This window comes from Plantibacter sp. ME-Dv--P-122b (genome assembly GCF_030209375.1).
GTDB lineage: Bacteria > Actinomycetota > Actinomycetes > Actinomycetales > Microbacteriaceae > Plantibacter.
In genome coordinates, this window is record NZ_JARVSC010000006.1 from 113,481 (window position 1) to 339,206 (window position 225,726).

Annotated in this window: 214 protein-coding genes, 5 tRNA genes, 1 other RNA gene and 2 riboswitches (2 of these 222 running past the window's edge); of the genes, 141 read left to right on the plus strand and 79 right to left on the minus strand. The window is 69.3% G+C overall.

What is annotated here, in order from left to right; translation table 11 throughout:
- Together QRN19_RS13400 and xseA are read right to left on the minus strand one after the other, a co-directional pair.
- A protein-coding gene (locus tag QRN19_RS13400; protein WP_285027445.1) for an exodeoxyribonuclease VII small subunit crosses the window boundary here: on the minus strand, positions 1–194 show its 5' portion. Its footprint begins 43 nt before the window's first position; 194 of the gene's 237 nt are visible here — the first part of the coding sequence; it begins with the start codon at positions 192–194; the stop codon falls past the left edge of the window.
- Positions 195–203: 9 nt separating this feature from the next.
- Positions 204–1,463, minus strand: a complete 1,260-nt coding sequence (gene xseA / locus QRN19_RS13405; RefSeq protein ID WP_285027446.1) for an exodeoxyribonuclease VII large subunit — start codon at positions 1,461–1,463, stop codon at positions 204–206.
- Positions 1,464–1,597: 134 nt separating this feature from the next.
- Between xseA and QRN19_RS13410 the strand changes: the two genes are divergently transcribed.
- The gene (locus QRN19_RS13410; protein WP_071261248.1) at positions 1,598–2,629 is read left to right on the plus strand and encodes a 4-hydroxy-3-methylbut-2-enyl diphosphate reductase; all 1,032 of its coding nucleotides are present in this window, start codon (positions 1,598–1,600) and stop codon (positions 2,627–2,629) included.
- Positions 2,626–3,234 carry a DUF6264 family protein gene (locus QRN19_RS13415; RefSeq protein ID WP_285027447.1) on the plus strand — a complete coding sequence of 203 codons (609 nt, stop codon included), beginning with the start codon at positions 2,626–2,628 and terminating at the stop codon, positions 3,232–3,234. Before QRN19_RS13410 ends, QRN19_RS13415 begins: the two co-directional genes overlap by 4 nt.
- Before the next feature lie 62 nt (positions 3,235–3,296).
- Here the strand turns inward: QRN19_RS13415 and fbaA are convergent, their stop codons facing one another.
- The gene (fbaA, locus tag QRN19_RS13420) at positions 3,297–4,322 is read right to left on the minus strand and encodes a class II fructose-bisphosphate aldolase (protein ID WP_285027448.1); all 1,026 of its coding nucleotides are present in this window, start codon (positions 4,320–4,322) and stop codon (positions 3,297–3,299) included.
- Positions 4,323–4,398: 76 nt separating this feature from the next.
- Here fbaA and QRN19_RS13425 point away from each other — a divergent pair, with 76 nt between their 5' ends.
- Positions 4,399–5,394, plus strand: a complete 996-nt coding sequence (locus QRN19_RS13425) for a fructose-bisphosphatase class II (protein WP_285027449.1) — start codon at positions 4,399–4,401, stop codon at positions 5,392–5,394.
- Between the two features lie 50 nt (positions 5,395–5,444).
- Positions 5,445–6,443 carry a class II fructose-bisphosphatase gene (gene glpX, locus QRN19_RS13430; RefSeq protein ID WP_064296437.1) on the plus strand — a complete coding sequence of 333 codons (999 nt, stop codon included), beginning with the start codon at positions 5,445–5,447 and terminating at the stop codon, positions 6,441–6,443.
- A gap of 79 nt (positions 6,444–6,522) precedes the next feature.
- Here the strand turns inward: glpX and QRN19_RS13435 are convergent, their stop codons facing one another.
- Both QRN19_RS13435 and QRN19_RS13440 read right to left on the minus strand, forming a co-directional pair.
- Positions 6,523–7,902: a DNA recombination protein RmuC gene (locus QRN19_RS13435; protein WP_285027450.1), complete on the minus strand. Its 1,380-nt coding sequence runs from the start codon at positions 7,900–7,902 to the stop codon at positions 6,523–6,525.
- A gap of 58 nt (positions 7,903–7,960) precedes the next feature.
- Positions 7,961–8,542: an exonuclease domain-containing protein gene (locus QRN19_RS13440; protein ID WP_064296572.1), complete on the minus strand. Its 582-nt coding sequence runs from the start codon at positions 8,540–8,542 to the stop codon at positions 7,961–7,963.
- Between the two features lie 132 nt (positions 8,543–8,674).
- On the opposite strand from QRN19_RS13440, the gene ychF reads away from it, so the two are divergent.
- Positions 8,675–9,748 (plus strand): redox-regulated ATPase YchF, encoded by a 1,074-nt coding sequence (ychF, locus tag QRN19_RS13445; RefSeq protein WP_285027451.1) that lies wholly within the window; start codon positions 8,675–8,677, stop codon positions 9,746–9,748.
- Positions 9,749–9,817: 69 nt separating this feature from the next.
- On the opposite strand, the gene QRN19_RS13450 is transcribed toward ychF, so the two are convergent.
- Both QRN19_RS13450 and QRN19_RS13455 read right to left on the minus strand, forming a co-directional pair.
- Entirely contained in the window at positions 9,818–10,123 is a 306-nt protein-coding gene (locus tag QRN19_RS13450; RefSeq protein WP_285027452.1) for a hypothetical protein, read from the minus strand.
- Positions 10,124–10,152: 29 nt separating this feature from the next.
- Positions 10,153–10,671, minus strand: a complete 519-nt coding sequence (locus QRN19_RS13455) for a hypothetical protein (RefSeq protein WP_285027454.1) — start codon at positions 10,669–10,671, stop codon at positions 10,153–10,155.
- A 112-nt stretch (positions 10,672–10,783) separates the two neighbouring features.
- Between QRN19_RS13455 and QRN19_RS13460 the strand changes: the two genes are divergently transcribed.
- Positions 10,784–11,953 carry a hypothetical protein gene (locus QRN19_RS13460; RefSeq protein WP_285027456.1) on the plus strand — a complete coding sequence of 390 codons (1,170 nt, stop codon included), beginning with the start codon at positions 10,784–10,786 and terminating at the stop codon, positions 11,951–11,953.
- A 13-nt stretch (positions 11,954–11,966) separates the two neighbouring features.
- Here the strand turns inward: QRN19_RS13460 and QRN19_RS13465 are convergent, their stop codons facing one another.
- Together QRN19_RS13465 and QRN19_RS13470 are read right to left on the minus strand one after the other, a co-directional pair.
- Positions 11,967–12,314 carry a LysR family transcriptional regulator gene (locus QRN19_RS13465; protein ID WP_285027457.1) on the minus strand — a complete coding sequence of 116 codons (348 nt, stop codon included), beginning with the start codon at positions 12,312–12,314 and terminating at the stop codon, positions 11,967–11,969.
- Between the two features lie 46 nt (positions 12,315–12,360).
- On the minus strand, positions 12,361–13,578 hold the full coding sequence (locus tag QRN19_RS13470; protein ID WP_285027458.1) for an ice-binding family protein: 1,218 nt from the start codon (positions 13,576–13,578) through the stop codon (positions 12,361–12,363).
- Positions 13,579–13,788: 210 nt separating this feature from the next.
- On the opposite strand from QRN19_RS13470, the gene QRN19_RS13475 reads away from it, so the two are divergent.
- Positions 13,789–15,444 (plus strand): ABC-F family ATP-binding cassette domain-containing protein, encoded by a 1,656-nt coding sequence (locus QRN19_RS13475; RefSeq protein ID WP_285027459.1) that lies wholly within the window; start codon positions 13,789–13,791, stop codon positions 15,442–15,444.
- Positions 15,445–15,545: 101 nt separating this feature from the next.
- On the opposite strand, the gene QRN19_RS13480 is transcribed toward QRN19_RS13475, so the two are convergent.
- The 7 genes from QRN19_RS13480 to QRN19_RS13510 all read right to left on the minus strand — a co-directional run bounded on the left by QRN19_RS13480 (position 15,546) and on the right by QRN19_RS13510 (position 21,907).
- Positions 15,546–15,761 carry a hypothetical protein gene (locus QRN19_RS13480; protein WP_064296430.1) on the minus strand — a complete coding sequence of 72 codons (216 nt, stop codon included), beginning with the start codon at positions 15,759–15,761 and terminating at the stop codon, positions 15,546–15,548.
- 136 nt (positions 15,762–15,897) lie between these two features.
- On the minus strand, positions 15,898–16,098 hold the full coding sequence (locus QRN19_RS13485; RefSeq protein ID WP_064296429.1) for a hypothetical protein: 201 nt from the start codon (positions 16,096–16,098) through the stop codon (positions 15,898–15,900).
- 106 nt (positions 16,099–16,204) lie between these two features.
- Positions 16,205–17,347 carry a cysteine desulfurase family protein gene (locus QRN19_RS13490; RefSeq protein ID WP_285027461.1) on the minus strand — a complete coding sequence of 381 codons (1,143 nt, stop codon included), beginning with the start codon at positions 17,345–17,347 and terminating at the stop codon, positions 16,205–16,207.
- Position 17,348: 1 nt separating this feature from the next.
- On the minus strand, positions 17,349–18,200 hold the full coding sequence (nadC, locus tag QRN19_RS13495) for a carboxylating nicotinate-nucleotide diphosphorylase (protein WP_285027462.1): 852 nt from the start codon (positions 18,198–18,200) through the stop codon (positions 17,349–17,351).
- Positions 18,194–19,819 (minus strand): L-aspartate oxidase, encoded by a 1,626-nt coding sequence (gene nadB / locus QRN19_RS13500; protein WP_285027463.1) that lies wholly within the window; start codon positions 19,817–19,819, stop codon positions 18,194–18,196. Before nadB ends, nadC begins: the two co-directional genes overlap by 7 nt.
- Position 19,820: 1 nt before the next feature.
- Positions 19,821–21,128, minus strand: coding sequence for a quinolinate synthase NadA (gene nadA / locus QRN19_RS13505; protein ID WP_285027464.1), 1,308 nt, complete (start codon positions 21,126–21,128; stop codon positions 19,821–19,823).
- Positions 21,125–21,907 carry an NUDIX hydrolase gene (locus QRN19_RS13510; RefSeq protein WP_285027466.1) on the minus strand — a complete coding sequence of 261 codons (783 nt, stop codon included), beginning with the start codon at positions 21,905–21,907 and terminating at the stop codon, positions 21,125–21,127. Before QRN19_RS13510 ends, nadA begins: the two co-directional genes overlap by 4 nt.
- A 150-nt stretch (positions 21,908–22,057) precedes the next feature.
- A riboswitch (glycine riboswitch) is annotated at positions 22,058–22,143 on the plus strand.
- A 1-nt stretch (position 22,144) separates the two neighbouring features.
- A riboswitch (glycine riboswitch) is annotated at positions 22,145–22,248 on the plus strand.
- A gap of 56 nt (positions 22,249–22,304) precedes the next feature.
- On the opposite strand from QRN19_RS13510, the gene gcvT reads away from it, so the two are divergent.
- Genes gcvT through gcvP form a run of 3 tightly spaced genes read left to right on the plus strand, consistent with a single transcriptional unit; the run spans position 22,305 to position 26,728 of the window.
- Positions 22,305–23,429 carry a glycine cleavage system aminomethyltransferase GcvT gene (gene gcvT / locus QRN19_RS13515; RefSeq protein WP_285027468.1) on the plus strand — a complete coding sequence of 375 codons (1,125 nt, stop codon included), beginning with the start codon at positions 22,305–22,307 and terminating at the stop codon, positions 23,427–23,429.
- Positions 23,430–23,432: 3 nt separating this feature from the next.
- Entirely contained in the window at positions 23,433–23,807 is a 375-nt protein-coding gene (gene gcvH, locus QRN19_RS13520) for a glycine cleavage system protein GcvH (RefSeq protein ID WP_064296422.1), read from the plus strand.
- Positions 23,807–26,728 (plus strand): aminomethyl-transferring glycine dehydrogenase, encoded by a 2,922-nt coding sequence (gcvP, locus tag QRN19_RS13525; RefSeq protein ID WP_285027469.1) that lies wholly within the window; start codon positions 23,807–23,809, stop codon positions 26,726–26,728. The genes gcvH and gcvP overlap by 1 nt, the downstream gene beginning before the upstream one ends.
- A gap of 75 nt (positions 26,729–26,803) precedes the next feature.
- Here gcvP and QRN19_RS13530 read toward each other — a convergent pair whose 3' ends face one another.
- Entirely contained in the window at positions 26,804–27,616 is an 813-nt protein-coding gene (locus QRN19_RS13530) for a CPBP family intramembrane glutamic endopeptidase (protein WP_285027470.1), read from the minus strand.
- A gap of 336 nt (positions 27,617–27,952) precedes the next feature.
- Between QRN19_RS13530 and QRN19_RS13535 the strand changes: the two genes are divergently transcribed.
- The 4 genes from QRN19_RS13535 (at position 27,953) to QRN19_RS13550 (ending at position 33,262) form a co-directional block, all read left to right on the plus strand.
- Positions 27,953–29,563, plus strand: coding sequence for a peptide ABC transporter substrate-binding protein (locus QRN19_RS13535; RefSeq protein ID WP_234993936.1), 1,611 nt, complete (start codon positions 27,953–27,955; stop codon positions 29,561–29,563).
- A gap of 75 nt (positions 29,564–29,638) precedes the next feature.
- Complete coding sequence (locus QRN19_RS13540; RefSeq protein WP_064296418.1) at positions 29,639–30,568, plus strand: ABC transporter permease; 930 nt, start codon at positions 29,639–29,641, stop codon at positions 30,566–30,568.
- Positions 30,558–31,526, plus strand: coding sequence for an ABC transporter permease (locus QRN19_RS13545; protein ID WP_064296417.1), 969 nt, complete (start codon positions 30,558–30,560; stop codon positions 31,524–31,526). The genes QRN19_RS13540 and QRN19_RS13545 overlap by 11 nt, the downstream gene beginning before the upstream one ends.
- Before the next feature lie 11 nt (positions 31,527–31,537).
- Positions 31,538–33,262 (plus strand): dipeptide ABC transporter ATP-binding protein, encoded by a 1,725-nt coding sequence (locus QRN19_RS13550; protein WP_285027472.1) that lies wholly within the window; start codon positions 31,538–31,540, stop codon positions 33,260–33,262.
- Positions 33,263–33,341: 79 nt separating this feature from the next.
- Here the strand turns inward: QRN19_RS13550 and QRN19_RS13555 are convergent, their stop codons facing one another.
- Genes QRN19_RS13555 through QRN19_RS13570 form a run of 4 tightly spaced genes read right to left on the minus strand, consistent with a single transcriptional unit; the run spans position 33,342 to position 38,020 of the window.
- Positions 33,342–33,962 carry a hypothetical protein gene (locus QRN19_RS13555; RefSeq protein ID WP_285027474.1) on the minus strand — a complete coding sequence of 207 codons (621 nt, stop codon included), beginning with the start codon at positions 33,960–33,962 and terminating at the stop codon, positions 33,342–33,344.
- Between the two features lie 48 nt (positions 33,963–34,010).
- Positions 34,011–36,116 carry an ABC transporter ATP-binding protein gene (locus tag QRN19_RS13560; protein WP_285027475.1) on the minus strand — a complete coding sequence of 702 codons (2,106 nt, stop codon included), beginning with the start codon at positions 36,114–36,116 and terminating at the stop codon, positions 34,011–34,013.
- Positions 36,109–37,032: an ABC transporter permease gene (locus tag QRN19_RS13565; RefSeq protein WP_285027476.1), complete on the minus strand. Its 924-nt coding sequence runs from the start codon at positions 37,030–37,032 to the stop codon at positions 36,109–36,111. The genes QRN19_RS13560 and QRN19_RS13565 overlap by 8 nt, the downstream gene beginning before the upstream one ends.
- A 4-nt stretch (positions 37,033–37,036) precedes the next feature.
- The gene (locus tag QRN19_RS13570) at positions 37,037–38,020 is read right to left on the minus strand and encodes an ABC transporter permease (RefSeq protein ID WP_285027477.1); all 984 of its coding nucleotides are present in this window, start codon (positions 38,018–38,020) and stop codon (positions 37,037–37,039) included.
- 296 nt (positions 38,021–38,316) lie between these two features.
- On the opposite strand from QRN19_RS13570, the gene QRN19_RS13575 reads away from it, so the two are divergent.
- From QRN19_RS13575 to QRN19_RS13585, 3 genes are all read left to right on the plus strand, one after another.
- Positions 38,317–40,041, plus strand: a complete 1,725-nt coding sequence (locus QRN19_RS13575) for an ABC transporter family substrate-binding protein (protein ID WP_285027478.1) — start codon at positions 38,317–38,319, stop codon at positions 40,039–40,041.
- Positions 40,042–40,201: 160 nt separating this feature from the next.
- Positions 40,202–42,109 carry a translational GTPase TypA gene (gene typA, locus QRN19_RS13580; protein WP_285027479.1) on the plus strand — a complete coding sequence of 636 codons (1,908 nt, stop codon included), beginning with the start codon at positions 40,202–40,204 and terminating at the stop codon, positions 42,107–42,109.
- Between the two features lie 71 nt (positions 42,110–42,180).
- Positions 42,181–42,612, plus strand: coding sequence for a hypothetical protein (locus tag QRN19_RS13585; protein WP_285027480.1), 432 nt, complete (start codon positions 42,181–42,183; stop codon positions 42,610–42,612).
- 38 nt (positions 42,613–42,650) lie between these two features.
- Here QRN19_RS13585 and efeB read toward each other — a convergent pair whose 3' ends face one another.
- From efeB to efeU, 3 genes are all read right to left on the minus strand, one after another.
- Positions 42,651–44,012: an iron uptake transporter deferrochelatase/peroxidase subunit gene (gene efeB, locus QRN19_RS13590; RefSeq protein WP_285027481.1), complete on the minus strand. Its 1,362-nt coding sequence runs from the start codon at positions 44,010–44,012 to the stop codon at positions 42,651–42,653.
- 113 nt (positions 44,013–44,125) lie between these two features.
- Complete coding sequence (gene efeO, locus QRN19_RS13595; protein ID WP_285027482.1) at positions 44,126–45,337, minus strand: iron uptake system protein EfeO; 1,212 nt, start codon at positions 45,335–45,337, stop codon at positions 44,126–44,128.
- Positions 45,338–45,390: 53 nt separating this feature from the next.
- Complete coding sequence (gene efeU, locus QRN19_RS13600) at positions 45,391–46,239, minus strand: iron uptake transporter permease EfeU (RefSeq protein ID WP_285027483.1); 849 nt, start codon at positions 46,237–46,239, stop codon at positions 45,391–45,393.
- 203 nt (positions 46,240–46,442) lie between these two features.
- Here efeU and QRN19_RS13605 point away from each other — a divergent pair, with 203 nt between their 5' ends.
- From QRN19_RS13605 to QRN19_RS13620, 4 genes are all read left to right on the plus strand, one after another.
- Positions 46,443–46,976: a hypothetical protein gene (locus QRN19_RS13605; RefSeq protein WP_285027484.1), complete on the plus strand. Its 534-nt coding sequence runs from the start codon at positions 46,443–46,445 to the stop codon at positions 46,974–46,976.
- 39 nt (positions 46,977–47,015) lie between these two features.
- Positions 47,016–47,339 carry a ferredoxin gene (fdxA, locus tag QRN19_RS13610; protein ID WP_079705538.1) on the plus strand — a complete coding sequence of 108 codons (324 nt, stop codon included), beginning with the start codon at positions 47,016–47,018 and terminating at the stop codon, positions 47,337–47,339.
- Between the two features lie 4 nt (positions 47,340–47,343).
- Positions 47,344–48,465, plus strand: a complete 1,122-nt coding sequence (gene dapC / locus QRN19_RS13615) for a succinyldiaminopimelate transaminase (RefSeq protein WP_285027485.1) — start codon at positions 47,344–47,346, stop codon at positions 48,463–48,465.
- 179 nt (positions 48,466–48,644) lie between these two features.
- Positions 48,645–49,904: a citrate synthase gene (locus QRN19_RS13620; protein ID WP_285027778.1), complete on the plus strand. Its 1,260-nt coding sequence runs from the start codon at positions 48,645–48,647 to the stop codon at positions 49,902–49,904.
- Between the two features lie 83 nt (positions 49,905–49,987).
- On the opposite strand, the gene dapD is transcribed toward QRN19_RS13620, so the two are convergent.
- Positions 49,988–50,965: a 2,3,4,5-tetrahydropyridine-2,6-dicarboxylate N-succinyltransferase gene (gene dapD / locus QRN19_RS13625; protein ID WP_071261031.1), complete on the minus strand. Its 978-nt coding sequence runs from the start codon at positions 50,963–50,965 to the stop codon at positions 49,988–49,990.
- A gap of 51 nt (positions 50,966–51,016) precedes the next feature.
- Between dapD and dapE the strand changes: the two genes are divergently transcribed.
- From dapE to QRN19_RS13640, 3 genes are all read left to right on the plus strand, one after another.
- On the plus strand, positions 51,017–52,114 hold the full coding sequence (gene dapE / locus QRN19_RS13630) for a succinyl-diaminopimelate desuccinylase (protein WP_086473657.1): 1,098 nt from the start codon (positions 51,017–51,019) through the stop codon (positions 52,112–52,114).
- Positions 52,104–53,327 (plus strand): hypothetical protein, encoded by a 1,224-nt coding sequence (locus QRN19_RS13635; RefSeq protein WP_285027486.1) that lies wholly within the window; start codon positions 52,104–52,106, stop codon positions 53,325–53,327. Before dapE ends, QRN19_RS13635 begins: the two co-directional genes overlap by 11 nt.
- A 103-nt stretch (positions 53,328–53,430) precedes the next feature.
- Positions 53,431–53,604, plus strand: a complete 174-nt coding sequence (locus tag QRN19_RS13640) for a DUF3117 domain-containing protein (RefSeq protein ID WP_079002123.1) — start codon at positions 53,431–53,433, stop codon at positions 53,602–53,604.
- A 92-nt stretch (positions 53,605–53,696) separates the two neighbouring features.
- On the opposite strand, the gene QRN19_RS13645 is transcribed toward QRN19_RS13640, so the two are convergent.
- On the minus strand, positions 53,697–54,329 hold the full coding sequence (locus QRN19_RS13645) for an O-methyltransferase (protein ID WP_285027487.1): 633 nt from the start codon (positions 54,327–54,329) through the stop codon (positions 53,697–53,699).
- Between the two features lie 71 nt (positions 54,330–54,400).
- On the opposite strand from QRN19_RS13645, the gene QRN19_RS13650 reads away from it, so the two are divergent.
- On the plus strand, positions 54,401–54,838 hold the full coding sequence (locus QRN19_RS13650; RefSeq protein WP_285027488.1) for a twin-arginine translocase TatA/TatE family subunit: 438 nt from the start codon (positions 54,401–54,403) through the stop codon (positions 54,836–54,838).
- Between the two features lie 35 nt (positions 54,839–54,873).
- Here QRN19_RS13650 and QRN19_RS13655 read toward each other — a convergent pair whose 3' ends face one another.
- Genes QRN19_RS13655 through QRN19_RS13665 form a run of 3 tightly spaced genes read right to left on the minus strand, consistent with a single transcriptional unit; the run spans position 54,874 to position 57,875 of the window.
- Positions 54,874–56,049, minus strand: a complete 1,176-nt coding sequence (locus tag QRN19_RS13655; RefSeq protein ID WP_285027489.1) for an Mrp/NBP35 family ATP-binding protein — start codon at positions 56,047–56,049, stop codon at positions 54,874–54,876.
- Positions 56,042–56,584 (minus strand): DUF1003 domain-containing protein, encoded by a 543-nt coding sequence (locus QRN19_RS13660; protein ID WP_071261025.1) that lies wholly within the window; start codon positions 56,582–56,584, stop codon positions 56,042–56,044. Before QRN19_RS13660 ends, QRN19_RS13655 begins: the two co-directional genes overlap by 8 nt.
- Positions 56,562–57,875: a magnesium transporter MgtE N-terminal domain-containing protein gene (locus tag QRN19_RS13665; RefSeq protein WP_079705545.1), complete on the minus strand. Its 1,314-nt coding sequence runs from the start codon at positions 57,873–57,875 to the stop codon at positions 56,562–56,564. Before QRN19_RS13665 ends, QRN19_RS13660 begins: the two co-directional genes overlap by 23 nt.
- A gap of 68 nt (positions 57,876–57,943) precedes the next feature.
- Here QRN19_RS13665 and QRN19_RS13670 point away from each other — a divergent pair, with 68 nt between their 5' ends.
- Positions 57,944–58,447 carry a YflT domain-containing protein gene (locus QRN19_RS13670; RefSeq protein WP_079705546.1) on the plus strand — a complete coding sequence of 168 codons (504 nt, stop codon included), beginning with the start codon at positions 57,944–57,946 and terminating at the stop codon, positions 58,445–58,447.
- A gap of 42 nt (positions 58,448–58,489) precedes the next feature.
- Here QRN19_RS13670 and QRN19_RS13675 read toward each other — a convergent pair whose 3' ends face one another.
- Positions 58,490–59,887 carry an aminopeptidase P family protein gene (locus QRN19_RS13675; RefSeq protein WP_285027491.1) on the minus strand — a complete coding sequence of 466 codons (1,398 nt, stop codon included), beginning with the start codon at positions 59,885–59,887 and terminating at the stop codon, positions 58,490–58,492.
- A gap of 41 nt (positions 59,888–59,928) precedes the next feature.
- Positions 59,929–60,966: an endonuclease/exonuclease/phosphatase family protein gene (locus QRN19_RS13680; RefSeq protein ID WP_285027493.1), complete on the minus strand. Its 1,038-nt coding sequence runs from the start codon at positions 60,964–60,966 to the stop codon at positions 59,929–59,931.
- 64 nt (positions 60,967–61,030) lie between these two features.
- Here QRN19_RS13680 and QRN19_RS13685 point away from each other — a divergent pair, with 64 nt between their 5' ends.
- Entirely contained in the window at positions 61,031–61,903 is an 873-nt protein-coding gene (locus tag QRN19_RS13685) for a PHP domain-containing protein (protein ID WP_502928235.1), read from the plus strand.
- A gap of 211 nt (positions 61,904–62,114) precedes the next feature.
- Here the strand turns inward: QRN19_RS13685 and QRN19_RS13690 are convergent, their stop codons facing one another.
- Positions 62,115–63,674, minus strand: coding sequence for a DEAD/DEAH box helicase (locus tag QRN19_RS13690; RefSeq protein WP_285027494.1), 1,560 nt, complete (start codon positions 63,672–63,674; stop codon positions 62,115–62,117).
- Positions 63,675–63,810: 136 nt separating this feature from the next.
- On the opposite strand from QRN19_RS13690, the gene QRN19_RS13695 reads away from it, so the two are divergent.
- Positions 63,811–64,530 (plus strand): ferritin-like fold-containing protein, encoded by a 720-nt coding sequence (locus QRN19_RS13695; protein WP_285027495.1) that lies wholly within the window; start codon positions 63,811–63,813, stop codon positions 64,528–64,530.
- A 75-nt stretch (positions 64,531–64,605) separates the two neighbouring features.
- Here QRN19_RS13695 and QRN19_RS13700 read toward each other — a convergent pair whose 3' ends face one another.
- Complete coding sequence (locus QRN19_RS13700; protein ID WP_285027496.1) at positions 64,606–64,905, minus strand: hypothetical protein; 300 nt, start codon at positions 64,903–64,905, stop codon at positions 64,606–64,608.
- Between the two features lie 2 nt (positions 64,906–64,907).
- Positions 64,908–65,132 carry a DUF3107 domain-containing protein gene (locus QRN19_RS13705; protein WP_285027498.1) on the minus strand — a complete coding sequence of 75 codons (225 nt, stop codon included), beginning with the start codon at positions 65,130–65,132 and terminating at the stop codon, positions 64,908–64,910.
- Between the two features lie 141 nt (positions 65,133–65,273).
- Here QRN19_RS13705 and QRN19_RS13710 point away from each other — a divergent pair, with 141 nt between their 5' ends.
- Positions 65,274–68,459, plus strand: a complete 3,186-nt coding sequence (locus tag QRN19_RS13710; protein ID WP_285027499.1) for a UrvD/REP family ATP-dependent DNA helicase — start codon at positions 65,274–65,276, stop codon at positions 68,457–68,459.
- Positions 68,456–71,731 (plus strand): ATP-dependent helicase, encoded by a 3,276-nt coding sequence (locus tag QRN19_RS13715; RefSeq protein ID WP_285027500.1) that lies wholly within the window; start codon positions 68,456–68,458, stop codon positions 71,729–71,731. Before QRN19_RS13710 ends, QRN19_RS13715 begins: the two co-directional genes overlap by 4 nt.
- Here QRN19_RS13715 and QRN19_RS13720 read toward each other — a convergent pair.
- Positions 71,641–72,891, minus strand: coding sequence for a phosphotransferase (locus QRN19_RS13720; RefSeq protein WP_285027502.1), 1,251 nt, complete (start codon positions 72,889–72,891; stop codon positions 71,641–71,643). The genes QRN19_RS13715 and QRN19_RS13720 overlap by 91 nt on opposite strands.
- Positions 72,892–72,954: 63 nt before the next feature.
- Here QRN19_RS13720 and nudC point away from each other — a divergent pair, with 63 nt between their 5' ends.
- Entirely contained in the window at positions 72,955–73,893 is a 939-nt protein-coding gene (nudC, locus tag QRN19_RS13725; protein WP_285027503.1) for an NAD(+) diphosphatase, read from the plus strand.
- A 25-nt stretch (positions 73,894–73,918) separates the two neighbouring features.
- A complete protein-coding gene (locus tag QRN19_RS13730) occupies positions 73,919–75,652 on the plus strand; it encodes an ATP-dependent helicase (RefSeq protein WP_285027505.1) in 1,734 nt (577 codons plus the stop codon).
- Here QRN19_RS13730 and QRN19_RS13735 read toward each other — a convergent pair.
- Both QRN19_RS13735 and QRN19_RS13740 read right to left on the minus strand, forming a co-directional pair.
- Positions 75,540–76,409: a TOMM precursor leader peptide-binding protein gene (locus QRN19_RS13735; RefSeq protein WP_285027507.1), complete on the minus strand. Its 870-nt coding sequence runs from the start codon at positions 76,407–76,409 to the stop codon at positions 75,540–75,542. The genes QRN19_RS13730 and QRN19_RS13735 overlap by 113 nt on opposite strands.
- An 87-nt stretch (positions 76,410–76,496) precedes the next feature.
- The gene (locus QRN19_RS13740) at positions 76,497–77,894 is read right to left on the minus strand and encodes a zinc-dependent metalloprotease (RefSeq protein ID WP_502928238.1); all 1,398 of its coding nucleotides are present in this window, start codon (positions 77,892–77,894) and stop codon (positions 76,497–76,499) included.
- 120 nt (positions 77,895–78,014) lie between these two features.
- Here QRN19_RS13740 and QRN19_RS13745 point away from each other — a divergent pair, with 120 nt between their 5' ends.
- The 3 genes from QRN19_RS13745 (at position 78,015) to QRN19_RS13755 (ending at position 82,359) form a co-directional block, all read left to right on the plus strand.
- Positions 78,015–79,145, plus strand: a complete 1,131-nt coding sequence (locus QRN19_RS13745; protein ID WP_285027509.1) for a YlbL family protein — start codon at positions 78,015–78,017, stop codon at positions 79,143–79,145.
- Positions 79,146–79,216: 71 nt separating this feature from the next.
- Positions 79,217–82,141, plus strand: coding sequence for a UPF0182 family membrane protein (locus tag QRN19_RS13750; RefSeq protein ID WP_285027511.1), 2,925 nt, complete (start codon positions 79,217–79,219; stop codon positions 82,139–82,141).
- 144 nt (positions 82,142–82,285) lie between these two features.
- Positions 82,286–82,359, plus strand: a tRNA-Met gene (locus tag QRN19_RS13755).
- Between the two features lie 83 nt (positions 82,360–82,442).
- On the opposite strand, the gene ald is transcribed toward QRN19_RS13755, so the two are convergent.
- Positions 82,443–83,546 (minus strand): alanine dehydrogenase, encoded by a 1,104-nt coding sequence (gene ald, locus QRN19_RS13760; protein ID WP_285027514.1) that lies wholly within the window; start codon positions 83,544–83,546, stop codon positions 82,443–82,445.
- A gap of 169 nt (positions 83,547–83,715) precedes the next feature.
- Here ald and QRN19_RS13765 point away from each other — a divergent pair, with 169 nt between their 5' ends.
- From QRN19_RS13765 to QRN19_RS13780, 4 genes are all read left to right on the plus strand, one after another.
- Positions 83,716–84,198 carry an Lrp/AsnC family transcriptional regulator gene (locus QRN19_RS13765; protein ID WP_285027516.1) on the plus strand — a complete coding sequence of 161 codons (483 nt, stop codon included), beginning with the start codon at positions 83,716–83,718 and terminating at the stop codon, positions 84,196–84,198.
- A gap of 397 nt (positions 84,199–84,595) precedes the next feature.
- Complete coding sequence (locus tag QRN19_RS13770; protein WP_191940801.1) at positions 84,596–85,957, plus strand: quaternary amine ABC transporter ATP-binding protein; 1,362 nt, start codon at positions 84,596–84,598, stop codon at positions 85,955–85,957.
- Positions 85,954–86,961 (plus strand): ABC transporter permease, encoded by a 1,008-nt coding sequence (locus QRN19_RS13775; RefSeq protein WP_285027520.1) that lies wholly within the window; start codon positions 85,954–85,956, stop codon positions 86,959–86,961. Before QRN19_RS13770 ends, QRN19_RS13775 begins: the two co-directional genes overlap by 4 nt.
- Before the next feature lie 72 nt (positions 86,962–87,033).
- The gene (locus QRN19_RS13780; RefSeq protein ID WP_079705563.1) at positions 87,034–87,930 is read left to right on the plus strand and encodes a glycine betaine ABC transporter substrate-binding protein; all 897 of its coding nucleotides are present in this window, start codon (positions 87,034–87,036) and stop codon (positions 87,928–87,930) included.
- Between the two features lie 62 nt (positions 87,931–87,992).
- Here the strand turns inward: QRN19_RS13780 and QRN19_RS13785 are convergent, their stop codons facing one another.
- On the minus strand, positions 87,993–89,189 hold the full coding sequence (locus QRN19_RS13785) for an aminotransferase class I/II-fold pyridoxal phosphate-dependent enzyme (RefSeq protein WP_285027521.1): 1,197 nt from the start codon (positions 89,187–89,189) through the stop codon (positions 87,993–87,995).
- Positions 89,190–89,347: 158 nt separating this feature from the next.
- Here QRN19_RS13785 and QRN19_RS13790 point away from each other — a divergent pair, with 158 nt between their 5' ends.
- The 6 genes from QRN19_RS13790 to QRN19_RS13815 all read left to right on the plus strand — a co-directional run bounded on the left by QRN19_RS13790 (position 89,348) and on the right by QRN19_RS13815 (position 96,528).
- Positions 89,348–90,997 carry a S1C family serine protease gene (locus QRN19_RS13790; RefSeq protein ID WP_285027523.1) on the plus strand — a complete coding sequence of 550 codons (1,650 nt, stop codon included), beginning with the start codon at positions 89,348–89,350 and terminating at the stop codon, positions 90,995–90,997.
- Between the two features lie 122 nt (positions 90,998–91,119).
- Entirely contained in the window at positions 91,120–92,187 is a 1,068-nt protein-coding gene (locus QRN19_RS13795) for a glycosyltransferase family 2 protein (protein ID WP_079705566.1), read from the plus strand.
- Positions 92,188–93,015, plus strand: a complete 828-nt coding sequence (locus QRN19_RS13800; RefSeq protein WP_285027524.1) for a CDP-alcohol phosphatidyltransferase family protein — start codon at positions 92,188–92,190, stop codon at positions 93,013–93,015.
- A complete protein-coding gene (locus QRN19_RS13805; RefSeq protein WP_285027527.1) occupies positions 93,015–93,899 on the plus strand; it encodes a glycosyltransferase family 2 protein in 885 nt (294 codons plus the stop codon). The genes QRN19_RS13800 and QRN19_RS13805 overlap by 1 nt, the downstream gene beginning before the upstream one ends.
- Before the next feature lie 68 nt (positions 93,900–93,967).
- Positions 93,968–95,266: a CDP-glycerol glycerophosphotransferase family protein gene (locus tag QRN19_RS13810; RefSeq protein ID WP_285027528.1), complete on the plus strand. Its 1,299-nt coding sequence runs from the start codon at positions 93,968–93,970 to the stop codon at positions 95,264–95,266.
- Between the two features lie 53 nt (positions 95,267–95,319).
- Positions 95,320–96,528, plus strand: coding sequence for an acyltransferase family protein (locus QRN19_RS13815; RefSeq protein ID WP_285027530.1), 1,209 nt, complete (start codon positions 95,320–95,322; stop codon positions 96,526–96,528).
- Here QRN19_RS13815 and QRN19_RS13820 read toward each other — a convergent pair.
- The 6 genes from QRN19_RS13820 to QRN19_RS13845 form a co-directional block, all read right to left on the minus strand.
- On the minus strand, positions 96,449–97,924 hold the full coding sequence (locus QRN19_RS13820; protein WP_285027532.1) for a glycosyltransferase: 1,476 nt from the start codon (positions 97,922–97,924) through the stop codon (positions 96,449–96,451). The genes QRN19_RS13815 and QRN19_RS13820 overlap by 80 nt on opposite strands.
- A gap of 84 nt (positions 97,925–98,008) precedes the next feature.
- On the minus strand, positions 98,009–98,890 hold the full coding sequence (locus QRN19_RS13825; protein ID WP_285027533.1) for a hypothetical protein: 882 nt from the start codon (positions 98,888–98,890) through the stop codon (positions 98,009–98,011).
- A 74-nt stretch (positions 98,891–98,964) separates the two neighbouring features.
- Positions 98,965–99,723 carry an ABC transporter ATP-binding protein gene (locus QRN19_RS13830; RefSeq protein WP_285027535.1) on the minus strand — a complete coding sequence of 253 codons (759 nt, stop codon included), beginning with the start codon at positions 99,721–99,723 and terminating at the stop codon, positions 98,965–98,967.
- On the minus strand, positions 99,723–100,490 hold the full coding sequence (locus QRN19_RS13835) for an ABC transporter permease (protein ID WP_285027537.1): 768 nt from the start codon (positions 100,488–100,490) through the stop codon (positions 99,723–99,725). The genes QRN19_RS13830 and QRN19_RS13835 overlap by 1 nt, the downstream gene beginning before the upstream one ends.
- Before the next feature lie 117 nt (positions 100,491–100,607).
- Positions 100,608–101,300, minus strand: coding sequence for a phosphocholine cytidylyltransferase family protein (locus QRN19_RS13840; RefSeq protein WP_064296200.1), 693 nt, complete (start codon positions 101,298–101,300; stop codon positions 100,608–100,610).
- Positions 101,301–101,600: 300 nt separating this feature from the next.
- Positions 101,601–102,347 (minus strand): hypothetical protein, encoded by a 747-nt coding sequence (locus tag QRN19_RS13845; RefSeq protein WP_285027540.1) that lies wholly within the window; start codon positions 102,345–102,347, stop codon positions 101,601–101,603.
- Between the two features lie 79 nt (positions 102,348–102,426).
- On the opposite strand from QRN19_RS13845, the gene QRN19_RS13850 reads away from it, so the two are divergent.
- The 3 genes from QRN19_RS13850 (at position 102,427) to QRN19_RS13860 (ending at position 105,256) form a co-directional block, all read left to right on the plus strand.
- Positions 102,427–103,338 (plus strand): ABC transporter ATP-binding protein, encoded by a 912-nt coding sequence (locus tag QRN19_RS13850; RefSeq protein WP_285027541.1) that lies wholly within the window; start codon positions 102,427–102,429, stop codon positions 103,336–103,338.
- Positions 103,314–104,885, plus strand: a complete 1,572-nt coding sequence (locus QRN19_RS13855) for a hypothetical protein (RefSeq protein WP_285027543.1) — start codon at positions 103,314–103,316, stop codon at positions 104,883–104,885. Before QRN19_RS13850 ends, QRN19_RS13855 begins: the two co-directional genes overlap by 25 nt.
- 95 nt (positions 104,886–104,980) lie before the next feature.
- Positions 104,981–105,256: a DUF3039 domain-containing protein gene (locus QRN19_RS13860; RefSeq protein ID WP_086473833.1), complete on the plus strand. Its 276-nt coding sequence runs from the start codon at positions 104,981–104,983 to the stop codon at positions 105,254–105,256.
- A gap of 43 nt (positions 105,257–105,299) precedes the next feature.
- On the opposite strand, the gene QRN19_RS13865 is transcribed toward QRN19_RS13860, so the two are convergent.
- A complete protein-coding gene (locus QRN19_RS13865; protein ID WP_285027545.1) occupies positions 105,300–106,628 on the minus strand; it encodes a nicotinate phosphoribosyltransferase in 1,329 nt (442 codons plus the stop codon).
- Positions 106,629–106,715: 87 nt separating this feature from the next.
- Between QRN19_RS13865 and murI the strand changes: the two genes are divergently transcribed.
- From murI to QRN19_RS13885, 4 genes are all read left to right on the plus strand, one after another.
- The gene (gene murI / locus QRN19_RS13870; protein ID WP_071260977.1) at positions 106,716–107,561 is read left to right on the plus strand and encodes a glutamate racemase; all 846 of its coding nucleotides are present in this window, start codon (positions 106,716–106,718) and stop codon (positions 107,559–107,561) included.
- On the plus strand, positions 107,554–108,288 hold the full coding sequence (gene rph, locus QRN19_RS13875) for a ribonuclease PH (RefSeq protein WP_064296204.1): 735 nt from the start codon (positions 107,554–107,556) through the stop codon (positions 108,286–108,288). The genes murI and rph overlap by 8 nt, the downstream gene beginning before the upstream one ends.
- Entirely contained in the window at positions 108,288–108,923 is a 636-nt protein-coding gene (gene rdgB / locus QRN19_RS13880; protein WP_285027547.1) for an RdgB/HAM1 family non-canonical purine NTP pyrophosphatase, read from the plus strand. Before rph ends, rdgB begins: the two co-directional genes overlap by 1 nt.
- Positions 108,924–109,000: 77 nt before the next feature.
- Complete coding sequence (locus QRN19_RS13885) at positions 109,001–109,912, plus strand: cation diffusion facilitator family transporter (RefSeq protein WP_285027549.1); 912 nt, start codon at positions 109,001–109,003, stop codon at positions 109,910–109,912.
- A 54-nt stretch (positions 109,913–109,966) separates the two neighbouring features.
- Here the strand turns inward: QRN19_RS13885 and QRN19_RS13890 are convergent, their stop codons facing one another.
- Together QRN19_RS13890 and QRN19_RS13895 are read right to left on the minus strand one after the other, a co-directional pair.
- The gene (locus QRN19_RS13890; RefSeq protein WP_285027550.1) at positions 109,967–110,713 is read right to left on the minus strand and encodes a DedA family protein; all 747 of its coding nucleotides are present in this window, start codon (positions 110,711–110,713) and stop codon (positions 109,967–109,969) included.
- A 52-nt stretch (positions 110,714–110,765) separates the two neighbouring features.
- A tRNA-Leu gene (locus tag QRN19_RS13895) sits at positions 110,766–110,847 on the minus strand.
- A 243-nt stretch (positions 110,848–111,090) separates the two neighbouring features.
- On the opposite strand from QRN19_RS13895, the gene QRN19_RS13900 reads away from it, so the two are divergent.
- A complete protein-coding gene (locus QRN19_RS13900) occupies positions 111,091–113,004 on the plus strand; it encodes an anthranilate synthase family protein (RefSeq protein WP_285027552.1) in 1,914 nt (637 codons plus the stop codon).
- Between the two features lie 67 nt (positions 113,005–113,071).
- Here QRN19_RS13900 and QRN19_RS13905 read toward each other — a convergent pair whose 3' ends face one another.
- Positions 113,072–113,815 carry an NAD(P)H-hydrate epimerase gene (locus QRN19_RS13905; RefSeq protein WP_285027553.1) on the minus strand — a complete coding sequence of 248 codons (744 nt, stop codon included), beginning with the start codon at positions 113,813–113,815 and terminating at the stop codon, positions 113,072–113,074.
- A gap of 107 nt (positions 113,816–113,922) precedes the next feature.
- Here QRN19_RS13905 and QRN19_RS13910 point away from each other — a divergent pair, with 107 nt between their 5' ends.
- Positions 113,923–114,195 carry a DUF2277 domain-containing protein gene (locus QRN19_RS13910; RefSeq protein ID WP_285027555.1) on the plus strand — a complete coding sequence of 91 codons (273 nt, stop codon included), beginning with the start codon at positions 113,923–113,925 and terminating at the stop codon, positions 114,193–114,195.
- A gap of 39 nt (positions 114,196–114,234) precedes the next feature.
- Here QRN19_RS13910 and QRN19_RS13915 read toward each other — a convergent pair whose 3' ends face one another.
- Positions 114,235–114,627: a barstar family protein gene (locus QRN19_RS13915; protein ID WP_285027556.1), complete on the minus strand. Its 393-nt coding sequence runs from the start codon at positions 114,625–114,627 to the stop codon at positions 114,235–114,237.
- Between the two features lie 96 nt (positions 114,628–114,723).
- Between QRN19_RS13915 and QRN19_RS13920 the strand changes: the two genes are divergently transcribed.
- From QRN19_RS13920 to QRN19_RS13950, 7 genes are read left to right on the plus strand one after another with little or no spacing between them, the layout of a single operon-like run.
- The gene (locus QRN19_RS13920; protein ID WP_285027558.1) at positions 114,724–115,953 is read left to right on the plus strand and encodes a TadA family conjugal transfer-associated ATPase; all 1,230 of its coding nucleotides are present in this window, start codon (positions 114,724–114,726) and stop codon (positions 115,951–115,953) included.
- Positions 115,950–116,819, plus strand: coding sequence for a type II secretion system F family protein (locus QRN19_RS13925; protein WP_285027561.1), 870 nt, complete (start codon positions 115,950–115,952; stop codon positions 116,817–116,819). Before QRN19_RS13920 ends, QRN19_RS13925 begins: the two co-directional genes overlap by 4 nt.
- Positions 116,816–117,754 (plus strand): type II secretion system F family protein, encoded by a 939-nt coding sequence (locus QRN19_RS13930; RefSeq protein ID WP_285027564.1) that lies wholly within the window; start codon positions 116,816–116,818, stop codon positions 117,752–117,754. The genes QRN19_RS13925 and QRN19_RS13930 overlap by 4 nt, the downstream gene beginning before the upstream one ends.
- A 13-nt stretch (positions 117,755–117,767) precedes the next feature.
- Complete coding sequence (locus tag QRN19_RS13935) at positions 117,768–117,962, plus strand: hypothetical protein (RefSeq protein ID WP_285027566.1); 195 nt, start codon at positions 117,768–117,770, stop codon at positions 117,960–117,962.
- Complete coding sequence (locus tag QRN19_RS13940; protein WP_285027569.1) at positions 117,946–118,371, plus strand: TadE/TadG family type IV pilus assembly protein; 426 nt, start codon at positions 117,946–117,948, stop codon at positions 118,369–118,371. The genes QRN19_RS13935 and QRN19_RS13940 overlap by 17 nt, the downstream gene beginning before the upstream one ends.
- Positions 118,346–118,834 (plus strand): TadE family protein, encoded by a 489-nt coding sequence (locus tag QRN19_RS13945; RefSeq protein WP_285027571.1) that lies wholly within the window; start codon positions 118,346–118,348, stop codon positions 118,832–118,834. Before QRN19_RS13940 ends, QRN19_RS13945 begins: the two co-directional genes overlap by 26 nt.
- A gap of 53 nt (positions 118,835–118,887) precedes the next feature.
- On the plus strand, positions 118,888–119,292 hold the full coding sequence (locus QRN19_RS13950) for a hypothetical protein (RefSeq protein WP_285027573.1): 405 nt from the start codon (positions 118,888–118,890) through the stop codon (positions 119,290–119,292).
- A 22-nt stretch (positions 119,293–119,314) separates the two neighbouring features.
- Here QRN19_RS13950 and QRN19_RS13955 read toward each other — a convergent pair whose 3' ends face one another.
- The gene (locus QRN19_RS13955; protein WP_285027574.1) at positions 119,315–120,583 is read right to left on the minus strand and encodes an MFS transporter; all 1,269 of its coding nucleotides are present in this window, start codon (positions 120,581–120,583) and stop codon (positions 119,315–119,317) included.
- Positions 120,584–120,629: 46 nt separating this feature from the next.
- Between QRN19_RS13955 and prfB the strand changes: the two genes are divergently transcribed.
- The 12 genes from prfB (at position 120,630) to QRN19_RS14015 (ending at position 131,838) form a co-directional block, all read left to right on the plus strand.
- A complete protein-coding gene (gene prfB, locus QRN19_RS13960; protein ID WP_079705593.1) occupies positions 120,630–121,739 on the plus strand; it encodes a peptide chain release factor 2 in 1,110 nt (369 codons plus the stop codon).
- A gap of 99 nt (positions 121,740–121,838) precedes the next feature.
- Positions 121,839–123,134: a cell division ATP-binding protein FtsE gene (gene ftsE, locus QRN19_RS13965; RefSeq protein WP_285027575.1), complete on the plus strand. Its 1,296-nt coding sequence runs from the start codon at positions 121,839–121,841 to the stop codon at positions 123,132–123,134.
- Positions 123,131–124,045 carry a permease-like cell division protein FtsX gene (gene ftsX, locus QRN19_RS13970; protein ID WP_285027577.1) on the plus strand — a complete coding sequence of 305 codons (915 nt, stop codon included), beginning with the start codon at positions 123,131–123,133 and terminating at the stop codon, positions 124,043–124,045. Before ftsE ends, ftsX begins: the two co-directional genes overlap by 4 nt.
- A 112-nt stretch (positions 124,046–124,157) precedes the next feature.
- Positions 124,158–124,634: an SsrA-binding protein SmpB gene (gene smpB / locus QRN19_RS13975; RefSeq protein WP_056007115.1), complete on the plus strand. Its 477-nt coding sequence runs from the start codon at positions 124,158–124,160 to the stop codon at positions 124,632–124,634.
- A 136-nt stretch (positions 124,635–124,770) separates the two neighbouring features.
- Positions 124,771–125,139: a transfer-messenger RNA gene (gene ssrA, locus QRN19_RS13980) on the plus strand.
- Positions 125,140–125,276: 137 nt separating this feature from the next.
- Positions 125,277–128,207: a Na+/H+ antiporter subunit A gene (locus QRN19_RS13985; protein WP_285027581.1), complete on the plus strand. Its 2,931-nt coding sequence runs from the start codon at positions 125,277–125,279 to the stop codon at positions 128,205–128,207.
- Positions 128,204–128,683, plus strand: a complete 480-nt coding sequence (locus QRN19_RS13990) for a sodium:proton antiporter (RefSeq protein WP_285027583.1) — start codon at positions 128,204–128,206, stop codon at positions 128,681–128,683. Before QRN19_RS13985 ends, QRN19_RS13990 begins: the two co-directional genes overlap by 4 nt.
- The gene (locus tag QRN19_RS13995) at positions 128,680–130,248 is read left to right on the plus strand and encodes a Na+/H+ antiporter subunit D (RefSeq protein ID WP_285027585.1); all 1,569 of its coding nucleotides are present in this window, start codon (positions 128,680–128,682) and stop codon (positions 130,246–130,248) included. Before QRN19_RS13990 ends, QRN19_RS13995 begins: the two co-directional genes overlap by 4 nt.
- Positions 130,248–130,817 (plus strand): Na+/H+ antiporter subunit E, encoded by a 570-nt coding sequence (locus QRN19_RS14000; RefSeq protein WP_285027586.1) that lies wholly within the window; start codon positions 130,248–130,250, stop codon positions 130,815–130,817. The genes QRN19_RS13995 and QRN19_RS14000 overlap by 1 nt, the downstream gene beginning before the upstream one ends.
- Positions 130,817–131,080, plus strand: a complete 264-nt coding sequence (locus tag QRN19_RS14005) for an MrpF/PhaF family protein (protein ID WP_064296237.1) — start codon at positions 130,817–130,819, stop codon at positions 131,078–131,080. Before QRN19_RS14000 ends, QRN19_RS14005 begins: the two co-directional genes overlap by 1 nt.
- Entirely contained in the window at positions 131,077–131,454 is a 378-nt protein-coding gene (gene mnhG / locus QRN19_RS14010; RefSeq protein ID WP_285027589.1) for a monovalent cation/H(+) antiporter subunit G, read from the plus strand. The genes QRN19_RS14005 and mnhG overlap by 4 nt, the downstream gene beginning before the upstream one ends.
- A 15-nt stretch (positions 131,455–131,469) precedes the next feature.
- Positions 131,470–131,838 carry a DUF7882 family protein gene (locus QRN19_RS14015; RefSeq protein WP_285027591.1) on the plus strand — a complete coding sequence of 123 codons (369 nt, stop codon included), beginning with the start codon at positions 131,470–131,472 and terminating at the stop codon, positions 131,836–131,838.
- Here QRN19_RS14015 and QRN19_RS14020 read toward each other — a convergent pair.
- Together QRN19_RS14020 and QRN19_RS14025 are read right to left on the minus strand one after the other, a co-directional pair.
- Positions 131,835–132,818: a DNA topoisomerase IB gene (locus tag QRN19_RS14020; RefSeq protein ID WP_285027594.1), complete on the minus strand. Its 984-nt coding sequence runs from the start codon at positions 132,816–132,818 to the stop codon at positions 131,835–131,837. The two genes, QRN19_RS14015 and QRN19_RS14020, sit on opposite strands and share 4 nt — an antisense overlap.
- A 63-nt stretch (positions 132,819–132,881) precedes the next feature.
- Entirely contained in the window at positions 132,882–133,685 is an 804-nt protein-coding gene (locus QRN19_RS14025) for an inositol monophosphatase family protein (RefSeq protein WP_229938626.1), read from the minus strand.
- Positions 133,686–133,832: 147 nt separating this feature from the next.
- On the opposite strand from QRN19_RS14025, the gene QRN19_RS14030 reads away from it, so the two are divergent.
- A tRNA-Lys gene (locus QRN19_RS14030) sits at positions 133,833–133,908 on the plus strand.
- 383 nt (positions 133,909–134,291) lie between these two features.
- On the opposite strand, the gene QRN19_RS14035 is transcribed toward QRN19_RS14030, so the two are convergent.
- The 3 genes from QRN19_RS14035 to QRN19_RS14045 form a co-directional block, all read right to left on the minus strand.
- The gene (locus QRN19_RS14035) at positions 134,292–134,861 is read right to left on the minus strand and encodes a hypothetical protein (RefSeq protein ID WP_285027596.1); all 570 of its coding nucleotides are present in this window, start codon (positions 134,859–134,861) and stop codon (positions 134,292–134,294) included.
- Between the two features lie 148 nt (positions 134,862–135,009).
- On the minus strand, positions 135,010–135,198 hold the full coding sequence (locus QRN19_RS14040) for a hypothetical protein (RefSeq protein ID WP_285027597.1): 189 nt from the start codon (positions 135,196–135,198) through the stop codon (positions 135,010–135,012).
- 4 nt (positions 135,199–135,202) lie between these two features.
- Positions 135,203–136,036 (minus strand): sugar phosphate isomerase/epimerase family protein, encoded by an 834-nt coding sequence (locus tag QRN19_RS14045; RefSeq protein WP_285027599.1) that lies wholly within the window; start codon positions 136,034–136,036, stop codon positions 135,203–135,205.
- A gap of 57 nt (positions 136,037–136,093) precedes the next feature.
- On the opposite strand from QRN19_RS14045, the gene otsA reads away from it, so the two are divergent.
- Genes otsA through ilvC form a run of 6 tightly spaced genes read left to right on the plus strand, consistent with a single transcriptional unit; the run spans position 136,094 to position 143,628 of the window.
- Positions 136,094–137,677, plus strand: coding sequence for an alpha,alpha-trehalose-phosphate synthase (UDP-forming) (gene otsA, locus QRN19_RS14050; RefSeq protein ID WP_285027600.1), 1,584 nt, complete (start codon positions 136,094–136,096; stop codon positions 137,675–137,677).
- Positions 137,674–138,495 carry a trehalose-phosphatase gene (gene otsB / locus QRN19_RS14055; protein ID WP_079705605.1) on the plus strand — a complete coding sequence of 274 codons (822 nt, stop codon included), beginning with the start codon at positions 137,674–137,676 and terminating at the stop codon, positions 138,493–138,495. The genes otsA and otsB overlap by 4 nt, the downstream gene beginning before the upstream one ends.
- Position 138,496: 1 nt before the next feature.
- Entirely contained in the window at positions 138,497–140,191 is a 1,695-nt protein-coding gene (gene ilvD / locus QRN19_RS14060; protein WP_064296246.1) for a dihydroxy-acid dehydratase, read from the plus strand.
- 42 nt (positions 140,192–140,233) lie between these two features.
- Entirely contained in the window at positions 140,234–142,039 is a 1,806-nt protein-coding gene (locus tag QRN19_RS14065) for an acetolactate synthase large subunit (protein WP_285027601.1), read from the plus strand.
- Between the two features lie 2 nt (positions 142,040–142,041).
- Positions 142,042–142,551 (plus strand): acetolactate synthase small subunit, encoded by a 510-nt coding sequence (ilvN, locus tag QRN19_RS14070; RefSeq protein ID WP_064296248.1) that lies wholly within the window; start codon positions 142,042–142,044, stop codon positions 142,549–142,551.
- 48 nt (positions 142,552–142,599) lie between these two features.
- Positions 142,600–143,628, plus strand: coding sequence for a ketol-acid reductoisomerase (gene ilvC / locus QRN19_RS14075; RefSeq protein ID WP_064296249.1), 1,029 nt, complete (start codon positions 142,600–142,602; stop codon positions 143,626–143,628).
- Between the two features lie 80 nt (positions 143,629–143,708).
- Here ilvC and QRN19_RS14080 read toward each other — a convergent pair whose 3' ends face one another.
- The 3 genes from QRN19_RS14080 to QRN19_RS14090 all read right to left on the minus strand — a co-directional run bounded on the left by QRN19_RS14080 (position 143,709) and on the right by QRN19_RS14090 (position 147,179).
- Positions 143,709–145,031 carry an alpha-L-fucosidase gene (locus QRN19_RS14080; RefSeq protein ID WP_285027604.1) on the minus strand — a complete coding sequence of 441 codons (1,323 nt, stop codon included), beginning with the start codon at positions 145,029–145,031 and terminating at the stop codon, positions 143,709–143,711.
- Between the two features lie 124 nt (positions 145,032–145,155).
- The gene (locus QRN19_RS14085) at positions 145,156–146,157 is read right to left on the minus strand and encodes a Gfo/Idh/MocA family protein (RefSeq protein WP_285027606.1); all 1,002 of its coding nucleotides are present in this window, start codon (positions 146,155–146,157) and stop codon (positions 145,156–145,158) included.
- Positions 146,154–147,179 carry an N-acetylglucosamine kinase gene (locus QRN19_RS14090; RefSeq protein WP_285027608.1) on the minus strand — a complete coding sequence of 342 codons (1,026 nt, stop codon included), beginning with the start codon at positions 147,177–147,179 and terminating at the stop codon, positions 146,154–146,156. Before QRN19_RS14090 ends, QRN19_RS14085 begins: the two co-directional genes overlap by 4 nt.
- Before the next feature lie 93 nt (positions 147,180–147,272).
- On the opposite strand from QRN19_RS14090, the gene QRN19_RS14095 reads away from it, so the two are divergent.
- From QRN19_RS14095 to QRN19_RS14120, 6 genes are all read left to right on the plus strand, one after another.
- A complete protein-coding gene (locus tag QRN19_RS14095; protein ID WP_285027609.1) occupies positions 147,273–148,220 on the plus strand; it encodes a MurR/RpiR family transcriptional regulator in 948 nt (315 codons plus the stop codon).
- Positions 148,221–148,230: 10 nt separating this feature from the next.
- Positions 148,231–149,010 carry a sugar isomerase domain-containing protein gene (locus QRN19_RS14100; RefSeq protein ID WP_285027611.1) on the plus strand — a complete coding sequence of 260 codons (780 nt, stop codon included), beginning with the start codon at positions 148,231–148,233 and terminating at the stop codon, positions 149,008–149,010.
- 95 nt (positions 149,011–149,105) lie between these two features.
- Entirely contained in the window at positions 149,106–150,512 is a 1,407-nt protein-coding gene (gene ngcE / locus QRN19_RS14105) for an N-acetylglucosamine/diacetylchitobiose ABC transporter substrate-binding protein (protein ID WP_285027612.1), read from the plus strand.
- Complete coding sequence (locus tag QRN19_RS14110; RefSeq protein WP_285027614.1) at positions 150,509–151,513, plus strand: carbohydrate ABC transporter permease; 1,005 nt, start codon at positions 150,509–150,511, stop codon at positions 151,511–151,513. The genes ngcE and QRN19_RS14110 overlap by 4 nt, the downstream gene beginning before the upstream one ends.
- Positions 151,510–152,421, plus strand: coding sequence for a carbohydrate ABC transporter permease (locus QRN19_RS14115; protein ID WP_064296254.1), 912 nt, complete (start codon positions 151,510–151,512; stop codon positions 152,419–152,421). Before QRN19_RS14110 ends, QRN19_RS14115 begins: the two co-directional genes overlap by 4 nt.
- 53 nt (positions 152,422–152,474) lie before the next feature.
- The gene (locus QRN19_RS14120; protein WP_064296255.1) at positions 152,475–153,230 is read left to right on the plus strand and encodes a copper homeostasis protein CutC; all 756 of its coding nucleotides are present in this window, start codon (positions 152,475–152,477) and stop codon (positions 153,228–153,230) included.
- 45 nt (positions 153,231–153,275) lie between these two features.
- Here the strand turns inward: QRN19_RS14120 and QRN19_RS14125 are convergent, their stop codons facing one another.
- Positions 153,276–153,662 (minus strand): DoxX family protein, encoded by a 387-nt coding sequence (locus tag QRN19_RS14125; protein ID WP_285027618.1) that lies wholly within the window; start codon positions 153,660–153,662, stop codon positions 153,276–153,278.
- Between the two features lie 71 nt (positions 153,663–153,733).
- On the opposite strand from QRN19_RS14125, the gene QRN19_RS14130 reads away from it, so the two are divergent.
- From QRN19_RS14130 to serA, 3 genes are all read left to right on the plus strand, one after another.
- The gene (locus tag QRN19_RS14130) at positions 153,734–154,282 is read left to right on the plus strand and encodes a hypothetical protein (RefSeq protein ID WP_285027619.1); all 549 of its coding nucleotides are present in this window, start codon (positions 153,734–153,736) and stop codon (positions 154,280–154,282) included.
- 5 nt (positions 154,283–154,287) lie between these two features.
- The gene (locus QRN19_RS14135; protein ID WP_285027622.1) at positions 154,288–154,659 is read left to right on the plus strand and encodes a bacitracin resistance protein; all 372 of its coding nucleotides are present in this window, start codon (positions 154,288–154,290) and stop codon (positions 154,657–154,659) included.
- Positions 154,660–154,774: 115 nt separating this feature from the next.
- A complete protein-coding gene (serA, locus tag QRN19_RS14140; protein WP_079705615.1) occupies positions 154,775–156,367 on the plus strand; it encodes a phosphoglycerate dehydrogenase in 1,593 nt (530 codons plus the stop codon).
- Positions 156,368–156,475: 108 nt separating this feature from the next.
- Here the strand turns inward: serA and QRN19_RS14145 are convergent, their stop codons facing one another.
- A complete protein-coding gene (locus QRN19_RS14145; RefSeq protein ID WP_285027624.1) occupies positions 156,476–157,033 on the minus strand; it encodes a TetR/AcrR family transcriptional regulator in 558 nt (185 codons plus the stop codon).
- A gap of 114 nt (positions 157,034–157,147) precedes the next feature.
- On the opposite strand from QRN19_RS14145, the gene QRN19_RS14150 reads away from it, so the two are divergent.
- The 4 genes from QRN19_RS14150 to QRN19_RS14165 all read left to right on the plus strand — a co-directional run bounded on the left by QRN19_RS14150 (position 157,148) and on the right by QRN19_RS14165 (position 161,826).
- Positions 157,148–158,671, plus strand: coding sequence for an MFS transporter (locus QRN19_RS14150; protein WP_285027626.1), 1,524 nt, complete (start codon positions 157,148–157,150; stop codon positions 158,669–158,671).
- Positions 158,672–158,771: 100 nt separating this feature from the next.
- Positions 158,772–159,827 carry a 3-isopropylmalate dehydrogenase gene (locus QRN19_RS14155; RefSeq protein WP_285027628.1) on the plus strand — a complete coding sequence of 352 codons (1,056 nt, stop codon included), beginning with the start codon at positions 158,772–158,774 and terminating at the stop codon, positions 159,825–159,827.
- A gap of 58 nt (positions 159,828–159,885) precedes the next feature.
- Positions 159,886–160,983 carry a branched-chain amino acid aminotransferase gene (locus tag QRN19_RS14160; protein ID WP_285027783.1) on the plus strand — a complete coding sequence of 366 codons (1,098 nt, stop codon included), beginning with the start codon at positions 159,886–159,888 and terminating at the stop codon, positions 160,981–160,983.
- A 78-nt stretch (positions 160,984–161,061) separates the two neighbouring features.
- The gene (locus tag QRN19_RS14165) at positions 161,062–161,826 is read left to right on the plus strand and encodes a fumarylacetoacetate hydrolase family protein (protein WP_285027630.1); all 765 of its coding nucleotides are present in this window, start codon (positions 161,062–161,064) and stop codon (positions 161,824–161,826) included.
- 6 nt (positions 161,827–161,832) lie between these two features.
- Here the strand turns inward: QRN19_RS14165 and QRN19_RS14170 are convergent, their stop codons facing one another.
- Positions 161,833–162,906 carry an aminotransferase class V-fold PLP-dependent enzyme gene (locus QRN19_RS14170; RefSeq protein WP_285027632.1) on the minus strand — a complete coding sequence of 358 codons (1,074 nt, stop codon included), beginning with the start codon at positions 162,904–162,906 and terminating at the stop codon, positions 161,833–161,835.
- 81 nt (positions 162,907–162,987) lie between these two features.
- On the opposite strand from QRN19_RS14170, the gene QRN19_RS14175 reads away from it, so the two are divergent.
- The 4 genes from QRN19_RS14175 to QRN19_RS14190 all read left to right on the plus strand — a co-directional run bounded on the left by QRN19_RS14175 (position 162,988) and on the right by QRN19_RS14190 (position 166,545).
- Positions 162,988–163,950 (plus strand): LysR family transcriptional regulator, encoded by a 963-nt coding sequence (locus tag QRN19_RS14175; protein WP_285027635.1) that lies wholly within the window; start codon positions 162,988–162,990, stop codon positions 163,948–163,950.
- Positions 163,943–165,463, plus strand: a complete 1,521-nt coding sequence (gene gltX, locus QRN19_RS14180; RefSeq protein ID WP_285027636.1) for a glutamate--tRNA ligase — start codon at positions 163,943–163,945, stop codon at positions 165,461–165,463. The genes QRN19_RS14175 and gltX overlap by 8 nt, the downstream gene beginning before the upstream one ends.
- Entirely contained in the window at positions 165,460–166,380 is a 921-nt protein-coding gene (locus QRN19_RS14185; protein ID WP_285027637.1) for an NAD(P)/FAD-dependent oxidoreductase, read from the plus strand. Before gltX ends, QRN19_RS14185 begins: the two co-directional genes overlap by 4 nt.
- A 90-nt stretch (positions 166,381–166,470) precedes the next feature.
- Positions 166,471–166,545: transfer RNA gene (locus QRN19_RS14190), tRNA-Gln, on the plus strand.
- Positions 166,546–166,654: 109 nt separating this feature from the next.
- Here the strand turns inward: QRN19_RS14190 and QRN19_RS14195 are convergent.
- The 6 genes from QRN19_RS14195 to imuA' form a co-directional block, all read right to left on the minus strand.
- The gene (locus tag QRN19_RS14195) at positions 166,655–167,266 is read right to left on the minus strand and encodes an arsenate reductase/protein-tyrosine-phosphatase family protein (protein WP_285027638.1); all 612 of its coding nucleotides are present in this window, start codon (positions 167,264–167,266) and stop codon (positions 166,655–166,657) included.
- Positions 167,263–168,669, minus strand: coding sequence for a tyrosine-protein kinase domain-containing protein (locus QRN19_RS14200; RefSeq protein WP_285027640.1), 1,407 nt, complete (start codon positions 168,667–168,669; stop codon positions 167,263–167,265). The genes QRN19_RS14195 and QRN19_RS14200 overlap by 4 nt, the downstream gene beginning before the upstream one ends.
- A 101-nt stretch (positions 168,670–168,770) precedes the next feature.
- Positions 168,771–169,247, minus strand: a complete 477-nt coding sequence (locus QRN19_RS14205) for a DapH/DapD/GlmU-related protein (protein WP_285027643.1) — start codon at positions 169,245–169,247, stop codon at positions 168,771–168,773.
- Between the two features lie 154 nt (positions 169,248–169,401).
- Entirely contained in the window at positions 169,402–172,824 is a 3,423-nt protein-coding gene (locus tag QRN19_RS14210; protein ID WP_285027645.1) for an error-prone DNA polymerase, read from the minus strand.
- 44 nt (positions 172,825–172,868) lie between these two features.
- The gene (locus QRN19_RS14215; RefSeq protein ID WP_285027647.1) at positions 172,869–174,464 is read right to left on the minus strand and encodes a DNA polymerase Y family protein; all 1,596 of its coding nucleotides are present in this window, start codon (positions 174,462–174,464) and stop codon (positions 172,869–172,871) included.
- Positions 174,461–175,198: a DnaE2-dependent mutagenesis accessory factor ImuA' gene (imuA', locus tag QRN19_RS14220; RefSeq protein ID WP_285027648.1), complete on the minus strand. Its 738-nt coding sequence runs from the start codon at positions 175,196–175,198 to the stop codon at positions 174,461–174,463. Before imuA' ends, QRN19_RS14215 begins: the two co-directional genes overlap by 4 nt.
- 141 nt (positions 175,199–175,339) lie before the next feature.
- Between imuA' and QRN19_RS14225 the strand changes: the two genes are divergently transcribed.
- Entirely contained in the window at positions 175,340–176,041 is a 702-nt protein-coding gene (locus QRN19_RS14225; protein WP_285027649.1) for an SOS response-associated peptidase, read from the plus strand.
- Positions 176,042–176,213: 172 nt separating this feature from the next.
- Here QRN19_RS14225 and QRN19_RS14230 read toward each other — a convergent pair whose 3' ends face one another.
- Complete coding sequence (locus QRN19_RS14230) at positions 176,214–176,417, minus strand: cold-shock protein (RefSeq protein WP_056006986.1); 204 nt, start codon at positions 176,415–176,417, stop codon at positions 176,214–176,216.
- A 373-nt stretch (positions 176,418–176,790) separates the two neighbouring features.
- On the opposite strand from QRN19_RS14230, the gene QRN19_RS14235 reads away from it, so the two are divergent.
- Positions 176,791–177,885, plus strand: coding sequence for a fatty acid desaturase family protein (locus tag QRN19_RS14235; RefSeq protein WP_285027653.1), 1,095 nt, complete (start codon positions 176,791–176,793; stop codon positions 177,883–177,885).
- A gap of 10 nt (positions 177,886–177,895) precedes the next feature.
- Here QRN19_RS14235 and QRN19_RS14240 read toward each other — a convergent pair whose 3' ends face one another.
- Positions 177,896–178,534, minus strand: coding sequence for an MBL fold metallo-hydrolase (locus QRN19_RS14240; protein WP_285027655.1), 639 nt, complete (start codon positions 178,532–178,534; stop codon positions 177,896–177,898).
- Positions 178,535–178,617: 83 nt separating this feature from the next.
- Between QRN19_RS14240 and QRN19_RS14245 the strand changes: the two genes are divergently transcribed.
- The 11 genes from QRN19_RS14245 to QRN19_RS14295 all read left to right on the plus strand — a co-directional run bounded on the left by QRN19_RS14245 (position 178,618) and on the right by QRN19_RS14295 (position 189,523).
- Positions 178,618–179,520 carry a diacylglycerol/lipid kinase family protein gene (locus QRN19_RS14245; RefSeq protein WP_285027657.1) on the plus strand — a complete coding sequence of 301 codons (903 nt, stop codon included), beginning with the start codon at positions 178,618–178,620 and terminating at the stop codon, positions 179,518–179,520.
- Between the two features lie 108 nt (positions 179,521–179,628).
- Positions 179,629–179,701 (plus strand) — tRNA-Glu (locus QRN19_RS14250).
- A 164-nt stretch (positions 179,702–179,865) separates the two neighbouring features.
- On the plus strand, positions 179,866–180,921 hold the full coding sequence (locus QRN19_RS14255) for a trypsin-like serine peptidase (RefSeq protein WP_285027659.1): 1,056 nt from the start codon (positions 179,866–179,868) through the stop codon (positions 180,919–180,921).
- The gene (locus QRN19_RS14260; RefSeq protein ID WP_285027661.1) at positions 180,918–181,844 is read left to right on the plus strand and encodes a hypothetical protein; all 927 of its coding nucleotides are present in this window, start codon (positions 180,918–180,920) and stop codon (positions 181,842–181,844) included. Before QRN19_RS14255 ends, QRN19_RS14260 begins: the two co-directional genes overlap by 4 nt.
- 851 nt (positions 181,845–182,695) lie before the next feature.
- Positions 182,696–182,980 (plus strand): DUF4333 domain-containing protein, encoded by a 285-nt coding sequence (locus QRN19_RS14265; protein WP_285027663.1) that lies wholly within the window; start codon positions 182,696–182,698, stop codon positions 182,978–182,980.
- A gap of 190 nt (positions 182,981–183,170) precedes the next feature.
- Positions 183,171–184,667, plus strand: coding sequence for a 3-isopropylmalate dehydratase large subunit (leuC, locus tag QRN19_RS14270; RefSeq protein ID WP_285027665.1), 1,497 nt, complete (start codon positions 183,171–183,173; stop codon positions 184,665–184,667).
- Entirely contained in the window at positions 184,667–185,263 is a 597-nt protein-coding gene (leuD, locus tag QRN19_RS14275; RefSeq protein WP_285027667.1) for a 3-isopropylmalate dehydratase small subunit, read from the plus strand. Before leuC ends, leuD begins: the two co-directional genes overlap by 1 nt.
- 19 nt (positions 185,264–185,282) lie before the next feature.
- Entirely contained in the window at positions 185,283–186,653 is a 1,371-nt protein-coding gene (gene murA, locus QRN19_RS14280; RefSeq protein WP_064296294.1) for a UDP-N-acetylglucosamine 1-carboxyvinyltransferase, read from the plus strand.
- A gap of 6 nt (positions 186,654–186,659) precedes the next feature.
- A complete protein-coding gene (locus tag QRN19_RS14285) occupies positions 186,660–187,400 on the plus strand; it encodes a lysophospholipid acyltransferase family protein (RefSeq protein ID WP_285027670.1) in 741 nt (246 codons plus the stop codon).
- Complete coding sequence (locus tag QRN19_RS14290) at positions 187,390–188,529, plus strand: NAD(P)H-dependent glycerol-3-phosphate dehydrogenase (RefSeq protein ID WP_285027672.1); 1,140 nt, start codon at positions 187,390–187,392, stop codon at positions 188,527–188,529. Before QRN19_RS14285 ends, QRN19_RS14290 begins: the two co-directional genes overlap by 11 nt.
- The gene (locus tag QRN19_RS14295; RefSeq protein WP_285027674.1) at positions 188,432–189,523 is read left to right on the plus strand and encodes a D-alanine--D-alanine ligase family protein; all 1,092 of its coding nucleotides are present in this window, start codon (positions 188,432–188,434) and stop codon (positions 189,521–189,523) included. The genes QRN19_RS14290 and QRN19_RS14295 overlap by 98 nt, the downstream gene beginning before the upstream one ends.
- Positions 189,524–189,544: 21 nt before the next feature.
- Here the strand turns inward: QRN19_RS14295 and QRN19_RS14300 are convergent, their stop codons facing one another.
- Complete coding sequence (locus QRN19_RS14300; protein ID WP_285027676.1) at positions 189,545–190,036, minus strand: DUF3515 family protein; 492 nt, start codon at positions 190,034–190,036, stop codon at positions 189,545–189,547.
- Between the two features lie 25 nt (positions 190,037–190,061).
- Here QRN19_RS14300 and thiL point away from each other — a divergent pair, with 25 nt between their 5' ends.
- The gene (gene thiL / locus QRN19_RS14305; protein WP_285027677.1) at positions 190,062–191,078 is read left to right on the plus strand and encodes a thiamine-phosphate kinase; all 1,017 of its coding nucleotides are present in this window, start codon (positions 190,062–190,064) and stop codon (positions 191,076–191,078) included.
- A gap of 34 nt (positions 191,079–191,112) precedes the next feature.
- Here thiL and QRN19_RS14310 read toward each other — a convergent pair whose 3' ends face one another.
- On the minus strand, positions 191,113–191,685 hold the full coding sequence (locus QRN19_RS14310) for an RsmD family RNA methyltransferase (RefSeq protein WP_285027678.1): 573 nt from the start codon (positions 191,683–191,685) through the stop codon (positions 191,113–191,115).
- A 71-nt stretch (positions 191,686–191,756) separates the two neighbouring features.
- Here QRN19_RS14310 and QRN19_RS14315 point away from each other — a divergent pair, with 71 nt between their 5' ends.
- The 6 genes from QRN19_RS14315 (at position 191,757) to mutM (ending at position 196,907) form a co-directional block, all read left to right on the plus strand.
- Positions 191,757–193,925 (plus strand): ATP-dependent DNA helicase RecG, encoded by a 2,169-nt coding sequence (locus tag QRN19_RS14315; protein ID WP_285027679.1) that lies wholly within the window; start codon positions 191,757–191,759, stop codon positions 193,923–193,925.
- A gap of 19 nt (positions 193,926–193,944) precedes the next feature.
- The gene (coaD, locus tag QRN19_RS14320; RefSeq protein ID WP_064296302.1) at positions 193,945–194,427 is read left to right on the plus strand and encodes a pantetheine-phosphate adenylyltransferase; all 483 of its coding nucleotides are present in this window, start codon (positions 193,945–193,947) and stop codon (positions 194,425–194,427) included.
- A gap of 39 nt (positions 194,428–194,466) precedes the next feature.
- On the plus strand, positions 194,467–195,051 hold the full coding sequence (locus tag QRN19_RS14325; protein ID WP_502928251.1) for a YceD family protein: 585 nt from the start codon (positions 194,467–194,469) through the stop codon (positions 195,049–195,051).
- Between the two features lie 3 nt (positions 195,052–195,054).
- Positions 195,055–195,264: a 50S ribosomal protein L32 gene (rpmF, locus tag QRN19_RS14330; protein ID WP_056006932.1), complete on the plus strand. Its 210-nt coding sequence runs from the start codon at positions 195,055–195,057 to the stop codon at positions 195,262–195,264.
- A gap of 91 nt (positions 195,265–195,355) precedes the next feature.
- Positions 195,356–196,033: a ribonuclease III gene (rnc, locus tag QRN19_RS14335; protein WP_086473824.1), complete on the plus strand. Its 678-nt coding sequence runs from the start codon at positions 195,356–195,358 to the stop codon at positions 196,031–196,033.
- Positions 196,017–196,907 carry a bifunctional DNA-formamidopyrimidine glycosylase/DNA-(apurinic or apyrimidinic site) lyase gene (gene mutM / locus QRN19_RS14340; RefSeq protein ID WP_285027684.1) on the plus strand — a complete coding sequence of 297 codons (891 nt, stop codon included), beginning with the start codon at positions 196,017–196,019 and terminating at the stop codon, positions 196,905–196,907. The genes rnc and mutM overlap by 17 nt, the downstream gene beginning before the upstream one ends.
- A gap of 3 nt (positions 196,908–196,910) precedes the next feature.
- Here mutM and QRN19_RS14345 read toward each other — a convergent pair whose 3' ends face one another.
- Positions 196,911–197,993, minus strand: coding sequence for a GNAT family N-acetyltransferase (locus QRN19_RS14345; RefSeq protein WP_285027685.1), 1,083 nt, complete (start codon positions 197,991–197,993; stop codon positions 196,911–196,913).
- A gap of 149 nt (positions 197,994–198,142) precedes the next feature.
- On the opposite strand from QRN19_RS14345, the gene QRN19_RS14350 reads away from it, so the two are divergent.
- From QRN19_RS14350 to QRN19_RS14360, 3 genes are read left to right on the plus strand one after another with little or no spacing between them, the layout of a single operon-like run.
- A complete protein-coding gene (locus tag QRN19_RS14350; RefSeq protein WP_285027686.1) occupies positions 198,143–201,814 on the plus strand; it encodes a chromosome segregation SMC family protein in 3,672 nt (1,223 codons plus the stop codon).
- 54 nt (positions 201,815–201,868) lie between these two features.
- Positions 201,869–202,747: a signal recognition particle-docking protein FtsY gene (gene ftsY, locus QRN19_RS14355; protein WP_064296361.1), complete on the plus strand. Its 879-nt coding sequence runs from the start codon at positions 201,869–201,871 to the stop codon at positions 202,745–202,747.
- Positions 202,747–203,247, plus strand: coding sequence for a DUF2004 domain-containing protein (locus QRN19_RS14360; RefSeq protein ID WP_192005129.1), 501 nt, complete (start codon positions 202,747–202,749; stop codon positions 203,245–203,247). Before ftsY ends, QRN19_RS14360 begins: the two co-directional genes overlap by 1 nt.
- Before the next feature lie 24 nt (positions 203,248–203,271).
- Here QRN19_RS14360 and lipA read toward each other — a convergent pair whose 3' ends face one another.
- Together lipA and lipB are read right to left on the minus strand one after the other, a co-directional pair.
- Positions 203,272–204,288 carry a lipoyl synthase gene (lipA, locus tag QRN19_RS14365; RefSeq protein ID WP_064296306.1) on the minus strand — a complete coding sequence of 339 codons (1,017 nt, stop codon included), beginning with the start codon at positions 204,286–204,288 and terminating at the stop codon, positions 203,272–203,274.
- Complete coding sequence (lipB, locus tag QRN19_RS14370; RefSeq protein ID WP_285027691.1) at positions 204,285–204,959, minus strand: lipoyl(octanoyl) transferase LipB; 675 nt, start codon at positions 204,957–204,959, stop codon at positions 204,285–204,287. Before lipB ends, lipA begins: the two co-directional genes overlap by 4 nt.
- A gap of 103 nt (positions 204,960–205,062) precedes the next feature.
- On the opposite strand from lipB, the gene ffh reads away from it, so the two are divergent.
- A complete protein-coding gene (gene ffh, locus QRN19_RS14375) occupies positions 205,063–206,616 on the plus strand; it encodes a signal recognition particle protein (protein ID WP_064296308.1) in 1,554 nt (517 codons plus the stop codon).
- Positions 206,617–206,632: 16 nt separating this feature from the next.
- Positions 206,633–207,013, plus strand: coding sequence for an META domain-containing protein (locus QRN19_RS14380; protein WP_285027695.1), 381 nt, complete (start codon positions 206,633–206,635; stop codon positions 207,011–207,013).
- Between the two features lie 10 nt (positions 207,014–207,023).
- On the opposite strand, the gene QRN19_RS14385 is transcribed toward QRN19_RS14380, so the two are convergent.
- Positions 207,024–208,166: a glutamate--cysteine ligase gene (locus QRN19_RS14385; RefSeq protein WP_285027697.1), complete on the minus strand. Its 1,143-nt coding sequence runs from the start codon at positions 208,164–208,166 to the stop codon at positions 207,024–207,026.
- A gap of 251 nt (positions 208,167–208,417) precedes the next feature.
- On the opposite strand from QRN19_RS14385, the gene rpsP reads away from it, so the two are divergent.
- From rpsP to trmD, 4 genes are all read left to right on the plus strand, one after another.
- The gene (gene rpsP, locus QRN19_RS14390) at positions 208,418–208,843 is read left to right on the plus strand and encodes a 30S ribosomal protein S16 (RefSeq protein ID WP_064296311.1); all 426 of its coding nucleotides are present in this window, start codon (positions 208,418–208,420) and stop codon (positions 208,841–208,843) included.
- Between the two features lie 2 nt (positions 208,844–208,845).
- A complete protein-coding gene (locus tag QRN19_RS14395; RefSeq protein WP_064296312.1) occupies positions 208,846–209,097 on the plus strand; it encodes an RNA-binding protein in 252 nt (83 codons plus the stop codon).
- Positions 209,098–209,745, plus strand: a complete 648-nt coding sequence (gene rimM, locus QRN19_RS14400; protein ID WP_285027699.1) for a ribosome maturation factor RimM — start codon at positions 209,098–209,100, stop codon at positions 209,743–209,745.
- 141 nt (positions 209,746–209,886) lie between these two features.
- Positions 209,887–210,594, plus strand: a complete 708-nt coding sequence (gene trmD / locus QRN19_RS14405; protein ID WP_285027701.1) for a tRNA (guanosine(37)-N1)-methyltransferase TrmD — start codon at positions 209,887–209,889, stop codon at positions 210,592–210,594.
- Between the two features lie 29 nt (positions 210,595–210,623).
- On the opposite strand, the gene QRN19_RS14410 is transcribed toward trmD, so the two are convergent.
- A complete protein-coding gene (locus tag QRN19_RS14410) occupies positions 210,624–210,992 on the minus strand; it encodes a hypothetical protein (RefSeq protein WP_285027703.1) in 369 nt (122 codons plus the stop codon).
- On the minus strand, positions 210,989–212,497 hold the full coding sequence (locus tag QRN19_RS14415) for a PspC domain-containing protein (protein WP_285027705.1): 1,509 nt from the start codon (positions 212,495–212,497) through the stop codon (positions 210,989–210,991). Before QRN19_RS14415 ends, QRN19_RS14410 begins: the two co-directional genes overlap by 4 nt.
- 112 nt (positions 212,498–212,609) lie before the next feature.
- On the opposite strand from QRN19_RS14415, the gene QRN19_RS14420 reads away from it, so the two are divergent.
- From QRN19_RS14420 to QRN19_RS14470, 11 genes are all read left to right on the plus strand, one after another.
- Positions 212,610–213,863, plus strand: coding sequence for an ATP-binding protein (locus QRN19_RS14420; protein WP_285027708.1), 1,254 nt, complete (start codon positions 212,610–212,612; stop codon positions 213,861–213,863).
- Complete coding sequence (locus QRN19_RS14425; RefSeq protein ID WP_285027709.1) at positions 213,860–214,519, plus strand: LuxR C-terminal-related transcriptional regulator; 660 nt, start codon at positions 213,860–213,862, stop codon at positions 214,517–214,519. The genes QRN19_RS14420 and QRN19_RS14425 overlap by 4 nt, the downstream gene beginning before the upstream one ends.
- A gap of 78 nt (positions 214,520–214,597) precedes the next feature.
- On the plus strand, positions 214,598–215,128 hold the full coding sequence (locus QRN19_RS14430) for a hypothetical protein (protein WP_285027711.1): 531 nt from the start codon (positions 214,598–214,600) through the stop codon (positions 215,126–215,128).
- A gap of 187 nt (positions 215,129–215,315) precedes the next feature.
- Positions 215,316–215,663: a 50S ribosomal protein L19 gene (gene rplS / locus QRN19_RS14435; RefSeq protein WP_056006851.1), complete on the plus strand. Its 348-nt coding sequence runs from the start codon at positions 215,316–215,318 to the stop codon at positions 215,661–215,663.
- Positions 215,664–215,739: 76 nt separating this feature from the next.
- On the plus strand, positions 215,740–216,489 hold the full coding sequence (gene lepB, locus QRN19_RS14440; RefSeq protein ID WP_124769107.1) for a signal peptidase I: 750 nt from the start codon (positions 215,740–215,742) through the stop codon (positions 216,487–216,489).
- The gene (rnhB, locus tag QRN19_RS14445) at positions 216,489–217,133 is read left to right on the plus strand and encodes a ribonuclease HII (protein ID WP_285027716.1); all 645 of its coding nucleotides are present in this window, start codon (positions 216,489–216,491) and stop codon (positions 217,131–217,133) included. Before lepB ends, rnhB begins: the two co-directional genes overlap by 1 nt.
- A 12-nt stretch (positions 217,134–217,145) precedes the next feature.
- Positions 217,146–217,469: a DUF2469 domain-containing protein gene (locus tag QRN19_RS14450; protein ID WP_071260887.1), complete on the plus strand. Its 324-nt coding sequence runs from the start codon at positions 217,146–217,148 to the stop codon at positions 217,467–217,469.
- A 122-nt stretch (positions 217,470–217,591) separates the two neighbouring features.
- On the plus strand, positions 217,592–217,948 hold the full coding sequence (locus tag QRN19_RS14455) for a YraN family protein (RefSeq protein ID WP_064296323.1): 357 nt from the start codon (positions 217,592–217,594) through the stop codon (positions 217,946–217,948).
- Positions 217,948–219,477, plus strand: a complete 1,530-nt coding sequence (locus QRN19_RS14460) for a YifB family Mg chelatase-like AAA ATPase (protein ID WP_285027720.1) — start codon at positions 217,948–217,950, stop codon at positions 219,475–219,477. The genes QRN19_RS14455 and QRN19_RS14460 overlap by 1 nt, the downstream gene beginning before the upstream one ends.
- Entirely contained in the window at positions 219,474–220,814 is a 1,341-nt protein-coding gene (gene dprA, locus QRN19_RS14465; protein ID WP_285027723.1) for a DNA-processing protein DprA, read from the plus strand. Before QRN19_RS14460 ends, dprA begins: the two co-directional genes overlap by 4 nt.
- Before the next feature lie 57 nt (positions 220,815–220,871).
- Positions 220,872–221,801: a tyrosine recombinase XerC gene (locus QRN19_RS14470; RefSeq protein WP_071260881.1), complete on the plus strand. Its 930-nt coding sequence runs from the start codon at positions 220,872–220,874 to the stop codon at positions 221,799–221,801.
- Here the strand turns inward: QRN19_RS14470 and QRN19_RS14475 are convergent.
- Positions 221,774–222,298 (minus strand): murein hydrolase activator EnvC family protein, encoded by a 525-nt coding sequence (locus QRN19_RS14475; RefSeq protein WP_285027726.1) that lies wholly within the window; start codon positions 222,296–222,298, stop codon positions 221,774–221,776. The two genes, QRN19_RS14470 and QRN19_RS14475, sit on opposite strands and share 28 nt — an antisense overlap.
- 313 nt (positions 222,299–222,611) lie before the next feature.
- Between QRN19_RS14475 and rpsB the strand changes: the two genes are divergently transcribed.
- The 4 genes from rpsB to frr all read left to right on the plus strand — a co-directional run.
- The gene (gene rpsB / locus QRN19_RS14480) at positions 222,612–223,535 is read left to right on the plus strand and encodes a 30S ribosomal protein S2 (RefSeq protein ID WP_064295105.1); all 924 of its coding nucleotides are present in this window, start codon (positions 222,612–222,614) and stop codon (positions 223,533–223,535) included.
- Positions 223,536–223,553: 18 nt separating this feature from the next.
- On the plus strand, positions 223,554–224,381 hold the full coding sequence (tsf, locus tag QRN19_RS14485) for a translation elongation factor Ts (RefSeq protein WP_064295106.1): 828 nt from the start codon (positions 223,554–223,556) through the stop codon (positions 224,379–224,381).
- Between the two features lie 169 nt (positions 224,382–224,550).
- Positions 224,551–225,264 carry a UMP kinase gene (gene pyrH, locus QRN19_RS14490; RefSeq protein ID WP_285027728.1) on the plus strand — a complete coding sequence of 238 codons (714 nt, stop codon included), beginning with the start codon at positions 224,551–224,553 and terminating at the stop codon, positions 225,262–225,264.
- 71 nt (positions 225,265–225,335) lie between these two features.
- Positions 225,336–225,726, plus strand: the 5' portion of a protein-coding gene (gene frr / locus QRN19_RS14495; protein WP_285027730.1) for a ribosome recycling factor. It continues 164 nt past the right edge of the window; only the first 391 of its 555 coding nucleotides appear in the window; its start codon is at positions 225,336–225,338; its stop codon lies beyond the right edge, outside the window.

Sequence of the window (225,726 nt, forward strand, 5' to 3'; positions counted from 1 at the left end):
CGAGCCGCGTCCAACCGTGCCTTCGCGCCGATCAGCCACTCCTCGCAGCGCTGGGCGAGCTGTTCACCGCGCTCCCAGAGCCGGAGGGAGTCCTCGAGCGACGCCGAGCCCTGCTCCAGCTCGGACACGACACGCACGAGCTCGTCGCGTGCCTGCTCATAGCTGAGCTCCTGGACATCGGAGGGGGTTGGCATGCTTCTATCCTATTCGTCGTCGGTCCTGGCGGCAGCCGAGGCCGGGCCGGTACTGGAGGCGCCGATCGCGCCGGAGGCGAGGGTGACCAGGAGCTCCGTCCCGGCGGGGGCGTCGCCCTCCGCACGGATGACCGCGCCGCCAGGGACGCCGGCCTCCGGGTCCGCTCGCTGGACGATGGCGTAGCCGCGGTCGAGCGTGCGCTGCGGTGACAGGGCGCGGAGGTGCGCGCGGAGTTCCGCCACTTCGCGCTGGGAGCGCTCGACGGCGCGGTCGATCAGCTCGGCACCCCTCGCGACCGTCCGGGTCAGCTCGTCGGCCCGTGAGTCGACGATCCAGGACGGGTCGGCGAGCGCGGGACGGGTGCGGAGGGTCGCGAGTCGGTCGATCTCGTGACCGAGCAGCGAGGTCACCCGGGAGGACAACCGGACCCGTGCCTGCTGCACGCGTGCGAACTCCTCCGCGACGTCGGGGACGACCCGCTTGGCGGCGTCGGTCGGCGTGGAGGCGCGGAGGTCGGCGACGTCGTCGAGCAGCGGGCGGTCCGCCTCGTGGCCGATGGCGCTCACGAGGGGCGTGGTGCAGGCGGCCGCGGCACGGACCACGCGTTCGTCGCTGAACCCGAGGAGGTTCTGGAAGTCGCCACCGCCACGCGCGACGATGATGACGTCGACCTCGGGGTCGGCGTCGAGCGTCTGCAGGGCGCTCACGACGTCGCCGGGGGTGCGGTCGCCCTGGACGGCGGCGTGGACGACGCGGAACCGGACCGACGGCCAGCGCAGTTCCGCGTTGCGCAGGACGTCCTTCTCGGCGTCGGAGTCCTTGCCGGTGACGAGCCCGATGCACTGCGGGAGGAACGGGAGCGGCCGCTTGCGCGACGCGTCGAAGAGCCCCTCCTCGGCGAGCTGCCGACGGAGTCGTTCGAGTCGCTCGAGGAGGTCGCCGATGCCGACGTGCTTCATCGCCATGACCTGCATGGTGAGCGTGCCGCCCTTGAGCCAGTAGTTCGGCTTGACCAACGCGACCACGTGGTCGCCCTGCTTCAGATCGGCGGGGATCTTCGCCCGGACGGACGACCAGATGGTGAACCCGACCGTCGCATCGATCTCGAGGTCTTTGAGCTTGCCGTAGACGTTGCCGCCCGAGGCGCCCCACTGCGTGATCTCGCCCTCGACCCAGACCGTGCCGAGACGGTCGATGTAGTCGCGGAGCTTCGTGCCGAGGAGCGCGACCGGCCAGGGGGCTTCCATGGTGGCCGGTGCATCGCTCATCCCTCAAGCCTAGCCGCGAGCACCGACGGCGCGGGGTCGCGGACCACCCGGCCGTTCACGGCCGACTCCCGAGCGCTGCCGCGTAGAATCCACACGTGACCGATCTCCGCGACGCCCCAGCCATCGGCCTCGGCATGCCGAGGCTCCGACGCATCGCCGGACGCCTCGCAGACCTCCCCGTCGCCGGCGAGAAGCGCGTCCTGCTCGCCGCCCCGCGTGGCTACTGCGCCGGCGTGGACCGTGCGGTCGTCGCCGTCGAGAAGGCCCTCGAGCACTATGGCGCGCCGGTGTACGTCCGGAAGCAGATCGTCCACAACGTGCACGTCGTCGACCAGCTCGAGGCCCAGGGCGCGGTGTTCGTGGAAGAGGTCGACGAGGTGCCCTCCGGCGCCCACATCGTCTTCAGTGCGCATGGCGTCTCGCCCGCCGTGGTCGATGCGGCCGCCGACCGCGGGCTGCTCGCGATCGACGCCACCTGCCCGCTCGTCACCAAGGTCCACCGCGAGGCCGTGCGCTTCGCCCGCGACGACTACGAGATCCTGCTGATCGGACACGAGGGGCACGAGGAGGTCGAGGGGACGGCCGGTGAGGCGCCCGACCACGTCACGCTCGTGACGAGCCCGGAGGCCGTCGACGACCTCGTCGTCGCCGACCCGGACAAGGTCGTGTGGCTCTCGCAGACCACGCTGTCGGTGGACGAGACCATGGAGACGGTCCGCCGCCTGCGCGAGCGGTTCCCGAAGCTCCAGGATCCGCCGAGCGACGACATCTGCTACGCGACCCAGAACCGTCAGGTGGCCATCAAGAAGGTCGCCCAGGACGCGGACCTCGTGATCGTGGTCGGGTCGGCGAACTCCTCGAACTCGGTGCGCCTCGTGGAGGTCGCGCTCGAGTACGGGGCGAAGGCCGCCTACCGCGTCGACTACGCGCACGAGATCCAGCAGGCCTGGCTCGACGGCGTCGTGACCGTCGGCGTGACGAGCGGCGCCTCCGTTCCGGAGGTCCTCGTCGACGAGGTCCTCGAAGAACTCTCCGGAGCCGGCTACGGCGCGGTGCAGGAAGTCAAGACGGCCGAGGAGGACCTCATGTTCTCCCTGCCGAAGGAGCTGCGCAAAGACCTTGCCGGCACGACCGATCCGCGCGCCCTGGGAGGGCGTCGACCATGAGCGAATCCCGCCCCCGTCCGCAGTTCGGTGAGTACGCGTCCCCTGAGGAGCAGCGTGCCCGGATCGCCGAGCCCATCGATGAGCAGCGGGCGGAGGAGCTCGGCATCGCACCGGTCGTCCCCGTCGAGCGGCAACCGCGGCAGCGGCAGGAGCAGACCCTCCGAGAGCAGACGCGAGAGCAGGCGCATGAGCCTGAGGCTTCGCAGGCGGGCGCTCCGACCGTGGCCGCCAGACGACCCGTCGCCGGAGACCGGATCGCGACGTCGATCCTGCTCGGACTCGGCCTCGTCGGCCTGATCGTGACCATGCCGGGCCTGCTCGACCTCCCCGGCCTGATCCGCCCCGCACTCGTGCAGATGGGTGTCTCGGGGTACTCCTCGGACGGTCTCGCGAGCGCCATGGGCATCCTGGCGCTCGGTCTCCAGATCGCCCTGTGGGTGGGCGCCATCATCCTGTCGAGCCGGTCCCTCCGCGCGGGTCGACTGACCTTCTGGATCCCGCTCGTCGCCGGTGTCGCGGCGAACCTGGTCGTGGTGATCTGTCTCGCCGTGGCCATGGGCGCCGACCCGGCGTTCATGGAGTACGTCCGCTCGCAGCAGCCGTAGTCGTCCACACACGGAGAACGGGCCCGGCAGCGATGCCGGGCCCGTTCTGTTGGTGCAGGTGACTAGGAGGTGCTGGTGCCGTACGAGCCGAGCTGCTTCGTCGACTCCAGGACGCGAGCGGCCATCGCCGACTCGGCGACCTTGCCCCAGGCGCGGGGGTCGTAGACCTTCTTGTTGCCGACCTCGCCGTCGAGCTTCAGCACGCCCTCGTAGTTCGAGAGCATGTAGCCGGCGATCGAGCGCGTGAACGCGTACTGCGTGTCGGTGTCGATGTTCATCTTGACGACACCGTTCGCGACGGCCTCGGCGATCTCGGCGTCGGTGGAACCCGACCCGCCGTGGAACACGAGGTCGAGCGGCTTGGGGCCGTGGCCGTACTTGGCGGTGAGGCCGTCCTGGATGGTCTTCAGCAGCTCGGGCTGGAGCTTGACGTTGCCGGGCTTGTAGACCCCGTGCACGTTGCCGAAGGTGAGGGCGGCCATGTAGCGACCCTGCTCGCCGAGGCCGAGCGCCTCGACGGTCGCGATGGCGTCGTCGAGGGTGGTGTACAGGTGCTCGTTGATGTCGTGGCTGACGCCGTCCTCTTCGCCGCCGACGACGCCGATCTCGACCTCGAGGATGGCGTTGATGGCCTTGGTGCGCTTGAGCATCTCGGTCGCGATCTCGAGGTTCTCCGTGAGCGGGACCGCCGAGCCGTCCCACATGTGGGACTGGAAGATCGGGTTGCGACCGGCCTTCACCTCTTCTTCGGAGGCGGCGATGAGCGGCATGACGAAGCCGTCGAGCGCGTCCTTCGGGCAGTGGTCGGTGTGGAGCGCGACGGTGACGGGGTAGTTCTTGGCGACCTCGGTGGCGAACTTCGCGAAGGCGATCGCGCCGGCGGCACGGTTCTTCACGGTGTGGCCGGCGAAGTAGTCGGCGCCGCCCGTGGTGACCTGGATGATGCCGTCGGAACCGGCCTCGGTGAGGCCCTGGAGGACGGAGTTGATGGTCTGGCTGCTCGAGACGTTGAACGCCGGGTACGCGAACCCGTCCGACTTCGCCTTGTCGAGCATCGCTGCGTACTGTTCCGGGGTGGCGACGGGCATGTCTTCTCCTTGCGTGGGGACGATTCGCCTTGAAGTCTACTGACTCGGGCTCCGAGGCATACGGCACGATGGGGACATGATCGAGCGCGCTCCGGACACCGACCTCCTCGACGGCTTCCTCGACGCCACGAGGGCCGCCGCTGCCGCCGTCGCGGGTCTCGTCGGTGGCGGTGACGGCATGCGTATCGACGGGGTCGCCGTCGATGCGCTCCGCAGGGCGCTCGAATCGCTCCCGGTCGACGGGCGCGTCGTCGTGGGCGAGGGCGAGAAGGACCAGGCACCCATGCTCTTCGTCGGGGAGCGTTTCGGCACCGGTGCGGGGCCGGCGATCGACCTCGCCGTCGACCCCGTGGACGGCACGAAGCTCGCGGCCTCCGGGAAGCCGGACTCCGTCGCCGTGATCGCCATCGCGGCCCGCGGTGCGATGTTCGACATCGGCCCGGCGTACTACCTCGAGAAGCTCGTCGCCGCCGGTGGGGGACGCGAGCTGTCGCTGGCCGACCCGATCGCGGTGACCCTCGACCGGCTCGCGGCCCAGCTGGGGCGACCGGTCGAGCAGCTGCGGGTCGCGGTCCAGGACCGCCCACGGAACAAAGCGACCGCCCAAGCCGTGATCGCCGCCGGAGCCGAGCTCGTGAGCTTCATGGACGGCGACGTCGCCCTGTCCCTGCGGGCCGCGGCCGCCGACGGCGACCTCGATCTGCTCCTCGGTGTGGGCGGAGCCCCCGAGGGCATCCTCACGGCTGCCGCGGTCCGGGCGCTCGGTGGCTGGATGACGGCGCGCTTCGCACCGCAGTCGCCGGAGGAACGTGCGCGGCTCGTCGAAGCAGGGACCGATCTCGACCGCGAGGTCCCGCTCGACGAACTCTGCCGGGATGACGCCTGGCTGCTGCTCAGCGCCGTCACGTCGACCGCGCTCGCCGCCGGAGCCGAACTCGCCGGAGTCCAGGCCGAAGCGGACGGCGGTGTCACGGTCGAGTCCGTCGTCGTCGGTCCCGGGAGCCCGCTGACGAGGTCACGGAAGCGCCTCGATCGAGACGCACCCACCGGCCTTCCCAGCCCGGTTCGATAGGCTGAAACCCTCATCCACCGAAGCGTCGTGTCCCACGAGGCGAGCGATCCATGGAGGATCCAGTGACCCAGCCTGAAACCGGCTCCCACTATCTGCAGCCCGACCGTAACCTCGCCATGGAGCTCGTGAGAGCGACGGAGGCCGCCGCGATCCGGGCGGCGCCGTTCATCGGGCGAGGCGACAAGAACGCCGCCGACGGCGCAGCGGTCGACGCGATGCGCGCCTTCCTCGGCACCGTCAACTTCGACGGCGTGGTCGTCATCGGCGAGGGCGAGAAGGACGAAGCGCCCATGCTGTTCAACGGCGAGCACGTCGGCAACGGCCGCGGCCCGTCCTGCGACATCGCCGTCGACCCGATCGACGGCACGAGCCTCACCGCCGCCGGGCGTCAGAACGCCCTCTCCGTCATCGCCGTGTCCGACCGCGGCAGCATGTTCGACCCGTCCGCGGTGTTCTACATGGACAAGATCGTCACCGGCGCCGACGGCATCGGTGTCGTCGACATCAGCCAGTCCATCGGCGACAACATCCGCGAGCTCGCGAAGGCCAAGGGCAAGCAGCCCGAGGACATCCGCGTCGCCGTCCTCGACCGACCGCGCCACGCGCAGCTCATCGAGGAGATCCGCGCGGCCGGTGCCGGGACGCGACTGCTGCTCGACGGCGACGTCGCGGGTGGCATCAACGCCGCCCGCTACGACTCGCGGATCGACATGTGCGTCGGTATCGGCGGCACGCCCGAGGGCATCATCACCGCGTGTGCGGTCAAGGCGCTGGGTGGCCTCATCCAGGGCAAGCTCATGCCGAAGGACGACGCCGAGCGCGAGCGTGCTCTTGCCGCCGGTCACGACCTCGATCGTGTCCTCGGCGCGAACGACCTCGTCCGCGGCGACAACACGTACTTCGTCGCGACGGGCGTCACCCACGGCGAACTCGTCGACGGTGTGCAGCGCAAGGGTCCGATCATCCGCACCGAGAGCCTCGTGCTGCGGTCGCGGTCCGGCACCATCCGTCGTGTCGAGGCAGACCACCTCGCTGCGAAGTGGCTGTAGCCGCTCCTTCAGCAGCGCGAAGCGCCCGGTTCCACCTCACGGTGGGGCCGGGCGCTTCGTCGTGCGGCGTTCGTGCCGGTCAGTCCTGGAGCCGGTGCGCGAGCCGGGCCTCGAGCTCGCTCGGCTCGGCACCGGACGGCTCCGGCGAGGGCTGCGCCTCCGGTGCGGTGAGGCGCTTCGGCGAGGCGTCGCTCTGGCTCACCTGGCCGATGACCGTCGCCTCGTCGAGGGCGTCGAGCTTGCGCGCCGTGACGAGCACGCGGGTCTCGAACGACGAGGCGAACTGGTTGTAGTTGGTGACCGTGCTCTCGATGGACCGGCGCAGGCGGTCGGCGTGGTCCGACAGCGTCGAGAGCCGCTGGTAGAGCTCCTTGCCGAGGTCGAACAGTCGCTTCGCGTCCTCGGTGAGGACGTCCTGCTGCCAGGTGAACGCGACCGTCTTGAGGACCGCCCAGAGGTTGACGGGGGAGGCGAGGGCGACCCGTTTGCCGAAGGCGTAGTCGAGCAGGCTCGCGTCGGCCTCGAGTGCTGCGGCGAGGAGCGACTCGCTCGGGATGAAGCAGATGACGAACTCCGGGCTCGACTCGAGTCCGCGCCAGTACCCCTTCGCCGCGAGGGCGTCGACGTGCGACCGCACGGCCTTCACGTGCTGCGCGAGGAGGGCCGTGCGTCGTGCGGCCTCCTCACCCGTCGCCGTGACGGGGATGGTGCTGGCTTCGAGGTACTGCGCGAACGGCACCTTCGCGTCGACCGCGATCGACTTGCCGCCGGGGAGACGCACGACCATGTCGGGTCGGCCGATGCCGTTGTCAGCGGTGATGCTCGACTGCAGGTCGAAGTCGACGCGTTGCGTGAGGCCCGCGGCTTCCACGACGTTGCGGAGTTGGGTCTCGCCCCAGACACCGCGGGTGGCGTTGTTGCGCAGCGCCGAGGCGAGCGACTCCGTCGTCGACCGCAGGCGTTCCTCGGACTCCGAAGCCGTCTTCAGCTGCTGGGCGAGCTCGCCGTGCTGTCGACTGCGCTGCTGCTCGAGTTCCGCGACCTTCGCCTGCATGTGTTCGAGGCTGTGCTGCACGGGAGCCAGGGCCTGCAGGACCTGGCTCTCCTCGTGTTCCTGGCGCGATCGGCGTTCGGCGTCGGCGCGATGGCGTTCCGCGAGCTCGCGGTACTGCTCGCGCTGGGCGTTCAGCTCACGCCCGAGACCGTCGGCCGTGGCGTCCAGCGCGGCGAGTTCGGCGCGCAACGCGGCGCGGAGTTCCGCCTCCCGCGCGGAGGCGTCGGCGAGGAGTTGCGTCTGCTGGCCGCGGAGGTCGGCGAGCTGGGCGGTGTGCCTGGCCTCGAGCAGCGCCGGGTCGACCGAACCCGCGCCGGTGCGCCGCTGCAGCAGGAGGACCGCCACGGCTGCGCCGATGACGAGTCCGATGAGGAGGCCGATCCCGAGGGCGAGTGCGCTGTCCATGCCCTCAGTGTGTCGCGGGCCGCCGACATCGCTCGGAGGCCGCGCGGCGACCGCGGGCTCAGGCGGCGACGGCCGTCCCGATCCGGCCGATCTTCACGCTCGTGAGCTGCGCGAGTTCGGCGATCGAGGAGGCGCCGTGGCGGGCGGCGGCGTGGATGATGATGTGCGCGGAGGCCTCGGCGTCGCCGGTGGCGTCGTGGTGCTGGAAGTCGTCGAACCCGGCGGCGAGGGCCGCCACGGGGAGCCGGTAGGAGTCGAGCTGGTACGTCTTGCGGGCGACGTTGAGGCTGCACAGGTAGCTGAGGTCGGGGCAGTCGAGGCCGGTGGCGGCGCAGCCACCGCGGATGACGCCCATGTCGAAGCCGGCGTTGTGGGCTACCAGGGCGTCGCCCTGGGCGAAGTCGAGCAGCGTGTCGAGCTGGTCCGCCCAACCCGGGGCACCGAGGACGTCGGTCGCGACGATCCCGTGGATGCGGGTGTTCCACTCGAGGAAGGCGTCGTGTCCGGCAGGGGGCTGGATGAGCCAGCCCGCGCGGTCGACGACGATGCCGTCGCGCACCCTGACGAGGCCCACGCTGCAGGCGGAGGCGGATGACGAGTTCGCGGTCTCGAAGTCGATTGCGGTGAAATCCAGTGGCACGTCCTCACCCTCGCACCAGGGTCCGACACCGCTCGGGTGGCACGCCGCATGACGCTCGATCGACGGTGCCGATCCGTGCCCGGAGCGGAGGTGCGACCCACGAGGACGCGCGGCCAAGTACGATAGACCCTCGTGGCTCTTACTCTCGGCATCGTCGGCCTGCCCAACGTCGGCAAGTCCACCCTGTTCAACGCGCTCACGCGCAACAACGTGCTCGCAGCGAACTATCCGTTCGCGACGATCGAGCCGAACGTCGGCGTGGTCGAACTGCCCGACGCCCGGCTCGGCAAGCTCGCGGAGATCTTCGGCAGCGAGCGCATCCTGCCCGCCGCGGTGTCCTTCGTCGACATCGCCGGCATCGTCAAGGGCGCGAGCGAGGGAGAGGGGCTCGGCAACAAGTTCCTCGCCAACATCCGTGAGGCCGACGCCATCGCGCAGGTCGTCCGTGGCTTCGCCGACCCCGACGTCGTGCACGTCGACGGCGACGTGAACCCGGCGTCCGACATGGAGACGATCAACACGGAGCTCATCCTCGCCGACCTCGAGACGCTCGAGAAGGCGATCACCCGGTTCGAGAAGGAGGTCAAGGGCAAGAAGCTCGACCCCTCCGTCCTCGCGGCGGCGAAGGAGGCGCAGGACGCGCTGAACGCCGGCACCCCGCTCTCGGCGACGAAGATCGACCTCGCGCCCGTCAAGGAGCTCGGTCTCCTCACGGCCAAGCCGTTCATCTACGTGTTCAACGTCGACGAGGACGTCCTCCAGGACCAGGCGAAGCTCGACGAGCTGGCCGCGCTCGTGGCGCCGGCGAAGGCCGTCTTCCTCGATGCGAAGCTCGAGTCGGAGCTCGTCGACCTCGACGAGGACGACGCCCGCGAGATGCTCGAGTCGACCGGCCAGACCGAGTCCGGCCTCGACCAGCTCGCACGCATCGGCTTCGCGACGCTCGGCCTGCAGACCTACCTCACGGCGGGACCGAAGGAGTCACGTGCGTGGACGATCCCGCAGGGTGCCAAGGCACCCCAGGCGGCCGGCGTGATCCACACGGACTTCGAGAAGGGATTCATCAAGGCCGAGGTCATCTCGTTCGACGACCTTGTGGAGACGGGCTCCGTCGCTGAGGCCCGCTCCAAGGGCAAGGCCCGTATGGAGGGCAAGGACTACGTCATGCAGGACGGCGACGTCGTGGAGTTCCGCTTCAACGTCTAGCCCGTCGAAAGCGCACGTTTCGTCGTCCACCAGCGCCAACCTCGACGGAATGAGCACCCTCGGTGGTGGTTACCGCTTCCGCCGCTGCTCCGCGATCCACGTGTGATCGGCGATCGCCGCGGAGACGGCGTCGCGATACTGCGCGCCGTCTGCGGTGCGGTACAGATCCCTGCTGAAGAACGGCGATTCACTCCGGTAGGGGGCACTGTTGTGGACGCGTCCGGCGAGGTCGGACAGGACATCGTGGTCGCCCGCGAGGTAGGCGGTGAGCTCGGTGTCGTTCAGCCGGATGAGCGCGGAATCGTCGATGAGAGCGCTGTAGCTGTACCTCGCGTCGAGGTAGAGCGAACCCTCCTGCTCGACGAGGAACCACATTCCTGGTTCATGGTCGACGTAGCGCACCGTCACCACCAGCGTTTGGCGCGGGGGACCAAGCCCAATAGGGCTGCGAGCCCGGCGAAAGCGCTGACCACCCCGAGGAAGCCCACGGGGGTGTCGCGGAGCGGGCCGATGACGAGCAGGGCGCCGAGGCCGAGCGCTGCCACGCCGAACCCGGTGCGCCAGCGTCGTCCGACCTTCGCCGATGGGCGGCGGTCGGGCAGGTCGGTGGGTCGCGGGCGCGCGCGGCGCCGTGCGCTCAGTGGCGGTCCGCCGTCGTCCGGCCCGTCGACGGCACGCCCGAACTCGTCGACCCACGGACCGGCACCGACCTCGGGGCAGCGGTCGTGGACGTTCGCGTCGCGGGTCGAGGCATCCGCCGGGTGGGCGGGCATGGCTGCGGCGAGATCCACGTCGAACCTGGCGGAACCGTCCGGCAGGAGGGCGTCGTAGCCGACGAACCGCAGCGACCGTCGGCGCCATCTCGACGCGCCACGGAACGCCGTCGCACGGACGGCGACGGGACGATCGGGCGATTCGCGCATGGATCGATGGTGGCACACGCCGATGGTTCCGACCCCCTGCCGCCAGTGGGGTCCTGCTCCGGCGGTACGCTCGATGAGGCGCCACCCGAACGGGCGCCTCGGGAGGCCACGGGTGACGATCGATCTGGCGAGCATGCTGGTGGTGGCGGTGATCGTCTGCGCCGCGTGCGGGATCTTCTACGGACTCGACAGCGCGCGAACCCTCGCCGGGCGGCACCTGGCCGCCTGGATGTCCGGATTCGCCACCACCCTCCTCTCGGCGGTGAGCTACCTCGCCGCCACGCTCAACGGCGACTCGGTCTGGATCGTCGCCGTCGCCAACGCCGCCATGGTCGCCTCGATCGCCGCTCTGTGGGTCGGGTGCCGGCTGTTCAACGGTCGACGCAGCCTCGTGCTGCTCGGCACCCTCTTCGTCGGGGTGACGGCGATCTCCGCCGTCCTCGACCCCACCGACGACCCGGAGTGGGCCGGCACCATCGCCCGGCTCATCTCGCTCACCATGCTGTCGCTGCTGGTCGCATACGAGGCGCGACGTGGACGGATGCGAACGGCACCGGCCTCACTGGTGCTCGTCGTCGTCATGATCCTGCACGCGGTGTTCACCGCCGTGCGTCTCGCGGTCTACCTCGCGGCGGGTCCCCACTCGGAGATCTTCGAGCGGCTGTTCAGCACGCCCATCGTGACCTACATGAACCTCGTGTTCGTCGTCGCGATCGCCGTCGGCCTCGTCCTCCTGCGCTCCTGGGAGCGCAAGCAGCGCCTCTCCTCGGAGCGGGTGGGCGTCCGCGCGGTGGGGCGCCGCGCGTTCGTCGCCGAGGCGACCCGACTCCGTGAGGGGCAGCAGTCCGACCGTCGCCTCGCGATCCTCGTCGTGGCGATCGACGGCTACGGCGACCTCCGCCGCGCCTATGGGTTGGCGACGGCGGGGGAGCTCGAGGCACTGCTCGCCGCCGCGGTCTTCCGTGAGCTGCCGGCCGGCTCCGTCTGCACCCGCGTGTGGAGCGGGACGATCCTCGTGGCCACGTCGGTCGAACCTGGGCCGACCGGCCTCTCAGGTCTCCACGACCTCGCGGCACCGATCGCCGCCGGCTACCGTGAGGCCGTGACGCAGCAGCTCGACGGCTTCGCCGGTGCTGCGAACCTCGGCGTCGCGGTCGATTCAGCCGCGCCGACGCCCGTCGAGACCCTCGTGTCGATCGCACGGACGGCCCGAGCCGACGCGGAGCGGCGAGGCGAATCGGTGCGGGTCGTCGAGTCCGCGTCGGAGACGCAGGACCGCTGACGGCGGGTGCGGCTCAGCGACCCTGGCGCTTCTTGTACGGCAGCGGCTCGCCCTTGACCTTCGGCGCGCGACCCTTGCCCTTGTTCGCCTTGGCTTTGCCGCCCGCCGCGGGAGCCGACTTGGCGGCTGCTGCCGCAGAGGCGTCGAGTTGGCGACGCGCCTCGATGAGGAACGCGTAGCCGGCGTCCGTCAGCTGCGTGGATTCCACGTCCCGGGCGAACAGCTCCGCTCCGACGCTCTCCTCGAGCTTCCGGACGTCGGCGACGACGGTGCTCCGCGGCACACCGAGCGCCTTGGCCGCCTTCGCGAAGTGGAGGGTCTCCGCGGAGGCGACGAAGGAGCGCAGCTGCTTGTGGTCCATGCCCTCAGCCTACGGTGACGTCGTCAGGCTGCCGACCAGTGTCGCTTCAGCCACCCAGCTGGTCGCGTCGGCGACGTCGCACGATCACCGAGGCGATACCTGCGAGCAGCCCGAGGCCGAGCAGGGAGCCGGCAACGATCGCCAGCGTGGATCCCTGGAACCCGGTGTCGGGGAGCCTCGTGATGTCTCCGGCCGGAACCGCCGGCTGACCGGGGACCTGCGGGGTGCCCGGCGGGACGATGACGATCGTCGATTCGATGGAGTCGTCGGGTGCGGTGCCGTTACTCGCGGTGACGGTGACCGTGTAGGTCCCGGGCGTCGTGGGTGTGCCGGTCACGCCCCCGGTCACGCTGTCGAGGACGAGTCCCGGGGGCAGGGCACCCGAGGTGACGGTGTACGTGGCGTCCGGGCTGCCGGTCGAGGTGACCGTGCTGTCGTACGTCGTGCCGACGGTGCCGCCGGGGAGCGGAGCGGAGGTGATCTCCGGGCTCGTCGTGACCTCGGAGCCGCTGCCGTCGTCGCAGCCGGTCGGCCGGTTGATGACGGTGTTGATGAGCGTCACGGCGCCGGTGGACGCGAGGAGACGTCCTTCGACGACCGTGCCCGCTCCCGTGGAGATGGACGTGTCGGCGAGGATGGTGCCGACGAAGGGCGCGCCTCCGTTGAGCGTGGCTTCGCTGCCGACACGCCAGAACACGTTGCAGGCGCTCGCGCCGCCGACGAGGGTGACCGAGGAACCGGTGGCGGTCTTCAGCGTGCTCGCGGCCTGGAAGACCCACACCGACTCCGCGGTACCGGTGAGCGTCACGTTTCCGGTGAGGGAGATCTCCCCGCCGGCGTATACACCGGGAGTGAGGTTGAGGTCGGTGAGGTCGCCGACCTGCTGAGGGGCCGGCGTGAGGCTGGAGGCGACGCCCATCGCGGTGAGGAGGTCGTTCTTGGCCAGGGCGGCGGGCTCGTTGGTCACGTTCTGGGTGCCGTTGACGAGGCCCGGCGGGAAGCCGGTCACGGAGCTCCCCGGGCTCAGCCCGAGGTCGCCGTCGATCGTCGTGGCGCCGGTGTTGGTGACGGCCGATGCGGCAAGGACGCCGTAGTCGGCTGCCGTGCCGAGGAAGATCGGGCCGTCGATCGAGGTCGCGGCGTTCGCCGGTCCGGCACCGATGGCCAGGAGCCCGACGGTCACGACTGCCGCTGCGGCGAAGAGCCGTGGGCGAGTGCGACCGGGTCTGGCGCTGTGGTCAGGTGGGGAGAGTTCGAGGCGCATGAAGGCCCCTTCCGTGTGGGAGGGGCGCGAAGCCAACGAGGATGGCGACATCAACCGCAACTGTTCCCTGTGTACCACCTTTGGGGGTCGCTAGATCAGCTAGCGCTCCTGATGTAGCGAATCGTTATCTTGGTGCGATACGCTACTCTGCCGACTCGTGGCGCGAAATGAACGTTCTCCGGAGCCTGAACGGAATGAGACGATTGCAGCATGACTGCAACACTCGTGGCCCAAGGCCTGGCCGGAGGACACGGCCATCGCACCCTGTTCGACGGCCTTGATCTGACGGTGGCGCCGGGCGACGTCATCGGCGTCGTCGGGATGAACGGGGCGGGGAAGTCGACGCTGCTGCAGCTCCTCGGCGGCTCGCTCGAACCGCAGGCCGGCACGATCACGCTGTCGCCCTCCGACGCCTTCGTGGGCGCGCTCCCGCAGGAACACGAGCGCGTCGTCGGTGAGAGCGTCGCCGCCTACATCGCCCGGCGCACCGGCTGCGCTGCGGCGACCGAGGCGATGGATGCAGCCGCCGCGGCGCTCGCCGAACCCCCGCAGGCCGGCGCGGACCCCGCGGACGTCTACTCCGCCGCCCTCGACCGCTGGTTGGCGAGCGGCGCCGCCGATCTCGAGGAGCGGATCCCCTCGGTCCTCGCCGACCTCGGGCTGGACCTCGACGCAGATGTCACGACCACGATGATGACCTCACTGTCGGGTGGGCAGGCCGCTCGCGTCGGACTGGCGGCGCTGCTGCTGTCGCGATTCGACATCGTCCTCCTCGACGAGCCGACCAACGACCTCGACCTGGATGGCTTGGAGCGGCTCGAACGCTTCGTGCAGGGATTGCGCGGGGGTGTGGTGCTCGTCAGCCACGACCGCGAGTTCCTCGCCCGCTGCGTCACGCGCGTCCTCGAACTCGACCTCGCGCAGCAGAGCAACCGGGTCTTCGGGGGCGGATATGAGGCCTACCTCGAGGAGCGCGAGGTCGCCAGGCGGCACGCCCGCGACGCCTACGACGAGTTCGCCGACAAGAAGGCGGATCTCATCGGTCGCGCCCGGGTACAGCGGGAATGGTCCAGTCAGGGCGTGCGGAACGCCATGAAGAAGGCGCCCGACAACGACAAGATCCGGCGGAAGGCCTCGGCGGAGTCCTCCGAGAAGCAAGCGCAGAAGGTCCGGCAGATGGAGAGCCGGATCGCCCGGCTGGACGAGGTCGAGGAACCTCGCAAGGAGTGGCAGCTGCAGTTCACGATCGGTAGTGCACCGCGCTCGAGCACGGTCGTCGCGACGCTGTCCGAGGCCGTCGTCCGGCAGGGCGACTTCCAGCTCGGCCCCCTGTCGCTCCAGGTGAACGTGGGCGACCGCATCGGCATCACCGGGCCCAACGGCGCCGGCAAGTCCACCCTGCTCGCGACGCTGCTCGGTCGTCGCGAACCCGACGCGGGCAGCGCGAGCCTCGGCTCCAGTGTGCGGATCGGCGAGATCGACCAGGCCCGCTCACTGCTCGTCGGCTCGGAGCCACTCGCCGACCGCTTCGAGGCGATCGTGCCCGACCTCAGTCCGGGAGAGGTCAGGACGCTCCTGGCGAAGTTCGGGCTGAAGGCCGACCACGTGAACCGGCCCGTCGACGAGCTGTCGCCGGGGGAGCGCACCCGCGCCGGGCTCGCCGTGCTCCAGGCGACGGGGATCAACCTGCTGGTGCTGGACGAGCCGACGAACCACCTCGACCTCGCCGCCATCGAACAGCTCGAGGAGGCGCTCGAGAGCTACGACGGAACACTCCTCCTCGTCACCCACGACCGCCGCATGCTCGACACCGTCCGGATCGAACGGCGATGGGTCGTCGAGGCCGGCCAGGTCACGGAGCGCTAGCGACGATCGCTACCCGTGCCGTCGGGTGGACGCACGCCCCGACAATGAGCGAGGACCCCGCGGCGTTCGCCAGGCGGGGTCCTCGTCGTCCAGAGGGCGCGTCAGTCGCGCAGCTGCTCCTTGTAGTCGTTCTTCGCCTCGGTGGTGTCGCGCTCGGCCTCGGCCTTCTTCACGTCGGCCTCCGCCTGCTTCACCTTGGCATCGGCCTTGGCCTCGTCCAGCTTGTCGCTGATGCGCTCCTTGGTGTCGTCGACGGCCTCGCCGATCTTCTTGCCCGTCGCCTCAGCAGCGTCCTTGGCGTTGTCCAGGAATCCCATCGTCAACTCCGTCTCTGATCCCGACTCTCGGTCACCGTTCCAGCCTCGCGGGCCCGCGCCCGCGCGGCAACCACTTGTGTTCCGAGGCGTGGACGGCTAGATCATGAGACGATCCGGCGCGGGTGGGCGTCGTCCCTCAGGGAGCGGGAGCGCCACCGTCGGTCGGGGTCGCGTGCGGCAGCCAGTCCTTGAGGATGACCTCCTCCGGGTCGACCAGACGCTCCGTGTGGAGGTCGTACTCCGGGTCGCGCTCAGCGAGGAAGCGCGTGACGGCGTCAGCGTCCTCGTTGTCGTGTCGACGTCGTGCGCGGTCTGCCGCGTCCTGCTCGGTGCTCATGGATCCCACCGTAGCCCAGCGTCCTGCGGAGGATGCCGTCGGACACCCGGCATCGGACACCCGGCGTCGAGCGCGCCCGGATCCGTGCGGTCGGTCGTCGCGGGATTCAGCGGAGGCCCGCGACGGCCTCCACCGAGGCGACGATGGCGCTCGCCGTCCGGTCCAGCTCGGCCGCGGTGACGGCGGCGGTCCAACTGAAACGCACGGCGGTCTGCGCGACCTCCGGGGCGATGCCGATCGCGAGGAGCACCGGTGACGGCTCGTCACTGCCGGCGGCGCACGCGGAACCGCTCGAGGAGATGACGCCGCGGCGCTCGAGTTCGAGGAGGACCGCCTCACCGGAGGTCCCGGGGAAGACGAACGACGCGATACCCGGCAGGCGTCGTTCGGGATGGCCCGTCAACCGAGCGCGCGGGACCTCGTTCAGGACCCTCGCGATGAACGCGTCACGCAACCCGCTGACGCGGTCGAACGCTTCCACCCGATCACGCTCGGCGAGCTCCAGCGCCGTCGCGAGCCCGACGGCGGCGGCCACCTGTTCGGTCCCGCTGCGGCGACCGCGCTCCTGCCCGCCGCCGTGGAGGAGCGGTTCCACCGGCAGGGAGCCGCGCACGGCGAGCAGTCCGACGCCCTTCGGCGCACCGAGCTTGTGGCCGGCCAGGCTCAGCGCGTCCACGCCGAGGCGATCCAGTCCGAGCGGAAGCCATCCCGCCGCCTGTACGGCGTCGGCGTGGATCGGGACGCCTGCGGCCCGGGCGACGGCTCCGAGCGCCGAGAGGTCTTGGACCGTGCCGATCTCGTTGTTGGCCGCCATCACCGAGACGAGCACCGTGTCCGGCCGCAGTGCCGCGTCGAGCTCGACCGGGTCGACCAGACCCGCTCCATCCACGGGGAGGACGGTGGCCTCGACCCCGTGGAACCGCGTGAGGTAGGCGACCGATTCCGCGACCGCCTCGTGCTCGATCGGCGAGGTGACGACATGGCGTCCGTGATCGAGGGCCGCCAGGGTGATGCCCTTGACCGCGAGGTTGTCCGCTTCGGTGCCGCCCGAGGTGAACACCACGTCCCCAGGCCGGACGCCCAGCACGGTGGCGACGCGTCGCCGGGCATCTCGCAACGCCCCGGCGGCCGCCTCGCCGACGGTGTGATGGCTCGACGGGTTGCCGAAGGTGCTCGTCAGGTACGGCCACATCGCCTCGAGCACCTCGGGGCGCACCGGCGTCGTCGCCGCGTTGTCGAGGTAGAGCATCTCAGTCGACCGAGACGTCGAGTCCGAGGTCGAGGGACCGGACACTGTGCGTGAGGGCACCGGAGGAGATGACGTCCACGCCGGTCTCCGCGATGGCCCGCACCGTCGACAGCGTCACGTTCCCGCTCGCCTCCACGATGGCGCGGCCGGCGATGAGTGCGACGCCCTCACGGAGCTCGTCGACGGTGAAGTTGTCGAGCATGATCGTGTCGACGCCCGCTGCGAGTACCGCCTCGATCTGGTCGAGGCGGTCGACCTCGACTTCGATCGTCGTCGTGTGCGGGAGCTCCTCGCGAGCCCGCAGCAATGCCTCGGTGACCGTCAGGCCGCGCTCGAGGAGGACCGCCAGGTGGTTGTCCTTGACCATGACGGCGTCGGAGAGCGAGTGGCGGTGGTTGTGGCCGCCGCCCGATCGCACCGCGTGGCGCTCGAAGACGCGCAGACCCGGGGTCGTCTTCCGGGTGTCGACGATGCGGGCACGGGTGTCCGACACGGCGTCGACGTAGGCCGCGGTGATGGTCGCGATCCCGCTCATCCGCTGCACGAAGTTCAGAGCGACGCGCTCGGCGGTCAGGACGGCGCGCGCCGGACCCGACACCATGGCGATGGTGTCGCCTGCGGCGAATCGTTCGCCGTCGGCGACGAGGAACGCGACCGTGATGCGTGGGTCGGTCAGTCGGAACGCCGCCTCGAACACGGCCGAACCGCTGAAGACGCCCGCGTCGCGCGCGGTCAGGGACGCCGAGGCCGTGGCGTCCTCCGGGATGAGGGTCGCCGCCGTCAGGTCGCCCCACGGGGCGTCCTCGACGAGGGCCGCGGTGACGGTGGTGTCGATGAGGTGTGGGGTCAGCATGGTGCGAGCACGGTTCCGTTCACGGATGGGTGGGTGGTGGGCTGGGGTGCGTCGGCCAAGGCGCCGAGGATGATCGCGATCGGCGACGCCTGATCCGGATCGACACCGGGATGGTCGTCCCTGGCGTGGGCACCGCGTGACTCGGTGCGTGCGATCGCGCCGGCGACCACTGCCCGGGCGAGCAGCAGGAGGTTGCGGTCCTCGGCGGCCGCGACCGACCGCGGTGCGTCGACGTCGTCGTCGAGCTCGGCCGACCACCGGTCCAGGGTCCGGCGCGCGAGCTCGAGACCACGCGCGTCACGGACCAGTCCGGCGTCCCGCCACATCACGGCGTGGAGCGCCGATCGGCTGAACGGTTCGACGGGATCCGCGCGGGGTCCGGGATCGTCATCGGCCGCACGGGGATCCAGGACGACCCGCTGACCGCCGAGCCTCGGGCGACCGGCGATCGGACCCGGTGCCGCATCGATCGCCGCGACGGCGCGGGCCGCGAAGACGGCACCCTCGAGGAGCGAGTTGGAGGCGAGGCGGTTGGCCCCGTGGACGCCCGTGCGTGCGACCTCGCCCACGGCGAGGAGCCCGGGCAGGGTGGTCCGGCCGTCGAGGTCCGTGGCGATGCCGCCCATCCAGTAGTGCGCGGCCGGGGCGACGGCGACGGGTGTGCGCGACCAGTCCACGCCGGAGGCTCGGAGGTGCTCGTCGATCCCCGGGAACCGCGCGGCGAGGCGGTCCGCGCCGAGCGCGGTCGCGTCGAGGGTCACCGGCGCACCACCTTGCGCCGCCATGGCCCGGGCGATCCCGCGGGCGACCACGTCGCGTGGGGCCAGCTCGGCGTCGGGGTGGAGCGCCCGCATGAAGCGTTCACCGTTCGCGTCCCGGAGGACGGCCCCCTCGCCGCGGACGGCCTCGGAGACGAGGAAGCTGCCGGGTGCGGCGAGCGCGGTCGGGTGGAATTGGACGAACTCCACGTCGGCGAGCACCGCTCCAGCACGGAGCGCTGCAGCGGCGCCGTCGCCCGTCGCCACCGCCGGGTTGGTCGTGAACGGGTAGAGCTGTCCGACACCGCCGGTGGCGAGGATCACCTGGTCGGCGCCGACGGTGAACGCACCGCGCTCGGGGGACCGGAGGTGCGCACCGGTGACCGTCCCGGCGGTGACCACCAGGTCGACGAGGAGGGTATGCTCCAGCACGGTGACCCGCCGGGCTGCGAGCGTCTCGACGAGCGCCGTCTCGATCGCCGCACCGGTCGCGTCACCGCCGGCGTGCAGCACCCGGGGGTAGGAGTGGGCTGCTTCGAGGCCCTTCGCGAGGGCATCGCCGTCGCGGTCGAACGCCACGCCGAAGGCGATGAGCTCGCGGATCCGTTCGGGTCCCTCGGTGCAGAGGACCCGCACGGCCTCCTCGTCGCACAGCCCCGCGCCGGCCAGCAGCGTGTCCCGGACATGGTCCTCGACCCGGTCGTCGTCGAACATGACCCCGGCGATGCCGCCCTGCGCATAGCGCGTGTTGCTCTGGCCGAGGACGTCCTTCGTGACGACCACGACCTCGTGCCGTTCGCTCGCGTGGATCGCGGCCACGAGACCGGCGATCCCGCTCCCGACCACGAGCACCGTCGCCATGTCAGCCGGCCTGGGTTCCGGCGGCGACCGGCGGCTTCGCGGCGAGCATGCGCTCGAGCGACAGCCGCGCCGGCACGGCGACGTCGTCGGAGACCGTGATGCGGTTGAGCACCTCGCCCGCGACGAGTCCTTCGAGCACCCAGGCCAGGTAGCCGGGGTGGATGCGGTACATCGTCGAGCAGGGGCAGATCACGTCGTCGAGGCAGAAGATCGTGTGCTGCGGGTACTGCGCGGCGAGGCGCTGCACCATGTTGATCTCGGTGCCGATCGCGAACGTGGTGCCGTCGGGCGCCGCCGCGATGGCCTTCTGGATGTAGTCCGTCGAGCCTGCCTCGTCGGCGGCGTCGACGACCGCCATCGGGCACTCGGGGTGCACGATGACCCGGACGCCGGGGTGCTGCGCCCGGGCGCGGTCGATCTGGTCGACGGTGAACCGCTTGTGCACCGAGCAGAAGCCGTGCCACAGGATGACCTCGGCCTGCTCGAGGTCGGTCGCCTCGTTGCCGCCCAGCGGGCGGTTCGGGTTCCACATCGGCATGTGCTCGAGCGGCACACCGAGCTTCTTGGCGGTGTTCCGACCCAGATGCTGATCCGGGAAGAACAGCACCCGCTGTCCGCGCTCGAAGGCCCACCGCAGGACCGTCTCCGCGTTGCTGGACGTGCAGACGATCCCGCCGTGCCGACCGCAGAAGCCCTTGAGCGCGGCCGAGGAGTTCATGTAGGTGACGGGGATGACCGGTACCCGGCCGTCGGCGTCCGGATCGGTCCCGTAGAGCGCCTCGAGCGCCTCCCACGCCTCCTCGACCTGGTCGATGTCCGCCATGTCGGCCATCGAGCATCCGGCGGCGAGGTTCGGGAGGATCACGGCCTGCTCGGGTCCGGACAGGAGGTCGGCGGTCTCGGCCATGAAGTGCACGCCGCAGAACACGATCGCCTCGGCCTCGGTGCGTGCCTTGGCCGCGTTCGCGAGCTGGAAGGAGTCGCCGATGTAGTCGGCGTGCTGGACCACTTCGTCCCGCTGGTAGAAGTGTCCGAGGATCACGACGCGGTCTCCGAGCGTCTGCTTCGCGGCCACGATGCGGCGGTGGAGCTCATCGTTGGAGGCGTCCCGGTAGGCGGCCGGGAGCTGGCCCTGCCGAGGCGAACCGGTCGGGATGACGTCGCCCATCGACGCGCCGGGGCCGTAGCTCGGCGGCTGCAGGTCGAACACCCAGGGGCCGGCCGCGAGCTCGGGCGCGCAGGTCGCGCCGTCGGACGCACCCTCGGTGATCTGCTGGATGGTGTCGTCGACGGATGCGGTGATGGTCATGCTGGCTCCTCGGACTGCTGACGGGTGGTCGGGGTGGACGTCGTGGGCCTGCGGCTCGTCGATCGCCCGGGCGACGGGGCCTCCGGTCGGGTGACGGGCTGGGTCCACCGGTAGAGCCGCGCCGGGCGGTGGCGTCCACCGGTACGGAGTTCGTCGGTCTGCAGGACGAGACCGGAGGACTCGACCTGGCGTCGGAAGTTCGCGGGGTCGAGCTGCTTCTGCAACACCGCCTCGTGCACCTCGCGGAGTTCGGAGAGGGTGAAGGTCTCGCCGAGGAAAGCGTGCGCGATGTGGCTGTACTCGAGCTTGGTGCGGAGCCGCCAGAGGGCGTACTCGACGATGTCGCGGTGGTCGAACGCCAACGGGGGGAGTGCGTCGGCCGGGAACCAGCGCACGTTCTGGCCGAGCCGCGTGCGCTTCGCCTCATCGGAGCCGACGAGCGCCCAGTAGACGATCGAGACGACCCGCTCGGCGGGGGAACGGTCGAGGTCGCCGAACGCGTACAACTGCTCGAGGTACCGCGGGCGGAGGGAGGTGGTCGCCTCCAGGGTCGACGCGGCCGCATCCACGAGGGATTCAGCCGCTCCGAGCGGACCGCCCGGCAACGCCCAGAGGCCGTCGTAGGGCTCGCGGATGCGCCGCACCAGGGGGAGCCAGATCCCCGGCGTCGAGTCGGTCGCGCCGAACCCGTCGTCGGCCCGGAGCGTGAAGATGACGGTCGAGACCGCGAGGCCGACCTGCTGCTCCGCCTGCTCCGCGGGAGTCGTCGATCGTTGCATGGGGATCTCCGCGTTCCGGAGCACCGGCGGCACTTCAGGTAGAAATGACCTGTACTCGATACAGGCTTAGTGTACACCTGACTCGAACAAGGTCCTGCGCCGAGGTGACCACTCGCGATATGCTGGCGGCTCAATCGAACATCGGGCCGCAAACACGATGCGGGAGAGCCGGTACGCCGGCACCGAAGGAGCAAGCCTCCCCGCCAATCTCTCAGGTCCTGTACCGCATCGGACTGGCCACTCTGGAAAGCAGCGCACGTTCGTGGTGCGCTCGCCGACGGTGAAAGCAGTGTCCGCAGCAGCGGCGCTCGTGAAGCTCTCAGGCCAATGACAGAGGGGGAGTTCCCAACGGACACCGCCAGGTGTCCGCAGCGCACCACGCGACCCCGGAGAACTCGTGACCGACCTCGAACGAACCAGCCCGCTCCATGCCGTCCACGAAGCCGCCGGCGCGAGCTTCACGGACTTCGCCGGATGGCAGATGCCCGTGCGGTACTCGAGCGACCTCGCCGAGCACCACGCCGTGCGCACCGCCGCCGGGATCTTCGACATCTCCCACATGGCCGAGATCCAGGTCGTGGGCGACGACGCAGCCGACTTCCTCGACCAGGCGCTCGCGGGCAAGCTGTCCGCCATCGACCTGCTCCAGGCCAAGTACTCCCTGCTGCTGAACGAGGCCGGCGGCATCATCGACGACCTCGTGGTGTACCGCAACGGCGAGCACGAGTACCTCGTCGTCGCGAACGCGGGCAACCACGACGCCGTCGTCGCAGCGCTCACCGAGCGGGCCGCGGCGTTCGAGCACGTGGTCGTCATGGACCGTAGCGACGAGATCGCGCTCATCGCCGTCCAGGGGCCCGCCTCCCGCGCCATCCTCCAGGCGACCGAGGGGCTCCACATCCTCGACGAACTGCCCTCCCTCGACGAGGTGAAGTACTACCGCGCCACCGGTGCCTCCTTCGAGAACGGCACGGTCTTCATCGGACGCACCGGTTACACCGGCGAGGACGGGTTCGAGCTGTACGTCGACGCCGCCGACGCCATGGAGCTGTGGAACGCCATCGTCGCCGCCGGGACGCCGCTCGGATTGGTCCCCGCCGGGCTCGCCAGTCGCGACACACTCCGCCTCGAGGCGGGCATGCCGCTGTACGGTCACGAGCTCGGTCCGGACATGCTGCCGGTGCAGGCCGGACTCGGTCGCGTCGTCGCACTCGGCAAGCACGGCACGTTCATCGGTCGCGACGCCGTCGAGGCCGGCCCGGCGGACGACGCACCGGTGCTCGTCGCCCTCGTCTCCGAGGGGCGTCGTGCCGGTCGTGCCGGGTACCGCGTCCTCGCCGGCGACACGACGGTCGGCGAGGTGACGAGCGGGGCGCTGTCGCCCACCCTCGGACACCCGATCGCCATGGCCTACGTGCACCCCGACCACGCCGAGCCGGGCACCGTGCTCGACATCGACGTCCGCGGTACGCGGATCCCCGCGACCGTCTCCACGCTCCCCTTCTATTCGAGAGAGAAGTAACCCATGGCCGACAAGACCACCCTCAAGTACACCGCCGAGCACGAGTGGATCCGCGTCGAGGGCGATCTCGCCGTCATCGGGATCACCGACTACGCCGCAGAGAAGCTCGGCGACGTCGTCTTCGTGGACCTCCCCGCCGTCGGCGCGGCGCTCTCGGCCAGCACCGTGGTCGGCGAGATCGAGTCCACGAAGTCCGTCGGCGAGCTCTTCGCCCCGCTCGACGGCGAGGTCGTCGAGGCCAACGACGCCGTCGTCGACGACCCGTCGCTCGTCAACAGCGACCCGTTCGGAGCCGGCTGGCTCGTCTCGGTCCGGTACGACGCGCTGCCCGACACCCTCCTCAGCTGGGACGACTACGCCGCGCTGGTGGGCGAGTGATGGCGGACCGCTTCGCAGAACGGCACATCGGGACCGACACCGCCGCCCAGGCGACGATGCTCGCCGCCGTCGGGTACGACAGCGTCGACGCCCTGCTCGCCGCGGCCGTCCCGTCCGCGATCACGGCCGCCGAACTCGCCTCATCGAGCATCCCCGACGCCGCGACCGAGCGCGCGGCGCTCGCCGAACTCCGTGAGCTCGCCGGCCGCAACACGGTGAACCGGAGCCTGATCGGTCTCGGCTACTTCGACACGATCACGCCGTCGGTCATCAAGCGGAACGTGCTCGAGAACCCCTCGTGGTACACGGCCTACACGCCGTACCAGCCCGAGATATCGCAGGGCCGCCTCGAGGCGCTCATCAACTTCCAGACGATGGTCGCCGACCTCACCGGTCTCGACACGGCCAACGCCTCGATGCTCGACGAGAGCACCGCGGTCGTCGAAGGCATGTTTCTCGCGCGCCGGGCCTCGAAGCTCGCCGACGCGACGTTCATCGTCGACGCGGACGCGTACCCGCAGACGAAGGCGCTCCTCCGGAGTCGCGCTGAAGCGGTCGGCATCGACCTCGTCGAGCTGCCGTTGTCGACCACCTCGCCCGAGGACCTCCCGGCGGCGTTCGGCGTCTTCGTGCAGTACCCCGGCGCCTCCGGGCTCGTGTGGGACCCGTCGGCGGTCCTCGCAGCGGTCAAGGCGGCCGGCGGGGTGTCGGTCGTCGCAGCCGATCTCCTCGCCCTCACGCTCATCTCCTCGCCGGGTTCCCTCGGCGCGGACATCGCGGTCGGGACGAGCCAGCGCTTCGGCGTGCCGATGGGCTTCGGTGGCCCGCACGCGGGGTACCTCGCGGTCCGGAAGGGCCTCGAGCGCCAGATGCCCGGTCGCCTCGTCGGCGTCAGCCAGGACGCGGCGGGTCATCCCGCCTACCGGCTCACGCTGCAGACGCGCGAGCAGCACATCCGCCGCGAGAAGGCCACGAGCAACATCTGCACGGCCCAGGTCCTGCTGGCGGTCATGGCCGCGATGTACGCCGTGTACCACGGGCCCGACGGGCTCAAGCGGATCGCCCAGTCGGTGCACGCGGCGACGGCCACCGCGGCATACGCGCTGCGCAAGGCCGGCGCCGAGGTGCTGTCCGAGCACTACTTCGACACGCTGCAGGTCCGCGTGTCGGACAGCGCGGCCGCAGTCGCAGCCGCGCATGATCGTGGACTGCTCCTCTGGGCCGTCGACGAGACGACCGTGTCCGTCAGCTTCGACGAGGTCAGTGCGGTCGAGAACGTGACGGCTCAGCTCGTCGAGGTGCTCGGCGACGGGAGCGCTTCCGCTGAGCTGGAGGTGCCGTCGTACGTCTTCGATCAGGGAGGTTCGTTCTACGCCTTCGCCCCGAACGCGGTCCACGAGTACCCGCCCGCGCTCGCCCGCGAGACCGAGTACCTCACGCACCCGGTGTTCAACACGCACCACTCGGAGACCGCCATGATGCGGTACCTCAAGCAGCTGGCCGACCGCGACTACGCGCTCGACCGGGGGATGATCCCGCTGGGTTCGTGCACGATGAAGCTCAACGCCGCCACCGAGATGGAGGCCGTCACCTGGCCCGAGTTCGCCGGGCTGCACCCGTTCGCCCCGCGTGAGGACGTCGCAGGCTCGCTTGAACTCGTCGACCAGCTCGAGACCTGGCTGGCCGAGGTCACCGGGTACGACTCCGTGTCGCTCCAGCCGAACGCCGGCAGCCAGGGCGAGCTCGCCGGTCTCCTCGCCATCCGCGGCTACCACCGCGCGAACGGCGACGAGCAGCGGACGGTCTGCCTCATCCCGTCGAGCGCACACGGCACGAACGCGGCCTCCGCCGTCCTCGCCGGCATGCGTGTGGTCGTCGTCGCGTGCGACGAGCAGGGCAACGTCGACCTCGACGACCTCCGGTCGAAGATCGAGGCCAACGCCGAGTCCCTCGCCGCGCTCATGATCACCTACCCGTCCACCCACGGCGTGTACGAGCACGAGGTGAAGACCATCACCCAGGCCGTGCACGACGCCGGCGGCCAGGTCTACGTCGACGGCGCGAACCTCAACGCACTGCTCGGCTACGCGCGGTTCGGGGAGTTCGGCGGCGACGTCTCGCACCTGAACCTGCACAAGACGTTCTGCATCCCGCACGGCGGTGGCGGCCCCGGTGTCGGGCCGGTCGCTGCGAAGGCGCACCTCGCGCCGTTCCTGCCCGGTCACCCGCTGGCGCAGCGCGCCGAGCACCCGCTGCTCGGCGGCGGGACGGTCGTGCACGACGGCGGTCCGATCTCGGCGGCTCCCTACGGCAGCCCGAGTATCCTGCCGATCTCGTGGGCGTACGTCCGCATGATGGGTTCGGAAGGGCTCCGCGAGGCGACCGGTGCCGCGGTGCTCGCGGCGAACTACATCGCTGCGCGACTGCGCGACCACTATCCCGTCCTGTACACGGGCGACAGCGACCTCGTGGCGCACGAGTGCATCCTCGACCTCCGTCCGCTCAAGGAGGCGACCGGGATCTCCGTCGACGACGTGGCGAAGCGCCTCGTCGACTACGGCTTCCACGCGCCGACGATGTCGTTCCCCGTCGCGGGGACGCTCATGGTCGAGCCGACCGAGAGTGAGGACCTCACCGAGGTCGACCGCTTCGTCGACGCGATGATCGCGATCAAGGCGGAAGCGGACGCCGTCGCGGCGGGCGAGTGGCCTGCCGACGACAACCCGCTCGTCGGGGCGCCGCACACGGCCCAGTCGGTCATCGAGGGGGAGTGGACGCACGCGTACTCGCGGGAGCTCGCCGTCTACCCGGTGCACACGCTCGTGCGCACGAAGTACTGGCCGCCGGTGCGTCGCATCGACCAGGCGTACGGCGACCGCAACCTCGTGTGCGCCTGCCCGCCGCCCGAGGCCTTCGCCTAGCCGGTCCATGAGCACTCCCTCGCCTATCCGTGGGCGAGGGAGTGCTCATTCGCCCACCGATGGGCGAACGAGTGGTCATGACGACGGCGTTGCGGTGAAGATCTCCGGCCACCAGGCCACGGCGAGCGGGAAGCCCGCGAACGAGATGATGTCGATGACCGTGTGCGCGACGACGAGCGGCATCACCCGACCCCAACGCTTGTAGCACCAGCCGAACGCGATCCCCATGGCAACGTTGCCGAAGAACGGCCCGATCCCCTGGTACAGGTGGTAGCTCCCGCGGAGGACGGCGGTCGACAGGATGATCGTCCACCACCCCCACCCGATCTCGCGGAGCCTGGTGTACAGGTAGCCGATGATGATGACCTCCTCCTGGAGGCCGGCGCGGAGTGCAGAGAAGACGAGCATCGGGATCGTCCACCAGTACATGGTGTCGGGGAACGTCGAGACCGCGACCGTGACGCCGAGGGCGCGTCCCAACGCGTACACACCGATGCCGGGGACGCCGATCGCGGCGACGAGGAGCAGACCGCGGCCGAGGTCGCGTCCGGGGGAGCGGAGGTCGAGTCCCATCCGCGCGAAGCCGCTGCGCGCGGGCTGCCAGAGCAGGTAGATGACGAGGGCGACCGGCGCCAGCTGGAAGAAGATCCCGAGGAACTGGTAGCTGACGTCGAGCCACTCCCGGGTGGCCTGCGTGGTGTTGATCGCCGCCGACTGATCGGAGAGCGGTGGCCCCGCGGTGAGCTTCGCGATCAGGGAGATGATCGAGTACACCGCCGACGCCCCGAGGCTCAGCGCGAGGACGATGCCGATCTCCCACCACCGACGGTTGTTTCCGGCGCCCTCGGGAAGGTACGGCCCCCGCTCGGTGGTGTTCTGCTCGCTCACCGGTCCATTCTGCTGGCTGGTGGCTCCGAGCGCACCGCATACCATCTGCGCGTCCCCACGTCTGACATCGGGTGATGAGCGCCTTACGATTCGTATCCAGAACGAGGAAGTGACCGCACGAGTTTTGCGATCATGATCGTTCTGTTGCGTCGTGGGCGGGATCCGTGCACGAAAAAGCATCCACGAGCAACAATCCGTCGATTGGGTTACCGCTGTGTAACGTTTGGCGTCCCAGTTTGCTCGCCGTCCTGCTTCTGCTTATCGTCAGAGTATTCAAAGAGCGATCCAGCGCACACGATGCGCTGGTTTCGCTTGCCCTTTCCCCAAGGAGGAACTGTGAAGTTCAGTCGGTTCGGCTCTGCCGCCGCCATCATCGCAGCAGGGGCTCTCGTCCTCACCGGTTGTTCCGGTGGCGGTTCCAGCAGCGAGAGCACCAGCAGCGCATCATCCATCATCACGACCAACGGCTCCGAGCCGGAGTCGGGCCTCATCCCCAGCGACACCAATGAGGTCGGTGGCGGAAAGATCATCGACGAGGTCTTCGCAGGCCTCCGCTACTACGCGGCCGACGGCAAGCCGGTCGACGACCTGGCCGAGTCGATCGACACCGACGACTCGACCACGTTCACGATCAAGATCAAGGCAGATCAGAAGTTCACCAACGGCGACCCCGTCACCTCGGACTCGTTCGTCATGGCCTGGCAGGACGCCGTCGTCAACCTCCGCAAGAACGCCTCGTTCTTCGCTGACGTCGAGGGCTACAACGAAGACGGACAGCCCCTCACCGGCCTGAGCGTCGTCGACGACACCACCTTCACGGTGAAGCTGTCCGCACCTGCCTCCGACTTCCCCCTGCGCCTCGGCTACTCCGCGTTCTACCCGCTGCCCGCTGCAGCGTTCGACGCGGCCGGCAAGGTCACGGACGAGTTCGGACAGAACCCGATCGGCAACGGCCCGTACAAGGTCGACGGCGACAAGGCGTGGAAGCACAACGAGTCGATCAAGCTCGTCAAGAACGACGAGTACAAGGGTGGCCGCGAAGCCAAGAACGGTGGCCTGACCATCACGTTCTACAAGGACTTCGACAGCGCCTACGCCGACCTGCTGAGCGGCAACCTCGACGTCCTGGACCAGATCCCGGACTCCGCGCTCTCCACCTACCAGGACGACCTGGGCGACCGTGCGGTCAACCAGCCGGCCGCCGTGTTCCAGTCCTTCACGATCCCGTCCCGCCTCCCGCACTTCAGCGGTGAAGAGGGCCAGCTGCGTCGTCAGGCCATCTCCTACGCGATCAACCGCGAAGAGATCACCAAGGTCATCTTCAACGGAACCCGCACGCCGGCGACCGACTTCACCTCGCCGGTCATCGACGGCTACTCGAAGGACATCGAAGGAAACGACGTCCTGAAGTACAACGAGAAGAAGGCCAAGGAACTCTGGGCAGAGGCAGACGCCATCTCCCCGTGGGACGGCTCCTTCCAGATCGCGTACAACGCCGACGGGCCGCACCAGGCCTGGGTCGACGCGGTGACCAACGGCATCAAGAACGTCCTGGGCATCGAGTCCTCGGGCGTCCCGGTCGCCGTCTTCGGTGACTTCCGCGCCGGCATCACCAACCGTTCCATCGAGACGGCGTTCCGCTCCGGATGGCAGGCCGACTACCCGGGTCTGTACAACTTCCTCGCTCCGCTCTACGCGACCGGTGCTTCCTCGAACGACGGTGACTACTCGAGCCCCGAGTTCGACAAGCTCCTCGCCGAGGGTTCGTCCGAGACCGACCTGGACGCTGCGAACAAGAAGTTCCAGGACGCTCAGGCGGTCCTCTTCAAGGACCTGCCGGCCATCCCGCTCTGGTACCAGAACGTGAGCGGCGGCTTCGGCGAAGGCGTGCAGAACGTCGAGTTCGGTTGGAACTCGGTGCCGCTGTACTACGAGATCACCAAGTAGTCTTGTAGCGGCATAGCTGGGTGGGTCCGGTTCTTCCGGGCCCACCCAGCTTCACGAGTTCAGGAGTCCCACACCATGGGCGGTTACATTCTTCGTCGTGTCCTGCAGGCTATCCCCGTACTGCTCGGCACGACCTTCCTCATCTATTTCATGGTCTTCGCGTTGCCCGGTGATCCCGTGCTCGCATTGTTCGGCGACAAGACGCCGAGCGCCGCGCAGATCGCTCAACTCAACGCCGAGTACAACCTCGACAAGCCGTTCATCGTGCAGTACTTCCTGTACCTCGGCGGCATCTTCACCGGCGACCTTGGAACGTCCTTCTCCGGGCAGCCGGTCAGCGAGATCCTCGCGCAGGCCTTCCCGGTCACGCTGCGGCTCGCCGTCATCGCCGTCTTCTTCGAGATGGTCGCCGGCATCACGATCGGTCTCATCTCCGGCATCCGCAAGGGCGGCATCTTCGACGCCTCGTTCCTCGTCGTCAGCCTGATCCTCATCTCGCTCCCCGTCTTCGTCATCGCGTTCGTCGCGCAGTACGTGTTCGGAATCCAGCTCGGGTGGTTCAGACCGACGGTCGGCCCGGGCGCCCCGATACAAGACCTCTTACTCCCCGCACTGGTCCTCGCCACGATCAGCTTCGCGCAGATCGTCCGGTTGACCCGGTCCTCGGTCATCGAGACGCAGTCGCTCGACTTCGTCCGTACGGCGTACTCGAAGGGCCTCAGCCGTCGCCGGGTCATCCCTGTGCACATCCTGCGCAACTCGCTGATCCCGGTCGTGACCTACCTCGCGGTGGACTTCGGTGTGCTGATCGTCGGCGCCACGGTCACCGAGGGCATCTTCAACGTCCCCGGTGTCGGCCGCACGCTCTACCAGGCCATCCTCCGAGGAGAAGGCCCGACCGTGGTGTCCTTCGTGACGGTGATGGTGTTGTTCTACCTCATCATCAACCTCGTCATCGACCTCTTCTACGCCGTGCTCGACCCAAGGATCCGCTATGTCAAGTAATGATCAGGAGCCGACGATCAAGCGATCCCCGAATCACTTCGTCGCGCCGCTCGAAGAGACCCCGCTCGCGGTCATCGACGCCGTCAAGGTCGACGAGAAGGTCAGCAACCTCTGGACCGACGCCTGGGCGTTCATGCGCCGTCGTCCCATGTTCTGGATCTCGTCCGTCCTCATCCTGCTCGTCGTGGTCGTGGGACTGTTCCCCTTCCTCTTCACACAGACGCCCCCGAACAACCAGTGCTTCCTCGAGAACAGCAACGGCGGGCCTGAGGCCGGCCACATCCTCGGGTTCACGAAGCAGGGCTGCGACATCTTCGCGCGGGTCATCTACGGGACCTCCACGTCGCTGTCCGTCGGGCTCATCGTGACGTTGATCACCGCCACGCTCGGCATCGTGTTCGGCGCGTTCGCCGGGTTCTACGGTGGTTGGGTCGACTCGGTGCTGTCCCGCATCGGCGACATCTTCTTCTCCATCCCGTACATCCTCGCGGCCGTCGTCGTCATGTCGGTGCTCGCGAAGTACCGGAGCGTGTGGACGATCTCCTTGGCGATCGGTCTGTTCGCCTGGCCATCCGTCGCCCGAGTGCTTCGAGCTGAGGTGCTCAGGGTCAAGAACGCGGATTACGTCCAAGCGTCCATCGCGCTGGGTGTCTCCCGCTTCAAGATCCTCCTGCGCCACGTACTGCCGAACGCGATCCCTCCGGTGATCGTCGTCATCACGATCTCGCTGGCGTCCGCGATCGTCGCCGAGGCGACGCTGTCCTTCCTCGGCGTGGGGCTCGGGAGCGAGACCATGTCCTGGGGCAACGACATCAGCCAGGCGCAGCGTGACCTCCGCACTGCCCCGCAGGTGCTGATCTACCCGTCGATCGCGCTGTCGCTCACCGTGCTCAGCTTCATCATGATGGGCGAAGTCCTGCGAGACGCGCTCGACCCGAAGGCGAGGGCCCTGCGTTGAACGCGAGCCAGATGAACACCCAGCAGCCGCTGCTCGAGGTCAAGGACCTCGAGGTCACCTTCCGCACCCAGAGCGGGACGGTCCAGGCCATCCGCAAGACCGGGTTCACCATGATGCCCGGTGAGACCGTCGCGATCGTCGGTGAGTCCGGATCCGGGAAGTCGACGACCGCGCATGCGATCATCAACCTCCTGCCCGGTACCGGCAAGATCAGCGGGGGCGAGATCCTCTTCGAGGGGCGCGACCTCTCGAAGCTCTCCCGCAACGAGATCGAGGACGTCCGCGGACGCCTGATCGGCTTCGTGCCGCAGGACCCGATGTCCAACCTGAACCCGGTGTGGAACATCGGCTTCCAGGTGGAGGAGGCCATCCGTGCCAACGGCATCGCCCACGGCAAGAAGGCCGTCCGCGCCAAGGCGATCGAGGTGCTCCAGCAGGCCGGCCTCTCCGACGCCGACCGTCGCCTGAAGCAGTTCCCGCACCAGTTCTCCGGCGGCATGCGTCAGCGCGTGCTCATCGGTATCGGTCTGTCGTCGAGCCCGAAGCTGCTCATCGCGGACGAGCCGACCTCGGCGCTCGACGTCACGGTCCAGCGGAAGATCCTCGACCACCTCGAGAGCCTGACCCGCGACAGCGGCACGGCGCTCCTGTTCATCACGCACGACCTCGGTCTCGCGGCCGAGCGCGCTGAGAAGCTCATCGTCATGTACAAGGGGCAGATCGTCGAGGCCGGTCCGTCGGTCGAGATCCTGCAGAACCCGGTGCACCCGTACACGAAGCGGCTCGTCGCAGCGGCACCCAGCCTGGCGTCGCGTCGCATCCAGTCGGCGACCGGATCGCTCGAGACCCTCGACCACGAGGCTCCTGTCGGCTCGGAGGGCATCGACCTCATCGTCGCCGCGGAGCACCGCGCCGCAGCGCAGGCCGCGCAGCCGGACGCGGAAGCCGCGATCGTGGTCAAGGACCTCGAGAAGGTCTACAACATCCGTGGTCAGAAGGCGGCTGAGCGGGAGCTGAAGGCCGTCGACGGCGTCTCGTTCGAGATCCCGAGGGGCACCACGATGGCGCTCGTCGGCGAGTCCGGATCCGGCAAGTCGACCGTGGCGAAGCTGCTCCTGCAGCTGGAGACGCCGACCTCGGGCAGTATCCGCATCGGCGGCAAGGCGATGGAAGGCCTCGATCGCAAGGGCCTCCTCGCGCTGCGCCGGAAGATGCAGCCGGTCTTCCAGGACCCCTACGGTTCGCTCGACCCGCTGCGGAACATCGGCAACACGATCGCGGAACCGCTCGTCACGCACAAGGTGGGCGACAAGGCCTCCCGCCGTGCGCGCGTGCTGGAGCTCCTCGACCAGGTCTCGCTGCCGCAGGCGGTCGCGACCCGGTACCCGAACGAGCTCTCCGGTGGACAGCGTCAGCGCATCGCGATCGCTCGCGCGCTCGCGTTGAAGCCCGAGATCGTCGTCCTCGATGAGGCGGTGTCCGCGCTCGACGTCCTCGTCCAGGCGCAGATCCTGCAGTTGCTCGCCGACCTCCAGTCGGAGCTGCAGCTGACGTACCTCTTCATCACCCACGACCTCGCGGTCGTGCGCGTGATCGCCGACAACGTCGCGGTCATGCAGAAGGGGAAGATCGTCGAGGCGTCGACCACGGACGACGTCTTCGAGAACCCGAAGCAGCAGTACACGCGCGAACTCCTCGAGGCCATCCCCGGCGCCGGGATCGAGCTCGCGCTGTAACCAGCGCACCACGCTGAAGGGCGGTGCCGCGGAGTGATCCGGGGCACCGCCCTTCAGCGTTGCAGGAGGCGTCTGCCGGTTACGAGCCGAGGAGCGCCGAGGCGACGCCCCAGACGAGGAGTGCCGCCGTGACGCCGAGGGCGACGACGTCCCAGCGTGAAGTGGCGAGGCGGTCGTCCTTCGGGTCGATCCGGCCCCAGCGTTCGTGTGCGCGGTCGATGAGGTCGACGGCGGTCGGGCCCTCGTTCCCCGCCCGGCCGGGTCGGCGGACGCCCGCAGCGCGGCCCTGATGGTCGACCCCGCGTCGTCCGGCGCGTCCACCGATCATCGACGGACGGTCGAGACCGGCGCTCGGCGCGCCCCAGCTCGTGATCTTGCGCCCGTCGCGGAGGAGCACCGTGAGCTGGTAGCGGCTCGTCGCCTCCTCCATGCGCGACCACGGGATGTCGTGGAGACGCCCCACGTTGACGATGGTCAGCTGCGACGGCTCGATGACGATGCAGGGACGGACGAGGACCAGGTAGACCAGCCACACGACGAGGAGCTCCCACGGGAGCGCCTCGACCGCGAAGCCCCAGGCCCCGCGGCCCACGGCGTCGATGATGAAGAAGAGCATGAGCAGGGCGGTGACCCCGAGGATCCAGAAGCCGCTCGTGCTCCGCAGGGTGGTCCGATTGCCGGCGTTCGTCGCGTCGTTCACGTCCACCATCCTTCCAGGCCGTCGACCGATGGCGGCCGTGCGGCTCGATCAGGCGGTGACGAGCCGATCGCTCTCCGCATGGTGACACGCCACGAGCCGTCCGTCGACAGGGCGCTCTCGAGGATCGTCGCGCTCGCAGACCGCCTGCTTGTCGGCCGGCAGCAGCTGGAACAACGGGCACCGGCTCCGGAAGCTGCAGCCGACCCGGTCGTCGCTGGGGGAGGGGAGGTCGCCGTTCAGCAGGATCCGCTGACGGCTGCGTTCGATCTCGGGGTCCGGGACCGGCACCGCGGAGAGCAGCGCCTGCGTGTACGGGTGCTTCGGGTCGTCGAAGATCGTGGCGCTCGGTCCGTACTCGACGATGCGCCCGAGGTACATGACGGCGACGTCGTCGGCGATGTGCCGGACGACCGCGAGGTCGTGAGCGACGAAGAGGTACGAGAGTCCGAGCCGCTGCTTGAGGTCTTCGAGCAGGTTGATGACGCCGGCCTGGACGGAGACGTCGAGCGCGGAGACCGGCTCGTCGAGTACGAGGATCTTCGGTTCGACGACGAGCGCCCGGGCGATGCCGATGCGCTGTCGCTGGCCACCCGAGAACTCGTGCGGGTACCGGCCGGCGAAGGACGGTTCCAGACCGACGAGTTCGAGCATGGCCCCGACGCGGGAGCGGATCTCGGTCGGGGAGACCCCGTGGACGGTCAACGGTTCGCCGATGATGTCCTCGATCGTCATGCGCGGATCGAGCGACGCCATCGGGTCCTGGAACACCACCTGGATGTCGCTGCGCAGCTTCCGGCGGTCGGGCTTCGACAGCGTGGCGGTGTCGACCCCGTTCACGTGGATGCTGCCGCCCTGCGTCCTGGCGAGTTCGAGGATCTCCATGATCGTCGTCGTCTTGCCGCAGCCGGACTCACCGACGAGGCCGAGGGTGCGCCCGCGCTGCACGCTGAACGAGACGCCGTCGACGGCCCGCACGGTGCCGATGTTGCGACGGAAGACGACGCCCTTCGTGAGCGGGAAGGCGCGAGTGAGGTCGCGGACGTCGAGGACGGTCTCCCGAGCGACCTCGGCGACGAGCTCCTCCGGCACCTCGTCCGGTCGGGGGAAGATCTCCGGGCGGCGCAGCGATCCGTCGGCGATCTCGCCGGCGCGGACGCACGCCGCGGTGTGGCTGACGGAGGTCGTCGGGTCCTCGACGGGCCCGTCGAGGACGGGGAGCAGTGCTGGTTCGCCCTCGAGGCAGGCGGCCACGGCGATCGGGCAGCGCGGGGCGAACGGGCAGCCGGTCGGCACGGTCGTCAACAGCGGTGGGCGTCCCTCGAGCGGGACGAGCCGCTCCTGCTGGTTCGCGGCCATGTTCGGCATGGAGCGCAACAGACCGATCGTGTAGGGCATGAGGGGTTCGCGGAACAGCGGCACGACGGGTGCCGTCTCGACGATCCGGCCCGCGTACATCACGGCGACCCGGTCGGCGTTGCCCGCGACGACCCCGAGGTCGTGCGTGATGAGCACAACGGCGGCGCCGGTGATGTCCTTCGCCTTCTGGAGCACCTCGAGGATCTGCGCCTGGATGGTGACGTCGAGCGCGGTGGTCGGCTCGTCGGCGATGATCAGCTGCGGGTCGTTCGCGATGGCGATCGCGATCATGGCCCGCTGGCGCATACCGCCGGAGAACTCGTGCGGGAACGACTTCGCACGCCGTTCCGCGTTCGGGATGCCGACGATCTTCAGGAGTTCGACGGCCCGGGTCTCGGCGGCGCGCTGCGAGAGCGCGGAGTCGTGGAGGCGGAGCCCCTCGGCGATCTGCTGACCGATCGTGTAGACGGGCGTGAGGGCCGAGAGCGGGTCCTGGAAGATCATGGCGATGTCGCGCCCGCGGATCTTCGACAGTTCCTTGTCCGACTGGCCGAGCAGCTCGACGCCGTCGTAGCGGATGCTGCCGCTCACCTGCGCATTGGTCGGGAGCAGCCCCATGACGGCCATCGAGGAGACGCTCTTGCCGGAGCCCGACTCGCCGACGATGCCGAGGAACTCACCCCGCCGCACCTCGTAGGAGACACCGCGGACGGCGTGCACGGGCGTGCCGGCGTTGGGGAAGGTGACGCTGAGGTCGTCGACCTTGAGGAGCGGCGCTGTCGCCTGGGGGTCAGTCACGGTTGGCTCCTGAGGTCGGGTCGATGGCGTCGCGGAGGGCGTCGCCGAGGAGGCTCGAGGCGAGCACGGTGATGACGAGGATCGCTGCGGGGAAGACGAACAGCCAGGGCCGCGTCACGGCGGCGCTCGCACCGGCGGCGAGCAAGGTGCCGAGCGAGACGTCGGGGGCCTGGACGCCGAAGCCGAAGAAGCTCAGCGTCGTCTCCGACAGGATCGCCGCGCCGATCCCGAGCGTCGCGTCGATGATGAGGAGGCTCGCGACGTTCGGGATGATGTGCCGACGGATGATCGTGAACCCGGGGACACCCATGAAGCGCGCGGCCTTGACGTACTCGCGTTCGCGGAGCGACATCGTCTGCCCACGGATCACGCGGGCGAGCACCATCCAGCCGAACAGGATGAGGAAGACGACGAGGGCGAGCCAGGACAGCGACTTGAACGCCGGGCTGAGGAGCACGAGGAGGAAGAAGCCGGGGATGACGAGGAGCAGGTCGATGAGCCACACGATCGCCTTGTCCCAGACACCGCCGACGTAGCCGGCGATGGCCCCGACGAGTCCGGCGATGATCGCCGCCCCCGGGCCGACGATCAGGCCGATGACGATGGACTTCTGCAGACCGACGAGGGTCTGCGCGTACACGTCCTGGCCGATGTTGTTCGTGCCGAACCAGTGCGACAGCGAGGGCGGCTGGCTGAAGGCGAGGCCGTCCTGGTCGGTGAAGGACCATGGAGAGAGCAGCGGGCCGATGAAAGCCCAGAGGATGATGAAGAGGAGCACCCCACCGCCGATGCGGGCGCGCTTCGTGGCGAGCACCTTCCGGAGGATCGTGCGTCCGCGGGACTGCGGCCGCTTGGGCGCATCCCGCATCGTCTCGGGTTCCCCGACGGTGAGGGTCGATGGGTCGGTCAGTGCCATGTCGTTACACCCGCACTCTCGGGTCGAGCGCCGCATAGATCACGTCGGAGAGCGTTCCGGCGATCAGGACGAGGATGGAGGTGAAGAGGATCGTGCCGGCGGCGGCGTTGATGTCCGAGTTCGAGACGCTGGTGAGGAGGTACTCGCCCATGCCGTGCCAGCTGAAGACGTTCTCCGTCACACTCGCGCCGGTGAGGATGAGCCCGAACGAGTAGGCGAAGAACGTCGACATCGGGATGAGCGCGACACGGACGCCGTGCCGGATGATCGCGGAGCCGCGGGTCCGGCCCTTCGAACGGGCGGTGCGGATGTAGTCGGCGCTCATCACGTCGAGCATGGCGCTGCGCTGGTACCGCGAGTACGAGGCGACGGCGCCGACGGTGAGGGTGATGGTGGGCAACAGCAGATGCATCGCCCGGTCGCCGAACTGGGTCCAGAACCCGCCCTGTAAGCCGGCGGTGTACTCGCCGGTGAAGTTGATGACGTTCGTGCCGACCGCCTGGTTGAGCGACGTCGCGAGGATCATGAGCACGACGCCGATGACGAAGACGGGCATCGCGAGGATCGTGAACGAGGCGTAGGTGATGATCTGGTCGCTGGCCCGGTACTGGCGGACGGCGCCCCAGACGCCGAGGGCGACGCCGATGACCGCGCCCAGGATGGTGCCGATGACGAGGAGTCGGAGGCTGGTTCCCGAACGCTCGAAGATGTCCGCCGTGACCTGGGTGCCCCGGGTGCTGATCCCGAGGGACCCGGTGGTCACGAGCTGGGTGACCCAGTCCCAGAGGCGTTCGAGGAGCGGCACCTTCGGGTTGACGCCCATCTTGTCGAGCGCCGCGTCGATCGAGGACTGCGGGATGGGCGGGTTCTTGCCGAGGAACCGGGCCGAGGGCTGAAGCGTCATGCTCACGAGCACGTAGCCCAGCATCGTGGCGATGGCGGAGAGGAACAGGTAGTTGACCAACCGCCGTGCGATGAACCCGATCATGTACCAGCCTTGCGAAGTCGTTGTGCGGGACCGCGTCGTCCCGTCAGCTGTGCTCCCCTCGTGGGGTGGAGACACTGTAACCCCGAACCATCGGGAATCAGAAAACGACGCGTGTACTCAGGAAACGAAACGTATGTTTCCGGCTCGTACCGTCGACAAATCGAAACGGTAACAATTCGTGCCCACTTGTGGGGGATCCCCGGAGCGGGTGCAAGATGGTCCACATTGGCCTGCGCGCCTTCCGCTCCGCATCGGTGCGGCCTAGCGCAGTTACACGTCACGAAAGGTGGATCTCGATGAGTTCCAGAACACAGGGATCGAAGCTGCGCGGCGGGATGATCCTCGCCGGCGTCTCGATCGTCGCCCTCGCATTGACGGCTTGCACCGGAGGCGGTTCAGGCGGTGGCGGCTCGACGTCGAAGCCCGCCGAGCTGTCCGGCACCGGCTGGGAGCGCGCCGACGCCGACCAGATCGCCCAGGGCGGCACGCTCAACCTCGCAGTCGACGCGATCCCCGCGAACTGGAACCTGTACAACCTCGACAGCGGCACCGTCGACGACCAGTTCCTCAGCAACCTCTACACGCCGTCGTTCATCAACATCAAGGAGGATGGCACCTGGGAGGCGAACCCCGACTTCGCGACATCCGTCGAGTTGAAGACCGAGGACCCGCAGGTCGTCGAGATCAAGATCAACCCCGACGCCGTCTGGTCGGACGGGACGGCGATGAGTGTCGACGACTTCGCCGCGACCTGGCAGTCGCTGAACGGCGCCGACCCTGCGTACGCACCGACCGCCACCAACGTGTGGAAGGACATCGAGTCCGTCACCGCCGGCGACAGCCCGCAGGACGTCCTCATCACGTTCAAGAACAAGAACGCCGACTGGCCGTCCATCCTCGGCAACATCTGGCCGAAGTGGCTCGGCGCGACGCCCGAGTCGTTCAACACCCTCTGGGCGACCGGACCCTACGCGGCCGACGGCACGACCTACGTGTCGGGTGGCCCGTACATCGTCAGCAAGATCGACCAGACCGGTGCCGTCGTCACCTTCGCGCCCAACCCGAAGTGGTGGGGTGACAAGCCGAAGCTCGACAACATCATCTTCAAGCAGATCTCCCGCGCCGGGCTCGCCCAGGCGTTCTCCAACAGTGAGATCGACGTCTTCAGCGTGGGTTCCAACGCCGACAACTACCAGACTGCTCAGAAGCGCAGCGACGCCGAGATCCAGCGTTCGCGCGGCACCACGTACAACCACATCACGCTGAACGGCACGTCCGAGGTCCTCAGTGACCCCGAGGTGCGCCAGGCGTTCGCCAAGTCCATCAACCGTCAGACCATCGCCGAGGCCCGCCTCGCCGCGATCGACGCACCGACCGACCTGCTGAACAACCTCATCTTCCTCCCGGGCCAGGACGGCTACGAGGACGACGCCTCCAAGGTGCTCGGCTACGACATCGACGCGGCCAAGAAGCAGCTCGACGACGCCGGTTGGAAGGAAGGCAGCGACGGCATCCGCGAGAAGGACGGCAAGAAGCTGACTGTCCGCTACGTCATCGACTCCGACAACCCGGTCTCCGCCGAGACGTCGCAGCAGGTGCAGGCGATGGTGAAGGAGTCGGGCTTCGACCTCCAGATCGACACCGTCCCCTCGGACGACTTCTTCACGAAGTACGTCACCACCGAGACCCGCGACTTCGACGCCGTGAGCTTCGCGTGGCAGGGTACCGCCTTCCCGATCTCCAGCACCGAGTCGATCTTCTACCCGGCCGACTCCGGGCAGAACTTCCCCGGCGTCACCGACGACTCGCTCGGCGACCTCTGGGCGAGCGCCAACGCGGAGCTCGACCCCGACAAGCGCCTCGAGATCGCGAAGGAGATCGACAAGAAGATCGTCGCCCTCGCGACCACCCTCCCGCTGTTCCCGGTGCCGTACACCTACGGCGTCAAGACCGGCCTCGTGAACTACGGGCCGACCCAGTTCGAGACCATCGACTGGAAGAACGTGGGCTGGAAGAAGTAACCGACACGACGGGTTCCTCCTGAACCCGAGGACGACGGGCATCGGCGGGAAACCGCCGGTGCCCGTCGCCGTTCGGCCCCTGGCCAGGACTCCTGCGGTATGATGGTCCGTCGGCACCATCGTGCCCGAATCCCATCCACTTGAAGGAAGCCACCCTTTTATGGCGCTCGCCACTCGTTCCGATCTGCGCAATGTCGCGATCGTGGCCCACGTTGACCACGGCAAGACGACCCTCGTCGACGCCATGCTGCGACAGACCAACTCTTTCGCCGAACACGCCCACCTCGAAGAACGCGCCATGGACTCGAATGAGCTCGAGCGCGAAAAGGGCATCACCATCCTCGCCAAGAACACGGCGATCTCGTACAAGGGCGAACACGCCACCGACGGCCCGATCACGATCAACGTCATCGACACCCCGGGCCACGCAGACTTCGGTGGAGAGGTCGAGCGCGGCCTGTCCATGGTCGACGGCGTCGTCCTCCTCGTCGACGCATCCGAGGGCCCCCTGCCGCAGACCCGGTTCGTGCTCCGTAAGGCGCTCGAAGCCAAGCTGCCGGTGATCCTCCTGGTCAACAAGACCGACCGCCCCGACGCACGCATCGACGAGGTCGTCGTCGAGAGCCAGGACCTCCTCATCGGTCTCGCCAGCGACATGGCCGACGACGTCCCCGACCTCGACCTCGACGCCATCCTCGACGTCCCGGTCGTGTACGCCTCGGGCAAGGCCGGCCGTGCGTCGTCCAACAAGCCCGCCAACGGCGAACTGCCCGACAGCGAGAACCTGGAGCCGCTCTTCGAGGCCATCCTCGAGCACATCCCGGCTCCCCAGTACGACGACGAGCACCCGCTCCAGGCGCACGTCACGAACCTCGACGCCTCGCCGTTCCTCGGTCGCCTCGCGCTTCTTCGCATCTTCAACGGCACGCTGAAGAAGGGCCAGACGGTCGCCTGGGTCCGCCACGACGGCGACGTCCACAACGTCCGCGTCACCGAGCTCATGATCACGAAGGCCCTCGACCGCTACCCGGCCGAGAGTGCCGGTCCCGGCGACATCGTCGCCGTCGCCGGTTTCGCCGACATCATGATCGGCGACACCCTGGCCGACCCCGAGGACGTCCGCGCACTGCCGGCCATCACGGTCGACGACCCGGCCATCTCGATGACGATCGGTACCAATACCTCGCCGCTCATGGGCAAGGTCAAGGGCCACAAGCTCACCGCGCGCATGGTCAAGGACCGCCTCGACCGCGAGCTCATCGGTAACGTCTCGCTCAAGGTCCTCGACATCGGTCGACCCGACGCCTGGGAGGTCCAGGGTCGTGGAGAGCTCGCGCTCGCCATCCTCGTCGAGCAGATGCGTCGCGAAGGCTACGAGCTCACCGTCGGCAAGCCGCAGGTGGTCACCAAGCGTATCGACGGCAAGGTCCACGAGCCCTACGAGCACCTGACCATCGACGCGCCCGAGGAGCACCTCGGCGCGATCACGCAGCTGCTCGCCGCCCGCAAGGGTCGCATGGAGAACATGTCGAACCACGGCACCGGCTGGGTCCGCATGGAGTTCATCGTCCCGTCGCGCGGCCTCATCGGCTTCCGCTCCGAGTTCCTCACCGCCACGCGCGGTACCGGTATCGCCAACGCGTTGGCGCACGGGTACGGCGAGTGGGCCGGCACGATCACGACGCGTAACAACGGCTCGATCGTCGCCGACCGCTCCGGCGTCGTCACCCCCTTCGCGATCATCGCGCTGCAGGAGCGCATGTCGTTCTTCGTGCAGCCGACCGAAGAGGTCTACGAGGGCATGGTCATCGGCGAGAACTCGCGCAACGACGACATGGACGTCAACATCACCAAGGAGAAGAAGCTGACCAACATGCGTCAGTCTTCGGCCGACAACTTCGAGTCGATGACGCCGCCGCGCGTCCTCACGCTCGAGGAGAGCCTCGAGTTCGCCCGCGAGGACGAGTGCGTCGAGGTCACGCCCGAGCACGTGCGCATCCGCAAGGTCGAGCTCGACGCTCAGGCCCGCCAGCGCAGCTACTCGCGCCTCAAGAAGCAGTCCGAGTAGGCAGCAGCCGCTCCAACCCGATGCCCGGTCCTCTCAGGAAGACCGGGCATCCGGTCGTTAAGCTGATGGGCATGCGCCGACCCGCCTCCCTCGCCCTGCTGGCCGCCCTCATCCTCGCTCCGACGCTCGCCGGGTGCAGCGTCATCGAGTCCACCGTCAAGGACTCCGTCGAGCAGGGCATCCGCGACGCCACCGGTGGTGACTTCGATGTGAACCTCGACGAGGGGCTGCCGGACGGATACCCCGTCGAGGCGGTGCCGGTGGTCGACGGCACGGTCAACGGCGGACGTGGCACGGTCGACGGCAAGGACACCTTCGTCGTCACGGTGCAGGCGACCGACGCGGCCACCGCAGCCAAGGATGCGCTCGTCGCGGCAGGCTTCACCGTCGACGGGGAGATCGCGAACGGCGACGGTTCGATCGTGACGCTGTCGACGACGGCCTACGACGTGAAGCTCGTCGCCTCGGCGGACAGCATCCTCTACACGGTGACGGTCAAGTAGCCGCCCCTTCGGTCCCTGAGCCTGTCGAAGGGCCGTTCCTACGCGAAGAGTGTCTCGCCGACCCAGCCGTCCTTGCTCGCGCCCGGCGGCACCGCGAAGATCGCCGACCCCACGTGTTTGATGTACTCGTTGAGCGCATCGGTGGCCAGCGCGCGCTGCACGTCGATGAACTGCTTCGGCGACCGCTGATACGACATGAAGAACAACCCGGCGTTCAACCGCCCGAGGTCGTCGTTGCCGTCGACGAAGTTGTACCCGCGTCGCAGGAGCTTCGTGCCCTTGAGCTGGGTCGGGTGCGCCAAGCGCACGTGTGAGTGCTTGTCGATGAGCGGCTGATCCGTCGCGCCGACCGCGTCGAAGTCGGGCTCAGTGAACTCCTTGCCACCCGACAGCGGCGCGCCCTCGCCCTTGCTCCGACCGATGACGCGCTCCTGCTCCTGGAGCTGCGCGCGGTCCCAGGTCTCGATGATCATGCGGATCTTGCGGACCACGAGGTAGGAGCCACCGCTCAGCCAGGCGGCGCTGTCCCCGTCCTGGACCCAGACCTGCTCCTCGACCGTCTTCGTCTCCTCGGACTTGACGTTCGCGGTGCCGTCTTTGAACCCGAACAGGTTGCGCGGGGTGACCTGGCTGGTGGAGGTCGACGAGGTACGCCCGAAGCCGAGCTGCGACCAGCGGATGGAGGCGCGTCCGAACGCGATGCGACTGAGGTTGCGGATCGCGTGCACGGCGACCTGCGGGTCGTCGGCGCAGGCCTGGATGCAGAGGTCGCCGCCGGTGAGGCCCGCCTGGAGGTTGTCGCCCGTGAAGCGGGGGAGCTTCTCCAACTCGGTCGGGCGCCGGTCGGCGATGCCGAACCGGTCCGTGCCGTCCTCGGCGGCGAAGAGCGTGGGTCCGAACCCGAAGGTGATCGTGAGTCCGCTGGCGGGCAGTCCGAGCGCCTCTCCGGTGTCGACCGGGGGAGCGAGCGGGGAGCCGTCCACGGCGCCACCGTCCGCGACTTCCTTCCCCTGCATCATGCGTGCCGCGGCGACACTCCAGTCCTGGAGCAGCTCGATGAGCTCCTCCCGGGTGGTCCCCGCCGACACGTCGTACGCGGCGAAGTGCAGGCGGTCCTGTGCCGGCGTCGTGATCCCGCTCTGGTGGGCCCCGCTGAACGGGTAGACGGTCGTGACGCCCGGGGCACTCGCCGAGGCGGAGGCGGCGGTGATGGCCGCGGCCGCCCCGGCTCCGGCCGCCAGCCCTGCGGCGCCCGCTCCGGCGAGGCCGAACAGCGCCCGGCGCGACAGCCCGCGCCGCGGCGGGTCGCTCGGTGGTGCGGACGCGGCGCCGGGCTCAGCTGCAGTGGGCGTCGAACCGATCTCGGGTGCAGGCGTCGTGGGGGGAGTGTGCTCGGTCATCGGACCTCATGCTATTCAGGGATGGCTGGAAGGCCGCAGGGCCGGAACCCCCAGAATGCTCTGAGCGGTTCCGGCCCGGCGCGCCGCGGGGGCGGCGGTGGATCCGGTCGGTGCTACTCGGCGACGCCGAGCACCGTGTGGGTGAGCTGCGAGAGCGGCTCGGAGAGGGCGTTCACCTGGTCGGAGAGCTCCTTGCGCTGCTCCTCGGTGACGGTGTCGTAGCTCACGAAGCCGTTGTCGAGGCTGCCGTACTTCGCGAGCAGGCCATGCAGGGCGGTGAACTCGGTCTCGATCTGGCCGACGAGCTTCGTGCCGGCGTCGCCCTTGCTCGCAGCGATGTCCTTGACGTTGCCGAACGCGACCTTGGCGCCCTGCACGTTGGCCGCGAAGTCGTAGAGGTCGGTGTGGGACCACCAGTCCTCCTCGCCGGAAATCTTGCCGACGGCGACCTCGTCGAGGAGACCGATGGCACCGTTCGAGATGTCGCCGAGGCTCACGGTGAAGTCCTTCTCGGAGACGAGGTCGAACAGCTGCTGCACGTCGTCGACGAGTCCGGTGGCGAACTGCTGACGCTGCTCCGGCGTCGACGGCGTCCAGTCCGTCAGCGCGCTCGTGCCGTCCGAGTTCAGCGCGTCGGCTGCCGGTGGCCAGAGGTCCTTCTCGATCCGGTGGAAGCCGGTCCAGTCGAGTCCTTCAGCCACGGCGTCGACCTCGCGGTAGTCGATCTTCGGGTCGAGGTCGCCGAACGCCTCGGCCGTCGGTTCGATGCGTTCGTACGAGACGCGCGTCGTCGCGAAGAGCTGACGGGCGGTCTCGTCGTCGCCGGCGGCGTACGCGTCGGTGAAGGCCTTGACCTGCGGCACGAGTTCGGCCACCTGGGACGTGATGTACGCGACGTAGTTCGTCACGGCCTGGTCGGTGAGCGCTTGCTCGTCCGTCGAGACGGTCGCGTTCTCACCGGTGACGGTGAACTCCGCGAGACCGACGGGTGCGCCGACGAGCTGGAACTTGCAGGCCGTGTAGTACGTGCCCGGGTTCAGCTGTGCGACGTAGGACACCGTCTGGCCCGGCGTCACGTTCTCCTTCTCGCCGACGATGCGCAGCTTGTCCGAGGCGAGGATCTCGAACTCGTTGACGTCGGTGCCGTTGTTGGTGATCGAGAACGTCACGGCACCGGCCGTCGCCTTCGCGACGGACACCGAGCACGAGTCGTCGGTGATGGCGACGGTGAGCGCTTCGCTGCCCGTCTTGTTCGGGACGCATCCCGTGAGGGCGAGGGCGAGGACGCCCGCACCGGCGAGGCCGGCGATGATGCGGTGCTGCATGAGACTCCTGTCGGAAGGTGCTGGTGCATGGTTCGTGGTGGGTCGGGGACCGGTCAGACGTTCGTCGTGACCGGTTTCGTGACGGAGGTCGGGCGCCGACGGCCGAGACCCGAGACCCGGATGAAGCAGACGAGCGTGACCATCAGGTAGAGCAGCCACGCCCCGAACTGCGCCCAGGTCGGGGCAGGGGTGAAGTTGAAGAGTCCGCCGAGGACGGTGCCGTACCAGCTCGTCGGAGGGACGATCGCGCTCAGGTTGAACGCGGCCTGCCCCCAGCCGGGGATGACGCCAGCCTCCTGGAGGTCGCCGACGCCGTAGGCGAGGACGCCGGCGGCCACGACGACGAGGAAGAGGCCGGTCCACGTGAAGAAGGTCCCGAGGTTGATCCGGACGAATCCGCGGTAGATGAGATACGCGATGACGACGGAGGTGAGGATGCCGAGGAGCGCGCCGATCGAGCCGACGACGGCGTTCTCACCGGAGTTGACGCTCGCCCAGATGAAGAGGGCGGTCTCGATGCCCTCGCGGCCGACGCTGATGAAGCCGAGGACGACGATGCCGATCGCCGACCCGGCGACGGCGGCGTCGAGTCGTGACTCGAGGTCGTGCTTGAGCTCTCGGGCGTTGCGCCCCATCCAGAAGATCATCCAGGTGACGAGCCCGACGGCCAGGATGGAGAGTCCGCCGCCGAGGATCTCCTGCGCCTGGAAGCTCAGCCCGTACGGTCCCCAGGTGAGGATGGCACCGACGCCGAGCGAGACGACGATCGCGACGGCGACGCCGAGCCACAATCGGGGGAGGACGTCACGGCGGCCGAGCTTGTTCAGGTAGGCGACGAGGATACCGACGATGAGGCCGGCTTCGAGGCCTTCGCGGAGGCCGATGAGGTAGTTCGCGAGCACGTGACCGGACTTTCGGGCGTCGAGCAGGCGGTCGCCCGGGGGAGGCCGTCGTCTGCGGGGTGGGGATGCATCCGAGGGCGCGCCGGGCGGGGACCGTGGTCCGGGCGGGGCGCTGCGACTTCGGAACGCGGTTGGGTAAGGCTAACCTTATCCGACGTCGACCATAGCGCCTGATGCTGAGGCTGTCCAGATACAATCGGCGGATGACCGATCCGGCCCCCGACCCCAGCCTCCCAGACGGCCGCACGGTCGGCGACGACCGCTGGTTCCCGCCGACACCGCTGCAGCAGGACGCTCCGCAGGAGACGTCCATGGCATCGCGGGTGATCGGGATCGTCCTCGCGTTCCTCGTCGGTCTGGCGTACGGCGCCATCGGCACGGTCGCGCACGCCTGGGCGCCCGCCGTCCTCGGTGTCGCCCTCCCGGTCGGACTGGTGCTCGGGATCCTCGGCGTGGCCATGCTCCTGGTCGGACTCCGCATCGTCCTGGGGGATCGGCTCGCAGCGTCGGCAGCGGCGCTCGGGGTCATCCTCATGATCGGCATCCTGCTGCTCGAGAGCACCGGTGGCTCCGTCCTCATCCCGCGGAGCGTCTCGGGCCTCGTCTGGACCATCGCCCCCGGTCTCATCGCCGTCCTCGTCGTGGCGTGGCCGAAGCTCCCGGAGCGCGCCCGCAAGCGCGACGATCGTCCCGCGGGACCGGCGCCCGAACCGTTCCCCGTCTCACCGCAGGCGTAGACTGGACAACTCAGTGCTCGTGAAGGGAGCCACCCGCCCGTGACCTACGTGATCGCCCTGCCGTGCGTCGATGTGAAGGACCGCGCCTGCATCGACGAATGCCCCGTCGACTGCATCTACGAGGGTGAACGGTCGCTCTACATCCACCCCGACGAATGCGTCGACTGCGGTGCGTGCGAGCCGGTCTGCCCCGTAGAGGCCATCTACTACGAGGACGACCTTCCCGAGGAATGGGCGGACTACTACAAGGCCAACGTCGAGTTCTTCGACGAGATCGGTTCTCCAGGCGGAGCAGCGAAGGTCGGCGTGATCCCCTCGGACCACCCGCTCATCGCCGCGCTGCCGCCCCAAGCCCACGAGTAGTCGCGTGGCACTGCAGCCGCTGCCCGATTACCCCTGGGACCTCATGGTCCCGTACGCGGAGCAGGCCCGTCGGCACCCCGACGGCATCGTCGACCTCTCGATCGGTTCGCCGGTCGATCCGACGCCCGGTCTCATCCGGGACGCGCTCCGGGCGGCCACGGACGCACACGCATACCCGACCACGATCGGGACGCCCGAACTCCGGCAGGCGATCGTCGACTGGTTCGCGCGCCGTCGTGGTGTGGAGGGGCTCACCCTCGACGCCGTCCTCCCGACGATCGGCTCGAAGGAACTCGTCGCGCTGCTCGCCTTCCTCCTCGGCCTGGGCGCCGGCGACACCGTGGTCCACCCGGTGGCCGCCTATCCCACTTATGCCGTCGGCGCGGCGATCGCCGGGGCCGAGGCGTTCGCGTCCGACGACCCCGCCGAATGGCCGGCGAGCACCCGGCTGATCTGGCTGAACTCCCCGGGCAACCCCGACGGCCGTGTCCTCTCGGTCGACGAGCTGCGTGTGGCCCGAGCCCGAGCTCGCGAACTCGGCGCCGTCCTCGTGGGCGACGAATGCTACGCGGAACTCGGTTGGGAGGGGGAGTGGTCCGACACACCGACCCCGTCCGTGCTCGATCCACGCGTGACCGACGGCGACACCGAGGGTGTCCTCGCGATCTACTCCTTGAGCAAGCAGTCCAACCTCGCCGGCTACCGTGCCGCGTTCCTCGCGGGTGACGAGCGCCTGGTGCGTCGGCTGGTCACCGTCCGGAAGCACGCGGGTCTCATGCTGCCTGCCCCGCTGCAGGCCGCCATGGTCGCGGCGCTCGGCGACGACGCACACGTGGCGGAGCAGAAGGCCCGGTACCGCGCCCGTCGTGAGGTGCTGCTCCCTGCCGTCCGCGAGGCCGGGTTCCGGGTCGACCGCAGCGAGGCGGGACTGTACCTGTGGATCACCGAGGGCCAGGACGCCTGGGCGAGCATCGACCGCCTGGCGTCGATCGGTGTCCTGGCGGGTCCAGGGGTGTTCTACGGCGAGGCCGGACCGCGACACGTGCGGCTCTCCCTGACCGCCACCGACGAGCGCATCGCGGCCGCCGCGGCCAGACTCCGGGGACTCCGCCCGATTTCGGGGTGAACTCCAAGGAAGTCGCCGGATCACTGTGGGAAACAGCAGTAGGGTCTGAAGCCGATTAGGCTGTATGTGACACGCCGTCGTATCGGAGGGCGATGTCGAGTCCCTATCGCACAAAGATATGAGGAGGCGCCGTGGGCGACGTCGAGAAACAGGCTTCCACCGAGACGCATCAGGTCACCCTGAACTACCCCGGCGGAACGGCCGAATTCCCGATCCACCAGTCAGCCCAGGGCGCGTCGAGTATCGACATCTCCTCGCTCACGCGGCAGACCGGCCTGACCACGCTCGACTACGGGTTCGTCAACACCGCGGCGACGAAGTCGGCGATCACCTACATCGACGGTGACCAGGGCATCCTGCGCTATCGCGGCTACCCGATCGAGCAGCTCGCCAAGCAGTCGACCTTCCTCGAGGTCGCCTGGCTGCTCATCCACGGGGAACTCCCGACGGCCGATGAACTCGGCGGATTCGACGAGAAGATCCGGCGCCACACGCTTCTCCACGAGGACCTCAAGCGGTTCTTCTCGGCGCTCCCGCACACGGCACACCCGATGGCCGTCCTGTCGAGCGCCCTGCAGGCCATGTCGACCTACTACGAGTCGGACGCCAATCCGCACGATCCCGAGCACGTCGAGCTCACGACGGTCCGCATGCTCGCGAAGCTCCCGGTGATCGCCGCCTACGCACACAAGAAGTCGGTCGGGCAGGCGTTCCTCTACCCCGACAACTCGCTGAGCTTCGTCGACAACTTCCTCAAGTTGAACTTCGGCAACCTCGCCGAGCCGTACGAGATCGATCCCGTCCTGTCGAAGGCGCTCGACCTCCTGCTCATCCTGCACGAGGACCACGAGCAGAACGCCTCGACCTCCACGGTCCGCCTCGTCGGCTCCACCGGAGCGAACCTCTACGCCTCCGTGTCCGCCGGTATCAACGCCCTGTCGGGTCCGCTGCACGGTGGCGCGAACGAGGCGGTCCTGCAGATGCTCGGCCGGATCCAGGAGTCCGGCGAGGGCGTGCAGCGCTTCGTCGACCGCGTGAAGAACAAGGAAGACGGCGTGAAGCTCATGGGCTTCGGGCACCGCGTCTACAAGAACTACGACCCGCGCGCCAAGCTCGTCAAGGAGAGTGCCGGCGAGGTGCTCCGTGCGCTCGGTATCAACGACCCGCTGCTCGACCTCGCCCAGGAGCTCGAGCAGATCGCCCTCGAGGACGACTACTTCAAGGAGCGCAAGCTCTACCCGAACGTCGACTTCTACACCGGCGTAATCTACAAGGCGATGGGCTTCCCGACGCGGATGTTCACGGTGCTCTTCGCCATCGGACGCCTTCCCGGATGGATCGCCCACTGGCGTGAGATGAACCTCGACCCGCAGACCAAGATCGGTCGCCCGCAGCAGCTGTACACGGGATCGCCCGAGCGGCCCTTCCCGACGCGGTAGTCCCGTCGCGCGCGTCGGCGGCGCACAGAACGGCCCCGCATCCACCTCGGATGCGGGGCCGTTCTGCGGACCGGTACGCCGGGTCAGGCGTGCAGTGCCGCGTTCAGCTCGACGCCCGAGCCCGAGCGGGGGAGCACCTCGACGGCACCGGTGAGCGAGTTCCGACGGAACAGGAGGTTGGGGACACCCGACAGCTCGACCGCCTTGACCGTGCGCGGCGCGCCTTCGGCCGTGGCCGCAGCACCCGCGAGGACGACCTTGGTGCCCGCGGTCACGTAGAGACCCGCCTCGACCACCGAGTCGTCGCCGATCGAGATGCCGATGCCGGAGTTGGCGCCGAGGAGGGCGCGCTGACCGATCGCCACCCGCTGCGTCCCGCCGCCAGAGAGCGTCCCCATGATCGACGCACCACCTCCGATGTCGCTGCCGTCGCCGACGACGACGCCCTGCGAGATGCGACCTTCGACCATGGACGCGCCGAGGGTCCCGGCGTTGAAGTTGACGAAGCCCTCGTGCATGACGGTGGTGCCCGGTGCCAGGTGGGCGCCCAGCCGCACGCGTGAGGCGTCGGCGATCCGGACCTTGTCGGGCGTCACGTAGTCGAGGAGTCTCGGGAACTTGTCGATACCGGTCGCGTGGATCCCGGCGCGGAGGAGCGACGGTCGGAGGCGGTCGAAGTCCGCGGGGTGCACGGGGCCGGCGTTGGTCCAGACGACGATGGGGAGGTGCGCGAAGACGCCGTCGAGCGAGATCGTGTTCGGCTGGACGAGCAGGTGGCTGAGCAGGTGCAACCGCAGGTAGGCGTCGGGGGTGCTCTGCGGAGCGGCCTGCAGCTCGATCTCGACCGTGACGATGTCGATCCGGACGGCCCGGCGCTCGTCGTCGGTCGCGAGGGCCTCGAGGTCTGCGGGGGCGATCCAGCGGTCGCGGCCCTCGGGGATCCGTCCGAGCGAGGGCTCGGGGAACCAGGTGTCGAGCACGGTGCCGTCGGCGGCGATGGTCGCGAGGCCGGAGCCCCAAGCGTGAGTCGGAACGGGGGTCTCGGCAGGCGCAGCGGTCATGGCTCCAGGGTACCGGCCAACACTCAGGTCGACGGCCAATACACTGGTGCCATGCCAGCCGAAGTCCCCGTACTCGACCTGTCCGTCTCCTCGGTGGAACTCACCCAGCAGCTGTGCGACATCGCCTCCGTCTCGGGGGATGAGGCCCGCATCGCCGACGCGATCGAGGCGTCGCTCGAGGGTCTCGAGCACCTGACGATCGTGCGCGACGGCGACACGGTCGTCGCGTCCACCTCGCTCGGACGTGCACAGCGGGTCATCATCGCCGGCCACATCGACACCGTCCCGATCAACGGCAACGTCCCGACGCGGTTCGAAGAACGCGACGGCGAGGCGGTGCTCTGGGGCCGAGGCACGGTCGACATGAAGGGCGGCGTCGCGGTCCAGTTGAAGCTCGCCGCGGAACTCACCGATCCCATCGTCGACATCACCTGGATGTGGTACGACAACGAGGAGGTCGCTTCCGACCTCAACGGCCTCGGGCGTCTCGCGCGGAACCGTCCCGACCTCTTCGTCGGGGACTTCGCGATCCTCGGCGAGCCGAGCAACGCCGGCGTCGAGGGTGGCTGCAATGGAACGCTGCGCGTGCACGTGAGCGCCCACGGCAAGCGTTCGCACGCGGCCAGGAGCTGGGTCGGCGTCAACGCGATCCACGCGATCTCACCGGTCCTCGCGACCCTCGCCTCGTACACGCCACGGGAGGTCGAGGTCGACGGGCTCGTCTACCGGGAGGGCGTCAACGCGGTCGGGATCACCGGCGGTGTCGCCGGGAACGTGATCCCCGACCTCGTCACCGTCGAGGTGAACTACCGCTTCGCTCCGAGCCGGACGGGCGCCGAGGCGCTCGCCCACCTCGAGGAACTCTTCTCCGGCTTCGAGGTCGTGCAGACGGACGTCGCGGAGGGCGCCCGTCCCGGGCTCGACGCGCCGATCGCGCAGGACTTCCTGGCCGCGGTCGGCGGGACACCGGCTCCGAAGTACGGCTGGACGGACGTCGCACGCTTCTCGGCGCTCGGTGTCCCCGCCGTCAACTACGGACCGGGTGACCCGCTCCTCGCCCATGCCGACGACGAGCGCGTCCCGCTCGCGCACATCGAGGACTGCGAGCGCGGACTCCGCGCCTGGCTGACCGGGCCCGATGGTCGCTGACGCGGTCCACTCGACCGAGGTCGAGGAGCGGCCGTCGATGCTCCGGCGCTGGGCCCGCCTGCCCTGGTGGGGGCGGATCACCATCGTCTACGTGCTGTCCCGCCTGGTGACGACCGCAATGTTCGCGGCCGCGAGTCTGCTGCAGGCGCCGGACTCGCGGTTCGGTGCGTTCCCCTCACTGGGCACGCTCGCCGCCGGCTGGGACGGACAGTGGTATTGGTGGATCGCGACGTACGGCTACCCGACCCAGCTGCCGCTCGACGACGCCGGCCGGGTCGCTGAGAACGCGTGGGCGTTCTTGCCGGTCTATCCGGGGGTCGTGAAGGCGCTCTCGGTCGTCACCTTCCTGCCGTGGCCGGTCATGGCCACGATCGTCTCGCTGTGCTGCGGTTTGGGCGCGGCCCTGCTGTTCCACCGGCTCCTGCGCATCCGCCTCGGCGACGAACGGGCGATGTTCGCCGTCATGCTGTTCTGTATCGCGCCGCTCAGCGCCCTGTTCCAGGTCGCCTACGCGGAATCGATGTTCCTGCTGCTGCTGACGCTCGCGCTGCTCCTGCTCGTGACGCGCCGGTATGGCTGGCTCCTCGCCGTCATCCCGGTCATGGCGTTCACCCGCCCCGGAGTCCTGGCCTTCTCGCTCCTGCTGGGCCTCCATCTGATCGTGCGGATCGTCACCCGACACCGCGACCCCCTCTCGCGCCGGGAGGTCGTCCTCATCCTCGCGGGTGGGGCCCTCGCCGCCGTCGCCGGATTCGCGTGGATGGTCATCGCCGGTCTCGTCACCGGGACGCCGGAGGCCTACCTCGAGACGGAGCTGGCGTGGCGGGCCGCCTTCATCGGGGAGCAGCCCCTCGTCCCGTTCTCCGCCTGGATCCAGGGCGGTCAGTTCTGGTTCGGCGACGGACCGGGCATCGCCGTCGTCGCCGCGATCTTCGTCGGCTCCGTCGTGCTCCTGTTCCTCCCGCCGGTGCGTCGGCTCGGTGCCGACCTCCGGATGTGGGTGGGGTCGTACCTCCTCTACCTCTTCGCGGTGTTCTTCCCGCAGACGAGTGTCTTCCGGCTGCTCGTACCGGTCTTCCCGCTCCTCGGTGCGGTCGCCGTCCCACGGAACCGGTGGTACCGCGGTGGCGTCGTCATCGTCTCGCTCGCGCTGCAATGGTGTTGGATCTTCGTCATGTACGGCCTCGCGAACGCGTATTGGACCATTCCCTGAGTGCTGATCCGGCGTCATCCTGCGCCTCGCCGCGCTCAGGATTATCACGAGCCCCCGTGATACGAGATAATGGGGGTCAGTCGAATAACGAGAGGGGACTCGCATGGCCGCAATGAAGCCACGCACCGGAGACGGGCCAATGGAGGCCGTGAAGGAGGGTCGGCTCATCATCGTGCGAGTGCCTCTTGAAGGGGGAGGGCGTCTCGTCGTGTCGGTCAACGACGCAGAGGCTCAAGAACTGCATGATGCACTCGCGGGTGTGGTGAGCGCGGGCTGATCCCCGTCACCGACGCCGCATGAGCCGAGAACCGGCCGTCATCACTGCTCGCAGAGTCAGGATGGCGGCCGGTTCGTCGTCGTGCGGTGGGCTCAGAGGTTGGGTTTGGTGATCTGCAGGAGGCCGTCGCCGGCGGGCGACAGGGCGCTGACGACCGCTTCGGACGCGGAGATCTCCTGAACGAGCGAACGGAAGAGCCCTGTGGTCTCGTCCCGCTGCGCCGGATCGGCCACGCGGCCGCGCCAGAGCGCGTGCGGGACGAGCACCGTGCCGCCGGGACGCACCAGACGGAGTCCGTGCTCGACGTACTCGATAACCGATCCCGGGTCGCCGTCGACGAGGACGAGGTCGTAGGAGTTCTCGTTCATCCGTGGCAGGACGTCGAGCGCGCTGCCGGTGATGAGGCGGATGCGGTTGGTCGTGATGCCGGCCTCCGTGAACGCCGCACGTGCCTGCTGCTGGTGCACGATCTCGGTGTCGATCGACGTCAGCACCGCGCTCGTGGCACCGCGGAGGAGCCAGAGCCCGGAGACGCCGGTGCCGGTACCCACCTCGACGATGGACTCCGCGCGGGTGGCCGCGGCCACCACCGCGACCTGCGCGCCGATCGCCGGGGAGATCGGTTCGACGCCCAGTTCGTGCGCGTGAGCGCGCGCCGTGAGCATCGCCGCGCTCTCGACGACGACGTCGCCCGCGTACTTCCAGTTGAGATTGTGTTCTGACACCTTGCCTCCGGATCCCAGCGTATGGCCTGCAACTGCTCCGACAGCTGAGGCTCGCGCGGTAGTCTGATGTCGTGTTCGGTCTGACCTTCGACAAACTCCTCATCATCGGGGTCATCGCCGTGTTCCTGCTGGGTCCGGAACGGCTGCCGTACTACGCCTCCCAGCTGGCGCGACTCGTCCGCACCCTCCGCGACCTCGCCTCCGGCGCCAAGGACCGCATGCGCGAGGAGATGGGCCCGGAGTTCGACGAGGTCGACTGGAAGAAGCTCGACCCGCGTCAGTACGACCCGAGACGCATCATCCGCGAGGCACTCCTCGACGACGAGCCCCCGGTGACGCCGACGGTCGCGACGACCGCTCCGCTCGACGCGGCTCCCGCTGCCGCCGCCGCTGCTGTGGTTCCGTCGCTCGAGAAGCCGAAGTCGATCCAGGCGGCGACCGACGAACGTCTCCGCCGACTCGCTGCCGGAGAGACCGCCGCGCCCCCGTTCGACCTCGAAGCCACCTGAGCCCGCTTCGGTCGCGCACGTCCGACCCGGACGGCTCAGCTCGTGCTGAGGCCGAGACGACGACCGGCGAGGCCACGCGGCCTCGCAGCGAGCTGAGCGGCCAGCCGGAGGATCTCGGCGGCCGCGGGATCCGTCGGATCCGAGAGTACGATCGGCAGCCCGGCGTCCCCACCTTCCCGAAGCGGGACGCTGAGCGGAACCGAGGCGAGGAGTGGTACCGGTGCGTCCTGGCCGATCGACAACCGCGCTGCGAGCGCTTTGCCACCCCCTGAGCCGAACAGCTGCAGGACGCTGCCGTCGGGCTGCGGGAGACCCGCCATGTTCTCGATGACGCCGTGGACGCGCTGCCCGGTCTGACGCGCCACCACCCCGCTGCGCTCGGCCACTTCGGCGGCGGCCGGCTGCGGCGTCGTGACGACGAGCACCTCGGCGTGGGGGAGCAACTGGCCGATGGAGATGGCGACGTCCCCGGTGCCGGGCGGGAGGTCGAGGAGTAGCACGTCGAGGTCGCCGAAGAACACGTCGGTCAAGAACTGCTGGATGGTGCGGTGGAGCATCGGTCCACGCCAGGCGACGGCGACGGCGGTGGTACCGTCCGTCGGTGCGTCGATGAACATGCCGATCGAGACGACCTTCACGCCGTGGGCGACGGGTGGCAGGATCATGTCGCCGACCTGCGTCGGTTTGACGGCCAGGCCGTCCTCGACCAGGCCGAGGAGCCCCGGGATGGAGAACCCGTGGACGTCCGCGTCCACGAGGCCGACCCGCAGGCCACTGGCGGCGAGTGCGACGGCCAGGTTCGCGGTCACCGTCGACTTCCCGACCCCGCCCTTGCCGCTCGTGACGGCGTACACGCGGGTGAGGGAGTCCGGGCCGAACGGGATGCCGCGGGCGCCGCGGCCGCCTCGCAGGCGCTCGGTGAGTGCCTGACGCTCCGCCGTCGACATCACCTGGACGTCGACTGCGACGCTCGTCACCCCGGGAGTCGCCGCGGTGGCCTCACGCACGTCGCGCTCGATGCTCGCCGCTGCCGGGCAGCCGACGATCGTGAGCTTGATCGTGACGTCGGCGGCTCCGGTGTCGTCCACCGCGATCGGACCGACCATGTCGAGCTCGGTGATCGGTCTGCGGATCTCGGGGTCGATGACGCGGGCGAGCGCGGTCCTGATCCGCTCGGCGAGGCCGGTGTCAGCCGCGCCGGCGTCAGCCACGCCGACGCTCGGGCCCGTCGTGTTCGGGCTGGTCGGTGCGATCCCGATCGAGTTCCTCGAGGAGGGAGCGCAGTTCGGCGCGGATGAAGTCCTTCGACGCCATGTCCTTCAGGGCGAGGCGCAGCGCGACGACCTCACGGGCGAGGTACTCGGTGTCGGCGAGGTTTCGTTCGGACCGCTGCCGGTCCTGCTCGATCTGCACGCGGTCGCGGTCGTCCTGACGGTTCTGGGCGAGCAGGATGAGCGGAGCGGCGTAGGAGGCCTGGAGCGACAGCACGAGGGTCAGGGCGACGAAGCCGATGTCGACGGAGTCGAACCGGAGGGCGAGTGGCCCGTAGGTGTTCCAGGCGATCCACAGGATGACGAAGAGGGTGAGGCCGAGGAGGAACCACGGAGTGCCCATCGCGCGGGCGATCCACTCGGTGAACCGGCCGAAACGGTCGCGCGAGGCCGGGGCGCGTCGGATGGAACGGACGGAACTCCGAAGCCCCTTGGGAGCGTCGAGCCTGACCTCATTGCGGGGAGCTCGTGCCACGACCTGCCCTCCTTCCGTTCGATCCGAGCCGCTGTTCCGACGCCGGGAGTTCGTCGTTCTCGTCGATGCTGCGCCAGTCGTCCGGGAGCAGGTAGTCGAGGACGTCGTCGATGGTCACGACCCCGAGGAGCCGGTGCTGTTCGTCGACGACGGGCACCTGGACGAGGTTGTAACTCGCGAGGATCCGCGAGACCTCGGCGGCGGAGGTCCGTACGCCCACCGGATCGAGGCTCTGATCGAGCAGGGTCCCGAGGCGCTCGTGCGGCGGGTAGCGGAGCATGCGCTGGAAGTGCACCATCCCGAGGAAGCGTCCCGTCGGCGACTCGTACGGCGGCAGGGTGATGCAGACACCCGCGGCCAGGGCCGGCGCCAGCTCGGAGCGTCGGATCGACGCGAGGGCCTCCGCGACCGTGGCGTCGGCGGAGAGGATGATCGGCTCGGTCGTCATGAGGCCACCCGCGGTCTCCGGGTCGAACCGGAGCAGCATGCGGACGTCCTCCGCCTCCTCCGGCTCCATGAGCTCGAGGAGGTGCTCACCGCGGTCCTCGGGGAGCTGGGCGATGAGGTCGGCGGCGTCGTCCGGCTGCATCTGGTCGAGGACGTCGGCCGCGCGGTCGTCGTCGAGCTGGGCGAGGATCTGCACCTGGTCCGTCTCGGGCATCTCCTCGAGCACGTCCGCGAGGCGGTCGTCCGACAGCTCCTCCGCGACCTCGATCATCCGGTCGCGGGGGAGGTCGAGGAGGGTGTTCGCGAGGTCGGCCGGTTTCAGGTCGGCGTAGGTCGCGATGAGCTGCTCGGCGGACTGGGCCTCGCCGAGCTCCTGCTCCTCGCGCAGCTCGTTCCAGGTGGCGAAGGTCGTCGGGCCCTTCACGAAGGGGGAGGCCGTGGTCTTCGGGCGGCGGACGAACAGCTGCGACACCTGCCACTCGCCGGGGCCCTGCTCCTCGATGGCGACGTCCTCGATCGTCGCCTCCTCGCCGGTGGCACGGAACACGACGCGTCGGCCGAAGAGCTCGGCGATCACCCGCACCTCGCCACCGCGCTGCTCGAACCGGCGGACGTTGATGAGTCCCGTGGTGATGATCTGCCCGGCGCCGATGCTCGTCACGCGGCCGATCGAGACGAACACGCGGCGCTTGCCGGGGATCTCGACGATGAGGCCGACGACCCGCGGGGGTTTGCCGGTGCGGTAGACGACGAGCACGTCCCTGACCTTGCCGACACGATCGCCCGCGGGGTCGAAGACGGTGCACCCGGCGAGCCTGGCGACGAACACTCTGGTTGCACTCACGACTACTAACCTACCCGCCGGTGGTCGGCCTGGAGTGCCCGCTCCAGGCGGGGTGAGAGGATGGAGGTATGAGTGATCCGCGACAGTTCGGCCGGAAGGGCGCCCCGGCGCTCGGCGTCATCCCGCGAGGCGAGACGGTGGCCAGCTACGAGAGCTACGAGTCCGCGCAGGCCGCGATCTCATCGCTCGCCCACACCGATTTCCCGGTCAAGGAGATCTCGATCGTCGGCAGCGACCTCAAGAGTGTCGAACGGGTCACCGGGCGTCTCAGCTACGGGCGTGCGGCGGGTGCCGGTGCCGTCAGTGGTGCCTGGCTCGGTCTGTTCCTGGGACTCGTGCTCGTCATCTTCAACCCGGAGACGAACCTCATGCTGCTCGGTGCCGCGGTGCTCATGGGTGCGGCGTTCGGCATGCTCTTCGGCATCGTGTCGTACTCGGTGACCCGCAAGCGGCAGGAGTACACCTCGGCCACGCTCGTCGTGGCGACGCGCTACGACCTCATCGTCGGCGGTGAGCTCGCGAACCGCGCGCGCAACCTCCTGGAGCGCGGCCCGGAGACCGACGCGGGCTGATCCAGCCGCGTCAGGCTCCGAGCCGTCGCCCGGCGGACGGGCTCAGCGCGCGAGCCAGGCCTCGACCTCGTCCGCGGTGCGCGGGATGCCGGCCGACAGGTTCTCGGCGCCGTCCGCGGTGACCAGGATGTCGTCCTCGATCCGGACGCCGATGCCGCGGTACTCCTCGGGGACCGTGAGGTCGTCGACCTGGAAGTAGAGCCCCGGCTCGATGGTGAACACCATGCCGGGCTCGATCACGGCGTCGGCGTACATCTCGCGGCGGGCCTGGGCGCAATCGTGCACGTCGGTGCCGAGGTGGTGGCTCGTCCCGTGGACCATGTACCGCCGGTGCTGCTCGTTCTCCTTCAGGAGCGCTTCCTCGGCGGTGACGGGGAGCAGGCCCCATTCGGCGGTCTTGCGCGCGATGACCGCCATCGCGGCCGCGTGCACCTCGCGGAACCGGATGCCGGGGCGGACGATGGCGAAGGCCTCGTCCGCCGCCTCACGCACGGCCTCGTAGACCCGGCGCTGGACTTCGGTGAACGTGCCGGACACCGGGATCGTCCGGGTGATGTCGGCGGTGTAGTAGGTGTCGAGCTCGACGCCGGCGTCGATGAGGATGAGGTCGCCCGGGACGACCCGTCCGTCGTTGCGCGTCCAGTGGAGGATGCAGGCGTGCGGCCCGGCGGCGGCGATGGTCTCGTATCCGACGCCGTTCCCGTCGGCGCGAGCCCGTCCGGCGAAGACACCCTCGACGATGCGCTCGCCGCGCTCGTGCGCGAGGACCTTCGGGAGTTCGGCGATGACGTCGTCGAAGCCGCGGGCGGTCGCGTCGACGGCGAGACGCATCTGCGCGATCTCGTAGTCGTCCTTCACGAGGCGCATCTCGGACACGGCGCGCGTCAGGTCGTCGTCGACGTCGACCGTCAGGTCGGCGGCGTCGGCGGTGAACGCCGAGAGGTCGGCGGTCGCGACCCCGAGGTCGGCTGCCACCTGGGCGAGCGACGGACGCGCACCGATCCAGAACTCGCCGATCGCGGCGTTCGTGTAGAACTCGTCGGTGTCGCGGCCCGCTCGCTCGCGGAAGTACAGGGTCGCGGTGTGGCCGGACTCCTCGGGATCGAGCACGAGGACGCTGTCGGGCTCGGTGTCGGCTGCCCAGCCGGTGTAGTACGAGAACGCGGAGTGCGCGCGGTACAGGTAGTCGGTGTCGTTCGACCGCTGCTTCATCCCGCCCGCGGGGAGGACGAGACGCTGACCGGGGAACTGGGCCGACAGGCGTTCACGACGAGCCGCTGCGAGGCCGGCGGTCTCCCGCGGCTCCGGCAGAACCTCGGGGCGGTCTGCCCACCCGGTGCCGATGAAGGCACGGAAGCCCTCGGACCAGGCTGCCGCCCGGTTGGAGGTCGCCTCGGTCTGGACGGTGTTCGAACTGGATGTGTCTGCGGAAGTCGCCATGCCTCCATTGTCGCACTGCGTCCGCGACAGCCGACCGTCGCTCAGCTCGCCGTCCGGGGGAGCAGGGTCGCGACCACCGGGCGGTGATCACTGCCGGTGTCGTCGACATCGGTCAGGACGTGAGCTGACACGGTGACCCAGCCCGGTGTCGCCATGACGTGGTCGATCGGCGCGCCGAGGACGGTCGGGAGTTCGGTCGGCCAGGTACCGAGCCCGGCTGCCGCGTCGGCCGCGGCGGCGTCGTGGCAGGCGCCGAGATCGCCGACGCCGCGCAACCCGGCGAGGTGGTCGAGCGTCGCGTTGAAGTCGCCGGCCATGATCACGTCCCCGTCGTCGGTGCAGCGGCCGGCGAGATCGGCGAGTTCCGCGCGCCAATCGTCGAGCCGACTCGGCAGCGGGGCCGTGGTGTGGACGGCGACCAGGGTCGGCCCGCGACCGAGGACCGGATCGGCGATGAGGGTCTCCGAGCGCTCGATGGCGGTCGGGCCGGTCGCCGTCGGTGCACGGACCGCGTACTCGCCGAGTCCGGTGCTGATGAGCAGGCTGGTGCCGCCGGCGTCGGAACCGGTCGAATGCGCCACCATCGGCCGTCCGGCGGCGGTCATCGCGGCGGCGACGACCGTCGCGGTGTCGGAGGAGGTCTCCGGCAGGGAGACGACGTCGGCGCCCTCACGCACCGCGATCGCGGCGATCGTCCCGGGATCGACGGCGTCGCCCAGGGTGTTCCAAGCGAGGACCGTGACCTGATCCGCGAGATCGGTCGCCTCTCCGGCGACCATCTGGTCATCGATCCCGCGGTTGGCGGTGACGACGGCGCCGGTGACCGAGACCGCTGCGAGGACGACCGCCAGGACGAAGGGGAGCACGCGACGGGATCCCCGGACGAGGATCGCCGTCACGAGGCAGAGGAGGGCACCGCCCGCGGCGACGATCGCCACGAGGAGGCGGAACGCGCTCAGTTGGACGACGACCTGGGCCTGTTCGAGACCGAACAGTCCGGGGAGGACGGACACGACCAGCAGGGCCGTGGTCGCGATCGCGAGCACGGCCGCGATGACGCCACCGACGGTCTTCAGCACCCGCGTCAGCGTAGGCGAGCGGTCTGGGAGTCCTCGGGGCAGGACCTGCGACTAGGGTGGAAGCGTGGTGAGCGCTCGAGACATGCACGGCCCCGCCGATCTGCACACGCACTCGAGCGTCTCGGACGGCACGGAGACGCCGACGCAGCTGATGCGCGCGGCCGGTGCCGCCGGGCTCGGCACGATCGCCCTCACCGACCACGACTCCACCGCCGGCTGGGCCGAGGCGGCCGTCGAGTCGCGTCGCCAGGGCATCACGCTGCTCCCCGGAATGGAACTGAGCACCCGGTACGAGTGGCGGAGCGTGCATCTGCTCGCCTACCTCATCGATCCGCTGAACGGCGACCTGCTCCAGGAGACCGCGAAGATCCGGGAGTCCCGGCTCCGGCGGGCCGAAGGCATCGTGGCGCGCATCGGCGGCGACTACCCGCTGTCCTGGGCGGACGTCCTCGCGCAGACCCGCGAAGGGGCGACCGTCGGACGGCCGCACATCGCCGACGCCCTCGTCGCCCTCGGGATCGTGGCGGACCGTGGCGAAGCGTTCGACGGCATCCTGCATCCGCGCACCGGGTACTATGCGCCGCACTACGCACCCGACCCGCTCACCGCGGTCAAGCTCGTCCGCGCCGCCGGTGGCGTACCCGTGATCGCCCATCCGGTCCCGGCCGGCCGCGACCGGATGCTGCCCGAGCCGTACTTCCGCGAGCTCGCCGATGCGGGCCTGTTCGGGCTCGAGATCGAGCATCGCGAGAACACCGAGGAGGGGAAGGTCGTCGTGCGCCGGATCGCCTCCGAGCTCGGCCTCGTCGCGACCGGTTCGAGCGATTATCACGGGACCGGGAAGCCGAACCGCCTCGGCGAGAACACCACGGACATCGACGTGGTCCGACGCATCGTGGCCGAGGGCACCGGCTCGGCGCCCCTCCTGCCCGACTGATCTGCGGCGCGTCCGGAGTGCCCTTCGACACGCTCAGGGACCGGGGTGTGCTTCTCCCGGTGACTCGGTTCGAGCTGGGTGTTCCGATGTGGCCTCTTCCGGTCACTGAGCTTGTCGAAGTGCTCACGGGGTTCTCGCGGCTCCGAGCGCAGCGCTCGCGACATGCCGAACGCCCGCATCCCGAAGGATGCGGGCGTTCTGCGTCGAGGATCTACGCCGTCGGTGCCGGGGGTGCGGTGCGGCGCGTCCGGCTCCGGCGCCGGGGAGCGCTGTTGCCGTCGCGGTGCTCCGGACCGTGCCCGTCGTGGGTGCCTGCTGCGGGCGCGCTGCGGTCGACGGTGTCGGTCGAGGCGGCGTCGTGCGTCCGCGAGTGGGCGCGGGTGCTCGGCTGGGACTCGAGCCGCGTGCTGGTCGGCTGCGTGCGGTCGCTTCCGCGTCCGCCGCGCTCACCACCGCGACCGCCACTGGTCCGCGAGCCCTCGCGTCCGCCGCCGGCCCGCGAACCGTCGCGTCCGCCTGCGCTCCGCGAACCCTCGCGCCGCGGAGCGGGCTCGACGGCCTTGGCGGGCTTCAGTCGGCCCTTCGTGCCCTCGGCGATCCCGAGGTCGGTGAACAGGTGCGGGCTCGAGGAGTAGGTCTCCGTCGGCTCCGGCTGACCGAACTCGAGGGCACGGTTGATGAGTGCCCACTTGTGGAGGTCGTCCCAGTCGACGAACGTGACGGCGATACCCGTCTTCCCGGCGCGGCCGGTACGGCCGACGCGGTGGAGGTACGTCTTCTCGTCCTCGGGGATCGTGTGGTTGATGACGTGGGTCACGTCGTCGACGTCGATGCCACGGGCGGCGACGTCGGTGGCGATCAGGACGTCGCGCTTGCCGGCCTTGAAGGACGCCATCGCGCGCTCGCGCTGTTCCTGGTTCAGGTCGCCGTGGACTGCCGCGGCGTTGAACCCGCGGTCGGTGAGCTCTTCGACGAGCTTCGCGGCGGCACGCTTCGTCCGCGTGAAGATGACGGTCTTGCCGCGACCCTCGGCCTGCAGGATGCGCGAGATCACCTCGTCCTTGTCGAGCGAGTGCGCGCGGTAGATGAGGTGCTTGATGTTGGCCTGCGTGAGCCCCTCATCGGGGTCGCTCGCGCGGATGTGGATCGGCTTGCTCATGAAGCGGCGGGCCAGGGCCACGATCGGACCGGGCATGGTCGCCGAGAAGAGCATCGTGTGACGCGCGGCGGGAGTCTTGGAGAAGAGCTTCTCGATGTCGGCGAGGAAGCCGAGGTCGAGCATCTTGTCGGCCTCGTCGAGCACCATCTCGGTGATGCCCGAGAGGTCGAGGAGGCGCTGGTTGTTGAGGTCGATGAGTCGGCCGGGCGTACCGACGACGATCTGGGCGCCGGCCTTCAGCTGCTCGATCTGCCCCTCGTAGGCCTTGCCACCGTAGATGGAGACGAGCGTCGTGGACCGGTTTGAGATGAGGATCTCGATGTCCTCGGACACCTGGACGGCGAGCTCACGGGTCGGGACGACCACGAGGGTCTTGACGCCGGGAGCCGGGTCGAGGCCGAGGCGCTGGACGATCGGGATGCCGAACCCGAAGGTCTTGCCCGTGCCCGTCTTGGCCTGGCCGATGATGTCCTGGCCGGCGAGCCCGAGGGGGATCGTCTGCTCCTGGATGGGGAATGGTTCGATGATGCCCTTGGCGGTGAGGGCGTCGACGATGTCCTGGTCGACACCGAGATCAGAGAAAGTCACGGAGATACCTGTCAGTGCAGTCATGGTCTACACCTTCGATTGCACACAGGTGTAGGGCCCCGATCCGACGCCGGGGCTCGGCTATTCTACCCGGGACGTCCCGAGAGGCCGCTGGGCGCGCGGGACACGGCGATCGGCGCGCTGCGGATAGGGTGGTCGCATGGCTCGTTGGTTTGCACGACGTCGGCGTCCCGGCACCCAGACGCCTCGTCTGCGCTCGCGGGAGGACGCCGTCCAGGCGACCCGCGTCGACCTCCACGAGCTCGCGCCCAGCACCGCGGACTACCTCGGTCAGGTGGCGCAACTGCAGCTCGGCTTCTTCATGACGCTGTCGTTCGCGGTCGAGCACGCTCCGAACGACGCCGATCGGGAGATCGTCGCCGAGGCCGCCGCCACGGCGCTGCGCAAACACCAGGCGCTACTCGCCTGGCTCCGCCGCACGAGCGACGACCCGGGCGCCGTGCTCGAACCCTACGCACGCACGCGCGACGAGTTCCAGGCGATCCTGCGCACGGGCACCTGGGACGAACTCCTGCTGGGCGTCCTCGTGGCACGGGGTTTCCTCGACGAGTTCTTCGCGCAGCTCGCGCGCGGCCTGGACGGGGCGGACGCCCGTGACCTGGCCGCGATCGTCGCACCGGGTCCGGAGGAGGACCCGCTCGTCGGGATCCTGCACCGGGTGATCGCGTCACACCCCGAGCGCGCTTCGACGCTCGCGATGTGGGGCCGCCGGTTGCTCGGCGACACGATGCTCGTCGCCAGGTCGGCCCTCGTGACCGAGAGCAAGGCGCTGCCGGACGACGCCCGGGTCGAACCGGTCTACACGGAGCTCATCGCGAACCACACCAGACGGATGGACGCGCTCGGGCTCACGGCCTGACCGGTCGTACCCTCCGACACGACGACGCCGCCGCTCCGGGTGGAGCGACGGCGTCGATCGATCGAGCGCCTCGGGTCAGGCGGCGACGCCCTGCTGCAAACGGGTCAGCATCGCCTCGTCCGACGAGGTGCGGACGCGGACGAGCACGAGGTCGACCGCCACACTCACGACGACGGACGCGCCGAAGGCGAGCACCCAGATCCAGCCGCCGTCCCACGCCATGCCGGCCCATGTCGCCGCGACCCAGACGACGGCGGCGACGAGCGTCGCGACCGCCGGGATGAGTGCGGCCCCGTGCTGGTCGCGGCCGGGCAGGAGGTAGCGGACGGCGAGACCGAGGATGGCACCGCCGAGCACGACGAAGAGGAGTTCCACGGTCAGCCGACGAATCCGATGCGGCGGGACTCCTCGGTTCCGAGCTCGACGTAGCCGATGCCCGCGGTCGGGATGAGGTAGCTGGTGCCCTTGTCGTCCTTGAGCGCGAGCAGCTTGGCGTCCGTCTCGAGCGCGGTCGTGACCGCCTGCTCGATCTCCGACGCCGGCTGCGAGGTCTCGAAGCCGATCTCGCGAGGGCTGTTGAGGATTCCGATGCGAATTTCCACCTTGAGTGCCTTTCGGTTGCGTAGGGCAAGACTACGGGAGTCGTGGTCCTCCGACCGGCGCGGGTCGGCTGCTGTCAGCGAACAGCGGAACGCCGGTCGGCCGTCGCGGTGATGTCGGGAGCCTCCGGTAACGTGCCGACCATGACGGTTCCCGACGCCTCCGACGATCCGACGGGCGCGGTCCGTGACGCGGACCGCGCGCCCGCGGGCGACCCGGCTGTCGACCCCGGCGTCCGCCTGGACGACTCGCAGGAGGCCGTGCTGCGGCTCGCGGACGCTCGGTCGGCCGTGGTGCTCGGGGCACCTGGCACGGGCAAGACCACGACGCTCATCGAGGCGGTGGCGGAACGCGTGCACGCTCGCGGCCTGCGCACCGACGAGGTGCTCGTCATCGCCTCCTCCCGGTCGTCGGCGCAGGTCCTCCGCGACCGCCTCGAGGCACGGGTCGCGCGCGCCACGCCCGGCTCCCTGGCACGCACCGCCATCTCCCTCGCGCTCGAGGTCATCGCGGGCTCCGGGGCGTTCGCCGGTTCAGGACGACCGCGGTTGCTGACGGGCGGCGAGCAGGACCAGACCATCGCGGAGCGACTCCTCGGCGACGAACAGGACTTGACCGGCCCGCAGTGGCCCGCCGAGCTCGGTCCGGAGGTCAGGCGTCTGCAGGGGTTCCGCACCGAGCTCCGGAACCTCATGGAACGCAGCGTCGAGCACGACGTCGCGCCCGCCGAGCTGCGTCGGCTCGGGACGGAGCACGGGCGCCCCGAGTGGGTCGCGTCCGCGGGCTTCATCGAGGGGTTCCTCGCCGACGACTGGCGCGGACACCTCACGCCCGCGGCGGCCCTCGCCAGAGCCGCCCGGCTCCTCGACGACCAGCAACCGGGAACGGGCGTGCTCGGTAGCCTGCGGGTGGTCTTCGTGGACGACGCCCAGGAGGCGACCCACGGCGTCCTGCAGCTGTTCGCCGCGCTCGCCCGACACGGGGTCACGATCGTCGCGTTCGGCGACCCCGACCTCACGACGGGTGCCTTCCACGGTGCCCGAGCCGACGCCCTCGGGCGGTTCGCCGAGGTGCTCGGCCGCCCGGTGGACACGCTCGTCCTTGGGCAGGTCCACCGCGGGACGCCGGCCATCCGGGCGACGGTCCGCGGTGTCGCCGAACGCATCGGCACGGCCGGTGCCGGGCTCCACCGCACGGCCGCACCACCGTTCGACGACGCGGAGGCCCCCGAGCACTCCGTCGTCACGGTGGCGGCCGGTTCGCCGGCCGAGCAGATCGCGGTCGTCGCACGCTTCCTCCGCGAGCGCCACGTCCTCGACGGCGTCGCGTGGGCCGACATGGCGGTGGTCGTCCGCAGCGGCGGGCTGATCCCGGCGATCGAACGGGGCTTGTCCTCCCTCGAGGTGCCCACCCGGGCGAGCACCGGTGGAGCACCGCTGCGCGACCACCCGTTCGTCAGGTCGGTCCTCCTCGCCATGTCGGTGGCGCTCGGGCGGACACCGCTCGACGCCGAGGTCGTGACCGAACTCCTCCACAGCTCGCTCGGCGGACTGGACTCGATCGGGGTCAGGCGACTGCGGGCCGCGCTCCGCCACGCCGATCTCGCTGAGGGCCTCGACCGCAGCGCGGACCGCCTGCTGGAGGAGGCGTTCGCCGTCCCCGGTGCACTCATCGGACTCGAGACGCCCTCCGCCGCCCGCGCCCGCTCACTCGCCGACAGCCTCGCCGAAGCGAGCGCGCAGGCCGCGGCGGGTGCTTCCGCCGAGGAGCTCGTCTACGGCCTCTGGTCGCGGAGCCGGCTCGAGCGCTCCTGGGTCTCGCTGTCGAAGGGCAGTGGTCAAGCCGCCGAGGAGGCGAACCGCGACCTCGACGCGATCACCCAGCTGGCCGATGCGGCACGCACCTTCGTCGAGGCGGAGCCCGGCACCCCGGCCTCCGTCTTCCTCGACCGCCTGCTCGAACAGACGGTCGGCGACGACTCCCTCGCGCCGACGGGACTCCGGGAGGCGGTCACGATCGCGACGCCCGCCGCCCTGGTCGGGACCTCGTTCGACACGGTCGTCGTCGCCGGTATGCAGGACGGCGTGTGGCCCAACCTGCGGGTCCGCGACTCGCTACTTGGCGCCTCGGAGCTCGTGGAGCTGCTGGAGGGCACGGCCACGGCGACGGCGGACGCACGACGCGCGGTCCTCCATGACGAGCTCCGACTCTTCGCCCAGGCGACCTCCCGTGCGCACCGGTCGCTCATGGTGGTCGCTGTCGTCGACGACGACCACCAGGCGAGCCCGTTCCTCACGCTGCTCCCCGAGCCCGATCCGCACCGGGCATCCCTGTCGCCCCTGTCGCTCCGAGGGCTCGTCGGCACCCTGCGTCGCTCGCTCACGAGGCGGATCCGCCCCGCAGACCCGGCCGAGCGTGCCGCGTCCGCCTCGGCCCTGGCCATCCTCGCGACAGCGGGAGTCCCAGGCGCTCCGACCGAGGAGTGGTACGGCGTGGCCGCACCGAGTTCGACGGCACCGCTCCACGACCCCGCCGTCGAGGAGCTGCCGGTCTCCCCGTCCCGCATGGAGGCCTTCGAGGAGTGCCCGCTGCACTGGGCGATCGCCCGACTGGGCGGCGGGGCCTCCGGGTTCGCCTCCGGACTCGGCACGATCGTGCACGCCGCGCTCGAGCACGCGGAGTCCTCCGACGAGGCCGCGCTCTGGGCAGCGGTGGAGGACCGCTGGGACGAACTCCACTTCGAGGCGGCCTGGGAGGGCGCGGCGACGAAACGGCGAGCGGCGGAACTCGTCCACCGGCTGTCGGCGTACCTCCACGACGCGGAGCGGGCGGGCGTGACCTCGATCGGCAACGAGAGCCGGTTCAGCCTCCGGATCCCCATCGGTGAGTTGGGCGGTGCGGCCGTACTCGGCGGCTCGATCGACCGCGTCGAACTCGTGCCCGACGCCGACGGGACGCGGCGCGTCGTGATCGCCGACCTCAAGACCGGTGGCTCGGCGCCCAGACAGGACCGGGAGGTCGCCGACATGGCGCAGCTCGGTGCCTACCAACTGGCGCTCGCGTCCGGCGCGATCGCAGGCACGGAGGGGCTGTTGAGCGGTGGCGCGAAGCTCATCGTCGTGTCGGCCGGCACGAAGCGCAAGGAGTACTACGACCCGGCCCAGCCCGCCTTCGACGACGAAGCCCTCGAGCGCTTCCGCGAGCGTGTTCTGGCGGATGCGCTCGGCATGGCCGGCGCGGTGTTCGAGGCGCGCGTCGGGACCCACTGCCACGACCCGTTCGCGTTCGGTGAGTGCGCCATCCACGTCGTGCCGGCGGTGAGCTCGTGAGTACTGAGGAGACGTACTCGGCCGAGATGCTCGCCGGCCTGCTCGGCCTCCCGCAACCGACGACGCAGCAGGTCGAGGTCATCGAGGCACCCATGGCGCCGGTGCTCGTCGTCGCCGGTGCCGGGAGCGGGAAGACCGAGACCATGGCCTCACGCGTCGTGTGGCTGCTCGCCAACCGGCACGTGAGCGTCGACGGGATCCTGGGGCTCACCTTCACCAGGAAGGCTGCAGGCGAGCTGGCGGCTCGGATCGGCAAGCGGATCGCCGCCCTGCAGGACATCGGGATCCTGGATCCCGCGGCCGACGCCCTCTTCGACCGTCCCGAAGTGTCCACCTACAACGCCTATGCGAACGCCCTGTTCCGCGACAACGCCCTCCTGGTGGGCCGTGAGCCCGAGTCGGTCCTGCTGTCCGAGGCGTCCGCCTGGCGACTCGCGAGGCGCGTCGTCGTCCGGCACGGAGACGAACGGCTCGCCACCCTCGGCAAGTCCGTCGACCAAGTCGCCGAGCTCGTCCTCTCGCTGAGCCACGAGCTCGCCGAGATCGACGGCACCACCGAGGAGCTGCTCGGCTTCGTGGAACGGTTCGTCGGCATCGGCGAGCTCCCCGACGGCGGTCGCGGGGCGTACGCGCAGATCGACCAGGCCGTCGAGGTCGTGGGTGCCCTGCCGGTCCTGCTCGACCTCGCACACCGGTACGCCGACGAGAAGCGGCGGCAGGGACTCGTCGAGTTCTCCGACCAGGTCGCCCTCGCGCTCGCCGCCTGCGAACGTTCGCCGAAGGTCGCCGCCGTCGCGCGCGATCGCGCTGGCGTCGTCCTGCTCGACGAGTACCAGGACACCTCGGTCGTGCAGACCAGACTGCTGTCGACCCTGTTCGCCGACCACCCCGTCATGGCGGTCGGCGACCCGCACCAGTCCATCTACGGCTGGCGCGGCGCGAGCGCGGCGAACCTCGCGCGGTTCTCCCGCGACTTCGGTCGGGAGGTCGCCGCCACCCAGTTCAACCTGTCCACGAGTTGGCGGAACGACCGCACGGTCCTCGAAGCCGCGAACGTCCTCGTCCGCCCGTTGCAGCAGCAGGCGCAGACGGCCGGGAAGTTGCGCGTCCTCGACCTCGAGCCGAAGCCCGGGGCCGGGGCGGGCTCCCTCGCCGTCGAGTTCCCCGAGACCGGGGCCGAGGAGATCCGGGTGGTCGCCGAGTGGTGCGCGGACCGACTGCTCGCCGAACGCGGGGGAGACCCGGCCGGCTCGGCCGCGATCCTCTTCCGGGCGCGTCGACCGATGCAGGAGTTCGCCGACGGTCTCGCCGCCCTCGGCGTTCCCCATCACATCCTCGGTCTCGGCGGGCTGCTCTCCTCGCCGGAGATCGTCGACGTGACGGCGGCACTGCGGGTCATCCACGATCCCGGCGCAGGGTCCTCGCTCATCAGGCTCCTGAGCGGCCCCCGCTGGCGGATCGGCGTCCACGACCTCGGTCACCTCGTGGAAGTGGCCCGGTATCTGCAAGCCATCGACTGGAAGACGAAGCGGTACGACGCCGAACTGGCCGCCCGGCTCCGTGAGTCGGTCGCCGACGACGACGGACGGTCGATCATCGACGCGCTCGACTTCATCGCCGCCGACCGCGTGCCGGCCGGCCTCGCCGCGGGGTTCACCGACGAGGCGCGTTCGCGTCTGCGGGAGGCCGGTCTGGTGTTCGCCTCCCTGCGGCGCCGCGCGGGCAGCGGTCTCCCCGACCTCGTGCGGGCGGTCGAGCGGGAGTTGCGACTCGACATCGAGGTCGTCGCGAACGAGTCCACCGGCTCCGCGGCGCGCGCTCCGGCCAGACTGCAGGCGTTCCACGACGAGGTCATCTCGTTCATCCAGGCGGAGGAGCAGGTGACGCTCGGCAGTCTGCTGGCGTGGATCGACCGCTCGCTCGCCCGCGACGATCTCGGACCGGCGAGCGACGCACCCGACCAGGGCGCGGTCCAACTGCTCACCATCCACGGTTCGAAGGGCCTCGAGTGGGACCATGTCGCGATCCCGCGGCTCGTGGTCGACGAACTGCCCGCCAAACCAAAGGACGGCAAAGGCTGGGTGCGTCTCGGGACGCTGCCGTACGACTTCCGCGGCGACGCGGCGGAGCTACCGGAGTTCGCCTGGCGGACGGCCGAGACGCGGAAGGAGGTCGTCGACGCCCAGCTCGCCTTCTCGGAGGCGCTCGGCGAACGCGCGCTCGACGAGGAACGCCGGCTCGCGTACGTGGCGGTGACCCGCGCCAAGCACGACCTCCTGCTCACCGGCTCGTTCTGGTCGGGCGATCGGAAGCGGCCCCGTGCTGCGAGCACCTACCTCCTGGAGCTGGCCTCGGCAGGCGTCATCGCACCGCTCCCCGCCGCCTCCGCCTTCGAGGAGAACCCGGTCGACTCCGGTGCCGCGGTCCTCGACTGGCCACTCGATCCACTCGGACCGCGTCGAAGCGTCGTCGAACGGGCGGCGGCCGAGGTCGACCAGCGGCGCGGGCGGCCCGAGTCCGAGCTGCTGGCGACCCTCGGGCCCCTCGAGAACGAGCTGACACTGCTCCTCGAGGAACGACGCCGTGCCGCGACGACGACCGCGCGCGGTGAGCTCCCCGTGCGCATCCCCGCGTCCAAGTTCAAGGAGTTCGTCACGGAACCGGAGGCCGCACTCGAACGTCTGCGTCGCCCCGTCCCGCAGCGGCCCTACCGGCAGACCCGTCTCGGGACCCGGTTCCATTCGTGGGTCGAGGCGCACTACGGACGCTTCGGGTTGCAGGAGCTGGTCGACGCGCTCCCTGAGGAGCTGGACGTCGAACGCCCGGGGCCGGAGGCGTCGGAGGGGATCGGGTTCGAGGAGCTCACCGAACGGTTCCTCGCTTCGGAATGGGCGGACGTCCGACCGATCGAGGTCGAGACCGAGATCCACGTGCCGCTCGGCGACACCGGGCGGGTGGTGGTCTGCAAGCTCGACGCGGTGTTCGAGCGCGGGGACCGGTTCGAGATCGTCGACTGGAAGACCGGCGCGGTGCCCACGACGCCGGAGGACGTCCGGAACGCCTCGTTCCAGCTCGCGCTCTACCGTCTGGCGTACGCGCACCACCGGGAGGTCGACCCCGAGCGCATCGACGCCGTGCTCTACTACGTGAGCCACGATGTGCAGCTCCGGCCGGAGCGCCTCTACTCGGAGGAGGAACTCCTGTCGGAGTGGGAGCGGTCCTTCGGGGAGGCCGCAGCGTCCCAGAGCTCGAACGACGAGGTGTCGATCTGATCCGTGGCGTTCGCGTCGGCTCCGGCGTGGTCGCGATCGTCGGTCTCGCCGTCGTCGCTGTCGCCATCGTCCGAGCCGCTGGGATCGCGGCCGAGGGCGCGCTCGAGCTCTGACCGGTCGTAGGTGTCGGTCTGCATGGCGATGCCGGGGGAGGACGAGCCGATCGGCGTGCGGTCGAGCATGTCCTCGACCTCGTCGACGTCGAGGACGGGTCCGGTCGTGGTGCCGAGGGGGTCCGTCACGTCGCCGAGCACGCGGTCGACGAGTCCGTCGAGCATCGCGACGGCGTCCTCGACGATGGTCTCGTCGTGGCTGTCGCGGCCGTGCAGGAGCCAGCGGGCGATCTCCAGCTCCGCGTAGAGCCGGGCGCGGAGCGTGACGAAGCGGTCGGGTCCGCGGGAGCACGAGGCCGCGTAGGCGGACAACACCTGCTCACCGGTCGCGCCGAGCGTCGCGATCCAGTGGAGGTCGAGGGCAGGGTCGCCGACCCGCAGTGAGCCCCACTCGATGACGCCGTTGACGAGGCCATGGCCGTCCTGACGGATGACGAGCACCCGGTCGGCGGCGAGGGATCCGTGGATGACAGTGGGCTGGAACTGCCACAGCGAGTGGTCTTCGACGGCCGCCTGCCAGCGCTCCCGGACCGCGGTCGGGAGGAGTCTCGTCTCGGCGGCGCGGGACACGATGCGGTGTGCGTCCGCCCGGATGAGCTCGGTGGACAGCAGCGGGAGGCCCGCTTCCGCGATGAAGGCCGTCGGGAGGGAGTGGATCGCGGCGACCGCGGCACCGAGCGAGTCCGAGAGGACCTCGTCGCGGCCGAGCGCGGTCGGGTCGAGGTGACTGCCGGCCACGAAGTCGAGCACCACGGCGCGAGTGCCGTCGACGGGCAGTTGGCCGACGACGGTCGGTGCGTCGAAGGGCAACCTGCTGCGGATACCGGGCGTGAGCGCGCGAAGGGCGATGAGGTCCGCGGACTGCTCCGTCTCGGCCTGCTGCGAGGTCGGGATGCGGACGATGAGCTCGCGTCCGTCGCCCGTCACGAGACGGGCGGCGTCGTAGTTCCCCTCGCCGCCGGCGGTGTGCGCGCCGGACCCGCGGACCTGGAGGTCGGCGACGGCCGAGGTGGCCAACGCGGCTAGAGTGAGATGGGATCTGGCCATGACATCCAGGGTACGGGGCCGTCCCGGCGAGCCGCGCTCGCCACGCCCTCAGAGAGGTTGTCCATGACGATTCAGGTTCGCGCGCTCGCCGGTCTACCGCTCGCGAGAGGCGGACTCGACCGTCACGGCGAGCTCCGGTCACGACCGGACATGCTCGACGGACTGCGGGTCGATCCGAGCGCCCGAGCCGTCGTCCTCCGTGGTCGGCGCGCACTCGTGACCGGCGATGCGCTCGACCTCCTGGACCCCTCGGATCTGCCCGAGCCGGAGCTCATGGTCTACCTCGGAAGCACCGTCGAGGACAGCCCGGGGACACCACCGGGCACGGACATCCTGCTGTGGGTCCTCGCCGACGCCGACGCCGACGCGATCACGGAGGATGAGGACCGCTGGTTCGACCTCCGTCGGAGCGGACACCGGCTGTCCGACCGCGACGTCGGCATACTGGCGACATCGCTGGCGATCGCCGGCTGGCATCGTGCCGAGCCGTTCTGTGCGCACTGCGGCTCGCCGACCACGGTCCGCAATGCCGGGTGGGCACGGCACTGCCCGGTCGACGGCAACGAACTCTTCCCGCGCATGGATCCCGCGGTCATCGTCGCGGTCGTCGATCCTCAGGGACGGATCCTGCTCGGGTCGAACGCGATGTGGGAGCACAACCGGTACTCGCTCCTGGCAGGTTACGTCGATGCCGGCGAGTCCCTCGAGCAGGCCGTCGCCCGCGAGATCTTCGAGGAGTCGGGGATGCGTCTCGGCACGCCCGTCTACCTCGGGTCGCAGCCGTGGCCGTTCCCGCGCTCGCTCATGCTCGGCTTCGTCGCCCCGCTCGCGGAGGATCAAGATCCGGAGGCGCTCGTTCCGGACGGCCAGGAGATCCTCGACCTGCGGTGGTTCACGCGGGAGGAACTCGCGGACCCGGCCACCGACGTCATCCTCCCCGGACCGTCGTCGATCGCACGAGCCGTGATCGACGAGTGGCTTCGCGGATCCTGGTCTCGATGAGGCGCGGTACCACCGAGGGTCGCCGATGAGCAGCCCGGCCGAACTGCTGGCCGGACTCGACCCCGACCAGGCCGTCGCGGCGGAGGCGCTCCGCGGACCCGTGTGCATGCTCGCCGGCGCAGGCACCGGCAAGACCCGCGCGATCACCCATCGCATCGCCTACGGGGTCGCGACCGGGACGTACACGGCGTCGCGCGTCATGGCGCTCACCTTCACCAGCCGCGCCGCTGCCGAACTGCGTGGCCGGCTCCGGGCACTCGGAGCCGAGGGTGTCTCGGCCAGGACCTTCCATGCCTCCGCGCTCTCGCAGCTGAACTTCTTCTGGCCCCAGGTCGTCGGTGGACAGGTGCCCGCGCTCGTCGAGAGCAAGGGGCGGGTGCTCGGGCATGCAGCCGAACGGCTCCGGCTGCGGGTCGACACGGCCACCCTGCGCGACGTGGCGGGCGAGATCGAGTGGCGCAAGGTGTCCGGCCTGACCCTCGAGCAGTATGCGGCGTCGAACCGGTCGCTGCCGGCCAAGCTGTCGCTCGAGCAGGTCGTCTCGCTCCAGGAGACCTACGAACAGTTGAAGGACGAGCGCCGGCGCATCGACTTCGAGGACGTCCTGCTCGCCTGCGCCGGCATGATCGAGACCGAGCCCGCCGTCGCGATGCAGGTGCACGAGCAGTACCGCTTCTTCGTCGTGGACGAGTACCAGGACGTCTCGCCGCTGCAGCACCGACTCCTCGAACTCTGGCTGGGCGGACGACGGGACGTGTGCGTCGTCGGCGACGCGAGCCAGACCATCTACTCCTTCGCCGGTGCCCGTTCCGACTACCTGCTCGACTTCCCGACCAGGTACCACGACGCCACGGTCGTCCGGCTCGAGCGCAACTACCGCTCCGCCCCGCCGGTCGTGGCCGCGGCGAACACGCTCATGCGGGGGCGCCCGGGGGCGTTGCACCTCTCAGCGGCCACCGCACGCGACGACCAGGGCACCCAGACCGCACGCCCTGAGACGCCGGCGGTCGGCCTGCGGCAGTACCCGAACGAGCTGTCCGAGGCGAGAGGCGTCGCCTCGGAGATCCTCGTGCAGCTGCAGGCGGGCGTCCCGGCCTCGGAGATCGCCGTGCTCTACCGGATCAACGTCCAGGCGGCGGCGTTGGAGACGGCTCTGGGCGAAGCCGGCATCCCCTACGTCATGCACGGCTCCAAGCGCTTCTTCGAGCTGCCCGAGGTACGGCAGGCCCTGCTCCAGCTCCGCGCGGCCTCCGTCTCGATCAGCGGTGAGCCGCTGTTCAAGTCCGTGAGCGACGTGCTCCGATCGCTCGGCTGGAGCCAGGACCCGCCTGAGGGCGGCGGCGCGGTGCGCGACCGGTGGGAGTCGCTCAACGCGATCATGGGGCTCGTCGACCAAGCGCCGGAGGGGACCTCGTTCCGCGCCTTCACGGATGAGCTGCAGCTGCGGCAGGCCGCGCAGCACGAGCCGACGGTCGAGGCGGTCACGCTGGCGACACTGCACTCGGCGAAGGGCCTCGAGTGGGAGGCGGTGCACCTCATCGGACTCTCCGAGGGGTATCTGCCGATCTCCTACGCGAAACAGTTCGAGCAGGCGGACGAGGAGCGGCGGCTCCTCTACGTCGGCATCACGCGCGCCAAGCGGCTGCTCAACCTGTCCTGGTCCGAGACGCAGCAACGCGGAGGTCGACGCGAGCCGTCGCGATTCCTGGCAGAGCTCGGCATGCGCACCTCGGGTGCTCCCGGACGACGCGGCGCCTGACCCCACCGGTCGCGGCGTCGACCACCAGCTGGGTGCTCGCGAGGATGGGCTGGGGCGCGTCGAAGTGTCGGAGCACCAGGCGCGTCACGCGGGTCGCGACCTCCGTACCGAGGAGCTGGGTGTCGAGCGGGGAGCGACGCCCGAGGAGCTGGGAGGCGACGGCGGGCCAGGCCGGATCGTCATCGGTGCGGTGCAGTTCGACGCAGTGCAGGCACGGACCTGAACCGGGCGTCACGAACGGACCGATCCTGACGACACGATCGCTGAAGACGACCGGCAGGTGCGGGACGTCGTCGCGCAGCCAGCGCGTGTAGCGGCTCGGCGGGATGACGAAGTCGGCGAAGAGGACGGCGACGTCGACGTGGCCGGGCTGCGCTCCGGGTTCGGTCGCCCAGGACTCCGGTGGCAGGAGTCCGACCGCCGCCTGCTCGGCGAGGAGGCGTCGGAGGAGCTCGGCCGCCGGGCTCGCGCCGTCCACGGCGACCCGATGCGTCACCGCGGGACCGGAGGTGGGGTCGTCGTGCTCGATCACCGGGTCGAGCGTCGAGAGGACGCGATCGAACTCATGGGCGGGGATGTCGAAGGCGTCCGGCAGACGTCGTTCGACCAGGGCGGGGAAGCCGGCACGCAGTGCCGCGACGACCTGCTCGGTCTCGGTCCGGACGCTGTCGAGCACGACCGCGTGATCGACCCCCACCTGCAGGCTGTGCGGGGTTCGCCAGAGCAGCGGTCTCCTGGGATCGAGTCGCGTCGTCATCCATCGATGATGGCGGGTCGACGACCGGTCGCGTCGGCGCTCTCCACAGCCCGCCCGGAAGGACGAACTGTGGAGCGTCGTCGTGGATCAGACCGGGGGGCCGCCGGCGCCGTTCGGGCCGGAGGGCTCCGAACCGGGCTCGTCGTCGGGCTGATCGCCGCGTTCCTCGCCGCGGAGGAGGTCTTCGAGCGCGAGGTCCATCTCGTCCTGCTCGGGACGCTCACCCCGGGCCTCCGCCTCGAGGCGCTGGATGAGCGCCTCCGGGGCGTCGATGTCGGCTGCGGTCGGCACGAGGTCGGGGTGCGACCACAGGGCGTCGCGCTGCGCGGTGCCGACGGCGTCGGTGACCTGCTGCCACATCTGCGCAGCCTCGCGCAGCCGGCGGGGTCGCAGCTCGAGCCCCACGAGCGCGCCCAAAGCCTGTTCGGCCGGCCCGCCGGCGGCGCGGCGTCGGCGGACGGTCTCCGCGATGGCCGCGGAACGGGGGAGACGTTCGGTGGCTGCCGCGGTGACCACGTCGACCCAGCCCTCGATGAGGGCGAGCGTCGTCTCGAGCCGCGCCAGGCTCGCGTCCTGTGCCTCGGTGCGGGCGGGGATGAGTGCCCCGCTCGTCATGGCGTCCCGGAGTTCCTCGGGGTTCGACGGGTCGAAGCTCTCGGCGAGCTCCTCGAGGCGTTCGGTGTCGATCCGAATGCCACGCGCGAAGTCGGTGATGGATGAGATGAGGTGCAGGCGGAGCCAGCGGGCGTGGCGGAAGAGTCGTGCATGCGCGAGTTCACGGACCGCCAGGTAGATCTGGACCTGATCCGCCGGGATGTCGAGACCCTCGCCGAAGTCGGCGACGTTCTGGGGCACCAGGGCGGCCTCGTTGTCGTCGAGCAGTGGGATGCCGATGTCGCCGCCGGAGACGACCTCCTTGGAGAGCTGACCGACGACCTGGCCGAGCTGCATGGCGAAGAGCGTGCCGCCGATGCCGCGGACGAGCTGTCCGGCGTTCGCGATCATGCTCGACAACTCCTCGGGCGCGCGTTCCGTGAGCACGCCGGTCAGGGCGTTCGCGATGTTCGTGGCCACCGGCTCGGCGAGCTGCGTCCAGAACGGCATCGTCTTCGTGGCCCAGCGCGTCCTCGTGTACAGGGCCGGTTCACTCGACAGCTCGGCGACGTCGGTGACGTCGGCGAGCCACAGGGAGGCGATGTGGAAGGCCTGCTCGAACGCCGCACGCTGTTCGGGCGTCGTGTCCTGGGCGCCGTCTCCGGCGATGGTCTTCGCCTGCTGGAGCGAGGTGTCCCAGTTGATGCCGTCGCCGCTGGAGCGGAGTGCGCCCTGGAGCTGCGACATGAGCGCAGCGAGACTGGCCGGATCGCTGGGAAGGCCGGCGGCGCCGGCGAGCTGGCTCGGGTCGAACGAACCGTTGCCGGAGAGGAGCTCGCGGAGCATGTCGCGGAACTCGTCCTCCGGACTCTTGTCGAAATCCTCTGGCACGTCAGCCGCCTCTCAGATAGCTCGGTGCTGGGCCTTCTACGCTAGTCGCACCTCGCTGAAGAATCGCCGGGGTATGGTTGGTCGGGTTTCCGCCCACCGCGAACACTCCGGAAGGCTTGCATGTCGCTCTTCGCCGATGAGGCTCCCACCGCTTCGGCGCCGACCGGTCAGGGTCGCAATCGTCGCGCTCGGTTCGGGTGGATCGTGCTCAGTCTCTCGCTCGTCCTCCTCGGAGTGCTGTCGGCGGTGCCCGCGCCGTACGTCATCGAACAGCCGGGTCCCGTGTTCAACGTGCTGGGTACGACCGAGGGCGACGACGGCGACGTCCCGCTCATCGAGGTCCACGACGAGCAGACCTACGACACCGGCGGCACGCTCGACATGCTGACGGTCCAGCTGGTCGGGAATCCGCAGCGGAGCCCTGGCTGGCTCGACATCGTCTCGGCCTGGTTCGACCCGAGCCGCGCCGTCGTGCCGATGGACCTCTACTTCCCGCCCGGCGTCACGACCGAGCAGCGCGACGAGCAGAACGCGACCCTCATGGTCGACTCGCAGCAGGACTCGGTCGCGGCGGCGTTGCGTGAGCTCGGGTACGAGGTCCCCGAGCACATCGTGGTGGCACAGATCGCGGAGGGTGCCCCCGCGCAGGGTGTGCTGCGGCTCGACGACGAGATCGTCTCGGTCGACGGTACGCCGGTGACCGGCCTGGCCGGCCTGCGGGACGCGATCAACGCGAACGGCACGGACAAGCCGGTCACGCTCGACATCGTGCGCGGGGGAGCGGCGAGCACCGTCGAGATCACGCCGACGACGGCGACCGCGTCCGACGGGACGACCTCGACCGTGATCGGCATCGGGACCAAGACCACCTACGACCTCCCCGTCGACATCACCATCCAGCTCGACAACGTCGGCGGCCCGAGCGCCGGCATGATGTTCGCGCTCGGCATGATCGACCTGCTCACCCCGGGCGAGCTGAACGGCGGCAAGGACGTCGCCGGCACCGGGACGATCGACGCCGACGGCAACGTCGGCGCGATCGGCGGTATCCGGCAGAAGCTGTTCGGTGCGAAGGACGCCGGGGCCGAGTGGTTCCTCGCTCCCGAGAGCAACTGCGACGAGGTCGCCGGACACGTCCCGGACGGCTTGACGGTCTTCGCCGTGAAGACCCTCGACGATTCACGCGCAGCGCTCAAGGCCATCGCGGACGGAGCCGACACGAGCAAGCTGCCCACCTGCTCGGCCGGTTGACCGCTTCGGGCGCTCTCCCAGCCCGGCCGCTTTAGGATAGGTGGGACGACCCCTATCTGAAGAGGCCACACGTGACATCCGCAGCAGCAGAGAAGCCCCTGTCCACTCAGCGCCGACGCGCCCCGATCGCGATCACGGTGGCGATCATCGCCGCGCTCCTGATCGGGTTCTTCGTGTTCTCGGGGTTCTACGCCGACCTGCTGTGGTTCCAACAGCTCGGCTACACCGAGGTCCTGACCACGCAGTGGATCGCGGCGATCGCCATGTTCCTCGTCGGGTTCGTGGGGATGGCCCTGCCCGTGTGGCTCGCCATCGAGATCGCCTACCGGACCCGTCCGGTCTACGCGAAGCTCAGCTCGCAGGTCGACCGCTACCAGCAGGTGGTCGAGCCGCTCCGCCGACTCGCGACCTACGGCATCCCGACGCTCTTTGGCCTCTTCGGCGGTGTCGCCGCGGCTTCGCGCTGGCAGCTCGTGCTGCTGTGGATGAACGGCACCCCGTCCGGTACCAAGGACCCGCAGTTCAACCTCGACGTGTCGTTCTACCTCTTCGACCTGCCGTTCTTCCAGGCCGTGGTCGCCTTCTCCTCGGCGGTCGTCCTCATCGCCCTGATCGCCACCGCCGTCGTCACCTACCTCTACGGAGGCATCCGGGTGGTCAGCCGTGAGGTCTGGATCTCGATGGCGGCCCGCGTGCAGATCTCGGTGCTCGCCGCGCTGTACCTGATCCTGCAGGCCGTCAGCCTCTGGCTCGACCAGTACACGACGCTGAACGACACGGGCACGCTCATCACCGGCGCCTCGTACACCGACGTCGCCGCGACCATCCCCGGTCGGGTCATCCTCGCCGGGATCGCGCTCATGGTCGCCGTCCTGTTCGTCGTCACCGCGTTCACCGGCCGCTGGCGTCTGCCGCTCGTCGGTACCGCGCTGCTCATCGTCGCGTCCCTCATCGTCGGCAGCCTCTACCCGTGGATCGTCCAGCGTTTCCAGGTGGAGCCGAACGCGAAGAGCCTCGAGACGCCCTACATCAAGCGGAACATCGACATGACCCGCGACGCCTACGGGATCGCCGACGTCGAGGAGGAGGAGTACGCGGCCACCACCGACGCGACCCCCGGAGCACTCCGTCAGGACGCCGAGACCACGGCGAACATCCGGATCATCGACCCGTCGCTCGTGAGCGCCTCCGTCGCGCAGCTCGAACAGTTCAAGCAGTTCTACTCCTTCGACAAGCAGCTCGACGTCGACCGCTACAACATCGACGGCAAGACGCAGGACGCCGTCGTCGCGGTCCGCGAGCTGAACGTCGCCGGCCTCGACAACTCGCAGTCGTGGATCAACAACACGGTCGTGTACACCCACGGCTACGGTCTGGTCGCCGCGTACGGCAACCAGCGCTCGGCCTCCGGTGAGCCCGTCTTCCTCGAGTCCGGCATCCCCACCACCGGCGCGCTCGGCGACTTCGAGCCGCGCGTGTACTTCGGTGAGCAGTCGCCCGACTACTCCATCGTCGGCGCCCCCAAGGGTGCGGACCCGGTGGAGCTCGACTACCCGTCGGGCACGCAGGGTGAGTCGCAGACCTACACGACCTTCGACGGCGACGGCGGGCCCAAGCTCGACAACGTCTTCAAGAAGCTCGTCTACGCGCTCAAGTTCCAGTCGGAGCAGATCTTCCTCTCCGACTCGGTGAACAGCCAGTCGCAGATCCTCTACGACCGCGACCCGCTCACCCGGGTGCAGAAGGTCGCTCCCTACCTGACGCTCGACTCCGACCCCTACCCGTCCGTGGTGGACGGTCAGATCGTCTGGATCGTCGACGGCTACACGACGAGCGCCAGCTACCCCTACTCGAAGACCGTGAGCCTGTCCGACACGATCTCCGACTCGGTCACCCCGGCGCAGAACTACGCGCTCGACGACGTCAACTACATCCGGAACTCGGTGAAGGCGACCGTCAACGCGTACGACGGCAAGGTGACGCTCTACAGCTGGGACGACCAGGATCCGATCCTCAAGACCTGGCAGAAGGTGTTCCCGTCGACGGTCAAGCCGATGTCGGACATGTCCGGCGATCTGATGAGCCACGTCCGGTACCCGGCCGACCTCTTCAAGGTCCAGCGTTCGGTACTCGGCCAGTACCACGTCACCAACGCCGGTTCGTTCTATTCGAGCGAGGACGCGTGGGTCACCCCCAACGACCCGCAGTCGACCGACACGGAGAAGAAGTACCAGCCGCCGTACTACCTGACGATGCAGCTGCCCGAGCAGGACGCTCCGTCCTTCTCCCTGTACTCCACGTTCATCCCGCGTCAGGGCGGTGAGCAGTCGCGGAACGTGCTGACCGGCTACCTCGCGGTCGATGCGAACGCCGGCGCCGAGGACGGCAAGCGGAGCTCCGACTACGGCAAGATCAGACTCTTGACCCTGCCGAAGGACGACACCGTGCCGGGCCCCGGCCAGGTGCAGAACACCTTCGACTCCGATCCGAGCGTGTCGAGCCAGATCAACATCCTGAAGCAGGGCCAGACCGAGGTGCTGAACGGCAACCTGCTGACCGTGCCGGTCGGTGGCGGTCTGCTCTACGTGCAGCCGGTCTACGTGAAGTCCACCGGCGACACGAGCTTCCCGCTCCTGCAGAAGGTGCTCGTCGCCTTCGGCGACCAGATCGCCTTCGAAGACACGCTGGACGAGGCGCTCGACGTCCTGTTCGGCGGCGACTCGGGTGCGGATGCGGGTGACACCAACGTCCCCGGAGACAGCACGACGCCCCCGACGGACGGCACGGACACCGGTGGCGGAACCGACACCGGCTCGACCCCGAGCACGGGCGACCCGACGGTGGACGCGCAGATCAAGACGCTGCTCGACCAGGCGAAGGCCGCGATGGTCGAGAAGGACGCGGCCATGGCGAGCGGTGACTGGGCTGCCTACGGGGTGGCGGACAAGAAGATCTCCGACGCACTGGCGCAGGCGCTGGCACTGTTGAACGGCTGATTCCGAGCCGGCAATCCGAACGGCGTCGCCCTGACGGGCGGCGCCGTTCGGCGTTCCAGGAGGAGGGATTCGGCCGGAATCGGAGTGCTCAGCGGCACGCGATTTGCACGCCCTCAGAATGCATGCTAGCTTTATCTCTTGTGCCGCAGGGTGGAGCAGTTCGGTAGCTCGCTGGGCTCATAACCCAGAGGTCGTAGGTTCAAATCCTGCCCCTGCAACAGAAAAGATGAAATCCCGGTCTCCTCGAGACCGGGATTTCGTCGTTTCAGGGGATGGTCGCCCGCGGCCGGCGAGCGGTGGGTCAGCCCATCGTCGCGACGGGGAGACCGAACGCCGCGGCGACGCCGGCGTTGGTGACCGCACCGGCGTGGACGTTGACGCCCGCGCGGAGCGCTGCGTCGGCCGCGACGGCGTCGTCCGTGCCCCGGTCGGCGATGGCGATGGCATACCGGAGCGTGGCGTTGGTCAGCGCGCGCGTCGAGGTCTCCGGAACGGCGCCGGGCATGTTGGCCACGCAGTAGTAGAGGCTGTCGTGGACGCGGAACGTCGGGTCGTCGTGCGTGGTCGGCCGGGAGCCCTCGAAACAGCCGCCCTGGTCGATCGCGATGTCGACGAGCACCGAGCCGGGCTTCATGTGCGCCACCATGGCGTCGGTGACGAGCTTCGGGGCCTGTGCGCCGGGGATGAGTACCGAGCCGATGACGAGGTCGGCGTCGCGGAGTTGCTCCGCGATCTCGTACGCCGACGACGGCCTGGTCTGGATCTGTCCGCTGAAGCGGTTCTCCAGCTCGCGCAGGCGAGGGATGGAGATGTCGATGATCGTCACGTCCGCCTGCATGCCGAGCGCGTTGGCTGCGGCGTGCTCGCCGGCGACCCCGCCGCCGATGACGACGACCTTCGCCTTGGGGGTTCCGGGCACGCCGCCCAGCAGGATCCCGCGTCCACCCGTGGCGCGCATGAGGTGGTAGGCGCCGACCTGCGTGGACAGTCGTCCTGCGACCTCGCTCATCGGCTGCAGGAGCGGCAGAGAGCGGTTGGGGAGCTGCACGGTCTCATAGGCGATCGCGGTGGTCCCAGAGGCGAGCAGGGCGTCGGTGAGCGGACGGTCCGCCGCGAGGTGGAGGTAGGTGAAGAGCGTCTGGTCGGCCCGCAGGTAGCCGTACTCGGCGGCGACGGGCTCCTTCACCTTGAGCAGGAGGTCGCCCGCCGCCCAGACGGAGGCCGCGTCGGTGGCGATGGTCGCGCCGGCGGCACGATACGCCTCGTCGAGATTGCCGGACCCGAGGCCGGCGCCCGCCTGGACGACGACCTCATGGCCGTGTCGGACGAGTTCGTGGACGCCGCCTGGCGTCGCCGCGACCCGGTTCTCGTTGTTCTTGATCTCCGTGGGGATGCCGATTCGCATGGCTGGTTCCTCTCGCAGGCTGGGCCAAGGCTCGGCTCTCCCGCTCGTCGGTGGACGGTGTGGGACTATTCTGAGGTTGCTGCGTTTCAGCCTGATGAACACCGCAGCTTCCTCGGAACTTCCCCTGGAAATCGACGATGATTCGGATAGAATCGAGAGCGGGCGCAGGATGACGAACAATCTGCAAAGACGCGCGGACCTCGACGACGTCGATCACGCACTCCTGCGGCTCCTGCAGGAGAACGCACGCATGACGAACGCCCGCATGGCGGAGCTCGTCGGCATCGCCCCATCGACCTGTGTCGCCCGGGTGCGGTCGCTCGTCGATCGCGGCGTGATCACGGGGTTCTCGGCGCGTATCGATCCGGTCGCGGTCGGGCTCGGTCTGGAGGCGCTCATCAGCGTCAACATCAGGGCGGGGGCTCGCGCCCGTATCGCCGAGTTCAGCGCCGGCATCCGACAGCTCCCGGAGGTCGTGCAGGTGTTCTTCCTCGGTGGCTCCGAGGACTTCGTCATCCATCTCGCGGCGCGGGACAGCGCCCACATCCGCGACTTCGTCGTCGAGCACCTGTCGGCCGATCCGACGGTCGCCTCGACCCGCACGAGTCTGGTGTTCGATCACTCGTTCATCGGCGTCGCGGTGGGGGAGTGAGGGCGATCCGCGGCTATACCGGCCGGGCGAAGGTCACGAACGCATAACGAAGGAGTTCCGCGGAAAACCCTGACCATGTTCGGTTTTGCCATGGAGGCCGTGCGCGATGTCCGCCTTTTGGGGGATCGTCGATTAGCCAGCAGCTGTGAGTTTCGTTAGCGTTGTCGACGGCCCGCAAGGGCTGACCTACGTAACCGCGTCCCGCCCCCTGTCGCCCCGTGACGGCGTGCTGGACGTACGGTCGAACGCCACGCGGTAGCCGTTGTCGCCCCACGTGATCCGAGCCCGCGCGCTGTCCATCAGTGCGCCGATGGGGCGGATCGAGAGCCGTTCGACCCGGCCTGACGATCGACAGGAAGAGCGCACCGCGGTTCCGCGTGCGCTTCCAGGAGAACACATGACCGAAACGATTGCCGTCTCCGCGACGGGACTGTACAAGGTCTTCGGCAGGAAGCCGAAGGAAGCCGTGAAACGCCTGCAGGCCGGTGCCTCGCGAGACGAACTCGCCTCCGGCGGGACCACCGCAGCCGTGATCGACGCCTCGTTCGAGGTGAAGCAGGGCGAGATCTTCGTCGTGATGGGCCTCTCCGGCTCGGGCAAGTCGACGCTGATCCGGATGCTCAACGGCCTGCTCGAGCCGACGGCGGGCACCGTGACCATCGCCGGGAAGCCGATCTCGGGGGTGTCCTCGAAGCAGCTGCGTGCGGTCCGACAGGACAACATCTCGATGGTCTTCCAGCACTTCGCCCTGCTGCCGCACCGCACGGTGCTCGAGAACGCCGCCTACGGACTCGAGGTGAAGGGTGTGCCGGCCGCTGAACGACGCGAGCGGGCCCAGGCCGTCGTCGAGCGCGTCGGGCTCGCAGGCTGGGAGGACAAGCTCCCGGGCCAGCTCTCAGGCGGGATGCAGCAGCGCGTCGGCCTCGCCCGCGCACTCGCCTCCGACACCGACATCCTCCTCATGGACGAGGCGTTCTCCGCGCTCGATCCCCTCATCCGCCGCGAGATGCAGGAGCAGCTCGTCGAGCTGCAGGCCGAACTCGGCAAGACCATCGTGTTCATCACCCACGACCTCAACGAGGCGATGTTCCTCGGCGACCGGATCGCCGTCATGCGCGACGGCCGGATCGTCCAGGTCGGCACCCCGAACGACATCCTGACCGACCCGGCGAACGACTACGTCGCCCAGTTCGTCCAGGACGTCGACCGCGCCCGCGTCCTGACCGCCGGTGGGGTGATGGAACCAGCGCGCTCCGTCGTCTCCGCGTCCGCCGGACCCCGGGCTGCCCTGCGCATCATGCGCGACCTGCAGACCTCGACCGCCTTCGTGGTCGGTCCTGGGCGCCAGCTCCTCGGCGTCGTCCGCGACAAGGACGTGCTGCGTCTCGTCCGGGCGGGCGACCACGAGCTCGGCAGCGTCATCACCGCCGACCTCGCCACGGTCTCGCCGGAGGCGGCGCTCGTCGACCTCTTCGAGTCCGCCGTCGAGAGTGCCCTGCCCGTCGCCGTCGTGGACGAGCGGACGCGCCTGCTCGGCGTCGTCCCGCGGGTGACCCTGCTCGCCGCCGTCGGCAACGTCCCGACCAACACGGACGAGATCAGCCTCGTCGGGCCGCCGGCGACGGTGCCCGTCGAGCTCATCACGGCGACCCTGCGGTCGACCGCGGAGGACCCGCAGCACCCCGATGACGTGACCTCGTCGATCGAGACCAGCGCCGCCGAACCGGCAGCGAGCCTGCCGGAAGGGAGTGTCCGATGAACGGCATCCGTCTCCAGTCGTCCGGGTTCCTGGACGCCATCACCCGCCCCGAGATCGGTGCGTGGGTCGAAGCCTTCGTCGACTTCATCACCGACGTCTTCCAGCCCGTCTTCGACGTCATCCGGAGCGTCTTCCAGGGGCTGTACGACGGGGTCGACCTCGTGCTCAGCGGTCCGCCGTTCTGGGTGATCATCATCGTCGCCGCTCTGCTGGCCCTCATCGCACGCGGCCCGGTGTTCGCCGTCGGCTCCGCGGTCGGGCTGTTGATCATCGTCGGCGTCGAGCAGTGGGACAACGCGATGGACTCGCTGTCGCTCGTGCTCGTGGCCGGACTCATCGCCATCGTGATCGGGATCCCACTCGGCATCCTGGCGGCGCGCTCGAAGGTCGCATCGTCGATCATCCGGCCGTTGCTCGACTTCATGCAGACGACTCCTGCGTTCGTCTACCTCATCCCCGCGCTCATCCTGTTCCGCATCGGCGTCGTCCCGGGCATCGTCGCGACGATCGTCTTCGCGCTGGCCCCGGCCGTCCGTCTCACGGAACTCGGGATCCGCAACGTCGACCGCGAGGTCGTCGAGGCCGGCAACGCGTTCGGTGCTTCCTCGTGGCGGATCCTCCGCCAGATCCAGCTGCCGCTCGCGATGCCGAACATCATGGCCGGAGTCAACCAGGTCATCATGCTCTCGCTCTCGATGGTCGTCATCGCCGGCATGGTCGGCGCCGGCGGCCTGGGCGGCGACGTCGTCAAGAGCCTCTCGCGGATCGACATCCAGCTCGGCTCCGAAGCGGGCCTGTCGGTCGTCATCCTGGCGATCTTCCTGGACCGTCTCACCGCCTCCCTCGGCGGCGGTCGCAAACAGCGCGGGAAGCGCACGAAGGCCGCCCCGTCCTCGCCCGGCGGGATCCGACCGGCACCGGCGTCGAGCACCACGACGACCGACAGCACCGCGTCAGGCCAGGAGCAGCACACTCCCTCCGAGTCGCCGACCGCCGTGCGGTGACCCACCGGCACACAGCTTCCCATCCGACGACACCGATCCCCGCGTCACGCGGGACGAAAGGAATCATCGAACATGCAGTACCGCACGAAGATCGCAACCACCATCGCAGCGGGGGCGGCGGCGACGCTCGCCATCTCCGGCTGCTCCGCGGGCGCCTCGGATGAGACGCTCGAGAACGGCGACAAGCAGGCGGTGACCATCGCCGTGTTCAGCGGCTGGGACGAGGGCATCGCGGCCTCCGAGCTGTGGAAGGCCGTGCTCGAGGAGCAGGGCTACGACGTCACCCTCGAGGAGGCGGAGCCCGCCCCGGTGTTCTCCGGCCTCAGCACCGGTGACTACGACCTGACGCTCGACGTCTGGCTGCCGACGACCCACGCGAGCTACATCGAGAAGTTCGGTGACGACGTCGTCGACCTCGGCGCCTGGAACACCGACGCCAAGCTCACGATCGCCGTCAACGAGGACGCCCCCGTCGACTCGCTCGAGGACCTCGCGGCCAACGCGGACCTCTTCGACAGCCGCCTCGTCGGCATCGACCCCGGTGCCGGACTGACCGAGGCGACCCAGGACAAGGTCATCCCCGAGTACGGCCTCGACGACTGGGAGTTCCTGACCTCGGGCACCCCGGCGATGCTCTCGGAGCTGAAGGCCGCGACCGACGCCGGTGAGAACATCGCCGTCACGCTGTGGCGTCCGCACTGGGCCTACGACGCCTTCCCGATCAAGGACCTCGAGGACCCGAAGGGTGCTCTCGGCGATGCCGAAGGCATCCACAGCTTCGGCAAGGCCGACTTCGCGGACGAGTACCCGACGCTCGCCGGTTGGCTGAAGGACTTCGACTTCGACTCGGAGCGCCTGTTCTCGCTCGAGAACGCGATGTTCAACGAGGGTGACTCGAAGGACTACGCGCCGGTCGTCAAGCAGTGGATCAGCGACAACCAGGAGTACGTGGACTCGCTCACCAAGTAGCGGATCGACGAGACGGCGGGCACCGGAGCGATCCGGTGCCCGCCGTCTCGTGCGTCGGAGGGTCAGCTGCGGAGTCGGAGAAGACCGTCGACGGCCCGCTCCAACACCTCGACGCGTTTGCAGAACGCGAACCGGACCAGCGACGCGTAGTCCGGGTCGTGCCGGTCGAGGCAGAAGGCCGACAGCGGAACCGCCACGACCCCGGCGAGCTCGGGTAGTGCCCGGCAGAACGCCGCAGCATCGTGGAAGCCCAACGGTGCCGCATCGGCCACGATGAAATAGGTGCCGTCCGGTCGGAAGGTGTCGAAACCGGCGGCGGAGAGGCCCGCACTCAGGAGGTCCCGTTTGCCGCGCAGGCCGTCGGCGATGGCCGCGAACGAGGCGTCGGGCAGCCGGAGTCCGGTCGCCATCGCCGGCTGGAACGGTGCGCCGTTGACGTAACTGAGGTACTGCTTGACCGTCGAGACGGCCGAGACGAGTTCGCGGCGTCCGCTCAACCAGCCGATCTTCCAGCCGGTCGTGCTGAAGGTCTTGCCACCGGACGAGATCGTGAGTGTGCGTTCGGCGGCACCCGGCAGGGTCGCGATGGGGACGTGTCGGACGTCGAAGGTCAGGTGCTCGTAGACCTCGTCCGTCACGATGATCGCATCGTGACGCTCGGCCAATTCGGCGACCAGGTCGAGCGTCGCGCGGTCGAGGACGGTGCCGGTCGGGTTGTGCGGCGTGTTGACCAGGATGACCCTGGTCCGGTCGGTGACGGCGGTGCGGAGCTCGTCCGGGTCCGGCTGGAAGTCGGGCGCGCGCAGCTTGACCGTCCGGTGCCGGCCACCGGCGAGGGCTATGAGTCCGCCGTACGCGTCGTAGAACGGCTCGAAGGTCACGACCTCGTCGCCGTGCTCGACGAGCGCGAGCAGGGTCGCGGCGAGCGCCTCGGTCGCTCCGGCGGTGACGAGCACTTCTCCCTGCGGGTCGGGCTGGAGACCGTAGAACCGTCGCTGGTGCTCGCTGATCGCGGTGCGGAGGTCGAGGGTGCCCGGGCCGGGCGGGTACTGGTTCTCACCGCGCTCGATGGCCGCGACCGCCTCGGCGAGGACGGCCTCGGGCCCGTCCTCGTCGGGGAACCCCTGGCCGAGGTTGACGGCTCCGGTCCGCAGCGCGAGCGCGCTCATCTCCGCGAAGATCGTCGACGAGACGCGTCCGTCCTCGTCGACGAGGCCGGCGCCTGCTGCGGTGCGCCGCCAGGGTCCGTCAACCACCATGTCGATCTCCCTCCGTGGCCGCGGGCGCGGGCCGTTCCCAATCTAGGACACCATGCGCAGGTCCTTGCGGCGAAGCCCTAGCCGGCGCACAGCGCGCGCGAATGAAACACTCAGCTCAGCACGGGAAGCTGACTGCGCTTGGAAGGAGCAGAATCGCCATGACCGACACCGCAGACGGACAGCAGCCCGCCGAACACCCCCAGTCCACCCCGAACGGTGAGACCGCGCCGCAGTCCGCGCCCGCTGAGCAAGCGGGCGGCACCGTGCCTCCCGCGGGCGAGGCACGGCCGTCGACCTCAGGAGCGTACTTCCCGCCCCCGACCGCGATGCCGCCGGCCGGTCAGCCGACGCAGCAGCCGTACGGTGCTGCCCAGCAGGGCTCGCCGTACCAGCAGGTGCCGCAGCACCCGTCCGCGGCCTTCTCCCGTCAGCAGCAGCCGAACCCGTACGCCGCCTACCAGCAGCCCACCGGTCAGCAGCCCACGGCCCAGCCGCAGCCTGGTCAGCAGCACGGTCCCTACGGATCGTCCCCGTACGCCCAGCAGCCGACCGGGCAGCACCCCGGCGTCCCGACGCCGCCTGCAGCGCGGACGAAGAAGACCAACCGCCCGCTGGCCGGCATGGTCGCGATGCTCGCCGTCGGCGCCCTCATCGGAGGAGCGTCCGGCGCCGGGGCGACGCTCTGGGTCACGAACGCGACGAAGTCGAGCGTCTCGAGCAACGAGGCGGGCTCGAAGGCGTTCACCATCAACGACGACGCCGACGTCAGCCTGACCACGGCCATCGCCGCGACGGCCGGGCCGAGCGTCGTGACCCTCTCGGTCCAGGGTGGGCAGAGCGCCGGTACCGGCTCGGGGATCATCCTCAGCAAGGACGGTTACGTCCTGACGAACACGCACGTGGTGACCCTGGACGGCCAGGTCGCCGACCCGACCATCCGGGTCACCGATGCGAACGGCAAGCTGTACAACGCCAAGATCGTCGGCACGGACCCGATCTACGACCTCGCGGTCATCAAGCTCGAGGACGCCTCGGGTCTCAGCCCGATGGAGTTCGCGAACTCCGACAAGCTCAACGTCGGCGAGACGGCCGTCGCGATCGGTGCGCCGCTCGGGCTCGCCGGAACCGTCACCGACGGCATCGTCAGCGCGCTCAACCGGAGCATCACCGTCGCCTCCTCCGCCGTTCCGGACTCCGGATCGAGCGACGACGGCGGGTCCGGCGACTCGAACGGCGACAACCAGAGCCCGTGGAACTTCGACGTCCCCGGGCAGACCACCCCGACCGCGCCGACCTCCTCGATCTCCATCGCGGTCATCCAGACCGACGCGGCGATCAACCCCGGCAACTCGGGTGGCGCCCTCGTCGACGGCACCGGCAAGCTCATCGGTGTCAACGTCGCGATCGCGAGCGCCGGAAACACCGACTCGTCGTCGCAGAGCGGCAGCATCGGTGTCGGCTTCGCCATCCCGGCGAACATCGCCAAGCGCGTCTCGGACGAGATCATCAAGACGGGCAAGGCGACCCACGGGCTGCTCGGCGCGACGGTGAAGGACGCCTCGAGCGACGCCAAGAGCACGGTCGCGGGTGCGCTCATCGACAAGGTCACCGACAACGGCGCTGCGCAGGCCGCCGGTCTGAAGTCCGGGGACATCGTCACCGAGTTCAACGGCGTCCCGGTCACGGGTGCGAACGACCTGACCGCTCAGGTGCGGGCGCTCGCGGCGGGGGCGACGGCGAAGCTCACCTTCACCCGGGGCAACGACTCGCAGACCGCCGAGGTCACCCTCGGCGAACTCGCGCTCTGACAACCGGGGCACCATGCCCCGGAGGACGCCCGCACGGCCACCGTGCGGGCGTCCTCCGCGTCCGGGCGACCCCCGACGACCGGCTGCTAGGCTCGATCGAACGAAACACGGAGTGAACCCCCATGTCGAACGACACAGGCCAGGCCGATGCACCGTCGTCGCCCGGAGTCTCCTACGTGATGCCGGTGTTGAACGACGTCCGACACGTCCGAGCAGCCGTCGACAGCCTGCTGGCGCAGGACTACGCCGGCGACGTGGAGATCACGATCGCTGTCGGGCCGAGCATCGACGGCACGACCGAGCTCGTCCGAGAGCTCCAGGCCGCCGACCCGCGCATCCACGTGCTGGAGAACCGCGTCGGGTCGACCCCGGCCGGGCTCAACCTCGCGATCGCCGCGTCGACGCACCCGATCGTCATCCGGGTCGACGCCCACTCGGAGCTGCCCGACGACTACGCGCGACTCGCGGTCGAGACCATGCTCCGCACGGGGGCGCAGAACGTCGGCGGCATCATGGACGCCCAGGGGCGTACGAGCTTCGAGACGGCTGTGGCGCGGGCGTACGGCTCGCGCGTCGGACTCGGGGGCACACCCCACCACGTCGGCGGTCGAGAGGGGCCTGCCGACACCGTCTACCTCGGGGTCTTCGACCGCGAGATGCTCATGCGGGTGGGCATGTTCGACGAGCGCATCAAACGCGGACAGGACTGGGAGCTCAACCGCCGGATCAAGCAGGCCGGCGGCCTCGTCTGGTTCACGCCGGCGTTGCGCGTCGTCTACCGCCCGCGTGCGAGCATGCGCGCCCTGGCACGACAGTTCTTCTCCACCGGGCTCTGGCGCGGCGAGCTCAGCCGGAGCTTCCCCACCCGCGGCACGCTCCGTTACTTCGCGCCGCCGGTCCTGGTCCTCGGCATCGTGCTCGGCACGCTGCTCGGGCTCGGAGGCCTGGTCCAGCTGGGTGCGGGAGCGACGCCGTGGCTGCTCCTCGGCTTCGCGGCCCCCATCGCCTACGCGGCCATCGTGCTGCTCGCGAGCATCGTCGTCACCGGGCGGGACGGGGTACGGACGAGCCTCTGGATGCTCGCCGTCCTGCCGTGCATCCACTTCTGCTGGGGCACCGGGTTCGTGCTCGGCTACGGCTCGCTCGCGAAGGGCATCTCCGCGCTGCGCAATCCACCGAAGGCGGTCTAGATGTCGGATCCCAGCACGGCCGGAACCGGGCCGAGGCTCACGCCCCCGCGGACGATCGCCGAACTCCGTGCCGTGGCGCAACCGCCGGAGGTCCGTGCACGGAAGAACGCCGAGCACTGGACCGCCGACCTGTATCTGCGAGATCTGTCGCCGTACGTCACGTGGTTGCTGCTGCGCACGACCATCAGCGCGAACGGCGTGACGGGTCTGATGATCCTGACCGGCTGGGCGACCGCCGCCGCGCTCCTCATCCCCGGGTTCGGAGGTGCGGCCCTCGCGCTCGTCCTCGGCCAGACCCAGATGCTCGTCGACTGCTGCGACGGCGAGGTCGCGCGTTGGCGGCGGACGTCGAGTCCGGCCGGTGCCTTCCTGGACTCCGTCGGCCACTACTCCACCGAGTCGCTCATCGCGATCGCGCTCGGCATCCGTGCCGCCGCGTGGCCGGTCGATGCGCCCGAAGACCTCGTCTGGATCACCCTCGGATTCGCGCTCGCGCTGTTCGTCGTGCTCAACAAGGCGCTGAACGACATGGTGCGGGTCGCCCGCGCCGGGTTCGGGGCGCCGAAACTCACCTACTCGACCGAGGAGTCCGCGCCGCGCGGGGGACTGCTCGCGACCGCGCGGACGGTTGCGCGGTTCCTCCCGTTCCACCGCCTGTTCCACTCGGTGGAGCTCACCATGGTGATCTTCGCCGCTTCCGTGGTCGGCCTGTTCGTCGGCGATGTCGAGGCGATGCGCTGGGTGCTCGCGATCCTCGTACCGCTTGCGCTCCTGACGCTCGTCGGGCATTTCATCGCGATCGTCTCGTCGAAACGGCTCCACGCGTGATGTCCGGCCCGATCCCGGTCACGCGCTCCGTCGGCGTCGTGGTCTTGACGCAGGGGACCCGCCCGGTCGAGCTCACCGCAGCCGTGGAGAGCGTGCTCGCCCAGCAGGCGGTGGAGCTCGACGTGGTCGTGGTCGGCAACGGCTGGCAGCCGACCGGACTCCCGGACGGCGCTCGAGGCCTGGCCCTGTCGGAGAACCTCGGGATCCCCGCCGGACGCAACCGTGGTGCCGACGCCGTGCAGGGGGAGTTCGTCTTCTTCCTCGACGACGACGCGACCATCCCGTCCACCACGTTCCTCCGCGATGCCATCGCGATGCTCGACGCGGACCGCTCCATCGGCCTCATCCAGCCCCGGCTCTCCGACGCGGACGGTGCGGCGACGCCGTCCCGCTGGGTGCCGCGCACCCGCGACAAGGACCCACGGCATTCGAGCGCCGTGTTCTCCTGCCTCGAAGCGGCCGTCCTGCTGCCGCGGTCGGTGTTCGATGCCGTCGGTGGATGGGCCGATCCGTTCTTCTACGCGCATGAGGGCATCGAGCTCGCCTGGCGGGTCTGGGACCAGGGGAGGCGGGCCTGGTACGAGGCGTCCCTCGAAGCGAACCACCCGGTGACCGAACCGACGAGACACACGGCCTACTACCGGCTCAACGCGCGGAACCGGGTCTGGCTCGCGCGGCGGAACCTCCCGGTGCCGCTCATCCCGCTGTACGTGGGCTCCTGGACCGCGATCCAGGTCATCCGGTGGTGGCGGAAGCCGGAGGCGCTCCGCCCCTGGTTCGGTGGCTGGCGCGAGGGCTGGCGGACGGACCCCGGCGGACGTCGTCCACTGCGCTGGCGGACGGTCTGGCGGATGACGCGCGCAGGACGACCTCCCGTCATCTGAGCGGCGGGCACCCGTCGTGATCCCACCGTGATCTGGCGTCGTTACGCTTGACGGATGCTGGAGCTGACATGGGACTGATCAGGGACGGTCGTCGTGCCGTCACGCTCGCCAAGGACCTGCTCGCCAACCGTCGGGCCAGAGCCGTCCTCGCAGCGCAGATGCAGGCGGCTCCCGTGATCGAGCCGGGGCGCTACAAGGTGGCCGTGTACTTCGCAGACGGTGCCGTCAACATGTACCAGATCCGACAGTGGTACCGTCCGCTCGCCGAACTGTCGAAGCAGTGGCCCGTCCTCATCCTCAGCCGCGGCGCGACGGCGGCGGCGAAGCTGTTCGAGGAGTCGCCGATCCCGACGGCCTACGTCCGCACCGTCGTCGCCCTCGAACGTATGCTGGCCGAACAGGACATCCGCGTCGTGCTGTACGTCAACCAGAACGCCAAGAACTTCCAGATGTTCCGGTACGGCTCCCGCTGGCACGTCTTCGTCAACCATGGCGAGAGCGACAAGATGTACATGACCACGAACCAGTTCAAGGCCTACGATTACAGCCTCATCGCCGGCCAGGCGGCGAGGAACCGGCTGGAGCGGGTGCTCTGGGACTACGACTTCGACAAGCGTGCGATCATGATCGGTCGCCCACAGGCCGACCACTATTCGGGCGAGCTGCCCTACACGCCCGATGGGCGGACCGTGGTCCTGTACGCGCCCACCTGGGAGGGCGACCGCGCGGCTGCGGCGTACGGCTCGATCGCGAGCCACGGTGTGGCCCTCGTCCGAGCGCTCATCGCGACCGGGCGGCACCGTGTCGTGTACCGCCCGCACCCGAGGAGCGGTGTCGTCGATCCGGTCTACGCGAGCGCGAACCGCGAGATCATGGCCGCGCTCCAGGAGGCGAACCGTGCGGACGCCTCGGCCCAGCACGTCGTCGACACGGGTGCCGACCTCGGTTGGCAGCTGGCGGCGGCGGACGCGGCCATCGTCGACATCTCCGCGATGGTCTACGATCGCCTCGCGAGCGGGAAGCCGCTCATGATCACCCGCCCGGTGAACCCGGAGGCGGAGATCGACACCGGAGGGTACCTCTCGGCGTGCGAATGGCTCGACGCGTCGGACGCCGCGGACATCGTCGACGGGGTCGACCGGCTCCTCGGTGACCCCGAGACGGTCGCTCGGCTCCAGTACTGGGTCGAGTACTACTTCGGCGACACGACGCCAGGGGTGACGACGGCGAGGTTCCACAGCGCCATCGAACATCTGATGTCGGAATGGGAACGGTTCGCCCTCGCTCACGCTGACGGTCGACCGGAGCTCGACGAGCATGAGGACGACGAGGACGAAGACGAGGGCGACGACGAGGACCGCGCCTGAGGCGCCCCGAGCCGTTGAGTCCGCGCCCAGGAGAACCGCGTAGGGTCGGGCAGGTGAATCCGTCCTCCGGGCGACTGGCCTCCCTCGACGGAGTCCGTGGTGTCGCCAGCGTCGTCGTGGTGCTGTACCACGTGTCGTTGCTCGCACGACCCTTCGCGACGGGCCGGATCTCGGAGCCCGCCTGGGACATCGCGACCGAGACACCCTTGAAGCTGCTCTTCGCCGGCACCGAGGCGGTGCAGGTGTTCTTCGTCCTGAGCGGTCTCGTCGTCGCGCTCCCGCTGTTGCGAGGCGGCGCGAGCTGGCCGGGGTTCTTCGCCGCCCGATTCGTGCGGCTCTACCTCCCCGTCTGGGGATCGCTGCTGTTCGCCGCCGCACTCATCCTGCTCATTCCGAGGGATCCCGCCTCGGTGACCACCGGCGAGTGGATCGCGAACGCGAACGCGACGAGCGTCGACCCGCTACATCTCCTGACCGAGGCCACCCTGACGCCGGCGAGCTACACCCTGGTGAACACCCTGTGGTCGTTGCGCTGGGAGCTGATCTTCACCCTCCTCCTGCCGATCGCCGTCCTGCTGGCCCGACTCCTGCGCCGCTGGGCGTGGCCGGTCGCCGCACTGATGGCCGTGATCATGGTGCTCGGACGGGTCGCGGGCATGGACGCCGCCGTGTACCTGCCGGCGTTCTTCATCGGTACGTTGATCGCCGTCAGGCTCGACGACCTCCGCACCTGGGCCGCGGATCGGTCCCGCCCGCTGCAGTGGGCCACGCTGACGGCCGGGTCCGCACTCCTGCTCGTCGCGAGCTGGCTCTCCCGACCGTTCGTCGAGTCCTCCTCCGCCCTCGGTCAGGCGCTCTGGGGGCTGTCGGGCGTGGGAGCGGCCGGCCTCATCGTCGTCGCCATCGGAAGCCCGCTCGCCCGGAGACTCCTCGAGACACCGCCCGTCCTCTGGCTCGGGAAGGTGTCGTTCAGCTTGTACCTCGTGCACGCCCCGATCCTGGCCACGCTCGCCTTCATGTTCGGCGACGAGCGCTGGTGGCTGGTCGGCATCGTGGGCGTGCCGCTCAGTCTGCTGGTCGCCGCCGGATTCTTCCAGCTCGTCGAGCGTCCGTCCCATGGCCTGGCGCGCCGTGTCGGCCGAGGGGTGCAGACGGGGGTCGCGGCGGTGCGCTCCCGGATGCTCAGCCGACGCGAGGGACGAGCGCGTTCCGCTTCTTCCGGCGAGCGGCCGCGTGCAACTCCTGAGCCCACCGACGGGTGACGGCTTCGTCGTCGTACTGCTCCGCGGTCGTTCTGGCGTGGCGTCGCATCGCGTCGACCTCGGCCTCAGGAAGGGCGAGCAGGCGGTCGATGGCGGCCGACACGACGGCCGGTTCCGCGGACGGCACGATGAACCCGTTCCAACCGTCGCGGACGATGTCGGCCGGTCCGTAGGGGACGTCGACCACGATGGGAAGACACCCGGCCGCCATCGCCTCGATGAGCACGAGCGGGAAGCCCTCTGACGTCGACGTCATGACGAGGAACGAGCCCGACCCGAGCTGCTGCCGGGCGGAGCGGTCGTAGCCGTGGAGGACGACGCGGTGGTCCGGGTCTTCGGTGGTCAGGAGCGTCTGCAGTTCGTCGAGCAGCTCGCCGCCGCCGTAGACGTCGAGCGTCGGGGCAGGCCCATCCGTGGACGTGGCGGCGAGGACGGCGCGGATCGCGTGCGCCGGCCGCTTCCGGGCCGTGAGCGAGCCGAGGAACATCCCGCGGCTGCGAGGCCGAGGAGCGCGCGCGACCTCCGGTGCGACGAGTTCGCGCGAGTTCGGGATGACACTGAGCGAGGCGTGCTCACCGAGCATGGCCGTCACGTCCGCGAACTGCCGATCGCTGAGGAGCGCGACGAGGTCGAAGTCGTCGAGCGCCTCGAACACCGCTCGCCGCGACTCCCGCAGCCGACCGTGTGGCCGTTCCGTGCCCTGGAGGTGCGAGGCGTGCACGACGTGCGCGGTGACGACGTTGCGCTTCCGGTAGCTCAGGACGAACGGGGCGATCGTCTTGCTGTCGACGATCATCCAGGCCGGCCCGCCGGCTGTGAGCGCGTCGAACCAGGCGCGGTAGAGGGACCAGATGCGTCCCCAGGAGCGGACGGGGCGACCGTGGTCGTCGCAGAGGACGACCGAGCGGCCGCCCTTCACACCCCGTTCGCGCGTGTCGCGGCGGTCGGACAGGAGCAGGGTGCCGTCGGGTCGGTAGACGTCCACCTGCAGGATCTGACCTGCGTCGTCGTGTCGTTCGCGGCTGAGGACGGTGTCGCCCCGGCGTCGTTCCGTGCCGACGTCGTCGAGGGGGAGCGGGGTGAACCCGTGGCGGGCCAGGTCGAGGGACCCACCCGGCAGCGGGTTGTCGCGGAGCCATTCCCAGAGGTTGACGACCCGGAGGCCGTCGATCAGGTCTCCGCGCGTTCGCAGCCGTGCCTCCAACTCGGGGTAGTCCGGTCGGTGGTCGAAGGTGAGGACGTCGACCGGGGTGTCCGCCAGTCGGATGAACGCGCGGGAGCGCTGGAGCATCGCCTCGGTCATGCCGCCGAAATCGTCTGACAGGCCCCAGGTCACCGCGAAGTGGCGACCTTCCGGGAACGGCTTCTGGGGACGGCGCAGGAAGGGAAGTCTCACCCTCCGACGGTACGCGATGGACCTGGAGGGATGCCGCATCCCGGACGGCCCGCTCGGGAGCAGTCCGCAGCCCGCCTCAGGTGGTCAGGGGCGCTGCTCGGACCCGTCGCCGACGGCCGCATCGTCGCCTGATTCGATGGCGAGGTGCTTCCGGCGTCGGAACACCTGGTCGCGGATCTTGCCGAGGCCGGAGTGGCCGGAGACCGCCCGCATCCGCGGCTCGAGGTCGAGCGGGACGACGAACGGCGCCGGTCCGAACGCCTGGCGGGCGGCACGGACGACCTGTCGGCCGAGCATGTGGTTGCCGATCCCGCCGACGGCCGCTCCGACGCCGAAGGGGAGCGCCTTGCCGATGACGCCGGCGCCACCACTCGCGGCGAAGTGCTTCACGAAGCGCACCCGCAACTGGTCGGCGACCGGGCCGACGATCATCGACGGCAGGCCCTGGGTGATCGTCTGGCCCCAGAACGCCTGCCGCGGGATCCCCTTGCCGGCCGCTTGGGATCCGAAGTTGCGCAGGAGGTCGGTTCCGGCCTTGCCGAGCATCATGGTCATGACGAGCGCGCGGGACCGCATCGGATCCGCCAGGGCGATGCCGTGGACCTCGGTGACCGACTGCGCGAACAGGGCGGTCGCCTCGAGGAACCCCGCCGTCTCGACACCGGAGAGCGCGAGGGTCGTCGCCGTCCCGATCGCCGGGACCACGGCGGTCGCGCCGACGGCGGCTCCCGTCGTCGTCACGGTCGTGAGGTATCGGCGTTCCAGGACGCGGATGAGCTGGTCGGCTGTCGCGTTCGGGTACATCCGTCGGATCGACCGGATGTGCGCCACGACCACCGGGCGCTGGACCCAGAGCAGTCGATCGAGCGCCCGCACCCATCCCGGCTCGGGCAGGATGGGCTGCTGTGCTGCGGCGGTGGGGAACTGGGCGGGACCCGGAACGGGTCCCTGCTGCGGTCCGGTCATGACGACCTCCTCGTGGGCGGGGCGGCCAGTCTACGTCGACCCGCTGCGGGTCGACTGACGCTTGCTGGTGGGCCTCAGCTGTTGTAGTCGGCGTTGTACCGGTCGAGGACGTCGTCGATCGGGGCGTCGAGCACGAGCGCCCCCTTGTCGAGGTAGAGCCCCCTCGTGCAGAAGCGTCTGAGGTCCTTCTCGTTGTGCGAGACGAAGAACAGCGTCCGCCCGCCCTCGAGGAGTTCTTCGATGCGTCGGTAGCACTTCTCGCGGAACGCCCGGTCGCCGACGGCGAGGACCTCGTCGACGAGGATGATCGGCTCTTCGAGCTGCGCGATCACCGCGAAGGCGATGCGGACCTTCATCCCGCTGGAGAGGTGCTTGTACGGCGTGTCCACGAAGTCGGCGATCTCGGCGAACGCGATGATGTCGTCGAACCGTCCGTCGATCTCGCGGCGCGACATGCCGTGAAGGCCGGCCGTCAGGTACACGTTGTCGCGGACCGTCAGGTCGTTGACGAAGCCGCCGGTGATCTCGATGAGCGGCGCGACACCCTCGCGCACACCGATGGTGCCTTCGTCGGGCAGCACGACGCCCGCGACGAGCTTGAGCAGCGTCGACTTGCCTTGACCGTTCCGACCGACCACGCCGATCGCCTCGCCGGGAGCGACATCGAAGGAGACGTGGCGCAGGGGCCAGAACTCGCCCGGCTTCGAGCGACGGTCGCGACCGGCGAAGAGGTCTTTGAAACTCCGCCGACCGCCGCGGTTGCGCCGGAACCGGATGCCTGCGTCGGCGACCGAGATCGCCGGCCGACCGACCGTCGAGTTGCCTGTGGACATCAGATCTCCTTCAGCACGGAGCGCTCGCAGCGCTTGAAGACGAGGAGACCGACCGCGAGGATGACCGTCGACATGGCGGCGGACACTCCTACAAGGTGCCAGTTGAGCTCTTGCGGGAAGAACGCGGACCGGTACAGCGCGAAGATGCCGCTGAGCGGGTTGAACGCCGCGAAGGGTTCGATCCTGTCGGGCAGTGCCGTCGTGCTGTAGATGATCGGCGTCGCGTAGAACATGAACCGCAGGATGAGCTTGACGGCGCGCTCGAGATCGCGGAAGAACACGACGAGCGGAGCGACGATCAGGCAGAGCCCGATGGTCAGGACGGCTTGGATGACGATGGCGAACGGGAACAGCACGATGTCGAGGTTCACCTGCGCGCCACTGAAGATCGCGAAGGCCGCGAGGACCGGGAGCGCCGCGAGGAACTCGATGCCCTTCGACAGCACGATCCGGTTCACCCAGATGGTCCGGGGGATCGTCGTCGAACGCACGAGCTTCGCCTCGCGCAGGAAGGCGCGCGTGCTGTCGGACACCGATCCGGTGAACCACATCCACGGCAGCAGGGCGGCGAGGAGGAACACGATGTACGGTTCCTCGCCGACGTCGCGCCGGAACACCTGCGTGAAGACGAACCAGTAGATCCCGCTCATGACGAGGGGGTCGAGGATGGACCACACGTAGCCGAGCGCGCTCGTCGAGTAGCGCACACGCAGGTCTCGGACGGTCAGGATCCAGAGCGCGTGGCGATACCTCGCCGAACGCGACATCCTTGGCCGCGTTTCAGCAGAAGAACTCACGTGACCAACCTTATCGAGGCGACGCAGGAACGCCGCCCGCGACGCTCAGCGTCGGGACGGCGTTCGTGTGCGATGTGGACGGGACCCTCAGACGAAGAGGTTCGCGCGCTCGAGGTCCTCGGCGAAGTCGACCTCGACCGCGTAGAGGTCGGAGATGTCGACCGGCTCGACGAGCATGCCTTCGCGCTCGATGGCGAGCTCGATGCCGCGCTCGAAGTAGTCCTGGTCGCCGACCTTCGTCAGGTAGCGGTGCAGCATCGTCTTGTCCTGCGACGAGATGTAGTTGATGCCCACGGCCTCGCCCAGCCCGCCGACGACCGTCTTCGAGAGTTCCTTGATGTAGCCCTCGGCGCTCGTCGTGTACTTGACCTCTTCGTCGGACACCTTGGAGGTGTTGACGGTCACGAACGAACGGTCCTTCGCGATCATCGCGGCAGCGCGGTCGAGGACGGCGGGGTCGAAGACGACGTCGCCGTTCATCCAGAGCACGCCGCCGGCCTGCGACGCGGCGAGGGCGCGCATGAGGCTCTTCGAGGTGTTGGTCTGGTCGTATTGCTCGTTGTAGACGAAGGAGGCGTCGGGGAAGGCCTCGATGATGTGCTCGAGCTTGTAGCCGACGACGATCGTCACCTTGGCGCTCGCTCCGAACGCGTGGTGGATGTTGTCGAACTGCTGCTGCATGATGGTGCGGCCGTCGCTGAGCTCGGTCAGGGGCTTGGGGAGCGAGCGGCCGAGACGGCTGCCCATCCCTGCGGCAAGGATCACTACCTGGGTGGTCACGTTGTTCTCCTCAGTGTGGGTATGGAATCACGCGGTGCCACGATGCTGTGGACGATTCACCGAGGATTAACCAAGACGTGCATTGAAAGACACTCCGTTATGCCAAAATACAGGCTAGCCGCGGTGAACTCCGTCTGTCAGGGGTTCCCAGGGTCCGTTGTCGTTTTGTGATCGACCACCCGGCGTTTACACAGCTTGGGGGAGATGTGTCAACTGTTCATCCTGAGACTCCGCTGTCCGCTGCGGCCGCCGCTGTTGGTAGGTTTGCTTGGTGACTTCCACGACTCCGCCAGATCCCGCTCAGCAGCCCGCGCCTGCCGACGGCACGTCGACGAGTCCGGGCACGCCGAACCCCGCCGACGCCGCTGGTGCACCTGCGCCGACGATCGCCTCCGACGACCAGGCCGCTGCGGCGCCGACGGCTCCGAAGCGTGCACCCCGCTCGACGACGCCCCGGGCGTCCGGAACGGCGAAGGCCCCGGCGAAACGACCGACCACGCCACGCACGCGCACCACGTCGGCGAGCCAGACCTCGGGGGAGTCCGGAGACACGGCCACGCCGGCACCCAAGACGACCACGGCACGCTCGACGACCGCTCGGACCTCGGCGGCGAAGACCACGGCCACCAAATCGACGACGGCGCGCACCACCGCCGCGAAGCGCACGCCCGCGAAGTCGACTGCTGCAGCCGGTACTCCGGAATCCACGGAGTCCGCTGACACGACCAGCGCACCGAAGACGCCCAGATCGACGACGGCGCGCTCCACGGCCGCGAAGCCGGCGACCAAGGCCGCAGGCGCCAAGACGACCACCGCCCGGACCTCGACGACGAAGTCCACGACGGCACGGACGCCGGCCAAGCGCACACCGGCGCGCACCAGCGCCCCCAAGCAGACCGAACAGACGGCTGCCGCGGCGGCCGGCGTGCTCGACGAGGTCAGCGCGCCAGGATCGGTCGACCGGGCGACGACGTCGACGTCGGCCGAGCCGTCTTCCCCCGAGGCTGTCGACCGCGCCGCCGTCGACCAGCCTCGGCCCGCCGACACGCAGACCAGCGGCTCATCCGTTGCCGAGCAGGCTGGAGACGGTACGGCCCGGAAGACGACACCGACACCATCGGAGTCCGTGTCGCTGGCACCTTCGCAGGAGGAGGCCGCCGCTCCCGCAGCAGCCCCCAAGCGTCCTGTCGGCCGTTCCGCGTCGACCCCGTCGTCCGCCACCTCGTCGCCCGCCGCGTCGACGGCGCAGCGCGGTGAAACCGCCGACGACGGCGTACACCCCGTCGTCCTGTCGATCTCGGGACTCGTCAAACAGTTCGGCGACACGGTCGCGGTCGACGGCGTCGACCTCGAGGTCCGCCGCGGCTCCTTCTACGGCATCGTCGGCCCCAACGGCGCCGGCAAGACCACCACGCTGTCCATGGTCACGGGTCTCCTGCGTCCCGACGCGGGTTCCATCACCGTCCAGGGCATCGATGTCTGGCAGGATCCCGCCGAGGCCAAGCGCGCGATCGGTGTGCTGCCCGACCGGCTGCGGCTCTTCGACCGCCTGACCGGCAGCCAGCTCCTGTACTACTCCGGCGTCCTGCGGGGGCTCGACCCCGCGACCGTCAAGTCGCGGACCGCCGATCTGGCTCGTGCCTTCGGTCTCGACGACGCGCTCGGTCGTCTCGTCTCCGACTACTCGGCGGGCATGACGAAGAAGATCGCGCTGGCAGCCGCACTCATCCATTCGCCGCGGCTCCTCATCCTCGACGAGCCGTTCGAGTCGGTCGACCCGGTGTCCGCGGCGAACGTCATCGAAATCCTCCAGCGCTACGTCGCCAACGGCGGAACCGTCGTGCTCTCGAGCCACGGCATGGACTTCATCCAACGCGTGTGCGATCACGTGGCCATCATCGTGCAGGGCAAGGTGCTGGCCGCCGGGCCCGTCGACGAGGTGCGCGGAACGGGCACGCTCGAGGAGCGGTTCGTCGAGCTCGCCGGGGGCCGCAAGTCGGCAGAGGGAATGGAATGGTTGCACAGCTTCTCCGACTGAAACTGCAGCTGACGCTCAACGCGTTCCGCCGCAGCCCCTGGCGTCTGGTCGGGCTCGTCCTCGCGATCGCGGTCGGCGTGTGGATCGTGGTGCTCGCGAGCACCGGTCTCGTCGCGCTGCGTGGTGGCGATCCGGAGGTCACCCGCAACCTGCTCGTGCTGGCCGGGTCGGCCGTCGTGCTCGGATTCATCATCCTTCCGCTCGTGTTCGGTGTCGACGATCAGCTGGATCCTCGGGCGTTCTCCCTCTTCGGGCTGCCCAACCGCACCCTGTCGGCCGGCCTACTCGTGACAGCGCTCGTGTCGGTGCCGTCGCTCGTCCTCGCCGTCCTCGCGGCCTCGTCGGTGGTCACCTGGTCGCGGTCGCCGCTGCCCGCCGTCCTCGCCGTGGTCTCCGCGGTCCTCGGTGTGCTGCTCTGCGCGCTCCTGGCCCGGATCGCCACCTCGATCTCCGCGAGCCTCCTCTCGACGCGTCGCGCCAAGGAGGTCATGGGTGTCCTCGGGCTGGTGCTCATCATCGCGGTCGCCCCGGCGATCATCGCCCTCACCACCGTGGACTGGCAGCGCGACGGGTTCGCCGTCCTCGGCCGGGTCGCTGACATCCTCAGTTGGACCCCGCTCGGCGCCGTCTGGTCGTTCCCCGGTGATGCCGCACTCGGTGGCATCGCGCCGGCGATCGTCAAGCTGCTGCTCACCGCGGCGACCATCGCCCTGCTCTGGTTCGCCTGGCAGGCGTTCGTCGCCCGACTGCTCGTGGCGCCGGAACGCCTCGGGATGGGCCGCGACAGCACCGGTCTGGGCTGGTTCGACCTGCTCCCCGGTTCCCCGTCCGGCGCCATCGCCGCTCGCAGCATGACCTACTGGCTGCGCGACCCGCGGTACCTCGTCTCGCTCGTGATCATCCCGATCGCGCCCTTCATCTTCTTCGTGCCGATGCTCGTCGCCGGCATCCCGATGAACGTCCTCGCGCTCGTCCCGCTCCCGGTCGTGTGCTGGTTCCTCGGCTGGCTCCTGCACAACGACCTCGCCTTCGACTCGACCGCGGTCTGGTTGCACGTCGCCTCCGGGGTCCGCGGACGATCGGATCGGATCGGCCGGCTCTTCCCGGTGCTCCTCATCGGCATCCCGCTCATCGCGGTGGGATCGACCCTGAGCATCCTCTTCTACGGCGACTGGGACGCCCTGCCGTCGATGATCGGGGTGAGCACGTGCCTGTTGTTCAGTGGTGCCGGGATCGCGAGCTTCGTCTCGGCGCGGTTCCCGTATCCGACGTCGCTTCCCGGCGACAGCCCGTTCCAGCAGCCGCAGGTCCCGGGCAGTAGCGGGATGTCCGCGCAGTTCCTGAGCCTCCTCGGTACGGTGCTCCTCACGATCCCCGCCGGCTGGCTCGCCGTGCTCGGGCTCACCGGTGAGCCGAACTGGAACTTCGGGGCACTCGCGGTCGGCGTGGGCACCGGCGTCCTGGTGCTCGCGATCGGGATCCTCGCCGGAGGTCGCGTCTTCGACCGTCGCAGCCCCGAGATCGTCGGCTTCGCCAGCTCGCACTGACCCGACGTCGGCGGACGGATCGGCCCGCAGGAGACCCGGGTGCCGTCCGGCGGTACCATGGAGCCATGGCGCAGCATGACAGCACGAAGCAGCAGATGAGCACGATCGATCCCGGTGGCACGCCCGACGGTGGGAGCACGGCGATCATGGATCGTGAGCTCGAGGAGCTGATCGAGAGCGAGAACATCGAGCCCGGCGATCACGAGCGCTTCTCGCATTACGTCAAGAAGGAGAAGATCCTCGAATCGGCGTTGAGCGGCAAGCCGGTGAAGGCGCTCTGCGGCAAGAAGTGGACGCCGGGTCGCGACCCCGAGAAGTTCCCGATCTGCCCGTCCTGCAAGGAGATCTACGAGAAGCTGCTCCGCGACTGAGCGTGGAGCGCACCGCGGCCGATGCTGAGACGCGTCGCCGCGGTCAGCCCTCGAGGTAGACGGTCGGGAGTACGGGGTCGCCGCGGGTGAGGCTGACGGCCCGGGGCGGCAGTTCCGCCACCGCCTGTGTCCGGTGTTCCCTCGCCTGACGTGTCCCCGCGGCACCGAGGTACTGCTCGTCGACGAGCCCACCTTCGACGAGCTGGACCATCAGGGGGCGTTCCGAGGCGGCGTCTGCCGCGCCCTCGGGTTCGCCTGCCGGACCGTCACCGAGGTAGATGCGCTCCTCCCGAGCGACCCCGTGCCGGTCGTAGGCGCGCGCAGCGGTCTTGCGGCCACCGACGGTCGCCTTCTCGGCCGACTTCTTCGCGACGCTGATCCAGTCGCCCTGGTCGTCACGGTGCGCGACGAGCTTGTAGACCATGCCCATGGCGGGGGAGCCGGAGCCGGTGACCACGGAGGTGCCGACGCCGTAGGAGTCGACCGGAGACGCGGCCAGGGCGGCGACGGCGTGCTCGTCGAGGTCGTTCGTGACCGTGATGCGGGTCGACGTGGCGCCGAGCTCGTCCAGCAGGCGGCGGACCTGGTCGACGACGATCGGCAGATCGCCGGAGTCGATGCGCACGGCTCCCAGCTCCGGGCCGGCGAGGCGCACGCCGAGACGCACGGCCTCCTCGATGTCGTAGGTGTCGACGAGCAGCGTGGTCCCGGTGCCCATCGTGTCGATCTGGGCTCGGAAGGCGTCCTCTTCGGAGTCGTGCAGGAGGGTGAAGGAGTGCGCGGCCGTCCCCATCGTCGGGATGCCCCAGCTGCGTCCTGCTTCGAGGTTCGAGGTCGCGCTGAAGCCGGCGATGTACGCCGCCCGGGCCGCGGCGATGGCCGACCGTTCGCCCGTCCGGCGGGAACCCATCTCGGCGAGGGGGCGGCTGCCCGCCGCGGAGGTCATGCGCGCGGCGGCCGTGGCGACGGCGCTGTCGTAGTTGAACACGCTGAGTGCCAGGGTCTCGAGGATGACGGCTTCGGCGAACGTGCCCTCCACGACCAGGATCGGCGAACCGGGGAAGAAGACCTCGCCCTCGCGGTAGCCCCAGATCGAGCCCGAGAAGCGGTAGTCGGCGAGCCAGTCGAGGGCCGTCGTGCTGACGACGCCCTCCTCGCGCAGCCACTCGAGTTCCGACTCACCGAAGCGGAAGTGCTTGAGCAGTTCGAGGAACCGGCCCGTGCCGGCCACGACGCCGTAGCGGCGGCCACCGGAGAGGCGTCTGGCGAAGAGCTCGAACAGGCACTCCCGATCCGCGGTGCCGCGGTGGAGGGCGGCGTCCAGCATCGTGAGTTCGTATCGGTCGGTGAGGAGAGCTGAGGACTCGTGCACCCGTTCAGCCTAGCCGCGAGCGTGCCCGGAACGTGGTGATCGGTCGGTCCGCGACGTCCATCGGCAGGGGCGGTAGGCTGGGTCATCGTGAACGACGCACCCATCGGCATCTTCGACTCCGGCGTCGGCGGACTCACGGTGGCGAGAGCGGTCAGCGACCAGCTCCCCGCCGAGTCCGTGATCTACATCGGCGACACGGCCCACTCGCCCTACGGCCCGAAGCCCATCGCCGACGTGCGGCGCTACTCGCTCGAGGTCCTCGACTCGCTCGTCGACCAGGGCGTGAAGATGCTGGTGATCGCCTGCAACACCGCATCGGCTGCGATGCTCCGCGATGCCCGCGAACGCTACTCGGTCCCCGTGGTCGAGGTGATCCAGCCCGCTGTGCGGACCGCGGTCCGGAGCACGCGGAACGGGCGCATCGGCGTCATCGGGACCGAGGGCACGATCAACTCGCGGGCGTACCAGGACCTCTTCGAGGTCAATCCCGAGCTGACGGTGTTCGGCCAGGCCTGCCCTCGCTTCGTGGAGTTCGTGGAGGCCGGCGTCACGACCGGCCCCGACCTGCTCGAGGCCGCGGAGGAGTACCTGGCCCCGCTCCGGCACGCCGGCGTCGACACCGTCGTCCTCGGATGCACCCACTACCCCTTCCTCAAGGGCGCGATCAGCTACGTGATGGGCCCGCAGGTGTCGCTCGTCTCGAGCGACACCGAGACCGCGAACGACGTCTACCGCGTGCTCGTCACCCGTGACCTGCTGCGCGACAGCAGCGAACCGGCCACCCACCGGTACGAGGCCACCGGGAGCAGCGCCGACGACTTCATCGCCCTCGCCAACCGTCTGATGGGCCGGGAGATCTCCACCGTCTCGCTCGTCCAGACCGGCGTCATCGACCTTCCATCCCACCAGTTCGAGGAGCACATCCATGAGTGACATCGCGCGCGCCGACGGCCGCACCAACGACCAGCTGCGTCCCATCACGATCGAGCGCGGCTGGAGCGAGCAGGCCGAGGGCTCGGCACTCATCAGCTTCGGCCGGACGAAGGTGCTCTGCACGGCCTCGTTCACCAACGGCGTGCCGCGCTGGCTGAACGGCAAGGGTCGCGGCTGGGTCACCGCGGAGTACGCGATGCTGCCCCGTTCCACCAACGAGCGGATGGACCGTGAAGCGGTCAAGGGCAAGATCGGTGGTCGTACCCACGAGATCTCGCGACTCATCGGTCGGAGCCTCCGCGCCGTGATCGACACCAAGGCCCTCGGCGAGAACACGATCGTCATCGACTGCGACGTCCTGCAGGCGGACGGTGGCACCCGCACAGCGGCGATCACCGGCGCCTACGTCGCCCTCGCCGACGCGATCGAGTGGGCGCGCGGCAAGAAGTTCATCTCGCAGAAGGCGTCGCCCCTCACCGACAGCGTCTCGGCCGTCTCGGTCGGGATCATCGACGGCGTGCCCATGCTCGACCTGGCTTACGTCGAGGACGTGCGCGCCGAGACCGACATGAACGTCGTCGTCACCGGCGGCGGATCGTTCGTCGAGGTGCAGGGGACGGCCGAGGGTGCCCCGTTCGACCGTCGCGAGCTCGACTCCCTGCTCGACCTCGCCGTCGGGGGAGCGGCGTCACTCAAGGCCATCCAGTTCGAGGCCCTCGGACGCTGATGGGCGTCGAGATCGTCCTCGCGACGCACAACCAGCACAAGGTCGAGGAGTTCCAGCGGCTCGTCAGTCGCGACGTCCCCGGGATCACGGTCCTCGCCTACGACGGTCCGGAGCCCGTCGAGGACGGCACGACCTTCAGCGAGAACGCGTTGATCAAGGCGAGGGTCGCCGCCGCGCACACCGGTTCCATCGCGCTCGCCGACGACTCCGGCATCGGCGTCGAGATCCTGGGTGGATCGCCGGGTATCTTCTCGGCGCGCTGGGCCGGCTCGCAGCACGACTCGACCGCGAACCTCTCCCTCCTCCTCGATCAGCTGCGGGACGTGCACGAGGAGCATCGCGCCGCCTGGTTCGCCTGCCACCTCGCCCTCGTGGTACCACCGGGGATCGATGGGACGGAGCCGTTCGAGCACGTCGCCGTCGGCACCTGGCGCGGAGCCCTCGCGATGGAGCCGAGCGGGACGAACGGCTTCGGCTACGACCCGGCGTTCGTCCCGGACGGTGAGCGGCGGACGGCGGCGGAACTGTCACCGGCTGAGAAGAACGAGCTGAGCCACCGCGCGCTCGCCTTCCGGGCACTCGTCCCGGTGCTGCAGCGGCTCGTGCCCGAGGGGCCCGCGTCGACCGCCAGCTGAGCATGATACTCAGGACCATTCCTATCTCGGCATGAACCCTTCCCCGACCGCTGGGAAGCTCCTACGGTTGATGCATCATGGGTCACGATCACGCACACGCCGGCACAGCGAACCGCAGGAGACTCGCGGTGGCGATCGCCATCATCGCGACCGTTCTCGTGGTCGAGCTCATCGGTGCCTGGGTGAGTGGCTCGTTGTCCCTCCTCGCCGACGCCGGGCACATGCTGTCGGACCTCACCGGGTTGATCATCGCGCTCGTCGCCACGATCGTCGCCGCGCGCCCGGCAACCGACCGCCAGACCTTCGGGTATCAGCGCGCGGAGGTGTTCGGCGCGCTCATCAACGCGCTCATCCTGATCGCCGTCGCGGTGTCGGTCCTCATCGAGGGGGTGTCCCGCCTCGTCGAGCCGGCGGACGCCGAGGTCCGGAGCCTGCCCATGCTCGTCGTCGCGGTCATCGGTCTCGTGGCGAACCTCGTCGCCCTCCAGGTGCTGCGCGGTGGCCGAGACACGTCGATCAACATGCGCGGTGCCTACCTCGAGGTCCTCGGCGACCTCCTCGGTTCGATCGCCGTGATCATCGCCGCGGTGGTCATCATGATGACGGACTTCGCTCAGGCCGATGCCATCGCGTCGCTCGCGATCGCCGCGATGATCGTGCCGCGGGCGTGGTCGTTGCTCCGCGACGTCGTCCACGTCCTCAGCGAGTCCGCGCCGTCCGACACGGACGTGCAGGAGATCAGGGACCACCTGCTCGGCACCGACGGCGTCGTCGCCGTCCACGACGTCCACGTCTGGCAGATCACGTCCGGCCAGCCGGTGTTCTCGGCACACGTCGTCGCCCGGCAGGAGGTGTTCGCCGACGGCGGCACGGGGGCGCTGCTCGACCGCCTCGGTTCGTGCCTCCACGACCACTTCGACGTCGAGCACTCGACGTTCCAGCTGGAGCCGGAGGAACACGCCTCCCACGAGGAGTCGCACCACCGCTGACGCGTCGGCGAATCCGGCCGTCGCGACCGTTCGTGCGAGCGGTGCCGCCGGGGATCAGACCGTGTCGGTCCCGCGGTCGCGCTTGAAGACGTCCTGGTCGGCGAGCTTCGAAGCCGCGGCCCGACGCTCCTCCTCGGTGATGGTGCCCTGCAGCGCCTTCGCCTTCCGGCTGGACTGGATGTAGTGCCAGGTGGTGGGGATGAGGGTGAGGACGACGGCTCCGATGAGGATGACGTCGATGTAGTTCTGCACGAAGGTGGCGACCGGGGGGATGTACCCGAGCAGGTAGCCGAAGAAGGTGAGCCCTGCGCCCCAGATGAGCGCGCCGATGAGGTTGTAGAGCGAGTACTTCTTGTAGTTCATGTGGCCGATGCCGGCTGCGACCGGGGCGAAGGTCCGGACGATCGGGACGAAGCGCGCCAGGATGACCGCGAGAGCGCCGAAGCGCTCGAAGAAGGCGTTCGTCCGCTCGACGTTCTTGATGCTGAAGAGGCCGGACTCCTTGCGTTCGAACACCTTCGGCCCGAGTTTGTGCCCGATCAGGTATCCGACCTCGCCGCCGAGGAACGCGGCGAACCCGATCGCGAGGCAGACCCACCAGATGTCGATCTCGATGACGCGGGCGGAGCCGAAGGCGAGGAGACCGGTGATGACGAGCAGGGTGTCGCCGGGGAGCAGGAATCCGACGAGGAGGCCGGTCTCGGCGAAGACGATCGCGCAGACCACGACGAGGGCCCAGGGACCGACGGCCGTGATGATGCCCTCCGGGTCGAGCCAGGGGATGAGGGCGGTGTGGACCATGCGGAGCTCCTGCTGTCGGGGGAGGGATGGAACGGCGTACGACGATGTCGCGTGCGGGAGAAGGGACTTGAACCCTCACGCTCGAAAGCACAGGAACCTAAATCCTGCGTGTCTGCCAATTCCACCACTCCCGCGGCCCGCTCAGTCTACGGGAGCGAGGTCGGGAACGTCCTGAGCTTCGGGGGAGGAGCCGCGGCCAGCGGAGCCCGGGTCGGCCCGTGTATGCTCGGCTCCATGCGAACGACGTGTGCAACGAGCTGGTGGCCCGCCTCCTAGGCGGACCGCGCACGTGCACACACGACGACTCGACCGCCTGACAGGGCGGTCGTTCTCGTTCGGAGGCCCTGTCGGATCGGTCCCAGCCTGAGGACACCACCATGACCACCCTGCTCCACCGCGTGCTGCACGCCGGCCCCGACTTCCCGTTCGCGGTGCTCCGCCGACACGGCAGCGACACCGTCGACCTCTACACGGGCGACGTCGTCGACGTCGAGACGCTCGCCGACATCCCGCTCGGATCCGCCGGTGACGACCACCAGCCCGAGGTCCTCACCCTCGTGCCCTATCGCCAGGTGCGCGAGCGCGGCTTCGCGGCGATGGACGACGGCGCTCCGCTGCGCTGCCTCGTGGTGAGTGAGCGTGAGACGGTGACACTCGACGAGCTGCTCGACCGACTCCCCGCCGACGCGGTCCCGCTGGTCGACGGCGGGTTCGACGTCTCCGACGAGGACTACGCGTCGATCGTGCGCCGCGTGATCGAGGACGAGATCGGACGCGGCGAGGGCGCCAACTTCGTCATCCGGCGCGAGTTCACCGCGACGACCGAGGTGCCGGCCGAGCGCGCCGTCCTCGCCTGGTTGCGGGCGCTCCTGTCGGGGGAGACCGGCGCCTACTGGACCTTCGCCGTGCACACGCCGGGGGTTTCGATGGCCGGTGCGACGCCCGAGCGCCACGTCGCGGTCGCCCGTGACGCGTCGACCGGTGAACGCACGGTCACCATGAACCCCATCAGCGGCACCTTCCGCCACCCGCGCTCCGGCGCGACCGGCGATGACTTCCGCGCGTTCCTCGGCGACGTCAAGGAGACGGAGGAGCTCTTCATGGTCGTCGACGAGGAGATGAAGATGATGAGCCGGGTGTGCGCCTCCGGTGGACGCATCCTCGGACCCTACGTCAAGCAGATGTCGCGGCTCACCCACACCGAGTACCTCCTCGCGGGGACGAGCGAACTCGACGTCCGCGAAGTGCTGCGGTTGACGATGTTCGCTCCGACGGTCACCGGCTCGCCCATGCAGAACGCGTGCTCGGTCATCGCCCGCCATGAGCGGAATGCTCGCGGCTACTACTCCGGCGTGCTCGCGCTGTTCACTCCGGTGGGCGACGGCGACTACGAACTCGACGCACCGATCCTCATCCGCACGGCCTACGTCGACGACGCCGGTCTCGTCCGCGTTCCCGCCGGTGCGACGCTCGTCCGTCACTCGGATCCCGAGTCCGAGGTCGCCGAGACGGCGGCGAAGGCGGCCGGCGTGTTGACCGCTCTGGGTGTCATGGCACCTGCCGAGCTCGGCCCGACCGTCGACCTCGCTGCTGAGCCCGGGGTCGAGGACGCGCTCCGAGCGCGGAACGAACGGCTGGCGTCCTTCTGGTTGCAGCCGCAGCACCCGGCGCCCGTCGGTGCACTGTCAGGCCGTACCGCGGTCATCGTCGACGCCGAGGACGAGTTCACCGCGATGCTCGCCCACCAGCTGCGCCACTTCGGGATGACCGTCAGCGTGGAGCACTGGTCGGCGGTGACCGACGCGCTCGTGGACGTCGACCTCCTCGTCGCCGGTCCGGGTCCTGGCGATCCGCTCGACCTCGCCGAACCGCGGGTCCGCCGGATGCATGAGATCGTGTCCGCGCGTCTCGCGGCTGGAGCGCCGCTGCTCGCCGTCTGCCTGAGCCATCAGGTGCTGGCGATCCAGCTCGGGCTGCCGATCGAACGTCTCGACGCGCCCCGCCAGGGTCTGCAGCTCGACCTCGACCTCTTCGGTGAGCAGTCGTTGATCGGGTTCTACAACACCTTCACCGCACGGCTGGCAGGCGAGGCTCCGGTCGGCGGAGTCGAGATCGCCGCAGATGCGGCGTCCGGCGACGTCTTCGCGATGCGTGGTCGCGGCTTCGCGTCGGTCCAGGGGCACCTCGAGTCGGTCCTGTCACGCGACGGGCTCCGGACCCTCGGGTCGCTCGCGGGCCACGCGCTCGCGGGTGTCGCGTCCGGGCGATCGGCTGCTGCCGTCGGCTCCTGAGCGTCACGCAACGCCTGATGGTCGGTGATGCCGACCGCCCCGGCGGTGGACCGGGCGGGGCAGTCGATCAGGCGTCCGCCTGGTCGAGCGTCGTGAACGGTGTGACGTCGGCCAGCTGCGGTCCGAGACCGATGTCGATGAGGCGGACGTCGCCGGCGTAGGCCGAGCCGGGCGGGATGAGGAGCCCGGCCTTCACCGCACCGAAGGTGACCGTGACCTCCGCCGGCAGGACGGCACCCTCGGGGACGCTTCCCTCGTCGGGGTCGATGCCGCTCGGGACGTCCACGGCGACGACCGTCGGTCCGCCGGAGTTCTGCACGACCGGGAGGACCGCCTCGACGATCGCCTTCGGCGCACCACGCAGGGTGGGGTTCCGGCTTGCCCCGATCCCGAAGACCGCGTCGACGACGAGCGCAGCGCCTTTGGCTTCGTCGGCGGTGTCGTCCGGTGCGGCGGGGGAGTTCATGAGGAATCGGACGCCGGCCTCGACCGCCGCGGCGTAGCCCGCCTCGTGGGCGTGGTCACCGGTCCTGGCCACGACGAGGTCGAGCGGGACGTCGTCCGGACCGGTGGTGCCGGCGAGTTCCGCCGCCGCGAAGAGGGCGTCGCCGCCGTTGTCGCCTGAGCCGACGAGCAGCAGGATCTTCCAGACGTCGGGTGCCTCGCCCTCGAGACCTTCCGCGCGGTCGGCGAGGACGGTCCGCAGCTCTTCGGCGAGGCCGTGCGCGGCTCGCGCCATGAGCGGTTCCCCTGCCTCCAGGAGTGGTGCCTCTGCGGCTCGGACCTGGTCTGCGGTGTAGCCGTTGATCATGGCGCCCACTCTTCCGGCTCGGGTCGACAGCCGCAAGCGGTTGCGGCGCGGCACCAGCTCCGGAATCACCGCTGGATCCTGGTGTGCGCCGGGGCTACCATGCCTGCATGTGCCGGAACATCCACACCCTTCACAATTTCGAGCCGGCTGCGACCGACGACGAGGTCGAGGCCGCAGCGCTCCAGTACGTGCGGAAGATCAGCGGGTCGACGAAGCCGTCCCAGGCGAACGCTGAGGCGTTCGATCGAGCGGTCGCGGAGATCGCCCACATCACCCGCCATCTGCTCGAAGACCTCGTGACGACCGCCCCGCCGAAGGACCGCGAGGCCGAGGCGCGGAAGGCGAAGGAGCGTTCGGCGAAGCGGTTCGCGACGGTCTGATCGCGACGGCTGGAGCGCGACCGCCGGGTCGGGACCTGGTCAGGCGAGTTCGAGTCGGATGTCCGGGTGGCCGGCGAAGACCTCGAGGAGGAGGTCGAAGTAGGTCTTGCCGCGGCCGGCGTCCAGGTCGTCGAGCTGCATCGTGATCCGGGCCGTGTCGAACGGTGCGCCCCGCTCGAGCTTCTCCTGCAGCCACGCGCGGGTGGCCGTGACGCCGAGTGCGGTGCGGCTCGCGTCGTGGTCAGTCCAGACGAAGAGCACGTCGTCGAGATCGCGGAGCGAGCCGATCCCGCCGTAGAGGACGTCGTCGAGGGCGTCGAGGCTCGGGCCGAGATCCCAGTCCTCGTCCTGCATCAGGAGGTCGTTCATCACCTCGTAGAACGAGGCGATGTCGTGGATGCGGGAGCCGTCGATGCGGAAGGTGGTCGGCACGGTCCCCGAGCCTAGCGACCGGTCGGTGATGCGTCGAGCGGGTGGTGCTGTGGATAACTTCTGCGGGGTGTGGCCGGTGTTCGTCAGGATGGCGGCATGGGGACAGCGGCTGAGATCATCACGGCGCGCGTGCGCGATCGGGTGCGTGAGGAGTTCGGAGAGCCTGGTCGGCGTGGGGGAGCGGGGCGGATCGCCCGCGAGGAGGTTCGTCGCTACAACGAGCGGGCGTTGAACGACACGACGCCGCTGATCGACGACGAGCACGGGATGACGAGCGAGGTGCTCGCCGCGGTGACGGGGTTCGGTGCGATCCAGCCGTTGCTCGACGATCCGAGTGTCGAGGAGATCTGGATCAACGAGCCGACGAAGGTGTTCGTCGCCCGTGGTGGGGTGTCGGAGCTGACCGATGTGGTCCTCGGCGAAGGTGATGTCCGCGACCTCGTGGAGCGGATGCTGCGTGCCACCGGTCGACGGGTCGATCTCGCGAACCCGTTCGTCGACGCATCCCTTCCGGACGGCTCGCGGCTGCACGTCGTCATCCCCGACGTCACGCGTCGGCACATGTCCATCAACATCCGCAAGTTCTCGGCGCGGATCCGCGACCTCGGTCAGCTGGTGGCCGCGGGGTCGATCAGCTATCAGGCCGCCGAGTTCCTCCGCGCGAGCATGACCGCGGGGGCGAACCTGCTCGTGTCGGGGGCGACCCAGGCCGGCAAGACCACGATGCTCGGCGCCCTCATCGCCTCGTTGGACCCGGTTCTCCGCATCGTCACCGTCGAGGAGACCTTCGAGCTCGCGCCGGGCAACCGAGACGTCGTCGCGATGCAGTGCCGCCAGGCCAGCCTCGAGGGCACGGGGGAGATCACGCTGCGTCGGCTCATCAAGGAGGCGCTCCGCATGCGGCCGGACCGCATCGTCGTCGGCGAGGTTCGGGAGGCGGAGAGCCTCGACCTCCTGATCGCCCTCAACAGCGGGTTGCCCGGGCTCTGCAGCATCCACGCGAACTCCGCGCGCGACGCGATCGGGAAGCTCTGCACGCTGCCGCTGCTGGCTGGTCGGAACATCGACTCGGGGTTCGTGCGCCCGGCCGTCGCATCATGTGTCGACCTCGTCGTGCACTGCGAGCTCGACCGGTCCGGACGCCGACGGGTGGCGGAGATCATCGCGGTCGGCGGGAGTGGTGAGTCCCACATGATCGAGGCCTCGACCCTCTTCGAACAGCGCGACGGAGAGCTCCGTGCCACCGGTCGCTTCCCGCTGAACGACGCGAAGTACCGTGCGGCCGGGATCTCGCTCGCCTCGATCCTCGCCGTCGGCGAGCGATGAGTCTCGTCGTCGGAGCGGTCCTCGCCGCAGGCCTCCTCCTCACCGTCGCACCCTGGTGGTGGCCGGACCCTGAGCCGCTGCGAGACACCCTGGAGCGGTGGAAGCCGGTCGCTGCGCTCCGCGAACTCCTGATCCTGGCCGGTCTGCCCGGTCGATACTGGGCGGCCGCCATCGTGGTCTCCGTCCTCGCCGGTCTCGTCTCCGGCGCAGTGGTCCAGGCGCTCTGCCGTGTCGTGCCGTTGAGCGCCGTCGTCGCCGTCGCCGGACTCGTTGCCCCGGTGATCGTGCTCCGTGCCCGCGCCACCTCGCGACGTCGCCTGCAGCGGGGACTGTGGCCGGATGTCGTGGACCACCTGTTGTCCGCGATCCGGTCAGGGCTCTCGCTCCCGGATGCGGTGGCCGCGCTCGACACCGTCGGACCCGCACCGCTCCGCCCGGCGTTCGCCGCGTTCAGCGCCGACTACCGGGCTGCCGGCCGCTTCGCCGACGGCATCGACGACCTGAAGACCGCGCTCGCCGACCCGGTCGCGGACCGCATCCTCGAGACGGTGCGCATGGCCCGCGACGTGGGAGGCACGGAACTGCCGGCGGTGCTCCGAGCGCTGTCCGCGGGGCTGCGTGAGGAGTCGGCCATCCGAGCCGAGGCCGAGGCCCGGCAGTCCTGGGTGGTGAACGCCGCCAGGCTGGGTGTCGCGGCACCCTGGGCGATACTCCTGCTCCTGTCATCTCGGCCGGAGGCGTCGGCCGCCTACAACTCCCGGGAGGGAGCGGTCCTGATCATCGCGGGCGTCGTGGTCTCCGCCCTCGCCTACCAGGCGATGCTCCGCGTCGGACGGCTCCAGCCCGAACGACGGTGGTTCCGGTGAGTGCAGACGGAGCGTGGGCACTCAGCCTCGGAGCGATCCTCGGGGTCGGCCTCTGGTCGCTCGCGATGCTCCTGCCGGCACTCGGACGACCGCGGCTCGCGGACCGCATCGCCCCCTATGTCGCCGACCTCTCCGGCGACGCCCGCTCGCGAGCCGCACGCCGCTCGACCGACCCGCTACCGGTGCTCGGGATCCTGCTGGTCCCGGTCCTCCGCGCCGCCCGATGGTCGCTCGGCCTGGTCGGCGCCGATCAGGAACTCGTCATCCGTCGATTGGGTCAAGCCGGGGGACCGACGCTCGAACGGTACCGACTGCTGCAACTCCTCTGGGGGCTCGGCGGCTTCGCGGTCGCCGCGGCGCTCGCCGTGTTCTCCTTCAGTAACGGTCGACTGGCGCTCCCGTTCGCAGCACCGCTTCCCGCGGTCGGGGCGGTGGCCGGGATCGTCCTCCGCGACCAGCTGCTGGCGCTCGCCGCCAGTCGGCGTCTCGCGCGGATCGAGGAGGAGTTGCCGACGGTGCTCGAGTTCCTCAGTCTGAGTCTCGCGGCGGGCGAGGCGATCACGGACGCGATGGACCGCGTGGCGCGCATCGGGTCCAGTGGGGAGCTCGGCAGGGAGTTCCGCCGGGTGATGGCGGACGTCTCCACCGGTATCCCGTTCGCCACCGCACTCCGGCAGTTCGAGGCCCGTCTCGCGATGCCGATGCTGTCGCGATGCGTCGACCAGATCCTCGGTGCGCTCGAACGCGGCACACCGGTCGCAGCAGTGCTCCTCGATCACGCGCACGATGGACGCGACACCGCCAAACGCCGTCTCCTCGAATCCGCCGGGAAGAAGGAGGTCGCGATGCTCGTGCCCCTCGTCTTCCTGATCCTGCCCCTGTCCATCATCATCGCCGTCTTCCCCGGGGTGTTCGTGCTCCGGACCGGCTTCTGACGAAAGGTTCCACATGTCCTCCCCCTCCTTCCTCAATCGCACGCTCCACCGGAGTCGTTCCCTCCTCACCGAGGAGCGCGGCGACGTCCCCGGCTGGGTCCTCATCACGCTCATGACGGCCGGGCTCGTCCTCCTCATCTGGGGTGTCGCCGGCCCGGCACTCACGCAGGTGTTCGAACAGGCCATCGACCGTGTCTCCGGCATCTGAGCCCGAGGTCGGCGGATGGCGGAAGCGGCTCCTGCGCGGCGAGGACGGATCAGCCGTCGCCGAGTTCGTATTCGTCGGAGCGATCCTCACCGTCCTGATGATGTCCGTGGTCCAGCTCGCGCTCGCCCTGCACGTCCGGAACACGCTCATCGACGCGGCGGCGGAGGGTGCCCGGTTTGGCGCGCTTGCCGACACCGAGCTACTCGATGGCGCCGACCGGGCACGCCAGCTCATCGCCGTCGCCGTGGGGGAGGGCTACACGGGTGACGTCAGCGCCACGCTGGCCGATCATCGCGGAGCCGGCGTCGTCACCGTGACCGTCCGCGCACCGTTTCCGGTCGTGGGCTTGATCGGACTGCCCGGCGTCTTGGAGGTGGAAGGTCATGCGGTTCTCGAGACACTCGAGTGATGAGCTGCGTCACCGACCGACCGCACGGGATGACGACGGATCGGCCTCCCTCGAGTTCATCACCGTCGGTCTAGTCCTCCTCGTACCGATCGTCTATCTCATCGTCGCGCTCGCCGAGGTGCAGGCGGCGGTGCTCGCGGCCGGCGGGGCCGCGGCGCAGGCGGCGAAACTCTACGCGCGGGCCGACGACGACGCGACGGGTCGCGACCGCGTCGAGGACTCGCTCGCACTCGCACTCGACGACTTCGGGCTCGACCGGTCCCAGTCGTCCGTCACGCTCGACTGCGCACCAGCCGGTCTCCCATGCGGGCAGCGCGGCGGTGCCGTCACGGTCACCGTCGACATCCTCGTCGTCCTGCCGCTGATGCCCGAGATTCTTGGCGTGCAGGCCGCGGTCCCAGTGACCGGCGCCGCCACGGCACCGATCTCCCGGTTCGACGACCGGTTCAGTGAAGCGGAATGAGGGCGCCGGGCGGACGCCGACGCCCGGACGTCGGCGAGGAGGACGGGTCCACCATGCTCCTGACGATCGGATTCGCCGTCGTGGCGCTCGCCGTGGTCCTCGTCGGGAGCGCCGCCACCTCCCTGTACGTGGAGCACAAGCGGCTCCTCGACCTCGCCGACCGCCTGGCCGCGACCGCCGCGGAGTCCTTCTCCATCGACGACGTCACGATCCAGCCCGACGGGACCTTCCGACCCGTCCTCGATGACGACTCGGTCCGTTCGAGTGCACGCGACGACCTCATCACCAGCGGTGCGGGTGCGCTCACCGGCGTCGAGATCGTCGCGGCGCGGACCCCGGACGGCCGGAGTGCGGAGGTCTCGCTGGCGTCGGATTGGCGGCCACCGATGCTGACGCTGTTCGTCCCGCAGGGCCTCCGGATCGAGGCGATCGCGAGTGCGCGCAGTGTCTTCTGGTGAGGGCGGACGGACCTCCCGACTATCAGGGGAACGGGCGCGTGCCGCGATCGATGAAGCGGGGGATGAATCGGAAGAGGAGGAACGCGCCGATGAGCCCGACACCACCGATGGTGCCGGCGGCGAGGGAGATCGACGCAGCCGCAGTGATCCCGGACATCGCCAGGGGAGCTGCGGCGGTGCCCGCGTCTCCGAGGAAGCGATAGGCGCCGAGGAACGGCGCGGGTCGGTCCGGTGGCGCGAGGTCGGAGCCGAGGGTCATGAGGATGCCGCTGCCGAGGCCGTTGGACAGCGCCAGCACGAGCGCGACGCCGATGAACCAGACCCGCGCCCCATCGAGGTCGTGTGTGAAGGCCAGGACGATGAACCCGGAGCCCAGCCCGATCATCGAGGGGACGGCGGTCCAGATCCGTCCCCAGCGGTCCATGACCTGACCGCTGGCGTAGAAGAGGGCGAACTCCACCGCGCCGACGACGCCGATGATGAGCGCCGTGTCCGTCTCCGAGACGCCGATGCTGACGGCCCACAGGGGGAGCAGGACAGCGCGGCACGACCGCAGGGCGCCGACGAGCGCGGCGGTGGTGCCCATCCGGGTGAGGACGGCGCCGTGCGCGCGGATCGAAGCGATGAGACCGCTCGACTCCTCGGACGCGAGCTCCTCACCCTCGGTCCGCTCCTCGCCGTCGGCGGTGCGCGTCGACGGCGGTCGCCCGAACATCTCCGCCGGGTCGGGGAGGACGAGCAGGGTGATCGCGGAGCCAGCGCAGCAGATGACCATCACCCAGAACGCCGCCTGCGACGTCCCGGTGAGGTGGATGACGCCTGCGGCCAGGAACGGTCCGATGAACGTGCCGGCGCGGAAGACACCTCCGAGGGAGGAGAGCGCCCTCGCCCGGTACCGGATCGGCACGTACGTCGTCATGAACGCGTGCCGTGCCAGACCGAACACGGCGGTCGCGAGCCCGATGCAGAAGATGCCCACGGCGAGGACGAACGGATTGGGGGAGATGGCAGCCGTCGCGACCCCGACGACCGCGAGCAGCGCCGCCCACATCATCGCGAAGCGTTCGCCGATCCGACTGACGATCCACCCTGACGGGACGTCGCCGACGAGTTCGCCGAGCATGATGAGCGAGGAGATGACGCCGGCGACGGCGAGCGTCGCCCCCAGGTTCCCGGCGACGGCCGGGATGATCGGGATGATGGCGCCTTCACCGATCGAGAACAACAGTGTGGGGAGGAAGACCGAGACGGCCACGGAGCGCAGCTGGAACGGGCGTTCGTCGGAAGTCATCCCCTCGATCGTACGCCCGCGGCCCTGCGCGGTAGGCTGAAGCCAAATGTTTGACTTGGACCTCTCCACACAGATCAGTACCCTCCGCTCGACCTTCGACGACATCCGCACCGTCGTCGACGTCGACCGTCTCGAAGCCGAGATCGCGACGCTGAGCGAGCAGGCGGGTGCCCAGGATCTCTGGGACGACACGACGAACGCGCAGAAGGTGACGAGCGCCCTCAGCCACCGTCAGTCCGAGCTCGCCCGCATCACCAGCATCGCGAACCGGCTCGACGACCTCGAGGTGCTCATCGAACTCGCGACCGACGCCCAGGACGAGGAGTCGGCCGAAGAGGCCCGCCAGGAGCTCATCAGCCTGCAGAAGGTGCTCGGCGACCTCGAGGTGCAGACGCTGCTGAGCGGCGAGTACGACCCGCGCCCCGCCGTCGTCACCATCCGCGCCGGTGCCGGCGGTGTCGACGCCGCCGACTTCGCCGACATGCTGTTCCGCATGTACCTGCGGTGGGCCGAGCAGCACAAGTACCCGGTCACCGTCATGGACACGAGCTACGCGGAGGAGGCCGGCATCAAGTCGGCCACCTTCGAGGTCGACGCACCGTACGCCTTCGGCACGCTGAGCGTCGAGGCGGGCACGCACCGCCTGGTGCGCATGAGCCCCTTCGGTGCCGCCGGCAAGCGTCAGACGAGCTTCGCCGCTGTCGAGGTCATCCCGCTCATGGAGGAGACGGAGATCGTCGAGATCCCCGAGTCGGACATCCGTGTCGACGTCTTCCGGTCCAGCGGCCCCGGTGGCCAGTCGGTCAACACGACCGACTCCGCCGTTCGCATCACCCACCTGCCGACCGGCACGGTCGTCTCGATGCAGAACGAGAAGAGCCAGATCCAGAACCGCGCCGCGGCCATGCGCGTGCTCCAGTCGCGACTCCTCCTCATCCAGAAGGAGCAGGAGGCCGCGACGAAGAAGGAGCTGGCCGGCACCATCACGGCGAGCTGGGGCGACCAGATGCGCTCGTACGTGCTCGCGCCGTACCAGATGGTCAAGGATCTGCGGACGGAGCACGAGCAGGGGAACCCCGCAGCGGTGTTCGACGGCGATCTCGACGGGTTCATCGCCGCGGGCATCCGCTGGCGGTCGATGTCGAAGCCGGAGTAGCGCAGCGCGCCATCGTGTTCGCCCAGCCCTCGTACAGGGTACGGATCGCGGGCGTGTCCTGCCCGTAATCGGCGGGTCGCTCCTTAAGCTCAAGGAGCCATGATTCGGTTTGATCACATCTCCAAGAAGTATCCGGGAACCTCGCGTCCCGCGCTCAACGACGTCGATTTCGAGATCCTCCGGGGAGAGTTCATCTTCCTCGTCGGTGCCTCGGGATCGGGGAAGTCGAGCTGCCTCCGCCTGATGCTCAAGGAGGACAAGCCGAGCAAGGGCAAGATCCATGTGCTCGGCCACGACCTCGGTTCCATCTCGAACCGCAAGGTGCCGTACTTCCGGCGCAGCCTCGGGGTCGTGTTCCAGGACTTCCGACTGCTGCCGAGCAAGACGGTCTACCAGAACGTCGCCTTCACCCTCCAGGTGATCGGCAAGTCGCGCGGCTTCGTCCAGGAGGCCGTCCCCGACGTCCTCAAGATGGTCGGACTCGACGGCAAGGCGCAGCGCCTGCCGCACGAGCTGTCCGGTGGTGAGCAGCAGCGCGTCGCCATCGCCCGCGCGATCGTCAACAAGCCGCAGATCCTGCTCGCCGACGAACCGACCGGTAACCTCGACCCCGCCACCAGCGCCGGCATCATGCAGTTGCTGGAGCGCATCAACGCGGGTGGGACGACGGTCGTCATGGCCACGCACGAGGCTGGCTTCGTCGATCAGATGCAGCGCCGGGTGATCGAGCTGCAGGACGGCCAGATCGTCCGTGACGAACGCCACGGCGGATACGGCACGACTGCCGCCATCCCGGGTCTCGTCAGGGGATCCTCCAAGGCTGCCGCCCCGTCGGCACAGACGGCCCCCGCAACGGCCTCGACCCCGGTCGCACCCACCGTCGAGACTTCGTCGGTCCCGGTGACCACCACGACCTCGTCCGTCGCTGCGAGCTCCGAGCCCACGACGAGTGCCGTTGCCGCAGCCGCGGTCGCGGCCACGCCGACAGCTCCCGCCGCACCGACCGCGCCCGCCGCGGTCTCGCGCGAGACCACGCCACCGGCCGACACCGACGAGGTCGTCACCCGGGTGTCCGGCTCGACGCCGATCCAGGAACCGGCCGCAGCACCCGTGGCCGAGACGCCGGCGACGCGAGCCGAGGACCCGACACCGGAAGCGCCTGAGGCAGGGCCGACGACGCCGGAAGCAGAGCCCGCCGTACCGCCTGCGGCTGCGGTACCGGAGGTCGCGCCTCCGCAACGCCTGAGCAACGCCACGGGCCCCATCGGGCTCCCGGCACGCAACGAGATCGACCCGATCGAGGTCGAACACCTGTCGCTCGCCGAGCGACTCGGCCTGCGTGCCGCGGCGCGCGGCACTGAAGACGGAGAGCAGAACGTGGGGCCGACCAAGTGAGACTCGCACTGATCTGGTCCGAGGTCTGGAACGGCCTGCGTCGCAACGTCTCGATGGTCGTCTCCGTCGTGCTCGTGACGTTCATCTCGCTCACCTTCGTCGGTACGGCCGTCCTGCTGCAGATGCAGATCGGCCAGATGAAGAACTACTGGTACGACCGCGCCCAGGTCGCGATCTACCTCTGTACCGCCGACAGCGCGGGCGACACCTGCGCAGCCGGCGCCGCGACGGAAGAACAGCGCGCCGCCGTCCAGAGCGCTCTGGAGTCCTCGACCCTCGCCCCGTTCGTGGACAAGTTCTACTTCGAGGACCAGGCGCAGGCCTTCAAGAACTTCCAGGAGCAGTTCAAGGGCAACGACATCGCGCAGTTCGTGACGGCGGACCAGCTCCCCGAGACCTTCTGGGTGAACATGAAGGACGCCTCGCAGTCCGACGTGCTCGTCGAGGCGTTCTCCGGTGTCGCGGGCGTGGAGCAGGTGACGGATCAACGCCAGTACCTCGACCAGATCTTCTCGGTCCTGAACATCGCCAGCTATACGGCGATCGGGATCGCAGCGCTCATGCTGGTCGCCGCAGCCCTGTTGATCGCGACGACCATCCGATTGTCGGCGTATTCGAGACGCCGGGAACTCGGCATCATGCGATTGGTCGGTGCGTCGAACCGGTTCATCCAGACCCCGTTCATCCTCGAGGGTGTGTTCGCTGCGCTCATCGGCTCCATCCTCGCGGCCGGGGCGGTGATCACCATCGTCCAGGTGTTCGTCCAGGGATACCTGGCGGATCGCATGCGGTACGTCAACTTCGTCGATCTCGGTGACGCCTTGGTGGTCCTCCCGATCCTGCTGCTCGTCGGCGTGCTGCTGGCGGCGATCTCGGCCAACTTCGCGATCTCGCGGTACCTCAAGGTCTAGCGGGGGAGGCAGTGCAGCCATCGCGCCGCTCGCACTGCGATAGACTGACAGGCTGCCGCGATCGCGGCCGGTCCGTTCCGATGGATCCGAACCAGAACGTCAGGAGTACACCGTGCCGAGGGAACGGGGCGAGAACGTCGTGGCCACGAACCGCAAGGCCCGCCACGACTACACGATCGAGGACACCTACGAGGCCGGCATGGTCTTGACGGGTACCGAGGTGAAGTCGTTGCGAGCCGGGCGGGCGTCGCTCGTCGACGGGTACGCCTTCATCGACCGCCGTGAGGCGTGGCTCGACGCGGTGCACATCCCCGAGTACGGTCAGGGCACCTGGACGAACCACCCGCCGCGACGCAAGCGCAAGCTGCTGCTGCACCGCGAGCAGATCGACAAGATCGCCCACAAGATCGCGCCCGGTGGGTTCACCCTCGTGCCGTTGAAGATCTACTTCAAGGACGGCAAGGCCAAGGTGGAGATCGCCGTGGCGAAGGGCAAGAAGGAATACGACAAGCGGCATGCTCTGCGCGAGAAGCAGGACACCCGCGAGGCCGCCCGCGCGATGGCCACCAGGAACCGGCTCGGCGAATAGGTGACACGTGCCTTCGGGCGCGGTACACTTGAAAGCTGCACCGCAAGGTGCTCGTTCGCCGCTCGCGGCGGATTGACAACTCGACAGCGTGTGACAACGACCCTCTTCGCCTCGTTCTCCGAGGCGCTGAGTCCATGGGGATGATCGGTTTCGACATTGCCTGCGAAACTGCGAGAAGCGGGTCGAGGATGCAGGGTTATCTCGTTAACGATCTCTGCAAAACAACAAGTGCCAACTCTAAGCGCACTGACTTCGCCCTCGCTGCTTAAGCGAGCCCGATAGTCCGTCAGACCGAGCGTGTCCCCGTCTCGGATCCTGGCGTCATCTAGGGGACTTGCTGGATGACGGAGCCGCGACGTCATCCGGGACTGTTCTTCGGCTGGGCCCGTCGACCAAGATGCCCTTGTCAATGGTCGGGGCCGAGTAGAACGTTTCAAGGGATACGCCCGTAGAAGGCGCAGAATCACAGCAGTGGACGGGGGTTCAATTCCCCCCATCTCCACTCCGGACGTTGTCACACGCTGCCGAGTCGACGACAGGCCACCGCTTCGGCGGGGGCCTGTCGTCGTTCCTGGGGTCGGAGGGGTACCGACAGGCTGCTAACCTGGGAGTCCAGAGGCCGCCACCACCCGGGAGACCTGCATGGCGACAATCCTGCTTGTTTTTGCTGCGATCGCCGTCGCCACGCCCACACTCGCTCGAGTGCTGTCGACGAAGGTCTTCTACGTCATCGCGTGTATGCCCGCGGCGGCATTCGTCTGGACGCTCTTCCAGACCGGCACGGTCACGGCCGGCGGCACGGTCGTCGAGACGATCGAGTGGATCCCGCAACTGAGCATCGCGCTCTCGTTCCGGATGGACACGCTCGCCTGGCTGCTGTCCCTTGTGGTCACCGGCGTCGGTGCTCTCGTATTGCTCTACTGCGGCCGCTACTTCTCCTCGACCGAGCCCGGCCTCGGTCGCTTCGCCGCGCTCCTCTTCGCCTTCGCCGGCACGATGTTCGGCCTCGTGACCGCCGACGACATCATCGTCATGTTCATGTTCTGGGAGATCACGAGTGTGCTCTCCTACCTGCTCATCGGGCACTACACCGATCGCAAGGAGAGTCGCGGTGCGGCGCTGCAGGCGCTCCTGGTGACGACCTTCGGTGGGCTCGTCATGCTCGTGGGCGTCATCATGATCTCCGTGCAGGCGCAGAGCACCTCGCTCGCCTCGATCGTCGAGCAGGGTCTGACCGGCCCCGCGACCACCGTCGCCATCCTCCTCATCCTCGTCGGCGCGATCTCGAAGTCGGCGCTCGTGCCGTTCCACTTCTGGCTGCCGGCCGCGATGGCCGCACCGACGCCCGTGAGCGCATACCTGCACGCTGCGGCGATGGTGAAGGCCGGGATCTACCTCGTCGCGAGACTCGCTCCCGGTTACGCCGACACCCCGGGTTGGGACGCGATGCTCGTCGGCCTGGGCGTCCTCACCATGGTCGCCGGTGCCTGGCGGTCGCTGCGTCAGTACGACCTCAAGCTGGTCCTGGCCTACGGGACGGTGAGCCAGCTCGGATTCCTCATGGTCGTCTCGGGGTACGGCACCCGCGATTCGGCGCTGGCCGCCGTCGCGCTCCTGCTCGCCCACGCCATCTACAAGGCGGCCCTCTTCCTCGTCGTCGGCATCATCGACCACCGTGCTGGGACGCGTGACTGGCGGCACCTCTCCGGTCTGGGGCGTCAGACGCCGGTGCTCGCCGTCATCGCGGCGATCGCGGTCGCGTCGATGGCCGGCATCCCACCGCTCTTCGGGTTCGTCGCGAAGGAGGCCGTCTTCACCTCGCTGCTGGAGGGGGCGCTCGAGGGCGACGTGTGGGGTTGGGTCGCGATCGTCGGGACCGCGGTCGGGTCCGTGTTGACCGTCGCGTACAGCGCCCGGTTCCTCTGGGGCGCCTTCGGAGACCGACGCGGCGCCGCGCCGACCGAACTGCATGCCGAATCCGGAACGATCATGATCGCGCCGGGCATCCTTGCCGTCGCGACCATCGCTCTCGGCTTCGCGACGAAGCCCATCGACACGGTGCTCGCGCCCTACGCGGACTCCGTGGGGGAGGGCGACTACCACCTCGCGCTCTGGCACGGCCTCGAGCCGGCGCTCGGCATCTCGGCCGTCGTGGTGCTGCTCGGTCTGCTGCTCTTCCGATGGAGGCTCCCGGTCGCGCGCCTGCAGGACCGCCTGCCACCCCTCGTCGACTCCTCGAAGGGGTACTGGGCGGCGACCCAGGGCATCGATCGGCTCTCCGCGAAGGTCACCCTGTTCGCCCAGCGCGGCGGGCTCGTCCAGTACCTGTCCACCATCCTCGTGGTCTTCGTCCTGACCCTCGGCACGATCGCCCTCCTCGGGCGCGCCTGGCCGAGTGAGATCCGGCTGTGGGACTATCCCGCCCAGGTGGCCATCGCCTTCATCATGGCGACCGCGGCGATCGCGGCCGCCCGGGCGAAGCAGCGCATGGCTGCCGTGCTACTCGTCGGCGTCACCGGCTTCGGGCTCGTCGCGCTGTTCGCCCTGCACGGCGCTCCCGACCTCGCGCTGACCCAGGCCCTCGTCGAGACGATCACGATCGTGGTGTTCGTCCTCGTGCTCCGCCGACTCCCGGCCAAGATCGCCCAGCGCAACGCCCCGGTCCACCGCGTCCGTCGGATCGTCATCGGGACGTTGACCGGCCTGGTCATGGGGCTCATCGGGGTCATCGCCCTGGGCGCCCGACAGGCGGAGAGCATCGCGACCGAGCTGCCGCGGCTCGCCGTCGAGGAGGGCCACGGTAAGAACATCGTCAACGTGATGCTCGTCGACATCCGAGCCTGGGACACCATGGGCGAGATCTCCGTGCTCGTCGTGGTGGCCACGGGTATCGCGAGCCTGCTCTTCGTCTCACAGCGGGGCGCGGAGGTCCCGCGTCTCAGCGGTGCGCGGCGTCGGCGGATCCCGGGCCTCCGCTCCCAGGTCGTGTCGGACCCCCACCTCGCGGACAGCGAGATGGAGGCGCCTCGCGAAGCGGTGGGGCGGCACTCATGGCTCATCGGTGGCCGGGCGATCGCCGAGGCGAACCGTTCGATCCTCCTCGAGGTCCTCGTGCGGCTCCTCTTCCACCCGGCGATCGTCGTCTCCGTCTTCCTGCTCTTCGTCGGCCACAACGAGCCGGGCGGCGGCTTCGCCGGTGGCCTGCTCGCCGGCCTGGCGCTCGTGATGCGGTATCTCGCCGGTGGACGCTACGAGCTCGGTGAGGCCGTGCCGATCGACGCGGGCAAAGTGCTCGGCGTCGGACTGTTGCTCGCGGTGGGGACGGCCGTCGGATCCCTGTTCTTCGGTGGCGAGGCCCTTCAGTCCGCGTACTTCTCGGCCGACGTCCCGATCCTCGGACACCTCTCGTTCGGCACGTCCAGCATCTTCGACATCGGCGTCTACCTCGTCGTCGTCGGACTCGCGCTCGACATCCTGCGCAGCCTCGGGGCCGAGGTCGACCGTCAACAGGAGGAAGCGGACATCGACGAGCAGAGTACGGACGAGTTCTCGGCGAGTGAGGCAGAACAATGAGCGCCTCACTGACCCTCGTCGTCCTGATGGCCGTCATGTACGGCACCGGGGTGTACGTCATGCTCGAGCGGAGCCTCACCCGGTTCCTCATCGGGTTCGTGCTCGTCGGCAACGCGACGAACCTCCTCATCCTGATCATGAGCGGCCCGAGCGGCACCGCACCGCTCGTCACGGACACCGCCTCCGACGACCGCATGGTCGATCCGGTGCCGCAGGTGCTCATGCTGACGGCCATCGTCATCAACTTCGGCGTGACCGCCTTCATCCTGGCCCTCATCTACCGGACCTGGTGGTTGGCACAGCTCGGCGACGAGGGCGACACCCTCAGCGACGAGCACGCCGACGACACGGAGGCGGCGACGGAGGCGGTCTTCAACCAGGTCGACCTGGACGACGAGGCAATCCAACGGGTCCTCGACGAGAGCAACGAGCACGGCGACGACAGTCACACGACCAGGAAGGGGGCAGGCGAATGAACGCACTCGTCCCCCTGGTGGTCATGATCCCGCTGATCGGCTCCGCGATCGCTCTCATGTTCCGCAACCGCCGCAAGACGCAGGTGGCGATCAGCGTCTTCGCGCTCACCGCGGTGACCGTGATCAGTGCGATCCTGCTCGCGGCCGTCGACCAGAGCGGCACGATCGTCGTGGAGCTGGGCGGCTGGTCCCCGCCGTGGGGGATCGTGCTCGTCGTCGACCGGCTGTCCGCGATCATGCTGCTCGTCGCGGCCCTGATGCTGCTGGGTGTCCTCATCTTCGCCATCGGTCAGGGCATCGTCGACGGCGATCGCGAGACGCCGGTGTCGATCTTCCACCCGACCTACCTGGTCCTGGCGGCCGGGCTGTTCGACGCCTTCGTCGCGGGCGACCTCTTCAACATGTACGTCGGCTTCGAGATGCTGCTCGCCTCCAGCTACGTCCTCCTCACCCTGGGCGGAACCGGAGCGCGGATCCGCGCCGGCGTCACGTACATCGTCATCAGCCTCATGTCATCGCTGCTCTTCGTCGCCGCGATCGCACTCATCTACGGCGCGACGGGCACGGTGACGATCGCCCTCGTTGCGGACCGCGTGCGCGACCTGCCGATGGAGGTGCAGGCGATCCTCTGCGCCGCACTGCTCCTCGGGTTCGCGGTGAAGGCTGCGGTGTTCCCGCTGTCGTTCTGGCTGCCCGACTCCTACCCGACCGCGCCGGCGCCGGTCACAGCGGTGTTCGCCGGCCTGCTGACCAAGGTGGGTGTGTACGCGATCATCCGGACCGACACGCTCATCTTCAAGGACGTGCCGCTGGCGACACCGTTGATGGTCATCGCCTTCCTGACCCTGCTCATCGGCATCTTCGGCGCGGTCGCCCAGGCCGACATCAAACGATTGTTGTCGTTCACGCTCGTGAGCCACATCGGCTACATGATCTTCGGCATCGCCGTCGGCGGGGTCGCCGGGACCGCCGCGACGATCTACTACATCGTCCACCACATCGTCGTCCAGACCACGCTGTTCCTCACCACCGGGCTCGTCGAGCGGATCGGTGGGACGACCTCCATCTCCCGGCTCGGCGGGATCCTGAAGGCCTCACCGATCGTCGGCGTGCTGTTCTTCATCGGAGCGATGAACCTCGGCGGTATCCCGCCGTTCTCGGGCTTCCTCGGCAAGATCGGGCTGTTCCAGGCGGGTGTCGCCCTGGGCGACCCGCTGTCGTACATCCTCATCGCCGCCGGAGCCGCGACCTCGCTCCTGACCCTGTACGCCCTGGCGCGCGTGTGGAACATGGGCTTCTGGCGGGGGAAGGACGAGGTCGCCGGATACTCCTCGCCGTTGCTCGACCAGCTCGCGGAGAGCCCCGAGGACTCGGGCTCGGTCGACACCAAGACCATCTCGCGCCCGATGATCGGTGCCACGACCGGCATGGTCGCGTTGACCCTCGCCCTGACGGTCTTCGCGGGGCCGCTCTTCGGACTGGCCACGCGCGCGGCTGAGAACATCGAGGACCCGGACAACTACATCACCGCGGTCTTCCCCGACGGAACGGAGCACCTGGAGTAATGCAACCGTCACGTCGTCGCGCACTGTTCAGCCAGGCCCTCCTCCTGGCCGGACTCATCCTGCTCTGGTGTCTCCTCTGGGGGATGTTCGACCTGCTCACCCTCGTGTCCGGCCTCGGGGTCGCGGTGCTGGTGTCGTTCCTGTTCTACCTGCCGGCCGTCGAGCTGAGCGGCCGCATCAACCTCTGGCGGACCGCGATCTTCCTGGGCAAGCTCCTCGTCGACATCGTGCGGGCGAGTGCGGAGATCGCGTGGCTCGTCCTCAAGCCGAGGTTCCGGTCCAGTAACGCGGTGATCGCGGTCCGTCTGCGGACGACCTCCGACCTCATCATGAGCTGGACGGCCGAGGCGGTCTCGATCGTCCCAGGCTCGATCGTGGTCGACCTGGACCGCACAGCCTCGACGCTCTACCTGCACGCGTTGAACGTGCATGACGACGCCGACATCGACGAGGTCGTCGCCGAGGTCCTCGGAACGGAGCGACGGCTCATCCTCGCGATCGGTTCCCGCGCCGAGGCGGACGCCCTCCGCCACGACCATGACCACCTCTCGATCGGAAGGGGGCAGTGATGCTCGTCGTGATCATCATCGTCTCCGTGCTGTTCGGTGCCGCGGCCCTCGCAGCGGTCTACCGGATCATCCGCGGGCCGAGCCTCCTCGACCGCGTGATCGCCTCCGACGTGCTCGTCGCCACCGTCATGTGCGCGATCGGGGCTGAGATGGCGATCAACCGTCACACGGACGGCCTGCCGGTCCTCCTCGCACTCGCGATGTTCGCGATCGTCGGCTCGGTCAGCGTCGCCCGCTTCATGTCGAAGCAGGACGACGCATGACCGGCGAGCTGATCCGCGACATCGTCACCGGGGCCCTCGTGCTCGTCGGGGCGATCATGTGCTTCGCCGCCGGCGTCGGCCTCCTGCGCTTCCCCGACGTGTTGTCCCGCCTGCACGCGGCGACCAAGCCGCAGATCCTCGGGCTCATCGCGATCATGGCGGACGTCGCCGTCTCGAGCCCGACGGTCGGGACCATCACGATCGCGATCGCGATCATCGTGTTCCAGAGCCTCACCGCGCCGATCTCCGCACACATGGTCGCCCGGGCGGCCTACCGGAGCGGCAACTTCGACGAGGCCATCCTCGTCCGCGACGAGCTCGCGGGACGCGAAGAACTCGGCGAGGAACGACATCCCGGCCACACGCCCGAATAGCGGCACAATGTCCCCATGGGAATGCTCATCTACGGGTCCGGCGACGAGTACGAGATCGAAGACCGCGCGCTCGCGCACCTGAAGGCCGTCATCGGGGCCAAGCTGCGCCGACAGGAGAGTTTCTTCCTCAGCTGGGCGAACGATCCCGAGCACGGGTCGGGCAGACGCTCGCTCTGGTTGTCCCCGAGCATCCCGCTGCAGTTCCGTTTCTTCGGGAGTCGACCGCCGGAACTCAACCGTGCGTGGCTCGAGGTCCTCGCGGATTCATCGCACACGCCGCGAGGGCTCCAGCTCATCCCGGAGTCCGAGGTCGAGGGGCACCTCGCGGGGAACGGGTCGTCGCGCGACGTGGGCACCGAGTCCCACGACCAGGACCACGGCTAGGACGGGTCGTCCGTCCCCACGAGCAGGACGCGGAGTGCTGTCTCCGGTGAGCCGCGACCGTCCGGCGGGATCGTCTCGCCATGGTCGTATCGGTCGACGACCCGCGGGTCGACGTAGCTGGACTTCGCGATCGCCGGGGTGTTGCCGAGGACCGCTGCGGCGTCGCGCATGGCCCGTGCGAGGACCTTCGAGCGTGCCGTCCTGCTCTGCACGGGTCCGGCCTTCGCCAGGCTCTCCGCGGCCGCAACGGTGCCGTGCAGCGTCCGGAAGTCCTTCGCGGTGAACTCGCCGTTCGTCTGCGCCCGGACGTAGTCGTTGATCTGGCTCGCCTGGAGGTGGCGCCACCGGTTCCCGTCCTTCCAGGCCAGGAGGCGGGCGTGCGGTCCGCGGCGCTTCAAGGACCGGATGAGCGAGGCCAGGTCGGCGTCGACGATGTCGGACTCCCAGGGCTGTCCGCTCTTCGCCGGGAACTTCAGCGCGACGGTGTCGCCGCTCACGCGAGCGTGCGCACCCTCGAGGGTCGACAGGCCGTGACTGCCGTTCGCCTCCGCGTACTGCTCACCGCCGACGCGCAAGGAACCGGTGTCGAGCATGCGGAACGCGCCGGCCGACACCCGAGCGAGCGGGTAGCCCTCGAGTCGGAGGTCCCGGGTGACCCGACCTCGCGCGGCAGGGAGCGCCTCGGCGAGGGCCAGGGCGCGGTCGAACTTGCTCCGGTCCTGACGCTCGCGCCACGACGGGTGGTAGAGGTACTGCCGTCGCCCGGCCGCATCGATCCCGGTCGCCTGGATGTGCCCGTTCGCGTAGGGGGTGATCCAGACGTCGTTCCACGCGGGAGGGACCACCAGGCCGTCGATCCGAGCTCGGATCTCCTGATCCTCCAGCAGCGACCCGTCCGGCAACCGATAGCTGAAACCGCGCCCGGATCGAACCCGTCGGATGCCCTGTCCGTTCACGTCGCTGCGCCTCAGTCGTACCATCCGCCCAGCGTACGGCGCGGTCGGAACCCGCCCGGCGGGCTTGCGCGGTGCCGTGCAGACGTGTCAGCCGACGGGTGGCAACTCGGCGAGGAAGGCGTCGTGCAGGCGCCCGTTCGTCGCGAGGGAGCTCCGCGTTGAGATGGTCTCGATGCCGTCGATGTCCGTGAAACGACCGCCGGCCTCGAGGACGATCGGCACGTGGGCACCCAGGTCGTACTCCTGCACGCCGAATTCGGCCACGGCGTCGATCGAGCCCTCGGCGAGCAGCATGTAGGGCCACATGTCACCGATGGCCCGATCGCGCCACAGGGAGCCGCACAGGGCCAGCAGTTGGGGGATGCGCCCGACCGAGGCCCACTGCGCGATGCTCTGGAAGCTGAAGGACGCGTCGGCGAGGTCGGAGACCCCCGAGACGGACAGCCGGCGCGGGGTGGTCTCGCCGAACCGGATGCCCCACGCACCGTGCCCGATGGCACCCCACCAGCGGGCGTGCATGGCGGGTGCGCTCACAACGCCGACGACAGGCACGCCGTCGACGGCGAGGGAGATGAGCGTCGCCCAGTTCGAGACACCGCGGAGGAAGTTCGCCGTCCCGTCGATCGGGTCGATGATCCACTGTCGATCCGTCGGGCCCTGCGCGCCGTACTCCTCACCGAACACGCCGTCGTCCGGGCGCTCGGTCTCGAGGATGCCGCGGATGGCGCGTTCGACGGCGAGGTCGGCGTCCGTGACGTGCGAGCGGTCCGGCTTGGTGGAGACTTCGAGGTCGCGAGCCTCGAAGCGGTCCATCGCGATGCGGTCGGCCGCGTCGGCGAGCCGGAGCGCGAGATCGAGGTCGGCGGGGGAGACGGTCACGGGTTCGGTCACCTCTCCAGGATAGGGTCGCGCGGGCCTGATCGAACGACGCTCGAGGGGCTGGAGACCTGCCTCCGCGACACGCCGGCTGGCTCGATTTCGCACCCGGGCCAGTTGGGTGCTAGTGTCATATCTCGGTTCGGAACACTCCGAAACCACGCACCTCTAGCTCAATTGGCAGAGCAACTGACTCTTAATCAGTGGGTTCCCGGTTCAAGTCCGGGGGGGTGCACCACAATGGGAACGGCCTTCGCTTCGGCGGGGGCCGTTCTGCATTTCGGCCTGTCTCGCGTTCGCGCCGGCGGCCTGACGAAACGCTCCGGGAGCGTTTCGCGACAGCTCCCGTCCGATTCGCGTCAACGGGACGGAGTTCGGCCCAGGCATGAGACCCTGGAAGGGTCAGCAGCATGGCGGGATCGGGTCCTGCCGTTGCCGACGGAAGCCTCCGCGTGGTCACCCCACCGTGCGGAGCAGAGCGACGGTCGGGCATTCGTGCCCACCAGCGCCGTGACGCCTCATCGATTCGGGTTCGATGAGGCGTCATGCCCGCTCAGTGGCCCGATACGGCGAAACGGCCGCCCACCGGAGTGGACGGCCGTTCTCGAGGTGCGTCGCCGGTCAGGCGACCGAGCTGCGTCGCGCCGGCACCGGGTTGACGAGGCTCGCGTCGATGAACTCGGGTTCGGCCCAGACGGTGATGGGGTAGTGCTGCGGCTCGAGGAGGGTTCGCTCGACGAGCGTCGGCTCAGTGTCGTCAGCTGCGGCATCGGGGTGGTCGTCATCGGTCTGCGCCTCGGACGGCGCGTCGATCGTCTCGGTGATGGCGGCAGGTTCCTCGGCGACGGCCGGCTCGATGACCTCGACGGCCTCGACCTCGACGGCGGCGTCGACCGCTGATTCCTCCTGGCCGCGAGACCAGAGGCGCCATCCACGCGCCGGAGCGGCCTCGGCACGGACCGTCACCGCAGCCTGCTCGAGGTCGATGTCCGTCGCGATGTCGTGGGCGAGCTGCTGGGCGTACACCTCGTGGAAGATCTCATCGCCCGAGCTCGGAGTGCGGCGCGACAGCACCCAGGTGCCGTTGGCGCCGAGTTCGCTCGCCAGTCGAGCGTGGACGAGGTCGAACAGCTGCTTCTCGGTCAGCTTCGATGCGGAGACTGGTGCTGCGTGGCGTCGGCGACCGAACATGGCGGGCCCTTCATCGAAAGCGGATCATCCGTGAGGCTGGACTGCCTTCATTGTCGATCATGAGGCGCGGAACGACGCGGAGACACGCGGGTGCGCGCCCCAATTCTCGGGTTTCCCGGGCGATCGTGGTAGCGCGGGTGGAGGGGCCTCAGCGGCCGATTTCAGCCTGCTTGCTCTCGTCGAGCACCGAGCTGATCGCGAGGGCGAGCGAGATGCCCCAGCTCACCCAGAGGAGGGCGAGCTTCCAGTCCCGCGGTCCCTGGCGGGTCGCCTGGAGAGCGGAGATCCCGCCGAAGACCGTGGAGATCATGCTGCCGTTGAAGAGGAATTTGCGCATGACTTCACGCTAGCCGGTAGGGGAGGCCCCCCGCATCCGGGCTTTCCTTCGGGTTCTCGCCTGTGCTAGCGAATGCACGCTTCGCGAAGGCCAGTGAGGCGCGCAGCTGGGCGAGGCGGAGCGCGTCGCCACCCGTCGCGGGCAGGTGCACCTCCGCAACGATGCTTCCCGACCAGTCCGCCGCGCGCAGCAGCTCGAGGACCTCTGCGACCGGCTGCTCGCCGTCGCCTGGGAGGAGGTGCTCGTCGAGGAACGCGCCTCGTGGGGACGGTGCGGTCCCGTCGCACAGGTGCACGTGTCGGAGGCGGCCGCCGTAGCGGGTCGCGATCTCGAGCGAGTCCTCACCCGCGAGGGCCGCGTGGGAGAAGTCGAGCGTCAGGGCGGCGCAGGCGAGTGGCGCCGGGTCGTAGCCGAACGCGAACGGTTGCACCCGGAGCCCGCGGCTCTGGAAGCACGCCATGTTCTCGACGGCCAGCTCGAGTCCGTGTGTCTCGCTCAGTTCGGCGACGAGGTCGACGAAGGCGTTCGCGTAGCGCCGCTGCCAGCGGAACGGCGGGTGGACGACGACGGTCGACGCGCCGACGGCGGCGGCGAGCTCCGCCGAGCGGCGGAGCTTGTTGCGATGGTCGCGGCCCCAGACGAACGCGGTCCGGGTCAGGACCGGCGCGTGGATCGAGAGGATGTCGAGCCCGGTCTCGGCGGCGAGGGCGCGGAGGGCGTCGGCGTCCTGCGTCACGCGGTCCTGGGTGACCATGACCTCGACGCCGTCGTAGCCGGCTTCGGCGGCCAACTCGAACGCGCGCCGGGTTCCCAGCGGGTAGACGCAGGACGTGCTCATGCCATGGCGGATCATCAGCGCAAGCATATGCTCGCCGTCTGAACACGCGGTTTCGCCATGCGGAACGCTGCTAGCCTGAACAGCGAACCCGAGTACCCCGGGAGGGCCATCATCACCAGATATTCCGCGCCTGACGGCGGATCAGCGTCGACCTTCGACTTCATCGTGGTATCCAACCGGCTGCCGGTCGACCGCGTCGTCGATGCAGACGGTGCCGAGAGCTGGCGGACCTCACCCGGCGGACTCGTGACCGCCCTCGAACCCGTCATGCGCGGTGCCGACGGCGCATGGATCGGATGGGCCGGCTCGGCCGACCTCGAGATCGAGCCGTTCGACAACGACGACATGTGGATCATCCCGGTCCCGCTGTCCGAGGACGAGATCGCCCGCTATTACGAGGGCTTCTCGAACGACACCATCTGGCCGCTCTATCACGACGTCATCGCTCCGCCGAGCTACCACCGCGAGTGGTGGGACGCCTACGTCGCCGTGAACCGACGGTTCGCGGAAGCGGCCGCCGCGGCCGCGTCCGACGGCGCGACGGTCTGGGTGCAGGACTACCAGCTCCAGCTCGTTCCGAAGATCCTGCGCGAGCTGCGTCCGGATCTCACGATCGGCTTCTTCAACCACATCCCGTTCCCGGCCTACGGCATCTACTCGCAGCTCCCATGGCGACGCCAGATCATCGAGGGACTGCTCGGCGCCGACGTCATCGGCTTCCAGCGCGTCGCGGACGCGGGCAACTTCTCCCGCGCGGTCCGCCGCCTGTTCGGATACGAGACGAAGGGGGCGGCGATCCAGGTCCCGCTCGACGCGGCACTCGTGTCGGTCACGACGGATGCGGCACCGGTCGCCTCGAAGCGTGGCGCCCCGTACCGCACGGTGATCGCCCGGCACTTCCCGATCTCGATCGACAGCAAGGGGTACCAGGCCCTCGCCCAGCGCCCCGACATCATCGCCCGTGCCAAGCAGATCCGCGAGGAGCTCGGCAACCCGGAGACGATCATGCTCGGCGTCGACCGCCTCGACTACACCAAGGGCATCGGACACCGACTCAAGGCCTTCGGCGAACTCCTCGCACAGGGCAAGCTCGCGGTCGAGGACGTCACGCTCGTCCAGGTCGCCAGCCCCAGCCGCGAACGCGTGGAGACGTACCGCCAGCTCCGCGACGACATCGAGCAGACGGTCGGCCGGATCAACGGCGACTTCGGCACGATCGGCCACACCGCGATCCAGTACCTGCACCACGGGTACCCCCGCGACGAGATGGCCGCGCTCTACCTCGCCGCCGACGTCATGCTCGTCACCGCCCTGCGCGACGGAATGAACCTCGTCGCGAAGGAGTACGTCGCCGCTCGCTACGACAACGACGGCGTCCTCGTCCTGAGCGAGTTCGCCGGCGCGTCCGACGAGCTGAAGCAGGCACTCAAGATCAACCCGCACGACATCGAGGGGATGAAGTCGGCGATCCTCCAGGCCGTGCACATGACGAAGGCCGAGCGTGGTCGTCGCATGCGGGCGCTGCGTAAGCGCGTCATGGAGTACGACGTCGCCCGGTGGTCGGCGTCCTTCCTCGACGAGCTGCAGCGCGTGCGCGACCAGTCACCGACCATCGAGCAGGGGAGCACCACCCAGTCATGAGCACCACCGACGAGCCCACCGACACCCTCGGGGGGCTTCCCCTCGGACTGCGCGCGGAACTCCGCCGCCTGGCCGACGTCCCGAAGCTCCTGGTGGCGCTGGACTTCGACGGCACCCTGGCCCCAGAGGTCGACGACCCGGATCAGGCGCGCGCTCTGCCCGCGGCTCGCAAGGCCGTGTTGGCGCTGATGGACCTGCCCGGGACGCGCGTCGCACTCGTGTCCGGGCGGGCGATCGACAGTCTCGTGGCCGTGGCGGAGCTGCCGGACCACGCCCTGTTCGCCGGCTCGCACGGCGTCGAGATCCGACTCGACAACCCCGACGACGCCCTCGCCCTCGACGACGAGGAACGCGAACAGCGGGAGACCCTCCAACGGATCCTCCAGGACGTCGCGGAGGGTTACGATAATGTCTGGATCGAGCGGAAGCCGGCAGGGTTCGCCCTGCACACCAGGCTCGCCAGTGAAGAAGACTCCAGGATCGCCCACCTCGAAGCACTCGCCCACACCAAGGACGAGTTCGGCGCCCTGACGGTTCGAGAGGGCAAGAACGTCCTCGAGTTCTCGCTCAGGAGCGCGACCAAGGGCGAAGCCGTCGAACACCTCCGGCGGTACACCAAAGCAGATGCCGTGTTCTACGCGGGCGACGACGTCACGGACGAGGACGCGTTCGGCGCACTCGGCCCCGGCGACCTCGGGGTGAAGAGCGGCACCGGCGTGACCGCCGCCGACTTCAGGGTCGAAGGACCCTCCGAGATCGCGCGCGTCCTCGGCATGCTCGCGGAATATCGAAGCAACAAGGAAGCCGTAGACTCTTAAAATGCCAGAGATCGACATCAAACCACGCAGTCGTGCCGTCACCGACGGGATCGAGGCGACCACTTCGCGCGGCATGCTCCGCGCCGTCGGCATGGGCGACGAGGACTGGGACAAGCCCCAGATCGGCATCGCGAGCTCGTGGAACGAGATCACGCCCTGCAACCTCTCACTCGACCGCCTGGCGCAGGGCGCCAAGGAGGGTGTGCACTCGGGCGGGGGATACCCGCTGCAGTTCGGCACCATCTCCGTCTCCGACGGCATCTCCATGGGCCATGAGGGCATGCACTTCTCGCTCGTCTCGCGCGAGGTCATCGCCGACAGCGTCGAGACCGTCGTCATGGCCGAACGCCTCGACGGCACGGTCCTCCTCGCCGGCTGCGACAAGTCACTGCCGGGCATGCTCATGGCCGCTGCGCGCCTCGACCTCTCCTCGGTCTTCCTCTACGCCGGATCGATCGCGCCGGGTTGGGTCAAGCTCTCCGACGGCACCGAGAAGGAGGTCACGATCATCGACTCCTTCGAGGCGGTCGGGGCCTGCAAGGCCGGCAACATGAGCGAAGAGGACCTCAAGCGCATCGAGTGCGCCATCGCCCCGGGCGAGGGTGCCTGCGGCGGGATGTACACGGCCAACACGATGGCGTCGGTCGCCGAGGCGCTCGGCATGAGCCTCCCGGGTTCGGCATCGCCGCCCTCGGCAGACCGCCGTCGCGACTACTTCGCGCACCGCTCGGGCGAAGCCGTGGTCAACATGCTTCGACTCGGCATCACCGCGCGCGACATCCTCACGAAGGAGGCGTTCGAGAACGCCATCGCCGTCGCGATGGCCTTCGGTGGATCGACGAACGTTGTCCTGCACCTGCTCGCGATCGCCCGCGAGGCCGAGGTCGACCTCACGCTCGACGACTTCAACCGCATCGGCGACAAGGTGCCGCACATCGGCGACCTGAAGCCGTTCGGCCAGTACGTCATGAACGACGTCGACCGTCACGGCGGTGTCCCCGTCGTCATGAAGGCGCTGCTCGACGCCGGTCTGCTGCACGGCGACTGCCTCACGGTCACCGGCAAGACGGTCGCCGAGAACCTCGCCGACATCAACCCCGACCCGATCGACGGCACGGTCATCCGCACGCTCGACAACCCGATCCACGCGACCGGCGGCATCACGATCCTCAAGGGCTCGTTCGCGCCCGAGGGCGCCGTCGTGAAGACGGCCGGCTTCGACGCCGAGGTCTTCGAGGGCCCGGCCCGCGTCTTCGAACGTGAGCGCGGAGCCATGGACGCGCTCACCGAGGGCAAGATCAACAAGGGCGACGTCGTCATCATCCGCTACGAGGGCCCGAAGGGTGGGCCGGGGATGCGCGAGATGCTCGCGATCACGGCCGCCATCAAGGGCGCCGGACTCGGCAAGGATGTACTACTGTTGACGGACGGTCGATTCTCAGGCGGCACAACCGGACTGTGCATCGGCCACATAGCACCCGAAGCGGTGGACGCAGGTCCAATCGCCTTCGTGCGCGATGGTGATCTGATACGGGTCGATATCGCTGGCCGCTCGCTCGACCTACTCGTCGACGAAGCAGAGCTGGAAGCCCGCCGCGACGGCTGGGCGCCTCTTCCCCCGCGCTATACCCGTGGCGTTCTCGCAAAGTACTCTCGTCTCGTGCACTCCGCAGCGGAGGGCGCGATCACGGGATAACCGAGCATCTCGTTCGTGCATCTCATCGCTGAAGGAATCATCATGCCCACGGAATCCCAACCCGTGCCTCATCCCAGAACACCTGCGGCCCCGGCCGCACCGGAGATCCTGACGGGAGCCCAGGCGATCGTCCGATCGCTCGAGCTCCTCGGGGTCACCGACATCTTCGGTCTGCCCGGCGGAGCGATCCTGCCGACCTACGACCCGCTGATGGACTCGACGAAGCTCCGTCACGTCCTGGTCCGACACGAGCAGGGCGCGGGCCACGCGGCTGAAGGATACGCCGCCGCCGGTGGCGGGATCGGCGTCTGCATCGCGACGTCCGGCCCCGGCGCGACGAACCTCGTCACCGCCATCGCCGACGCCTACATGGACTCGGTGCCCATGGTCGCGATCACCGGTCAGGTGTTCTCGACCCTCATGGGTACCGACGCGTTCCAGGAGGCGGACATCGTCGGCATCACGATGCCGATCACGAAGCACTCCTTCCTCGTCAAGACTCCGGAGGAGGTCCCGGCGGCCATCGCCGCGGCGTACGAGATCGCGGGTACCGGCCGCCCCGGACCGGTGCTGGTCGACATCACGAAGGACGCCCAGCAGGCCGAAGCGCCGTTCATCTGGCCGCCGAAGGTCGACCTGCCCGGCTACCGTCCCGTGACGAAGGCGCACGGCAAGCAGATCCAGGCCGCAGCGCAGCTGCTCGTCAACGCCAAGAAGCCGGTGCTGTACGTCGGTGGCGGCGTGATCCGCTCCAAGGCCTCCGAGGAACTGCTCGCGCTGGCCGAGGCGACCGGTGCTCCTGTCGTGACGACGCTCATGGCTCGTGGCGCGTTCCCCGACTCGCACGCGCAGCACCTCGGCATGCCCGGCATGCACGGCACGGTCCCCGCGGTGCTCGCACTGCAGGAGGCCGATCTGCTCGTGTCGCTCGGTGCCCGGTTCGACGACCGCGTGACCGGCAAGGCCTCGCTCTTCGCACCGAACGCCAAGGTCGTCCACGTGGACGTCGATCCGGCCGAGATCTCGAAGATCCGCATCGCGGACGTCCCCATCGTGGGCGACGCGAAGGACGTCATCGTCGACCTCCAGTCGGCGTTCGAGGCAGCCGCCCGCGAGGTCACCCCCGACATCGCCGAGTGGTGGTCCTACCTCGACGGTCTCCGCGAGGAGTTCCCGCTGGGCTACGCCGAGCCGACCGACGGTCTGCTCTCGCCACAGCACGTGATCTCCCGCATCGGCGAGATCACCGGCCCGGAGGGCGTCTTCGCGTCGGGCGTCGGCCAGCACCAGATGTGGGCGGCGCAGTTCATCAAGTACGAGCGTCCGAACTCCTGGCTGAACTCCGGTGGCGCCGGGACCATGGGCTACTCGGTCCCCGCGGCCATGGGTGCCAAGGTGGCCCAGCCCGATCGCCACGTGTGGGCGATCGACGGCGACGGTTGCTTCCAGATGACCAACCAGGAACTCGCGACCTGCACGATCAACAACATCCCGATCAAGGTCGCGATCATCAACAACTCCTCACTGGGCATGGTCCGCCAGTGGCAGACGCTCTTCTACGACGGTCGGTACTCGAACACCGACCTGAACACCGGGCACGACACCATCCGCATCCCCGACTTCGTCAAGCTGGCCGAGGCCTACGGTTGCCTCGCCATCCGCGTGACGAAGGAGGAGGAGGTCGACGCCGCCATCAAGCTCGCCCTGGAGACGAACGACCGTCCGGTCGTCATCGACTTCGTCGTGAGTGCCGACGCCATGGTGTGGCCGATGGTGCCGCAGGGTGTCAGCAACAGCTACGTCCAGTACGCCAAGGACCACAGTCCGTCGTTCGATGAGGAGGCCTGAGCATGAGCAGCCACGTCCTGAGCCTCCTCGTCGAGGACAAGCCCGGTCTGCTGACCCGCGTCGCCGGGTTGTTCGCCCGCCGGGGCTTCAACATCGAGAGCCTCGCGGTCGGCCACAGTGAGATCGAGGGCCTGTCCCGGATCACGGTCGTCGTCGACGTCGAGGAACTTCCGCTCGAGCAGGTGACGAAGCAGCTGAACAAGCTCATCAACGTCATCAAGATCGTCGAGCTGGATCCGGCGCAGTCCGTCCAGCGTGAGCACCTGCTCATCAAGGTCCGCGTCGACAACTCCACCCGTTCCCAGGTGCTGGAAGCCGTCAACCTGTTCCGGGCCCGCGTCGTCGACGTGGCGACCGACGCCCTCGTGATCGAGGTCACGGGCGACTCCGGGAAGACGACCGCGCTCCTCAAGGTGCTCGAGCCCTACGGCATCAAGGAGATCGCCCAATCGGGTCTCCTCGCCATCGGGCGCGGCTCGAAGTCCATCACCGAACGCGTCTTCAAGAACTAGTCGCATCTGCGACATATTGCGAAACCACAACCAAGGAGAGAACCACCAGTGACTGAGATTTTCTACGACCAGGACGCAGACCTGTCGCTCATCCAGGGCAAGAAGGTTGCCGTTATCGGCTACGGCTCGCAGGGCCACGCACACGCGCTCAACCTCCGCGACTCCGGTGTCGAGGTCGTCGTCGGCCTGAAGGACGGCTCGAAGTCGATCGCCAAGGCCGAGGAGCAGGGCTTCACCGTCAAGAACGTCGCCGACGCCTCCGCATGGGCCGACGTCATCGTCATCCTCGCTCCGGACCAGCACCAGCGCACGATCTTCGCCGAGTCCATCAAGGACCAGCTCGCTCCGGGCAAGGCGCTCGTGTTCGGGCACGGCTTCAACATCCGCTTCGGCTACATCGAGGCTCCTGAGGGCGTCGACATCTTCATGGTCGCCCCGAAGGGCCCGGGCCACACCGTCCGTCGCGAGTACGAGGCCGGCCGCGGCGTCCCCGTCATCGTCGCCGTCGAGAAGGACGAGACCGGCGGCGCCTGGGCGCTCGCCTGGTCCTACGCCAAGGCGATCGGCGGGCTCCGTGCCGGCGGCATCAAGACCACCTTCACCGAGGAGACCGAGACCGACCTCTTCGGCGAGCAGGCCGTCCTGTGCGGTGGCGTCTCGCAGCTGATCCAGTACGGCTTCGAGACCCTCACCGAGGCCGGTTACCAGCCGCAGATCGCCTACTTCGAGGTGCTCCACGAGCTGAAGCTCATCGTCGACCTCATCTGGGAGGGTGGCATCGCCAAGCAGCGTTGGAGCGTCTCCGACACGGCTGAGTACGGCGACTACGTCTCCGGCCCGCGCGTCATCGACCCGAGCGTCAAGACCAACATGCAGGCGGTCCTCAAGGACATCCAGGACGGCACCTTCGCCAAGCGCTTCATCGACGACCAGGACGCCGGCGCGCCCGAGTTCCTCGAGCTGCGCAAGAAGGGCGAGGACCACCCGATCGAGGCCACCGGTCGCGAGCTGCGCAAGCTCTTCGCGTGGAACGCCTCGAACGACGACGACTACGTCGACGGCAGCGTCGCCCGCTAGTCCCCGCTCGTCCAGCCGCACCGAGTCAGAACGCCCGCCCCGATCCGTCGGGGCGGGCGTTCCGTCGTCTGCGGGAGACCTCAGGCCGTCCTTGCTCCGGTCGCGCCAGGCTCGAGGAAGATCTCGATGACCGGGATCGGGGTGTCGGGTTCGCCGATCGGCAGGTGCAGGGTCACCGTGTCGGGACCGAGTCCCTTCGGTTGGGTGTGCTGGTTCGGCAGATCGTGCTCGGGGCGATGCACCTGGAACGGCACCTCGGAGCCGTCCGACAACAGCTGCGCGTAGCGCACCCGGCCGCCGAGACCGGGCAGGTGCAGGTGCACGAACGGCCAGGCGAAGACGTGCACGTACAGCCGGTCGCCCCGTTGCGTGTACCGCACGTCGCTCGGACTGCTGAACTCCGACGGGCCGCATCCTCGGATCGCCCGCTCGTGGAGCGCGAACCAGTCGGCGAGGACCTCGAGTCGTTCGATCGCCCGCGGATCGATCGTCCCGCGCGCGGTCGGTCCGATGTTCAGCAGCATGTTGCCGTTCTTCGAGACCGAATCGATGAGCATCCGCAGGAGCAGCTCCGGCGACTTGTAGTCGAGGTTGTCGCGGTCGTACCCCCAGCTGCCGTTCAAGGTCTGGCAGGCCTCCCACCGGAGGGGTTCACCGCCGGGGCCGACCGGTGTCACGACGGGCTGGTACTGCTCCGGGGTGGTGACGTCGCCCGGGCGTTCGAGGCGGTCGTTGATGAGGATCTCCGGCTGCAGCTCGCGGATCATCTCGACGAGTTCCTCGGAGCCCCAATCGGCGGCACCCTTGCCGGGCAGCCCCTCGATGCCCTGCGAATAGCTGAAGTCGAAGAAGAGGTAGTCGATCGGGCCGTAGCCGGTGAGCAGCTCGCGCACCTGGCCGTGCAGGTAGTCCCGGTAGCGGGACCAGTCACGGTCGGCGTTCGCTGCGAGCGCCTCGGAGTCGTCGCGTCGCGGGTGGATGCCGTCGATCGTGAAGTCGGGGTGATGCCAGTCGATGAGCGAGTGGTAGAAGCCGATCCGGAGCCCCTCGGCGCGGAACGCCTCCACGAACTCGGCCACGAGGTCACGGCCGGCGGGCGTGTGCATGGACGTGAAGTCGGTGAGTGCCGAGTCCCACAGGCAGAAGCCGTCGTGGTGCTTGGTCGTGAGGACCGCGTACCGGAAGCCGGCCGCCTTGGCCTGCTTGGCCCAGGCGCGGGGGTCGAACCGGTCGGGGTCGAAGTGCTCGCGATAGCGCTCGTATTGTTCCGCCGAGAGGCGTTCCCGCGTCTGGACCCACTCATGGCGTGCGGGGAGGGCGTAGAGGCCCCAGTGCAGGAACAGTCCGAATCTCGCCTCGTCGAACCAGGTGGTGTCGGGTCGGGGGATGGTGGTCTCGGTCACGGCGGCCCTTCGATCGTCGAGTGGGTTCACGGCGGTGCGGGGGCAGGCTAACACGAAAGGTCGGATGTCTGCTGCCCGGTGGACCGGCGTGGTCGGTGCGCGGAATCTGCCGCGCGCCGGCGGCTCAGGCGTCGTGGGCTTCGGAGAGCTCCACGGTCACGCCGGTGTCGAGCGAGGCCTTCGCCGCCAATGCGACCGTCAGGGCCGCGAGGGCGCTCCGGCCGGTCACGCGGAACGGTTGGACGTCTCGCTCCACGCAGTCGAGGAAAGAGGCCATCTGTCGTCGGTACGGATCGGTCTCGTCGAGGGCGTAGGGGCCGTGCGCGGCGGCCGACCCCAGTGCGTCGACTGAGAGCGGCGGTGCGTGGGTCGGGGACGCGCCGACGAACCGGTGCGCGATGAGCCCGGTGCTGCCGAGCACCTCGATGGCCGAGCTGAATCCGAAGGCCGGCGGGAGTTCCATGGAGGTGAGGACGCGCCCGATGCCGCCGTCGGCGTAGTCGACCATCGTCTCGATCGGGCGACCGGGGCCGGTGCGTCGTGCCGAGACGGATCGCGGCCGACCGAGGAGCTGATTCAGCTGGTCGAAGTCGTGGATCGCGAAGTCGACGAGGGGGCCGCCGGATCGTCGCTCGTCCTGCCACCACGGCGACGGGGCGGCAGGGGAGCTCAGCCGTTCGGCCGTGACGGCGAGGGGTGTGCCGACGGCACCTGCGCGCACGGCGTCGTCGATCGCCTCGTACCCGCCGAAGAACCTGACGACGTGCGCGACCATGAATGTCCGCTCAGACTCGTCGGCGGCCTGCAGGATCGCGTGGGCGTCGGCGAGCTCGAGGGCGATGGGTTTCTCGAGCAGGACGTACTTGCCGGCACGGAGCGCCCTGACGGCGAGCTCCCGATGGGTGTCGGTCGGGGTGCAGATGACGACGATCCCGACGGAGGTATCCAGGAGCACCTCGTCGACCGAGGTGGTGAGCCGTGCAGCCGGTGCCTCCGGCATGGCTCTCGGCGACCGGGCCGAGCACAGGTAGGCGATCCGGTCCGCCACCCCGAGTCCGGCGAGCGCGCGGACGTGCGCCAGCCCCATGGCACCGGTGCCGATGACGCCGATCCGGTCCGCCGTCATCGCGTCGCCCCAGCAGCCAGGTCTCCGCGCAGGCGGCTGAGCGCCCTGTCGTCGACGTCCCCGCCCAGCATCCTGATACCCAGGGCGGCTGCTCCGACGAGGCCGTCGGCGACCGGCACGAGTCGGGCCCCAGCGGCGGCCGACGACAGGCGCTCCGCGGCTGCAGGGATGGAGGGGAGGAGTCCGTCGACGAGCACGCTGCCGCCGACGACGAGCGTGGTGTCCCGGCGGTCCGGATCCGGAGCCAGCACCCGTTCCACGAGGACCGCCAGGCGGTCGACGGCGGCATCGAGGATGGACCGCGCGACCTCATCGTCCGCGGCCTGGAATGCGAGCGGCGCCAGGCGGGCGATGGCGATGGGGGGACCGTCGTTCACCGACCGGATGAGTGTGTCGAGGATCGGGGAGCGGCGGTGGTCCGCGTCACCGGATGAGGACGGGTCCGGGTTGAACCCGACCGCCTGGGAGAGCAGCGGGGTGAGGCCGGTGCGGGGTCCGATACCGTCGAGGTCGGCGGCGACCGCACGGATCACGCGTCGAGCGATCCAGAACCCGGAGCCGCCATCGCCGAGGAGCCAGCCGGCGCCGCCGACCTCCCGGACGACGAGACGGTCCCTGATCCGTCCCGCGACGCTCCCGGTCCCCGCGACGAGCACGACGCCGTCCGGCGACGCCGAGCCGGAGCCGTACATGCCGAGCAGATCCGGCTCGATGACGACCGGTCCGAGTCCGAGCGGTGCGAGGTGCGCGTCCAACGCGCGGCGGTAGGCGTCGGACACCAGTCCCGCCTGCGTGATCACCACGGGCGACTCGGATGGGGCGGGCGGTATGGACGATGACGCCCTGGCCTGGTCGAGCGAGGAACGAGCCGCGAGCGCGATCTGGGTGGCAGCGCTGTCCACGCCGGACGAGGTCGGATTCCCGCCGCCCGCCCGACCGGAACCGAGGCGATGTCCGGAGGCGTCGACGAGCACCGCCCGGGACGAGGTGCCGCCGGCGTCGACCGCCAGAGTTGTTTTCATCATCGTCATCATCTCGAAACATGTTGCCGTGGGCCACAACGTACTGTAAGAATCAGTTTCGCGTCACTCCAACGAAGGAGAAAAGGAATTTCCATGACTGTTTCCGTCCGCACCGACCCACCGGTCGAGCACGCCACCGGCGTGACCAACCGGATTCGGTCGCGGATGCCGGAGATGTCCGGGGTCATGCTGCGGATCGCGGACTATCTGTTGGAGAACCCCGACGCTCCCCTCACCCTCACGATCGGTGAGCTCGCAGCCGATTCAGGCGTCTCGGCGGCGACGATCACGCGCTTCTGCCGGATCATCGGGTACACCGGCTACGCGCCGTTCCGAGTCGACCTCGCCAAGGATTTCGGGCGCAGCACCGCACGCGACTCCTGGCAGACCGACATCGGCCGGGCATTCGGCCCCGACGACTCGGCACCGGACGTCCTGAGCACGCTGCTCAACGCGCACACGCGGACGCTGCGGGAGACCGCCGACGTGATCGACCTCGAGGTCATGCTCGAGATCGCCGCAGCCATCGCGCGCAGCCGGAACGTCGACATCTACGGTGTCGGCGGCAGCGCGATGCTCGCCGACGAGATGCAGGCGAGGCTCTACCGCATCGGCATCAGCACGCACGCCTGGTCGGAGGTCCACGCGGGACTCACGAGCGCGGCGATCCAGGGCCCGGACTCGGTCGCCCTGGGGATCAGCAACACCGGGCGCACGGAGGAGACCATCCAGATGCTCCGTCAGGCGGGGCGCGCCGGCGCGCTCACCGTGGCGATCAGCAACAACCCGGACTCCCCGCTCGTCGCCGCGTCGACGCTGGCCATCATCACCTCGGCCCATGAGCGGTTCCTGCAGCCGGACGACCTCTCCGCCAAGCACGGTCAGCTGTTCGTCCTGGACCTGTTGTACCTGTTCGTCGCGCAGCAGAACTTCGAGCGCACGACGAAGCGCCTCGCGGCCTCCGCCCTCGCGGTCGCCCCGCACCGCCGACCGACCAAGGCCGGAGCCCTGTCCGAGACCGCCTCGCCCGTGGGCGTCTGAGAGGAACCGTATGAGCACCACATCCACCACAACCTGGACCGATCACCTCGATCGCTACACCGACGAGGTCACCTCGCGCCTCGCGGACATCACCCGGGCGGCTCGATCCGGTGAACTCGACCCCGCGATCGATTTGCTCGTCGCAGCCCTCGACCGCGGAGCGGTCATCCAGACGTTCGGCACCGGCCACTCGGAGGCGTTCGCGATGGAGATCGCCGGCCGAGCGGGTGGACTGATCCCGACGAACAAGATCGCCCTGCGGGACGTCGTCCTCCGCGGCGCACGGTCCGTCGACGACCTCGGTGGTGCCGCACTCGAGCGCAGCGGTGATGTCGCAGCGGAGCTCTTCGCGATCTCGCCGGTGGGGGAGGGCGACGTGTTCATCATCGCGTCGAACTCCGGTGTCAACGGGTCGATCGTGGGACTCGCGCTGATCGCTAAGGAACACGGCCACCCCGTCATCGCCGTGACCTCGCTCGAGCACACCTCCCGCGTCGAGCCGAAGCACCCGAGTGGGCTGCGGCTCTCCGAGGTCGCCGACGTGGTGCTCGACAACCGTGCCCCGTTCGGTGACGCGACCATCGAGGTCCAGGACGGCGTCCCGGTCGGCGCGGTGTCCTCGATCACGGCGGCCTACCTCGCGCAGCTCCTCACCATCGGCGTCGCGGCGAGGATCGCGGCGACCGGTGAGACCCCACCGCTCTACATCTCGGCCAACATCCCGGGCGGCGACGAGCACAACAGCGTGCTCGAGGACCGCTACCGGGGCCGGATCAGACGTGACGCCTGAACCCGAGGTGTCGCAACACCCGCACCACACACCCGACAACACCACCCCGACAGCACCACACCCGGGCAACACTCGAATCACTGGAAGGTAGACCGATGGACAAGCAGCCAGCAACGCTCCAACGCCGCGATTTCCTGCGAGGAGCACTCGCGACCGCGATCCTCCTCCCGCTGGGCGGGACGCTCGCGTCCTGTGTCGGCGGCGGAGGCGGGGCGACCACCACCGGCGGACCGGTCTCGGCCGACAACCCGTTCGGCATGGCCGCCAACTCGACGGTCGACGCCGTCATCTTCAAGGGCGGGTACGGCATCGAGTACACCGAGTTCGCCGGGAAGCTCGTCGAGAAGCAGCAGGCGGGCTCGACCGTCAAGGTCACGGCCGCGACGAACATCGCGCAGACCCTCCAGCCGCGCTTCGTCGCCGGCAACCCGCCGGACGTCATCGACAACAGCGGCGCCGGCCTCATCGGCATCAACACCATCCGCGAGCAGCTCGCCGACCTGACGGACGTCATCGAGGCGAAGAACTACGAGGGCAAGGTCATTAAGGACACCCTCTACCCGGGTGTCGTCGAGCCAGGAACCTTCGACGGGAAGTTCGTGCAGCTGAACTATGTGCTGACGGTCTACGCGATCTGGTACTCGGCGGCGCTCTTCGAGGCCAACGGCTGGACGCCGCCGAAGACCTGGGCCGAGGCGCTCGACCTCGGCGCGAAGGCCAAGGCACAGGGCAAGTACCTGTTCGGCTGGGGCACCGAGGCGGCGACCTACTACCTGACGATGGCGATCGCGTCCGCGATCAAGGAGGGTGGCGACGAGGTCCGTCTCGCGCTCGAGAACCTCGAAGCCGACTGCTGGTCGAAGCCGGCCGTGCAGGACGTGCTGACCGCGATGAAGCAGATCGTCGACGCCGGCTACATCAAGCCGGGCGGCGCCGGAACGCAGTTCACCGCAGCTCAGGCCCAGTGGAGCAACTCGGAGGACTTCATCCTCTACCCCTCGGGTGGCTGGATCGAGAACGAGATGAAGACCCAGACCAAGGACGGCTTCAAGATGACGGGGGCGCCTGAGCCGACCGTGACCGCGGACTCCGCCCTGCCGTACACGGCGCTGCACAGCACCGCAGGTGAAGGCTTCATCGTCCCGTCGCAGGGCAAGAACGTCGGCGGCGGCAAGGAGTTCCTGCGGGCGATGCTGTCGAACGACGCCGCGGTGAACTTCGCGAAGACCACCTTCTCGTCGACGATCGTCAAGGACACGATCCCGGAGGACGGCTTCGGCTCGACCGCCCTGGTGTCCCAGGTCAAGATGCTCAACGACGCCGGTTCCGACGTGTTCTCGTGGAACTTCATCGACCTCTACGGGCTCAACACGGACCTCCTCGTCCTCTGGAACACGTTCCTCCAGGGTGGGTCCGACGTCGCCACGCTCACCAAGGGCATGCAGGACATCTCCGACAAGGTCCGCAACGACGACTCCGTGGACAAGGTCACCGTCAAATGACGGCTGTCGGCACACCGCTCGGGAAGGTGGGAGGGGCTACCCCTCCCGCCGCCCGGCGGCTGCGCCGCCGGGACTTCACGTTCGACCGGGTCTCGTTCTTCCTGGTCTTCCTGATCGTGCCGGTGGTGGGGTACGTCGTCTTCGTGGTCTCGCCGTTCGCGCAAGCGGCGTACTACTCGTTGACGAACTGGTCCGGGTTCTCCCCGGGCATGGACTTCGTCGGGTTCTCGAACTACACGAAGCTCTTCCAGGACCAGACCTTTCTCCAGTCCATGGGCAACAGCGTCGCGCTCGCGATCGTCCTGCCGCTCGTGACCCTCGGGATCGCGTTCCTCTTCGCCTCCCTCATCACGATCGGCGGACCGAGCAACGGTCCGATCCGCGGCCTCCGCAACTCGAGCGTGTACCGCGTGATCACCTTCTTCCCGTACGTCGTGCCGGCCATCGTCATCGGCCTCATCTGGAAGCAGATCTACGACCCGTCGTCCGGGTTGTTGAACGGCTTCCTGACCGGTATCGGACTCGACCAGTTCACCTCCTTCGCCTGGCTCGGTTCGCCGGACACGGCGATGATCGCGACCATGTTCGTCATCGTCTGGGGACTCATCGGGTTCTACACGGTGCTCTTCATCGCAGCGATCAAGGGCGTGCCGGCCGAGGTGTACGAGGCGGCACGGATCGACGGCGCTGGTCGCCTCCGGACCGCGCTCACGATCACGATCCCGCTGATCCGGGACAACATCCAGACGGCGTACATCTACATGGGCATCCTCGCGCTCGACGCGTTCGTGTACATGGCCGCGTTGAATCCCGGCGGCGGCCCGTCCAACACGACGCTCGTCATGTCGCAGCAACTGTTCACGACGGCGTTCACCAAGGGCCAGTTCGGCTACGCCTGCGCCATGGGGGTCGTGCTCGCGCTCGTCACCCTGATGTTCGCCGGCGTCGTCTTCCTGGTCAGTCGACTCACCGGCGGCAACGATGAAGGGGTGGCGGAATGACCGTCCAGACCACGGCGACGACCGCGAACCCGGCGGTCGTCGGAACCGGCACGCGCACACCGGCCAGCCGCAAGCCGACCACGGGCGACCGCGTCGTCGGTACGGCATCGCACACGGTGCTCATCATCTGGTCGATCGTGGTCGTCGTCCCGCTGCTTTGGACGGTCATGTCGTCGTTCAAGACGAGCTCCGAGATCTTCGCCTCGCCGTTCTCGCTGCCGTCGACGTGGAGCTTCGACAACTATGTGAACGCGTGGACGACGGCCGGGATCGGAAGCTTCTTCCTGAACTCGATCGTGGTGGTGTTCGGTGCCCTCATCGTGACCATGCTGTTCGGCTCGATGTGTGCCTACGTGCTGGCGCGGTTCCGCTTCTTCGGGAGCCGGGCCATCTACTACCTGATGCTCGCCGGCCTCACGTTCCCCGTGTTCCTCGCGATCGTGCCGTTGTTCTTCGTGCTGCAGAGCCTCGGGTTGCTCAACTCGCTCCCGGGACTCATCCTCACGTATGCGGCGTTCGCCTTCCCGTTCACGGTGTTCTTCCTGTTCTCCTTCTTCAAGTCGCTGCCGGTCTCCATCGCGGAGGCGGCAGCGATCGACGGAGCAGGGGAGTGGCGGACCTTCTTCCAGGTGATGCTGCCCATGGCGAGGCCCGGGCTCGCGACCGTCGCGATCCTCAACTTCGTGGGGCTCTGGAACCAGTTCCTCCTGCCGGTGGCGCTCAACTCGAACCCGCAGAACTACGTCCTGACGCAGGGGATGGCGTCGTTCGCGGCTCAGGCCGGGTACTCGGTGGACTTCGGTGCCCTCTTCGCGGCGTCCGTGATCACCGTGGTCCCCGTGCTCATCGTGTACCTGATCTTCCAGCGTCAGCTGCAGGGTTCGGTGTCGCAGGGCACGGACAAGTAGCGCAGCGGCGTGCGCGTCCTCGGCTCGAGCGGATCACTGGAACAATGGGTCCAATGAGCCTCCAGTCGCCAATCGCCGTCGAGATCGCCGTCCAGGACGTGGAGGGGGTCCGCATCGCCATCCGCGAGGGAGCCCAGCGGGTCGAGTTGTGCCAGGCCCTCGGCACCGGTGGGCTCACCCCCTCCATCGGACTGGTCATGGCGGCGGTCCGCGCTGCGGACGAAGCCGGGCTCAGCGACTTCGTGCACGTCCTCGTGCGTCCGCGGGAGGGTGGTTTCGTCTACTCGCCCGCGGAGATCGACGTCATGTCCGGCGACATCCTCGCGCTCGAGGCCGCGGGTGCCGCGGGCATCGTGGTCGGCGCCCTCCGGTCCGACCGGACGATCGACCTGGAGGCGCTGGCGCAGCTGCGTCAGGCTGCGGGCTCGCTCGCGGTGACGTTCCACCGGGCCGTCGACGCCACGACCGACCCCGTCCGGTCCGCCGACCAGCTGCGCGACGCCGGTGTGGACCGTCTGTTGACCTCCGGCGGCGCGCGGGCGAGCATCGACGGTGCGGAGAAGCTCGCGCAGATGGCCTCGAGGGGCGACAGCTCGATGCAGATCATGGCCGGTGGCGGCGTCACGATCGATGCGATCCCCGCCCTCGCCCGGGCAGGTGTCGACGCGGTGCACCTCTCCGCCCGTCGTCGTGCCGGCCGGGTCACCGAGACCGGCCCCGGTGGAGGATCGCCGAGCTACGACATCACGGACGCGACGACCGTCGCTCGCGCGGTGGCCGCGGCCAGGCGCGCTGCCGTCGCCGTCTGAGATCCGCCGGCATCGAGGGGATCGTCGATCGATCCGGGCGAGCGATCAGAGCGCCACGATGACGAGGGCGAGGATCAGCACGAGCTGACCGATGAGCCGTGGGACGAACGGCACGGCGAGGCGACCGAACCGCTCGGGCTGCCGCGCGGCCGCGGCGTTCGCCGGGAACACCGCGACGAGGAACACGATCAGGCAGACGACGGCGGCGAGCCTGGTGGGTGGGACGAGCAGGCCGACACCGCCGGCGATCTCGCACACGCCGGTGAAGGCGACGAGCATCCGCGGTGTGATGGTGCTGCTCCGCAGCGGTCGTGGAATCATCGCGGCCATGGTCCTCGCTGGTCCCGGAAGGAAGTGGAGGACCCCCATGCCGATGAACATGATCGCCAGGACGACGGTCAGGACGGACTGCAGGAGGGGGAACGGGTTCACCAGGCAATTCTGCTCCGTCGAGTCCGGATCGCCGCACTCGGTGGTCGGCCCGGCGGCGATAGGCTGGCGGTATGACTGAGCCGCGGGACGAAGACGCGCTGAGCTGGGCGGGCGACGACGATCCGACGCTCGATGCCTCGGCTTCCGGCGACCGGACCACGCTCGAGCCCGCATCGCAGGAGCCGATCACGCGTGGTCGGGCGACCGCGGCGGTCCCGCCGGCCTCGGAGTCGGCCGGTCCGAGTGCGGAACCGGTGGCCCCTCCTGTCGAGGTCGACGTCGCGAAGTCGACCGACCGGGTCACGGACGAGGCTGCTGCCGGGGAGCGCGAGCAGATGAGTTCGGTCATGCTCGTCACGCTCGGCATCTTCGGCGGGGTCTTCCTGCTGTACAGCGTCGGTTGGCTGATCTCGGCGTTCCGTCCTGACGCCGCCGTCCCGAGCGATGCGGTCGGCCGGTTCATGTTCGATCTCGGACAGGGACTCGCGGTCGCCGCGGGACCCGTGTGGATGGCCGCGACGCTCTGGTTGACCCGTGGCGGCAGACCGGTCGTCAGGATCGCGATGCTCCTGCTCGGTGTCGTGCTCATCCTGCCCTGGCCGTTCCTCCGAGGAGTGTGACCCTGATGCCCTCCACCACCGCGGCCCCCGTGTCGAAGCCCGCCGCCGAGCGACCAGGCTGGCTCAGCTGGTCCATCGCCGTCCTGTTCGGCCTGTTCTTCGCGTATGACGTCTTCGAAGCCGTCGGCAACCTCGTCGGCATCGTCGGAACGGCGAACGGCCTCGCCGTGCCGGTCCTGCCCCTCGGCTGGGTCGTCCTCATCGGCGGCCTGCTCCTGCCGATCGTGGCCTTCGCGATCGCCTTCTGGACCGGTCGCGACCGGTCGCTCGGCGAGCAGGCCGTGCGTTACCTCGTCGCCCTGTGCGTCGTCGCGGCGATCTCGCTGTCGGTCCTCGCGATGTTCGGCGCGCAGCAGCTGATCGACCTCTCCGTCTGACCCGGCCGCCGCCTCGTCACACGACGAACCGCCCGGTGCGCCTCCGATAGGCTTGCGATGGCCGCCGGACACCGACGCGCTGCCCACCCCACTGCTACTGCGAAGGAACCGTTCCGTGTCGAAACCGGTCGTACTGATCGCCGAAGAACTCTCACCCGCCACCGTCGACGCCCTCGGGCCCGACTTCGACGTGCGCTCCGTCGACGGGACGGACCGCCCGGCCCTGCTCGCGGCGATCGCCGACGCCGACGCCATCCTGGTCCGATCCGCGACCAAGGTCGACGAGGAGGCCATCCAGGCGGCCACCCGGTTGAAGGTCGTCGCGCGCGCAGGTGTCGGTCTCGACAACGTCGACATCAAGGCCGCTACAACGGCCGGGGTCATGGTCGTCAACGCACCCACGTCGAACATCATCTCCGCGGCTGAACTCACCGTCGGGCACATCCTGAGCCTCGCCCGCCACATCCCGGCCGCGCACGCCGCGCTCGCCCAGGGACAGTGGAAGCGGTCCAAGTACACCGGTACCGAGCTGTACGAGAAGACCATCGGCATCATCGGCCTCGGCCGTATCGGTGCCCTCATCACGGCCCGTCTGCAGGCGTTCGGCACGAACGTCATCGCGTACGATCCCTACATCACGTCCGCTCGTGCGCAGCAGCTCGGGGTGCAGCTGGTCACGCTCGACGAGCTGCTGGCGCAGTCCGACTTCATCACCATCCACATGCCGAAGACGCCGGAGACGACGGGCATGATCGCCGGCCCGCAGTTCGCGCTCATGAAGCCGACGGCCTACGTCGTCAACGTCGCGCGCGGCGGCCTGATCGACGAAGACGCGCTGTACGAGGCGCTGTCGAACCACGTCATCGCCGGTGCCGGTCTCGACGTCTTCGTCAGCGAGCCGCCCACCGACACGAAGCTGCTCGGGCTCGAGAACGTCATCGTGACGCCGCACCTCGGTGCGTCCACGGATGAGGCACAGGAGAAGGCCGGCGTCTCGGTCGCCAAGTCCGTGCGCCTCGCGCTCGGCGGCGAACTCGTCCCGGACGCGGTCAACGTCGCCGGCGGCGTGATCGACCCCTACGTCCGTCCCGGCATCCCGCTCGTCGAGAAGCTGGGGCAGGTGTTCGCCGCGCTGTCGACCTCGTCGCTCACGAGCGTCGACGTCGAGGTCCACGGCGAGCTGAGCGGGTACGACGTCAGCGTGCTGAAGCTGGCCGCGCTCAAGGGGATCTTCACGAACATCGTCAGCGAGACGGTCTCGTACGTGAACGCCCCGCTGCTCGCGGAGCAGCGCGGTGTCGTCACGCGCCTGCTCACCGACGAGGTGAGCGAGGAGTACCGCAACGTCATCACGCTGCGCGGCGCCCTCAGCGACGGATCGCAGATCTCGGTGTCGGGCACGCTCACGGGCACGAAGCAGACCGAGAAGATCGTCGAGATCAACGGCTACGACGTCGAGGTGCCGTTCGCGAAGCACCACATCGTGATGGTCTACACCGACCGGCCCGGCATCGTGGCCGTCTACGGCCAGCGGTTCGGCGAGGCGGGTATCAACATCGCGGGCATGCAGATCGCCCGTCACGAGGCCGGCGGCCCGGCGCTCAGCGTCCTGACGGTCGACTCACCGGTCGCCGACGACGTCCTCGAGGTCATCCGCGAGACGATCGACGCGACGCTGCTCCGCGAGATCGACATCACCGAGCAGTAGGGCGACCGCCGCTGCGACCCGATGCCCCGCGCCGACCGGTGCGGGGCATCGTCGTCGCCGGGAGAGGGTGCCGTTGCCCTTCGGGGCGTCCGGCTGTGACGTCGCGGCTCAGTGCTCGCCGGCGGGAAGCAGTCGTGCGATGACGGCTAGGAGCCGCCCGATCGCCTCGTCGCTGCCCTCGTCGGGATCGCTGACCCCCATGCCGAGCTGCCCCGTGTTGGCGTAGAGACCGTCGCACATCAGCACGATGGCGCGGGCGGTGTCGGGGTCGCCGACGGCGTCCTCCACCGTGCGCAACCAGCTCCGGCGGATGTCCGCCATCGCGCCGCTCGCCTGGGCGTGCTGTCCCTGCGCCAGCCGCGCGACGGCGATGATCGTCCGGTCGAACGGGGTGCCGCCGTCGACGGAGGTGCGCACGAAGTACTCGACGACGCCCTCCGGTGCCGCGAGCATCCGCGCCGTGTCGGCCTCGCTCATCTCCGAGAGCCGCTCGATGAGGCCGTCGACGAGGGCCTCCTTGCTGCCGAAGTGGTAGAGCAGTCCGCCCTTGGAGACACCGGCCGCCGCGGCGACGGCGTCGAGGGTAGCGGCGCGTTCGCCCTCGTCGATGAGGAGTTCGGCGAAGGCGTCGAGGACGCGTTCTCGGGCTGCGGTCTGCTTCGCCATGGCTCCATCGTATTCGGCTCGTCGGATTCGGATTGATACTATACCGGCTGGACGGTATAGTCGAGCGGGCGGCGCCCGACCGGCGCCGTTCTCCACGCTGTGAAAGAGGTCACCGTGTCCACCGCCACCGAACCCAACGCCGTCGCCGCTCCCCGTGCCGGTCGGCGAGCCTGGTTCGCGCTCGCCGTCCTCATGCTCCCCGTCCTGCTGGTGTCGGTCGACAACACGGTCCTCAACTTCGCGCTGCCCGCGATCTCGAGCGCGCTCACCCCGACCGGGACGCAGCTGCTCTGGATCGTCGACGTCTACCCGCTGGTCCTCGCCGGCCTGCTCGTGTCGATGGGCAGCCTCGGCGACCGCATCGGTCGTCGTCGCCTCCTGCTCATCGGCTCCATCGGATTCGGTGTCGTCTCCGTCGCAGCGGCGTTCGCGCCCAGCGCCGAGCTCCTGATCGCGGCTCGGGCGGCGCTCGGGTTCTTCGGAGCGATGCTCATGCCGTCGACGCTCTCGCTACTGCGGAACATCTTCCTCGACCGCGACCAGCGACGGTTCGCCATCGCCGTCTGGGCCAGCGGGTTCGCCGCCGGCAGCGCGCTCGGACCGATCGTCGGTGGGATCATCCTCGAGCACTTCGCCTGGGGTGCCGTGTTCCTGCTCGCCGTCCCGGTCCTCCTGCCGCTCGTCGTCCTCGCGCCCTTCCTCATCCCCGAGTCGAAGGACCCGAACCCCGGACGCATCGACGTCCCGAGCATCCTGCTCATCCTCCTGACGATGACGCCGCTCGTGTTCAGCATCAAGCACCTGGCGGAAGCCGGCTTCGACGTGCTCACGGTCGTCTCGATGGTCGTCGGCGTGGTCAGCGGCGTCCTGTTCATCCGCCGTCAGCTCCGCCTCGAGCACCCGCTGCTCGACCTGAGCCTGTTCCGGCGGGCCTCGTTCAGCGGCGCCGTGGTCATCAACCTGCTGAGCGTCACGGCGCTCGTCGGTGGGCTGTTCTTCGTGTCGCAGCACCTGCAGCTGGTGCTGGGCCTGCAGCCGCTCGACGCCGGGCTCGTCCTGCTCCCCGGCCTCATCGTGATGATCATCGCCGGCCTCGTGATCGTGCCCATCTCCAAGCGGGTCCGTCCGGGCATCGTGGTCCCGATCGCACTCGTCGTCTCAGCGGTCGGATACGCCTCCATCGCGATCACCGGGGGAGACGTGTCGGCCCTCGGGATCGGCCTCGCGTTCGTCGCGCTCGGGCTCGGCATCGGCTCCGCCGAGACGGTGTCGAACGAGCTCGTGATCGCGAGTGCGCCGCCGGAGAAGGCCGGGGCTGCGTCCGGTGTCTCCGAGACCGCCTACGAGCTGGGCGCGGTGCTCGGCACGGCGACGCTCGGCACCGTGCTCACCGCGTCCTACCGTTCCTCGGTCGTCCTCCCGGACGGACTGACAGCCGCCCAGCAGCAGGCGGCGGGGGAGACCTTGGGTGGTGCGGCGAACGTCGCCGAGCAGCTGCCCGGTGACCTCGCGGGCGCGCTCATGGACTCCGCGCGGCACGCCTTCGACAGCGGTGTCGGTGTCGCAGCGTGGATCGGCGTCGGCCTCATCGGGGCCGCCATGCTCGTCGCGGCGATCGGTCTGCGCCGGGTCCGGTAGGCCTCGGGCGATCGTGCCACCCGGAGACGGGTGGCACGATCCACCCGAGGTCGGAGGCGTTAAGCTGGGCGCACACCGTCGTCGCATCCTCAGGAGTCGCATGTCCCGCACCGTCAAGCTCGCAGTCATCCCCGGCGACGGGATCGGTCCCGAGGTCGTCGGCGAAGCGCTCAAGGTCCTCGAGGCGGCGGTGCAGGGTGGCGACGTCCGGTTCGAGCAGACGCCCTTCTCGCTCGGCGCCGCACGGTTCCTCGAGACGGGCGACGTGCTGACCGATGCGGACCTCGCGGCGATCGCCTCGCACGACGCCATCCTCCTCGGAGCGGTCGGCGGCGTGCCCGGCGACCCGCGGCTCGCGAACGCGAACATCGAGCGTGGGCTGCTCCTCAAGCTCCGGTTCAGCCTCGACCACTACGTCAACCTGCGCCCCACCGTGGTGTATCCGGGCGTCCCGAGCCCGCTGAGCGAGCCCGGCGACGTGGACTTCGTCGTGGTCCGTGAGGGCACAGAGGGGCCCTACGTCGGCAACGGCGGAGCGATCCGCCAGGGCACGCCGCACGAGATCGCGAACGAGGTGTCGGTCAACACCGCCTACGGGGTGGAACGGGTGGTGCGCTACGCGTTCGCCGCTGCGGCCGCGCGTCGGGGGAAGCTGACCCTCGTCCACAAGACCAACGTCCTCGTCTTCGCCGGGTCGCTCTGGAAGCGCGTCGTCGACGCGGTGTCCGCGGAGTTCCCCGACGTCGTGGTCGACTACCTACACGTCGACGCGGCAACCATCTTCCTCGTCACGGATCCTGCTAGATTTGACGTCATCGTCACGGACAACCTCTTCGGCGACATCCTCACCGATCTGGCCGGCGCGATCAGCGGCGGCATCGGACTCGCGGCCTCGGGAAACATCAACCCGGACGGCACGTACCCGAGCATGTTCGAGCCCGTCCACGGATCGGCGCCCGACATCGCCGGGAAGCAGCTGGCCGACCCGACCGCCGCCATCCTCTCCGTCTCCCTGATGCTGTCGCATCTCGGCCTCGAGACGGAGGCGGCGCGAGTCGCCACTGCCGTCACCGCCGACATCGCCGCCCGCACCGGCGCAGCACGCACGACGACCGAGGTCGGCGATGCGATCGCGGCCCTCGCGGCGAACCGGTAGACGCCCACCAGACACGCAGATCACGACGGAAGACACCATCATGACGATCAACCTCCCCATGGCGCAGCGCGAACTCGCCTTCACCGTGACCCCCAACCAGCAGCCCGTCCCCGCCGCCGAGCGCGAGGCGATCCTCGCCGATCCGGGCTTCGGACAGCGCTTCACCGACCACATGGTCGACATCTGCTGGTCCGAGCGCGGTGGATGGCACCGCCCACGGGTCCAGGCGTACGGTCCGATCTCGCTCGACCCGGCCGCCGCCGTCCTCCACTACGCCCAGGAGATCTTCGAAGGACTGAAGGCGTACCGTCACGCCGACGGCTCCATCTGGTCGTTCCGGCCCGACGCCAACGGTCGCCGCCTGCAGCGCTCGGCCAAGCGGCTCGCGCTGCCGGAGCTCCCCGTCGAGTACTTCGTCGAGTCGATCAAGCAGCTCATCGCCGTCGACGGTTCCTGGGTGCCGTCCGCGCCGGAGACCAGCCTGTACCTGCGGCCGTTCATGTTCGCCAAGGAGGCCTTCCTCGGTGTCCGCCCAGCGAAGAAGGTCAACTACTACGTCATCGCCAGCCCGGCCGGCGCGTACTTCACCGGCGGCGTCACCCCCGTGTCCATCTGGCTGTCCACCGACTACAGCCGTGCGGGCAAGGGCGGCACCGGGGCGGCGAAGACCGGCGGCAACTACGCGTCCTCACTGCTTCCGCAGTCCGAGGCGTACGAGCACGGCTGCGCTCAGGTGCTCTTCCTCGACGCACAGGAGGCGACGTACATCGAAGAGCTCGGCGGGATGAACGTCGTCCTCGTCAAGCGCGACGGCACGCTCGTCACGCCGGAGTCGGACTCGATCCTCGAGGGCATCACCCGCGACAGCATCCTGCAGCTCGCGGAGGACCGCGGACACCGGGTGGAGCGCCGCCGGGTCACGATCGACGAGTGGCGCGAGGGTGTCGAGAGCGGCGACATCGTCGAGGTGTTCGCCTGTGGGACGGCCGCGGTCGTCACGCCGATCGCGCAGCTGAAGGCCAAGGACTTCACCGTGGGCGACGCCGACGCCCCGGCGGGCGAACTCACGATGTCGCTGCGTCAGGAACTGACCGACATCCAGTACGGTCGCCTGCCCGACCGCCACGGGTGGATGACGCGTCTCGACGCCGAGTAGCCTCCGAGCAGCCTGGGAAGCCCCGCACCTCGTGCGGGGCTTCCGTGTCGCCGGGGCACCTCGGGATAGGCTTGCCTGGTGAAAATCGCTCGCTTCAGTCACGATCAGGCCATCCGCTACGGCATCATCGACGACGCGGATCTCGTCGTCCTCGACGGCGATCCGCTCTACTCGGGCTTCGAGCCGACGGGGGAGCGCGTCCCGCTCGCGGATGCGGTCCTGCTCGCGCCGGTCATCCCTCGTTCCAAGGTCGTCGCCGTCGGCAAGAACTACCGCGACCACGCCGCCGAGATGGGCGGGGAGGCCCCCGCCGAGCCGCTGCTCTTCCTGAAGCCCAACACCTCCGTGGTCGGGCCGGGAGACGCCGTCGTCTTCCCGAAGCAGTCCGAGCGCATCGACTTCGAGGGCGAACTCGCCATCGTGATCGGTGGCGTCGCCAAGAACGTCAGCGCGGAGCGTGCCGACGAGGTCATCTTCGGCTACACGATCGCGAACGACGTCACGGCGCGCGACCTCCAGGAATCCGACGGCCAGTGGGCCCGCGCGAAGGGCTTCGACACGTTCTGCCCGCTCGGCCCCTACATCGAGACGGAGTTCTCCTTCGACGGTGCCACGATCGAGACCCGCGTCGACGGTGAGGTCCGCCAGCACGCCCCGCTCTCCGACATGGTGCACTCCATCGGCGCGATCGTCGAGTACGCGTCCGCTGTATGGACGCTCCTTCCGGGCGACGTCATCCTGACCGGGACGCCGGCCGGCGTCGGACCCTTCACCGACGGCCAGGTCGTCGAGGTCGAGGTCTCGGGCATCGGCGTCCTCCGGAACACCGGCCGCCGACCCTGACCCGCGTCAGCTGCGCCGGCCGAGAGCGGTCAGCGCAGCTGCGACGTCGTCGTCGGTGTTCCAGAGGTGGAACGCGACCCTCGCCCGGCCTGCGCGACCCGATGCCGTGATCCCGGCCGACTGCAGTGCCCGAAGGTCGTGTCCATCGGGATCCGTCCACGTCACGATGGCCGAGGCCGTCCCGGTCAGAAGCGACCGGCTCTCGCCGATCCCTACCCGGAGCGCAGCTGCGAGCCGGGTGTCGTGCTCGTACACGGCTTCGGCGTCGACCGCCGCGAAGAGGGCGATGGCGGGCTCGGCACCGACCCAGGCCTGCCAGGCGGGGGAGACGTCGAACCGTCGTGCGCTCTCGGCGAGATGCAAGGACGGGCCGTAACAGGACGACCAGACGTCGCCGCCCGAATACCAACCGGCCTGGTTCGGCCGGAGGCGGTCCATCACCTCGTCACGCACCGTCATGAACGCCACGCCTCGTGGCGCACAGAGCCACTTGTAGGCGTGGCACACGGTGATGTCGTCGGCTGACGCGTCGACGGGGAGCCAGCCGGCCGCCTGGGTGAGGTCGTTGAGCGTCAGCGCTCCGTGGACGGCCGCCGCCTCGCGGATCGCGACCATGTCGGCGACCGCGCCGGTCGCGGACTGCACCGCGGAGTAGGCGACGAGCCAGGTCGACGCGTCGATGTGGGCGGCGAGTTCGGTGAGCGGCACGTGGCGGACACGGACGCCGCGGTGCGCCTGCATGAGGAATGGGGCGACGAGTGAGCTGAAGTCGCCCTCGACGCACAGGACCTCGGCGCCGTCCGGCACCGATGCCGCGACCATGGCGACCATGGCGGAGGTCTGGGATCCGATCGCGACCGAGCGGACCGGCACGTGGACCAGCTCGGCGAAGGAGCCGCGCACCCGCTCGACGACGGCGCCGTAGGCGGCTGCATCGGTGCGAGCCGCCTGCCACGCGGAGAGGTCGGCCATGATGGCGTCCGTCGTGCCGATCGTCGGCAGTCCCAGCGTGCAGGCGGCCAGGTAGCCGGGTGCGGATGGGAAGGATCCGCTGGCTTCCTGGAGGCTGAGAGTGCTCATGCATCCAGTCTCTTCGCCGGGTATCCATGCGACAAGGACCGGCTCTCGATGAGAACCATAACGAGAGATTATGCTTCGAGGGTGTCCACCCTTTCACCGCAGCCCTCGTCATCGGCCCTCGACGCCGGTTCCCTCCTCGTGGTCGGCGCGATCGCCTCGACCGGGTCCATCACGGCCGCCGCGCACGCGCTCGGCTCGAGTCAGCCGGCGGTGAGCCAGCATCTCCGCCGGCTCGAGCGTCGGCTCGGCATGCCGGTCGTCGAGCGCGTCGGTCGCGGCGTCCGCCTCACCGAGGCCGGTGCGATCCTCGCCGGACACGCGGTGGCGGTGGACCGAGCGGTCCGCGCGGCCTCCGAGGAGGTCGCGGCACTGGCGGGGTTGCGGAGTGGGCGGGTGCGCCTCGTCGCCTTCCCTTCAGCGTCGTCGATGCTCGTGCCGCAGCTGCTCGCTCGTCTGGCCGACGAGCATCCGGGGATCGGGGTCTCCTTCGTCGAGGCCGAACCGCCGGAGGCCGTCGCCGCGGTCCGTGCCGGTGAAGCCGACGTCGCGATCACCTTCAGCTATCCGGACGATCCGGAAGACCCGCATCGGGAGAGCGCGGCCGGACTCCGTGTGCGCCGCTTCGGAACCGACCCGATGCGTCTCGTGCTCCCGGTCGGCCACGCTCGAGCCGGTGACCGGCAGGTCGACCTCGCGGCCCTCGCCGGTGAGCGTTGGATCGCCGGGTGTCCACGCTGCCGAGGTCATCTCCTCGGCCTTTGCCGTTCGAGCGGCTTCGAGCCCGTCATCGCGCACGAGACCGACAACGCGATCGCAGTCACGGCCCTGGTGGCAGCCGGGCTCGGCGTCGCCCTGCTGCCCACGCTCGCGCTCGCGGCCGCGCAGCTGCCGACCGAGGTGGTCGTGCTGCCGACGCGGAACGAGGACGACCGGGCGCTCCACCTCGTGAGCGCCGAGCATGCGGACCGCATCCCGGCCGTCGCTGCACTCCTGCGGATCGCCGCGTCCGTGGGCGGCGCGACTAAGATGACAGGCGATGTCTGACACGATTACGCACCCCTTCTCCACGGCTTCCGGCACCGACGTCCGCGTCCGGTTCTGCCCGTCGCCGACCGGCACACCGCACGTCGGTCTCGTCCGCACGGCGCTGTTCAACTGGGCGTACGCCCGGCACACGGGGGGCAAGCTCGTCTTCCGGATCGAGGACACCGATGCCGCTCGCGACAGCGAGGAGAGCTACGAGCAGCTCGTCGACGCGCTCTCGTGGCTGCGGCTCGACTGGGACGAGGGCGTCGGCGTCGGCGGACCCCACGCGCCGTACCGGCAGTCCGAGCGGAGCGACATCTACGCCGACGTGATCGCGCGGCTGACGGCTGCCGGGCACCTCTACGAGAGCTTCTCGAACGCCGACGAGATCGACGCGCGCAACGAGGCGGCCGGCCGGCCGAAGCAGTTCGGGTACGACAACTTCGATCGCGACCTCACCGACGAACAGCGCGCCGCGTTCCGAGCCGAGGGCCGCGAGCCGGCGCTCCGTCTGCGGGTCCCGGACGACGACCTCAGCTTCGACGACCTCGTGCGCGGTGAGATCACCTTCCCGGCCGGGTCGTTCACGGACTTCGTCCTCGTGCGCCCGAACGGCAAGCCGCTCTACACGCTCGTGAATCCCGTCGACGACGCCATCATGCAGATCACTCACGTCCTCCGCGGCGAGGACCTGCTGCCGTCGACGCCGCGGCAGATCGCGCTGTACCACGCGCTCATCGACATCGGCCTCACGACCTTCGTCCCACGGTTCGGTCACCTGCCGTACGTCATGGGCGAGGGCAACAAGAAGCTCTCCAAGCGCGACCCTGAGGCGAACCTCTTCCACCACCGCGACCGCGGCTTCGTGCCGGAGGGGCTCATCAACTACCTCGCGCTGCTCGGATGGTCGCTGAGCGGCGACCGCGACGTCTTCTCGATCGACGAGATGATCGCCGCGTTCGACGTCGTCGACGTCAACCCGAACCCGGCGCGCTTCGATCTCAAGAAGGCGGAGTCCATCAACGGCGACCACATCCGACTGCTGGAGCCGGCCGACTTCCTCAGCCGCATCACGCCGTACCTCGTCGAGGCCGGCGTGGTGAGCGAGCCCGTCACCGAGGCGCAGCAGGCCGTGCTCGAGCAGGCCGCCCCGCTCGTCCAGGAGCGCATCGCGCTGCTCGGCGAGGTCCCCGCGCTCCTCGGCTTCCTGTTCCGTGGCGCCTCGGAGCTCGAGTACCAGGAGGACGCGCTCAAGGGTCTTCCGGCGAACGCCGGAGAGGTGCTCGCAGCGTCCATCGGCGCACTCGAGCTCGTCCCCGAGTCGGAGTGGACGGCCGGATCGATCCAGGACGCGCTCGCCGGTGCGCTCATCGAAGGCCTCGGTCTGAAGCCCCGTATCGCCTACGGCCCGCTGCGCCTCGCCGCGTCCGGTCGTCGGATCTCCCCGCCGCTGTTCGAGTCGCTCGAGATCCTCGGGAAGACGGAATCGGTCACGCGACTCGATCGGCTCTCCGTGCACCTCGCGTCATGAGCGACTCGTACGACGTCGTCGTGGTCGGCGGGGGACCCGCGGGACTCTCGGCCGCGCTGAACCTGGCGCGCGCGCGGCGGCGCGTCCTCGTGCTCGACGGCAATCGCCCACGGCACGCTGCGACGCTGCGCTCGCACGGCTTTCTCACCCGCGACGGCATCGCTCCGCTGGATCTCCGTCGGATGGGGCGCGAAGAGGTGTCGGCCTACGCGAACGCGGAGGTCCAGTTCGCGTCCGTGCAGTCCATCGAAGCGACTACTGACGGCTTCCACGTCGTCGCTCAGGGGGTCCGCGGCGAGCCTGACCGCGACGTCGTGACCCGGACGGTCGTCGTCGCCAGTGGTCTCACGGAGACGTTGCCGAAGGTCGCGAACCTGCGAGCCTTCTACGGGACGGACCTGCACAGCTGCGTCGAGTGCGACGGGTACGAGAAGGCCGACGCGCCGCTCGCGCTCATCGGCGAGACGCCAGACCTGGCGGAATGGGCGATCCTCATCGCGCAGTGGTCGTCGGACCTCATCGTCTTCACGAACGGGACCGACACCGTGACCGGCACGGAGGAGGCCGCGCTCGCCTCCGCGGGCATCCGGGTCGAGCGGGGTGTGATCGCGGAACTCGACGGCGGCCGCGACGGCTTCACCGGTGTCCGCCTCGCCGACGGTGCGCTCATCCCGCGCTCTGGGGGCTTCGTGCGGCCGGAATGGGCCGTGCCCCTCGGATACCTGGAACAGCTCGCCCTCGACCGTGACGCGGGCGGGTACGTCGTCGTCGACGCCTGGGGACGCACGTCCGTGCCGGGCGTGTACGCCGCCGGGGACATCACGCCTCCCGGTCCGCAGCAGCTCATCGTCGCGGCAGGGAACGGCGCTCGGGTGTCCAGAGCACTCAACCGGGACCTCGCGGGCGTCCCCGGCTGAGCGTGCGCGACGCGCCCGGGACGCTCCGATTTGAGACGGCCGCCTCCGTAGGCTAGTGTTGTTCTTCGGTCGGGGCTTCGGTTCTGACAGTGGGGTATGGTGTAATTGGCAACACGACTGATTCTGGTTCAGTTGTTCTTGGTTCGAGTCCAGGTACCCCAGCCAGACGGCAACATCACGACGAAGGCCCGCGATCACCTCGTGGGCCTTCATCGTTTCCGGTGTGCTGTGCCGCTCCATGGCCCAGCAGATGTGATCGAACGACGGACCTCCCTCACCGCTGCTCCCAAGCCTCCTCGACGGCCCTGCGCTCGAACGCGACGATCCGCTCGACGGCCGGAGCGATCTGCGACGCCATCCGACGGAAAACTTCCGGGCCCTGACCGAACGGGTCGACGACGTCGTCCTGGGCCGGATCGGGGAGTTGTGCGCTCGTGCGGTTGGCCGCCAGTTCTGGGGCGAGACCCATCCAGCGCGCTGCTCGCGAGCGGGGGAGTCGTTCCGGGTCGACGGTGTCGAGGAGTCGGGCGAACTCGCGCAGGGAGAAGGTCCGACGCAGCGCCTCCGGGCACGATCTGAGGACGGCGCTGCGGTGCTCCCGTGTCATGGTCAGGACGACGTCCTGACGAGCGACGAGGCCGGCGGTGAGCTGCGTCGCGGTGAACCCGGCGGCTGTCGCAGCGAGCGGACCGAGCAACATCGTGCTCCAGGCGTCGATCGGGTGTCCGCGCAGCGCCCCCGTCCCGGCACTCCGAACCTCGAAGCCGGACGCATCGACCTCCGCCAGTCCAGCACCGAGGAGGAACTCGGCATACGGGGATCGACAGACGTTGCCGGTGCAGACGATCAGGATCCGGGTCGGAGGCGGATCGTGCGGGGTGTTCATGCAGTGGTCCGCCGTGGTCGACGCGTCGAGGCGGCCCGGTGGTAGTACGCGTAGGACGACGACTGCTCTCCTCGAGCGACCTCGACGCGGTTGAGGACGACCCCGAGGAGCTTCGCCTGGACGAAGCTGAGGTTCTCGAGGGACTGCCGGAGCTGGTCGCGGTGCAGGCGTCCGTCGGCCGACGCCACGAGCAGGACTCCGCTCGCGAGGGTGGACAGCGCTGTCGGATCCGAGACGTTGATGAGCGGGGGCGTGTCGATGACCACCACGTCGTAGGCCCGTTCCATCTCGGAGAGCGCGCGCTCCATCGCCGCTGATCCGAGGAGTTCGCTCGGATTCGGCGGCAGCTCGCCGGAGGTGAGGACGGCGAGACGCCCCGCCCCGTTGACCGCTTGCGCGGCATCGCCGAGGCTGATCCTGCCGGTGAGCACGGTGGTGAGCCCGACCGCATCTTCGAGACCGAACATCTCGTGCTGGCGGGGTCGGCGCAGATCGGCATCGACCAGGAGGACGGAGTTCCCCGCCTCGGCGAGGACGAGCGCGAGGTTCGCCGAGGTGGTGCTCTTCCCCTCGCCCGGAACCGAGGACGTGACCATGACGCTGCGGAGTCCGCCGTCGATGGAGGCGAACTGGAGGTGTGTCCGAAGCTGCCGGAAGCTCTCGGCGCGACGACTGTAGCTCTCCGTCGATCCGACGATGAGTTGGGCCGCGTCGACGGGTTCCGTGTGGAAGGCGCCGAGGATGCTCGTGTCCGTGAGCTTCTCGATCGCCGTGCGACCACGGAGTCGGGTGTCGAGGACCTCGATGAGCAGCGTGATCCCGACGCCCAGCGCGAGGCCGGTGAGGACACCCACCGCGAGGTTCTGCAGCACGTTCGGCGCGACGGGGGAACGTGGTGGAGACGCCTGTTCCACGATCGTCAGGCCGACCGGGGCCGGAGCACCCGGCGCACCCGCGGAGTCCACCTCGTTGGCGCTCTCGACGTCGTCGACGAGGTCGACGAGCACCTGGGCCGCGGTGTTCGCGATGCGGGCCGCCGCAACCGGATCGCTGTCGACGGCGGAGATGTCGATCAGGACCGACTGTGCGGGATTGGATGCCGAGATCGTGCCGATGAGTGACGCGGGGTCGAGATCGAGGCGCTCCGCCACCGTGGACCGCACGGTCGAACCGGTGGCGAGGATCACGTACGAGGCGACGCGGCTCTGGGCGAAGGCGTTGCCCTGGTTGAGGTCCCCGACGGAGTCGCCGCCGGTGACCGCGACGAACAGCTGGCCCGTCGACCGGTATACGGGCTGGGTGATGAGGGTGTACCCGTGGGCGAGCGCGGCAGCCCCCGCGGTGATCGCGACGATGAGTAGCCAGCGATCGCGGAGGATGCGCAGGTAGTCCTTCAGGTCCATCCTGATATGTTAGTCGTCTGACATGCGCGACACGTCCGGCTGAGACGACGAAGGGCCCGGACGCTCGAGTCCGGGCCCTTCGTCGATGATGGGGCAGCTGGTCAGGCGGCCTTCCCGAACCGGTCGGTGCCGTTCGCACGGGGACGCCGCGGGGCGCGGTTCGTCTGGCGAACCGTCGGTTCGGTCATGACCGGGCGCTCGCCACCGACCAGCGCGCGGTCGGCGACCCGGGCGTCACGATCGACGCTCGCGCCGTGGGCGACCTGGACGTCGGCGCCGAGTCGGGCGTCGCTTCCGACCCGCGCTCCGCGTCCGATGACACAGCGCTCGCCGATGTGGACGTTCGCGCCGATGAAGGCGCCTTCGCCGATCACTGCAGACCGGTCGATCCAGGTTCCGGCACCGATCCAGGCGTTGGCACGGATGTCCGCGTCAGCCTCTACAAAAGTGGTGCGTTCGATGAACGCCGACGGATCGATCAGTGCACGAGCTGCGACCATGCCCTTGCCGTTCGGGTGGTGACGGTACCGTTCCACCTCGCCGGTCCGGCCTTCGATCTCTTCGTACACTCTCGCCATGGGTGACCCCCTTCTGGTCTACTCAACACTGGGGACAACGCCGGGTGGCTCCCGGTCATTCCTTCCCGGGGCTTGCCTGGGAATCCCATGAGACTCGTGCTGTGCTGTAGAGGGTGTTCGGAGGAGGAGCCCGCCGTGGTTTGGTCGTGGCCGGTCACTGGAAGTCGCGCGAACGGGTGTTCGCTCCGATCCGGAGCGCTTCCAACCGATCCGCCACCAGATTGACGATGCCTTCCGGAGATCGCTCCAGCATGCCGCGGACCACCATCGCCGGGGCCTGCCTGGCAACGCGGCGATACCGGTTCCAGACCCCGACGCTGCAGATCACGTTGACGAGTCCCGCTTCGTCCTCGAGGTTCATGAAGGTGATGCCGCTCGCTGTCGCCGGCCGTTGCCGGTGCGTCACGACACCCCCGACCTCCACGCGACGGTCCGTCTGCGCCGTCAGGAGTTCGTCGGACCGCAGCGCACCTCGACGCGTGAGTTCGGCACGGACGTGGCGGATGGGGTGGTCGTCGGTCGACATCCCGGTCGACCAGATGTCGGAGATGAGTTGTTCGGCGGCCGTCGGAACCGGGAGCAACGGCGGCTGCACGGTCGTGAACGTCCCCTCGAGCTGGTCGGGACGATGCCGACTGGCCTGCGCTGCGCCCCACATCGCCTCACGACGCGTGAGGCCGAATCCGTCGAAGGCGCCTGCCGCCGACAGCGACTCCAACTGCGAGGAGCTCAGGCCGATCCGCCTGGCCAGGTCGGCCTGGCTGGTGAACAGCCCGCCGGACTCCCGTTCGGCGACGATCCGCTTCGCGAGCTCCTCACCGATCCCCTGGACGGAGGAGAGTCCCAGCCGGACGGCGAGTGCGCCGTCGCGCCGGTGTCCTGCCGAATCGTCGGGAAGGAGCGGATCGAAGAGCCCGGTCGGCCCCTGCTCGTGTTCGAGGCAGCGCGTGCGCCCGCCGGGAGCGACCGGGGCGCCGGGGGTGGCCTCCGGGTCGAGCGCTTCGAGGCCGGCCTGCGCACCGGAGCGATGCAGATCGGGACGAAGGACGGAGACGCCGTGTCGGCGGGCGTCGGCGACGAGCGTCATCGGCGAGTAGAACCCCATGGGCTGCGCCCTGAGCAGGGCCGCGAGGAAGGCCCCCGGGTAGTGCAGGCGCAGCCAGGCGCTCACGTAGACGAGGAGGGCGAAGCTCAGGGAGTGGCTCTCGGCGAAGCCGAAGTTGGCGAAGGCCTGGATCTTGGCGTACACGGCATCGGCGTCCGCACCGACGATGCCGTTACCGGCCATGCCGAGGTACAGCGTGTCCTTGAGGCTCTCGATCTTCTCCTCGCCGCGCTTCGATCCCATCGCCCGACGCAGGAGGTCCGCATCCTCGGCCGAGCACCCACCGACGGCCATCGCCATCTGCATGAGCTGCTCCTGGAACAACGGCACGCCGAGCGTGCGTTCGAGGACCGGTTCGAGGCTCGGGTGGAGGTAGGTGATGGGTTCCTGGCCGGTCTTCCGGCGCAGGTAGGGGTGCACCGCGCCGCCCTGGATGGGCCCCGGGCGGATCATGGCGACCTCGATGACGAGATCGTAGAACCGGCGGGGGAGCAAGCGCGGCAGCATGCCCATCTGCGCGCGGCTCTCCACCTGGAAGACCCCGATGGTGTCGGCCCGGCAGAGCTGGTCGTAGACCCCTGCTTCGTCCTTCGGGATGGTCTCGAGGGTCCAGCGCTCTCCGGTGTGCTCGGCCACGAGGTCGAAGCAGTACTGGATGGCCGAGAGCATGCCGAGACCCAGGAGGTCGAACTTGACGAGACCCATCCAGGCACAGTCGTCCTTGTCCCACTGGAGGACCGTGCGACCGTCCATGCGCCCGTGCTCGATCGGGCAGACCTCGCCGACCGGCCGATCGGTCAGCACCATGCCACCCGAGTGGATGCCCAGGTGCCGGGGCAGGGTGAGCATCTGCTGCGCGAGGCCGACGACGCGCTCGGGGATGTCGTGGTCGGTGCTCGACATGACCCCGCCCCAACGCTCGACCTGTTTCGACCAGGCGTCCTGCTGACCGGGGCTGTACCCGAGCGCCTTGGCGGTGTCGCGGACGGCGAACTTCGGTCGATAGCTGATGATGTTCGCGACCTGGGCGGCGTTGCGGCGTCCGTAGGTCTCGTAGACGTACTGGATGGCCTCCTCGCGCCGGTCGGAGTCGAAGTCGACGTCGATGTCGGGCTCCTCCTCCCGCATGCTGGAGAGGAACCGTTCGAACGGCAGCTCGTAGAAGATCGAGTCGACGGCGGTGATTCCGAGCAGGTAGCAGACGGCCGAGTTCGCGGCGGAACCCCGCCCCTGGCAGAGGATGCCCCGGCCGCGGGCGAAGCTGACGATGTCGTGCACGATCAGGAAGTACCCGGGGAAGTCCTTCTGCTCGATGACCTCGAGTTCCCGTTCGATGCGTCGGTGGTGTTCGGGAGTGGCGTCGGGGTATTTGACGGGGACGGCTTCGAGTACGAGGTGCCGAAGCCAGCTCATGGGCGTATGGCCCTCCGGGACGCGCTGTCGCGGGAGCTTCGGGCGGACCGCCCGCAGGCTGAAGGCGAGTTCGTCGGCCAGCTCGACGCTCCGTGCCACCGCTCCGGGGTATCTGGCGAACCGGTCCGCCATCTCGGCTCCGCTCCGCAGGTGCGCGGTTCCGGCCGCGGGAAGCCATCCGTCGAGCTCGTCGAGGCTGCGTCGTGCTCGGACGGCCGCCAGCGCGGTCTGGAGTCGATGCTGCTCGGGCGTGGCGTAATGGACGTTGCCGGTCGCGACGACGGTGAGGTCGAGCAACGCCGCGATCTCGGCGAGTGCATCGTTCTCCGCCGAGTCCTCCGGGTGGCCGTGGTCGCTCAACTCGACGACGACGTGCTCCGGACCGAACAGGGCGACGAGTCGGTCGACCGCGGCGGCGGCGGCCTCCAGACCGTGCTCACGGAGCGCGGTGCGGACGAACCCCTTGCGGCACCCGGTGAGCACGGTCACGTGGCCGGCGACGGAGGCGGCGAGCCGCTCGAGGTCGTAGATCGGGTGGCCCTTCTCGGCTCCGTCGGCGAGTTGTGCGTCCGTGATCGCGCCGGCCAGGCGGTGATACCCCTCTGCCCGGCGGGCGAGCAGTAGCAGATGATGCCCGACGGGGTCGGGGACGCCGTTCTGCGGTCGGTCCAGACCGATGGACAGTTCGGCACCGTAGACCGTCCGGAGGTCGGGGAACCGTTCCGCCGCCTCGGCCATCCGGACGACGCCGTAGAAACCGTCGTGGTCGGTGAGCGCGAGCGCGTGTAGGCCGAGTGCCGCAGCCTCCTCGACGAGGCGCTCCGGCGGGCTCGCGCCGTCGAGGAAGCTGAAACTCGAGTGCGCGTGGAGTTCCGCGTAGGGGACCTGCGTCGTCGACGGGCGCTGCTCGGGTGGTTCGGGGACGTACGGTTGACGCTTCCGCGACCAGGCCGGGCTGTCCCCGCCGTCGGCGCCCAACGGCAGGGTGGCCGGTCGGCTCGCGTCGGACAGGCGGCGCTCGAACTCCGACCATGAGACCGGGGGGTTGTTCCATCCCATGCTGGGCTCCTTCGTCATGCGGTGCGGTGCGGACGTGATGCGGTTCAGTCGTAGCGGGCCTCGGCCCTCCAGTGCTGTTCCTCCAAGAGGAGCAGCCAGGCGTCGCCCGAGTCGTCGAGGACCTGGAGACGGTGGACGCGATGGTGGCCGTCGTCGTCCCACCAGCGTTCGTCGATGCTCCAGGGGCCGGCCCATCCGTCGATGACGTGCCAGCCCGAGAGGGCGAAGAAGCGAGCGGGTGCTGCACTCACGGAGCTGCGCTCGTCGACCGCCACAGCCAGGCCCATCGCGTCGACGACCTCGACCGGCACGACGGTGTCGAAGACGGTCGATGGAGCCGCCCCTGGGATGGTCCCGGGCCACGGCCGGTTCCGGCGTTCGGCCACGGCCGCCTCGCCACCCGGCGGGACACTGCCCCAGGGGACGAGGATGCGGCGGTCGAGGAGGAGGCGTCCGCCGGACCGCACCGCGGTCACGACGCCGTCGTGACCGAGCATGCTCTGGACGCGGGCGAGTCCGCTGTGGATGCGTTCGTCCGGTCCGCTGCCCCAGAGACCTTCCTCGTGTTCCGCAGCGTCGTCGAGGGTCTCCGGGACGACCTCGACGAGTTCGACGGGCGAAGCGAGACCGTGATCGATGTTCGACGCGCCCTGCAACTGCCAGCGCACGCGATCGAGGACGTCGCCGGCGGTGAACCAACGTGGGTGGAGCCAGGTGCGGGTGGAGCGCTCCCCGCGCTCGCTCCGCATGCTGATCGTGATCGCGGTGGTCACGAGGCCGGCCTCGGTCAAGCCCGTGATGAACCGTTCCGCAGACTGCCGGAACCCGAAGGCCAGCTGGTCGATGCGGTCGAGCGGGGGCTCGAAGGCGATCGACACGGCCAGCTCGGTGGGTGGCACGCGGGGGACGACGCTGCGGGCGTCCGCGCCGGCTGCCAGGCGGTGCGCTCGGGCGCCGTCGGGGCCGAAGCGGTCGCGGACCTCGGTCGCGGGCAGCGCGCCGAACGCTCCCAGGGTGCTGATCCCGAGCCGGTGCAACAGTGAGCTGAGTTCGGGGCGCCCGAGGGTGGATAGGGGGAGCGGGGCCAGGAAGGCGGGAGAGGCTCCGGAGGGGATGACGAGGATCCGGGAACCGTTCTGCTGCAACGCGGTGGACCTCGCAGCCTGCTCCGCGGCGAAGGGGCCGTCGGCGATGCCGATCCGTGCATCGGGGACGCCGAGCTCGTCGAGACGGGCCAGGAGCACCTCCGCCGCAGCCGACTCGCCGCCGTAGTATCTGCTCGGTCCTCGGGATCGGATGGCGCAGAGCCCGGCCCGGAACGGTTGGACGCCCGGCATGAGTTCCTCGATGCCGAGGAGGATCGGCTCGAAGGCGCGGGTGTCGACGACCGGGTCGTAGTCGGCGGTCGCCAGTTCCGGACAGCGGGCCTCGGCCTCGCGGACACGGAGTCCTCGCCGCACTCCCGCTCCACGTGCGGTGGCATCGCAGGCCAGGACCTCACCATGCTCGACCAGGGCCAGCGGAGCGTCGGCCGTGTCCTCGGGCAGTGTCCCGGAGAGTCGTGCCGCCACGATCGGCCAGTCGGGGCACCACAGGACCATGGTGCGCTCGACTGGTCCCGCAAGCGGTTCGGTCGTCATCGGTTCACGACCATGGGGAGCCGGACGACCGTGTCGTCGTCGATGAGGCCGGAGCCGGCGAGCTGCGTGGTGCGATCCTCGGTCGATCCCAGAGGCAGCGTCAGGTGCGCGGTCCTGGGTCGGCCCGTAGCCCCCTGGCCGAGCATCGAGCTGACGGTGAGCCGCCGATGCAGGAGATGTCCGTGCCCCGCTCCGAGGCCGCTCCAGGAGCTCTCGGTCACGCGCAACGTCGCATCGCTCTGCGGCCAGGGACCGAGGACGATCAGTGCGGCCTCGCGCTGCCGGAGGCGAGCCGCGAGTCTGGCGGCGTCGCTCGGGGCGATCCGTCCGGGAGGCGCGGTGATGAGCACGCCGGCGACGTCGGCCATGGCGGCGGTGACCGTGAGCCAGTCCGGACCGGGTTGGGGGACGAGGACGAGTCGTTCGAGGTCGATGCCCATGGAGGCCGCCGCTTCGACACCGAACGACGGGAGACCGATGACGGCGCACCAGGTCCCGGCTGCGGACGGCCCGGCCATGAGCGACATGGCGAGCGCCGTGGAGCCGAGCACGGAGTAGCTGCCTCCGGCCTGGAGGGCGCCGCCGGGCAGGAGTCGGGAGAGCTCAGGGGCGGTCGGCAGGGATCGGGTGTCGAGGCGCGTGCCCTGCATCCGCTTGATGCGCCCCTGGAGTTCGTGCAGCTCGGTCGCGGTGTCCGCCCTGACGGGGGAGTCGACGAGTGCGCGGAGGGCCATGGCTCAATATTCGAACATATCTTCGAACAAGTCAACCGGCTCGATGCGGCCTCGGCGACGACTGATGGATGACTCGACCATGGTCGCGCATCCCACCGACACGCGGTCCGCGGTGTCAGCGGCGCCCGGTACGCTGGGCCCATGTGCGGACGTTTCGTCGTGACCGAATCCACCGAGGAACTCATCGAGCTCTTCGACATCGACCACGCGGCTGCCGAGCTGCCCGGGCCCTCGTACAACGTGCGCCCGACCGAGCAGATCCCGATCATCCTCGACTCGGTGAAGACGGGCCCGGTGGTCCGCCGGCTCGAATCGGCGCGGTGGTCACTCGTGCCGTCGTTCGCCACCGAGCTGAAGAGTCAGTACCCGACGTTCAACGCTCGCGCGGAGGAGGTCACCACCAAGCCCACGTTCGCGCCATCGGTCAAACAGAAGCGCGCGTTGGTGCCTGCCGCCGGGTACTACGAGTGGCACACCGAGGGCGCGACGAAGACCCCGTACTACGTGCAGACCGCGGGTGGTGAACCGATCGTCTTCGCGGCCCTGTACTCGTGGTGGCGCGACCGCTCGCTCGCGGACGACGACCCGCGGCGTTGGGTGCTGAGCGCGACCATCCTCACGCGGCCGGCGGTCGGTGCCTTGCAGGACCTGCACCCTCGGACGCCCGTGACGCTGCCTCCGGAATGCTGGGACGCCTGGCTCGATCCACACCACGAGGCCGATCAGGACGAGGTCGACGAGATGGTGTCCGCAGCGACCGACGTCGCGGAGCAGCTCGTCTTCCACCGGGTGGCGCCGTTGCAGGGCGATGGACCTGAGCTCATCCTCCCTGTCCAGGAGTAGCCGCAGGAGAGTCGGTCGGAGGCACGGACCGGAACCGCCCCGGAGACACGAAACCCACCCCGGACACACAGAACCGCCCCTGACGCGAACGTCAGGGGCGGTTCTCGGTGTCTCAGACGCGAGGGCTGGAATGACCGGCCGCTCGGATCGTCAGCTCCGACTGATCAGAGAATCAGAGGGGGCGGATGTTCTCGGCCTGCAGGCCCTTGGGGCCCTGGTTGGTCTCGAACTCGACCTTCTGGTTCTCCTCGAGCGAGCGGTAGCCGCTCGTCGCGATGGCGGAGAAGTGTGCGAAGACGTCGGCGCTGCCGTCGTCAGGAGTGATGAATCCGAAGCCCTTTTCGGCGTTGAACCACTTCACAGTTCCAGTTGACAATGTATTTCCTCTTTCATGAGTGACCGTTCCCGACTTTCGGGCCCGTTCGTCGCGGTGTTCTTTGCTCGCTCCTCAGAAAAGCAGCGTATCCATCGGTGGAAACGCGGCTTGAAATACCTGCGCAACACAACAACTTCGATCCACGTTAGCCCATCTCGGCTCGAAACGGCAGCCGAACACGTAACGGATTGGCCAATTCTGCGTCTTTTTCCCACATTCGTCGTGGTGCCTGGGTATCTCCAGCGGATCTCGCCATGCGGGGTGATTCTCCAGCCACCGACCGTAGGCTGAGGCCATCTGTAGAGCTCATGCTCGTCCGAGCGTCCGCTCACCGCCCCGGCTGGGAAGTCGACACGATTCCTCCGGAGTGCCCATGTCAACTGAAGCCATCCTCGGCCCGGTTCGTGCCACGAGCCCCCGCAAGCCCGGCGCTGCGAACGTCACCAGCTCCTACTCGTCGCTGTTGAAGACGGTTCGCGAGGCGGGACTCCTCCGCCGCCACCGCACGTTCTACATCCTCACGTTCTCGTTCCTCGTGATCGCGCTCCTCGGCTGCGTCACCGGGTTCGTCCTGCTCCGTGAATCCTGGTTCCAGCTGCTCATCGCCGGCGCGCTCGGAATCGTCCTCACGCAGTTCGCCTTCCTCGCCCACGAGGCCTCGCACCGTCAGGTCTTCGAGTCGGGCCGGGCGAACGACCGCGCCGGCCGCTTCCTCGCGGCGGGCATCGTCGGCATCAGCTACTCCTGGTGGATGACGAAGCACACGCGCCACCACGCGAACCCGAACCAGGTCACCAAGGACCCGGACATCGAGATCGACACGATCTCCTTCATCGAAGAGGACGCGGCGAAGGCCAAGGGCCTGCAGGCGCTGATCACCCGCAAGCAGGGCTACCTCTTCTTCCCCCTCCTCATGCTCGAGGGCATCAACCTCCACGCGCTGTCCTTCAAGACCCTCTTCGGGCCGGGCAAGGTCGACGGCCGTGCGGCCGAGATCAGCATGATCGTCGCCCGCGTCGGTCTGTACCTGGCCGCGATCTTCCTCTTCCTGCCCGTCGGCATGGCGTTCGCGTTCCTCGGCGTCCAGCTCGCGGTCTTCGGCGTCTACATGGGTGCGTCCTTCGCCCCGAACCACAAGGGCATGCCGATCATCCCCGCCGACGTGAAGCTCGACTTCCTCCGCAAGCAGGTGCTGACCTCCCGCAACGTCCGCGGCTTCGGCATGGCCACGTTCATGGGCGGTCTCAACTACCAGATCGAGCACCACCTGTTCCCGAGCATGCCTCGCCCGGCTCTGGCCCGTGCTCGCGTCATCGTGCGGGAGCACTGCGAGACCCAGCAAGTGCCGTACACCGAGACGACCCTCCTGCAGTCCTACGCCATCGTCATCGAGTACCTCAACCGGGTCGGCCTCTCAGCCCGCGACCCGTTCGACTGCCCGGCGGCGGCGAACTTCCGCCGCCGGTAGTCGGTCGGTCTCAGACCTCGAGCGTGTCGAGCGGGGCGAGCGGGTAGTAGGTCCCGCCGCCCTGTTCGGTCGCCCACTGCAGGCGGTCGTGCGACATGCTCTGTCCCGGCCCTGAGAGCACCATCTCGTGCGTCCCGAACGCGCGCTTCGGCGCGACGGCGGTGACGAAGTCCATGCCCTCGGAGATCTTCATCCACGGTGCACCCGCCGGCGCGGCCAGGACGTCGACCTCGACGCCCTCTGGGACGGCGAAGGAGTCGCCGGGGTAGTACACGAGGTCGTTGATGAGGACGCCCACGTTGTCGATCACCGGGATCGACGAGTGGATGACCGCGTGGGTCCCGCCGAAGAAGCGGAGCGTGAACGGCCCGGCTTCGACCACGTCGCCCGGGGCGACGACGGTGATGTCGTAGCCGTCCGCGGCGGCGGCGACACCGGCCGGTCCGTAGAGGATGGCCTCCGGGCTCGCGGCGAGGATACGGTCGAGGTGCTCAGCGGTCCAGTGGTCGGGGTGCAGGTGCGTGATCAGGACCGCCGCGGTGTGCTCCACATCGGCGATCGGCGACGTGAACGCGCCCGGGTCGACGATCAGCTTGGCGCCGTCCGTCTCGAGGAGGAATGCTGCATGTTCGAACTTCGTGAGTCTCATAGGACGAGTGAATACCGTGGGAGCGCCGGAGGCAACCCGGTCGTCCGGGTGTCCGCCCGCTGCAGGCCTGCCAGAATCGGCTGGTGACCACGCAGCCCCGACGCATCGGCGTCGCCATCAACCCGACCGCGTCGTTCGGCTCGACCCGAACCGTGGGCCCGATGGTGCTCGATGCCCTCGAGCAGGCCGGGCACCGCGCCGTCCGCCTGCAGGAGCAGACCGTCGGGCAGCTCCGGAGCGCGGTGCAGACTGCCATCGAGGCTGGGTTGGACGCGCTCGTCGTCGTCGGTGGCGACGGTATGGTGAGTCTCGCCGTCGAAGCGGTACGCGACTCGGGCCTGCCGTTCGGCGTGGTCCCGTCCGGTACGGGCAATGACATCGCGAGGGGGCTCGGGATCCCACTGGGCGATCCCGCAGCCGCGATAGCGTCCCTGCTCCGTGCGCTCGAGGGCGAGCCGCGGGTGATCGACGCCGGCACGGCGACGGACGGCGAGCGGACGACCTGGTTCGTCGGTGCGGTGTCCGCGGGCTTCGACGCCCTCGTCAATGAGCGGGCGAACCGCATGCGACGGCCGCGCGGGCGCAGCCGGTACACGATCGCGATCCTCCGGGAACTCCTGGCTCTGAGACCCCGCCGGTACGAGCTGACCGTGGACGGGGCGCCGGAGACGGTCGACGCCGTCCTCCTGGCCGTCGCGAACAACACCTCGATCGGCGGGGGCATGCTCATCGCGCCGCAGGCGGACCTCGCCGACGGCCGATTCGACCTGTTCGTCGTCGCACCCGTGTCCCGGTTCCGATTCCTCCGGCTGTTCCCCAAGGTCTTCTCGGGTGCGCACACGGATCTGGACATCGTGCGACTGTCGCGGGTCCGTTCGGTCTCGATCGCCGCGGACGACATCACGGCCTATGCCGACGGGGAGCGGATCGGTCCACTGCCGGTCACGATCGACGTGGTCCCCGGTGCCCTCCGCGTACTCGCCTGAGCGTGTCCACCCGACCGCGACCACCGCGCGACACGCCCGTCGGATGCCGCTGGTGGCCTCGATTTGTACCGCTCGAAATCGTATGGCATACTCATATCCGTTGCTTACGGCCCCATCGTTTAGCGGCCTAGGACACCGCCCTCTCACGGCGGCAGCACGGGTTCAAATCCCGTTGGGGTCACAACACCGAACGAAGCCTCGCTCTCCTGAGTCATCAGGGAGCGGGGCTTCCTTCATTTGGTGGCCCGAGGGCGCCCCGGGATGTCTGTGCACGCCCTCCGGGAGGCTTCACAGGCAGGGCCCGCACTGATCTCGCCGAATGCTGCTGCGTGCTAGCTTGGCCGGGTGACCGTGAAGCAGAAGCGCCGCGCTCCGGCGACAGCCGCAGTCCTGATCCTCGCCGCCCTGCTGACGGGGTGCTCCATCCCGGTGACGGGGGAGCCCGTCGCCGGTGGTTCAGGCCCGATCGTCGACGTCGCCGGCGGGACCGACGACACGCTGCGCAAGGACTTCGACGCGAGTCCCCAGGAGGTCAACGACTACTGGACCGACGACAAGTTCGGGGGAGCGACGGCTCCGGACCTGAAGCCGGGCGAGGACACGCTCACGGGCGACCAGGCCACCGGCGTGGTCGTGCACCCCAGTACCGGCGTCGGTCCCGACGTCGACGTCAAGGCCATCGCCCCGACCGCAGCCGGCGACCCGTACCCGGCGACCGGGCTGGCGGCCGCCACGCAGGGACGTCTGTACTTCTCCATCGGCGGCGCCACCTACGTCTGTTCCGCGAGCGTCGTCAACGCCCCGACCATGGACCTCGTCCTGACGGCGGGCCACTGCGTCTGGGACACGTACGGCAAACAGCTCGCCGAGAACATCATCTTCATCCCGGCCGACGCGGCCAACGGCCAGACCCAGCCCTACGGGCAGTGGGCCGGGGTCAGCACCTACGTCCCCGACGAGTTCACGAGCGAGGCGACCTCGGACGCCAGTGGTGCGACGAGCGGCAACGGCTGGGCCTACGACTTCGCCTTCATCCGCCTCGCCCCGAACGCTGCGGGCCAGAAGATCCAGGAGGTGACCGGCGGCCAGGGCATCTCCTTCGGGACCCCGCCTGAGGGCATCACGGTGATCGGCTACCCGTCCGCCGCCCCGTTCGACGGTCAGTCGCAGCGCTACTGCGCGAGCCAGGCCGCCACGAAGGGGTACGCCGGATACCGGGTCGACTGCCTCATGACCCCGGGTTGCTCGGGCGGCGGCTGGCTGACCCGGCTGGATCCCGCCACCGGTGCCGGGTACGTCACCTCGGTCACCTCGCGCGGCGACGGTTCGTGGCTCGAAGGCCCCGTCCTCGGACAGCGGGCCCTCACCCTGTACAACGACGCTCTGGCGGAGGGGTCATGACCGCCCGCGCGAGCGTGACGCGACGCCGACGGCGGATCGGTGTCCTGGCCCTGGCCGGGAGCGCCGCACTCGCTCTGAGCGCCTGCACGACGACCGGATCGGCGTTCCCCGACGCCGCCGCCCAGCAGAGCTACATGCAGGATCTCGCCGAGGCGAGGTTGGAGTTGCTGTCGGCCCAGATCGGCCAGGCGCCGGACGTGATCGGCTCGGCATACGTCCACGCCGTCGCGGGAGACCTCGAGTCGCATGAGAACGACTCGGTGGTCCTCTTCGGCGACCCGACCTCGTCGTTCAGCCAGGACAAGGGCTCGGCTGACGGCGACACCGTCGACATCTACCATCTCCCGGGTGCCGCATACGACCTCCTCCTACTCGGCGGGGAACTCAAGGAGCTCGCACCGACGGAGTGGGTGGCCGTGCAGACCCAGTACGTCGCCGAGGAGGATGCGGAGGGCTCACTCGGACCCGCATGCGTCTACCCGGGCATCTCCATCGCCTGCGACATCTACACCGCGGTCGAAGCCACGCGGAGCTCCAAGGAGGGCGTCCTCAGCGGTGTCGTCGTCTCGATGCGGAACGACGGCTCCTCGCAGATCTCGACGAGCGCCAGCCTCGAGAGCGTGTTGGCCGTCGGGACGCTCTTCGACCTCCCTGACGACCTCGTCTCGTCGTTCAGCGAGGACGACCTGGCGACCCTCCTGCCGGTGACGATCTTCCAGAACGCCGAGGGCGGCCTGGTGAAGATGGAGTTGAGCGGGACGGTCGAGAGCGAGACCAAGCTGCAGCTGCAGGCCGGCTTCGAGGTGTCGGGCACGTCGACGCTCGAAGACCTGCCGACGGAACCATCAGGATTCGACGTGACTGCGATCCCGGCGGCCGATCAGGCCGCGTTCTGGGATCGGATCGAGGAGTTGAGGAAATGACCGACGACCAGAAACCCGAGGACCTCGGAAAGCCCCCGGTCGGCGGCCCCCTGCGCCCTGACCAGCAGCCGCCGGGATTCCCCGACCCGAACGCTCCCCGCCTGGAGTTCGGACCGGGAAGCCCGCAGCGTCAGACGCCGCCCCAGAACGGCGCGCCGCAGAACGGCGCACCCCAGAACGGCGCGCCGCAGGGTCAGAACGGACCACCGCAGGGCGTCCCCTCGCAGAACGGGCCGTCTCGATCGTCCGCGCCTGGTCAGACCGGTGGAGGGCCCCGTCCGCAGGGAGGCGCCCCAGGGCAGCAGCCCGACGGTCCTGCGCCGCAGCTACCTCCCACCCAGCCCGGAGCACCGTTCGCCGGCGCGACTGGTGGGCAGCCGTGGGCGCAGCAGCAGCGGCCCTCGAACGCAGGTCCGAACCAGCAGCCGCAGCAGCAGGGACGGCCAGGCGGCCCGGACGGGTTCCGGTCCCCGACGTCGAACGGTCAGCCCGGTCACGCGCCCGGGAGCCCTCAGCAGGGTCAGGCCCCCGGCCAGGCTCCACAGGGACGTCCGCTCGGCTCGCCCCAGGGCCAGCCTCAGGGCCAGCCCCAGCGGCCGCAGGGGCAGCCGCCGTATGGTCAGGCGCGCCCGACCGGACCACAGCCCTTCGGTCCGGGACAGGCGCAGCACCCGAACGGCCCGTTCCAGCCAGGTCCACAGCAACATGGATCGCCGTCCGGTCCACAGCAGACCGGTCCGTTCCGTCCCGGCCCCGAGTACGGTGTCGCGGGCCAGCAGCCTGCTGCGAGCCCGAAACCCGCACGGAAGCCGCTCGGTCGCAAGCTCTGGGTCGGCGTCCTGATCGGCGCGGTGGCAGCGTCGCTCATCGCCGTCCCGCTCACCCTCCTCTCGGTCGGTCGCCTGTTCACGCCGATGCTCGACCGAGCCTCGGTGCAGACCGGTGTGGCCGAGGTGCTGAAGCAGGACTTCGGCCTCGCAGACGTCGAGAAGGTCGAGTGCCCGAGTGACCAGCCGGCGACGACCGGGACACAGTTCGAGTGCACCTTCTCGTACAACGCGAAGAGCTACCCGGTGGCTGTCGAGGTCATCAACGACCAGGGCCAGTACCGCGTCGGGATCGACGCGCCGAAGTAGCAGGGCGTCGGCCCCGGCGTCCCTCGAGCGACGACGGTGCCGACGTCTCCGCCACGGACCGGGTGGTACGCTGGGCGAATGTTGTCCGGGCTGCTCCTCCTTCCCAGCCGCGACGAGGCCTAGTTCCAGGCTCCCTCGTCGCGGAGGTCGCTGACGCCTGACCCCTCATCGTTTGAAGGAATTCCACGACATGTCGCAGCTGAACGCCGATCCGTCCGTCCCGAGCATCCCCGAACACCCGCGCACGCTCGCCGAGAAGGTCTGGGACGACCACCTCGTCGTCAAGGGTGAGGACGGCACGCCCGACCTCATCTACATCGACCTGCACCTCGTCCACGAGGTGACGAGCCCGCAGGCCTTCGACGGCCTGCGTCTGGCCGACCGGCCGCTGCGTCGCGTCGACCTCACGATCGCGACCGAGGACCACAACACCCCGACGCTCGCGATCGACAAGCCGATCGCCGACCTCACCAGCCGCACGCAGATCGAGACCCTCCGTCGCAACGCCGCGGAGTTCGGGGTGCGGATCCACTCCCTCGGCGACCTCGACCAGGGGATCGTCCACGTCGTCGGACCGCAGCTCGGCCTCACGATGCCCGGGATCACGGTCGTCTGCGGCGACTCACACACCTCGACCCACGGCGCCTTCGGGGCCATGGCCTTCGGCATCGGCACCAGCGAGGTCGAGCACGTCATGGCCACGCAGACGCTGCCGTTGAAGCCGTTCAAGACCATGGCCATCACCGTCGAAGGCACGCTGCGGCCGGGCGTGACCGCGAAGGACATCATCCTCGCCGTCATCGCGAAGATCGGCACCGGCGGCGGGCAGGGCTACGTCCTCGAATACCGCGGTTCGGCGATCCGTGCGCTCTCGATGGAGGGCCGCATGACGATCTGCAACATGTCGATCGAGGCCGGTGCCAGGGCCGGCATGGTCGCCCCCGACCAGGTCACCTACGACTACCTGCAGGGGCGCCCGCACGCTCCGACCGGCGCCGACTGGGACGAGGCCGTCGCCTACTGGGACACCCTCGCGACCGACGAGGGGGCCGCCTTCGACGCCGAGGTCTTCCTCGACGCCGACACGCTGGAACCCTTCGTCACCTGGGGCACCAACCCTGGCCAGGGCGTCTCGCTGAGCGAGAACGTGCCCGACCCCGCGGCCATCGCCGACCCGAACGAGCGCTCCGCCGCCGAGCGCGCCCTGGAGTACATGGCACTCGAAGCCGGTACCCCGATGAAGGAGATCCCGGTGGACGCGGTCTTCATGGGTTCCTGCACGAACAGCCGGATCGAAGACCTGCGGGCGTTCGCGTCCATCATCGAGGGTCGCACGAAGGCCGAGGGTGTGCGGGTCATGGTGGTGCCCGGCTCCGCCCGGGTTCGGATCGAGGCTGAGGCCGAGGGGCTCGACAAGATCATCACCGACTTCGGGGCGGAGTGGCGGTTCGCCGGATGCTCCATGTGCCTCGGGATGAACCCCGACCAGCTCGCTCCGGGGGAGCGCTGCGCCTCGACGTCGAACCGCAACTTCGAGGGTCGCCAGGGCAAGGGCGGCCGCACGCACCTCGTCTCGCCGCTCGTCGCCGCGGCGACAGCCATCCGCGGAACGCTCTCCAGCCCGGCCGACCTCGAGGTCGAGCCCGGCAGACACGCGGCCACCGAGCAGGAAGGCGTACACGCCTGATGGACAAGTTCACGACCGTCACCGGCATCGCTGCTCCGATGCGGCGCTCCAACGTCGACACCGACCAGATCATCCCCGCCGTCTACCTGAAGCGCGTCACGAAGACCGGCTTCGAGGACGCGCTCTTCGCCGGGTGGCGCCAGGACCCCGACTTCGTCCTGAACCAGCCGGCCTACCAGGGCGCGAGCATCCTCGTCGCCGGGCACGACTTCGGTACCGGGTCGTCGCGTGAGCACGCCGTGTGGGCGCTGCGCGACTTCGGATTCAAAGTCGTCGTGTCGTCCCGCTTCGGCGACATCTTCCGAGGGAACTCCGGCAAGCAAGGTCTCCTGGCGGCCCAGGTCACGGAGGAGGAGCTCGAGCAACTCTGGGCCGCGATCGAGGCCGCTCCAGGTGCGGATTCCGTCGTCGACCTCATCTCCCGGACCATCACGGTCGGCGATCTCACGGTTTCGTTCCAGGTCGACGATTACACTCGGTGGCGGCTCATCGAAGGACTCGATGACATCGGGCTGACGCTCCGTAGCGAGGAGCAGATCACCGCATTCGAAGCCCGGCGGCCGAACTGGCTGCCCCGCACCATTCCCGTCAAGTAGCAAGGCAGTAGGTACCGGTTTGAATTCACTCGTCCAGGCGTCACAGGCGGCAGGCTCGTCGGTCGGACTCGATGTCGACCGCATCACGATCAACGGCGGTATCCCGCTCCGGGGCCGCATCGAGGTCAAGGGTGCCAAGAACCTCGTGACCAAGGCGATGGTGGCGTCGTTGCTCGGCGAGAACGTCAGCGTCCTGCGCAACGTGCCGAACATCAGCGACGTCCGGGTCGTCCGCTCCCTGCTCGAGATCCACGGTGTGGACGTGACGGAGGGCGAGAACCCGAATGAGCTCCGCCTCGACCCGACGAACGTCGAGTCCGCCCACATGGAGGAGATCGACGCGCACGCCGGCTTCTCCCGGATCCCGATCCTGTTCTGCGGGCCGCTGCTCCACCGCCTCGGGGCGGCGTTCATCCCCGACCTCGGAGGTTGCCGCATCGGCGACCGCCCCATCGACTTCCACCTCGACGCGCTCCGCAAGTTCGGCGCGGTCGTGGAGAAGCTCCCGCAGGGCATCCGTCTCTCGGCCCCGAACGGTCTCCACGGGACGACGGTGCATCTGCCGTACCCGAGCGTCGGCGCCACGGAGCAGGTCCTGCTCACGGCGGTCCGTGCTAAGGGCACCACGGAGCTCAAGGGTGCGGCGATCGAGCCGGAGATCATGGATCTCATCGCCGTCCTCCAGAAGATGGGCGCGATCATCTCCTACGAGCCGAACCGCGTGATCCTCATCGAAGGCGTGGACAAGCTCGAGGGGTACGACCACACGGCCATCGGCGACCGCAACGAGGCCGCGAGCTGGGCGTCGGCCGCGCTCGCGACCGACGGCGACGTCTTCGTCGGCGGCGCGAAGCAGCAGGACATGATGACGTTCCTCAACATCTTCCGCAAGGCCGGTGGCGGGTTCGACATCACCGACGACGGCATCCGGTTCTACCGCAAGGAGGAGCTGAAGCCCGTGGTCATCGAGACCGACGTGCACCCCGGCTTCATGACGGACTGGCAGCAGCCTCTCATCGTCGCGCTGACGCAGGCGACGGGCGAGTCGATCGTCCACGAGACCGTCTACGAGAACCGCTTCGGCTTCACGGACGCGCTCAACACCATGGGCGCGAACATCGTCGTGCACCCCAATGGGCTGTCGGGTACGCCTCGTCGGGTGCCGCGGCGCAACCTCGAGCAGGCCGCCGTGATCAACGGACCGACTCCGTTGCACGGTGCCGACATCGAGGTACCCGACCTCCGCGGAGGCTTCAGCCACCTCATTGCGGCGCTCACCGCCGAGGGCAAGTCGACGGTCAGCAACGTCGGCATCATCAGCCGTGGGTACGAGAACTTCATCGTGAAGCTCCAGCAGCTCGGTGCTGACTTCGTCCTCGAAACGAAGTAGTCCGCCGTGGGGGTGGAACGGTCGAGGCCGTCGATCTACTGGTTGCTGTCGTCGATCGCGATCCCGCCGTTCAGTGCTCTCGTCAAGCTCCGCGTCCGGCACGGCGAACGCCTGCCGCAGGAGGGGCCGTTCATCCTGTCGCCCAACCACGACAGCGAGTTCGACCCGCTGATCATGGGCGTGGCCGTCTGGCGGCTCGGGCGACAGCCCCGCTTCATGGCGAAGGGCAGTCTGTTCAAGGTCCCGGTGGTCGGGTGGTTGTTGCGGAAGTCCGGACAGATCCCCGTCGAGCGCGAGGGTTCCGCCCGCGGGATGGACCCGGTCAGCGCCGCAGCACACCTGACCGAACGCGGGCAGGGTGTCGTCGTGTACCCCGAGGGGTCGCTCACCCGTGACCCGGGCCTGTGGCCGATGCGCGGGCGCACCGGCGCGGTCCGGATCGCGCTCACGCACGGCCTGCCGATCATCCCCGCCGCGCACTGGGGCACGCAGGAGGTCATGCCCCGGTACGGCAGGCTGCGGGTGTTCCCCTTGCGGAAGCGCGTCGAGGTCGCCATCGGCGAGCCGGTGGACCTCTCGGCCTTCGCCGGGCGGCAGCTAGACTCGAAGACGCTGAACGAGGCGACCGAAGTCGTCATGCAGGCCATCACCGCCCTCTGCGAGGAATTGCGCGGTGCCCAAGCTCCCACGGAGCGTTGGGATCCCTCGAAACACCAGCAGAAGGAGACAGGCCGCTTTGAGTCCTAGGAACGTTCCGCAACCACCGGCCGCCACGAGGGTCGCCGTGCTCGGAGCGGGCAGCTGGGGCACGACGTTCGGCAAGATCCTCGCGGACGGTGGCTCCGACGTGGTCATGTGGGCCAGGCGACCCGAGCTCGCTCGCGAGATCACCGAGGCCAAGCGCAACAGCGACTACCTGCCCGGGATCAATCTGCCGATGCGGATGACGGCGACCGCGAGCCTGGTCGACGCCGTGCGCGGTGCCTCGGTCGTGTTCCTGTCCGTCCCGAGCCAGTCCCTGCGCGACAACCTCATCGCGCTCCGCCCGCACCTCGAGGACGGCACCCTCGTCGTCTCGCTCATGAAGGGCGTCGAGCGTCGCAGCGGATCCCGGATGAGCGAGGTCATACGCGAGACCCTCGACATCGACCCGTCCCGTATCGCCGTCGCCTCGGGCCCCAACCTCGCGCTCGAGATCGCCCGTGAGCAGCCGACGGCCGCCGTGATCTCCTCGGAGAGCCTCGAGACGGCGCAGACGGTCGCGCTCCTCGCGCGCAACCGGTACTTCCGCAGCTTCGTGAACACCGACGTCATCGGTACCGAGTTCGGCGGTGTGCTCAAGAACCTCATCGCCGTCGCGATCGGCATCGTCGACGGCGTCGGCTACGGCGAGAACACGAAGGCCTCCATCATCACCCGCGGGTTGGTCGAGATGACCGACTTCGCGGTGGCCCACGGCGCGCAGCCCGAGACCCTGTCGGGGCTGGCCGGGCTCGGCGACCTCATCGCGACGTGCCAGTCGCCGCTGTCCCGCAACAACACGGCGGGGCGTCTGCTCGGCCAGGGGTATCAGTTCGACGACGTCGTCAAACAGATGCAGCAGACCGCGGAGGGGCTCGCGTCGGTGGCACCGGTGCTCGAGCTGGCCAAGGCGAAGGGGGTCGCGATGCCCATCGTCGAACAGGTCAAGCAGGTGCTCGACGGCACGCTCGACCCGAAGGACATCGCACCGCACCTCACGACCGACGACGACGAACCCCAGGGGGAGAGAAGCAACGATGACGCACAAGACCGGAGTGGTGGTGCTCTTTGGAGGCCGTTCAAGCGAGCACTCGATCAGCTGCGCAACGGCGGGCGGCGTCCTCGCCGCGATTGACCGCGAACGGTACGACGTCTACCCGGTCGGGATCGCCCACGACGGCTCGTACGTCCTCGAGGTCGACGACCCGAGCCGGTACGCGCTCGACCCCGCCCACCTGCCGGAGGTCGACCCCTCACGTCCGGCCGTACGCTGGCCTGAGCGCGTCGGGAGCCGTGAGCTGACCGTCGTCGGGGAGGACGGCGTCCCGGTCACCCTCGGTCCCATCGACATCGTCTTCCCGATCCTCCACGGTCGGTTCGGCGAGGACGGCACCGTGCAGGGCATGCTCGAGCTCGTCGACCTCCCGTACGTCGGCTCGGGCGTCCTCGCGTCCTCCCTCGGCATGGACAAGCACTTCACGAAGACGGTGCTCCAGGCGGCCGGGATCGCCGTCGCGCCGTGGGTGCGGTTCACCGCCCACGACTGGGCCACGGCACCCGACCAGGTACTCGCGTCGCTCGGATCGCTCGGCTCACCCGCGTTCGTGAAGCCGGCGCGAGCCGGTTCGAGCGTCGGGGTGTCGAAGGTGTCCACGCCGGACGCGTTCCGTGCGGCGATCGAACTGGCCCTCGCCGAGGACTCGACCGTGCTCGTCGAGACCGGTCTGGTGGGCCGGGAGGTCGAGTGTGCGGTCCTCGAATCCCTCCCCGGCGAGGCACCTCGCGTCTCGGTGGCGGGCGAGGTCGTGGTGACCGGTCGCGACTTCTACGATTTCGAGGCGAAGTACCTCGACGCGCCCGGTATCGAGCTCGTCTGCCCCGCCGACCTTCGTCCCGAGCAGTTGTCGGAGATGCAGGACCTCTCGCGTCGGGCGTTCGAGGCGTTGGGCTGCGCTGGCCTCGCCCGGGTCGACTTCTTCCTGACCGCGGACGGCTTCGTCGTCAACGAGGTCAACACCATGCCGGGGTTCACCCCGATCTCGATGTTCCCGAGCTGCTGGTTGGCCTCGGGGCTCAGCTACCCCGAGCTCATCACCGAGCTGATCGAGGTCGCGCGCGCCCGGTCCTGAACGGCGTGGTGCCGGGAACGGTCAGCCGTCGGTGGGGATCGGGAGCTCGGCGTCGCCGAGGGCGGTGCACTTCCCGGTGACGGGGAGCACGGACACGGCGGGCGCCAGGTCCGCCAGGACGGTGCTGCTGGCGACGGCGTCGCCGTCGAGCACGATCTCGACCGCGGGCGTGCGTCCGAAGGTGGTGAACCGGTAGTTCGGCGCGTCGGTGTCGTCGATGATCCAGTCGACGCCGTTCACCGACTGGCACTGCTGCGTGGTCGGGCCGGGGATCGCGACGCCGCAGTGTAGGAGGACCGTCGCCGGATCGCCCCAGGCGCCGGTGGCCTGGGCGTCGGTCCCTCGCTCGGGCAGTTCGGCCACGACGTCGGGCAGACGCACCGTGACCTCCGCACACTGCGGGTTGTTCGCATCGGCGGCGGGTTCGAGCGCGACGGCGGGCGCGCAGCCGGCCAGGGCCAGGGTTGCGGCTGCGGCGAGGGCGGTGGCGAGGAGCGCACGGATCGGGGACATCGCCCACCAGGCTACCGTTGATCCCATGAACGAGTCTGGGAGCGCGTCCGACGATCAGGAAACGGTCGGGCCCTGTGTCGGGGACCTCGCCGAGGGGGAGCTGCTCGATCGCATCTTCCCTCGCCTGCCGCACGCCGACGCCGAACTCCTCGGGCCGGGCGACGATGCCGCGGTCGTGCGCGCGCCGGACGGTCGGTTCGTCGTCACGACGGACACGATGATCCACGGGCCGGACTTCCGGCTGGCGTGGTCGAGCGCCCACGATCTCGGGTGGAAGGCTGCGGCCAGCAACCTGGCCGACGTCGCGGCGATGGGGGCGCGTCCGACAGCACTCGTCGTCGCACTCGCCATGCCCAAGCACCTGCCGGTCGCCGTGCTCGACGGGTTCGCAGACGGACTGCGCGACGGTTGCGCCGAGCTCGCGCCCGGTTGCGGTGTCGTCGGCGGCGATCTGGCCGTGTCCGACGTCTTCATGATCGCGGTGACGGCGTTCGGCGACCTCGAGGGTCGTGCCCCCGTGCGACGTGACGGGGCGCGACCCGGCGACGTGGTCGCGGTCGCCGGGGAGTTGGGTTCGGCTGCGGCAGGCCTCCGAATCCTCTTCTCGCGTGGGGTCGACGCCGACGGCGTGCCCTCGGCCGAGGCGGCGGCCGGCCTGCGACGCGATCACCGGGTCGAGGTGGAGGCACAACTCGCACCACGACCTCCGATCGCCGCCGGGGTCGTCGCCGCCGTCGCCGGAGCCACGGCGATGCTCGACCTGTCGGACGGGCTCGCGCTCGACGCCGGTCGCCTCGCGCGGGCGAGTGGGGTCGCGATCGACCTGCGGGCCGAGGACCTGGGCGCCGACGTGGCGCTCGCCCTCGCCGGTGGCGAGGACCACTCGCTCCTGGCGACGTTCCCGGCCGCAGCCACGATCCCCGCCGGCTTCCGGACCATCGGCACGGCCCGGACCGGTGCCGGGGTCCTCGTTGACGGTGTGGCCTACGACGGTCGCGCCGGCTGGGATCCCTACCGCGACTGGGACGATGCGTCCGGTTGAGCGGTGTTCGAGGACCGTGCGGTGACGCGGGGACTCAGACCGGCGTGATCCACCACACGACGGTCTCGCCGTAGGTGCTCTTCCGCAGGACCTCGAGTGCTGCGGGAAGGGTCGGTTCTGGCGAGCGTGAGCTCCGCTCGATGAGCACGAGCCCGTCGTCGGTGACCAGACCGACGAGCGCGGCGAGGTTGGCCGTGAGCTCCGCTTCGGGGAGGTCGTACGGGGGATCGACGAAGACGAGGTCGGACGGGACCGACGCCCCGGATAGGTAGGCGCCGACCGACTTGGCGTGCACCGTGATGCGGGGTGCCGCGCCGCGAGGCGCTGCCGAGCTCACGATCCTCGCGTTGTCACGACACAGCTTCGCGGCCTCCGACCCTCGGTCGACGAGGGTGACCACGGCGGCACCCCGGCTGGCGCACTCGAGTCCCAGCGACCCCGAGCCGGCGTACAGGTCGAGCACCTCGGCTCCGGTGATCACGTCGCGAGCCTCCAGCGCGGAGAACAGCGCCTCGCGGACGCGATCACTCGTCGGTCGTGTCCCGCTGCCCGGGACCCGGATCGTGCGTGATCCGGCGAAACCCGAGATGATCCTGATGCCGGCCATGGTCCCATCCTCGCAGGCTGCGCGAAGCCGAGCGAACCGCGGTGTCCGAGGTCCCGAATAGAATCGACGGCATGACGGGGATCGAGCTGGGCACGAAGCTCGGCGGTGTCCTCGGCGGACGAACCGCGACGGCACTCCAGAAGGCGTTCGGCGTGGAGACCGTCGGCGACCTCCTCGAGCACTACCCCCGTCGATACGCGAAGCGCGGCGAGCTGACGGTCATCGGCCAGCTGCCGCTCGGCGAGGACGTGACGATCGTCGCCGACGTCCTCGAGGTCCGCGACCGCCAGATGAAGCAACGCAAGGGCTCCATCCTCGAGGTCGTCATCTCCGACGGTCAGGGGCGGCTCAACCTCACCTTCTTCAACCAGCCGTGGCGGGCGAACGAACTCCGGCCGGGCCTGCGTGGGATCTTCGCAGGCAAGGTCGGCGACTACCGCGGCAGCTATCAGCTCGCGCACCCGCAGTATCAGCTCTTCCCCGACGACGCCGACGCACCGGCGCTCGCGGACGCCCAGGCGAAGGCGTGGTCTGAGGCACCCATCCCGATATACCCGGCGACGAGCACGATCACGAGCTGGAACCTCAAGCAGTCCGTGGAGCTGGTGCTCGACGCCCTGCCGCCGCAGGAGGACCCCGTCCCCCGGTCGGTCCGGGCGGCGAGGGGTGAGCTCTCCTTCGACGCCGCCATCCGGGCCGTCCACCGCCCGACGGTCGACCGCGACTGGCAGCGCGGTCGCCGCAGCCTGCGGTACCAGGAGGCGTACCTCCTCCAGACGGCCCTGCTCCAGCAGCGTGCGGCCACCCGTGCGCTGGCGGCCGAACCCCGCGTGCCGAAGGCCGGCGGCTACCTCGAGCGCCTCGACGCCGCGCTCCCGTTCGAGCTGACCGGCGACCAGCAGACGGTCGGCACGGAGATCGCGGCCGACCTCGCGCAGCCCAATCCGATGAACCGGCTCGTCCAGGGCGAGGTCGGTTCGGGCAAGACGCTCGTCGCCCTCCGGGCCATGGCGGCCGTCGCCGACAGCGGGGGACAGTCAGTGCTACTGGCGCCCACCGAGGTCCTCGCGGCGCAGCACCTGCGGTCGATCGTCCGTTCGCTCGGCCCCGACCTCTCGGCCGAGCTCATGCCGACGCTGCTCACCGGCCAGCTGCCGACGTCCGATCGCAAACGGGCGCTGCTGCGGATCGTCGCCGGCCAGGCTCGGATCGTGATCGGGACGCACGCTCTGCTGGGTGACGCCGTGACCTTCGCCGATCTGGGGATGGTCGTCGTCGACGAACAGCACCGCTTCGGCGTGGAGCAGCGCGACCAGCTCCGTCAGAAGGGACGCACACCGCCGCACGTCCTCGTGCTGACCGCGACGCCGATCCCACGGACCGTTGCCATGACCGTCTTCGGCGACCTCGACGTCAGCATCATCAAGGAGCTGCCACGCGGGCGGCAGGGGATCGAGAGCTTCGTGGTCGCCCTGGCCGATCACCCGCGGTGGATCTCCCGCGTCTGGGAGCGCCTCGCCGAGGAACTCGCGCAGGGGCGACAGGGGTTCGTGGTGTGCCCGGCGATCGACGCCAAGGAGGTCGAGCCCGGTGAGGAGCTCGAGGAGGACGTCGACCCGGCGCGCCCGATCGCGTCCGTGCTCACCACAGTGGAGCAGCTGCGTACCCATCCACTGCTCGCGTCCCGACGCATCGAGGTCCTCCACGGCCGGATGAGCGCGGAGGAGAAGGACCGGACGATGCGGGCCTTCGCCGCCGGCGAGATCGACGTCCTCGTGGCGACGACGGTGATCGAGGTGGGCGTCGACGTCCCCAACGCCTCGACGATGGTCGTGCTCGACGCGGAGCGCTTCGGGGTGTCGCAGCTCCACCAGCTCCGCGGACGCGTCGGTCGAGGCGGTGTCCCCGGGCTGTGTCTGCTCGTCACCGCGGCGGAGGCGGAGAGCACCGCACGGGAGCGCGTCGACGCGGTGGCCGCGACGCTCGACGGCTTCGATCTCGCGCAGGTCGATCTCGAGCTGCGGCGCGAGGGCGACGTCCTGGGCAGCATGCAGTCGGGCGGGCGGTCCTCGCTCAAGCTGCTCCGGGTCGTGCACGACAGCGAGGTCATCATCGAGGCGCGGGCGGATGCCGCCGAGCTCCTCGACACCGATCCCGACCTCGCCGACCACCCGGTGCTGGCCGAAGCGCTCCGCCGGCGCCTCGACGAATCCGACCGCGCCGCGCTCGCCAAGAACTGAGCACCGATAGGCTGGCGGCATGAAGCGGATCGCCGTCGTCCCCGGATCGTTCGACCCAGTCACCCTCGGTCACCTGGATGTCATCGAGCGGGCGGCGCGCATCTTCGACGAGCTGCATGTGCTGGTCGTGCACAACCCCGACAAGTCCGCGCTGCTGCCGATGCCGCAGCGGGTGTCCCTGCTCGAGCGCTCCATCGCCGACGGCGGACTGCCCGACAACATCGTCGTCGCGCAGTGGAACGTCGGCCTGCTCGTCGACTACTGCACGGACGTCGGCGCGAGCGTGCTCGTGAAGGGCATCCGCTCGCAGGTCGACGTCGCCTACGAGACGCCCATGGCCATCATGAACCGCAGTCTCGCCGGTGTGGAGACGGTCTTCCTCCTGCCTGATCCGGCGCACGCGCACGTCTCCAGTTCACTCGTCCGGCAGGTGGCCGCGCTCGGTGGCGATGTCAGCCCGTACGTTCCGCAGGTGGTGGCGACCTTCCTCCAGGAGGGCTAGGGCGTCCTCCCCGTCGGGTTCGGCGTAGAATCGTCGATCGTGACTAGGAAGAGAACGAACAATTCGCCGTTCAGCGTCAACGTGCGCGATCTGGTGAACCGTCCCGGGGAGATGCGCGAGCACGACCTCGAGGTGGTGCTCGCCGAGCGCTGGGGCGAGGGTCTGGTCGCCGTCCAGGAGGGCACGACGCTCTCCGAGCAGGTGCGTCTCGAGTCCGTGCACGAGGGGATCCTCGTGACCGTCGACGTCGACGCACTGGCGACCGGCGAGTGCGGACGCTGCCTCCGCGACATCGAACTGCCTGTCGAAGTCGAGATTCAGGAACTTTTCGCGTATCCTGATTCGGAAGCGTCTGACTTCGAGGTTCACGACGACCACGTGGATCTTGAACCTCTGGTCAGAGATGCGGTAGTTCTCGCATTACCGTTTCAGCCGGTGTGCCAGCCGGATTGCCCCGGACTCGACCCCGAGACCGGTGAGCGGCTGGCCGAACGTCCGGAACGACACCCTCACGACGTCGCAGATCCTCGCTGGTCTGCGCTCGCGGGCTTGTCCTCAGACTCCGTACTTGACACAGACGCCAGTAGCGCCCAGCGCGCCACTGCAGACACAGAAGAGAGATAGATCATGGCTGGAAACCCCCCGAAGCGGAAGGTCTCGCGCTCGAACACCCGCTCGCGTCGCTCGCAGTGGAAGGCCGCCGTGCCGACGCTCGTGAAGACGGTGGAGAACGGCCGCGTCACGTACAGCCTGCCGCACCGCGCCAAGGTCGTCGAGGACTCGCAGGGCACCGCCCTGTACCTCGAGTACAAGGGCCGCAAGGTCGCAGACGTCTGATCCGCGCGTTGAACGTCCGCGTTCGAACAGCGTGAACACGAATCATTCCGACCACACCGGAATCGGCTCCGCATCGGAGACCGATCCCGGTGTGGTCGTTTTCGCACGGCAACTGGGCGTCGACGTCTCGTACGAGCTGCTCGATCTGGCGCTGACGCACCGCTCATACGCGTACGAGCACGGCGGGCTCCCGCACAACGAGCGCCTCGAGTTCCTCGGCGACTCGATCCTCGGGCAGGCCGTCACCGTCATGCTCTACCGCGACTTCCCGCACCTCGACGAAGGGCAGCTGGCGAAGCGACGCGCGAGCCTCGTCTCGACGATCGCGCTCGCCGAGGTCGCACGCTCGATCGGACTGGGCGAGCGGATCAAGCTGGGTAAGGGCGAAGACCAGACCGGTGGTCGCGACAAGGCGTCCATCCTGGCCGACACGATGGAGGCCGTCATCGGCGCGACGTACCTGTCGGCCGGTCCCGATGCGGCGACAGCACTCGTCCTGCGCCTGGTGAACCCCCTGCTCGAGAACCCCGAGCGCTTCGGGGCGGCGATGGACCCGAAGACGAGCCTCCAAGAGGCCGCCGCGGCCATCGGTGCACCGGCGCCCGTCTACGAGATCGCCAGCTCCGGCCCCGACCACAACCGGCGGTTCGTCGCGACGGTCACCGTCGGCACCGCTGTCACGGCGACGGGCTCCGGCACGAGCAAGAAGCACGCCGAGATGGCGGCGGCCCTGGAAGCCTGGTCGAGGATCAGTGCCGGAACTCCCTGAGGTCGAGGTCGTCCGCGCCGGCCTGGAGCCCGCCGTCAGCGGTGCGACAATCGCCGGCGTCGAGGTCTTCGACGAGCGCTCCCTGCGCCGCCACGCGAGTGGTGTCGCCGACTTCACCGCCCGGCTGACGGGGCGGACCATCCGATCGGCCGTCCGACGCGGGAAGTTCCTCTGGTTCCCCCTCGACGACGATGAAGCGATCGTCGGTCACCTGGGCATGAGCGGGCAGATGCTGCTCCGGTCGCCCGGCGACGACGCCGACCGGCTCCTGCGCATCCGCTTGCAGTTGGAGCATCCCGAGCACGGCGAGCTCTGGCTGCACTTCGTGGATCAGCGGATCTTCGGCTCCATGGCGGTGACCGCGCTGGTCCCGACGACGGACGGAGCCGCGGGCGGGTTCGGCGACGAGGTCGCGATGGTGCCCGACCAGGTCGCGCACATCGCTCGCGACCCGATGGACCCGGCCTTCGACGACGCCGGCTTCCTCCGACGTCTGCGCGAGAAACGCACCGGTGTGAAGCGCGCACTCCTCGACCAGACGCTCGTGAGTGGCATCGGCAACATCTATGCGGACGAGTCGCTCTGGGCGGCACGCATCCACCCCGAGCAGGAGACCGCCCGTCTCGGCCTCGGACGCGCCGTCCGACTGCTCGAGGAGGTCCGTGCCGTGCTCACCAAGGCCCTGGCCGAGGGCGGGACGAGCTTCGACGCCCAGTACGTGAACGTCAACGGTCAGGCGGGGTACTTCGCCCACAGCCTGAACGCCTACGGCAGACAGGGCAAGCCGTGCGCGCGCTGCGGCACGCTCATCGTGCGTGAGCAGTTCATGAACCGCGGTTCGCACCGCTGCCCCGTGTGCCAGCGCCGCACCTGACGATCAGTCACTGCGGGGGAGTCGGCGCTGCCACTCACCCGAGTAGCCGACGATGCGGAACCCGAGTCGGTCGTTGATCGCGAGCATGTGCTCGTTCTCGTCGGCGTTCCAGGTGTAGATCCGGGACCGCTCGGGTGCCCGATCGGCCAGCGCCAGGAGGTTCGCCGCTTTCATCCAGAGTCCGAGGCCGTGTCCCCGGTGGTCGGCGAGCACGAGCGTGTCCCACTGCTCCGCGTGTTCCTTGCCCTCGCCGAGGACGAGCTCGCTGTACCCGGCGACCGCGCCGCTGTCGCGGTGGACGGCGGCGACGACGATCGCGTGGTCGCCAGACGCCGCCAGCTGTGCCTCGCGGGCGCGGACCCGCTCGGGCGTCCAGACCTCGGGGTCGAGTTCCAGATCGGCGGCCGGGATGTCGGTCGCCATGTGTTCGCGGGCTGTGGCGAGCGATCCGAGCAGCTCGTCGGGGGTGCGGTCCACCCAGTGCACGAGGCGGTACTCGTGTCCGGCTCGGGCGGGAGACGTCGCGACGATGTCCGGCAGCTCCCCGAGCATCGAGGCGAGGTCGCAGCGATTGGTCCGCTCGACCTGGGCGAGGGCGTATCCACGATCGAGCATGAACCGGCTGGCCGCGGCGTTCGCAGGGATAGCCCGTTCGCCGACGCTCGCACCGAGGAGTGGTTCGTCGACCGGGATGTCGTCGACGGCGTGCTGGGTGAAGGCGGTCACCGTCGGGCGGCCGGCCGCGAGGGCCCGTCGCTCCAGCTCCGACAGGAGCGCTGTGCCGATCCCACGACGACGCGCCTCGGGGAGGACACCGACGTCCAGGGAGGCCGTCACCGCGTCGGCCTCGGTGCCGTACCCGAGCCAGCCGCGACCGACCACACGGCCGTCGAGGGCGGCGGCGAGCAGGACGCGTCGCTGGAACCGCTGGTCGCGGTACTCGGGAAGGGTCATGGCGGAGGTCAGGGCGAAGTCGTCGGTGGACCAGATCTCCGCTTCGAGCGTGTTCGCGACCTCCTGGACCGCTTCGAACACGGCTGAGCTCCCGGACGCCGGGATCTCGACCTCGTCGATCGTGACACGCATCGTCGACTCCCTCCCACGCCAGACCGTCCTGGGTGATGCGGTCCATGCTACGACCGCCCCGGCGGGCCGGCACAGCGTGGTGTCCCTCGTCCGTCCGCGGATTCGCTACCGTAGTGCACAGCATCCGCGACGCGGGAGAGGAGGTGCGCGTGTACCTGAAGAGCCTGACGCTCAAAGGGTTCAAGTCCTTCGCGCACCCCACCACCTTCGCGTTCGAGCAGGGCGTCACCTGCGTCGTGGGTCCAAACGGCTCCGGCAAGTCGAACGTCGTCGACGCGCTCGCCTGGGTGATGGGCGAGCAGGGGGCGAAGACCCTCCGCGGCGGCAAGATGGAGGACGTCATCTTCGCCGGCACGTCGACCAGGGGACCGCTTGGTCGAGCCGAGGTCACGCTCACCATCGACAACAGCGACGGCGCGCTCCCCATCGAGTACACCGAGGTGACGATCAGCCGCACCCTGTTCCGCAACGGCGGGAGCGAGTACGCCATCAACGGCGACACGTGCCGGTTGCTCGACGTCCAGGAGCTCCTCAGCGACTCCGGGCTGGGCCGTGAGATGCACGTCATCGTCGGGCAGGGGCAGCTCGACGCGGTGCTGCGGGCGACGCCCGAGGAGCGCCGCGGCTTCATCGAGGAGGCGGCCGGCATCCTGAAGCACCGCCGACGCAAGGAGAAGACGCTCCGGAAGCTCGAGGCGATGCAGACCAACCTCACACGGTTGAGCGACCTCGCCGGGGAGATCCGTCGGCAGCTGAAGCCGCTCGGCCGTCAGGCGGAGATCGCCCGGGAGGCGCAGACGATCGCCGCGGTCGTCCGCGACGCCCGCGCCCGGATCCTCGCGGACGACGTCGTGGGCCTCAGGCGTTCCCTCGACGAGCACAACCGGTCGGAGAGCGAGCGCCACAGCGAGCGCCTCGTTCTGCAGGAGCAGCTGGAACAGGCGGAACTGCGGATCAACCGGATCGAGCAGGCACAACTCGGCGACGCGGTCGACGACGCCCGCCGGATCACCTTCGAACTCGAGAGTGTGCAGGAGCGCCTCAGGAACCTGTACACGCTCGCAAACCAGCGGCTCGCGCTGCTCGGATCCTCGACGGACACGACGGCCGCCGAACCCCGGATCACGAAGCAGATGGTCGCCGACGCGACCGCGGAGATCGACGGATTGCGGGTGGCGGTCGCCGATGCGGAGCGTGCGTTGCAGGAGGCGCAGGCGGACACCCGGGCGAAGCGCGCCGCACTCGACGCGGTGGACGTCGAGATCGCGGCGCAGAGCGCGCTCGTGTCACGACACGACCTGGAGCTCTCGAAGCTCGCGGGCGCCGTCGACGCTGCCGGGTCCAAACTCGCCGCGGTCCGTGGCGAGGCATTGCGCCAGCAGAACGCGATCGACGCCGCTGCCCTCCGTCTGGACGCCGCGCGGCTGGAGTACGAGGCGCTCGAGGACGACCCGACCGTGGCGGACGCCGCCGACGCCGGACTCGACGACGCCTACGAGGCGGCCCAACGCGGCGCCGCGGAGGCCGAGGGGGAGATCGAAGGACTGCGCGAGCAGCTGCACACCCTCGAGCGTGAACGTGATTCGCTCGGCGCCAAGACCAGTGCACTCTCGCGCGCCCTCGACCTCAAGACCGGCTCGGCCGAACTCGCTTCGAGCGGTCTCGACGGGATCGACGGGATCGTCGCGGACCGGGTGCAGGTCCGACCCGGCCACGAGTCGGCTGTGGCCGCCGCGCTCGGCACGCTTGCGGAGGCCGCCGTCGCCGTCGACCGGCACGCTGCCCGTCGGGCGCTCGATCACGCGGCCGACCACGATCTCGGCCGGGTCGAGATCGTCATCGCCGACGGTGCACGAGACGTTCCGGACGCGCCGGCCGGGTTCACGTCGGCTGCCGAGCTGGTGGAGGCCCCTCCGGGCGTGCTGGGGATCCTCGCATCGGTCCTCGTCGTCGATTCGCTCGACGACGCGATCGCGGCGTACGACCGACTCGGCTCGTCACTCAGCGCGTTCACCCTCGTGACCCGTGACGGCGCGGTCGTCACGGACAGCATCGTCCGCGGGGGGAGCGGCGGAGCGCAGAGCCGCATCGAGCTGCTGGCCGAACGCGATGCGGCAGCCGATCGACACGGTGAGGTCGAGTCGCTCATCGAACGGGCGCGCTTCGCCCTGGCCGAGCAGCGCACGATCCTGCAGGAGGCGAAGCAGACCGCGCAGGCGGCGCTCAGCGCCCTCCGCGAGTTCGACGCCAACCGAGCCTCGCAGGCCGAGCGTGTGAACCGGGTCACGGTCCGATACGAATCCGCGCAGGCCGAACACGACCGCCTCCTCGCTGCTGCCGGGACGGCGGAGGCGGCCGTCGCGGATGCCACTGCCGCCGTGGAGCGGGCCAAGCTGGACCACGAGACCGCTCGCGCGCGTCCACGACCGCTGCTCGACGTGTCGGCACGCGACGGGCTCTCCGCCGAACTGGACGCGGCGCGCGAGGCCGAAGTGCAGCACCGCCTCCTGCTCGAGACCGCGCGCGAACGCGTGCGGGCGGAGGAACTCGCGGTGGCGAACCTCGAGCGGCAGCGCCAGGCCGATGAAGCGGCGGCCGAGGAAGCGGCTCGGCGCGCCGTCATCCGTGCGCGTCAGGCCGCGGCGGCCACCGCCGTGACGGAGGCGCTCCCGCCCGTCCTCGACTCGGTCGACCGGTCGGTCACCGAGGCCCGCGTCGCGCTCGCGGCAGCCGAGGCGACGCGGTCCAGCCGGAACGCCGAACTCGTGCGACTGCGCGGCGAAGAACACGCGCTCCGGCAGCGGCTGCAGGTCGTCACCGAGAGCGTCCACGGGCTCGAACTCCAGATCTACGAGAAGAAGCTCCACCTGTCCGGTCTGCTCGAGCGCGCCGGGTCGGAGCTGGGGCTCGTCGAAGACGTGCTCGTCGCCGAGTACGGGCCCGAGGTTCCCGTGCCCGTCGACCCTCCGACGCCCCGCGCGACCGCCCGCTCGGCCGTGCGACCCCCGGACGACACCGGTTCGGAGGTCTCGCTTGAGACGACGACGCCCGACGCTGACGAGGCACCCGAAGCGTTCGCCGACGGACCCGCGACGCCGGACGCCGGGCCGGTGGAGGAACCGGCCGAGGAATCGGACGACGTGCCGACGACGCCTTACGTCCGCGCCGAGCAGCAGAAGCGCCTCGCCGCGGCGGAGCGCACCTACGCCCAACTCGGACGGGTCAACCCGCTCGCCCTCGAGGAGTTCGCCGCGCTGGAACAGCGTCACCGCTTCCTCACGGAACAGCTCGCCGACCTCACCAGCACCCGCGCCGACCTGCTGTCGATCATCGAGGACATCGACGGGAAGATGGAGGTCATCTTCGCCTCGGCGTTCGCCGACACCGAAGCCGCCTTCACCGAGGTGTTCCCGATCCTCTTCCCGGGCGGCACGGGCAGCATCTCGCTCACCGACCCCGAGCACATGCTCACCACGGGCATCGAGGTGTCGGTCAAGCCCGCCGGCAAGAAGATCGAGCGCCTGTCGCTCCTGTCGGGCGGGGAGCGTTCGCTCGCCGCGGTCGCCCTCCTCATCGCCATCTTCAAAGCCCGACCGAGCCCGTTCTACATCATGGACGAGGTGGAGGCGGCCCTCGACGACGCGAACCTCGGGCGGCTCCTCACCATCTTCGAGGACCTCCGTCAGACGAGCCAGCTCATCGTCATCACGCACCAGAAGCGCACCATGGAGATCGCCGACGCCCTCTACGGCGTCTCGATGCGCCAGGACGGGGTGTCGGCCGTCGTCGGTCAGCGCGTGGCAGCGGAACGCGCGAGCTGATCCGGTCTCGTCCCCACGCGACGGTACCGCGTCGCCGACGGCTACGCTGAGACCATGGCTGCACGCACACCCTGGTCACTCTCCGGTGCCCTCAAAGGCATGTTCCAACGTCCGACGATCGACGAGACGACCTGGGAGGACCTCGAGGACGCGCTCATCGGCGCCGACTTCGGTCCCGACGTCACCGAGTCGATCGTCACGGGCCTGCACGCCTCCGTCGACCGCTACCGGACCACCGACCCGCGCGACCTCCAGCGCATGCTGCGCGAGGAGGTCGAGGAACGGCTGTCGAAGTTCGACACGACGCTGAAGCTCAGCGAGCGTCCGGCGGTCGTCCTCGTCGTCGGCGTCAACGGGGTCGGCAAGACGACCACCATCGGCAAGTTCGCGAAGTTCCTCCGCAACTACGACCGCACCGTCGTCGTGGGGGCCGCGGACACCTTCCGTGCCGCTGCCGTCGAGCAGCTGGCGACGTGGGCGGAGCGCGCGGGCGCACAGATCGTCCGCCCCCAGCAGCAGGGGCAGGACCCGGCCTCCGTCGCCTTCCAGACGATCGAGTACGCCAAGCAGACCGGCACCGAGATCGTCATCATCGACACCGCTGGTCGGTTGCAGACGAAGGGCGGGCTCATGGACGAGCTGTCCAAGATCCGTCGCGTCGTCGAGAAGCAGGCGCCCATCGCCGAGGTCCTCCTCGTGCTCGACGCGACGACCGGTCAGAACGGTCTGTCGCAGGCACAGGCGTTCATCGAGCACGCCGGGGTGACCGGACTCGTCCTGACGAAGCTCGACGGTTCCGCGAAGGGCGGGTTCGTCCTCGCCGTGCAGGAGAAGACCGGCATCCCGATCAAGCTCGTCGGTCAGGGTGAGGGCATCGGCGACCTCACCGGCTTCACGCCGCACGTCTTCGCACAGAACCTGGTGGGCAGCTGATGGCGATCGAACACGACTACTTCGGCATCATCGCGACCGAGCCTGGTGGTGGCGTCTACTGGTCCGACAACATCGACGTCGGGGAGCAGTCCGTCTCCATCTCGTTGAGCGCCCCCGACGAGGACGACATCCCGGCCGACGCACTCGACCTGGCGGCCGCGATGATCCTCGCCCTCGAGGGCTTCGACCTGCGCTCGCGTGAGGCGATGCTGAGCGAGGTCGACGACCGCACCTCCGAGGTGACCGAGTACATCATCCAGGCCGTCGAGGAGCTGGGGGAGTCCCTGCCGGACGTCCTGGTCGACGAGTCCGGAGACCGCGACGTCGACGTCATCCGGTCGATGACGCTGCTGAGCGTCGGCTTCGCGCCGCACCAGCACAACGGTGACGAGGCGTTCGCGATCTTCGAGTACTCGCTCGACGCGGACCAGCTCGACGGCGTGCTCATGGTCGCGTACAGCTCCGACGGCGAGGTCACCGGGGTCACGAGCGAGGACTGAGCCCGATCGGTCGAGGCTTCGGCCTCAGACCGCCTGGGCGAAGCCGAGTGAGGCGTCTGCGAGGTGCTGCAGTCCCTCGGGGACCTCGCGGCCCTTCGCCGTCATGGACTGCGCCCAGAGCCGTCCGGCGCGGTAGGACGATCTGACGAGCGGTCCGGCGAGCACGCCGAGGAACCCGATCTCCTCGGCCTCCTCCTTGATCTCCAGGAACTCCTGCGGCTTGACCCAGCGATCCACGGGGAGGTGTCGAGGCGTCGGCCGGAGGTACTGGGTGACGGTGATGATGTCGGTGCCGGCCTCGTGGAGATCCTCGAGCGCCTGACTGATCTCGCTCCGGTCCTCACCCATCCCGAGGATGAGGTTGGACTTCGTGATGAGACCGGCAGCGCGCGCCTGGGTCAGGACGTCGAGCGAGCGCTCGTAGCGGAAGGCCGGCCTGATCCGCTTGAAGATGCGTGGGACCGTTTCGACGTTGTGCGCGAACACCTCCGGACGGGAGGCGAACACCTCGCCGAGGAGGTCGGGGTTGCCGGAGAAGTCCGTCGCGAGGATCTCGACCCCCGTCCCCGGGTTCGTCTCGTGGATGCGCCGGACGGTCTCGGCGTGCAGCCACGCGCCCTCGTCGGGGAGGTCGTCGCGCGCCACGCCCGTGACGGTCGCGTAGCGCAGCCGCATCCGCTGCACCGAGTCGGCCACGCGCCGTGGCTCGTCGCGGTCGTAGTCGGCCGGCTTGCCGGTGTCGATCTGGCAGAAGTCGCAGCGCCTCGTGCACTGCGACCCGCCGATGAGGAAGGTCGCCTCGCGGTCCTCCCAGCACTCGAAGATGTTCGGACAGCCGGCTTCCTGGCAGACCGTGTGCAGGCCCTCCTCCTGCACGAGCGCCTGGAGCTGCCGGTACTCGGGTCCCATCGTCGCGCGGGTCTTGATCCAGTCGGGCTTCCGCTCGATCGGGGTCTGAGCGTTCCTGACCTCGAGCCGGAGGAGCTTCCGTCCGCCGGTGTCCGCCGCGGGAGCTGGCGCCGGTGCGCCGCAGCCGCTCATGCGGCCGCTCCGATCGTGGTCACGGACGCGGCCGTCCACCCGGGCCGGAGTGCTTCGAAGAGCTCGGAGACGCGCTCGGCGACGTCGCTGGGCGTGACCCGTCGACCGAGCTCGGCGCTGATCGTGGTGACGCCGGCATCGGCGATGCCGCACGCGACGATGTGGCCGAAGGGCTCGAGGGAGTTGTCGCAGTTGAGCGCGAAGCCGTGCAGCGTGACCCCGGCCTGCACCCGGACACCGACGGCGCCGATCTTCGCGGCAGGTCCGCCGGCGACCGGGTCGACCCAGACACCGGACCGTCCGTCGATACGGCGGCCGATGACACCGAGTTCCGTGACCGTCTGCAGCATGACCTCCTCGAGCAGGCGGACGTGGGCGACGACGTCGACCGGCTCCGGGAGGCGGACGATCGGGTAGCCGGTGAGCTGTCCGGGTCCGTGCCAGGTGATGCGGCCGCCGCGGTCGACCTCGACGACCGGTGTGCCGTCGTCGGGACGTTCGTGCGGTCGGGTCAATTTGCCCGCCGTGTACACGGGCTCGTGTTCGCACAGGATGAGGTGCTCGGGCCCCTCATCGCTGACGACCGCCTCATGGACCCGACGCTGCAGCGCCCAACCCTCGCGGTAGGGGACGAATGCGGGCGCGAGCCCGGCGATGAGGAGCTGTGTCATGGCCGCAACGATAGCATTGTTGGACGCCGTCCAAATACTCATCTTCCGACCGTGGCGGCGATCGACCGGGTCGCGCCGCGGTCTGCCCTAAACTGGAGGGATCATGGCAACGTTCGGCACACTCTCTGACCGCCTCGCGGATACGTTCAAGAACCTCCGCACCAAGGGCAAGCTCTCCGCGGCCGATGTCGACGGCACCGTCCGCGAGATCCGTCGCGCCCTCCTCGACGCGGACGTCGCACTCGACGTCGTCAAGGACTTCACGGGTCGCGTACGCGAGCGCGCCCTCGGCGACGAGGTGAGCAAGGCCCTCAACCCGGCGCAGCAGGTCGTCCAGATCGTCAACGACGAGCTCGTCACGATCCTCGGCGGACAGCAGCGCCGTCTCGAGTTCGCGAAGAAGCCGCCGACCGTCATCATGCTCGCCGGACTCCAGGGTGCCGGAAAGACGACGCTCGCCGGCAAGCTCGCCAAGTGGCTCAAGAAGGACGGCCACACCCCGCTCCTCGTCGCGTCCGACCTCCAGCGCCCCAACGCCGTCAACCAGCTCCAGGTCGTCGGCGAGCAGGCGGGCGTCCCCGTCTACGCTCCCGAGCCCGGCAACGGGGTCGGCGACCCGGTCAAGGTCGCCCGCGACGGCGTGCGGTTCGCCGAGCAGAAGCTCTACGACACCGTCATCGTCGACACCGCCGGACGGCTCGGCGTCGACGCCGAGCTCATGAAGCAGGCGTCGAACATCCGTAAGGCGGTCGATCCCGACGAGGTCCTCTTCGTCATCGACGCGATGATCGGTCAGGACGCGGTCGCGACGGCCAAGGCCTTCCTCGACGGCGTCGACTTCACCGGCGTGGTGCTCTCGAAACTCGACGGCGACGCCCGCGGTGGTGCGGCACTCTCGATCGCCTCGGTCACCGGACGCCCCATCATGTTCGCGTCGACCGGTGAGGGTCTCGACGACTTCGAGCCGTTCCACCCCGACCGCATGGCGAGCCGGATCCTCGACCTCGGTGACATCCTCACGCTCATCGAGCAGGCGCAGCAGAACTTCGACGAGGAGGAGGCGCGCAAGGTCGCGGAGAAGTTCGCGACCGACTCCTTCACGCTCGACGACTTCCTCAAGCAGATGCAGCAGCTGCGCGGCATGGGTTCCATCAAGAAGATGATGGGCATGCTCCCCGGCATGGGGCAGATGAAAGAGCAGCTCCAGAACTTCGACGAGCGCGAGATCGTCCGCACCGAGGCCATCATCCAGTCGATGACCACGGCCGAGCGCACGAACCCGAAGATCCTCAACGGATCCCGTCGCCTGCGCATCGCCAAGGGTTCCGGCATGACCGTCACCGAGGTCAACGCCCTCGTCAACCGCTTCGAGCAGGCGGCCAAGATGATGAAGACCGTCGCCAAGGGTGGCGTGCCGAACATCCCCGGGATGGGTCCGGTTCCCGGTGCACGGACGAACCGACCGAAGCCGCAGGCCAAGAAGAAGGGTTCCCGCTCAGGCAACCCGGCCAAGCGCGCGGCGGAGAACGCCGGCGCCGTCGAGACGCAGGCTGCCGCCACGGGCGCTGGATTCGGCCTCGGCGGCGGTTCGTCGTCGGGATCGGCAGCCCCGACCGAGGCGGAGCTCGCCGAGCTGCAGAAGTTCCTGGGTCGCTGAGTCGAGCGGAGGCGGTATGCGTGCGCTGAAGGCGGCGGCTTCGGTCGTCGCAGTCGTGCTGGCCGCGGGCATGCTCGCCGGGTGCTCCGCGCCGTCTCCGGGCGAACGCGTCCTGGGCACCTGGGGTGAGGGGACCGGCGCTGCCGACCCGCACCTGGTGTTCACCGACGACGGTCGCGTGAGTGGTTCGGACGGCTGCAACAGCCTCTCCGGCTCCTGGCGCGCCGAGGACGACGCGGTCGTCGTCTCCGACGTCGCGAGCACCCTGATGGCGTGCCCGGGCGTCGACACCTGGCTGCGGGGGATCGCGCAGGCGACGCTCTCGGACGACGGCGGGCGCTTGACCGTGACCGACGACGCCGGCACGCGGATCGGGACGCTCGACCGCGCTGAGTGACGCCGCCTCGTCAGACGGAGGGCTGGACCCCGTGTCGCAGCTCCTTAGCGAGCGAGCTCACGACCGCCTGCAGGCTGCCGCCGTTCGCGTGGGCGACGACGAGCTGACGCTGGTAGCTCGCGCCGTGCTCGATGATCGTGGCGATGCTCGCCAGTTCGTCCGCACAGCCGAGCCGACGGGCGACCGGCGCGAGGGTGTCGAGCAGGTCGTGCAGGTCGTCGGTCACGAGGCGCTCGTGGCCCGAGGAGTCGAGGATGATCTCGGCGTCCAGGCCGTACCGGGCCGCACGCCACTTGTTCTCGCGGACGTACCACGGCTGCAGGGTCTGCAGGCGCTCTCCGGCGTCGAGACGGTCGGACAGGTGCTCGGTGAGGCAGTGGATGAGCGAGGCGAGGGCGCCGAACTCCGCGACGGTCGACGCCCCGTCGCACGCACGCATCTCCACCGTGCCCCACTGCGGCGACGGTCGCACGTCCCAGCGGACCTCGGTGTGGTCCTCGATGATGCCGGTCACCGTCATGTCGTCGACGTAGGCCTCGAACTGCTCCCAGTCGGAGAGTTGGTAGGGGAGGCCCGCCGTCGGGAGCTGCTGGAACATGAGCGCGCGGTTCGACGCATACCCGGTGTCGACCCCACCCCAGTACGGGCTGGACGCCGACAGCGCCTGGAGGTGGGGCAGATAGGTCAGCAGCCCGTTCATGATCGGGAGGACCTTGTCGACCGTCTCGACGCCGACGTGCGCGTGCACGCCCCAGATCATCATGTTGCGACCCCACCACTGGGTGCGGTCGATGAGCTTGTGGTAGCGGGGCTTGTCGGTGACCTGCTGGTCGTACCACTGGCCGAACGGGTGCGAACCGCTGCAGATGAGCTCGACGCCCATCGGATCCGTGATCGCCCGCACCTCGGCCAGCTGGCCCTCGAGGTCCGCGATCGCCTCGGGGACCGTGTGGTGCACGCCCGAGACGAGTTCGACGGTGTTGAGGAGCAGCTCGTTGGTGATCTGCGGATGATCGGAACCGTCGCTCGGGCGGAGTTCCGACAGGACGGTGTCCGCTGCGCCAACGAGATCGCCGGTGTCGCGGTCGACGAGGGCGACCTCCCATTCGAGGCCGACGGTCGAACGCTCGGATCTGGCGAACTCGATGGGCATTGGCGTCGACCTCCCGCAGGGCACGGCCGGATGCCGTGCGCCAGCCCATCTTCACACGGGGTGGAGGGGTCGTTCGGTATCGGTGTCGTCGGATTACCCAGATCGCCCGATGTCTGGCAGAATAGAGAGTTGAGTCTGCGCGGAGTTCGACCCTCTATCCGACGCCCGCAGCAACCACAGTTTTCGCGTCGAGCGTGTGGCCCCACCTTTCGGCAGCGAGCACATCAAACATCACATCATTCAGGAGAATCGTGGCTGTCAAAATCCGTCTCAAGCGTCTCGGCAAGATCCGTGCGCCGTACTACCGCATCGTCGTCGCAGACTCGCGCACGAAGCGCGACGGTCGTGTCATCGAGGAGATCGGCAAGTACCACCCCACCGAGGAGCCCTCGTTCATCGAGGTCGACTCCGAGCGTGCGCAGTACTGGCTCAGCGTCGGCGCCCAGCCGACCGAGCAGGTCGCAGCACTCCTCAAGCTCACCGGTGACTGGGGCAAGTTCAAGGGCGACAAGGACGCCGTGAGCACCGTCCGCGTCAAGGAGCCGAAGGCCGCCTTCGTCGCCGACGAGAAGAAGAAGCCCGTCCTCAAGCCGAAGGCTGAGGCCCCCGCGGCCAAGGCTGCTCCGGCCGAGGCCGAGGCGCCCGCTGCCGACGCCGCTGAAGCAGAGCAGGCGTAGTCTTGCTCGCTCCCGCGCTCGAACATCTCGTCAAGGGGATCGTCGATCACCCGGATGACGTTCGCGTCACGGCACAGAACTCCGCCCGTGGCGAGGTCCTCGAGGTTCGTGTGAACCCCGAGGACCTCGGCCGGGTCATCGGTCGTGCCGGCCGGACGGCCAAAGCCCTGCGCACCCTCGTGGCAGCGCTGGCAGACGGTCGGCGGGTCCGAGTCGACGTGGTCGACACGGACGCCTCCGGCGCCAGCGCGTAGGTGGCGGACGAGACGGAGCCGAAGACCCAGTTGCGGGTCGGTCGGCTCACGAAAGCCCATGGCCTGAAGGGCGCCCTGAAGGTCGAGCTCTACACGGATGAGCCGGAGCACCGGTTCACCCCGGGCGCGACGTTCACGCTCCAGGTCCCCGCAGGATCGAAGTGGCGCGGCAAGACGCTCGAGCTCATCGAGCTGCGCTGGTACAACAGCCAGCCGGTCGCCTTCTTCGTCGGCATCTCCGATCGCAGTGAGGCGGAGACCCTCGTGAAGGCGATCCTCTGGGTCGAGCAGGACCCCACCGAGCTGCCGGTCGACGACGACGCGTGGTACGACCACCAGCTCGTCGGATTGGCCGTGCATCGCGACGGCGTCGCCGTCGGTACCGTCGCTCGCGTCGACCACTTCCCGGCTCAGGACCTCCTGATCGTGAAGACCGGCGACGGCGAGGTCATGGTCCCGTTCGTCAAGGCGATCGTCCCCACGGTCGACATCGCCGCCGGGATCGTCACGGTCACGCCGCCCACCGGCTTGTTCGAAGAACTCCCGGAGGCCGACGACGCCCCCGAGACGACGACGGCCGGCCCAGTCGAGTCCGAAGCCCCCGACGAGGCTCAGGACGACACCGGAGCGTCGCAGCCGGAGCAGTAGATCCCGTTCTGAGTCGGTTCTCCCGGCTCGGAACACCCACGACGGAGGCGTCGGTTGCGTGCAACCGGCGCTTCTGTCGTCGTCGTATCGGCTGACCGAGGCGACCGGGACGACGACCGTCGCGCGAATAGACTGCTCCTCATGCGCATCGACATCGTCACGATCTTTCCGACCTTCTTCGATGCCCTGGACCTCTCGCTGCTCGGCAAGGCGAAGCAGAGCGGGCTCATCGAGTTGGACGTCCACGACCTGCGGGATTCGACGCACGACCGTCATCGCACCGTCGACGACACCCCGTACGGCGGGGGAGCCGGCATGGTCATGAAGCCGGAGCCCTGGGGCGAGGCGCTCGACGGCATCCTGGGTGACGACACCGAGGAGGAGCCGCTGGTCATCTTCCCGTCTCCGGCGGGTGAGGTGTTCACGCAGGCGATGGCCCGCGAGCTCGCGGCCGAGCCGCACCTCGTGTTCGGCTGCGGCCGGTACGAGGGCATCGACCACCGCGTCTTCGACCACACCGCCAGCCGAGCGCGGGTCCGCCTGGTGAGCCTTGGCGACTACGTCCTCAACGGGGGAGAGGTCGCGGTGATGGCGATGATCGAGGCGATCGGTCGGCTCGTCCCGGGGGTCGTCGGCAACCCCGAGAGTCTCGTCGAGGAGTCGCACGAAGACGGGCTGCTCGAGTACCCGAGCTACACGAAGCCTGCGGAGTGGCGAGGACTCCCGGTACCGCCGGTGCTGCTGAGCGGCAACCACGGTGCGATCGCCACCTGGCGTCGTCAGCAACAGATCGAGCGGACCCGCGAGGTCCGCCCGGATCTGCTGCCCGCTGACGAGCCGGGCGCCTGAGCGCGCCGGGGTCCTGTGCGTGACGGCTGTCAGGGCCGACGTCGCACGGCGGCGGCGATGCCGGCGATGACGAGGACGGCCCCGGTCGCGATGATCGCCCCGGTGATCCACCCCAGGGGGTCGATGCGCACCTCGGTGAGGTTGGTGACGAGCATGGCGCCGGCGAAGACGAGCAGGAGCACGCCCCAGAGGATCGTGCCGAAGCGTGGCGCCCGACCGCCTCGATCCGTCGGGCCGACATCGGTCCTCGGCTCACCGGCGGTCTGCGCTGGGGTCGGCTGTGCGGCGGCCGACTCCATGGGGGCCGTCTGACCGGTCTCCGCCCAAGCCGATTCCGTCGTCGCGTCGGCTGGTGACGACGTGTTCGCCGCTCCGCTCCGGTCGTCCTGCTCGCTCATCGTCCCGCCTCCGCTTCCTCGGTCACGACCGTGGTGCCGGCGACCGTCCATACCCGTACCCGCGTGGTGTCGCTGGATGACGTGCGCCCGTACCGCGCTTCCTCCTGGAAGAGCGCCCCGCCACGTCGGTCCGTTCCGTCCCGGCCGTCACGGTCCGTCTCCAGGGTGCCCGCGATCGCCGAGAACTCGACGATCACCGGTACGTCCTCGGGGATGAGCACGTCGACCTCGCCTGCGACGATCCACACGTCGATCGTGCCGCCGCGCAACGCGTCGTCGTCGGCGAGTTCGCCGAGGTCGAGCGTGGGTTGGCCGGCGATCATCACGTAGCCACGCCGGTCGTCTGCATCCGTCGACGTCACGGTCCAGGTCGTGCGTCCGACCGGCAGGAACGTGGAGCCGAGCGGGAACACCCCGGTGGCAAGTAGGGAGATCACGGCGGCCCACGTGAAGAGCCCGAGCCAGCCGCTCTCCCGTCCGCTGATGCCCGCGATGATCGTCGCGACGGCGAGCGCACCGAGCGCTGCGGCGAGCCCGATGACCACGACGACCGGGATCGAGAACCCGGCGCTCGCCGCGATGACGGCCGCGCCGGCGCCGGCGAGCAGCGCCAGTCCGAGGGTGATCGCCACGAAGGCTGCTCCAGGCTGCTTCGACCGGCGCTCCCGCGCCTTCGTGTCGCGCTCGGCCTGTCGTTCGGCTCGCTGGCGGCTCATCTCGTCCCGGAACTCCTGACTCGTCCAGCCGCGCTGCGTGGTGGGAGCTCCGTCCCAGGCGGTGGCGTGTGCGGCGTTCTGGACGGGCGCGGTACCGATGGTCGCACCAGCTGCGTTGACGGCCTTCGTCAGGGACACGGTGTCGGCGGTCGCGGCCCCGGTGGCGGCGCTGCCTGCGGTGGCGCCGGTCGGCTGAGCGGAGCCGGCGGGCGCCGACGGGGCCGGAGTCGGCGCTTCGCTGGTCCAGGGGTCCCGCTGCGGTGGTGTCCCCGGGGTGGGTGCCTGGGAGGGATCGCGACGCGAGAACTTGACGATGAGCCAGACCGCCGCGGCGACCAGGGCGATCACCCAGCCGGCGGTCATGGTCGACTCCAGCCACCCCGGCAGGTTCCACGCATGCGGCACGCCGTCCCACCAGAGGCCGCGCATGAACGGCACGGCGGTGAGGACCGCGAGGATGCCGATCGCGACGATCGCCGGGTCGAAGACGCCTCGGATCGCACGCTCGAGGTGGATCCGGCCCTGTTGGTCGGGGATGAGCGCCCAGCCCGCGGCGTAGACGAAGAGGACCGGTCCGCCCAGGATCGCGATGACGATGAGTGCTCCGCGCACGATCATCGGATCGAGGCCGAGCCGGGCCGCGACACCGCCGGCGACACCGCCGAGCCACGAGTCGCTCGAGCGGCGGAGACCGGTGGACCGCCACCAGTCGAAGAAGCGGGTCGTGGGATCCTGCGGGGCGGGTGCCCCCGGTTCTGCTCCGGTGGGCGGCGTGCTGTGGTTCGTCATGGTCCGATTCTGGCGAAGCGTCCGGGTCGGGCCCATCCGGCATGACCCTGAGAGCACCCTGATCCTGTCCTCCCAGGGTGCCGACCGCACCCCGAACTGCTTGGATGGCTCCATGGGAACCGAGGTGATGATCCGTCCGAGGCACCGCCTGCTCGGCGGCGTCTGCGCCGGTTTCGCCGAGCACACCGGTCTCCCCGTCGCCGCGGTGCGGACCGCGACGGTCATCCTCGCATGCTGCGGCGGAGCGGGTCTGCTCCTCTACGTGTGGCTGTGGGTCATGACGCCGACGCAGGGCGCGGACGCACCGCTCGATCCTCGGGAGCACCTGCTCCGGCCGGCCTCGACCGATGACGGAGGCGACCTCGACGGCCCGCGACGCGCGCCGATCACGGAGGTACTGCTCGGGATCGCCCTGCTCGCGGCCGGGACCGCGCTGATCGCGACCCGGACCGGGCTGGACATCCCACTCGAGGCCGTCATCCCGGTCATCGTCGTCCTCGCGGGTGCGGCTCTCGCGTGGCGGCAGTTCGGCGAGCGTGGCCGCGGTGAGGGCTCACGTGCCCTCCTCATCCGCGTGCTCGGAGCGCTCGTCCTCGTCGTCCTCGGCATCCTCCTGTTCTTCGTCACCGGGGACCGCCCGAACATGTGGACGGTCATCGTCGCCGCGATCGCGGTGCTCCTCGGGGTCGCCGTGGTCATCGCCCCCTGGGCGCTCCAGCTCAACCGTGACCTCGCCGACGAGCGCGCCGCGCGGATGCGCGAGGCCGACCGCGCCGAGATCGCCGCGCACCTGCACGACTCCGTGCTCCAGACGCTCGCGCTCATCCAGCAGCAGGCCGGTCCGGGCAGCGAGGCGTCCCGTCTCGCCAGGGCGCAGGAACGCGAACTGCGGAACTGGCTCTTCTCCGGCGGGACCGCTCCCACGGGCGACCTCGCGACCGAGCTGCGGACCATCGCGGCCGCGGTGGAGACCGACCACGCGGTGCGCGTCGACGTCGTCGCGGTCGGGCGTGCGATCGACGACGCCCCGGAGCCGCTGCTCGCCGCTGCACGAGAGGCCGTGCTCAACGCGGCACGTCACGCCGGCGGCGACGTCTCCGTCTACCTGGAGACGGCACCGCAGCGGATCGAGGTGTCGATCTCCGACCGCGGCCCCGGCTTCGACCTGGAACAGGTCCCGCGGGACCGACTCGGGGTGCGGGAGTCGATCATCGGCCGCATGCAGCGCATCGGTGGCGAGGCGACCATCCGTTCGGGGCCCGGCGGACGGGGCACCGAGGTCCGGCTCGTCCTACCCGTCCACGACACCGCGGCGACGGCGCCGCAGCCCGACACCGTCCCGACCGTTCCGAGGAGCCGACCATGAGCGACCGACCACTGACCGTCGTGATCATCGACGACCACTCGATCTTCCGTTCCGGACTGCGCAGCGAGCTCGGTCCCGGGATCGAGGTGCTGGGGGAGGCCGGCGACGTGGAGGAGGCCATCCGGGTGATCGGGGAGACGCGCCCACAGGTCGTGCTGCTCGACGTCCACCTGCCGGGCGGCACCGGTGGCGGCGGCGCGGATGTGATCGCCGGCTCGGTGACCACCGCGCCGGCCACCCGGTTCCTCGCGCTCAGTGTCTCGGACGCCGCCGAGGACGTCGTCCGGGTGATCAGGGCCGGTGCACGCGGCTACATCACGAAGAGCTCCTCGGGTGCCGAGGTCGCGGAGGCCGCACGGCGGGTCGACGACGGCGACGCGGTCTTCTCACCCCGGCTCGCGGGATTCGTCCTGGACGCCTTCGGTGCCGTGACGGGGGAGACGGCGGAGTCCGTCGACGAGCTCGACCGGCTGTCCGCCCGTGAGCAGGAGGTCATGCGCCTCATCGCCCGCGGTTACGCCTACAAGGAGGTCGCCACGGAGCTGTACATCTCCGTGAAGACCGTGGAGACCCATGTGTCGAGCGTGCTGCGCAAGCTGCAGCTGTCCTCGCGCCACGAACTCGCCGCCTGGGCCCTGCAGCGCAAGCTCCTCTGACCACGCGGGCCGGAACCGACATCGGCCGTCAGCGAACGACCAGTGCGCGCTCAGGAGCCCGGCGGTAGCCTGAGAGACATGATCATCCGTCGGGCGTTCTACTACTGGCGATTCGCCGCGATCTTCGTGCTGCCCGCCTGGCCGTTCGTCGGATGGGGCCTGTTCGGTGAGAGCGGCTGGAGCCTCTTCGGGCTCTTCATCGCCATGCCGATCCTCGCCATCGCGCTCGCCGCGATCGCGTTCCTGATCTCCGCCCGGGCCAGTGTCCGGACGACGAAGCTCGTGTCCTGGACGGACGTCGGCCTGCTCACGCTCTGGCACGTGACGATCGTCTGCTTCGGCTCGTTCAGCTCGGGCGTCGCCCTCTGGGCGGTCCTCGGCGTCGTCGCAGGCCTCGCCGCTTTCTGGGGCGTCATCGCGCAGCTCATCTCGGAGACGGCACGCCGCGCCCGGGAGACGATGGCCGAATTCGAGCGCATGGCTGCTGCAGCCGGGCCGGGCACGGTCCCCGGATCGGCGATCCCGCCGCAGCCGCGGTTCGATCCCGGTCCGATCGACGGCGGGGAGTTCATCGTGATCGAGGAGTCGAAGCCCGACGAGCGCCGCTGAGCGTCGCATCCAGGGCTGTCGCCCGCACTGTCCGCGAGCCCCGGTTTCCCATCCGTGGCCCTTTCATGACACAATTGCTGTTTGTGCCTCCGCAGTTCTGCCACAGGGGAACGCCGGCATCGGGCACACCCTTCCTTCCGAACGTATTCAGCGGTCGACCTGTGGCGGTCGCAGAGATGGAATCATCATGCACATTCTCGACTCAGTCGATGCAGCATCCCTCAAGTCGGACATCCCCGACTTCCGCGCCGGCGACAACGTCAAGGTGCACGTGAACATCATCGAGGGCAACAAGTCCCGTATCCAGGTCTTCCAGGGTGTCGTCATCGGCCGCTCCAACGAGGGTGTCCGCGAGACCTTCACGGTCCGCAAGGTGAGCTACCAGGTCGGCGTCGAGCGTACCTTCCCGGTCCACTCCCCGAACATCGACCACATCGAGGTCGTCACCCGCGGTGACGTCCGTCGCGCGAAGCTGTACTACCTCCGCGAACTCCGTGGCAAGAAGGCGAAGATCAAGGAGAAGCGCGACAACTAGTCGTCCCCCCAGTCGCCCTCCGCGATCATCCCTGAGCTCCTCACCGGATAAGCTGGTGGGGAGCTCAGGCGGTTAAATGACAGACAATTCCCTGGCGGCAGATGCGTCGCCCGACCACCAGCAGCGCCCCCGCGGCAAACGCGGAGCGCTGCTCTTCCTTCGCGACCTCCTCATCATCTTCGTGGTCGCGCTGCTGGTCTCCTTCCTCATCAAGACCTTCCTCGTGCGGTCGTTCTACATCCCGTCCGGTTCGATGGAGAACACGCTGCAGATCCAGGACCGCATCCTGGTGAACGAGCTCGTCCCCGACGTGGTCTCCCTGAACCGCGGCGACGTGGTCGTCTTCCAGGATCCGGGCGGCTGGCTCCCGCAGACGGTCGAGGCTCCGCAGCCTCCCGTCACCGCTGCCGTCGAATGGGTGCTGTCGATCTTCGGCCTCGTCGCTCCCGACAGCGACGACCACCTCATCAAACGCGTCATCGGCCTGCCGGGCGACCACGTGTCGTGCTGCAACCCGCTCGGGCAGATGACGGTCAACGGTGTTCCGCTGAACGAACCGTACGTGAAGCTTCCGGCCGGCACCGAGAAGGTGTCCGGAGACCCGTTCGACATCGTCGTCCCGGAGGGCTCACTCTGGGTCATGGGCGACAACCGGTACAACTCGAAGGACTCCCGGTACAACGGCGACACACCCGGTGGTGGCTTCGTCCCGATCGACAACGTCGTCGGGCGCGCGTTCGTCATCACCTGGCCGTCCAGCAACTGGGCCTGGCTCGACAACTACCCGACCGTCTTCCAGGGCATCCCCGCCCCAGAAGAGGAGTGATGGCCGTCAGCGAACCGACCCTTGAGGTCGAGCACGAACTGTTCGCTGCGGGTGTCCCGTCGGTCATCGGCATGGACGAGGTGGGTCGCGGAGCGATCGCCGGCCCGGTGGCCGTCGGCGCTGCGGTCGTCGCCCCGGCGTGCGGGCCGTTCCCTGAGGGACTCCGCGACTCGAAACTGCTGAGCGAGCGAGCGAGGACCCGTCTGGAACCGTTGGCCCGCGAGTGGGTCTTGTACGGGGCCGTCGGACTCGCGAGCCCGGCGGAGGTCGACGAGCTCGGCATCACCGCGTGCCTCGGACTCGCCGGCCGTCGGGCACTGCTCGAACTGCACGCCGTCGGCGCGGACGTCACCGGGTCGACCGTGCTGCTCGACGGCAACAGCGACTGGCTGAGCCGGGCGCTCCAGCGACCGCTCACGATCACCACGAGGGTGAAGGCCGATCGGGACTGCGCGTCAGTGGCTGCAGCGTCCGTGCTCGCCAAGGTGCACCGCGACCGACTGATGATCGAGTTGCACGAGGCGCTGCCGGAGTACGGCTGGGAGGGCAACAAGGGATACGGCTCGGCGCATCATATGTCGGCCCTCTCCGAGCACGGCCTGACCCTCCACCACCGGAGCAGCTGGCTGCCCGCCTACACGTAGACTGGAGAGACCATGGACGAAGACGAGTTCGAAGACTACGACCGCGAGGTCGAACTGGCCCTCTACCGCGAGTACCGCGATGTCGTGGGTCAGTTCAAGTACGTGATCGAGACCGAGCGCCGGTTCTACCTCGCCAACGAGGTCGACCTCGTGCGACGCGACACGGCGAACGACTTCTACTTCGAGCTCTCCATGACCGACGTGTGGGTGTGGGACGTCTACCGGTCCGACCGGTTCGTCAAGAGCGTCCGGGTGCTCACGTTCAAGGACGTCAACGTCGAGCAGTTGTCCTCGCGCGACTTCGAGCTCCCGAAGGAACTCACGCTCGACGAGTAGGGCGAGGCCCCCGCGACCGACAGCGCTCCACAGGCGCGCTTCGCCGCGCGCTCGTCCACGACAGACCCACCTCCGGGTAACGAGCCTCGTCTGCACGCTTGGCTGGATGCCAGGAGGTGCACATGGCACGGAAGGACGAGCTCGGCCGACGCGGCGAGCAAGTGGCGGCGGATCATCTCGAGGCGTGCGGATACCGCATCCTCGACCGCAATTGGCGATGCCCGCAGGGCGAACTCGACCTCGTCGCGGACGACGACGGCACGCTGGTGTTCGTCGAGGTGAAGACCCGTTCCGGCGTCGGCTTCGGCGATCCCGCGGAGGCGGTCACGCCGAGCAAGCTGGCCCGGATCGGTCGTCTCGCCGGGGCCTGGTGCGCTGAGCACCGACCGCGGTCGAGGCGGATGCGCGTCGACGTCGTCGGCATCGTGCTGCCGTCCGAAGGGGACATGCGACTCCAGCACCTGCGGGGAGTCTCCTGATGGCCGTCGCACGCACCTGGTCGGTCGCGCTCGCCGGCCTCACGGGCGCGATCGTGGAGGTCGAGGCGTCGGCCGCCGCGACCGTACCGGGCATGGCGATCGTCGGCCTTCCCGACAAGTCGCTCGGTGAGGCCGCGCACCGCATCAAAAGTGCGACGGCGAACTCGGGCTGCGAGCTGCCCGGTGGCAAGCTCACGATCAACCTGTCTCCCGCGTCGCTGCCCAAGCAGGGGAGCGCATTCGACCTCTCCATGGCGATCGCCTGCCTCGCCGTGGGCGGCCTCGTCCGCCGGGAGTCCGCCGAGCGGGTCGTCCATCTCGGTGAGCTCGGGCTCGACGGTCGGCTCCGTCCGCTCGTCGGCGTGCTGCCGGCCGTCCTCGCCGTCGCCCGAGCCGGCTACGACGCGGTGATGGTGCCGACTGCCAACGTGGAGGAGGCGCAGCTCGTGCCCGGCGTCACGGTGATCGGGGCGACCTCGCTGCGTGATGCGGCCATCTGGCACGGTGCAGAACTCTCCGCGATCGACCTCGAACCCGTCCGACAGCGGGTCGATCGGCTGCCCATGCCCGACTCACTCGATCTTGCGGACGTGGTCGGACAGCCGGACGCGGTCGACGCGATGGTCGCTGCGGCGGCCGGCGGGCACCACGTCATGATGGTCGGACCTCCCGGTGCCGGCAAGACCATGCTGGCCGCCCGGCTCCCCGATATCCTTCCCGACCTCGAGCCCGAGGCCGCGGTCGAGGTCAGCTGCCTCCGCTCGCTCATCGGTCTGCCGCCGGACGGCGCGCTCGCCCGACGACCACCGTGGGAGAGCCCGCACCACTCGTCCTCGGCGGCGGCGATCATCGGTGGTGGTTCGCGCCAGATCCGGCCCGGAGCAGCCGCGCGCGCGGCGCATGGTGTGCTCTTCCTCGACGAAGCGCCGGAGTTCCGCGCCGACGTCCTCGACTCGCTGCGTCAGCCACTCGAAGCCGGCGTGGTCACCGTGCATCGTGCGCACGGCAGCGCGACGTTCCCAGCCGCCTTCCAACTCGTCCTCGCCGCGAACCCCTGCCCCTGCGGTCAGTACGGCACGGCGGATGGCGTCTGCACCTGTCCACCACAGGCCCGTCGACGCTATCTCGGGCGGATCTCGGGGCCGCTCCTCGACCGGATCGACATCCGCGTGCGGGTGCACCGGATCACCTCGGCACTGACGAGTCTCTCCCAGGAGGGCGGGGTCTCCACCGCTGAGGCCCGTTCCCGCGTCGAAGCGGTGCGGGCCGCGAGTGCCGTGCGGTTGGCCGGCACCGGCTGGACCACGAACGCACAGGCGAGCGGCACCTGGCTCCGGAGCCCGCGGATGCGGCTGCCCAGATCCGTCACCACCGCATTGGACCGCTCCCTCGAGCGGGGAGGCATCACCATGCGTGGCTACGACCGCATCCTCCGACTGAGCTGGACGCTCGCCGACCTCGACGGGGCCGGTAGCCCCACAGCCGAGCACTTGGGGCGCGCCCTCTTCCTGCGGAAGGGCATCTCATGAGTGCGTGGTTCGGCCTGGACCGCGAGCTGGTCGAGCGCCTCGTCCGAGGCCTCGGCGGCCTGGAGTCGGCCGAGGCCGTGGGCGGTCCTCGCGCGGATGGAGGTGCCGAGCACATCTCGGAGGCCGACGACAACGTCGGCACCGCGGGGATACGGGCGGCCTTCGCTCGGGCGGCCTGGACGATGATCGCCGAACCGGGCGACGGCGTGGCCGGGCTCGTGGTCGGTGCGCTCGGCCCTGCGGGCGCACTGTCAGCGGTCCTGGAACGAGTGGGGCCGACCGAACTGCAGCGCCGTGTCCTGGGCAGCGAGTGGTCGAGAGGCTCGGGCTCGACGTCGGCCGATGCCGAGTCCGAGGATCTCGCCGCGATGCCCGCCTTCCGCGTGCTCGGAAGTGCGCTGGAACGCTGGCGCCCGCGTCTCGTCTCGGCTGACCTCGTCGCCGCGTGCGAGACGGCGATCGAGGTCGGCGTCCGACTACTCCTGCCAGGCGCTCCGGGGTGGCATGCGGGGTTCGACCACCTCGGTGTGCACGCGCCGCCCGCCCTCTGGCTGCGCGGTGCTCCCGACGTGCCTGCGGGAGAACGCGCCATCGCGTTGGTCGGGGCCCGGGCCGCGTCCGGTTACGGCGAGCACGTCACCCTCGAGGCTGCGGCCGGGCTCGTCGATCGGGGCTTCGCGATCGTGTCGGGTGCCGCGTACGGTATCGACGGCGCGGCGCACCGAGCCGCCCTCGGGAGCGGGGGCGTGACCGTGGCCTACCTCGCAGGCGGGGTCGATCGGCCGTACCCGGCCGGTCACGATGCGCTCATCCGTCGGATCCGCGAGGCCGGTGGAGCCGTCATCAGCGAATCACCGTGCGGGTCGACACCGTCCAAGTGGCGGTTCCTGCAGCGGAACCGACTCATCGCCGCAGCCTCGGCTGCGACGGTGGTCATGGAGGCCGGCGACCGCTCCGGGTCGATCAACACGGCGGGTCACGCTGCGTCCCTCGGGCGTCCGCTCGGAGCCGTGCCCGGCCCGGTCACGAGTCCGTCGTCGGCGGGCTGTCACCGTCTGATCCGTGAGTACGCCGCCACCTGCGTGACGAACGCCGAGCAGATGGCGGAACTCGCCGGATGGACCGCGGTCGACGCGGACGCGCAGGCGTTCGCCTCTCCGGAGGAACGCCGGGTCCGTGATGTGATGAGTGCGCGCTCGCCACGCACCGTCGAGGCGCTTGCGAAAGCGAGTGGTCTGAGTCCTCGCGAGGTCAGCGGCGTGCTCGGTGCGCTCGATCTCGTCGGGGCCGTCGAGGAACGGGAGCGCGGGTGGGTGCTCGTCGGGGGACGAGCGTGAGGTGATCGGTCGGCGGGGGAAGGCCACGGCGTCGGACGCGTGGGGCATGCTGTCCACGTGGACATCTGGAGCAGCATCGACGGGTTCTCGGAGCACCTCGCTTCCGAGCGTCGGCTGTCGCCGCAGACCGTTCGCGCCTACGCATCCGATCTCCGGCAGCTCGCCGACTTCGCCACCGGACGCGACGTCGAGCTCGTCGACGGCGTGACGCTGGACCTCCTCCGCGACTGGCTCTGGGCAGCCTCGGAAGCCGGTTCGTCCAAGGCGACACTCGCCAGACGCACCGCCACGGCCAAGGCCTGGAGCGCCTGGCTCCTGCGCACCGGCAGGGTCGATTCGGACGTCGCGGCACGTCTTCGGAGTCCGAAGACGGGTCGGACCCTGCCACGCGTCGTCGGCCGGGGCCCGTTCGACGACCTCCTCGCGGGGCTCGAGGATCGCGCCGCATCGGGGGAGCCGAACGCCCTCCGCGACCTCGCCGTCGTCGAACTGCTCTACGCGTCAGCCCTTCGCGTCTCCGAGCTGTGCGGACTCGACCGGGACGACCTCGACCTCGACCGACTCACCGTCCGTGTCACCGGCAAGGGCGACAAGGAGCGGGTCGTGCCGTTCGGCGTCCCCGCCCAGTCGGCGATCGTCGACTACCTCACGAGCGCCCGTCCGCAGCTGGTCGCCCGTGCAGCTGCGAACGACCGCGGACCGACGCCCGGCGCAGCCCTCTTCCTCGGCGCGCGCGGAGGGCGGCTCGGTCCGCGCTCCGTCTACACGCTCGTTGCCCGGCTCCTCGACGCCGTGCCCGGTGGTGGTCCGGCAGGGCCTCACGCCCTGCGGCACACCGCCGCGACGCACCTGCTCGACGGGGGAGCGGACCTCCGCGCGGTCCAGGAACTCCTCGGCCACGCGAGTCTCGCGACGACGCAGATCTACACGCACGTCTCCGTCGAACGCATCAAGGAGAGCTACCGCAACGCCCACCCGCGGGCCTGAGCCCCCGCGGTCGCGGCCAGTGGGAGCAGGACGGCCGGAGGCACCTCGCCGAGCAGCAGCATCGGATTGACGTAGGCGCCGTCGAGCCGCACCCCGAAGTGCACGCAGCCGTTGGCGCAGTGTCCGCCGACGCCGACCGTCCCGATCGGTGCCCCACGGGTCACGCGGCTACCGACGTCGACCGAACCCACCACCGGCTCGATGCTCGAGACGTGTCCGTCGTCGTGCCGGATCACGACGAGTGGGCGGTCGACCACCGTCCCGCTGAACGTCACGACGCCGGCGGCTGTGGCGGCCACCGGCTGACCGGGCGATGCCGCGATGTCGATACCCCGGTGGCCGGCGCTGTACGGGTCGGGCGGCGCGACGAACGGCTCGGTGACGACGTGCGGGGGAGCGATCGGCCAGCTCCAGGCCGGCGCCGCCCCAGACGTGCTCACGGGTGCGAGGAGCACCAGGCAGGAGATGAGGAACCAACTGGCGATCGAGGTCATCATGATCCGAGCCTGACGGGCCCGGGAGAGCGAGGGCGGGTGGGCGCCTCGGAGCGGGGAGAGGGACCTGGTCGGACGGCCTGTGGAGCGCCGTCATCACGGTGGCCTGATGCTATGCTGAACGGAGCACCTCGCTCGTCGGGGTGACTACGCGTGCCATTTCGGCCACCACTTCCAATCGGTCCTCGCTCTCCGGAGCGTGGCGGACGTGCGCCGGGCACCAGGGACGAGGCCATCCGGTCCGTCAGACAACCGAGGCACTCCCACCCGTCCGCGTCAGCGGCGCGGTGGCGAGCGCAGAACAGGAGAACGGCTCATGGCCGTCGTAACCATCCGCCAGCTGCTCGACAGCGGCGTGCACTTCGGGCACCAGACCCGCCGTTGGAACCCGAAGATGAAGCGCTTCATCTTCACCGAGCGTTCCGGCATCTACATCATCGACCTGCAGCAGTCGCTCGGGTACATCGACCAGGCCTTCGACTTCGTCAAGGAGACGGTCGCCCACGGCGGCACCATCCTCTTCGTCGGCACGAAGAAGCAGGCGCAGGAAGTCATCGCCGAGCAGGCGACGCGCGTCGGCCAGCCCTACGTCAACCAGCGTTGGCTCGGTGGCCTCCTCACCAACTTCCAGACGGTGTCGAAGCGACTCGCCCGCATGAAGGAGCTCGAGGAGCTCGACTTCGAAGACGCCTCCAAGAGCGGCTTCACCAAGAAGGAACTCCTCATCAAGAAGCGCGAGCTGGACAAGCTCCACAAGTCGCTCGGTGGTATCCGCAACCTCTCGAAGACGCCGTCGGCGCTCTGGGTCGTCGACACCAAGAAGGAGCACCTCGCGATCGACGAGGCGCGCAAGCTCGGCATCCCGGTCATCGGCATCCTCGACACCAACTGCGACCCCGACGAGGTCACCTACCCGATCCCGGGTAACGACGACGCGATCCGTTCCGTCGGCCTGCTGACGCGCATCATCGCCGACGCCGCCGCCGAGGGTCTCATCCAGCGCCACCAGAAGCCGACCGAGGGCGACGCCCCGGCCGAGCCGCTCGCCGAGTGGGAGCAGGAGCTGCTCCAGGGCGGCGAGCAGGGTTCCGCCGAGACCGAGAAGGTCGCCGATGAGGCGATCGCCGCAACCGACGCCGTCGAGGCAGCCCCGGCTGTCGAAGACGTCGAGGTCGCTGCAACCGAGTCCGCCGCCGACGCCGAGGGCGCAGCTGCCGCCGTCGTCGCCGACGAGAAGTAATCAAGGAGGACACCAGCAATGGCCAACTTTTCTCTCGCTGACCTGAAGGTGCTGCGCGAGCAGCTCGGCACCGGCATGGTCGACACCAAGAACGCACTCGTCGAAGCGGATGGCGACGTCGAGAAGGCGACCGAGATCCTGCGTCTCAAGGGTGCGAAGGGCAACGCGAAGCGTGCCGACCGCTCCACGAGCGAGGGCCTCGTCGCCGCGAAAGAGAACGGCGACACCGCCACGCTCATTGAGCTCGCCTGCGAGACCGACTTCGTCGCGAAGGGCGAGAAGTTCCTCGCTCTGGCCGACCTCGTCCTCGACGCAGTCGTCGCCGCCGGCGCGACCACCGTCGAAGAGGGGAACGCGGCTCCGGCCGACGGCAAGACCGTCGCCGAGGTCATCGCGGACTCCGCTGCGATCATCGGTGAGAAGTTCGAGCTCCGCCGCCTCGCGGTGGTGCACGGTGAGCACTTCGCCGTCTACCTCCACAAGACCAACAAGGACCTGCCCGCGCAGGTCGGCGTGGTTGTCGGCTACACGGGCGACGACGCGGAGACGGCTCGCAGCATCGCGCAGCACATCTCGTTCGCCAACCCGTCCTACCTCAGCCGCGACGACGTCCCGGCCGACGAGGTCGAGAAGGAGCGCGAGATCGTCACCGAGATCTCGAAGAACGAGGGCAAGCCCGAGGCTGCACTGCCGAAGATCGTCGAGGGCCGCGTGACCTCGTACTTCAAGCAGGTCGCGCTCCTCGAGCAGGACTACGCCAAGGACAACAAACTGTCCGTGCAGAAGGTGCTCGCTGACGCGGGCCTCACCGTGACCGGGTTCGCCCGCTTCAAGGTCGGCGCGTAGCAGTTGTGACGGGGTCCGGATCGCCAGTGGCGATCCGGACCCCTTTGCGTGCGCGGGCATACCCGTGCACGTGGGATCGGTGACGATCCAGCCAGCGAGTCGACGGCTGTCGCGGACAGCGGGCGGCTCCTGACGCTAAGTTGTGTGAGGGACGAGGAAGGACAGGCGGATGCCGGAGAAGAAGCGCAGGGTACTGCTCAAGCTGTCAGGTGAGGCGTTCGGAGGCGGCCAGTTGGGCGTCAACCCCGACGTGGTCGGGTCGATCGCCCGCGAGATCGCTGAGGCGACCGCCGAGGTCGAGGTCGCAGTGGTCGTCGGAGGCGGCAACTTCTTCCGCGGAGCCGAGCTCAGCCAGCGCGGCATGGACCGCGGCCGAGCCGACTACATGGGCATGCTCGGAACGGTCATGAACGCCCTGGCGCTCCAGGACTTCCTGGAGCAGGCCGGCGCCGCCACGCGCGTGCAGTCGGCCATCGCGATGACGCAGGTTGCCGAGCCGTACATCCCGCTCCGCGCCGAGCGACACCTCGAGAAGGGTCGCGTCGTCATCTTCGGAGCGGGCGCCGGACTCCCGTACTTCTCGACCGACACCGTCTCGGCACAGCGCGCGCTCGAGATCGGAGCCGTCGAGGTCCTCGTCGCCAAGAACGGCGTCGACGGCGTCTACACCGCCGACCCCCGCGTCGACCCGACCGCGACGAAGATCGACACCATCTCCTATCAGGAGGCGCTCCAGCGCGGCCTCAAGGTCGTCGACTCGACGGCCTTCAGCCTCTGCATGGACAACGGCATGCCGATGCGCGTCTTCGGCATGGAGCCGGCCGGCAACGTCACGGCGGCCATCCGCGGTGCCGTGATCGGCACCCTCGTCACCTCCGCCTAGGCGGAGGGCGGCCAGGCCGAGGCCCGCCGCCCGACTAGACTGAACCCAGTAATGCAATCAAAGGAGTGCTCGTGATCGCGGATGTCCTCTCGGATGTTGGTACCCGGATGTCGAAGGCCGTCGAGGCCGCGAAGGATGACTTCGCCACGGTGCGTACGGGTCGCGCCAACCCCCAGCTGTTCCAGAAGGTCCTGGTGAGCTACTACGGCACGCCGACGCCGCTGGCGCAGCTCGCCTCCCTGCAGAACCAGGAAGCTCGCACGATCGTCGTGACGCCCTACGACAAGTCCGTACTGCGCGACATCGAGCAGGCGATCCGCGACATCCCGAACCTCGGCGCGAACCCGACGAACGACGGCACCGTCATCCGGGTCACCATGCCCGAACTGACCGCTGAGCGTCGCAAGGAGTACGTCAAGATCGTCCGCGGCAAGGGTGAAGATGCGAAGGTGTCGATCCGCA

Coding starts and splice junctions, on each gene's coding strand:
- xseA (WP_285027446.1), bottom strand. CDS start 1,463: ATGAGCGATGCACCGGCCACCATGGAAGCCCCCTGGCCGGTCGCGCTC.
- QRN19_RS13410 (WP_071261248.1), top strand. CDS start 1,598: ATGCCGAGGCTCCGACGCATCGCCGGACGCCTCGCAGACCTCCCCGTC.
- QRN19_RS13415 (WP_285027447.1), top strand. CDS start 2,626: ATGAGCGAATCCCGCCCCCGTCCGCAGTTCGGTGAGTACGCGTCCCCT.
- fbaA (WP_285027448.1), bottom strand. CDS start 4,322: ATGCCCGTCGCCACCCCGGAACAGTACGCAGCGATGCTCGACAAGGCG.
- QRN19_RS13425 (WP_285027449.1), top strand. CDS start 4,399: ATGATCGAGCGCGCTCCGGACACCGACCTCCTCGACGGCTTCCTCGAC.
- glpX (WP_064296437.1), top strand. CDS start 5,445: ATGGAGGATCCAGTGACCCAGCCTGAAACCGGCTCCCACTATCTGCAG.
- QRN19_RS13435 (WP_285027450.1), bottom strand. CDS start 7,902: ATGGACAGCGCACTCGCCCTCGGGATCGGCCTCCTCATCGGACTCGTC.
- QRN19_RS13450 (WP_285027452.1), bottom strand. CDS start 10,123: ATGTGGTTCCTCGTCGAGCAGGAGGGTTCGCTCTACCTCGACGCGAGG.
- QRN19_RS13455 (WP_285027454.1), bottom strand. CDS start 10,671: ATGCGCGAATCGCCCGATCGTCCCGTCGCCGTCCGTGCGACGGCGTTC.
- QRN19_RS13465 (WP_285027457.1), bottom strand. CDS start 12,314: ATGGACCACAAGCAGCTGCGCTCCTTCGTCGCCTCCGCGGAGACCCTC.
- QRN19_RS13470 (WP_285027458.1), bottom strand. CDS start 13,578: ATGCGCCTCGAACTCTCCCCACCTGACCACAGCGCCAGACCCGGTCGC.
- QRN19_RS13475 (WP_285027459.1), top strand. CDS start 13,789: ATGACTGCAACACTCGTGGCCCAAGGCCTGGCCGGAGGACACGGCCAT.
- QRN19_RS13480 (WP_064296430.1), bottom strand. CDS start 15,761: ATGGGATTCCTGGACAACGCCAAGGACGCTGCTGAGGCGACGGGCAAG.
- QRN19_RS13485 (WP_064296429.1), bottom strand. CDS start 16,098: ATGAGCACCGAGCAGGACGCGGCAGACCGCGCACGACGTCGACACGAC.
- QRN19_RS13490 (WP_285027461.1), bottom strand. CDS start 17,347: ATGCTCTACCTCGACAACGCGGCGACGACGCCGGTGCGCCCCGAGGTG.
- nadC (WP_285027462.1), bottom strand. CDS start 18,200: ATGCTGACCCCACACCTCATCGACACCACCGTCACCGCGGCCCTCGTC.
- nadB (WP_285027463.1), bottom strand. CDS start 19,819: ATGGCGACGGTGCTCGTGGTCGGGAGCGGGATCGCCGGTCTCGTGGCC.
- nadA (WP_285027464.1), bottom strand. CDS start 21,128: ATGACCATCACCGCATCCGTCGACGACACCATCCAGCAGATCACCGAG.
- QRN19_RS13510 (WP_285027466.1), bottom strand. CDS start 21,907: ATGCAACGATCGACGACTCCCGCGGAGCAGGCGGAGCAGCAGGTCGGC.
- gcvH (WP_064296422.1), top strand. CDS start 23,433: ATGGCCGACAAGACCACCCTCAAGTACACCGCCGAGCACGAGTGGATC.
- gcvP (WP_285027469.1), top strand. CDS start 23,807: ATGGCGGACCGCTTCGCAGAACGGCACATCGGGACCGACACCGCCGCC.
- QRN19_RS13540 (WP_064296418.1), top strand. CDS start 29,639: ATGGGCGGTTACATTCTTCGTCGTGTCCTGCAGGCTATCCCCGTACTG.
- QRN19_RS13545 (WP_064296417.1), top strand. CDS start 30,558: ATGTCAAGTAATGATCAGGAGCCGACGATCAAGCGATCCCCGAATCAC.
- QRN19_RS13550 (WP_285027472.1), top strand. CDS start 31,538: ATGAACACCCAGCAGCCGCTGCTCGAGGTCAAGGACCTCGAGGTCACC.
- QRN19_RS13565 (WP_285027476.1), bottom strand. CDS start 37,032: ATGGCACTGACCGACCCATCGACCCTCACCGTCGGGGAACCCGAGACG.
- QRN19_RS13570 (WP_285027477.1), bottom strand. CDS start 38,020: ATGATCGGGTTCATCGCACGGCGGTTGGTCAACTACCTGTTCCTCTCC.
- QRN19_RS13575 (WP_285027478.1), top strand. CDS start 38,317: ATGAGTTCCAGAACACAGGGATCGAAGCTGCGCGGCGGGATGATCCTC.
- typA (WP_285027479.1), top strand. CDS start 40,202: ATGGCGCTCGCCACTCGTTCCGATCTGCGCAATGTCGCGATCGTGGCC.
- QRN19_RS13585 (WP_285027480.1), top strand. CDS start 42,181: ATGCGCCGACCCGCCTCCCTCGCCCTGCTGGCCGCCCTCATCCTCGCT.
- efeB (WP_285027481.1), bottom strand. CDS start 44,012: ATGACCGAGCACACTCCCCCCACGACGCCTGCACCCGAGATCGGTTCG.
- efeO (WP_285027482.1), bottom strand. CDS start 45,337: ATGCAGCACCGCATCATCGCCGGCCTCGCCGGTGCGGGCGTCCTCGCC.
- QRN19_RS13605 (WP_285027484.1), top strand. CDS start 46,443: ATGACCGATCCGGCCCCCGACCCCAGCCTCCCAGACGGCCGCACGGTC.
- dapD (WP_071261031.1), bottom strand. CDS start 50,965: ATGACCGCTGCGCCTGCCGAGACCCCCGTTCCGACTCACGCTTGGGGC.
- dapE (WP_086473657.1), top strand. CDS start 51,017: ATGCCAGCCGAAGTCCCCGTACTCGACCTGTCCGTCTCCTCGGTGGAA.
- QRN19_RS13635 (WP_285027486.1), top strand. CDS start 52,104: ATGGTCGCTGACGCGGTCCACTCGACCGAGGTCGAGGAGCGGCCGTCG.
- QRN19_RS13640 (WP_079002123.1), top strand. CDS start 53,431: ATGGCCGCAATGAAGCCACGCACCGGAGACGGGCCAATGGAGGCCGTG.
- QRN19_RS13670 (WP_079705546.1), top strand. CDS start 57,944: ATGAGTGATCCGCGACAGTTCGGCCGGAAGGGCGCCCCGGCGCTCGGC.
- QRN19_RS13675 (WP_285027491.1), bottom strand. CDS start 59,887: ATGGCGACTTCCGCAGACACATCCAGTTCGAACACCGTCCAGACCGAG.
- QRN19_RS13690 (WP_285027494.1), bottom strand. CDS start 63,674: ATGACTGCACTGACAGGTATCTCCGTGACTTTCTCTGATCTCGGTGTC.
- QRN19_RS13695 (WP_285027495.1), top strand. CDS start 63,811: ATGGCTCGTTGGTTTGCACGACGTCGGCGTCCCGGCACCCAGACGCCT.
- QRN19_RS13710 (WP_285027499.1), top strand. CDS start 65,274: ATGACGGTTCCCGACGCCTCCGACGATCCGACGGGCGCGGTCCGTGAC.
- QRN19_RS13720 (WP_285027502.1), bottom strand. CDS start 72,891: ATGGCCAGATCCCATCTCACTCTAGCCGCGTTGGCCACCTCGGCCGTC.
- nudC (WP_285027503.1), top strand. CDS start 72,955: ATGACGATTCAGGTTCGCGCGCTCGCCGGTCTACCGCTCGCGAGAGGC.
- QRN19_RS13730 (WP_285027505.1), top strand. CDS start 73,919: ATGAGCAGCCCGGCCGAACTGCTGGCCGGACTCGACCCCGACCAGGCC.
- QRN19_RS13735 (WP_285027507.1), bottom strand. CDS start 76,409: ATGACGACGCGACTCGATCCCAGGAGACCGCTGCTCTGGCGAACCCCG.
- QRN19_RS13745 (WP_285027509.1), top strand. CDS start 78,015: ATGTCGCTCTTCGCCGATGAGGCTCCCACCGCTTCGGCGCCGACCGGT.
- ald (WP_285027514.1), bottom strand. CDS start 83,546: ATGCGAATCGGCATCCCCACGGAGATCAAGAACAACGAGAACCGGGTC.
- QRN19_RS13765 (WP_285027516.1), top strand. CDS start 83,716: ATGACGAACAATCTGCAAAGACGCGCGGACCTCGACGACGTCGATCAC.
- QRN19_RS13770 (WP_191940801.1), top strand. CDS start 84,596: ATGACCGAAACGATTGCCGTCTCCGCGACGGGACTGTACAAGGTCTTC.
- QRN19_RS13775 (WP_285027520.1), top strand. CDS start 85,954: ATGAACGGCATCCGTCTCCAGTCGTCCGGGTTCCTGGACGCCATCACC.
- QRN19_RS13780 (WP_079705563.1), top strand. CDS start 87,034: ATGCAGTACCGCACGAAGATCGCAACCACCATCGCAGCGGGGGCGGCG.
- QRN19_RS13785 (WP_285027521.1), bottom strand. CDS start 89,189: ATGGTGGTTGACGGACCCTGGCGGCGCACCGCAGCAGGCGCCGGCCTC.
- QRN19_RS13790 (WP_285027523.1), top strand. CDS start 89,348: ATGACCGACACCGCAGACGGACAGCAGCCCGCCGAACACCCCCAGTCC.
- QRN19_RS13795 (WP_079705566.1), top strand. CDS start 91,120: ATGTCGAACGACACAGGCCAGGCCGATGCACCGTCGTCGCCCGGAGTC.
- QRN19_RS13800 (WP_285027524.1), top strand. CDS start 92,188: ATGTCGGATCCCAGCACGGCCGGAACCGGGCCGAGGCTCACGCCCCCG.
- QRN19_RS13805 (WP_285027527.1), top strand. CDS start 93,015: ATGTCCGGCCCGATCCCGGTCACGCGCTCCGTCGGCGTCGTGGTCTTG.
- QRN19_RS13810 (WP_285027528.1), top strand. CDS start 93,968: ATGGGACTGATCAGGGACGGTCGTCGTGCCGTCACGCTCGCCAAGGAC.
- QRN19_RS13825 (WP_285027533.1), bottom strand. CDS start 98,890: ATGACCGGACCGCAGCAGGGACCCGTTCCGGGTCCCGCCCAGTTCCCC.
- QRN19_RS13830 (WP_285027535.1), bottom strand. CDS start 99,723: ATGTCCACAGGCAACTCGACGGTCGGTCGGCCGGCGATCTCGGTCGCC.
- QRN19_RS13835 (WP_285027537.1), bottom strand. CDS start 100,490: ATGTCGCGTTCGGCGAGGTATCGCCACGCGCTCTGGATCCTGACCGTC.
- QRN19_RS13855 (WP_285027543.1), top strand. CDS start 103,314: ATGGTTGCACAGCTTCTCCGACTGAAACTGCAGCTGACGCTCAACGCG.
- QRN19_RS13860 (WP_086473833.1), top strand. CDS start 104,981: ATGAGCACGATCGATCCCGGTGGCACGCCCGACGGTGGGAGCACGGCG.
- rph (WP_064296204.1), top strand. CDS start 107,554: ATGAGTGACATCGCGCGCGCCGACGGCCGCACCAACGACCAGCTGCGT.
- rdgB (WP_285027547.1), top strand. CDS start 108,288: ATGGGCGTCGAGATCGTCCTCGCGACGCACAACCAGCACAAGGTCGAG.
- QRN19_RS13885 (WP_285027549.1), top strand. CDS start 109,001: ATGGGTCACGATCACGCACACGCCGGCACAGCGAACCGCAGGAGACTC.
- QRN19_RS13890 (WP_285027550.1), bottom strand. CDS start 110,713: ATGGTCCACACCGCCCTCATCCCCTGGCTCGACCCGGAGGGCATCATC.
- QRN19_RS13900 (WP_285027552.1), top strand. CDS start 111,091: ATGACCACCCTGCTCCACCGCGTGCTGCACGCCGGCCCCGACTTCCCG.
- QRN19_RS13905 (WP_285027553.1), bottom strand. CDS start 113,815: ATGATCAACGGCTACACCGCAGACCAGGTCCGAGCCGCAGAGGCACCA.
- QRN19_RS13910 (WP_285027555.1), top strand. CDS start 113,923: ATGTGCCGGAACATCCACACCCTTCACAATTTCGAGCCGGCTGCGACC.
- QRN19_RS13920 (WP_285027558.1), top strand. CDS start 114,724: ATGGGGACAGCGGCTGAGATCATCACGGCGCGCGTGCGCGATCGGGTG.
- QRN19_RS13925 (WP_285027561.1), top strand. CDS start 115,950: ATGAGTCTCGTCGTCGGAGCGGTCCTCGCCGCAGGCCTCCTCCTCACC.
- QRN19_RS13935 (WP_285027566.1), top strand. CDS start 117,768: ATGTCCTCCCCCTCCTTCCTCAATCGCACGCTCCACCGGAGTCGTTCC.
- QRN19_RS13945 (WP_285027571.1), top strand. CDS start 118,346: ATGCGGTTCTCGAGACACTCGAGTGATGAGCTGCGTCACCGACCGACC.
- QRN19_RS13950 (WP_285027573.1), top strand. CDS start 118,888: ATGCTCCTGACGATCGGATTCGCCGTCGTGGCGCTCGCCGTGGTCCTC.
- QRN19_RS13955 (WP_285027574.1), bottom strand. CDS start 120,583: ATGACTTCCGACGAACGCCCGTTCCAGCTGCGCTCCGTGGCCGTCTCG.
- prfB (WP_079705593.1), top strand. CDS start 120,630: ATGTTTGACTTGGACCTCTCCACACAGATCAGTACCCTCCGCTCGACC.
- ftsE (WP_285027575.1), top strand. CDS start 121,839: ATGATTCGGTTTGATCACATCTCCAAGAAGTATCCGGGAACCTCGCGT.
- QRN19_RS13985 (WP_285027581.1), top strand. CDS start 125,277: ATGGCGACAATCCTGCTTGTTTTTGCTGCGATCGCCGTCGCCACGCCC.
- QRN19_RS13990 (WP_285027583.1), top strand. CDS start 128,204: ATGAGCGCCTCACTGACCCTCGTCGTCCTGATGGCCGTCATGTACGGC.
- QRN19_RS13995 (WP_285027585.1), top strand. CDS start 128,680: ATGAACGCACTCGTCCCCCTGGTGGTCATGATCCCGCTGATCGGCTCC.
- QRN19_RS14000 (WP_285027586.1), top strand. CDS start 130,248: ATGCAACCGTCACGTCGTCGCGCACTGTTCAGCCAGGCCCTCCTCCTG.
- QRN19_RS14005 (WP_064296237.1), top strand. CDS start 130,817: ATGCTCGTCGTGATCATCATCGTCTCCGTGCTGTTCGGTGCCGCGGCC.
- mnhG (WP_285027589.1), top strand. CDS start 131,077: ATGACCGGCGAGCTGATCCGCGACATCGTCACCGGGGCCCTCGTGCTC.
- QRN19_RS14015 (WP_285027591.1), top strand. CDS start 131,470: ATGGGAATGCTCATCTACGGGTCCGGCGACGAGTACGAGATCGAAGAC.
- QRN19_RS14020 (WP_285027594.1), bottom strand. CDS start 132,818: ATGGTACGACTGAGGCGCAGCGACGTGAACGGACAGGGCATCCGACGG.
- QRN19_RS14035 (WP_285027596.1), bottom strand. CDS start 134,861: ATGTTCGGTCGCCGACGCCACGCAGCACCAGTCTCCGCATCGAAGCTG.
- QRN19_RS14040 (WP_285027597.1), bottom strand. CDS start 135,198: ATGCGCAAATTCCTCTTCAACGGCAGCATGATCTCCACGGTCTTCGGC.
- QRN19_RS14045 (WP_285027599.1), bottom strand. CDS start 136,036: ATGAGCACGTCCTGCGTCTACCCGCTGGGAACCCGGCGCGCGTTCGAG.
- otsA (WP_285027600.1), top strand. CDS start 136,094: ATGCGGAACGCTGCTAGCCTGAACAGCGAACCCGAGTACCCCGGGAGG.
- otsB (WP_079705605.1), top strand. CDS start 137,674: ATGAGCACCACCGACGAGCCCACCGACACCCTCGGGGGGCTTCCCCTC.
- ilvD (WP_064296246.1), top strand. CDS start 138,497: ATGCCAGAGATCGACATCAAACCACGCAGTCGTGCCGTCACCGACGGG.
- QRN19_RS14065 (WP_285027601.1), top strand. CDS start 140,234: ATGCCCACGGAATCCCAACCCGTGCCTCATCCCAGAACACCTGCGGCC.
- ilvN (WP_064296248.1), top strand. CDS start 142,042: ATGAGCAGCCACGTCCTGAGCCTCCTCGTCGAGGACAAGCCCGGTCTG.
- QRN19_RS14085 (WP_285027606.1), bottom strand. CDS start 146,157: ATGACGGCGGACCGGATCGGCGTCATCGGCACCGGTGCCATGGGGCTG.
- QRN19_RS14090 (WP_285027608.1), bottom strand. CDS start 147,179: ATGAAAACAACTCTGGCGGTCGACGCCGGCGGCACCTCGTCCCGGGCG.
- QRN19_RS14095 (WP_285027609.1), top strand. CDS start 147,273: ATGACTGTTTCCGTCCGCACCGACCCACCGGTCGAGCACGCCACCGGC.
- QRN19_RS14100 (WP_285027611.1), top strand. CDS start 148,231: ATGAGCACCACATCCACCACAACCTGGACCGATCACCTCGATCGCTAC.
- ngcE (WP_285027612.1), top strand. CDS start 149,106: ATGGACAAGCAGCCAGCAACGCTCCAACGCCGCGATTTCCTGCGAGGA.
- QRN19_RS14110 (WP_285027614.1), top strand. CDS start 150,509: ATGACGGCTGTCGGCACACCGCTCGGGAAGGTGGGAGGGGCTACCCCT.
- QRN19_RS14115 (WP_064296254.1), top strand. CDS start 151,510: ATGACCGTCCAGACCACGGCGACGACCGCGAACCCGGCGGTCGTCGGA.
- QRN19_RS14120 (WP_064296255.1), top strand. CDS start 152,475: ATGAGCCTCCAGTCGCCAATCGCCGTCGAGATCGCCGTCCAGGACGTG.
- QRN19_RS14130 (WP_285027619.1), top strand. CDS start 153,734: ATGACTGAGCCGCGGGACGAAGACGCGCTGAGCTGGGCGGGCGACGAC.
- QRN19_RS14135 (WP_285027622.1), top strand. CDS start 154,288: ATGCCCTCCACCACCGCGGCCCCCGTGTCGAAGCCCGCCGCCGAGCGA.
- QRN19_RS14145 (WP_285027624.1), bottom strand. CDS start 157,033: ATGGCGAAGCAGACCGCAGCCCGAGAACGCGTCCTCGACGCCTTCGCC.
- QRN19_RS14155 (WP_285027628.1), top strand. CDS start 158,772: ATGTCCCGCACCGTCAAGCTCGCAGTCATCCCCGGCGACGGGATCGGT.
- QRN19_RS14160 (WP_285027783.1), top strand. CDS start 159,886: ATGGCGCAGCGCGAACTCGCCTTCACCGTGACCCCCAACCAGCAGCCC.
- QRN19_RS14170 (WP_285027632.1), bottom strand. CDS start 162,906: ATGAGCACTCTCAGCCTCCAGGAAGCCAGCGGATCCTTCCCATCCGCA.
- gltX (WP_285027636.1), top strand. CDS start 163,943: ATGTCTGACACGATTACGCACCCCTTCTCCACGGCTTCCGGCACCGAC.
- QRN19_RS14185 (WP_285027637.1), top strand. CDS start 165,460: ATGAGCGACTCGTACGACGTCGTCGTGGTCGGCGGGGGACCCGCGGGA.
- QRN19_RS14195 (WP_285027638.1), bottom strand. CDS start 167,266: ATGAACACCCCGCACGATCCGCCTCCGACCCGGATCCTGATCGTCTGC.
- QRN19_RS14200 (WP_285027640.1), bottom strand. CDS start 168,669: ATGGACCTGAAGGACTACCTGCGCATCCTCCGCGATCGCTGGCTACTC.
- QRN19_RS14205 (WP_285027643.1), bottom strand. CDS start 169,247: ATGGCGAGAGTGTACGAAGAGATCGAAGGCCGGACCGGCGAGGTGGAA.
- QRN19_RS14210 (WP_285027645.1), bottom strand. CDS start 172,824: ATGGGATGGAACAACCCCCCGGTCTCATGGTCGGAGTTCGAGCGCCGC.
- QRN19_RS14215 (WP_285027647.1), bottom strand. CDS start 174,464: ATGACGACCGAACCGCTTGCGGGACCAGTCGAGCGCACCATGGTCCTG.
- imuA' (WP_285027648.1), bottom strand. CDS start 175,198: ATGGCCCTCCGCGCACTCGTCGACTCCCCCGTCAGGGCGGACACCGCG.
- QRN19_RS14225 (WP_285027649.1), top strand. CDS start 175,340: ATGTGCGGACGTTTCGTCGTGACCGAATCCACCGAGGAACTCATCGAG.
- QRN19_RS14235 (WP_285027653.1), top strand. CDS start 176,791: ATGTCAACTGAAGCCATCCTCGGCCCGGTTCGTGCCACGAGCCCCCGC.
- QRN19_RS14240 (WP_285027655.1), bottom strand. CDS start 178,534: ATGAGACTCACGAAGTTCGAACATGCAGCATTCCTCCTCGAGACGGAC.
- QRN19_RS14260 (WP_285027661.1), top strand. CDS start 180,918: ATGACCGCCCGCGCGAGCGTGACGCGACGCCGACGGCGGATCGGTGTC.
- leuC (WP_285027665.1), top strand. CDS start 183,171: ATGTCGCAGCTGAACGCCGATCCGTCCGTCCCGAGCATCCCCGAACAC.
- leuD (WP_285027667.1), top strand. CDS start 184,667: ATGGACAAGTTCACGACCGTCACCGGCATCGCTGCTCCGATGCGGCGC.
- QRN19_RS14295 (WP_285027674.1), top strand. CDS start 188,432: ATGACGCACAAGACCGGAGTGGTGGTGCTCTTTGGAGGCCGTTCAAGC.
- QRN19_RS14300 (WP_285027676.1), bottom strand. CDS start 190,036: ATGTCCCCGATCCGTGCGCTCCTCGCCACCGCCCTCGCCGCAGCCGCA.
- thiL (WP_285027677.1), top strand. CDS start 190,062: ATGAACGAGTCTGGGAGCGCGTCCGACGATCAGGAAACGGTCGGGCCC.
- QRN19_RS14310 (WP_285027678.1), bottom strand. CDS start 191,685: ATGGCCGGCATCAGGATCATCTCGGGTTTCGCCGGATCACGCACGATC.
- QRN19_RS14315 (WP_285027679.1), top strand. CDS start 191,757: ATGACGGGGATCGAGCTGGGCACGAAGCTCGGCGGTGTCCTCGGCGGA.
- coaD (WP_064296302.1), top strand. CDS start 193,945: ATGAAGCGGATCGCCGTCGTCCCCGGATCGTTCGACCCAGTCACCCTC.
- rpmF (WP_056006932.1), top strand. CDS start 195,055: ATGGCTGGAAACCCCCCGAAGCGGAAGGTCTCGCGCTCGAACACCCGC.
- QRN19_RS14345 (WP_285027685.1), bottom strand. CDS start 197,993: ATGCGTGTCACGATCGACGAGGTCGAGATCCCGGCGTCCGGGAGCTCA.
- ftsY (WP_064296361.1), top strand. CDS start 201,869: ATGGCTGCACGCACACCCTGGTCACTCTCCGGTGCCCTCAAAGGCATG.
- QRN19_RS14360 (WP_192005129.1), top strand. CDS start 202,747: ATGGCGATCGAACACGACTACTTCGGCATCATCGCGACCGAGCCTGGT.
- lipA (WP_064296306.1), bottom strand. CDS start 204,288: ATGAGCGGCTGCGGCGCACCGGCGCCAGCTCCCGCGGCGGACACCGGC.
- lipB (WP_285027691.1), bottom strand. CDS start 204,959: ATGACACAGCTCCTCATCGCCGGGCTCGCGCCCGCATTCGTCCCCTAC.
- ffh (WP_064296308.1), top strand. CDS start 205,063: ATGGCAACGTTCGGCACACTCTCTGACCGCCTCGCGGATACGTTCAAG.
- QRN19_RS14380 (WP_285027695.1), top strand. CDS start 206,633: ATGCGTGCGCTGAAGGCGGCGGCTTCGGTCGTCGCAGTCGTGCTGGCC.
- QRN19_RS14385 (WP_285027697.1), bottom strand. CDS start 208,166: ATGCCCATCGAGTTCGCCAGATCCGAGCGTTCGACCGTCGGCCTCGAA.
- trmD (WP_285027701.1), top strand. CDS start 209,887: ATGCGCATCGACATCGTCACGATCTTTCCGACCTTCTTCGATGCCCTG.
- QRN19_RS14410 (WP_285027703.1), bottom strand. CDS start 210,992: ATGAGCGAGCAGGACGACCGGAGCGGAGCGGCGAACACGTCGTCACCA.
- QRN19_RS14415 (WP_285027705.1), bottom strand. CDS start 212,497: ATGACGAACCACAGCACGCCGCCCACCGGAGCAGAACCGGGGGCACCC.
- QRN19_RS14420 (WP_285027708.1), top strand. CDS start 212,610: ATGGGAACCGAGGTGATGATCCGTCCGAGGCACCGCCTGCTCGGCGGC.
- QRN19_RS14425 (WP_285027709.1), top strand. CDS start 213,860: ATGAGCGACCGACCACTGACCGTCGTGATCATCGACGACCACTCGATC.
- QRN19_RS14430 (WP_285027711.1), top strand. CDS start 214,598: ATGATCATCCGTCGGGCGTTCTACTACTGGCGATTCGCCGCGATCTTC.
- rplS (WP_056006851.1), top strand. CDS start 215,316: ATGCACATTCTCGACTCAGTCGATGCAGCATCCCTCAAGTCGGACATC.
- lepB (WP_124769107.1), top strand. CDS start 215,740: ATGACAGACAATTCCCTGGCGGCAGATGCGTCGCCCGACCACCAGCAG.
- rnhB (WP_285027716.1), top strand. CDS start 216,489: ATGGCCGTCAGCGAACCGACCCTTGAGGTCGAGCACGAACTGTTCGCT.
- QRN19_RS14450 (WP_071260887.1), top strand. CDS start 217,146: ATGGACGAAGACGAGTTCGAAGACTACGACCGCGAGGTCGAACTGGCC.
- QRN19_RS14455 (WP_064296323.1), top strand. CDS start 217,592: ATGGCACGGAAGGACGAGCTCGGCCGACGCGGCGAGCAAGTGGCGGCG.
- QRN19_RS14460 (WP_285027720.1), top strand. CDS start 217,948: ATGGCCGTCGCACGCACCTGGTCGGTCGCGCTCGCCGGCCTCACGGGC.
- dprA (WP_285027723.1), top strand. CDS start 219,474: ATGAGTGCGTGGTTCGGCCTGGACCGCGAGCTGGTCGAGCGCCTCGTC.
- QRN19_RS14475 (WP_285027726.1), bottom strand. CDS start 222,298: ATGATGACCTCGATCGCCAGTTGGTTCCTCATCTCCTGCCTGGTGCTC.
- rpsB (WP_064295105.1), top strand. CDS start 222,612: ATGGCCGTCGTAACCATCCGCCAGCTGCTCGACAGCGGCGTGCACTTC.
- tsf (WP_064295106.1), top strand. CDS start 223,554: ATGGCCAACTTTTCTCTCGCTGACCTGAAGGTGCTGCGCGAGCAGCTC.
- pyrH (WP_285027728.1), top strand. CDS start 224,551: ATGCCGGAGAAGAAGCGCAGGGTACTGCTCAAGCTGTCAGGTGAGGCG.